181 protein-coding genes, 4 tRNA genes, 5 pseudogenes and 2 riboswitches are annotated in these 212,218 nt (G+C 58.9%); of the genes and pseudogenes, 94 read left to right on the forward strand and 96 right to left on the reverse strand.

From position 1 onward, the window contains the following. Nucleotides 1-750: 750 nt before the first annotated feature. From OC605_RS15560 to OC605_RS15570, 3 genes are all read left to right on the forward strand, one after another. Entirely contained in the window at nucleotides 751-1,440 is a 690-nt protein-coding gene (locus OC605_RS15560) for a GntR family transcriptional regulator (protein ID WP_016774461.1), read from the forward strand. Between the two features lie 135 nt (nucleotides 1,441-1,575). Then, nucleotides 1,576-3,687 carry an ATP-binding protein gene (locus OC605_RS15565; protein ID WP_262138011.1) on the forward strand — a complete coding sequence of 704 codons (2,112 nt, stop codon included), beginning with the start codon at nucleotides 1,576-1,578 and terminating at the stop codon, nucleotides 3,685-3,687. Between the two features lie 38 nt (nucleotides 3,688-3,725). Continuing rightward, nucleotides 3,726-6,359, forward strand: coding sequence for an excinuclease ABC subunit UvrA (locus tag OC605_RS15570; protein WP_262138012.1), 2,634 nt, complete (start codon nucleotides 3,726-3,728; stop codon nucleotides 6,357-6,359). Between the two features lie 465 nt (nucleotides 6,360-6,824). Here OC605_RS15570 and OC605_RS15575 read toward each other — a convergent pair whose 3' ends face one another. Genes OC605_RS15575 through OC605_RS15600 form a run of 6 tightly spaced genes read right to left on the reverse strand, consistent with a single transcriptional unit; the run spans nucleotide 6,825 to nucleotide 12,255 of the window. Continuing rightward, complete coding sequence (locus OC605_RS15575; RefSeq protein WP_024012717.1) at nucleotides 6,825-8,768, reverse strand: response regulator; 1,944 nt, start codon at nucleotides 8,766-8,768, stop codon at nucleotides 6,825-6,827. After that, nucleotides 8,758-9,633 carry a sensor histidine kinase gene (locus OC605_RS15580; RefSeq protein WP_024012718.1) on the reverse strand — a complete coding sequence of 292 codons (876 nt, stop codon included), beginning with the start codon at nucleotides 9,631-9,633 and terminating at the stop codon, nucleotides 8,758-8,760. The genes OC605_RS15575 and OC605_RS15580 overlap by 11 nt, the downstream gene beginning before the upstream one ends. Beyond that, nucleotides 9,626-10,639 carry an ATP-binding protein gene (locus OC605_RS15585; RefSeq protein WP_262138224.1) on the reverse strand — a complete coding sequence of 338 codons (1,014 nt, stop codon included), beginning with the start codon at nucleotides 10,637-10,639 and terminating at the stop codon, nucleotides 9,626-9,628. The genes OC605_RS15580 and OC605_RS15585 overlap by 8 nt, the downstream gene beginning before the upstream one ends. Further along, nucleotides 10,636-11,040 (reverse strand): anti-sigma regulatory factor, encoded by a 405-nt coding sequence (locus OC605_RS15590; RefSeq protein ID WP_262138015.1) that lies wholly within the window; start codon nucleotides 11,038-11,040, stop codon nucleotides 10,636-10,638. Before OC605_RS15590 ends, OC605_RS15585 begins: the two co-directional genes overlap by 4 nt. After that, nucleotides 11,037-11,399, reverse strand: a complete 363-nt coding sequence (locus OC605_RS15595; protein WP_016774466.1) for an STAS domain-containing protein — start codon at nucleotides 11,397-11,399, stop codon at nucleotides 11,037-11,039. Before OC605_RS15595 ends, OC605_RS15590 begins: the two co-directional genes overlap by 4 nt. Nucleotides 11,400-11,403: 4 nt before the next feature. Then, on the reverse strand, nucleotides 11,404-12,255 hold the full coding sequence (locus OC605_RS15600) for an STAS domain-containing protein (protein WP_186567203.1): 852 nt from the start codon (nucleotides 12,253-12,255) through the stop codon (nucleotides 11,404-11,406). Between the two features lie 260 nt (nucleotides 12,256-12,515). Here OC605_RS15600 and OC605_RS15605 point away from each other — a divergent pair, with 260 nt between their 5' ends. Beyond that, nucleotides 12,516-12,779: a hypothetical protein gene (locus OC605_RS15605; RefSeq protein ID WP_038862096.1), complete on the forward strand. Its 264-nt coding sequence runs from the start codon at nucleotides 12,516-12,518 to the stop codon at nucleotides 12,777-12,779. 56 nt (nucleotides 12,780-12,835) lie between these two features. Here the strand turns inward: OC605_RS15605 and OC605_RS15610 are convergent, their stop codons facing one another. Next, nucleotides 12,836-13,357: a DUF4142 domain-containing protein gene (locus tag OC605_RS15610; RefSeq protein ID WP_016774469.1), complete on the reverse strand. Its 522-nt coding sequence runs from the start codon at nucleotides 13,355-13,357 to the stop codon at nucleotides 12,836-12,838. Nucleotides 13,358-13,561: 204 nt separating this feature from the next. Between OC605_RS15610 and OC605_RS15615 the strand changes: the two genes are divergently transcribed. Further along, on the forward strand, nucleotides 13,562-13,816 hold the full coding sequence (locus OC605_RS15615) for a DUF465 domain-containing protein (protein ID WP_130909934.1): 255 nt from the start codon (nucleotides 13,562-13,564) through the stop codon (nucleotides 13,814-13,816). A 99-nt stretch (nucleotides 13,817-13,915) separates the two neighbouring features. Then, complete coding sequence (locus tag OC605_RS15620) at nucleotides 13,916-14,080, forward strand: hypothetical protein (RefSeq protein ID WP_165368399.1); 165 nt, start codon at nucleotides 13,916-13,918, stop codon at nucleotides 14,078-14,080. A 109-nt stretch (nucleotides 14,081-14,189) separates the two neighbouring features. Here OC605_RS15620 and OC605_RS15625 read toward each other — a convergent pair whose 3' ends face one another. The 3 genes from OC605_RS15625 to OC605_RS15635 all read right to left on the reverse strand — a co-directional run bounded on the left by OC605_RS15625 (nucleotide 14,190) and on the right by OC605_RS15635 (nucleotide 17,384). Beyond that, complete coding sequence (locus tag OC605_RS15625) at nucleotides 14,190-15,266, reverse strand: SMP-30/gluconolactonase/LRE family protein (RefSeq protein WP_262138021.1); 1,077 nt, start codon at nucleotides 15,264-15,266, stop codon at nucleotides 14,190-14,192. Next, complete coding sequence (locus OC605_RS15630; RefSeq protein WP_130899971.1) at nucleotides 15,263-16,408, reverse strand: sterol desaturase/SRPBCC family protein; 1,146 nt, start codon at nucleotides 16,406-16,408, stop codon at nucleotides 15,263-15,265. Before OC605_RS15630 ends, OC605_RS15625 begins: the two co-directional genes overlap by 4 nt. A gap of 112 nt (nucleotides 16,409-16,520) precedes the next feature. Further along, nucleotides 16,521-17,384, reverse strand: a complete 864-nt coding sequence (locus OC605_RS15635) for a LysR family transcriptional regulator (protein ID WP_024012724.1) — start codon at nucleotides 17,382-17,384, stop codon at nucleotides 16,521-16,523. Nucleotides 17,385-17,638: 254 nt separating this feature from the next. Here OC605_RS15635 and OC605_RS15640 point away from each other — a divergent pair, with 254 nt between their 5' ends. From OC605_RS15640 to OC605_RS15665, 6 genes are all read left to right on the forward strand, one after another. Further along, nucleotides 17,639-18,211: an antitoxin Xre/MbcA/ParS toxin-binding domain-containing protein gene (locus tag OC605_RS15640; protein WP_410056004.1), complete on the forward strand. Its 573-nt coding sequence runs from the start codon at nucleotides 17,639-17,641 to the stop codon at nucleotides 18,209-18,211. Beyond that, nucleotides 18,208-18,702: an RES family NAD+ phosphorylase gene (locus tag OC605_RS15645; RefSeq protein WP_016774476.1), complete on the forward strand. Its 495-nt coding sequence runs from the start codon at nucleotides 18,208-18,210 to the stop codon at nucleotides 18,700-18,702. Before OC605_RS15640 ends, OC605_RS15645 begins: the two co-directional genes overlap by 4 nt. Before the next feature lie 183 nt (nucleotides 18,703-18,885). Further along, nucleotides 18,886-19,116, forward strand: coding sequence for a PAAR domain-containing protein (locus OC605_RS15650; protein ID WP_241663605.1), 231 nt, complete (start codon nucleotides 18,886-18,888; stop codon nucleotides 19,114-19,116). Beyond that, on the forward strand, nucleotides 19,113-19,412 hold the full coding sequence (locus OC605_RS15655; RefSeq protein ID WP_240996755.1) for a hypothetical protein: 300 nt from the start codon (nucleotides 19,113-19,115) through the stop codon (nucleotides 19,410-19,412). Before OC605_RS15650 ends, OC605_RS15655 begins: the two co-directional genes overlap by 4 nt. A gap of 12 nt (nucleotides 19,413-19,424) precedes the next feature. After that, the gene (locus OC605_RS15660; RefSeq protein WP_133338146.1) at nucleotides 19,425-20,462 is read left to right on the forward strand and encodes a hypothetical protein; all 1,038 of its coding nucleotides are present in this window, start codon (nucleotides 19,425-19,427) and stop codon (nucleotides 20,460-20,462) included. A 95-nt stretch (nucleotides 20,463-20,557) separates the two neighbouring features. Then, entirely contained in the window at nucleotides 20,558-21,064 is a 507-nt protein-coding gene (locus OC605_RS15665; RefSeq protein ID WP_133338144.1) for a hypothetical protein, read from the forward strand. 78 nt (nucleotides 21,065-21,142) lie between these two features. Here the strand turns inward: OC605_RS15665 and OC605_RS15670 are convergent, their stop codons facing one another. Both OC605_RS15670 and OC605_RS15675 read right to left on the reverse strand, forming a co-directional pair. Beyond that, on the reverse strand, nucleotides 21,143-21,460 hold the full coding sequence (locus OC605_RS15670) for an SCP2 sterol-binding domain-containing protein (RefSeq protein ID WP_016774477.1): 318 nt from the start codon (nucleotides 21,458-21,460) through the stop codon (nucleotides 21,143-21,145). 63 nt (nucleotides 21,461-21,523) lie between these two features. Next, complete coding sequence (locus OC605_RS15675; RefSeq protein ID WP_016774478.1) at nucleotides 21,524-22,234, reverse strand: histidine phosphatase family protein; 711 nt, start codon at nucleotides 22,232-22,234, stop codon at nucleotides 21,524-21,526. A gap of 204 nt (nucleotides 22,235-22,438) precedes the next feature. On the opposite strand from OC605_RS15675, the gene sohB reads away from it, so the two are divergent. Then, nucleotides 22,439-23,470: a protease SohB gene (gene sohB / locus OC605_RS15680; protein WP_016774479.1), complete on the forward strand. Its 1,032-nt coding sequence runs from the start codon at nucleotides 22,439-22,441 to the stop codon at nucleotides 23,468-23,470. A 67-nt stretch (nucleotides 23,471-23,537) separates the two neighbouring features. Here sohB and OC605_RS15685 read toward each other — a convergent pair whose 3' ends face one another. The 3 genes from OC605_RS15685 to OC605_RS15695 all read right to left on the reverse strand — a co-directional run bounded on the left by OC605_RS15685 (nucleotide 23,538) and on the right by OC605_RS15695 (nucleotide 26,370). Beyond that, on the reverse strand, nucleotides 23,538-24,032 hold the full coding sequence (locus OC605_RS15685) for a DUF934 domain-containing protein (protein WP_186567191.1): 495 nt from the start codon (nucleotides 24,030-24,032) through the stop codon (nucleotides 23,538-23,540). Next, nucleotides 24,016-25,674 (reverse strand): nitrite/sulfite reductase, encoded by a 1,659-nt coding sequence (locus OC605_RS15690; protein WP_071172068.1) that lies wholly within the window; start codon nucleotides 25,672-25,674, stop codon nucleotides 24,016-24,018. Before OC605_RS15690 ends, OC605_RS15685 begins: the two co-directional genes overlap by 17 nt. Before the next feature lie 477 nt (nucleotides 25,675-26,151). Then, nucleotides 26,152-26,370 (reverse strand): DUF2970 domain-containing protein, encoded by a 219-nt coding sequence (locus OC605_RS15695; protein WP_262138031.1) that lies wholly within the window; start codon nucleotides 26,368-26,370, stop codon nucleotides 26,152-26,154. 169 nt (nucleotides 26,371-26,539) lie between these two features. Between OC605_RS15695 and OC605_RS15700 the strand changes: the two genes are divergently transcribed. Beyond that, nucleotides 26,540-33,760, forward strand: a complete 7,221-nt coding sequence (locus OC605_RS15700) for an NEL-type E3 ubiquitin ligase domain-containing protein (RefSeq protein ID WP_262138033.1) — start codon at nucleotides 26,540-26,542, stop codon at nucleotides 33,758-33,760. Between the two features lie 62 nt (nucleotides 33,761-33,822). After that, nucleotides 33,823-41,211, forward strand: a complete 7,389-nt coding sequence (locus tag OC605_RS15705) for an NEL-type E3 ubiquitin ligase domain-containing protein (RefSeq protein ID WP_262138035.1) — start codon at nucleotides 33,823-33,825, stop codon at nucleotides 41,209-41,211. A gap of 48 nt (nucleotides 41,212-41,259) precedes the next feature. On the opposite strand, the gene metH is transcribed toward OC605_RS15705, so the two are convergent. Then, nucleotides 41,260-44,970: a methionine synthase gene (gene metH, locus OC605_RS15710; RefSeq protein ID WP_262138037.1), complete on the reverse strand. Its 3,711-nt coding sequence runs from the start codon at nucleotides 44,968-44,970 to the stop codon at nucleotides 41,260-41,262. Nucleotides 44,971-45,125: 155 nt separating this feature from the next. Here metH and OC605_RS15715 point away from each other — a divergent pair, with 155 nt between their 5' ends. Beyond that, nucleotides 45,126-47,420 (forward strand): fatty acid cis/trans isomerase, encoded by a 2,295-nt coding sequence (locus OC605_RS15715; RefSeq protein WP_262138038.1) that lies wholly within the window; start codon nucleotides 45,126-45,128, stop codon nucleotides 47,418-47,420. A 103-nt stretch (nucleotides 47,421-47,523) separates the two neighbouring features. Further along, nucleotides 47,524-48,108 (forward strand): Fe-S biogenesis protein NfuA, encoded by a 585-nt coding sequence (gene nfuA, locus OC605_RS15720; RefSeq protein WP_003225494.1) that lies wholly within the window; start codon nucleotides 47,524-47,526, stop codon nucleotides 48,106-48,108. A 143-nt stretch (nucleotides 48,109-48,251) separates the two neighbouring features. On the opposite strand, the gene cobM is transcribed toward nfuA, so the two are convergent. The 4 genes from cobM to OC605_RS15740 form a co-directional block, all read right to left on the reverse strand. After that, the gene (cobM, locus tag OC605_RS15725) at nucleotides 48,252-48,998 is read right to left on the reverse strand and encodes a precorrin-4 C(11)-methyltransferase (protein ID WP_262138040.1); all 747 of its coding nucleotides are present in this window, start codon (nucleotides 48,996-48,998) and stop codon (nucleotides 48,252-48,254) included. A 78-nt stretch (nucleotides 48,999-49,076) separates the two neighbouring features. Next, nucleotides 49,077-49,490 (reverse strand): cobalamin biosynthesis protein, encoded by a 414-nt coding sequence (locus OC605_RS15730; protein WP_186567179.1) that lies wholly within the window; start codon nucleotides 49,488-49,490, stop codon nucleotides 49,077-49,079. After that, a complete protein-coding gene (locus OC605_RS15735; RefSeq protein WP_133338131.1) occupies nucleotides 49,487-50,188 on the reverse strand; it encodes a CbtA family protein in 702 nt (233 codons plus the stop codon). Before OC605_RS15735 ends, OC605_RS15730 begins: the two co-directional genes overlap by 4 nt. Before the next feature lie 11 nt (nucleotides 50,189-50,199). Then, the gene (locus OC605_RS15740) at nucleotides 50,200-50,397 is read right to left on the reverse strand and encodes a CbtB domain-containing protein (protein WP_016774486.1); all 198 of its coding nucleotides are present in this window, start codon (nucleotides 50,395-50,397) and stop codon (nucleotides 50,200-50,202) included. Nucleotides 50,398-50,519: 122 nt separating this feature from the next. Further along, nucleotides 50,520-50,739, reverse strand: a riboswitch (cobalamin riboswitch). A 594-nt stretch (nucleotides 50,740-51,333) separates the two neighbouring features. Continuing rightward, nucleotides 51,334-51,546: riboswitch (cobalamin riboswitch) on the forward strand. Nucleotides 51,547-51,644: 98 nt separating this feature from the next. On the opposite strand from OC605_RS15740, the gene cobW reads away from it, so the two are divergent. The 5 genes from cobW to OC605_RS15765 all read left to right on the forward strand — a co-directional run bounded on the left by cobW (nucleotide 51,645) and on the right by OC605_RS15765 (nucleotide 60,378). Further along, the gene (gene cobW, locus OC605_RS15745; protein WP_024012737.1) at nucleotides 51,645-52,709 is read left to right on the forward strand and encodes a cobalamin biosynthesis protein CobW; all 1,065 of its coding nucleotides are present in this window, start codon (nucleotides 51,645-51,647) and stop codon (nucleotides 52,707-52,709) included. Between the two features lie 3 nt (nucleotides 52,710-52,712). Then, a complete protein-coding gene (gene cobN, locus OC605_RS15750; protein ID WP_262138048.1) occupies nucleotides 52,713-56,561 on the forward strand; it encodes a cobaltochelatase subunit CobN in 3,849 nt (1,282 codons plus the stop codon). Nucleotides 56,562-56,785: 224 nt separating this feature from the next. Beyond that, a complete protein-coding gene (locus tag OC605_RS15755; RefSeq protein ID WP_262138050.1) occupies nucleotides 56,786-57,796 on the forward strand; it encodes an ATP-binding protein in 1,011 nt (336 codons plus the stop codon). Then, complete coding sequence (locus tag OC605_RS15760) at nucleotides 57,769-58,461, forward strand: vWA domain-containing protein (RefSeq protein ID WP_262138226.1); 693 nt, start codon at nucleotides 57,769-57,771, stop codon at nucleotides 58,459-58,461. Before OC605_RS15755 ends, OC605_RS15760 begins: the two co-directional genes overlap by 28 nt. Before the next feature lie 357 nt (nucleotides 58,462-58,818). Continuing rightward, on the forward strand, nucleotides 58,819-60,378 hold the full coding sequence (locus tag OC605_RS15765) for a TerC family protein (RefSeq protein WP_016774490.1): 1,560 nt from the start codon (nucleotides 58,819-58,821) through the stop codon (nucleotides 60,376-60,378). A gap of 35 nt (nucleotides 60,379-60,413) precedes the next feature. On the opposite strand, the gene OC605_RS15770 is transcribed toward OC605_RS15765, so the two are convergent. Beyond that, on the reverse strand, nucleotides 60,414-61,490 hold the full coding sequence (locus OC605_RS15770; RefSeq protein WP_262138051.1) for a sensor domain-containing diguanylate cyclase: 1,077 nt from the start codon (nucleotides 61,488-61,490) through the stop codon (nucleotides 60,414-60,416). 115 nt (nucleotides 61,491-61,605) lie between these two features. Continuing rightward, entirely contained in the window at nucleotides 61,606-62,037 is a 432-nt protein-coding gene (locus OC605_RS15775; protein ID WP_071172255.1) for a thioredoxin family protein, read from the reverse strand. Between the two features lie 248 nt (nucleotides 62,038-62,285). On the opposite strand from OC605_RS15775, the gene OC605_RS15780 reads away from it, so the two are divergent. The 10 genes and pseudogenes from OC605_RS15780 (at nucleotide 62,286) to OC605_RS15825 (ending at nucleotide 69,748) form a co-directional block, all read left to right on the forward strand. Then, nucleotides 62,286-62,534: a type II toxin-antitoxin system Phd/YefM family antitoxin gene (locus OC605_RS15780; RefSeq protein ID WP_262138052.1), complete on the forward strand. Its 249-nt coding sequence runs from the start codon at nucleotides 62,286-62,288 to the stop codon at nucleotides 62,532-62,534. Continuing rightward, nucleotides 62,524-62,805, forward strand: a complete 282-nt coding sequence (locus OC605_RS15785) for a type II toxin-antitoxin system RelE family toxin (RefSeq protein ID WP_197890164.1) — start codon at nucleotides 62,524-62,526, stop codon at nucleotides 62,803-62,805. Before OC605_RS15780 ends, OC605_RS15785 begins: the two co-directional genes overlap by 11 nt. A gap of 281 nt (nucleotides 62,806-63,086) precedes the next feature. Then, the gene (locus tag OC605_RS15790; protein ID WP_016774493.1) at nucleotides 63,087-63,935 is read left to right on the forward strand and encodes a transporter substrate-binding domain-containing protein; all 849 of its coding nucleotides are present in this window, start codon (nucleotides 63,087-63,089) and stop codon (nucleotides 63,933-63,935) included. Nucleotides 63,936-63,985: 50 nt separating this feature from the next. Continuing rightward, the gene (locus tag OC605_RS15795; protein WP_024012746.1) at nucleotides 63,986-64,648 is read left to right on the forward strand and encodes an amino acid ABC transporter permease; all 663 of its coding nucleotides are present in this window, start codon (nucleotides 63,986-63,988) and stop codon (nucleotides 64,646-64,648) included. A 9-nt stretch (nucleotides 64,649-64,657) separates the two neighbouring features. After that, on the forward strand, nucleotides 64,658-65,320 hold the full coding sequence (locus OC605_RS15800) for an amino acid ABC transporter permease (RefSeq protein ID WP_016774495.1): 663 nt from the start codon (nucleotides 64,658-64,660) through the stop codon (nucleotides 65,318-65,320). After that, nucleotides 65,317-66,108, forward strand: a complete 792-nt coding sequence (locus OC605_RS15805) for an amino acid ABC transporter ATP-binding protein (protein ID WP_262138059.1) — start codon at nucleotides 65,317-65,319, stop codon at nucleotides 66,106-66,108. The genes OC605_RS15800 and OC605_RS15805 overlap by 4 nt, the downstream gene beginning before the upstream one ends. 31 nt (nucleotides 66,109-66,139) lie before the next feature. Beyond that, entirely contained in the window at nucleotides 66,140-66,529 is a 390-nt protein-coding gene (locus tag OC605_RS15810; RefSeq protein WP_016774497.1) for a RidA family protein, read from the forward strand. 158 nt (nucleotides 66,530-66,687) lie between these two features. Then, a complete protein-coding gene (locus tag OC605_RS15815) occupies nucleotides 66,688-67,452 on the forward strand; it encodes an IclR family transcriptional regulator (protein ID WP_130901692.1) in 765 nt (254 codons plus the stop codon). Nucleotides 67,453-67,490: 38 nt separating this feature from the next. Next, a pseudogene (locus tag OC605_RS15820) lies at nucleotides 67,491-68,704 on the forward strand (amino acid deaminase). 123 nt (nucleotides 68,705-68,827) lie between these two features. Then, nucleotides 68,828-69,748: a sugar kinase gene (locus tag OC605_RS15825; RefSeq protein ID WP_262138061.1), complete on the forward strand. Its 921-nt coding sequence runs from the start codon at nucleotides 68,828-68,830 to the stop codon at nucleotides 69,746-69,748. 116 nt (nucleotides 69,749-69,864) lie between these two features. Here the strand turns inward: OC605_RS15825 and OC605_RS15830 are convergent, their stop codons facing one another. Together OC605_RS15830 and OC605_RS15835 are read right to left on the reverse strand one after the other, a co-directional pair. Next, nucleotides 69,865-70,140, reverse strand: coding sequence for a peptidylprolyl isomerase (locus OC605_RS15830; RefSeq protein WP_262138062.1), 276 nt, complete (start codon nucleotides 70,138-70,140; stop codon nucleotides 69,865-69,867). 40 nt (nucleotides 70,141-70,180) lie between these two features. Beyond that, a complete protein-coding gene (locus OC605_RS15835) occupies nucleotides 70,181-72,730 on the reverse strand; it encodes a PAS domain-containing protein (RefSeq protein ID WP_186567155.1) in 2,550 nt (849 codons plus the stop codon). Between the two features lie 109 nt (nucleotides 72,731-72,839). Between OC605_RS15835 and OC605_RS15840 the strand changes: the two genes are divergently transcribed. Both OC605_RS15840 and OC605_RS15845 read left to right on the forward strand, forming a co-directional pair. After that, nucleotides 72,840-73,949: a PilT/PilU family type 4a pilus ATPase gene (locus tag OC605_RS15840; RefSeq protein ID WP_262138065.1), complete on the forward strand. Its 1,110-nt coding sequence runs from the start codon at nucleotides 72,840-72,842 to the stop codon at nucleotides 73,947-73,949. A gap of 131 nt (nucleotides 73,950-74,080) precedes the next feature. Beyond that, entirely contained in the window at nucleotides 74,081-77,839 is a 3,759-nt protein-coding gene (locus OC605_RS15845; RefSeq protein WP_262138066.1) for a hypothetical protein, read from the forward strand. A 48-nt stretch (nucleotides 77,840-77,887) separates the two neighbouring features. Here the strand turns inward: OC605_RS15845 and OC605_RS15850 are convergent, their stop codons facing one another. From OC605_RS15850 to OC605_RS15895, 10 genes are all read right to left on the reverse strand, one after another. Then, the gene (locus OC605_RS15850; RefSeq protein ID WP_262138068.1) at nucleotides 77,888-79,843 is read right to left on the reverse strand and encodes an acetoacetate--CoA ligase; all 1,956 of its coding nucleotides are present in this window, start codon (nucleotides 79,841-79,843) and stop codon (nucleotides 77,888-77,890) included. Nucleotides 79,844-79,901: 58 nt separating this feature from the next. Then, nucleotides 79,902-80,675: a 3-hydroxybutyrate dehydrogenase gene (hbdH, locus tag OC605_RS15855; protein WP_262138069.1), complete on the reverse strand. Its 774-nt coding sequence runs from the start codon at nucleotides 80,673-80,675 to the stop codon at nucleotides 79,902-79,904. A 7-nt stretch (nucleotides 80,676-80,682) separates the two neighbouring features. Further along, a complete protein-coding gene (locus OC605_RS15860) occupies nucleotides 80,683-82,074 on the reverse strand; it encodes a GntP family permease (RefSeq protein ID WP_016774505.1) in 1,392 nt (463 codons plus the stop codon). Between the two features lie 265 nt (nucleotides 82,075-82,339). Then, nucleotides 82,340-83,767: a sigma-54 interaction domain-containing protein gene (locus OC605_RS15865; RefSeq protein ID WP_262138071.1), complete on the reverse strand. Its 1,428-nt coding sequence runs from the start codon at nucleotides 83,765-83,767 to the stop codon at nucleotides 82,340-82,342. 131 nt (nucleotides 83,768-83,898) lie between these two features. Further along, nucleotides 83,899-85,473, reverse strand: a complete 1,575-nt coding sequence (locus OC605_RS15870) for an ABC transporter ATP-binding protein (protein ID WP_262138074.1) — start codon at nucleotides 85,471-85,473, stop codon at nucleotides 83,899-83,901. A 9-nt stretch (nucleotides 85,474-85,482) separates the two neighbouring features. Further along, nucleotides 85,483-86,505, reverse strand: a complete 1,023-nt coding sequence (locus tag OC605_RS15875; RefSeq protein WP_262138076.1) for an ABC transporter permease — start codon at nucleotides 86,503-86,505, stop codon at nucleotides 85,483-85,485. Continuing rightward, entirely contained in the window at nucleotides 86,505-87,566 is a 1,062-nt protein-coding gene (locus tag OC605_RS15880) for a microcin C ABC transporter permease YejB (protein ID WP_262138078.1), read from the reverse strand. The genes OC605_RS15875 and OC605_RS15880 overlap by 1 nt, the downstream gene beginning before the upstream one ends. Beyond that, nucleotides 87,566-89,434: an extracellular solute-binding protein gene (locus OC605_RS15885; protein ID WP_125926814.1), complete on the reverse strand. Its 1,869-nt coding sequence runs from the start codon at nucleotides 89,432-89,434 to the stop codon at nucleotides 87,566-87,568. Before OC605_RS15885 ends, OC605_RS15880 begins: the two co-directional genes overlap by 1 nt. Nucleotides 89,435-89,565: 131 nt before the next feature. Continuing rightward, nucleotides 89,566-89,847: a peptidylprolyl isomerase gene (locus OC605_RS15890; RefSeq protein ID WP_016774509.1), complete on the reverse strand. Its 282-nt coding sequence runs from the start codon at nucleotides 89,845-89,847 to the stop codon at nucleotides 89,566-89,568. Nucleotides 89,848-89,942: 95 nt separating this feature from the next. Beyond that, nucleotides 89,943-90,812, reverse strand: a complete 870-nt coding sequence (locus tag OC605_RS15895; RefSeq protein WP_122750823.1) for an esterase/lipase family protein — start codon at nucleotides 90,810-90,812, stop codon at nucleotides 89,943-89,945. Nucleotides 90,813-91,146: 334 nt separating this feature from the next. Here OC605_RS15895 and OC605_RS15900 point away from each other — a divergent pair, with 334 nt between their 5' ends. Further along, nucleotides 91,147-92,259, forward strand: a complete 1,113-nt coding sequence (locus OC605_RS15900; RefSeq protein ID WP_262138081.1) for a hypothetical protein — start codon at nucleotides 91,147-91,149, stop codon at nucleotides 92,257-92,259. A gap of 17 nt (nucleotides 92,260-92,276) precedes the next feature. Here the strand turns inward: OC605_RS15900 and OC605_RS15905 are convergent, their stop codons facing one another. Next, a complete protein-coding gene (locus OC605_RS15905; RefSeq protein WP_262138083.1) occupies nucleotides 92,277-93,350 on the reverse strand; it encodes a 3-deoxy-7-phosphoheptulonate synthase in 1,074 nt (357 codons plus the stop codon). A gap of 605 nt (nucleotides 93,351-93,955) precedes the next feature. Between OC605_RS15905 and OC605_RS15910 the strand changes: the two genes are divergently transcribed. The 6 genes from OC605_RS15910 (at nucleotide 93,956) to OC605_RS15935 (ending at nucleotide 97,843) form a co-directional block, all read left to right on the forward strand. Continuing rightward, nucleotides 93,956-94,399, forward strand: a complete 444-nt coding sequence (locus OC605_RS15910) for a GNAT family N-acetyltransferase (protein ID WP_186567137.1) — start codon at nucleotides 93,956-93,958, stop codon at nucleotides 94,397-94,399. A 127-nt stretch (nucleotides 94,400-94,526) separates the two neighbouring features. Continuing rightward, on the forward strand, nucleotides 94,527-95,168 hold the full coding sequence (uvrY, locus tag OC605_RS15915; protein ID WP_024012761.1) for a UvrY/SirA/GacA family response regulator transcription factor: 642 nt from the start codon (nucleotides 94,527-94,529) through the stop codon (nucleotides 95,166-95,168). A 2-nt stretch (nucleotides 95,169-95,170) separates the two neighbouring features. Next, nucleotides 95,171-96,994 carry an excinuclease ABC subunit UvrC gene (uvrC, locus tag OC605_RS15920; RefSeq protein WP_024012762.1) on the forward strand — a complete coding sequence of 608 codons (1,824 nt, stop codon included), beginning with the start codon at nucleotides 95,171-95,173 and terminating at the stop codon, nucleotides 96,992-96,994. Nucleotides 96,995-97,026: 32 nt separating this feature from the next. Further along, complete coding sequence (pgsA, locus tag OC605_RS15925; protein WP_016774513.1) at nucleotides 97,027-97,587, forward strand: CDP-diacylglycerol--glycerol-3-phosphate 3-phosphatidyltransferase; 561 nt, start codon at nucleotides 97,027-97,029, stop codon at nucleotides 97,585-97,587. A gap of 60 nt (nucleotides 97,588-97,647) precedes the next feature. After that, nucleotides 97,648-97,723, forward strand: a tRNA-Gly gene (locus OC605_RS15930). A 46-nt stretch (nucleotides 97,724-97,769) separates the two neighbouring features. Then, nucleotides 97,770-97,843: transfer RNA gene (locus tag OC605_RS15935), tRNA-Cys, on the forward strand. A gap of 82 nt (nucleotides 97,844-97,925) precedes the next feature. Here the strand turns inward: OC605_RS15935 and OC605_RS15940 are convergent. Beyond that, nucleotides 97,926-98,459 (reverse strand): GAF domain-containing protein, encoded by a 534-nt coding sequence (locus OC605_RS15940; protein ID WP_163012213.1) that lies wholly within the window; start codon nucleotides 98,457-98,459, stop codon nucleotides 97,926-97,928. A gap of 489 nt (nucleotides 98,460-98,948) precedes the next feature. On the opposite strand from OC605_RS15940, the gene OC605_RS15945 reads away from it, so the two are divergent. Beyond that, nucleotides 98,949-99,035, forward strand: a tRNA-Leu gene (locus OC605_RS15945). 92 nt (nucleotides 99,036-99,127) lie between these two features. Here OC605_RS15945 and xerC read toward each other — a convergent pair. The 3 genes and pseudogenes from xerC to OC605_RS15960 all read right to left on the reverse strand — a co-directional run bounded on the left by xerC (nucleotide 99,128) and on the right by OC605_RS15960 (nucleotide 100,643). Next, nucleotides 99,128-100,159 carry a tyrosine recombinase XerC gene (gene xerC, locus OC605_RS15950; RefSeq protein WP_262138086.1) on the reverse strand — a complete coding sequence of 344 codons (1,032 nt, stop codon included), beginning with the start codon at nucleotides 100,157-100,159 and terminating at the stop codon, nucleotides 99,128-99,130. A gap of 8 nt (nucleotides 100,160-100,167) precedes the next feature. Further along, nucleotides 100,168-100,365: pseudogene (locus OC605_RS15955) on the reverse strand (DUF4224 domain-containing protein); the annotation flags it as partial. Then, nucleotides 100,362-100,643 carry a hypothetical protein gene (locus tag OC605_RS15960; RefSeq protein WP_373877960.1) on the reverse strand — a complete coding sequence of 94 codons (282 nt, stop codon included), beginning with the start codon at nucleotides 100,641-100,643 and terminating at the stop codon, nucleotides 100,362-100,364. The gene OC605_RS15960 and the pseudogene OC605_RS15955, both read right to left, overlap by 4 nt. 256 nt (nucleotides 100,644-100,899) lie before the next feature. Here OC605_RS15960 and OC605_RS15965 point away from each other — a divergent pair, with 256 nt between their 5' ends. Then, a complete protein-coding gene (locus tag OC605_RS15965; RefSeq protein ID WP_262138088.1) occupies nucleotides 100,900-101,502 on the forward strand; it encodes a terminase small subunit in 603 nt (200 codons plus the stop codon). 191 nt (nucleotides 101,503-101,693) lie between these two features. Here the strand turns inward: OC605_RS15965 and OC605_RS15970 are convergent, their stop codons facing one another. From OC605_RS15970 to OC605_RS15985, 4 genes are all read right to left on the reverse strand, one after another. After that, nucleotides 101,694-102,086, reverse strand: a complete 393-nt coding sequence (locus tag OC605_RS15970; RefSeq protein WP_009049394.1) for a RidA family protein — start codon at nucleotides 102,084-102,086, stop codon at nucleotides 101,694-101,696. A 232-nt stretch (nucleotides 102,087-102,318) separates the two neighbouring features. After that, nucleotides 102,319-102,972, reverse strand: a complete 654-nt coding sequence (locus tag OC605_RS15975) for a hypothetical protein (RefSeq protein ID WP_262138098.1) — start codon at nucleotides 102,970-102,972, stop codon at nucleotides 102,319-102,321. A 46-nt stretch (nucleotides 102,973-103,018) separates the two neighbouring features. Beyond that, the gene (locus tag OC605_RS15980) at nucleotides 103,019-103,351 is read right to left on the reverse strand and encodes a chorismate mutase (RefSeq protein WP_042609810.1); all 333 of its coding nucleotides are present in this window, start codon (nucleotides 103,349-103,351) and stop codon (nucleotides 103,019-103,021) included. A 34-nt stretch (nucleotides 103,352-103,385) separates the two neighbouring features. Further along, nucleotides 103,386-104,237 carry an NAD(P)-dependent oxidoreductase gene (locus tag OC605_RS15985; protein ID WP_262138099.1) on the reverse strand — a complete coding sequence of 284 codons (852 nt, stop codon included), beginning with the start codon at nucleotides 104,235-104,237 and terminating at the stop codon, nucleotides 103,386-103,388. Between the two features lie 118 nt (nucleotides 104,238-104,355). Between OC605_RS15985 and OC605_RS15990 the strand changes: the two genes are divergently transcribed. Continuing rightward, on the forward strand, nucleotides 104,356-105,216 hold the full coding sequence (locus OC605_RS15990) for a LysR family transcriptional regulator (RefSeq protein WP_262138101.1): 861 nt from the start codon (nucleotides 104,356-104,358) through the stop codon (nucleotides 105,214-105,216). Nucleotide 105,217: 1 nt separating this feature from the next. Here the strand turns inward: OC605_RS15990 and OC605_RS15995 are convergent, their stop codons facing one another. Further along, complete coding sequence (locus tag OC605_RS15995) at nucleotides 105,218-106,729, reverse strand: MFS transporter (protein WP_316044671.1); 1,512 nt, start codon at nucleotides 106,727-106,729, stop codon at nucleotides 105,218-105,220. A 168-nt stretch (nucleotides 106,730-106,897) separates the two neighbouring features. Between OC605_RS15995 and OC605_RS16000 the strand changes: the two genes are divergently transcribed. Both OC605_RS16000 and OC605_RS16005 read left to right on the forward strand, forming a co-directional pair. After that, the gene (locus OC605_RS16000; protein ID WP_039760604.1) at nucleotides 106,898-107,656 is read left to right on the forward strand and encodes an SDR family oxidoreductase; all 759 of its coding nucleotides are present in this window, start codon (nucleotides 106,898-106,900) and stop codon (nucleotides 107,654-107,656) included. 79 nt (nucleotides 107,657-107,735) lie between these two features. Continuing rightward, entirely contained in the window at nucleotides 107,736-108,242 is a 507-nt protein-coding gene (locus tag OC605_RS16005) for a nuclear transport factor 2 family protein (RefSeq protein WP_042609814.1), read from the forward strand. On the opposite strand, the gene OC605_RS16010 is transcribed toward OC605_RS16005, so the two are convergent. Together OC605_RS16010 and OC605_RS16015 are read right to left on the reverse strand one after the other, a co-directional pair. Next, nucleotides 108,214-109,602 (reverse strand): heavy metal sensor histidine kinase, encoded by a 1,389-nt coding sequence (locus OC605_RS16010; protein WP_262138109.1) that lies wholly within the window; start codon nucleotides 109,600-109,602, stop codon nucleotides 108,214-108,216. The two genes, OC605_RS16005 and OC605_RS16010, sit on opposite strands and share 29 nt — an antisense overlap. Next, nucleotides 109,575-110,270 (reverse strand): heavy metal response regulator transcription factor, encoded by a 696-nt coding sequence (locus OC605_RS16015; protein ID WP_039760267.1) that lies wholly within the window; start codon nucleotides 110,268-110,270, stop codon nucleotides 109,575-109,577. Before OC605_RS16015 ends, OC605_RS16010 begins: the two co-directional genes overlap by 28 nt. A gap of 215 nt (nucleotides 110,271-110,485) precedes the next feature. Here OC605_RS16015 and OC605_RS16020 point away from each other — a divergent pair, with 215 nt between their 5' ends. The 4 genes from OC605_RS16020 (at nucleotide 110,486) to OC605_RS16035 (ending at nucleotide 114,207) form a co-directional block, all read left to right on the forward strand. After that, the gene (locus OC605_RS16020; protein ID WP_042609816.1) at nucleotides 110,486-111,094 is read left to right on the forward strand and encodes a hypothetical protein; all 609 of its coding nucleotides are present in this window, start codon (nucleotides 110,486-110,488) and stop codon (nucleotides 111,092-111,094) included. 71 nt (nucleotides 111,095-111,165) lie between these two features. Next, on the forward strand, nucleotides 111,166-111,786 hold the full coding sequence (locus tag OC605_RS16025; protein ID WP_262138111.1) for a cytochrome b/b6 domain-containing protein: 621 nt from the start codon (nucleotides 111,166-111,168) through the stop codon (nucleotides 111,784-111,786). Beyond that, nucleotides 111,783-112,553, forward strand: coding sequence for a molybdopterin-dependent oxidoreductase (locus OC605_RS16030; protein ID WP_039760272.1), 771 nt, complete (start codon nucleotides 111,783-111,785; stop codon nucleotides 112,551-112,553). Before OC605_RS16025 ends, OC605_RS16030 begins: the two co-directional genes overlap by 4 nt. Nucleotides 112,554-113,613: 1,060 nt before the next feature. After that, nucleotides 113,614-114,207, forward strand: coding sequence for a DinB family protein (locus tag OC605_RS16035; RefSeq protein ID WP_064361695.1), 594 nt, complete (start codon nucleotides 113,614-113,616; stop codon nucleotides 114,205-114,207). Here OC605_RS16035 and OC605_RS16040 read toward each other — a convergent pair. The 5 genes and pseudogenes from OC605_RS16040 to OC605_RS16060 all read right to left on the reverse strand — a co-directional run bounded on the left by OC605_RS16040 (nucleotide 114,128) and on the right by OC605_RS16060 (nucleotide 117,875). Next, nucleotides 114,128-115,048, reverse strand: a complete 921-nt coding sequence (locus OC605_RS16040; protein WP_133338007.1) for a LysR substrate-binding domain-containing protein — start codon at nucleotides 115,046-115,048, stop codon at nucleotides 114,128-114,130. The genes OC605_RS16035 and OC605_RS16040 overlap by 80 nt on opposite strands. A gap of 938 nt (nucleotides 115,049-115,986) precedes the next feature. Further along, nucleotides 115,987-116,265: pseudogene (locus OC605_RS16045) on the reverse strand (DUF2625 family protein). A 49-nt stretch (nucleotides 116,266-116,314) separates the two neighbouring features. Beyond that, nucleotides 116,315-116,440, reverse strand: a complete 126-nt coding sequence (locus tag OC605_RS28195; protein WP_254433255.1) for a DUF2625 family protein — start codon at nucleotides 116,438-116,440, stop codon at nucleotides 116,315-116,317. A gap of 249 nt (nucleotides 116,441-116,689) precedes the next feature. Further along, entirely contained in the window at nucleotides 116,690-117,364 is a 675-nt protein-coding gene (locus tag OC605_RS16055) for an FMN-dependent NADH-azoreductase (RefSeq protein WP_262138117.1), read from the reverse strand. Nucleotides 117,365-117,392: 28 nt separating this feature from the next. After that, a complete protein-coding gene (locus tag OC605_RS16060) occupies nucleotides 117,393-117,875 on the reverse strand; it encodes a GNAT family N-acetyltransferase (RefSeq protein ID WP_042609823.1) in 483 nt (160 codons plus the stop codon). 89 nt (nucleotides 117,876-117,964) lie between these two features. Between OC605_RS16060 and OC605_RS16065 the strand changes: the two genes are divergently transcribed. After that, complete coding sequence (locus tag OC605_RS16065; protein WP_217848412.1) at nucleotides 117,965-119,401, forward strand: PLP-dependent aminotransferase family protein; 1,437 nt, start codon at nucleotides 117,965-117,967, stop codon at nucleotides 119,399-119,401. Here OC605_RS16065 and OC605_RS16070 read toward each other — a convergent pair. Further along, nucleotides 119,394-119,873, reverse strand: coding sequence for a carboxymuconolactone decarboxylase family protein (locus tag OC605_RS16070; RefSeq protein ID WP_122506017.1), 480 nt, complete (start codon nucleotides 119,871-119,873; stop codon nucleotides 119,394-119,396). The two genes, OC605_RS16065 and OC605_RS16070, sit on opposite strands and share 8 nt — an antisense overlap. A gap of 612 nt (nucleotides 119,874-120,485) precedes the next feature. Between OC605_RS16070 and OC605_RS16075 the strand changes: the two genes are divergently transcribed. Further along, complete coding sequence (locus OC605_RS16075) at nucleotides 120,486-121,229, forward strand: SDR family NAD(P)-dependent oxidoreductase (protein WP_064361698.1); 744 nt, start codon at nucleotides 120,486-120,488, stop codon at nucleotides 121,227-121,229. 411 nt (nucleotides 121,230-121,640) lie between these two features. Here the strand turns inward: OC605_RS16075 and OC605_RS16080 are convergent, their stop codons facing one another. Next, nucleotides 121,641-122,567 carry an AraC family transcriptional regulator gene (locus tag OC605_RS16080; protein ID WP_262138125.1) on the reverse strand — a complete coding sequence of 309 codons (927 nt, stop codon included), beginning with the start codon at nucleotides 122,565-122,567 and terminating at the stop codon, nucleotides 121,641-121,643. Between the two features lie 138 nt (nucleotides 122,568-122,705). On the opposite strand from OC605_RS16080, the gene OC605_RS16085 reads away from it, so the two are divergent. The 3 genes from OC605_RS16085 to OC605_RS16095 are packed head-to-tail and all read left to right on the forward strand — an operon-like array spanning nucleotide 122,706 to nucleotide 124,844. Next, the gene (locus tag OC605_RS16085) at nucleotides 122,706-123,449 is read left to right on the forward strand and encodes an SDR family NAD(P)-dependent oxidoreductase (RefSeq protein WP_133338001.1); all 744 of its coding nucleotides are present in this window, start codon (nucleotides 122,706-122,708) and stop codon (nucleotides 123,447-123,449) included. 19 nt (nucleotides 123,450-123,468) lie between these two features. Then, nucleotides 123,469-123,870 (forward strand): VOC family protein, encoded by a 402-nt coding sequence (locus OC605_RS16090; protein WP_093101796.1) that lies wholly within the window; start codon nucleotides 123,469-123,471, stop codon nucleotides 123,868-123,870. Beyond that, nucleotides 123,867-124,844, forward strand: a complete 978-nt coding sequence (locus OC605_RS16095; RefSeq protein WP_262138128.1) for a saccharopine dehydrogenase family protein — start codon at nucleotides 123,867-123,869, stop codon at nucleotides 124,842-124,844. Before OC605_RS16090 ends, OC605_RS16095 begins: the two co-directional genes overlap by 4 nt. 31 nt (nucleotides 124,845-124,875) lie before the next feature. Here OC605_RS16095 and OC605_RS16100 read toward each other — a convergent pair whose 3' ends face one another. Beyond that, nucleotides 124,876-125,478, reverse strand: a complete 603-nt coding sequence (locus tag OC605_RS16100) for a TetR/AcrR family transcriptional regulator (RefSeq protein ID WP_133337995.1) — start codon at nucleotides 125,476-125,478, stop codon at nucleotides 124,876-124,878. Between the two features lie 155 nt (nucleotides 125,479-125,633). Here OC605_RS16100 and OC605_RS16105 point away from each other — a divergent pair, with 155 nt between their 5' ends. From OC605_RS16105 to OC605_RS16120, 4 genes are all read left to right on the forward strand, one after another. Then, a complete protein-coding gene (locus tag OC605_RS16105; RefSeq protein WP_262138132.1) occupies nucleotides 125,634-126,374 on the forward strand; it encodes an SDR family NAD(P)-dependent oxidoreductase in 741 nt (246 codons plus the stop codon). Between the two features lie 153 nt (nucleotides 126,375-126,527). After that, nucleotides 126,528-126,938: a VOC family protein gene (locus tag OC605_RS16110; protein WP_133337991.1), complete on the forward strand. Its 411-nt coding sequence runs from the start codon at nucleotides 126,528-126,530 to the stop codon at nucleotides 126,936-126,938. A gap of 1,022 nt (nucleotides 126,939-127,960) precedes the next feature. Next, complete coding sequence (locus tag OC605_RS16115) at nucleotides 127,961-129,745, forward strand: ATP-dependent nuclease (protein ID WP_262138134.1); 1,785 nt, start codon at nucleotides 127,961-127,963, stop codon at nucleotides 129,743-129,745. Next, on the forward strand, nucleotides 129,732-131,525 hold the full coding sequence (locus OC605_RS16120; protein ID WP_262138135.1) for an ATP-dependent helicase: 1,794 nt from the start codon (nucleotides 129,732-129,734) through the stop codon (nucleotides 131,523-131,525). The genes OC605_RS16115 and OC605_RS16120 overlap by 14 nt, the downstream gene beginning before the upstream one ends. A 519-nt stretch (nucleotides 131,526-132,044) precedes the next feature. On the opposite strand, the gene OC605_RS16125 is transcribed toward OC605_RS16120, so the two are convergent. Further along, nucleotides 132,045-133,133: a DUF4062 domain-containing protein gene (locus tag OC605_RS16125; RefSeq protein WP_262138137.1), complete on the reverse strand. Its 1,089-nt coding sequence runs from the start codon at nucleotides 133,131-133,133 to the stop codon at nucleotides 132,045-132,047. Between the two features lie 614 nt (nucleotides 133,134-133,747). Between OC605_RS16125 and OC605_RS16130 the strand changes: the two genes are divergently transcribed. From OC605_RS16130 to OC605_RS16140, 3 genes are all read left to right on the forward strand, one after another. Beyond that, entirely contained in the window at nucleotides 133,748-133,987 is a 240-nt protein-coding gene (locus tag OC605_RS16130; RefSeq protein ID WP_108224700.1) for a hypothetical protein, read from the forward strand. Continuing rightward, nucleotides 133,984-134,232 (forward strand): hypothetical protein, encoded by a 249-nt coding sequence (locus OC605_RS16135; protein ID WP_262138139.1) that lies wholly within the window; start codon nucleotides 133,984-133,986, stop codon nucleotides 134,230-134,232. Before OC605_RS16130 ends, OC605_RS16135 begins: the two co-directional genes overlap by 4 nt. Nucleotides 134,233-134,645: 413 nt before the next feature. After that, nucleotides 134,646-134,774: a hypothetical protein gene (locus OC605_RS16140; protein ID WP_133338075.1), complete on the forward strand. Its 129-nt coding sequence runs from the start codon at nucleotides 134,646-134,648 to the stop codon at nucleotides 134,772-134,774. A 38-nt stretch (nucleotides 134,775-134,812) separates the two neighbouring features. Here the strand turns inward: OC605_RS16140 and OC605_RS16145 are convergent, their stop codons facing one another. The 10 genes from OC605_RS16145 to cyoA form a co-directional block, all read right to left on the reverse strand. Next, on the reverse strand, nucleotides 134,813-136,168 hold the full coding sequence (locus OC605_RS16145) for an MFS transporter (RefSeq protein ID WP_410056005.1): 1,356 nt from the start codon (nucleotides 136,166-136,168) through the stop codon (nucleotides 134,813-134,815). A gap of 288 nt (nucleotides 136,169-136,456) precedes the next feature. Then, nucleotides 136,457-137,131 carry a polysaccharide lyase family 7 protein gene (locus OC605_RS16150; protein ID WP_122507221.1) on the reverse strand — a complete coding sequence of 225 codons (675 nt, stop codon included), beginning with the start codon at nucleotides 137,129-137,131 and terminating at the stop codon, nucleotides 136,457-136,459. 27 nt (nucleotides 137,132-137,158) lie between these two features. Next, entirely contained in the window at nucleotides 137,159-138,334 is a 1,176-nt protein-coding gene (locus OC605_RS16155; protein WP_262138147.1) for an MFS transporter, read from the reverse strand. A gap of 40 nt (nucleotides 138,335-138,374) precedes the next feature. Continuing rightward, the gene (locus tag OC605_RS16160) at nucleotides 138,375-138,617 is read right to left on the reverse strand and encodes a DUF2934 domain-containing protein (RefSeq protein WP_136493453.1); all 243 of its coding nucleotides are present in this window, start codon (nucleotides 138,615-138,617) and stop codon (nucleotides 138,375-138,377) included. A gap of 56 nt (nucleotides 138,618-138,673) precedes the next feature. After that, on the reverse strand, nucleotides 138,674-138,934 hold the full coding sequence (locus OC605_RS16165) for a metallothionein (protein ID WP_024012801.1): 261 nt from the start codon (nucleotides 138,932-138,934) through the stop codon (nucleotides 138,674-138,676). Next, nucleotides 138,927-139,952 (reverse strand): heme o synthase, encoded by a 1,026-nt coding sequence (gene cyoE / locus OC605_RS16170; RefSeq protein ID WP_130926570.1) that lies wholly within the window; start codon nucleotides 139,950-139,952, stop codon nucleotides 138,927-138,929. Before cyoE ends, OC605_RS16165 begins: the two co-directional genes overlap by 8 nt. Continuing rightward, a complete protein-coding gene (gene cyoD / locus OC605_RS16175; RefSeq protein WP_016774550.1) occupies nucleotides 139,910-140,248 on the reverse strand; it encodes a cytochrome o ubiquinol oxidase subunit IV in 339 nt (112 codons plus the stop codon). The genes cyoE and cyoD overlap by 43 nt, the downstream gene beginning before the upstream one ends. 1 nt (nucleotide 140,249) lies before the next feature. After that, nucleotides 140,250-140,864, reverse strand: coding sequence for a cytochrome o ubiquinol oxidase subunit III (locus OC605_RS16180; protein ID WP_110599448.1), 615 nt, complete (start codon nucleotides 140,862-140,864; stop codon nucleotides 140,250-140,252). A 2-nt stretch (nucleotides 140,865-140,866) separates the two neighbouring features. Then, nucleotides 140,867-142,840, reverse strand: coding sequence for a cytochrome o ubiquinol oxidase subunit I (gene cyoB / locus OC605_RS16185; protein WP_039760284.1), 1,974 nt, complete (start codon nucleotides 142,838-142,840; stop codon nucleotides 140,867-140,869). 3 nt (nucleotides 142,841-142,843) lie between these two features. Next, nucleotides 142,844-143,773 (reverse strand): ubiquinol oxidase subunit II, encoded by a 930-nt coding sequence (cyoA, locus tag OC605_RS16190; protein WP_110646534.1) that lies wholly within the window; start codon nucleotides 143,771-143,773, stop codon nucleotides 142,844-142,846. Nucleotides 143,774-144,093: 320 nt separating this feature from the next. Between cyoA and OC605_RS16195 the strand changes: the two genes are divergently transcribed. Continuing rightward, entirely contained in the window at nucleotides 144,094-144,408 is a 315-nt protein-coding gene (locus tag OC605_RS16195; protein WP_016774554.1) for a hypothetical protein, read from the forward strand. 13 nt (nucleotides 144,409-144,421) lie between these two features. Here the strand turns inward: OC605_RS16195 and galE (OC605_RS16200) are convergent, their stop codons facing one another. Beyond that, a complete protein-coding gene (gene galE / locus OC605_RS16200; RefSeq protein WP_262138233.1) occupies nucleotides 144,422-145,447 on the reverse strand; it encodes a UDP-glucose 4-epimerase GalE in 1,026 nt (341 codons plus the stop codon). 318 nt (nucleotides 145,448-145,765) lie between these two features. On the opposite strand from galE (OC605_RS16200), the gene OC605_RS16205 reads away from it, so the two are divergent. The 4 genes from OC605_RS16205 to OC605_RS16220 are packed head-to-tail and all read left to right on the forward strand — an operon-like array spanning nucleotide 145,766 to nucleotide 151,042. Continuing rightward, nucleotides 145,766-146,935, forward strand: a complete 1,170-nt coding sequence (locus OC605_RS16205; protein ID WP_262138150.1) for a glycosyltransferase family 1 protein — start codon at nucleotides 145,766-145,768, stop codon at nucleotides 146,933-146,935. Further along, entirely contained in the window at nucleotides 146,923-148,095 is a 1,173-nt protein-coding gene (glf, locus tag OC605_RS16210; RefSeq protein WP_262138151.1) for a UDP-galactopyranose mutase, read from the forward strand. Before OC605_RS16205 ends, glf begins: the two co-directional genes overlap by 13 nt. Next, nucleotides 148,092-149,285: a beta-glucosidase gene (locus OC605_RS16215; RefSeq protein ID WP_262138153.1), complete on the forward strand. Its 1,194-nt coding sequence runs from the start codon at nucleotides 148,092-148,094 to the stop codon at nucleotides 149,283-149,285. Before glf ends, OC605_RS16215 begins: the two co-directional genes overlap by 4 nt. Continuing rightward, nucleotides 149,282-151,042 carry an ABC transporter ATP-binding protein gene (locus OC605_RS16220; RefSeq protein WP_262138155.1) on the forward strand — a complete coding sequence of 587 codons (1,761 nt, stop codon included), beginning with the start codon at nucleotides 149,282-149,284 and terminating at the stop codon, nucleotides 151,040-151,042. Before OC605_RS16215 ends, OC605_RS16220 begins: the two co-directional genes overlap by 4 nt. 8 nt (nucleotides 151,043-151,050) lie before the next feature. Here the strand turns inward: OC605_RS16220 and OC605_RS16225 are convergent, their stop codons facing one another. From OC605_RS16225 to rfaH, 14 genes are all read right to left on the reverse strand, one after another. Then, complete coding sequence (locus OC605_RS16225) at nucleotides 151,051-152,529, reverse strand: family 16 glycosylhydrolase (RefSeq protein WP_262138156.1); 1,479 nt, start codon at nucleotides 152,527-152,529, stop codon at nucleotides 151,051-151,053. A 30-nt stretch (nucleotides 152,530-152,559) separates the two neighbouring features. Further along, nucleotides 152,560-153,615, reverse strand: coding sequence for a UDP-glucose 4-epimerase GalE (galE, locus tag OC605_RS16230; RefSeq protein WP_262138158.1), 1,056 nt, complete (start codon nucleotides 153,613-153,615; stop codon nucleotides 152,560-152,562). A gap of 31 nt (nucleotides 153,616-153,646) precedes the next feature. Then, complete coding sequence (locus OC605_RS16235) at nucleotides 153,647-155,065, reverse strand: oligosaccharide flippase family protein (RefSeq protein ID WP_262138159.1); 1,419 nt, start codon at nucleotides 155,063-155,065, stop codon at nucleotides 153,647-153,649. Between the two features lie 16 nt (nucleotides 155,066-155,081). Continuing rightward, nucleotides 155,082-156,011 (reverse strand): glycosyltransferase family 2 protein, encoded by a 930-nt coding sequence (locus OC605_RS16240; RefSeq protein ID WP_262138161.1) that lies wholly within the window; start codon nucleotides 156,009-156,011, stop codon nucleotides 155,082-155,084. After that, nucleotides 156,005-157,312 carry an O-antigen ligase family protein gene (locus tag OC605_RS16245; protein WP_262138163.1) on the reverse strand — a complete coding sequence of 436 codons (1,308 nt, stop codon included), beginning with the start codon at nucleotides 157,310-157,312 and terminating at the stop codon, nucleotides 156,005-156,007. Before OC605_RS16245 ends, OC605_RS16240 begins: the two co-directional genes overlap by 7 nt. Before the next feature lies 1 nt (nucleotide 157,313). Then, a complete protein-coding gene (locus tag OC605_RS16250) occupies nucleotides 157,314-158,420 on the reverse strand; it encodes a glycosyltransferase (protein WP_262138166.1) in 1,107 nt (368 codons plus the stop codon). Further along, complete coding sequence (locus OC605_RS16255; RefSeq protein ID WP_262138169.1) at nucleotides 158,417-159,496, reverse strand: glycosyltransferase; 1,080 nt, start codon at nucleotides 159,494-159,496, stop codon at nucleotides 158,417-158,419. Before OC605_RS16255 ends, OC605_RS16250 begins: the two co-directional genes overlap by 4 nt. 11 nt (nucleotides 159,497-159,507) lie before the next feature. Then, complete coding sequence (locus OC605_RS16260) at nucleotides 159,508-160,215, reverse strand: WecB/TagA/CpsF family glycosyltransferase (protein ID WP_137213482.1); 708 nt, start codon at nucleotides 160,213-160,215, stop codon at nucleotides 159,508-159,510. Continuing rightward, on the reverse strand, nucleotides 160,212-161,570 hold the full coding sequence (locus tag OC605_RS16265; protein ID WP_262138172.1) for a UDP-glucose dehydrogenase family protein: 1,359 nt from the start codon (nucleotides 161,568-161,570) through the stop codon (nucleotides 160,212-160,214). The genes OC605_RS16260 and OC605_RS16265 overlap by 4 nt, the downstream gene beginning before the upstream one ends. Nucleotides 161,571-161,616: 46 nt before the next feature. Further along, nucleotides 161,617-163,008: an undecaprenyl-phosphate glucose phosphotransferase gene (locus OC605_RS16270; RefSeq protein ID WP_262138174.1), complete on the reverse strand. Its 1,392-nt coding sequence runs from the start codon at nucleotides 163,006-163,008 to the stop codon at nucleotides 161,617-161,619. A gap of 66 nt (nucleotides 163,009-163,074) precedes the next feature. Beyond that, nucleotides 163,075-165,384, reverse strand: a complete 2,310-nt coding sequence (locus tag OC605_RS16275) for a GumC family protein (RefSeq protein WP_262138176.1) — start codon at nucleotides 165,382-165,384, stop codon at nucleotides 163,075-163,077. Nucleotides 165,385-165,386: 2 nt separating this feature from the next. Then, complete coding sequence (locus tag OC605_RS16280) at nucleotides 165,387-165,920, reverse strand: polysaccharide biosynthesis/export family protein (RefSeq protein WP_262138177.1); 534 nt, start codon at nucleotides 165,918-165,920, stop codon at nucleotides 165,387-165,389. A 12-nt stretch (nucleotides 165,921-165,932) separates the two neighbouring features. Next, a complete protein-coding gene (locus OC605_RS16285) occupies nucleotides 165,933-167,090 on the reverse strand; it encodes an outer membrane beta-barrel protein (protein WP_262138179.1) in 1,158 nt (385 codons plus the stop codon). A 51-nt stretch (nucleotides 167,091-167,141) separates the two neighbouring features. Beyond that, complete coding sequence (rfaH, locus tag OC605_RS16290; protein ID WP_262138181.1) at nucleotides 167,142-167,660, reverse strand: transcription/translation regulatory transformer protein RfaH; 519 nt, start codon at nucleotides 167,658-167,660, stop codon at nucleotides 167,142-167,144. A gap of 682 nt (nucleotides 167,661-168,342) precedes the next feature. On the opposite strand from rfaH, the gene OC605_RS16295 reads away from it, so the two are divergent. Further along, nucleotides 168,343-169,317: an NAD-dependent epimerase gene (locus OC605_RS16295; protein ID WP_262138183.1), complete on the forward strand. Its 975-nt coding sequence runs from the start codon at nucleotides 168,343-168,345 to the stop codon at nucleotides 169,315-169,317. Nucleotide 169,318: 1 nt separating this feature from the next. Here OC605_RS16295 and OC605_RS16300 read toward each other — a convergent pair whose 3' ends face one another. Then, complete coding sequence (locus tag OC605_RS16300) at nucleotides 169,319-169,528, reverse strand: hypothetical protein (RefSeq protein WP_206420356.1); 210 nt, start codon at nucleotides 169,526-169,528, stop codon at nucleotides 169,319-169,321. 94 nt (nucleotides 169,529-169,622) lie between these two features. Continuing rightward, nucleotides 169,623-170,549, reverse strand: coding sequence for an alpha/beta hydrolase (locus OC605_RS16305; protein ID WP_178083622.1), 927 nt, complete (start codon nucleotides 170,547-170,549; stop codon nucleotides 169,623-169,625). Between the two features lie 118 nt (nucleotides 170,550-170,667). On the opposite strand from OC605_RS16305, the gene OC605_RS16310 reads away from it, so the two are divergent. Then, complete coding sequence (locus tag OC605_RS16310) at nucleotides 170,668-171,573, forward strand: LysR family transcriptional regulator (RefSeq protein ID WP_130909794.1); 906 nt, start codon at nucleotides 170,668-170,670, stop codon at nucleotides 171,571-171,573. A 140-nt stretch (nucleotides 171,574-171,713) separates the two neighbouring features. Here the strand turns inward: OC605_RS16310 and OC605_RS16315 are convergent, their stop codons facing one another. The 3 genes from OC605_RS16315 to OC605_RS16325 all read right to left on the reverse strand — a co-directional run bounded on the left by OC605_RS16315 (nucleotide 171,714) and on the right by OC605_RS16325 (nucleotide 175,791). After that, complete coding sequence (locus OC605_RS16315) at nucleotides 171,714-174,173, reverse strand: fimbria/pilus outer membrane usher protein (RefSeq protein WP_262138188.1); 2,460 nt, start codon at nucleotides 174,171-174,173, stop codon at nucleotides 171,714-171,716. Between the two features lie 197 nt (nucleotides 174,174-174,370). Then, on the reverse strand, nucleotides 174,371-175,120 hold the full coding sequence (locus OC605_RS16320; protein WP_130899379.1) for a molecular chaperone: 750 nt from the start codon (nucleotides 175,118-175,120) through the stop codon (nucleotides 174,371-174,373). Between the two features lie 68 nt (nucleotides 175,121-175,188). Continuing rightward, a complete protein-coding gene (locus tag OC605_RS16325) occupies nucleotides 175,189-175,791 on the reverse strand; it encodes a fimbrial protein (protein WP_101159472.1) in 603 nt (200 codons plus the stop codon). A 320-nt stretch (nucleotides 175,792-176,111) separates the two neighbouring features. Here OC605_RS16325 and OC605_RS16330 point away from each other — a divergent pair, with 320 nt between their 5' ends. The 6 genes from OC605_RS16330 to OC605_RS16355 all read left to right on the forward strand — a co-directional run bounded on the left by OC605_RS16330 (nucleotide 176,112) and on the right by OC605_RS16355 (nucleotide 184,847). Beyond that, nucleotides 176,112-177,332 carry an EAL domain-containing protein gene (locus OC605_RS16330; RefSeq protein WP_024012832.1) on the forward strand — a complete coding sequence of 407 codons (1,221 nt, stop codon included), beginning with the start codon at nucleotides 176,112-176,114 and terminating at the stop codon, nucleotides 177,330-177,332. A 173-nt stretch (nucleotides 177,333-177,505) separates the two neighbouring features. Continuing rightward, complete coding sequence (locus tag OC605_RS16335) at nucleotides 177,506-178,213, forward strand: response regulator transcription factor (RefSeq protein ID WP_262138235.1); 708 nt, start codon at nucleotides 177,506-177,508, stop codon at nucleotides 178,211-178,213. 7 nt (nucleotides 178,214-178,220) lie between these two features. Next, the gene (locus OC605_RS16340) at nucleotides 178,221-181,853 is read left to right on the forward strand and encodes a transporter substrate-binding domain-containing protein (RefSeq protein ID WP_122507243.1); all 3,633 of its coding nucleotides are present in this window, start codon (nucleotides 178,221-178,223) and stop codon (nucleotides 181,851-181,853) included. Nucleotides 181,854-181,955: 102 nt separating this feature from the next. Next, nucleotides 181,956-182,333: a type 1 fimbrial protein gene (locus OC605_RS16345; RefSeq protein WP_016774580.1), complete on the forward strand. Its 378-nt coding sequence runs from the start codon at nucleotides 181,956-181,958 to the stop codon at nucleotides 182,331-182,333. Between the two features lie 308 nt (nucleotides 182,334-182,641). Further along, nucleotides 182,642-183,103 (forward strand): hypothetical protein, encoded by a 462-nt coding sequence (locus OC605_RS16350; RefSeq protein WP_186567073.1) that lies wholly within the window; start codon nucleotides 182,642-182,644, stop codon nucleotides 183,101-183,103. Between the two features lie 115 nt (nucleotides 183,104-183,218). Next, a complete protein-coding gene (locus OC605_RS16355; RefSeq protein WP_186567071.1) occupies nucleotides 183,219-184,847 on the forward strand; it encodes a methyl-accepting chemotaxis protein in 1,629 nt (542 codons plus the stop codon). A 38-nt stretch (nucleotides 184,848-184,885) separates the two neighbouring features. On the opposite strand, the gene OC605_RS16360 is transcribed toward OC605_RS16355, so the two are convergent. Continuing rightward, complete coding sequence (locus tag OC605_RS16360) at nucleotides 184,886-185,470, reverse strand: hypothetical protein (protein ID WP_262138196.1); 585 nt, start codon at nucleotides 185,468-185,470, stop codon at nucleotides 184,886-184,888. 329 nt (nucleotides 185,471-185,799) lie between these two features. On the opposite strand from OC605_RS16360, the gene OC605_RS16365 reads away from it, so the two are divergent. Next, the gene (locus OC605_RS16365) at nucleotides 185,800-186,756 is read left to right on the forward strand and encodes a fimbrial protein (RefSeq protein ID WP_016774584.1); all 957 of its coding nucleotides are present in this window, start codon (nucleotides 185,800-185,802) and stop codon (nucleotides 186,754-186,756) included. Here OC605_RS16365 and OC605_RS16370 read toward each other — a convergent pair. Then, nucleotides 186,751-187,110, reverse strand: coding sequence for a response regulator (locus OC605_RS16370; protein WP_016774585.1), 360 nt, complete (start codon nucleotides 187,108-187,110; stop codon nucleotides 186,751-186,753). The two genes, OC605_RS16365 and OC605_RS16370, sit on opposite strands and share 6 nt — an antisense overlap. A gap of 23 nt (nucleotides 187,111-187,133) precedes the next feature. Further along, a pseudogene (locus OC605_RS16375) lies at nucleotides 187,134-188,572 on the reverse strand (ATPase domain-containing protein). Nucleotides 188,573-188,885: 313 nt separating this feature from the next. Here OC605_RS16375 and pstS point away from each other — a divergent pair. The 6 genes from pstS to OC605_RS16405 all read left to right on the forward strand — a co-directional run bounded on the left by pstS (nucleotide 188,886) and on the right by OC605_RS16405 (nucleotide 194,138). After that, the gene (gene pstS, locus OC605_RS16380; RefSeq protein WP_051600442.1) at nucleotides 188,886-189,917 is read left to right on the forward strand and encodes a phosphate ABC transporter substrate-binding protein PstS; all 1,032 of its coding nucleotides are present in this window, start codon (nucleotides 188,886-188,888) and stop codon (nucleotides 189,915-189,917) included. A gap of 74 nt (nucleotides 189,918-189,991) precedes the next feature. Further along, the gene (gene pstC, locus OC605_RS16385; protein ID WP_024012838.1) at nucleotides 189,992-190,957 is read left to right on the forward strand and encodes a phosphate ABC transporter permease subunit PstC; all 966 of its coding nucleotides are present in this window, start codon (nucleotides 189,992-189,994) and stop codon (nucleotides 190,955-190,957) included. Beyond that, a complete protein-coding gene (gene pstA / locus OC605_RS16390) occupies nucleotides 190,957-191,868 on the forward strand; it encodes a phosphate ABC transporter permease PstA (protein ID WP_016774590.1) in 912 nt (303 codons plus the stop codon). Before pstC ends, pstA begins: the two co-directional genes overlap by 1 nt. 75 nt (nucleotides 191,869-191,943) lie before the next feature. Further along, nucleotides 191,944-192,705, forward strand: coding sequence for a phosphate ABC transporter ATP-binding protein PstB (pstB, locus tag OC605_RS16395; RefSeq protein ID WP_016774591.1), 762 nt, complete (start codon nucleotides 191,944-191,946; stop codon nucleotides 192,703-192,705). A 93-nt stretch (nucleotides 192,706-192,798) separates the two neighbouring features. Continuing rightward, nucleotides 192,799-193,497: a hypothetical protein gene (locus OC605_RS16400; protein WP_076563142.1), complete on the forward strand. Its 699-nt coding sequence runs from the start codon at nucleotides 192,799-192,801 to the stop codon at nucleotides 193,495-193,497. Continuing rightward, nucleotides 193,497-194,138, forward strand: coding sequence for a hypothetical protein (locus tag OC605_RS16405; protein WP_262138197.1), 642 nt, complete (start codon nucleotides 193,497-193,499; stop codon nucleotides 194,136-194,138). The genes OC605_RS16400 and OC605_RS16405 overlap by 1 nt, the downstream gene beginning before the upstream one ends. A gap of 153 nt (nucleotides 194,139-194,291) precedes the next feature. Here the strand turns inward: OC605_RS16405 and OC605_RS16410 are convergent. Beyond that, a tRNA-Ser gene (locus OC605_RS16410) sits at nucleotides 194,292-194,379 on the reverse strand. Between the two features lie 123 nt (nucleotides 194,380-194,502). On the opposite strand from OC605_RS16410, the gene OC605_RS16415 reads away from it, so the two are divergent. Next, nucleotides 194,503-195,174 (forward strand): Bax inhibitor-1/YccA family protein, encoded by a 672-nt coding sequence (locus OC605_RS16415; protein ID WP_262138198.1) that lies wholly within the window; start codon nucleotides 194,503-194,505, stop codon nucleotides 195,172-195,174. A 65-nt stretch (nucleotides 195,175-195,239) separates the two neighbouring features. Here the strand turns inward: OC605_RS16415 and OC605_RS16420 are convergent, their stop codons facing one another. Further along, complete coding sequence (locus OC605_RS16420) at nucleotides 195,240-195,569, reverse strand: YceK/YidQ family lipoprotein (protein ID WP_262138199.1); 330 nt, start codon at nucleotides 195,567-195,569, stop codon at nucleotides 195,240-195,242. Nucleotides 195,570-195,627: 58 nt separating this feature from the next. Continuing rightward, nucleotides 195,628-196,065, reverse strand: coding sequence for an Lrp/AsnC family transcriptional regulator (locus tag OC605_RS16425; RefSeq protein WP_038368669.1), 438 nt, complete (start codon nucleotides 196,063-196,065; stop codon nucleotides 195,628-195,630). 148 nt (nucleotides 196,066-196,213) lie between these two features. On the opposite strand from OC605_RS16425, the gene OC605_RS16430 reads away from it, so the two are divergent. After that, on the forward strand, nucleotides 196,214-197,107 hold the full coding sequence (locus OC605_RS16430; protein WP_262138201.1) for a DMT family transporter: 894 nt from the start codon (nucleotides 196,214-196,216) through the stop codon (nucleotides 197,105-197,107). Between the two features lie 3 nt (nucleotides 197,108-197,110). Here OC605_RS16430 and OC605_RS16435 read toward each other — a convergent pair whose 3' ends face one another. The 4 genes and pseudogenes from OC605_RS16435 to OC605_RS16450 all read right to left on the reverse strand — a co-directional run bounded on the left by OC605_RS16435 (nucleotide 197,111) and on the right by OC605_RS16450 (nucleotide 201,254). Further along, nucleotides 197,111-198,151 carry an FUSC family protein gene (locus OC605_RS16435; protein WP_038861649.1) on the reverse strand — a complete coding sequence of 347 codons (1,041 nt, stop codon included), beginning with the start codon at nucleotides 198,149-198,151 and terminating at the stop codon, nucleotides 197,111-197,113. A gap of 57 nt (nucleotides 198,152-198,208) precedes the next feature. Continuing rightward, nucleotides 198,209-199,168, reverse strand: coding sequence for an HlyD family secretion protein (locus tag OC605_RS16440; RefSeq protein ID WP_016774598.1), 960 nt, complete (start codon nucleotides 199,166-199,168; stop codon nucleotides 198,209-198,211). Nucleotides 199,169-199,170: 2 nt separating this feature from the next. Beyond that, a complete protein-coding gene (locus OC605_RS16445) occupies nucleotides 199,171-199,527 on the reverse strand; it encodes a DUF3302 domain-containing protein (RefSeq protein WP_262138204.1) in 357 nt (118 codons plus the stop codon). A 102-nt stretch (nucleotides 199,528-199,629) separates the two neighbouring features. After that, a pseudogene (locus tag OC605_RS16450) lies at nucleotides 199,630-201,254 on the reverse strand (NADP-dependent glyceraldehyde-3-phosphate dehydrogenase). Between the two features lie 376 nt (nucleotides 201,255-201,630). Between OC605_RS16450 and OC605_RS16455 the strand changes: the two are divergent. The 10 genes from OC605_RS16455 (at nucleotide 201,631) to OC605_RS16500 (ending at nucleotide 211,711) form a co-directional block, all read left to right on the forward strand. Next, nucleotides 201,631-202,242 carry a transposase gene (locus OC605_RS16455; RefSeq protein ID WP_262138205.1) on the forward strand — a complete coding sequence of 204 codons (612 nt, stop codon included), beginning with the start codon at nucleotides 201,631-201,633 and terminating at the stop codon, nucleotides 202,240-202,242. A gap of 54 nt (nucleotides 202,243-202,296) precedes the next feature. Then, nucleotides 202,297-203,895 carry a ShlB/FhaC/HecB family hemolysin secretion/activation protein gene (locus tag OC605_RS16460; RefSeq protein ID WP_262138207.1) on the forward strand — a complete coding sequence of 533 codons (1,599 nt, stop codon included), beginning with the start codon at nucleotides 202,297-202,299 and terminating at the stop codon, nucleotides 203,893-203,895. A gap of 12 nt (nucleotides 203,896-203,907) precedes the next feature. Continuing rightward, nucleotides 203,908-205,707, forward strand: coding sequence for a DUF2341 domain-containing protein (locus OC605_RS16465; protein ID WP_262138209.1), 1,800 nt, complete (start codon nucleotides 203,908-203,910; stop codon nucleotides 205,705-205,707). 11 nt (nucleotides 205,708-205,718) lie between these two features. After that, nucleotides 205,719-206,144, forward strand: coding sequence for an ExbD/TolR family protein (locus OC605_RS16470; protein WP_003201710.1), 426 nt, complete (start codon nucleotides 205,719-205,721; stop codon nucleotides 206,142-206,144). Nucleotides 206,145-206,147: 3 nt separating this feature from the next. After that, nucleotides 206,148-206,852, forward strand: coding sequence for an energy transducer TonB (locus OC605_RS16475; protein ID WP_262138212.1), 705 nt, complete (start codon nucleotides 206,148-206,150; stop codon nucleotides 206,850-206,852). A gap of 39 nt (nucleotides 206,853-206,891) precedes the next feature. Next, nucleotides 206,892-208,589, forward strand: coding sequence for a putative porin (locus tag OC605_RS16480; protein WP_262138214.1), 1,698 nt, complete (start codon nucleotides 206,892-206,894; stop codon nucleotides 208,587-208,589). A 17-nt stretch (nucleotides 208,590-208,606) separates the two neighbouring features. After that, the gene (locus OC605_RS16485) at nucleotides 208,607-209,236 is read left to right on the forward strand and encodes a DNA repair protein (protein ID WP_262138215.1); all 630 of its coding nucleotides are present in this window, start codon (nucleotides 208,607-208,609) and stop codon (nucleotides 209,234-209,236) included. A 17-nt stretch (nucleotides 209,237-209,253) separates the two neighbouring features. Continuing rightward, nucleotides 209,254-209,724, forward strand: a complete 471-nt coding sequence (locus OC605_RS16490; protein WP_262138218.1) for a YbjN domain-containing protein — start codon at nucleotides 209,254-209,256, stop codon at nucleotides 209,722-209,724. Next, nucleotides 209,721-210,668: a peptidylprolyl isomerase gene (locus OC605_RS16495; protein WP_262138220.1), complete on the forward strand. Its 948-nt coding sequence runs from the start codon at nucleotides 209,721-209,723 to the stop codon at nucleotides 210,666-210,668. Before OC605_RS16490 ends, OC605_RS16495 begins: the two co-directional genes overlap by 4 nt. A gap of 62 nt (nucleotides 210,669-210,730) precedes the next feature. Next, nucleotides 210,731-211,711 (forward strand): substrate-binding domain-containing protein, encoded by a 981-nt coding sequence (locus OC605_RS16500; RefSeq protein WP_262138221.1) that lies wholly within the window; start codon nucleotides 210,731-210,733, stop codon nucleotides 211,709-211,711. A 284-nt stretch (nucleotides 211,712-211,995) separates the two neighbouring features. Here the strand turns inward: OC605_RS16500 and OC605_RS16505 are convergent. Further along, nucleotides 211,996-212,218 (reverse strand): DUF6124 family protein (locus OC605_RS16505; protein ID WP_241001822.1); only part of this gene is annotated, 223 nt, incomplete at its 5' end.

The following is a 212,218-nucleotide window of genomic DNA, read 5'->3' on the forward strand; positions in this document are numbered from 1 at the left end:
GGGTGCCTCGCAGCGGCTACAGCCTGATCGATGAAGCAGAAACCGACATGGTGCGTTTCTTCGTGTATTACAACCGCACCCGGCTTCACAGCTACAACAGTTATCTGTCGCCAATAGCGATGGAGCAGAAAGCTGCCTAAAACACCGTAACCGGTGTCTGGGATTACTTGACCAGTTCAGCTCGCTCCCACAGGGATTTGGGTTGCGATGAAGATGGTCGATCTGCCCCGTATCAGTGTGGGAGCGAGCCTGCTCGCGAAAGCGCAGTCTCAGGCAATGAAGATGTTGAATGTGCCGCCGCCTTCGCGAGCAGGCTCGCTCCCACAGGGATTTTGGTTGCGATGAAGATTGTCGATCTGCCCCGTATCAGTGTGGGAGCGAGCCTGCTCGCGAAAGCGCAGTGTCAGGCGATGACGATGTTGACTGTGCCGGCGCCTTCGCGAGCAGGCTCGCTCCCACAGGGAATTGGGTTGCGACAAAGATTGCTGATCTGCCCCGGACCATTGTGGGAGCGAGCCTGCTCGCGAAAGCGCAGTGTCAGGCGACGACGATGTTGAATGTGCCGCCGCCTTCGCGAGCAGGCTCGCTCCCACAGGTTTTGGCTGTTTATCCAAAATCGAGATAAATCAAAAGGCTGCACCTTTGGCCCGAAGGCAGATATTCTGCGCTTCACACTGGTACGGGAACCCGATCAATCTCCATGGCCAGCCACTGCCAGGATGAATTGCCCGACGCCAAAGGAGTGTTCGAATGAGCGAAAAGAAGCTGGAAACCACGGTCGATCGCGTCTACCAAGGGGTTTATGCGGCGATCAGCAAGCGTTCGTTGCGCCCGGGCATGAAGCTGGGCGAGGCCTCGCTGGCCGAGCTGTTCAATGTCAGTCGCACTTCGGTGCGGGCTGCGCTCAAGCAATTGGAGGCCGATGGTCTGGTCACCACCGAGCCCAACAAAGGCGCATCGGTGTCGCTGCCCAGTGACGCAGAGCTGCGTTCCTTGTTCGAAACCCGGCGGCTGATCGAGATCGGCATCGTCACCGAACTGTGCCGGCGTAAAGACAGCGTTGCCATGCAGGATCTGCGTGAGCACTTGTTACTGGAAGATGCCGCGCATGCTGCCGGCGACCATGAACGACTGATCCATCTGCTCGGCGAGTTCCACCTCAAACTGGCGCGCAGCCTGAACAATCCGGTACTGCTCGACTGGTTCCAGAAGCTGATCTCCCGGGCCTCGCTGTATGCCGCCGCGCTCGATGACGACAGTCATCAAGCCTGCCGCGACGATGAACACCTGCGCCTGCTCGAGTACATCGAGGCCGGCAATCAGAGCGCCGCAATCGAACTGACCTGCACCCACCTCAACGGAATCGAGAAAGCGATCCTCGACGTCGCGGCAAAAATGAAAACCGGCTATCACCCACTCAAACACTTGATTGGCGTCTGAATGGCTCTGCGTCGCAAATCAGCTATACCTGCGATGAAACCAATGCGTTTCCACAGCCTCGAAACACACGGGCGTCGCGTCGTTGTAGCGTTGCGATAGATCGGAAAACCGCAAAAAAGGACACTGAGTCAGGCGATGCAGTTTTTATCCGAAAGCCACGGCTGTGAAGGCTGGAAAGGCGAAATGGCCGAGCGCATCCGTGCGTTCGACTGGAGCCACACCGAACTGGGCGCGCTCGCCGAATGGCCGGCCAGCCTGTGCAACACCGTGCAACTGATGCTGGCTTCGCCGCTGCCGATGGTGATGCTCTGGGGCCACGCCGGCTACATGATCTACAACGACGCTTATTCCGAATTCGCCGGCGGCCGCCATCCCTATCTGCTCGGCGTCCCGGTTGAGCTGGGCTGGCCGGAAGTCGCCGAATTCAACCGTCACGTCGTCGACACCTGCCTGGCCGGCGGCACCTTGTCCTATCGCAACAAAGAGCTGGTATTGCTGCGCGACGGCGTGCCCGAAGACGTCTGGATGGATTTGTATTACAGCCCGGTGGCCAACGACGAAGGCGTGCCCGGCGGCGTCATGGCGATGGTGGTCGAAACCACCGAACTGGTGCATTCCGAGCGCCTGCGCCAGGCGGCCGAAGATGCCTATCGCGCTGACAACGAGCGCGTGCGTCTGGCGCTGAATGCCGGCGCACTGCTTGGCTCGTTTGTCTGGGACATCAAGAACAATCGCTTCTCCGCTGACGAACGTTTCGCCCGCACCTTTTCCTATCCGCCGGATCAGGACCTGAGCGATCTGCAACAAGAGATCGCCGAATCGCGCATTCATCCCGAAGATCACCGTTGGGTGCAGGAGCGGGTTGCCCATTGCGTGCGCACAGGCGAGCCCTATAACGCCGAATACCGTGTGCGCCGCGCTGACGGCCAGTATCTGTGGGTGCTGGCCAGTGGTGCCTGCGAGTTCGATGAGCAAGGCAAACCGTTTCGCTTCCCCGGCGTGCTGATCGATATTCATGAACGCAAGAATGCCGAAGAGTCGCTGCTCAAATTCACCCGCAACCTCGAACAGCGCGTGGCCGCCGAGGTGGATGCGCGACTAGCCGCAGAAGAACAGTTGCGCCAGTCGCAGAAACTCGAAGCCATCGGCGGCCTGACCGGTGGCGTTGCCCATGACTTCAACAATCTGCTGCAAGTGATCGCCGGCAACCTGCATCTGCTCGCTCGGCATGAGCCCAACAATGCCAACGTGCAGCGCCGGGTCGGGGCTTCGCTGGCGGCGGTCGAGCGCGGGGCCAAACTGTCTTCACAATTGCTCGCGTTTGCCCGGCGGCAACCGCTTTCACCCGCCGTGTGCAACCCAGAACAGATTTTCGAAGGCGTTGGCGAGTTGCTGCAACGCGCCTTGGGCGAAACCATTCAGATCGACGTGCAGTTGCCGCCGCAGCCGTGGCATATCAACGTCGACCGCAACCAACTGGAAAACGCGATTCTCAATCTGGCCATCAACGCCCGCGACGCGATGAAGGGCGAGGGCGTCATCGGCCTCAGCGCCGCCAATGTCTGTCTGGACAGCGAATACTGCGCCGGCAAGGGCATAGCGGCCGGTGATTATGTTCGCGTGGCGGTCACCGACACCGGCGTGGGTATTGCCCCACAAATGCTGGAACAGGTCTTCGAACCGTTCTTCACCACCAAGGCCGACGGCCAGGGCACCGGGCTCGGTTTGAGCATGGTCTTCGGCTTCGTCAAACAGAGTGGCGGCCACGTCGAGATCGACAGCAAGCTCGGCGAAGGCACGCGGGGGCAGTTGTATTTCCCGCGCAGTCTGCGTCCGGTTCGCGAAGAGACCGCCAGTGTCGGCGAACGCAAGAGCGGCGGCCACGAAACCATTCTGGTGGTGGAAGACAATGACGCGGTGCGCGCTTCGGCGGTCGAGTTGCTGCGCGAGGAAGGCTATCGGGTGATGACCGCGTGCAATGGCGACGTGGCCATGCAGATGTTGCTGGAAGGCATCGAGATCGATCTGATCTTCACCGACGTGGTCATGCCCGGCCTGATCAAGAGTTCGGATCTGGCCGCGTGGGCCAAGGTGCAGACACCGCCGGTGCCGGTGCTGTTCACTTCCGGGCATACCCGCGACATCATTTCCCGCGACCACCAGCTCAGCCCCGATACCCATCTGCTCGGCAAACCCTACAGCCCGCAAGCGTTACTGCAGATGATTTGCGAGGTGCTCGGCACCTGATGCCGAGCGCTGCCCAGTTTTTCAATCAAGGCAGGCCGATGATTTCCAAGCGCAATTCCAAAGCACCCGCCGGCATGGTTCGTGTGCGCGGCGCCCGCGAACATAACCTGAAGAACGTTGATGTCGATATTCCGCGCGATGCGCTGGTGGTCTTCACCGGTGTCTCCGGTTCGGGCAAGTCGTCGCTGGCGTTTTCCACGCTGTATGCCGAGGCCCAGCGGCGGTATTTCGAATCGGTGGCGCCATACGCGCGGCGGCTGATCGATCAGGTCGGCGTGCCGGATGTCGATTCCATCGAAGGCTTGCCGCCCGCCGTCGCTTTGCAACAGCAGCGCGGCACGCCAAGTGCGCGTTCTTCGGTGGGCAGCGTGACGACGTTGTCGAGCCTGATCCGCATGCTCTATTCCCGCGCCGGCAGTTATCCGCCGGGGCAGCCGATGCTGTATGCCGAGGATTTTTCACCGAACACGCCGCAGGGCGCCTGCCCGGAGTGTCATGGACTTGGTCGCGTCTATGAAGTGACCGAAGCGCTGATGGTGCCGGACCCGAACCTGACCATCCGCCAGCGTGCAGTGGCGTCCTGGCCCTTGGCCTGGCAAGGGCAGAACCTGCGCGACATCCTGGTGACCATGGGCATCGATGTCGACATTCCGTGGAAAAAACTGCCGAAAAAGCAGCGCGACTGGATTCTCTTCACTGAAGAGACGCCGACGGTGCCGGTGTATGCCGGGCTGACCCCGGAAGAAACCCGCGTCGCGCTCAAGCGCAAAATGGAACCGAGTTATCAGGGCACCTTCACTGGCGCGCGGCGCTACATCCTGCACACCTTCACCCACTCGCAAAGTGCGCTGATGAAGAAGCGTGTTTCGCAGTTCATGCGCGGCAGCCCGTGCCCATTGTGCGAGGGCAAGCGGCTCAAGCGCGAGGCGTTGTCGGTGACCTTCGCCGGTTACGACATCGGTGAGCTGTCGCAGATGCCGTTGCTGCAAGTGGCCGAAGTGCTGCGGCCAGTGGCGGCGGCGAATTATCTGGAACAGGCCGAGGAGAGCGGCGACACCCTCAGCCATGCGCAAACCCGCGAGGCGCGTCAGCAGCGGGTCGCCCATGGCGCCAGCGGGCATGCCAGCGCGCCGGACGTGCGCCACACGCCGAACCTGTCGCTGGAAAAACGCTTGGCGGCGCAACGCATTGCTGAGGATTTGCTGGAGCGGGTCAGCACCCTGACCGATCTCGGCCTGGGTTATCTGGCGCTGGAACGCAATACGCCGACGCTGTCGTCGGGCGAGTTGCAGCGTTTGCGCCTGGCCACGCAATTGGGTTCACAGCTTTTCGGCGTCATTTATGTGCTGGACGAGCCATCTGCCGGCCTGCATCCGGCGGATGGCGAGGCGCTGTTCGAAGCGTTGCAGCGCTTGAAGGCTGACGGCAACACGCTGTTTGTGGTCGAGCACGATGTCGAAACCATGCGCCGTGCCGACTGGCTGATTGACGTCGGCCCGGCGGCGGGCGAAAAGGGCGGGCGCGTGCTGTACAGCGGTCCGCCTGCGGGACTTGCTGATATTGCAGACTCGCAGACCCGCGCTTATCTGTTCGCGGAAAACCAGCGCCCTGAGCGCGCCGCACGCAAGCCGAGCGGGTGGCTGAAGCTGGACGGCGTGACGCGCAACAACCTGAATAATCTCAGCGCCGAATTCCCCTTGGGCTGTTTCACCTCGGTGACCGGCGTATCGGGTTCTGGCAAATCGAGTCTGGTCAGTCAGGCCTTGCTGGAACTGGTCGGCGCGCAGCTGGGCCGTCCGGTGGCCGAGGCAGAGTCAGAAGAGCCGAGCCTGGAAGATGACGCGCCGCCGCCCAGCACTGGCCAGATCAGCGCCGGCCTGGAGTCGATCAAACGCCTGGTGCAGGTTGATCAGAAACCCATCGGACGCACGCCGCGCTCCAATCTCGCGACTTACACCGGCTTGTTCGACAACGTGCGCAAGCTGTTCGCCGCGACTCCCGAGGCACAAGCGGCGGGCTATGACGCCGGGCAGTTTTCCTTCAACGTCGCCAAGGGCCGTTGCGCCACGTGTGAGGGCGAAGGTTTTGTCAGTGTTGAATTGCTGTTCATGCCCAGCGTGTATGCGCCGTGCCCGACCTGCCACGGAGCGCGGTATAACCCGCAGACGCTGGCGATTCTCTGGCAGGGCTTGAGCATCGCCCAAGTCCTGCAACTGACCGTCGATGAAGCGGTGGCGGTATTTGCCGAGCAGGCAGGGATTCGTCGTTCGCTGGAGGTGCTGCGCGATATTGGTCTGGGTTATCTGCGTCTGGGGCAACCGGCCACGGAACTGTCCGGTGGTGAGGCGCAACGGATCAAACTGGCGACCGAGTTGCAGCGCAGCCAGCGTGGCGCGACCTTGTATGTGTTGGATGAACCGACTACTGGATTGCATCCGCGAGATGTCGATCGATTGCTCGAGCAGCTGGATACGCTGGTGACCGCGGGGCACACGGTGATCGTCGTCGAACACGAAATGCGTGTTGTCGCGCAGAGCGACTGGGTGATCGACATCGGCCCCGGGGCCGGCGATCAGGGCGGCAGGATCGTCGCCGCCGGCACACCGCAGAAAGTCGCCACCAGCAAGAAGAGCAAGACTGCGCCGTTTCTGGCTCGGGCGTTAAGCCGATAGTCACGGCGCCTTGCCAGACGCCTTCGCGAGCAGGCTCGCTCCCACAGTTTTGAAAGGTGTACCCAGAAAGGTCGTCACACACCAGATCCCCTGTGGGAGCGAGCCTGCTCGCGAAAGCGGAATGTCAGCCGCAGATGAACTGACTGGACGGACGCCTTCGCGAGCAAGCTCGCTCCCACAGTTTTGCAGGCTGTACCCAATAAAGTGGTAACACAGCAGACCCCTTGTGGGAGCGAGCTTGCTCGCGAAAGCGGTGTGTCAGTCGCAGATGAACTGACTGGATGGACGCCTTCGCGAGCAAGCTCGCTCCCACAGTTTTGCAGGCTGTACCCAATAAAGTGGTAACGCAGCAGACCCCCTGTGGGAGCGAGTCTGCTCGCGAAAGCGGAATGTCAGCCGCAGATGAGCTGACTGGACGAACGCCTTCGCGAGCAGACTCGCTCCTATACGGGCATGTGCGCCAGTTCAGGCGCCATCCAGCGTGCGGCGGACCTTGTCGAGCAGTTCGCTGATCTGGAACGGTTTGACCAGCATGTCCATGCCGGTGCCGAGGAAGACCTGGCGGTTGAGCGCGGTTTCGGCGTAGCCGGTCATGAACAGGATCGGCAGCCCTTCGTGCCAGCCACGGGCAACATCCGCCAGTTCACGGCCGCTCATGCGCGGCAAGCCGACGTCGGTCAGCAGCAGATCGATCGACGGGTCGTTCTGCAAGCGCTCCAGCGCCGATTCGATATCCGCCGCTTGCGTGCAGCGATAGCCGGCATCTTCCAGCACTTCGGTAACGAACAAGCGCACCGTGGCCATGTCCTCGACGATCAGCACATGTTCGCCACTGCCTTTGGCATCAGGCACCGGCACAGGCGCGTCGGCCCCGGTCGGGTCGTTGGTGCCGGGCAGCATGATCGTCACTTCGGTGCCACGGCGGGCAACGCTGCGAATGTGCGCGTCACCGCCGGACTGGCGGGCGAAGCCGTAAATCGTCGACAGACCAAGCCCGGTGCCCTGGCCCAGCGGCTTGGTAGTGAAGAACGGCTCGAACACCTTGTCGATCACGTTGTGTTCGATGCCGGTGCCATCGTCGCGTACCGACAATGCCACGTACGCGCCATCGGCCAGATTCGGATCGCCGTGGGAATAAGCGGCGTAAGTATTGACCCAGATATTGCCGCCGGAGGGCAGGGCATCGCGGGCGTTGATCACCAGGTTGAGCACCGCGCTTTCCAGCTGCACCGGGTCGACCAGCGCAATCGCCGGTTTGTTGGTCAATTCCAGCTTGAGGGTGATGCGCTCACCGATGGTGCGCACCAGCAATTCTTCCAGCGAGCGGACATGCTCGTTGATGTCCACCGGCCGTGTATCGAGCGGCTGCTGACGGGCAAATGCCAGCAGACGATGGGTCAGCGAGGCCGCGCTCATCGCTGAATTCAGCGCTGCTTCGGTGTAGAACTGCACCTTGTCCAGACGCTCATCGGCCACGCGTTTCTGGATCAGTTCCAGACTGGTGATGATCCCGGTGAGCAGGTTGTTGAAGTCGTGGGCGATACCGCCGGTGAGCTTGCCCAGCGCATCCATTTTCTGCACTTGCAACAATTGCGCTTCGGCGTGCACGCGCTCGGCGACTTCCTTGGCCAGCTGCGTGGTGGTGTCATCCAGTCGCGCTAGATGCGAGCGCTCGCGGTGGCGGTGTTCGGTGACGTCCTCGACAAACACCAGGCTCAGCTCTGGCGTGCGATACGGCGAAATCTGCCATTGGGTCTCGCGAATCTCGCCCTGCACGCGCATGTTCAGCGTGCCTTTCCAGCGCTCGCCGTCTACCAGACGCAGACGCAGTTCATCGAGGATCGAGCATTGATCTTCGGCGAAGCATTCACGCAGCGCCTGCTGATCGCGGTTATCGACGATCAATTGGGCAAATGCGTGATTGCACTCATGCACTTTCAGATTGGCATCGAGCACGGCGATCGGCGCCGAGACGTTGGCGAAGATCTCGCGGAAACGCGCCTCGCTTTCGCGCAGGGCATTTTCCGTGTCGCGCACCCGCAGCAGGGTACGCAGCGTGGCCAAGAGCACATCGGGGTCGACCGGGTGAATCAGATAGGCATCGGCGCCCGCGTTGAGGCCGGTGATGATGTCGCCGGTCTGGATCGACGCCGCTGACACATGAATCACCGGCAGCAGCGCAGTGCGCGGGTCGGCGCGCAACAGGCGGACGATGTCGAAACCGCTCATGTCCGGCAGGTTGACGTCGAGGATCAACGCATCGAGGGCTTCGCTCTCGATCAGGGCCAGGCCGTCGCTGCCGGTGCCGGCTTCGAGCACTGTGTAGCCGTGGCGCTCCAGGCGCCGACGCAGGGCGTAACGGGTGGCGACGTTGTCATCGACGATCAACAGGCGGATGTCACGATTCATCGACGTTCTCCAGAGCGATTGCCAGCGGGATGATGACAAAGAACGTCGAGCCCACGCCCGGCGTACTGTCTACCCCGACTTCACCGCCGAGCAGGGCGGCGAAACGCTTGCATAGTGACAGACCCAGACCGGTGCCGCGCAGACGTTTCTGCAATGGCGAATCGACTTGGGAGAAGTCTTCGAACAGCGTGTCATGCAACTCGGCCGCGATGCCGATGCCGGTGTCGCTGACGGCAAAGCGCACCTTGTCTTCACCTTCCAGTCGCGCCGACACGCGCACTTCGCCACGGGTGGTGAATTTCAGCGAGTTGGAAATGAAGTTGCGCAGGATCTGCCCGAGCTTCTTGTCATCGGTATACAGGCGCGGCAGGCCCAGCGGCTCTTCGAAGATCAGATCCACCGCCGAGGCGTCGACGATTGGCCGGAACATCCCGCGCAGGGCCGAAAACAGGTCGAACATGTCGAACCAGGCCGGCGAGATGCTGATGCGCCCGGCTTCGATCTTCGCCAGATCGAGCAGGTCATCAACCATGTCGCTGAGCTCGCGGGCAGCGGTGCTGACGAAGGCTACCTGCTTGTGCTGTTCAGGGCTGAGCGGGCCGTCGAGTTCGTCAGCGAGCAGACTGTTGATGCTCAGGATCGAGCCCAGCGGCGTACGAAATTCGTGGCTCATGTATGACAGGAAGCGGCTCTTCAAATCCGATGCCTGACGCAGTTCTTCTGCCTGAGTGTCGAGCTCGGCGTACAGCGCCAGCACGCCCTGGTTGGTTTCATCGAGCTCTTCGCGCAGGGCAGTGGTTTCGCGCTGCAACTGAGCGATGAGCGCCGCCTGTTCGGCATGGCTCAAGGTAGTCGATTCAGCCATGGGCGGCCTCCAGAGCAACGACCAGTACCGTCACGTCATCGCGACCACGACAGAAGTCGCGGTGCAGGACGCTGGCTATCACGGACGGATGGCGATGCACCAGGCCGGGGTAGTCTTTGAGATTCCAACGGGACTGTAAGCCGTCGCTGTACATGATCAATAAATGTCCGTTCACGTGAGCATAGTCAAAGGGTTTGGCTTTACGGTACTGGCCGCCAACGATGCCGGGGTGCGAGGCCAGGCCACGGGATTTGCCAGCCTCGAGCAGACTGGCGCCAATGTTACCGACACCGGCGAACGTCAGACCATCGCGCTGGCTGTCGAACTGCGCGAAAGCGACGGCGCCGCCACGGGTGCCGAGCATTTCCTGATGCAGGTCTTCCATCAATACCACTGGATCGGCAAACGGCGCCCGCGCGAATGCTTGTGCCCCGGCCAGGCCTGCGCGCTCGGCGTCTTCGCCATGACCGAGGCCATCGACCACCAGCGCGCTGATCCGCGAGCCTTCATACGCCAGATGCCAGACATCGCCGCAGGCTGGATCGGCATGCAGCGAATGCTGGCTGACGCCGAAGCGGATATCCGCCTGACGGTCGCTGCGCGCAAAGATCCGCGCCAGCAGCACCGCGCCACGGTGGTCAGCGTAAACATCAAACACATTGGTCTGCCGGGACACGGCGCCGAGGCCGATGCCTTGCGTGCCGCCAGTGGAAAAACCGTCCGCCAGACAGGCATCCAGGTCAAAGCCCTGCGCGCGATCCACAGTCTGCATCTCGATGCCGAAGCCGTTGCCTGGTCGCGCCAGCACACGCAGGTGAAATTCACCGCGCTGGGCATGCTTGAGCACGTTGCTTGCCAGTTCCGTCGCGACCAGTGCCACGCGGCCGGCATCGTTTTCGTCGAAGCCATGCTGCTCGGCGAGTTTCTGCGCGGTGCGCCGGGCGTGGCCGATCTGGCTGCTGTCCTCGATCGGCAGAACCTGGGTCAACGACCCGGTGATATTCATGTCCATCGTGTGATCGTAATGCGCGTGCCTTTGCCGGGCTCAGTGTCGAGTTCGAATTCATTGACCAGACGTTTGGCGCCGGTCAGGCCGAGGCCTAGTCCGCTGCCAGAGGTCCAACCGTCGGTCATCGCCAGTTTGATGTCGGCGATGCCCGGGCCTTCGTCGCGGAACGTGATGCGCAAACCGACCCGGCCGTTTTCTTCGAGGATCTGCCAATCCATGTCACCGCCGCCGCCATAGACCATGGTGTTACGCGCCAGCTCGCTGACGGCGGTCACCAGTTTGGTCAGGTCGATCAGGCGCATGCCGCATTCGGTGGCGAGCTTGCGCGTGGTCTGGCGGGCCAGTACCACGTCCTGTTCGATCAGGATGGGTTGGGTACCACTGCTGCGTACGGTCATTGCAGGCGTACTCGATCCTGCAGCAGTTTCATTCCGCGTTCGACGTTGAGGGCGGTGCTGACGCCCGGCAAGGTCATGCCCAGCTCAACGAGCGTGATTGCCACGGCCGGCTGCATGCCGACCAGCACGGTTTCGGCGTCCATGATTTTCGACAACCCCGAGATGGTGCCGATCATGCGCCCGATGAACGAGTCGACCATGTCCAGCGCCGAGATGTCGATCAGCACGCCACGGGCCGAGGTCCGGCTGATGCGCTCGGACAGATCGTCCTGCAGGGTCATGGCGAGCTGGTCGTGCATGTCGACCTGAATGGTCACCAGCAGCAAATCGCCCATTTGAAGAATCGGAATACGTTCCATCGGCTCAGACCGCTTTGCCGAGGCTAATGCCCAGGCGAGTCAGGGCCAGTTTCAAAGCGTCGGCCAGGTTGGCCTTGGTCACAACGCCTTGCAGATCCAGCCCCAGGTGAACGATGGTTTGGGCGATCTGCGGACGCACGCCGCTGATGATGCAATCAGCGCCCATCAGGCGAATGGCGGTCACGGTCTTCAGCAGGTGCTGGGCAACCAGGGTGTCGACGGTCGGCACGCCGGTAATGTCGATGATGGCGATCTCAGAACCGGTGTCGACGATGCGTTGCAGCAGCGATTCCATGACTACTTGGGTGCGTTGCGAATCGAGGGTGCCAATCATTGGCAGGGCGAGAACGCCGTCCCACAGCTTGACCACCGGCGTCGACAGTTCCAGCAGCTCTTCCTGCTGACGCTTGATCACCGCTTCGCGGGATTTCTGGAAGGTGCCGATGGTGTGCATGCCGACCGTGTCGAGCAGTTCGGAAACTTCCAGCAGTTGCTCGGCGAGCAGTGCCGGCTGGTCCTGATAATGGTTTTGTAGCAGGGCGAACAGCGGACCTTTCAAGGCGAAGATGAAGTTGGCGGTTTGCTGGGAATCCTGGCCGAGCAGGGCGCGGCTCTGCGACAGCTTTTCAAGGAACTGACGGGTGTCTTCCCAGCCTGCGGCGGCAATCTTGCTGCCGTTGCCGTTTTCCAGACCGGCCAGTAGCAGGGAGAGCAAGTCGCGGGTTTGCTGAGCGAGGTCGTGTTCCTTGAGATTGCGCGTGGCGCCGCTGGCTTCGAGGCGTTTGGTCCATTCGCTCAGCAGATGAGCCTGGTTGTTCCTGATTGCTTCAACTGTGCCGTTCTGCAGTGCTGCCATGTGCGTGTCGCTCCGTTACGTAATGGTGCCGGCTCAGCGAAATGACCGGCGCGAATTGACTGACATTTGCCGCTTGAAATAGTTGTTTACCCAGCGGCGAATTTTTCTGCCTGCCGCGTCGAACGCCCCGCTAACTCTAGTCGGCGTGGCAGCAGGCAACGATGTTTTGAACGAATCTGCGGCGTCAGGCTTCGAATCTGCATGCCCGACGTTTTCCAGTCGTGCTGGAAGAAGGAGGCAGGACTATGAATGAGGTGGATATGAACGAGCAAGCGCCGCAACAGCAAAATCAGTCCTCAGAGTCAATTAACCGCAACGACCCGGCCATCGACCCGCAGACACCAGGGCAAAATACCCCCGCGCCGGCTGAACAAGGACAGGCGGACAGCGCGGCTGCCGAGGTCGATCAGAAGCAGCATCACAATGACAACAGCAACGACTTCAGCCCCGGCTTCAAGCCTGACCCGGACCGTCCTGAACCCGGCGAGAGCACCGACGCCGATATCGACACCGATGGCGGTTGATCGCTGAAACGCAAAAAGGCCGCATCGAAGGATGCGGCCTTTTTATTGCCGGGCGGTTACTTGCTCGGATGTTTGGCTTGCAGCTCTTTGGCGTGGGCCAGGTGTTTTTCCAGCGCTGGCAGCATCTTCTGCGCGAACGCTTTCAGTTCAGTAGCGCCTTTGGCCTTGTCATCGGTCACGGTGTTCGCCTGTTTCTTGAACAGCTCGATGGTTTCTTCGTGAGCCTTGACCTGGTTGTTGGCGTAGGCCGCATCGAAGGATTCATCGCGCATGTCGAGAATCTTTTCCTTGGCCTGTTTGACCAGGGTGGTGGTGTCCGGGACTTCGATGTCGTTGGCCTTGGCAATTGCTGCCAGCTCATCGTTGGCTTTGCTGTGATCGGTGATCATCTGATTGGCAAAGGCTTTGATGTCAGCTGACTGGCTTTTTTCCAGAGCCAGGCGGCTGGTTTCGATTTCAGCGATGCCACCGGCGGCGGCGTTATCGACAAAATCATTGTCGGTCGCGGCAAAGGCGCTGCCCATGCCGGCAGACAGTGCAACAGCCAGAGCGAGATGACGCAGGTTGAATCCGTCCATTGGGTATCTCCACGCAGGTTTTTGTGAGCGTTATCCAATGGAGCGAACTCACAAGCCAAAGGTTTTATCGCATTTACGACAGGGCGACGAACGGCAACCGCTGGTCTGACAGGGTGTCGACAGAAGCCATTGCGCAAGGCCATGCTGATAACGAGTCAGCGCATCGGTCGCGCTGGTTGTCGATCAATTTGATGGAGGTGTTTCATGCCGGTTTCACATGATCTGTATCAGGACCTGGGCTGCAAAAAGGAAGAGATCGAGCAAAAACGCTCCGAGGATGCGAAGCTGGATTCGCTGCTCAACAAGTATTTCGACGTGGATAAAGCGGTCGTCGAGGCCGAGAACGCCCAGTCCGACGCCCCCACTGACGACGAGCTGAAAAAGCTCAAAGAGAAGCGTGTGATCGTCAAGGAACAGATCGTCGCCCAACTGGCCGGGCAGCCGCTGACCGGTCAGTAATTACCTGACCCGTGGTCGCCATCCGAAGGGAACGGCGATCACCCACGGCACCTCCAATGTGCAGAGTCTGCAAACCATCGACTCGTTGCGAGGTGCCTCATGAACGATCCGAAATTCCCCAGTGAAGAGCAGGGCGGCTTCGACCCGATTCCGACCCGCCCTGAACCCAACAGCCCGGCGCATACCACAGCGCATCCGGAAAAAACCGTGAAAGAACTGCCGGAGGATGAAGATCCGGAGAAGTTCGACCGGTCCAGCAACTGACAGACCGCCTTCGCGAGCAGGCTCGCTCCCACATTTGGAATTCGTTTCTCCTGTGGGAGCGAGCCTGCTCGCGAAGGTGCAAGTCCATTCCGCCGCAAATCGCGCAGGCTCACTTCAGCGCCGCATCCAACCCCATCCGCCCCATATGCCTCGCCTTCAACGAGCCGAAATACAACCACTGCCCATATTCGCGCACCGTGGTAATCGGCGAATAATTGCCATCGCTCGCGTCCTGCAGATTGGCAATCACCTTGCCGTCCAGATCCAGTCCCAGCACAAACCCACGCTTTTCGACAGGCTTGGGCAAAACCGTCAACGCCCGCACGATCATCTTGCGTACGAACGGGTGCTGCGCGGTGCCATCGAGTAACGCGTTGCGCGGCGCGTACAACGCTACCCAAAAGCGATTGCTGCCATTGAACGAGAGGTTGTCCGGAAGCCCCGGCAAGTTGTCGATGAACACATCATGGGTACCGGCCTTCGGCCCGCTCAGCCAGTAGCGGCTGATGCGATAAGCACCGGTTTCATTGACCAGCACATAGGCTTCGTCGGGGCCAAGGGTGACGCCGTTGGCGAACTGCAACTTGTCGAGCAAGACGCTGGTCTTGCCGCTCTGAAAGTCGTAACGCAGCAAACGGCCGTCGGCGCCGTGCTCGATGATCGCCTCACCGTCATGGCCATAGCCCCAGCGGCTCGAGGCATCGCTGAAGTAGGCGTAGTGGCCTGACTTGTCGACCGCCACATCATCGGTAAATCCAAATGGCACGCCGTTGGCCTCGGTGGTCAAGGGGATCACGCGGCCCTGCGCATCCAGCGACAACAAGCCTTTGACCGCATCTGCAATCACCAGCATGCCGTTCGGATGACGGGCCAGGCCCAAGGGACGGCCACCGGTGTCGGCGAGGACCTTGCGCTGCGTGCCGTCGAGGCTGCTGCGGATCAGCCGGCCGTCATGCAATCCGGTGATGAGGAATTCGTCTTCCAGCAGCAGCGCCTCAGGCCCTTCGATGTCGCTCGGCCCGACCTTCACCACAGCTTTGAGGCGCTGGTTGTCCGCGTAGATGCCGTCTTTCAACGAGGGCGCCGGTGGCGGCGTCCAGGCGACCGGTTCGACCTTGGTCGGCAGCAACAACAAGAAGGCGATGACCAGAACGATCAGCAGGCACAGCAGATAACGTAATTTCACGCGCTGGCCCTCGCCGCGCCGATGTACTGCGCGGTCGTGTCGCGCAGGGCAAGCATGGACGCGGCAGATTCGCGCTCGATGCGTCGCTTGAGTAACAGGCGATTGGCCAGACGCATGAGCAAACCGTCAAAGCGATATTCCAGCGTACGCACGAATCGCGTGCCACCAGCCTCCGCCGAGGACTCGTAAGTCAAACGCAGGGACAGGCCCTGATCACTTTGCGCGCGTGCGCACCAGCGCCGGCCCGGCAGATATTCAGTGACTTCCCAGCGCAAGTGACCGGCACGTCCGCCGGCATGGATATCCTCTTCGAAACGCGCACCGGCATGGAGTGGACCGTGCGGACCGTCAATCTTCAATGAGGAGGGATGCCAGTCCGGCCAGTGACTGACGCTGGCGGCATAGGCCAGCACAGCGACCGGCTCGCCGGCGATATCGATCTGGTGCTGCATGCGCGTCATGGGCATTTGCGAATTACTCAAAGGGGCGGGTTCCGGCTCGAGGTACAGCGTGCCGAACAGGTAGTCCATCAAGGGCAGAACGATGTTGAAATTGCGCTCCTGCATGCGCTCGCGGCGGTGATGCAGTTCATGCAGACGGCGCATCTGGCGGATCCATGGCAAGCGGGTCAACGGATTTTGCGGTGGCAGATGTTCACAGGCATGGAACACCTCATAGAGTAGATAACCGAGCACCATGCACCCGGCAAACAGCCCGGCGACATTGGCGTTGACCTGCGCGAGCAGCCACCACAGCGGCAGGGTGATCAATAGCGTATGAATGACGATTAGCCAGGCTGGAAACAGGATCACCCGCCAGTCCCGCGCGCTGTCGTAGGTCATGTGCCCGGGGGTGAAAAAACTGTGATGGTCGCCGGCATGCCGCGCGTAGAACATCTTTGCGAAAGCTTTTTTGTGATGGCCCAAATGGCGATGGACCATGTATACGCCGAAGTTGAACAACAACAGGCTCAGCGGCACCGTCAGCCATTCCAGCCAGCTCACTGAATGCACCGTGCGCCAGAACGCAGCGACGGCGAAAATGCCGAACAGCAGCACGAACGCGCCATGCAGCCATGGGTTGTACAAAGGATGAATGGCCGCCCGGTAGCGGCTGCGGAATGCCTCGGTGGTCTGCCTCAATGCGTTTCACCTGCGGGTATTGTTGTTATACCCGGCAGATTAGCCGATCCGCTGACTTGTGCAGCGCGAACCTTGCGGCCTTAAGCGCCATGCTCTGGACTGAGGCTGTCCGTCAGCTCAACGGATTCCAGCGCTGCGACCAGTCGTCATCGGTGCGGATCACTTCGCGCAACAGATCGAAGGCCTGCTGCAGCACTGCCGAGTCGCGATCACGGGAATACACCAGATAGGTCGGATAGCCGAATTCCGGCGCTTTGGTGACGGCTTCCAGGGCGCCGGTCTCTAGGTAAGTGCGCACAACGCGAGTGCGGAAATAGCCGCTGCCGCCATGTTCGAGGATGTATTGCAGGGCCAGCGGGCCAAGGTTGAAGCTCAGCGCGGCTTTGGCTTTTTCCGGCAGGGCGGCGTCGTGCTGACGGCGGAAATCCGGACCCCAATCGATGTAGACGTAAGGCTCCGGACGCTCGGGCGCGCGTACCAGAATCAGTTTTTCCTCCAGCACTTGCTCGACCTGCAGACCCGGCCAGTATTCCGGCTGATAAACCAGCGCGGCATCGAGCACACCGAGTTCGAGCTGACGCAGCAGATTTTCGCCATCGCGAATTTCCATGCGCAGTGCGTGGCCGGGGATTTTCTCGCGCAGTTCCGCCGCCCAACTGAGCATCAACGGGTTGCACAGGCTGACCTCGCCACCGATATGCAGAACGTTGTGATAACCCTCGGGCAGCGGCAAGTCGCGGCGCGCGGCTTCCCAGGTCTGCACCAGTTGATTAGCGTAGATCACGAACGCTTCGCCATTGGCCGTCAACTTCGCCCCGGCGCGATTGCGCACGAACAGCGTACTGCCCAACTGGCTTTCAAGCTTCTGCACCCGCGCGGTGATGGCGGTCTGCGTGACGAACAACTTCTGCGCGGCGGCGGCAAGGCTGCCATGACGGACGATTTCGAGGAAAGTGCGAGCGAGGTCGATGTCCATGGGGCAGGGCCGGTGACTGGAGGTGGAGCGCATTGTAAGTCAAAAGGCTCTCTCCCTAACCTGAAAGCAACAACGGATTGAACCGCTGAAAATTGCGTTTGAGTCCTACGGAAACAGGAGCGTTTTGATCAGATTTGGGGATATTTCTGACGACTTTTTCAGGTTGGTCGTCGGACGCCGGATCTATAGGATCAGTCCTGACATTGAAGTCATCGAGCGCACAGATCGCTCTGGACCCGGACAAAGGATGGACTATGCGAATCCCACTGATTGAAAGCGATACGCCTGCTTACTCGCCTCGCCATTACTGGCGCGACGACCGCGCCAGATGCCCCTCGGAGAACGTTGCCATGCCGAGCGCCAAAGTGCCCCGGCTCACGGGCCTGAAGAAGCTCGAGGGCAAACCTCTGGAGTTGCTGTTGCGTGGGCAGGATACCGGCGACGATCCGATGCTCATCCTGCGCTGCACAAGCGAAGGATTTGAGCTGCTTGATGTGGTGAACATGATCGCAACCTCCGAGCTGTACCAACAGGGAGAGATGGTCAAACGTATCACCGGCAAATCTGTGAGAACCGTGCGACGCCTGCTCAAGGAAGGCGCGTCGGTGCGCCTGGACACGCCGCAGAGCGTCATCGCCTACCAATATGCCGCTGCGCTGGAACTGGCCATCGAAGTATTCGGGCGTCAGGCCAAGGCCGAATCATGGCTGGAGCAACGCGCTACTTACTTCTACGGTTATGTGCCGCTCGATCTGGTGGGACATGCGCTGGGCTTCAGGATGGTGGAGGAGTATCTGAACCAGATCAAATACGGGGTTTATCAATGAATCCCTTGCCCTGGGATGATCGCTGGTACGCCTGGCGGCTGGATCGCGAGGTGTACAGCGAGACCTGGGACAGCGGCCTGGGGTCGAAACGGGACGGCGGCCGCTGGAATACGCCCGGCCGCAGAGTCGTTTATGCGTCGGTCGACCCCTCCACGGCGATACTGGAGGTGGCCGCCCATGGCAGCTTCGATGCGCTTGATCAGGAACCCTATGTGTTGACCTGTTTTGAAATCACTCACGACGCCAGCGTCAGAATCGTGCAACCGGAAGACGTGCCCAATCCGCATTGGCTCACCCCGATCAAAACCTCGCCCAACCAGCGAAAGTTTGCAGATGCACTGTTGGCTGAACATCCATTTGTTCTGGTGCCTTCGGTAGCCACCCGGCACTCGTGGAATTTGCTGGTGAGTTGCGATCTGGCGGAGGGGCAGTTCAGGATGGTTTCGCAAGAGCGGTTTGGGCTGGATACGCGGTTGTTGCAGGAGGGTTGATCGTATTTGTGTGGGCCTGCGAATCCGACACGACAATTTCCAGGTTCCGGGAGCGATCAAGGGCCGATGAGTCGCTGCCAGCTACATTCGCGGCGGCTCGCATTCTACGTCTGGATTCAGGCTTTCAACCAATATAAAGATCCGGTACATTTCGCGCCCACGCTTACTACAAGGAAGTTAAAGATGGCAAAGCCTGCCGCTCGACTCAGCGATCTTAATGCATGCCCGATCACAGGCCATGGCACCAATCCCGGTAACAGCGGTTCCGGTGATGTAAACATCAATGGAATGCCAGTTTTGCGTGTCGGAGACACCACAGCGTGCGGAGACACTGTCACCGAAGGCATCAGCAATATTTTGATCAATGGCAAGCCTATGCTTTCTTGGGCAGTGCGACGGCCCACGGAGGCATGATAATCACGGGCTCTGGCGACGTTTTTGTCGGCACCCAGGTCGGTTCCGCACCTTTCTCCCCGATTATCACTGTTCCTAAACACAGCGAGCGCTTCCAACTGGTTGATGAGGCCACTGGCGAAGCTATTCCCGACATGCTCTATTGCATCGAAACGGGTGACGGTCAGCGTCTCGTAGGCCATACCGATAGTCATGGTAACGCCGCGCGAGTGTTTACGGCCAACCCGACTTCGATAGTTGTGCAGTGGGGTAAGGAAGCTGCCGCCCATCTCGACGCGCTCGGCCTAGATTACTAAGGGAGGTGGCAGGTGGCAGCCCCCAAAAAGAATCAAGCTCGAACAAGCGATCAACATACAACGACCCAAGTGAAAGGTACGCTGGCACAGGATTACGTAACGGTTGTGGGTGCGTCTTACATGTCCCTTTATGAAAAGGTTCGTGGCCAGAAGGGCAACAAGATGCGCTTTATCAATCAGGGTATCCGCCAACTCACAAAGTATCCAACCGGCACTCCAAACTTCACGATCCAGCGTGTATTTCTGATTTTCAAAAATGACTATCCGGAGAACTTGCTGACGGCTTTGAAGGACGTTGTCGAAAATCAGCACGGGGCCCAGTACCGAGAGATGGACTCGATATCCGGTCTTGTGGATTTCATCGCAGCTCGGCAACGCCGCGGGCGCGAGATCAAACAGCTCGACTTTTTTTCCCATGGTGTGGTGGGCAGTATCGAGTTGGGCTACGAGCTGGATAAAAACGATAGCTACCGTCTGCGTGATGCACAGGCGAATATGTTCAAACCCGAAGCGTTTGCCTATGGTGCGAAAATTCACTCCTACGCTTGTCGCACAGGTTTGGGTATCGATGCCGACTTCAAGGTCAATGAAACAGAAGATCCTCATTACGAGCGCAGCCTGGCGCAGATTCTTGCTAATGCTACCCGGACCACCGTGTGGGCATTTCCAAGACGCAGCAACTACGACACAACTTATGGTACTGCCGCGGAACGGGGATCTGTGCCGGGCATTCGTGAAAGAGAAGCAGCTGATGGGCGAGCTATGCGGAATTATTTGAGTCGAAAAACCGCTTATGAACGAAAGCTGATCGAACATCGCAAGACCCTCAAAGACCCAACGGCGCAACTACCTGATGAACTGGCGCCGCAGGCGCCAACGCCAACAGTCTCTGAAGAAGAGCGCAATTTGCTGGCGCACGATGACAGCCGAGCATTGTATGAACGGAAGATTGGATTTCCGCTGGATGCCTTAGGCGCACATCGTGAGGTTCGATCAGGTGATACACCGGACGGCGTACCCAAACACCTGCTTGCCTATAAACCGCTATGACGCTCCTGAAGTTTATAGGCAAACGTCACGTCTTCTGTGTCTTGTTGATTGCTGCCAGCTTTGCAGGACTATTTATTTACGCCAAGGAAGCCCAGATGCCAGCCAAAGCAATAATGTATTACGGCCCGTGGAGTCCGGAAGAAAACCGTTTCGATGCCAGCCGGTGGTTCAGTTCAGGTATGTATCGCCCGCGTCTCATGGGTACTCCGCCTGAAGAGAGCCCAGTGACCATGCTGCGCAATAAGCCTGAAAGTTTGCGACATATTGAGAATGATGTTCTCTTGACCGAAGCGTTATTCGCTGTAGGGCGACAGTTTCCGAAGTTGGATACCGAAGACCTCATTCTGAATACGCCGGACCTGCATCGCCAGATACGGTATGCCTATAGTTCATTTGCCGAGCCTGACAAGCCCGTGGATTCCTATTGGCTTTTCATTACGTTTGCAAACAAGACCGTGGTCGTTACGATCGATTGGGACGTGACAGAAAAGAAACTCTTGCCCCGCTCGATGGCTTCGAATCTGATCGAAAAAAGTGATGAAGAGGCGGCATACCTTCAGGTAAAAAAAGAGCTTGATGGGACGGCTTCAGCCAAGCGTTAACTCACGTTGCCATGACTTCAATGGTTGAAACGACAAATCCCGCCAATAAGCGGGATCTGTGTTTTACCAAGAAGCTTCTTACGAAGGGAACAGCTCGGACAGTTTCATCGACAGCATCATGTCGCCTTCAACGCGCAGCTTGCCGCCCATGAAGGCCTGCATGCCGTCGGTTTCGCCGCTGACGATGTCTTTCAGGGTCTGGCTGTCCAGCACCAGCGTGCAGTTGGCGTCCGGGTTTTCGCCTTCCTGGATGTCGCAGGTGCCGTCTTTGACGATCAGGGCGTATTGCTTGTCTTCGTCGGTGATGTTGAAACCGAAGACCAGGTCCAGACCGGCAGCGGCGGCTGGGTTGAACTTGGCTTGCATTGCTTTTACGGCATCAGCTACGGAGGTCATGGTTCGATCCTTTCTTGGTCATGGGAGCTGGGTGGTTACAGCCAGGGTCACAGTAAGCCGGACTCAGCGAAAAGTGATGAGTTCCGGGGCCTTCAGCAGTTGCAGGTGTGCGTGACTGTTGAAGGAAGCCAGAGCCACCTCGCGACCACGAAACTTCAATTGGTTGAGCGAGGTGTTGACGATTTGCCAGTTCAATTCAAAGGCCTGTCTGGCAGGCATTTGCGTAATCAGGTGGAGCAGGGCAGTGATGGTGCCGCCGGAGGTAAACACGGCGATTTTCTGGTTCTTTTCCGCCAGGTCGAGGATGCGGTGCAGCCCGGCCTGAACCCGTTCGACGAAACCCAGCCAGCTTTCCAGTCCGGGTGTGTCGTAGGTGCCGGCAAGCCAGCGCTCGACGATCAGGGCGAAGATGCGCTGGAATTCACCGCGGTTCTGCGCGGCGTTACGCAGGATGTCGAGGGCTTCCGGCTCTTCCGGCAGCATGGCCGGGAGCAGAGCGCGGATCACCGCATCGGCATCGAATTCGTTGAAGGCGGAATCGGTTTCGAGGACTGGAACCGGCAAGCCTCTGGCGCTGAATTGCTCCAGTGCACTGGTGGCCGTGTGCTGTTGGCGACGCAGGTCACCGGCAAGGCAACGATCGAAGCTGATACCGAGGTCGGCGAGGTGCTGGCCGAGGATTTCTGCCTGACGCACACCGGTCGGCGACAGCACGTCGTAATCGTCTGCACCAAAGGAGGCCTGGCCATGTCGTATCAAGTAGATGCTGCCCACGTCCGCGTCGTCCCGGTACGTTGAAGGTCAGGCGAGGTTATGAGGATGGCGTAAGGCTGTCAATGAAAAAACATACGCTTGTTTGAAATGCCCGTTACAGGCGTGTTGCCGGAGGTTTCACGGCTGGCCGACGAGCCGGCGCATGGGTATGCTGGAGCCATTCCGCGTGTAATACACCGTCACGCATTGCTTTGAGGAGTCTCTGTGGATTTTTTCACCGAATACGCCAGCTTCCTGGCCAAGACCGTCACGCTGGTGATCGCCATTCTGGTGGTGCTTGCCAGTTTTGCTGCATTGCGCAGCAAGGGCCGACGCAAATCGGCGGGCCAGTTGCAGGTCAGCAAGCTCAACGATTTCTACAAGGGGCTTCGTGAACGCCTGGAGCAGACCCTGCTCGACAAGGATCAGCTCAAGGCATTGCGCAAGGGCGAAGCGAAAACGGAAAAAAGCGCGAAGAAGCAAAAGAACAAGCCTGAGACCAAATCCCGGGTATTCGTGCTCGACTTCGATGGCGATATCAAGGCTTCCGCCACGGAAAGCCTGCGCCACGAGATCACCGCGCTGCTGACCCTGGCCACACCGAAAGACGAAGTGGTTCTGCGTCTGGAAAGTGGCGGCGGCATGGTGCACAGCTACGGTCTGGCGTCGTCGCAGCTGGCTCGAATCCGTGACGCCGGCGTGCCACTGACCGTGTGCATCGATAAAGTTGCGGCCAGCGGCGGTTACATGATGGCGTGCATCGGCGACAAGATCATCAGCGCTCCGTTCGCCATCCTCGGTTCGATCGGCGTGGTCGCGCAATTGCCCAACGTCAATCGCCTTTTGAAGAAGCATGACATCGACTTTGAAGTGCTGACCGCCGGTGAGTACAAGCGCACTCTAACCGTGTTCGGCGAAAACACCGAGAAGGGTCGCGAAAAATTCCAGGAAGACCTCGACATCACCCATCGCTTGTTCAAAAACTTCGTTGCCCGTTATCGCCCGCAACTGGCGATCGATGAGGTGGCTACCGGTGAGGTGTGGCTCGGTATCGCTGCGCTGGAAAACCAACTGGTGGATGAGCTCAAGACCAGCGATGAATACCTGGCACAGAAGGCCAAACAGGCCGAGGTCTATCACCTGCACTATGCCGAGCGCAAAAGCCTGCAGGAACGCATCGGCATGGCCGCCAGCGGTTCGGTGGACCGCGTGCTGTTGAGCTGGTGGAGCCGTCTTACCCAGCAACGCTTCTGGTAAACCGCAGGCATAAAAAAACGCCGGTCACATGACCGGCGTTTTTGTGTCTGCAACAAACGTCCGACGCTTAGCGGCGACGGAACAGCGGCAGTGGTTCGTCAGCGGCAGCCTGGTAAGTCACCGAGAAGTCCTTGAGGCCTTCCAGTGCTTCGTACGGGTCTTTGTCCGCGCGAATGGCGAAGGCGTCGAAACCGCAGCGATGCATGTAGAACAATTGGTCCCGCAGTACATCGCCAATCGCACGCAGCTCGCCTTTGAAACCATAACGGTCACGCAGCAGGCGGGCATTGGAGTAGTTACGGCCGTCGGTAAACGCCGGGAAGTTCAAGGCGATCACCTGAAACTTGGCGACGTCCCCACCGATTTCCTCGGCCTCTTCATCAGCATCCAGCCACACACCCAGACCACCGTCGCGGGCCAGGAGCATGCGGCTGTGTTCGCGCCACAGCTGCAGCGGCACGATCAGATCGTCGCAGTTGCTGATTTCATCGATGTTGAAATCCTTCGGCAACAGGTGCCAGGTTTCGTCGACGACTTCGTTGTTCTTAATGATTCGCTGCATAGACGCGTTCCTTGAAGAGGTCGATGCCAATACGCTGATAAGTGTCGATGAAGCGCTCGTCTTCGGTGCGTTGTTCAACGTACACATCGATCAGCTTCGAGATCACGTCAGGCATGGCTTCCTGTGCGAAGGACGGGCCGAGGATCTTGCCCAGGCTCGCATCACGGCTGGCGCTGCCACCGAGGGAGACCTGATAGAACTCTTCGCCTTTCTTGTCCACGCCGAGGATGCCGATATGGCCGACGTGGTGGTGACCACAGGCGTTCATGCACCCGGAGATGTTCAGGTCCAGTTCGCCGATGTCGAACAGGTAGTCCAGATCATCGAAGCGACGCTGGATCGATTCGGCAATCGGGATCGACTTGGCGTTGGCCAGCGAGCAGAAGTCACCGCCCGGGCAACAGATGATGTCGGTCAGCAGGCCGATGTTCGGCGTGGCAAAACCGCCTTCACGCAACTCGCCCCACAGGGTGAACAACTGGCTCTGCTCAACATCGGCAAGAATGATGTTCTGCTCGTGGGAGGTGCGCAGTTGACCGAAACTGTAGCGCTCGGCCAGATCGGCGACGGCGTCGAGTTGCTTGTCGGTGATGTCGCCAGGGGCAACACCGGTCGGCTTCAACGACAGCGTCACAGCAACATAGCCCGGCTTCTTGTGCGCCAGGGTGTTGCGGCTGCGCCAGCGAGCGAAACCCGGATGTTCTTTATCCAGATCGGCCAGTTGTGCGGTCTGGTTGTCGAGGGTCTTGTAGTCCGGATCAACGAAGTGCTTGGCAACCCGATGCAGTTCGGCCTCGGTCAGCGTGGTCTGGCCACCGCGCAGGTGCTCCATTTCCGCATCGACTTTCTGCGCGAACACTTCAGGCGTGAGCGCCTTGACGAGGATCTTGATCCGCGCCTTGTATTTGTTGTCACGACGGCCGTAGCGGTTGTACACACGCAGAATGGCGTCGAGGTAGCTCAACAGGTCCTGCCATGGCAGGAATTCGTTGATGAATGCGCCTACCACCGGCGTACGCCCGAGGCCGCCGCCGACCAGCACGCGGAAGCCCAGCTCGCCAGCGGCGTTGTAGACCGGTTCCAGACCGATGTCGTGAACTTCAATGGCTGCGCGGTCGCTGGTCGAGCCATTCACGGCGATCTTGAACTTGCGCGGCAGGTAAGCGAATTCCGGGTGGAACGTTGTCCACTGACGGACGATTTCGCACCATGGCCGTGGATCGATCACTTCATCGGCGGCGACGCCGGCAAACTGGTCGGTGGTGACGTTGCGCAGGCAGTTGCCGCTGGTCTGGATCGCGTGCATCTGCACGGTCGCAAGTTCGGCGAGGATGTCCGGGATGTCTTCCACCGCAGGCCAGTTGAACTGCACGTTCTGCCGCGTACTGATGTGGGCGTAGCCCTTGTCGTAGTCACGGGCGATTTTGGCCATCATGCGCACCTGGCGCGAAGTCAGTTGGCCGTAAGGCACCGCCACGCGCAACATCGGCGCGAAGCGCTGGATGTACAGGCCATTTTGCAGGCGCAGGGGGCGGAATTCTTCTTCGCTCAGCTCACCTGCCAGATAGCGTCGGGTCTGATCACGGAACTGCTTGACGCGGTCCTCGATGATCCGCTGATCGTACTCGTCGTATACGTACATATAAGTCCTGTTCTCAGGCTTGGGCTACTCGGAAAACGCTGCGTTTTCGCTTGCTGGAGTCCGATGTTGCCTCTGCAATTCTGCGCGCACGGCCGCGCACTCCGTCACGGAGCCGGGGCAATATACCCGTTTGCAGTTATGCGCAAAAGTGATGTTTGAGTATATGTAAAGAACCAAATCGCCTAACGCCAAAGCCGGTCATCTAATCCACATTTGTCGTGCGGACAATCATCGTCTTAACTGTGATCGAGTCTTTGTGCAATCACCGATAAAACCGACAAGAGGCGATGCAATGAGCAACCCGACCAAAGCCAGGAAAAGCGACAGTAGCGTCGACGCGTGGGCCATTTTGTTCCTGATCATTCTTGTAGTGGGGACGGCGGTCTTCTGGGTCAGTCATCAGTAAAAAAATCCGGGCCCGTTCCCGGCCCGGATTACTGTGCCGCCAGATTATGCCGGGTTATCTGACCGGCGATGTCAAACGCCGGCGAAATGCAGCACCAGCTTGACGATGGCAAACAGCGTCAGGCCAAACACTGCCGTGAACAAGACACCCAGGATCACGAAGTGACTGGGTTTGCCGTGGGTGAAGTCTCTTTCCCGGTTCTTGCCGCTTTGCACCCCGAACGCAGCAGCCATGACGCTGTGCAGCATCTGCCAGAAGCTCGGCGGTTTGTTGTCGACTGGATTGTCCATAAATCCCTCTGCGAAAAAGCGTACACCAACAGCATAGCCAAACAGCGTTCGAGTGCCCTCTGCGCAGGCACGGATACCTCGTTACAACTCCTGTCGGAAGCGATAACCATGTACCGCCGAAGGGGTCGTTGCAGATGATCTGCTGTCGCTCTATTTGAAGGAGCGATGTATGTCACCCGATCCCGTTGTCCGGCGCGTCCCCGAAAATCCTGCGAAACCTTCAGCTACAGACAGTCTTCACGGACCCTATCTGGAGGCTGCAGTACCACAGTGGCTGATCGACACTTCTGCCCGAAGAAGGGCTGAATTCAAACAGGCCAAGGCGAAGATGCCGACAGGGTACAAGCAGGCAACCCTACAACAACGCAAGAACCTGGATCGTGTCTTCCAGGACAGCCTCAGGGCGCAAACCGAGCTGGATAACGCGATGTCTGCCTTCAAGGATATCGATGACTTTGCGCGGCCACTGCTGGTGAGAGCGTTGAAGCATCATTTCAAGGTGGAGGTTGATGTCGACAAAACCCTGCTGTGTCTCAGGCGTCCTCTGGCGCTGGGCATATTCGAAATAGAAGTTGGTACGTTCGAGGTCTTGAAGTTACCGATGCTGCAAGCAGCGTTGCATAACTTCGAGATCCGGGAGTGCTTGCCGGGTGCGTATCACCAAAGCTCCGGGTTCATGCAGCTGACCACCAAACCCGACACGTACGAGTTGATCACGTTGAACATGACGGTCATGCAGTTTCTCAGCCTGTGCCGTTATCTGGACATCGGAAGCCACTACCAGACGTATTTGAAGACATTCTTCCATCCGACGGATCAGCAAGCGGAAACGAAATTGCGTCAACTGTTCGTTGCCAGTCAAAAGGCTGCCATGCGTGCGGCTGCCGAGTACGCTTTGCTGGCGAAGGACATTCGGCCAGAAGACCACGCCATGATCCTCTCAGTGATCAATGGCGAAATATATCCAAAAATCGACGGCAAACGAGTCTGGTTCCGTGACCTGAGTCTGATGCGTCACAGAACAGTGGGTTGTGTAGCGTTCTCCATCGCCGACAAGCTTCGGGGAGCCGATGCCGTGATTTTGTATGTGCCCAACGATCCCGTATGTGCTCTGAAGCGCTACACGGATAAAAGAGACATCGCCGCGTTCGAACAGCGGTTCGTTCATCGTGACCTGCAACACAAGCAAAGCGCTGATCCGACCCCTTACCAGCGTTTTTTCAGTCAGTTCATGCCTTATGACAAATATTCTTATTACTTGAGCCAATTTGTCCGCATATCCCCGGATTCTCCGCCTGACCTGCTGTCGTCACCCTGGATCAAGGTGCTCATCCTGGTACAGGGTTTAGGCCCTTTGATCGAGATCCGCGAGACGCCCCCCGTGCGTCCCTTGATGGAACCCGAGCCTGAACCCTACGTTGCCCTCTCCGCCATCCCTCGCAAGGACGAAGGCCCTTGGTCAAACAATACCGACCTGTGGACCTATCTCTACGAACAACATCGCGACAAGGTATTTACGGACGCGCGCAGCCATGCGGTTGCGACCCGTGACGTCGATATCAGAGTTCGCGATGCGAAACTGGCCGCGCTGCTGCAAATGGGCTTTTTTGCGGTGAACATGGCTTCGATGTTCGTGCCGGTGCTGGGCGAAGTCATGATGGCGGTGATGGCAGGCCAGTTGTTGTACGAAACGATCGAAGGGGTGGATGAGTGGAATGAAGGAGACCGACACGCTGCCAAAGAGCACTTGGTGGATGTCGCCGAGAACCTTGTACAGATCGGCGTCATGTCGGCAGCAGGAGCAGCGTTCAGCCGGTTTACGGCCGTCAGGCCGAATCCAGTTATCGAGGATCTCCAGCCCGTGGCCTTGCCCAATGGTCAAACCCGGCTGTGGAAACCCGACTTCAGCGGCTACGAACAGGATGTCTCGCTGAGCGGTGCACCGGGGCCGGATGCGCAGGGCCAGTACCAGATCGACGGCAAAACCTGGATCCGTCAGGGCGGCCAGGTTTATCAAGTGATTGTTGACGAGTCGACCGCGCAATGGCGGCTCAAGCATCCACGCGATCCCGACGCTTACCAGCCCGAGCTCCACCATAACCGCCATGGGGCCTGGCGCCTGGCGCTGGAGCAGCCGATGACCTGGGATCGTCTCAAACTGTTGCGGCGCCTTGGGCATATGGCAGACGGTTTCTCTGATGAAACATTGCTGATGCTGGCCGATATCAGCGGCGTCAGTGACAACGCCTTGCGCAAAATGCACATGGATCATTTGCCGCCCCCGCCCGCATTGCGCGACGCCATGCTCTTGTTCGAGGCGGATACCGGTGCCCGACAGATCATCGAGCAATTGCGCGGTGCTCGACCGATTGATGAGCGCTACTTCCACGCACTGCCGCTGATTACCGAATTGCCACGCTGGCCGCGAGGTCGGGTACTGGAAGTTTTCGCCGGTCCGCAGGAGGCTGCGCATTCGATGCAATATGGTCTGGAAAATCTTTTGCCAGGAGTGGCCCGCAAACCCGTGATCAGGATCAGCCGTGATCAGGTGTTGAACGGCGAAATGCCGGCGCGGATTCTGGCGGCGCTCGATGAGAACGAAATCATCCAGCTGCTTGGCAGCAGAGGCGCGCAATTGCGGCCAGCAAGGCCGGATGAATTCCTGCTGCGTCTTGCCGAGTACGCCTATGTCCGTCAGCCAGCGATTTTTGACAGCCTTTTCATAGGCACTGAGCCGGTGAATCCGCGCGTGCGTATTCTGCAGCGTGAGTGCCCCGGTCTCGGCCCGGCAGCGGCTCGAGACGTGCTTGAGCATGCAACGGTGGCGGAGCTGGGCCGGATGGATGCGACTGGACGTTCTCCTCTCAAATTGCTTGAAGAGGCCCGCTGGCATGTTCGCCAAGGCCGTCAGACCCGAGCCTTCGCCGGACTGCACAGTGAAAACCTGGCCTCGGCGGCCAGTCGGCGGCTGGCATTGTTCGCGTTGGAGCAATTACCGGAATGGTCGCCTGCGCTGCGTCTGGAAATTCGTTACGAAAGCACCGCTGGCGCCTTGCTCGACAGCATCGGCGAGCCGACCGCCCCGGTTAAACGTTACCTGGTCAAGAACGGGCCTTTTTACCAGGCGTTCAATGAGCGCGGGCAAGTGCTCAACAGGGTGTCTAGGGTGGAGGACAGCTTTTATCGTTCGCTCATGTATGCCTTGCCCGACGACCTGCGTGCCAGGCTGGGCTTATACGAGGGCAGCAAGGGAAGTGAACTGCAACAGCGGATCATCGAATCAGCCCATATTCATCGGCTTGAAGCTGCGCGAATACTGGCGCCGCACGCCAAATGGTTCAAGCCGCCGGCGCGTATCGGCGCAAGATTGAGGGGCTATTACGCGAGTGGACGCGGTACGGGTTTCAATCAGCCCATCGAGGCGAAAGTAGCACATTTGTACCCGGAGCGGCGGCAGGCTCAAGCGTTTTTGGCTCGGCAGCGCGGCCGCAGCGACGCGCAAATCCACGCCGAACTGCAGGCGCGTCGGCAGGACTGGGAAAGCCTCAATGCCACGCTTGATCAATGGCAGGCAGGCCCGACGGACAGCCAGTCCGCCCCGTCCCGCGCGCATTTGGCGCAGGCATTGCGGGGTGCCTGGCGCGATGCACCCTTGGCCGGGCACGTTGCCGATGTAGCGCGGCTGTCCCTGGTTTGCGACACGCCGCTGCCCGCGCTGACCACGCGATTTAGCCATATACGCGAACTGTCAGTCACGGGAATCGGCGTCACGGACGCCAATGCTGATGGCTTCCTGACGGCTTTCCCGAACGTCACCGATCTGTCGATTGGCGAGCCGGGACCACGTTATGACCGCCGTTCCATCGCCCGGCCGCTGACGACGCTGCCAGACGCGATCGGCCGCTTGCCGGGCCTGACCCGGCTGCGATTCTCCACCGACGCGCCTTTTTTGGCGCAAACACTTGGGCCAAGGCTCAGGGCGCTGACGGCACTGGAAACGCTGCGCATCGACTATTCGGGAACCGACGCAACTACGCTGCACAGTCTCGACCTGACGCCAATGACACATTTGCGCACCTTGCGCATCAACGCTCCTCGCGCCCTGTGGCAATGGCCTGCCTATGTCGAACGGCTGCCGCGGCTTGGTCGGCTCGACCTGACAGACACGCTGATCGAAACCTTGCCCGAGTCGCTTTATCACGGGCACGAGCAACTCTGGGCCGGGCTGTCGCTGGATTGGTCGCGGGTCACACCCGCAACATTCAGGCGCGCTTATGATTATGTCAGCCATTATTCCGGCCCCTTTGGCCATTTGCTCGACGTGCACCAGATGGTCAGGGAATTCTGCCGCGCCGAACTGGACACCATGGCTGTCAGGCCGGGTGTTAGCGATCCTTTGCCGGACGCCTTTTATGCGGTCTGGGCGACGCCCGAGGCGCGAGTTGAGGCTATCGGGCAACTGCGGGGAGAATATGAAGAAATATTTGCGCAGTTCTTTGTGCCGGCGCTGCGCCATGGAACTCGCTACGCAGCCCCCCGGCGTCGCTGGTCCACGGGGCGCAATGCCGAGGTGTTGAACGCGTTGAAAACCAGTTGGCACGGCACGGTTCGCCAGCGCTATGGTTTGCCCGCCAACGTGGCGACGCTGGAGCTGCCCGCGCCGCGATCGAGCCTCGCCTTGCTGCCCGCCGCCGAGATGATCACCGAGCTGCCGCCGCTGCCAGTCGCCAGCTTTGCGCACGTGCGCACACTGCGCCTGAGTTGGCTGGATGTGCCGGTGGAACAGGCTCGCGGCTTCTTTCGCGCGTTCAGTGAGGTTGAAACCCTCGAAATCAATGGCACTACGTTTGCTGAATTGCCCTTTGCGCCGCAAGAGCTGCCAGCGTTGACGCATCTTGATGTATCGCGCAACAGGATTGCGATGACGCCGGCTGTGCAACAGCAGCTCAGTGCATTGCAGCGTCTGCAGCGATTGAATCTGAGTCACAACCCGCTCCACAACGTCGACGTCAGCGCTTTGAGTCGCTTGCGCGCCCTGAACCTGCGGTCAACCGAGTTGCAAACGTGGCCCGGTGGCGCCGAACAGTTGCCGCGTTTGAACTGGCTCGATTTACGCGACAACCGCATCGCATCACTGCCGCAACTCGTGCTCACACGTGACGATGTGCTGATGCGAAGCAATCTGACGGGCAACTTCTTCAGCCCTGACGGCGAAGCACATTTTCACGCGGCGCTGCAGGTTATCGAGCAGCGAAGGGGATTGCGGCAGGGCACGTTGGTTCGCTTCGCAGCCGAACCGGTGCCGGAGCATTTTCCTCCCGCGCAAAGCGCCTGGTCATTGGTCGACCTGCTGTTGCCGCTGCCAGAGCCCGTGACCGTGTTGCCTGGCGAAAGTGGGGCTTCGGCACAGGTGCAGCGTCTGAGCGCGATACTGCGGCGATCGCGTGCTGAGCGTGGCGTGCAGAATCTGCGGGCCATGGGATGGACCGATGCGAGAATCGAAGCGCAGATAACTGCCTGGCAACAGTCCTGTGACGACTTGGTCCGCCAGATGAATGACTGGTTGTTCATTCGCGAGATACGCACCGAGAGGCTGCAGATCAATGCGCAAAATCGTTCGGTTGCGGCGCGCAGAATCCTAGAGGCATGGCTTGAAGGACTTGCCGCAAACGCCGGCAGATCCGGCCTGGAACTGGAGTTTCAAGGGCTGCAGACCGGTGACTTACCGGCGTTGGCCGAGCAGCTTCCGGCCGTGACCACGCTGGATCTGAGCATGGTGGGCATTACCACGCAGGGTTCCAACGGTTTTCTGGATGCCTTTGCCAATCTCGATACTTTGTCTATCAGCGGCAATCAATTGGCGTCGTTGCCCGGCCCGGTTTTGCGCATGCGTCATCTGCAGCGCCTGGACATGCAGTATTGCGACCTCCACAGCGCAACGAGCCTGTACCCATTGCTCACCCGCGCGCGTCTGCGCAGCCTTGATCTCGGGTACAACGAAATTCGAGCCTTCAACCCGCCGGACTTTGGCGTCCTCGAGACTCTGGACTTGCGTTACAACCGCCTGACCGAATGGCCTGCCGGTGTGTGGCAGACGCCGCAGCTGCGCAGCTTGAACCTGAGCGGCAACGAGATCGAGAGCATCCCGGTTGATCTGTTCAATGGCGCTCACGAGCCCTTGGTCCAGGGGACTGATTTGTCCGAGAATCAGCGCTTGTCCCTGCCTGCCTTGCAGGACCTGCGCCGCTACGCCCGTGAGCACTCAACCACTCACGCGCTGGGGGTATCACGCAGAACCATCGATACCATGATCGATGCTCAGGTCCTGGGTGACCCCCGAATGGGAACCGAGCCCACCGACGCGCCGGGCGCCACTGGGACGAATGCCGTCGCTTACGACCCTTATGCGGCAGTGGAACCCGTGGAAGATGTTTTTGACACGGCTGCAGACGTAGCGGCGAGATCACGGGATCCCTGGCTGACGGGCAGCAGTCCGGCACTGGCCGCGCAAAGAAGATCAGTCTGGGCGCAGCTGGCTCTGGAACCCGATCATGAGCGTTTTTTTCAGTTGCTGCGGCTGTTGCGTGACACACCGGACTTTCAGTTGGTACCGGCGGATCTCACCCGAAGAATGTGGGATGTCATGGGGGCCGCCAGCGAAAATACCGAGTTGCGCCAGTTGTTGTTTCATAACGCCGAAACCCATGGCACTTGTCCAGACGGGAGGATCCTGACGTTCAGTGATCTCGAAGTTCGCGTGTGGGTATATCGCACCTTGCATGATATTCCGTTGAACCGAATGGCGCTCAGAGGCCAGGCACTGGTGCGCCTGTCCCGGCAGTTGTTTCGCCTGGACAGAATTGAGGTCATTGCCGAAGCTGCGGGGCAGGGCATGGACCGCGCAGAGGTACGCCTGAAATATCGCATCAGGCTGACCCGTGGCTGGGGGGACGGTATTGATTTGCCCGGCCAACCGGCCTACATGTTGTACGACGCAGAGCTGAGCGACGAACTTCTGTTGCACATCCGTGCTTCGATTCTGGAGGCAGAGCAAACTGAGGCATTTGCGGCAAGCATGGTCGAGCGCGATTACTGGATTGCTTATCTGCAAGACCGCTTTCCACAAGAGATGCTCGCGATCGATGCCGATGTCGATGAGCAGCGTCAGCAGCTTTGGGCCACGCTGGATGACCGGCTCGCGCGGGGTGAAATAAATGCGCAACAGTATGATCTGGAACTGATAAATCTGGGCAAGACCATGGACGCGCTACGTCGGCAGAAGTGGATGGACATAACGCGCCGGGAGATCATCGATCTGCAAAGTTATGCCGGTGAGTCCGAGGAGCCCGGTCGCCTGTCGCCGAAGCCGGGGCCGTCGAGGCGTCCGTAAAGGGAATTGAGGCACAGTGACGAGCCGGGTCCGGTCACATATCTGGTTACTTGTCATCGGCCGTGCACTATCCGGATACCGCACACGCAATGGCCGTAAATGGTCTGCTGATTGTTTCCCCACAAGGAGCAATCATGATCCCGATATCATCCAGTGTGGAGTCGAAGCCAGCTGCTTCGCTCACGCATTCCGCAAAACCCAAAGCAACGCAAAGCCTGCATGGCCAGTTCCTTGAAAATTCAATCCCGCCATGGTTGACCAACGCCTCTGCGCAAAGACGCGAGGCGTTCAAGGGCGTCACTACAGCGCTGCCGTCCTGGTATCTGGAGGCGACGCCGACCCAGCGCCAGACATTGAATGACAGCTTCAAGGTCAGCGTCGAGGCGCAGAACAGCCTTGATAAAAGCCTGGCGACGTTCCAGCACCTCGAGGCGTTTGCCAGGCCATTGCTGATCAAGGCCCTGAACGACGAATACCGGTTGCAAATGGACGTTGACTCGACCTTCCTGTGCCTCAGGCGTGCGGTGACGATGGGCGTCGAGGCGCTGGAGCTTGCGACATTCGAGGCCCTCAAACTGTCGATGCTGGACGCCGCGCTGCACAATTTCGAAGCCTATGAGTGCGCAGCCGGTGCCTATCACCAGACCTCCGGTTTTGTTGTCGCAACCGCCGTCGCGGACACTTTTCAGTCTGTGAACATTGATTTGACCGTCAGCCAGTTCATGGGGCTGTGCCGTCGCCTGGATATCGGCAAGCAATACCAGACTTACCTGCAGGGCTTTTTCCATCCCGCCGATGGCATAACCAGTGCGGTGCTGCGCGAGCGGTTCATTGCCAGTCAGAAAGCCAGTCTGCGCGCGGCTGCCGAACAGGCGCTGTTGCGCAAAGATATCGAACCGGCGGATTACACGATGATCCTGTCGGTCATTGCCGGTGAGGTTCACCCGTGGATGGGCGGCAAGCAGGTCTGGTTCAATGATCTGGGAGTAATGAAGAAGCGATTGACCGGTTGTGTGGCGTTCGTGATCGTCGAGAAGTACCGCTACGCCGATGAGCTCATTCTCTACATTCCACACGACCCGGAGCACCCGCTCAAGCGCTACCGTGGCACGCAAATGCGTGACGAGCTTACGCGCCTGTTGACGGCCCGCAGTGCAGCTCAGGTAGCCAATGCCGAGCCAACGGAGTATCAGCGCTTCATCAGCCAGTTTCTGGCGTACGAGCATCGTCCCGACTTTTTTCGTCAATTTGTGCAAAAGCCGGCCAATTCCCCGAAAGATCCATGGTGGTTGTTGCGCTCGCCCTGGCTGGCGGTCATTCAAGGGCTAAGCGGTACCTCAGTGTTTGCCCGGATCAAGGACGTGCCGCCCGAGCGTCACGTCAAACTGAAGCCCGCCACGGATCCGTACATCGCACCGATAACCCTCTCTCGCAAGGGGCGCGGCGTCTGGGCGCCCAATGAAGACCTCTGGGCGTATCTCTACACACAGAGCTGCGCCAAGGTATTGGCCGATGCTCGAAGCCATGCGGTGCCGACTGACGATGTCGATGTAAAGGCACGCGAGGCCAAGCTGGCGCACCTGATGCAGGTTGGCTTGCTGGGTCTGAACATGGTCTCGATGTTCGTGCCGGTGCTGGGCGAAGTGATGATGGTGGTAATGGCCGGGCAACTGCTCTATGAAACCCTTGAAGGCGCGATCGAGTGGAGCGAGGGAGATCGTCGTGCGGCCAAGGACCATCTGATCGATGTGGCGGAGAACCTGGCGCAGATTGCGCTGATGGCGGGAGTGGGCGCCGGAGTGCGCAAGATTTCCAGCGCCAGCGCCGTGCCGGCCATTGAAAAGCTGCATCCGGTGAGGTTACCCAACGGCGAAACCCGACTGTGGAAATCCGACCTGAAGGCTTACGAGTCCGCTGTCACACTGCCAGTCAGTCCCGGACCGAATAGTGCCGGCCAGCATGTACTCGAGGGTAGAACCTATATCCGCCAGAGCGGTAAGGTCTACGAGCAGTTTTTCGATCAATCGATCGGCAAATGGCGCATCAGGCATCCGACCGACGTCAACGCCTGGCAGCCGGTGCTCGACAGCAATGGCAGCGGTGCCTGGCGGCATACACTGGAGCGTCCGCGGGATTGGGATCGTCTGACTCTGTTGCGGCGCATCGGCCATGCAACCGAAGCCTTCACCGATGCACAGCTGATCAAGGCTGCCGATATCAGCGGTGTCAGTGACGCCGCCCTGCGCAAGATGCACATCGATAATGCACTGCCACCCCCGGAATTGACCCAGGCCATGCGCGTGATCCAGGCGCAGAGCAATGCGGCACTCGTCATCGAGCAATTGCGCGGGACAAAACCGATCAACGAACTGTATCTGTACGCGTTGCCGCTGATCACCGAAATGCCCCTCTGGCCGGCGAGCCGGGTGCTCGAAGTCTTCGACGGCGAGCAATTGTCCGGCAAGTCAGTCAGGTATGGCTTTGCGCGGCGGTTTCGCGACGTCGGTGTCAAGGCACCCATTCGGATTTCGCGGGCCGATATTCTCAGCGGTGATCTGCCAGCACATATCCTCGCGGCGCTGGACGAGTCTGAGGTCACCCGGCTTCTGGGCGAACAGGGTGCACGCGTGCGCGACGCGCGGCCGGCGGAGTTCGGCAAGCAGATCACCGACTACGCCAAAACCCGTCAGTCGGCGATTTACGACAGCATCTATTCGGGTACCGAGCCTGTCGATCCACAGGTTGCACGTTTGCAGAAGGCCTGCCCTGGACTCAGCGAACCGGCGGCACAAACGGTGCTGGCACAGGGTAGCCCCGATGATCTTGAGCAACTCGGCTCTGGGCAGCGAGTGCCGCTGCGCCTGCTGGAAGAGGCCCGCTGGTATGCACGCCAGAGTCGACAAGTCGCGGCATATGCCGGTCTGCGCAGCGAAACCGTGGCTTCGGCGGACAGCCGTCGCCTGGTGTTGCATACGCTGGAGCAATTGCCGGGTTGGCCCGACAATGTTCGTATCGAAGTTCGCGAAAGCCATGACGCTGGCGAGCTGCTTGACAGCATCGGCAGTGAGACAGCCGCCGAGAAAAAATACCTGATCAAAAAAGGCGTTCAGTTTCAGGCATTCAACGAACGCGGTGAGGCGCTCAACAGCCTGCCTCGCAATGGCGACAACTTTTACTCATCGATCATGCATGCCCTGCCCGATGGGGCGCGCCGCAGCCTCGGCGTGCCCGAGGTCGGACAGTCCGCCGTGCTGAAGGCAAAGATCATCGATTACGCCGATCAGCATCACGCTGTGGCGTCAGCCCTGCTGGCGCCACAGGTCAAGTGGCTCAAGCCGCCCGTTCGCGTCAGCGATACTTTGATTGGTTATCCCGCCAGTGGTCGCGGCGCCGGAATGCGCCAAAACCTGGTAGCTCATGTGCAGGACGTCTATCCGCAACTGAGCGACGAACAGGCTCACGGCTATCTCCTTGAACAGTATCGGGCGGGAAACGATGACAGAGCTATCTTCCAGCTGTTGCAGTCGCGTCGACAGGAATGGGAGCAGCTTGAAGCGACGCTGGATGGATGGTCGGGAGCGTCGACGGTGCCGCCTTGGGAGCGTTCCGGAACGGACCATAAAGCACGTGCCGCACAAGCGCTCAAGGATTGTTGGCGCAACGCACCGGTCGCCGCACATCTGCCCGGCGCCGATCAGCTTCGCCTTGTCACTTACGACCCGCTACCAACTCTGACGGCAAATTTTGATCACGTGCGAGAACTGGCCATCGGTGGCGATGGTATCACTGACGCCAATGCCGACGCTTTCCTGGAGCGGTTTGCCCGTCTCGAAAAGCTCTCGCTGGGCGAGCGCGGCAGTCTGTTCGGCAATTACGTGGCGCGAGAACAGTCACTGACAACATTGCCTCTTGCCGTGACTCACATGCTGGCGCTGAAAAGGCTCAAGTTCAGAACCTCAGTGGCTGCGATGGCGACTGATCTGTCGACAAGATTGCGCAGGCTGATAGGCGTTGAAGACCTTCATCTTGACCTTTCGGGGCGCACCGGCGTCGCGCCGGATCTTGACCTGACACCGCTCAAGCAATTGAGGAGACTCAAGATCGACGTGCCGGACATGGTCCGATGGCCCGCTTTCGTACAGGAGCTGCCTGAGCTCGAACGCCTTGACCTGGCGCAGACGGCCATCTCATCCATTCCACAAACACTCTACGCAGGACATGAGAAATTGTGGGCGGGGCTGTCGCTCGACTGGTCGAAGTTCTCTCACGAAGCTTTCAAGCCCGCCTATGAGTACGTCAAAAGTTACCGCGGTGAGTGGGGGCATCTGCTGGATCTGAACCTGATGGTCCGCCAGTACTGCGCCGGCGAGCTGGATTTTCTGACCGGACGGCGCGGACATGTCAATCCATTGCCTGAGCGCGTCATGAGTCTTTGGAATACACCCGATACCCGGCTCAAGGCCGTCGAGTTGCTGCGTCTGGAGCACGCCGGAATTTTCCGCCAGTTTTACCTCCCGACGACGTCCGATGGATTACGAACCGCTACGCTTGCGCCGCTCTGGGAAGCGAGTCCGAACATCGATGTTGTGCGTGCACTGCAGGAAAACTGGGGTGCTGCGGTGCGCGAACGCTATGGCCAGGGAACAGAAGCGCAGCTCTCCGGTTCAGTAAATCCGAACAGGGTCGCCCCGCTGGACAATGCCAATGTGTTCCGGTTAGACGATGACGCAGACTTTATCGACGAGCCATCCATCAGCCAGCTTCCGTCATTGCCGGCCGGTACGTTTTCGCATGTGCAAACCGTTTCCCTTTATGGACTGAGCGTGCCTGCGGAACAGATACGCACGTTTCTTCAAGCATTCAGGGGGGCGCGCAGGGTAGAAATCACGGATTGCAATTTGACTGAGGTGCCGTTCAGCCCGAGTGACTTTGCGCAATTGACTCGACTCGATCTGTCACGAAACCGGATCGGTACTACGCCGCAAGTCCAAAGCCAATTCGACGCATTGAACAAACTCGAATTCTTGAATTTGCGCGGTAACCAACTGACCGATCTGAATGTCACGGCCCTGCAGGAGCTTGAAACTCTCGACCTCAGTTCCAATCGTCTCGAGGCATGGCCGGCAGGTGCCGAAGCTCTGCCAAAGTTGCAATGGCTTGATCTGCGCGAAAACCCCATCAGTGCGTTACCGGAGCAGGTGCTTGCCGCCGACAGCCTGATGCTCAAGACCAACCTGACGGAAAACAACTTGAGTCCCGAAGGCGCGGCAACCCTGAAAACTGCGCAGCGGCGTATCGAAACCGCGCTCGGCTTGCCTCCTGACACCCTTATACAGTTTGAAATTTACCCGAGTGGCTTTCGGCGCCTGGGCGACGCGCGTGTACCGAGAACTGCATTCGCATTTGCGCAGGAGTTTCTATTGCCGCTGCGTTCTCTGACACCTGTCGCCGAAGGCGCCGCAGGTGGTGTAAGTCGCTTGCAGAAACTCAATCCACTGCTGTCTGCTGAACAAGCGCAGCAATGTCTGGCGCGATTGCGCAGCGAGGGGCTGAGCGATACACAAATCGACGCCCGTCTCACCGTCTGGCGAGATAGCGACGAGTCGCTGACGCGTGAGTTGAACGGCTGGATCTTTACCCGGGCGATACCGCGGATCAGAAAGGACACGTCGCAGCAGCGATCGTTTCTCGCAGCGAAGATCCGTAGTTGCTGGGCTGATGGTCTGACACGCCATAGCGAAGACGCGGGACTCGAGCTCGATCTCACTGGGTTGCGCACTGGAGATTTGCCGCGCCTTTCGAACGTGTTTTCTCAAGTCACAACGCTGAATCTCACCGGCACAGGCTTTTCGACGCAAAGCTTCAACGAGTTTTGTGCCGCTTTCCCTGAAGTCACCACACTGGTACTCAACGGCAACGCTCTGGAGACTCTTCCGGACGCCGTTAGCGGCCTGAACAGGCTTGAGCGGCTGGAATTGAGCGCAAACAACCTGGCCACGGCGCAGTCGTTGTTCACCCACGTGGGGGGCGACCGCCTGCGTTGGCTCGACCTGAGTCACAATCAACTCGAGGAATTCAGTGCCAGTGGCTTCACTCGGCTCGAAACCCTGAAGCTTGACCACAATGGCCTGGATTACTGGCCGGACGGCGCGTTGGAACTGCCGGATCTGCAGACACTCGATCTGACGGACAACAACATCAGGGTATTCCCGGACAGGCTGCTGGACGGCAGTCATGAGGGGCTGGTCGCTGGTACGGATCTGTCGGAAAACTCATTGACGCTCAATAGTCTGGAGCAAATGCGCGATTACAGCGCAGCCAATGCAAATCGTAATGTCATGGGCTATTCGCGCGAGCATCTCGATCGGGAAATTGCCGCGCGCGCAGTCGAGTCCGACAGTGACTCCGGCTCCGGTTCGGATGGCGACAGCGATGACAGCGACAGTTCCGGAGGCCGTGGTGGTGCCGGGCGTGTGGATGCGCACGCTGCGGTCGAAGCCGTAGAGGTCATCGCCAACCCACTTCAAGACATCGCCGCGCCCGCAATGGAGACCTGGCTCACCTACACGCCCGCTGATGCGCGTGCGGCCCGGCAGGCGTTATGGCTGCAATTGGCTCAACAGGCCAACCATGGGTCGTTCTTCCATTTGCTCTCGACTTTGCCCGATACCCTTGAATTCAGGTTGTCTGGCGCCGACCTGACCCATCGGGTCTGGCAAGTCATAGAGGCTGCGACGGAAAACGCCGAACTGCGCGATCTGTTGTTTCTAAACGCCGAGACCCACGGCACCTGCGGTGATGGCCGGATCCTGTCGTTCAGCGAACTGGAAACCCGCGTCTATGAATATCAGGCGCTGCGCGATATTCCGCGGCATCGCCTGCAGCAACGCGGCAGAGCCTTGCTCGATCTGACTCGACGGCTGTTCCGCCTGGAAAGGGTGGATCGACTGGCCGAAGCCGCCGCCAAAAACAAGGATCGCGCAGAAGTCCGCCTGCAATACCGCATCGGCATGACACGCGGCTGGCCGGACGGTTTGGAGTTGCCGGCGCAACCTGAGCACATGTTGTACGCCACGCCGATTCGCGGGCAGCGATTGATTGACGCGCGCACGTCGGTACTGGCCGATGAGGCCTCGGAGATGTTCATTGAGGACCTGATTGCGCGCGACTACTGGATCCGTTATTTGCGAGATCGCCACGGTGAGGCGTTCGAAACGCTGGAACGCGAAGCAACGATGCGACAGGGGGAGGTAGAAGACGCTTACCCCGACGTGGCAAGCAGCGAATATCTGGACGCGATGCACAGACTCGAGATCGAGCTGGCGCAAGCGCGTATTGAAAAACTCAAGGCATTGTCGCGTACGGAACTGGAAAATCTTGCGCCGCTCGATGAGCAAGCGCAGCCCGGTCCATCGTCACCGAAACCCGGACCGTCATGGCGCCGCGATTGAGTGATTGAGCTGACCTGGGAGCAGGACGCTCCCAGGTTTCGCCCAGACTCAGCTGTCGTAACCCAGATTCGGCGCCAGCCAACGCTCGGTCACGCTCAGGTCCTGGCCTTTGCGCGCGGTGTAGCTCTGCACTTGATCCTTGTCGATCTTGCCCACGGCAAAGTACTGCGCCTGCGGATGAGCAAAGTACCAGCCGCTGACCGCTGCGGCGGGGAACATTGCGTAGTGTTCGGTGAGGAACACGCCACTGCGCCCGGCGCGCATTTCGGCAGCCTCTGGATCGAGCAGGGTGAACAGCGCCGCTTTCTCGGTGTGATCCGGGCAGGCCGGGTAGCCGGGAGCAGGGCGGATGCCACGGTATTGCTCTTTGATCAGCGCATCGTTGTCGAGCGTTTCATCCTTGGCATAACCCCAGTGCTCTTTTCGCACCTGCTGGTGCAGCCATTCGGCGCAGGCTTCGGCCAAGCGGTCGGCGAGGGCCTTGACCATGATCGAGTTATAGTCGTCGCCCGCGTCCTGATAGGCCTTGGCCACTTCTTCGGCGCCGATGCCAGCGGTGGTGATAAAGCCGCCGACATAGTCGGTGACTTCGCTGTCCTTCGGCGCCACGAAGTCGGCGAGGCAGAAGTTCGGCTTGCCGTCGGTCTTGATGATCTGCTGACGCAAGTGATGCAGCTTGGCCAGCGGCTTGCCGTTGTCGTCGTACAGCTCGATGTCGTCTTCGTTGACCTGATTGGCCGGCCAGAAACCGAACACCGCACGGGCGCTGATCAATTTTTCGTCGATGAGCTTGGCGAGCATTTCCTGCGCGTCCTTGTACAGCGCAGTGGCGGCTTCACCGACCACTTCGTCTTCGAGGATGCGCGGGAATTTGCCGGCCAGATCCCAGGAAATGAAGAACGGTGTCCAGTCGATGTACTCGGCCAGTACCTTCAAATCGATGTTGTCGAGCACCTTGATGCCGGTGAAAGTCGGTACCACTGGCTGATAATTGGCCCAGTCGAATTGCGGCTTCTTGGCGATCGCGGCGGCGTAGCTCAGGCGTTCGGTACGGGCGCTGCGATTGGACGTACGCTCGCGCACGTCGATGTATTCCAGGCGGGTCTTCTCGACGAAACCGGCCTTGAGTTCCTTGGACAACAATTGTGTCGCCACGCCGACGGCGCGCGACGCGTCGGTCACGTAGACCACGGCATCGTTGCTGTACTTTGGCTCGATCTTCACCGCGGTGTGCGCTTTCGACGTCGTCGCGCCACCGATCATCAGTGGCAGATGGAAATCCTGACGCTGCATTTCACGGGCAACGTGGACCATCTCGTCCAGCGACGGCGTGATCAGGCCGGAAAGGCCGATGATGTCGCATTTTTCTTCTTTGGCGACCTGCAGGATTTTCTCGGCCGGGACCATTACGCCGAGGTCGACAATGTCATAGCCGTTGCAACCGAGCACCACGCCGACGATGTTCTTGCCGATGTCGTGCACGTCGCCCTTGACCGTAGCCATGAGGATCTTGCCCTTGGCTTCCGGCTTGTCGCCTTTCTCCAGTTCGATGAACGGAATCAAGTGCGCCACGGCCTGCTTCATCACGCGGGCGGATTTCACCACTTGCGGGAGGAACATTTTGCCGGCGCCGAACAGGTCGCCGACGATGTTCATGCCGGACATCAACGGGCCTTCGATCACTTCGATCGGCCGCGCAAACGACTGGCGGGATTCTTCGGTGTCTTCAACGATGTGCGTGGTGATGCCCTTGACCAGCGCGTGTTCCAGACGTTTGTTGACGTCCCAGTTGCGCCATTCTTCGGTCTCGGCTTCCTTGACGCTACCGTCGCCCTTGTACTTGTCGGCGATGGCGAGGAGGGCGTCGGTGCCGTCCGGGGTGCGGTTGAGGATCACGTCTTCGACCGCGTCGCGCAGCTCGACCGGGATCTGATCGTAGATCTCCAGCTGGCCGGCGTTGACGATGCCCATGGTCAGCCCGGCGCGGATCGCGTAGAGCAGGAACACCGAGTGAATCGCCTCACGCACCGGGTTGTTGCCACGGAACGAGAACGACACGTTGGACACGCCGCCGGAGCTCAGTGCATACGGCAGCTCATCGCGGATGTAGGCGCAGGCATTGATGAAGTCGACGGCGTAGTTGTTGTGCTCTTCGATGCCGGTAGCGACGGCGAAGATGTTCGGGTCGAAGATGATGTCTTCCGGCGGGAAGCCGACTTCGTTGACCAGGATGTCGTAGGAGCGTTTGCAGATTTCTTTCTTGCGCGCTTCGGTGTCGGCCTGACCGGCTTCGTCGAAGGCCATCACCACCACCGCAGCGCCGTAGCGCTTGCACAGCTTGGCGTGATGGATGAACTGCTCGACGCCTTCTTTCATGCTGATCGAGTTGACGATGCCCTTGCCCTGGATGCACTTGAGGCCGGCTTCGATGACCTCCCATTTCGACGAGTCGATCATGATCGGCACGCGCGAGATATCCGGTTCGCCGGCGATCAGATTGAGGAAGGTGACCATGGCCTTCTTCGAATCGAGCATGCCCTCGTCCATGTTGATGTCGATGATCTGCGCGCCGGCCTCAACCTGCTGCAGAGCGACTTCGAGGGCTTCGGTGTAGTTGTCTTCACGGATCAGGCGGGCGAATTTTGCCGAACCGGTGATGTTGGTGCGTTCGCCGACGTTGACGAACAGCGAGCTGCGATCGATGGTGAACGGCTCCAGACCGGAGAGTCGGCAGGCCTTGGGAATGTCCGGAATCTGACGTGGCGCGTAACCGGCCACGGCTTTGGCGATCGCTTCGATGTGCCCCGGCGTGGTGCCACAGCAGCCACCGACGATGTTGAGAAAACCGCTCTGGGCGAATTCTTCGATGACTTTGGCGGTTTGCGACGGCAGTTCATCGTACTCGCCGAATTCATTCGGCAGGCCGGCGTTCGGGTGCGCGGAAACGTGGGTGCTGGCCTTGTTCGACAGTTCTTCCAGGTACGGCCGCAGTTCGCTGGCGCCGAGGGCGCAGTTCAGGCCCACGGAAATCGGCTTGGCGTGCGCCACCGAGTTCCAGAACGCTTCGGTGGTCTGGCCGGACAAGGTACGGCCGGAAGCGTCGGTGATGGTCCCGGAAATCATGATCGGCAGTTCGAGGTGCAGCTCTTCGAATACACCTTGTACGGCAAAGATCGCCGCTTTGGCGTTGAGGGTGTCGAAGATGGTTTCGATCAGGATCAGGTCGGCGCCACCTTCGATCAGGCCCTTGGTGGCTTCAGTGTAGTTTTCCACCAGCTCATCGAAGGTGACGTTGCGGTAGCCGGGGTTGTTGACGTCGGGTGACAGCGAGCAGGTGCGGCTGGTCGGGCCGAGCACGCCGGCAACGAAGCGCGGCTTGGCCGGGTTTTCGGCGGTCTTGGCGTCGGCAATCTTGCGCGCCAGACGTGCGCCTTCTACGTTTAACTCGTAGGCCAGCTCTTCCATGCCGTAATCGGCCATGGAAATGCGCGTGGCGTTGAAAGTGTTGGTTTCGAGAATGTCGGCGCCGGCGTCCAGATAGGCTTTTTCGATGCCGCCGATCACGTCCGGACGGGTGATCACCAGCAGGTCGTTGTTGCCCTTGACGTCGCTCGGCCAGTCCGCGAAGCGCTTGCCGCGATAATCCTGCTCCTCGAGCTTGTAGCTCTGGATCATCGTGCCCATCCCGCCGTCGAGAATCAGGATGCGCTCTTTGAGGGCTTGCTTGAGAGCTTGAAGGCGGACGCTGCGATCGGACATGTGGACTACTCGAAAAGACCATTACGAAGGAGCGCGATCATAGCAAACCTGTGCGCTTTTGGAGCATGTGCAGCTTTTGCATGAATATCGCTCATGTTGGTACGAGCGTCATAACGGTAGAATCGCAGCCTTTTTTTATCATCGAGATCAGCAGCATGCCGCACCGCTTCATCAGTTTATGGTTGCTGGTCCTGAGCGGGAGCGTTGCGGCGCAAGATCCCGCCATTTCTTCTTCCATCTCCTACAGCCGAGATATCCAACCGATCTTCACCGAGAAGTGCGTAGCCTGCCATGCCTGTTACGACTCGGCTTGCCAGCTCAATCTGGGCAGTGGCGAAGGCGCCGCTCGTGGCGCGAGCAAGATGCCGGTATATGACGGCGAACGCACCCAGGCGGCACCGACCACGCGCCTGTTTTACGACGCCTTCGGCAAGCGCGCCTGGCAGCAGAAAGACTTCTATTCGGTGCTCGACGCCCAAGGCAGTCAGGCCGCGCTGATGGCACGCATGCTTGAACTCGGCCACAAGACGCCGCTGACGCCGAATGCCAAGCTGCCCGAAGACATTGTCTTGGGGCTTAATCGCAACAATCTATGCGCAATGCCTGCGGAGTTCGACGGATATGCCGGCGCGCACCCGAAAGAGGGCATGCCGCTGGCCGTCACCGGGCTGACCGACCAGCAATATCAGACCTTGCAGCGCTGGCTGGCGTCTGGCGCGCCGATTGACGAGCAGAGCCTGGCGCCGAGTGCCAAAGAGGCCATGCAGATCCTGCAGTGGGAAAACCTGCTCAACGCCCCCGGCGCCCGGCAGAGTCTGGTCGGTCGCTGGCTGTTCGAGCACTGGTATCTGGCGCACATTTATTTCAAGGACGGCGAGCCGGGGCATTATTTCCAGTGGGTACGTTCGCGTACGCCGAGCGGCCAGCCGATCGACCTGATCGCCACGCGCCGCCCCAACGACGACCCGGGCACGCAGGTGTATTACCGCTTGTGGCCGGTGCAGGGGGTGATCGTGCACAAGACGCACATCACTTATCCGCTGAGCGCGGCGAAAATGGCCCGGATCAAGAGCCTGTTCTACAGCGGCAACTGGCAGGTCAATGCGCTGCCGGGTTACGGCCCGCAGAGCCGTGCCAATCCGTTTGCCACTTTCGAGGCGATTCCGGCGCAGGCGCGCTATCAGTTCATGCTCGATAACGCCGAATACTTCGTCCGCACCTTCATTCGCGGCCCGGTGTGCCGTGGGCAGATCGCGACCGACGTGATCCGCGACAACTTCTGGGCGCTGTTCCAGGCCCCGGAGCATGACCTCTACATCACCGACCCGAACTACCGCGGCCAGGCCACGCCGTTGCTGGCGATGCCGGGGCAGAACGACGATGTCGGCAGCGTGCTGAGCCTGTGGCGCAACTACCGCGACAAGCGCAACGAATACGAAGCCTTGCGCCGCGACAGCTACGCCGATCTGCCGGCGCCGAGCTGGTCGACGCTGTGGGCCGGCAACGACAACGCCTTGCTGAGCATTTTCCGCCACTTCGACAGCGCTTCGGTGACCAAGGGGCTGATCGGTGAGGTGCCTCAGACCATGTGGCTGTTCGACTATCCGCTGCTTGAGCGCACCTATTACCAGCTCGCGGTCAACTTCGACGTGTTCGGCAACGTCTCCCATCAAGCGCAGACTCGCCTGTATTTCGACCTGATCCGTAATGGCGCGGAGCAGAACTTCCTGCGCCTGATGCCCGCCGACTCACGCGAGGATTACCTCAACGATTGGTACCAGGACGGCGGCCAATTCAAGATGTGGCTCGATTACGAGGCCATTGATGACGACAAACCGACCGCGCTGAAGCTCGACGAGAAAGACCCGAAACACGATTTCGCCATGCAGTTGCTGGCGCGCTACGGTGATCTGAACGCGCGGCCAGACCCGATCAATCGCTGCGACGGCGCTTATTGCTCGCGACCGAATATAGATCCGGCGTTGCAGAACGCCGAGCAGGCCCTGAGCCGTCTGGCCTCGCGACCGGCCGCAGGGTTGAAAGTCATCGACCAGATGCCTGAAGCGACCTTGCTGCGTGTCGAAACCGCCAGCGGCAAGCGCGAGGTCTACAGCGTGCTGCGCAACCGCGCGCACAGCAACGTGGCGTTTCTGCTCGGTGAGTCGCTGCGCTATCAACCGGGTCTCGACACCTTGACGATCTATCCGGGCGTACTCACCAGTTACCCGAACTTCATGTTCAACGTACCGGCCGAGCAGGTGCCAGCGTTTGTCGATGCCATGGAGAATGCCAGGGATGCCAATCGGTTCGACAAGATCGTCGAACGCTGGGGCATTCGTCGCAGTCATCCGCAGTTCTGGCTGTATTTTCACGATCTGAGCCAGTACATCCACGAAACCGATCCGGTGGAAGAGGGTGTGCTGGATATGAACCGGTACGAGAACCTTTGAGCATTCGCAGGCATATGCCGGGATTCTTTCCCGACAAAAATACTAGGACTTTGTCAGTCGCGCCGATTGGCGTAAACTGCGCCCAAGCCTGCGAGGAGTTTTTATGACCGCTATTACCATTACCGACGCCGCCCATGATTACCTGGCCGATCTGCTCTCCAAGCAGAACACCCCGGGCATCGGCATCCGTGTCTTCATTACCCAGCCTGGCACCCAGTACGCCGAAACCTGCATTGCCTACTGCAAGCCGGGCGAAGAGAAGCCTGAAGATACCGCGCTGGGGCTGAAAAGCTTCACCGCTTACATCGATTCCTTCAGCGAAGCGTTTCTTGACGACGCCGTTGTCGACTATGCCACCGACCGTATGGGCGGCCAGCTGACCATCAAGGCGCCAAATGCCAAAGTGCCGATGGTCAATGCCGACAGCCCGGTCAACGAGCGCATCAACTACTACCTGCAAACCGAGATCAACCCGGGGCTGGCCAGCCACGGCGGTCAGGTCAGCCTGATCGATGTGGTCGAGGACGGCATTGCCGTGTTGCAGTTCGGTGGCGGTTGCCAGGGCTGCGGCCAGGCCGACGTGACCTTGAAGGAAGGCATCGAGCGCACTCTGCTCGAGCGCATCCCGGAGCTCAAGGGCGTTCGCGACGTGACTGACCACACGCAGAAAGAAAACGCCTACTACTAAGGCGTTCGCTGCGAACATGAAAAACGGCGCCCCGTGAGCGCCGTTTTTTTATGGGCAACTTTTGCCGCCCCATTCGCGAGCAAGCTCGCTCCCACAATGAAATGCAATTTCTGGTGGGAGCGAGCCTGCTCGCGAAGGCGTCTTCAAGGGCGATAAAGATGCGCATGCCCGGCGCGATACAACGACGACTCGCTAAATACCTCACTGCCCAACACCCGCCCAACCAGAATCAGCGCCGTACGCCGAAACCCTTTGGCCTCGACCTTTGCGGCAATGTCCGCCAATGTCCCGACGACCCAATCCTGATCTGGCCATGTCGCCCGGTGAATCACCGCAATCGGGCAGTCCGCGCCGTAATGTGGCAGCAATTCAACCAGTATCTTTTCCAGATGATTGACCCCCAGATGAATGGCCATGGTCGCACCATGTTGCGCCAGGCTGGCCAGCTCTTCGCCGGCGGGCATTGCGGTCTTGTCGGCGTAACGGGTCAGAATCACGCTTTGCGAGATGTCCGGCAGAGTGAGCTCGGCGCCCAGCAGCGCTGCGCATGCCGCTGTGGCGGTCACGCCAGGAATGATCTCGAAAGGAATGCTCAGCTCACGCAAGTAGCGGATCTGCTCACCAATCGCGCCGTACAGACCTGGATCCCCCGAATGCACGCGGGCAACATCCTGGCCTTTGGCATGGGCCGTCCTGATCAGATCGATGATTTGTTCCAGATGCAGTTCAGCGCTGTTGGCCACGATTTCGGCCTGATGACCTTCCAGCACCGCTGCGGGTACCAGCGAGCCGGCATAGATGATCACCGGGCAGCTGCGAATCAGCCGTTGGCCTTTGACGGTGATGAGTTCCGGATCGCCGGGGCCGGCGCCGATGAAGTAGACGGTCATCGTTGAATCCTTGTGAAGAGGCGCAGCCCCACTGCAGATGAAGCGTGCTCATGATCAATGGCGGGGATTATCGGGATTTTATGCAGCGCCGGCCAATGCCAGCGTGGCCTGCGCATATTTCTGCCGGTGGATCAGCAGTTTCGCCGGCGCCTGAATCAGTTGCTCGGCCAGCGCCAGCGCGGCGCTTTCCGCCACGCCGTAGCAGCCGGTGCGCTCAAAGGCGATCTGCGATTGATGACTGAGGCGCTGTTGAAAGGGCGCCAGCTCGGCACTATTGAAATACTGCAGCGGCAGGTTCAATTGTGTGGCCAGTTCCAGCAACCCCGGTTCGTCGCGCTTGAGATCGATACTCGCCAGAGCCTTGACCGCTCGCAACTCGATGCGGTGCGCCTGCAACGCTTGATCGAGTAATGCACGCAACGTACTGGCCGGGCAGCCGCGCTGGCAGCCGAGGCCGACCACGAAGGTCGGCGCTGCGCGGTCATCGCTCATGCCTGGTATTGGCTCGCGCTTTTGCGGCGGAACAACCACGCACTGATCACGCCCAAAGCCAGCCAGAACGCCACGTTGGTCAGCTGCGAAGCGATCTTGAACTGCGTTTCCAGCGCCTCCGGGGCAAGCATCGAATGCACCTGCGGTTGCGGCGCGCCAATCACATGCGGCACGGCGAGAATCGCCACACCGAGAAGCTTCATCAGCCAGTGACGGCTGAAGGCAATCAGCGCCAGGCCGACGGCGGTCGAAGCGGCAGTGCCGATCCACCAGATCTGCCGCGAAGCCAGATCAGCGGCGGCTGTGCCCGGCAATTCAGGTGGCAGGCCCAAGGTCGGCGCGAGAACGAACGTCGCGTAACCGGCCAGACCCCAAAGCAGGCCTTGCGAAGTCCTGGTCGGCGCGCGCAGGGTGTACAGGCCAGCGAGCATCAAAGCGAAACCGACCGCAACCACCAGATTGCCGCCAGTGGTCGAAGCCACACGCTGCCAGCCATCTTCTGGCTCCCAGGCCTCAGCATCATGGCTGTGGGCGGCGGTACCGGTGGCATGTTGGTGAGCTTCGGCGACCGGCTCGGATTTCTCGAAGGTTTCGGCCTGAAGAATCAGTGGCGATACCCAGAAGCTCTGCAGCAACGTCAGCAGCAGGGCGGCCAGCAGGCCGGTGAAGCCTGCGGTTTGCGCGATACGCTTGATCATGTTGAAAGGCCTCAGTGGCACGGGAACGCGGCGCTGTGGCGGGTATCGTGGGCGGCGTTGTGCACCGCTTCGATGTGCGAGAAACCGGCGAACCAGACCAGGCTGGCACCGAGGATCGAGGCGAAGAGGGCGGCGGCGACGCGTTGGCCGAGTGTGGTGCTGCTGGAGATGTGGTCAGTGTGGCTGACGGTATTGCTGATGATCGACATAGCGCTTCCCTCTGAAATGTCAGCGGGTAAACAGAGCGCATGAAAATCCCTGCGAGCCGGGCACGCAGGGATTTCGAACAGCGCCCGCCCACCGCGGGTTTGTTTGTGGTCAGCCGCGCTTGCGCGCGCTGGGTGTTGCGGGCCGGTCTCCGGGCTTGCGAGGGGCTGGCTGGTCGCCGACCTGCAAGCATCACCTTCCCATGCCGGGGCACAGTGGATCTGACGCTTCGCTCGCTTACCGTTGCGGGGGCAGCACCGGACTGACATGGCCTTGAGTAAAGCACATGATTCACCGGTTTCCCGTTTCACCCTGTGAAGGGCACCCGTAACAAGGTGGGCAGGAGAACATGGGTTTGGGTTTTTAGTCAATTTCCGGGAAGTTTTCGGTGCTGCGGTGGGGGATTTTTCTGATGTTTTTGTGTGTATATCCGTCGCCGGTGGATCAAGATCAAGATCAAGAGCAGGCGAGCTGACACTCGGCTTATTGAGTGGTGAAAAGCGTGGGTGTTCGGCTTTTAATTTGTGTTGTTGCTGCCCCTCACCCCAGCCCTCTCCCGAGGGAGAGGGAGCCGATTTGTGTGGTGTTCAAAATCTGCATTCGACTCGGTAACGCAAGTCGGCGTATTTCGCCTAAACACCTCGGTCAGTCCCCTCTCCCTCGGGGAGAGGGCTAGGGTGAGGGGCTCTAGATCTGGCTTTTGCTTTGGCTTTGATCTTTTGCCCCTTCAGCAGGCTGCGCCCGGATCGGTCCCGTAACGAAGGTACCCCGAGCCCCGGCGAGCGGGCCGTACGCCGGGGCAAAGCCTTTTGGTTCCTTTTTGGCGTTTGAAAAAGGGACTCGCTGTAAGAGCGAAACCATAGGAAGCCGTTACCGCAGCAACGGATATACCCCCAGTTTCAGACTCACCGACCCATTGACCCACGACGGACCCATGCGTAGCCTTGCGCTTTCGAGGTTCTTCGGCACTCGCCGAAGCTAAGAAGGGAACGCGGTCAAAGCCGCGGCTGCCCCCGCAACTGTGAACGGTGATGTTCGTTGCCACGCCACTGCCAGCTCAACCGATGAGCCAGCGGGAAGGCGCAATGAACGCCAGGCCCAGCGCCTGAACGCCGTCAGCCAGGAGACCTGCCTCGTCACAGATTCTCACTACAACCGGGCGGGGTGATCCGGTGGCGAATGCTTCCGGCGTGCATGCGCGCTGCCGGTTCTCGTCCCGTATGCCCGCCGCTTGCCAAAGGGCATACCGATGAAAACACTGGCCAAACTCCCCGTCACTATCGTCACCGGTTTCCTCGGTTCGGGCAAAACCACGCTGCTGCGGCACATGCTCGACAACGCTCAGGGCCGGCGCATCGCGGTGATTGTCAACGAGTTTGGCGAGCTCGGTATCGACGGTGAAATCCTCAAGCAATGCACCATCGGCTGCACCGAAGAAGAGGCCAGCGGCCGCGTATATGAGCTGGCCAACGGCTGCCTGTGCTGCACGGTGCAGGAAGAATTCTTTCCGGTGATGCGCGAGCTGGTCGCCCGTCGCGGCGATCTTGATCACATTCTCATCGAAACCTCTGGCCTGGCCTTGCCCAAGCCGTTGGTGCAAGCCTTCCAGTGGCCGGAAATTCGCAGTGCCTGCACTGTCGATGCGGTGATCACCGTGGTCGACAGCCCGGCCGTCGCTGCTGGCACCTTCGCAGCGTTCCCGGATCAGGTCGATGCCCAGCGCAAACTCGATCCGAACCTTGATCACGAGTCGCCGCTGCACGAATTGTTCGCCGATCAACTGGCCAGTGCTGACCTGGTCATCCTCAACAAAGCCGACCAGACGAGCGCGGAAGATCTGGCTCGGGTGCGCGCTGAAGTCGCCGAAGAGCTGCCGCCAGCGGTAAAAATCATCGAAGCCAGCAACGGCCGCCTGCCGCTCGACGTGTTGATCGGCCTCGGTGCCGGCTCTGAGGAGCACATCGACAGCCGCCACAGTCACCACGATCACCACCATGACGGTGATGACGACGATCACGATCACGACGCCTTCGATTCGATCTCAATCGAACTGCCGCAAGCCGATGAAAGCCTGCTGCTCGACGCGCTGACGCAACTGGTGGTGCAACACGGCATTCTGCGCGTGAAAGGCTTCGCGGCGATTCCGAACAAGCCGATGCGCCTGTTGATCCAGGGTGTGGGCACGCGTTTCGACAAGCATTTCGACCGTCAGTGGGGCGCCGAAGAAGCGCGCGTCACGCGTCTGGTGCTGATCGGTCAGGAACTCGATGCCGCACAACTCGAAGCGCAATTGCGCGCTGCGCTCAGCGTTTAAGCCATGCACCTGCTCAGGACCCAGCCCGGTGGATTCGTCTCGGACGACAACATTGCCGATCTCGGACAAACCCCCGCCGAGCTGGTGATCCTGTGCAGCGGCGATTCCAGCCTGGCGCTGCTCGCCGAGGCTGCGCAGCAATTGCCCGATGACTACCCGAGCCTGCGTCTGGCCAACCCGATGCAGGTGCAGAATCATGCTTCGGTCGATCTGTACGTCGACGAAGTGCTGCGCCACGCCAAAGTCATTCTGATCTCGCTGCATGGCGGCATCGCCTATTGGCGCTACGGTGTCGAGCGGCTGGTCGAGTTGTCCGAACGCGGCGTGCAACTGATTCTGGTGCCCGGCGATGACCGCCCGGACCCCGAGCTCAGTGACTTGAGCACGGTCAGCGCCGAAGTACGCGATAGACTCTGGCAATTTCTGCGTCAGGGCGGCATGGGCAATGCGCTGGATTTTTTCCGCTGCTTGGGCAACCAATCGTTTGCCCGGGATTATTCGTGGGGCGAGCCGCAAACCCTGCCGCGCACGGCGATTTATCACCCACAGAAAAACAGCGCTGCCCTGAGTGACTGGCAAGCCGAATGGCTGCCCGGTCAACCGGTGGCGGCGCTGTTGTTTTATCGCTCGCATTTGCAGGCGGCGAACACGGCGTTCATTGATGTGTTCTGTCAGCGTTTGCGGGCAGCCGGGCTCAATCCGCTGCCGATCGCGGTGGCCAGTCTGAAAGAACCCGGTTGCTTGTCTGTGGTCGAGGACTGGCTGGATGAAGTCGAGGCGGGGGTGATTCTCAACACCACCGGTTTTGCCCAGTCCAGCCCCGAAGCGCCGCATCTGCGCCCGTTTCGCCGCAACATCCCAGTGATTCAAGCCATCTGCGCTCAGGACAACGAACCCGGCTGGCGCGACAGCGAACAGGGTCTCGGGCCGCGTGATCTGGCGATGCACATTGCTTTGCCGGAGCTTGACGGGCGCATCATCAGCCGACCGATCAGCTTCAAGGATCTGGCCTGGCGCAGCGAGCGCAGTCAGTCCGATGTGGTCTGCTATCGCGCCCAGCCCGAACGCATGGATTTCGTCGCCGAACTGGCGCGGCGCTGGGTTGATCTGGCGCGCGTGGCCAATGGTAAAAAACGCATCGCGCTGATCCTCGCCAACTATCCGACCCGCGACGGCCGCATCGGCAACGGTGTCGGCCTCGATACACCGGCGGCGGCGCTGAACATCCTCCGCGCATTGCGTGCCGAAGGTTATCCGATCACGGCCGAGTTGCCCGACAGCGGCACCGAACTGATCCAGCAACTGCTCGGCGGTGTCAGCAACGACCTCGATAGTCTCGACCTGCGCCCGTGCCAGCAGAGCCTGGCGATGGACGATTACCTGGCAATGTTCAACGCGTTGCCGGAGGCGAATCGCGCGGCGGTGATGGAGCGTTGGGGGGCGCCGCAAAACGATCCGATGTGCCGCGACGGTCGCCTGATGATCGCCGGTCTGCGTTTCGGTCTGACCTTTGTCGGCATCCAGCCGGCCCGGGGTTATCAGGTCGATCCGAGCGCGGTGTACCACGACCCGGATCTGGTGCCGCCGCACGGCTATCTGGCGTTCTATTTCTGGTTGCGCAACACCTACGGCGCCCACGGCGTGATCCACGTCGGCAAGCATGGCAATCTCGAATGGCTGCCGGGCAAAGGGGTTGGGCTGTCGGAAAACTGCTGGCCGGATGCGTTGCTCGGGCCGCTGCCAAATATCTATCCGTTTATCGTCAACGATCCGGGCGAGGGCGCCCAGGCCAAACGCCGCACGCAGGCGGTGATCATCGACCACTTGATGCCCCCGCTGACCCGCGCCGAAACCTACGGGCCGCTGCGCAATCTGGAGCTGCTCGCCGACGAGTATTACGAGGCGCAACTGCTCGATCCGCGCCGCGCCCGTGAGTTGCAACGCGACATTCTGCAATTGGTGCGTGACACGCAGATCGACCGCGAACTGCAACTGGACGCAGCGCTGGACAGCGATGCCGATGCGGCGATCTGGTTGCCGCGTCTGGACACTTATCTGTGCGACCTGAAGGAATCGCAGATTCGCGATGGGTTGCACATTTTCGGCGAATCGCCGAGCGGGCGCTTGCGTATCGACACCTTGCTCGCGTTGCTGCGCATCCCGCGCGGTGACGGCAAGGCCGCGCAGTCGAGTCTGCTGCGAGCACTGGCTAAAGCGTTTGATCTTGGTTTTGATCCGCTGGATTGCGCGTTGGCCGATGCCTGGAGTGGCCCGCGTCCGACCGAGTTGCAGACCATCAGCGAAGAAGTCTGGCGCACCGCCGGCGACACCCGCGAACGCCTCGAATTGTTTGCCGCAGACCTGATCTCCCAAACACTGAATGTCCCCTGTGGTAGCGAGCCTGCTCGCGAAAGCGGTGTGTCAGTAAAAGACCAGTTGTCTGACCCGACGCCTTCGCGAGCAGGCTCGCTCCCACAAGGGCCGGGGTGGGCTGAGGTTGATTCGATACTCGAGCATCTGCGCGAAGTCGTCGCCCCGCGCCTCGATGCTTGCGGCCCGGCCGAAATGCGCGGTCTGCTTGACGCCCTCAGCGGTCGTTTCGTCCCCGCCGGCCCCAGCGGCGCACCCAGCCGTGGCCGTCTCGACGTCCTGCCCACCGGGCGTAATTTCTATTCAGTCGACGTGCGCAATCTGCCAACAACTACTGCGTGGCGCATCGGTTTCCAGTCCGCCACGCTGATTCTCGAACGACACTTGCAGGATCACGGCGATCACTTGCGCCAACTCGGCTTGTCCGTGTGGGGCACCGCAACCATGCGCACCGGCGGCGACGACATCGCTCAGGCCATGGCGTTGATGGGCGTGCGTCCGGTCTGGGCCACGGGCAGTCAGCGTGTGGATGATTTCGAGATTCTGCCGCTGAGTCTGCTCGATCGTCCTCGGGTCGATGTGACATTGCGGGTTTCGGGGTTTTTCCGTGATGCGTTTGCCAACCTCATCCGCCTGTTCGACGCCGCCGTGCAAGCGGTGGCCGCGCTGGACGAGCCGGACGACCTGAATCCGCTGGCCGCTAAAGTGCGTGCCGAACGCGAGGCGCTGTTGCAGTCGGGCGTCGATGAAGACACCGCGCGGCGTCAGGCCGGGTGGCGCATCTTCGGCGCGAAACCGGGGGCGTATGGCGCCGGGGTGCAAGGCGCCATCGACGGGCGTTTGTGGCAGAGCCGCGAAGACCTCGCCGAGGTTTACCTGAACTGGGGCGGCTACGCTTACGGCGGCGCCGACGAGGGCACGGCTGCCCGCGAGCAGTTCAGCCAGCGCCTAAGCCAGGTGCAGGCAGTTCTGCAGAACCAGGACAACCGCGAGCATGACCTGCTCGATTCCAACGATTACTACCAGTTCCAGGGCGGCATGCTCGCGGCGGTGGAGACGCTGCGCGGCGAAGCGGCGGCCAGTTATCACGGCGATCACAGCCAGCCGGATCTGCCGAAGATTCGTACCCTGAAGGAAGAGTTGAACCGCGTGGTGCGCTCGCGCGCGGCGAATCCGAAGTGGATCGACGGAATCAAGCGTCACGGCTACAAAGGCGCGTTCGAACTGGCGGCGACGGTTGATAATCTGTTCGCCTTCGATGCGACTACGCAGTTGATCGATGACCATCAGTACGCGCTGCTGGCGGAGGCATATTTGCTTGATCCGGCGACCCGGGATTTTGTCCGTGAGCATAATCCCCACGCGTTGCGCGACATGACCGAACGCATGCTCGAAGCGCAGCAGCGCGGGATGTGGCAGGAGCCTGGGGCTTATAAGGAGGCGCTGGAGAATTTGCTGTTGGATATCGAGGAAGATATGTAGCCGCTAAAAAGCTACCCTCACCCCAGCCCTCTCCCGGAGGGAGAGGGAGCCGATTTGTGTTGGTTTTGAGGCCTGAGTTCAACTCGATAATTCAGGTCGGCGCAACTTGCAAGAACACCCAGATCAGTTCCCTCTCCCTCTGGGAGAGGGTTAGGGTGAGGGCCACCCAACTGACACGCCACCAAAACTCAAGCACACCAAAGACCACGAAAGGGAAAACCAAAATGACCGACACCCCGCATTTCCCACTCTCCGCCGTGGTCGGCGCCGATGACCTGAAGCTCGCCCTGTGCCTGACCGCCATCGACTCGAAAATCGGCGGCGTACTCATCGAAGGTCCGCGGGGCATGGCCAAGTCGACGCTGGCGCGGGGCCTGGCGGACCTGCTCGCCAGCGGCCAGTTCGTCACTTTGCCGTTGGGCGCTACCGAAGAGCGGCTGGTCGGCACCCTCGATCTCGATGCTGCCCTCAGCGACGGTCGCGCGCAGTTTTCGCCCGGTGTTCTGGCCAAGGCTGACGGTGGCGTGCTCTATGTCGATGAGGTCAATCTGCTGCCCGATCACTTGGTCGACCTGCTGCTCGATGTCGCCGCCAGCGGTACCAATCTGATCGAGCGTGACGGCATTTCCCATCGGCATTCGGCCAAATTCGTCCTGATCGGCACCATGAACCCGGAAGAGGGCGAGCTGCGGCCGCAACTGCTTGACCGCTTCGGCTTGAACGTTGCCCTGAGCGGCCACACCGCGCCCGCCGAACGCGGACAGATCATTCGCCGGCGGCTGGATTTCGACAGCGATCCACAAGGGTTCTGCGCGCAGTGGGCGAGCGAGCAACAAATCCTGCGTTCGCGCTGTGAAAGCGCCCGCGAGCGCTTGGCAGCCATTCCACTGGATGACGCGGCATTGGCGTTGATTACCGAGCGTTGTTTCGCTGCTGGCGTCGATGGCTTGCGTGCCGATCTGGTCTGGTTGCGCGCGGCCCGCGCCCATGCCGCGTGGCGTGGGGCGGATGCGATTGCTGAAGAGGACATCGACGCGGTGGCCGAATTTGCCCTGCGCCATCGCCGTCGCGAACACCCTTCATCCAGCACCCAATCACAAGCGCACTCTCCTTCAGGCACAGACAGCAAGTCCAGCGAAGGGCAGGGCCAGTGGGGCGAGATGCCGGCGACGGCGCAAGCCACCGGTACCCGCCGCGAAGTTCCAAGCTGGCCGCCACTGGCAAAAAAGCCCTAGGCATTCGCCCCCGATCCGACGCGGGGGCGAATGCCAAGCCCCGTGCCGGACAACTCGACAATGGCCGCCAGGGCCAACGGCATGCGGCCGGCAGCGGTTCGGTGAACTGGCCGGGCACGCTGCTCAATGGCCGCCCCCAGCGCCGCGCCGATCTGCTGTTTCAACAGCGCACCCGCTCGCCCCATGAAATCTGGCTGGTGATCGTCGACGCGTCGGCCTCGACCCGTCGCCATCACGCCTTGAGCGATGCCAAGGGCCTGCTCGCGCAGTTGTTCGACGATGCTTACCACCAGCGAGCGCGGCTGGCGTTGCTGACCGCCAGTGGTTCTGCGCCGAAATGGCAGGTGCAAGGCTTGAAGGCCTCAAGCGGCCTGAGCGCCTGGCTCGACGGTCTGGGCGCCGGTGGCGGCACGCCGTTGCTCGCGGCACTGGAGCAGGCGCAGCAATGGCTGACGCTGCGACGCAAGCGCTTTTCTGCCGAACAGCAACGCTGCCTGATCGTGACCGATGGTCGCGTGAAAGAACTGTCGGCGTTGCCAGTGCTGGCGTGTCCGGGATTGCTGATCGACATTGAGCGCGGGCCGATTCGACTGGGCCGGGCGAAGGATCTGGCGACCGCGCTGCAAGCGCAGTATCAGCATATCGATGAGCTGGGTTTACGCTGAAATCCACCGCGCTGCTCAAACCCTGTGGGAGCGAGCCTGCTCGCGAAGGCTTCTTCAGCAACGCTGAAAATCTCCGGTCGAGTTCATTCATACAGATTTTGAAATGATTTGCCGCTGTAGAACAGGCCGGTCGACGCTGTACGCTCCAAGGCCATTTTTCATTCAGGATCTACATGAACACCCTCTCGGAGCCTCCCAGTCAGCACTCTCCAGCACGCCTTCGCGCGGTCTTGATCCTTTCGCAGCACCCCGTCTTCCGACTACCGACTATGGTTGATAACGCGGCTCTTGAGCCTTTGCGTTGCACTTCGCCGTGTCCGGCCGCCTGAATTCACTGAAGAGAGATCGAGACGTTTTATGGAATGGTTAGCGGATCCCACAGCCTGGTTAGGCCTGTTGACTCTGATCGTGCTGGAACTGGTACTGGGTATCGACAACCTGGTGTTCATCGCAATTCTTGCCGACAAACTGCCGCCGCATCAGCGTGATCGCGCGCGGATCATCGGCCTGTCGCTGGCGTTGATCATGCGCCTGGGCCTGTTGGCGAGCATTTCCTGGCTGGTTACGCTCACGCAGCCGTTGTTCGAGGTGTTCGACAAGAGCTTCTCCGGCCGCGACCTGATCATGCTGTTCGGTGGCGTGTTCCTGTTGTTCAAGGCGACGATGGAGTTGCATGAGCGCCTCGAAGGCCATGTCGGCGAGCGCTCGACCAACACAACCTACGCGCTGTTCTGGCCAATCGTGGCGCAGATTGTAGTGCTCGACGCGGTGTTCTCCCTCGACGCGGTGATTACCGCCGTGGGCATGGTCGATGAACTGGCGGTGATGATGATCGCCGTGATCATTTCCATCGGCCTGATGATCGTTGCCAGCAAGCCGCTGACCCGCTTCGTCAACGCACATCCGACCGTGATCATGCTGTGTCTGGGCTTCCTGATGATGATCGGTTTTGCCCTGACCGCAGAAGGTCTGGGCTTCCATATCCCGAAAGGTTACCTGTACGCCGCCATCGGTTTCTCGATCCTCATCGAAGTCTTCAACCAGATCGCCCGGGCCCGGCGCAAACGTTCGATGCAGGGCGTGCGCCCGATGCGCGAGCGCACAGCCCATGCGGTGATGCGTCTGCTCGGTGGCCGCAAGCTGGCGGCGGAGGAGGTTGGTGAGGAAATCTCCGACCTGCTGGACAACGGTGAAGCGCCGGTGGCCGAGCTGTTCGACCGTCGTGAGCGGGTGATGATCAGCGGTGTGCTGCAACTGGCGGAGCGGCCGATTCGCAACCTGATGACGGTGCGCGCCGACGTTGACCTGATTGATCTTGCCGATGACGCCGAAACCATTCGCACGAAGTTGATGCATTCGTCGTATTCACGCTTGCCGCTGATTCGCGATGGCGCGGTGGACGAGCCGCTTGGCTTCGTACACAAGAAGGAATTGCTCAAGGAGTATCTGGCCGGCAATGAGCCGAACCTGGAGCATCTGGCACGCAAGACCGTCAATCTGCTCGACAGTTATTCGATCCTCAATGCCCTGGAGCAGATGCGCGCGGCATCGACGCACATCGCCTTCGTGGTCAATGAGTTTGGCGATTTCGTCGGTGTATTGACGATGACTGACATCCTCGAATCGATCGCCGGTGAGTTGCCCGATGCCAGTGAAATCGAAGGCCCTGATGTGGTCGAAGAGCGCGGCGGGTTTCTGGTCAGCGGCGCGCTGCCCTTGGCTCGCGTTCGCCAGCGTACCGGCTTCGATGCCGAGCCGACCGAGGATTATCAGACCATGGCCGGGTTGGTCATGAGTCTGCTGGATCGGTTGCCGATGACCGGTGATCGACTGGAATACGAGGGCTGGCAACTGACTGTCAAAGCGGTAGAAGAACGGCGGGTGACGCGGGTGTTGCTGGAGCGTGAGGTGGCTTGAGCATTCGCGGAATGGCGCAGCGGTCGCTGCGCTTGTTACTGATGAAACGTAAAGCGGTCCTTGCCCGTATGCTTTGATGCGTACAACGCCGCATCCGCCTTGATCAGCGCCTGATTCAACGAGTCACCCTCAGCCACCCGGGTAATGCCGATGCTGATGGTGACCGGGTGCTGGGTGGGCTGTTCACGCACTGACTGGCACAGTTGCGTGGCAAGGCTTTCAACATCCTCGCGCCGCACTCCCGCCAGATAGATCGCGAACTCCTCACCGCCCATACGCGCGTAGTCAAACGCAATCATCACTGTCTTGATATCGGCAGCGACGCGAATGAGCACCTCATCACCGATGTCATGCCCGTAGGTGTCGTTGACCTTCTTGAAGTTGTCGATGTCGATCATCATCAGGTAATGATCGCGCTCGCGCGGGCTTGCCAGCAGCCGTCGCCCTGCGTGGGTCATGAACGAGCGTCGGTTGGGAATCTGCGTCAGCGGGTCGTTGTAGGCCTGATCCAGCAGCAGCCGCGACATCAGGTAGTTGTTCAGCTTGGCCTCACGAAATTTCAAAAAGGTGTACACCGTGAGCGCGCAGAGGAACACGCTGTAGCAGGCAGTCAGGACGCCGCGCAGTTCAGTGATTTCGGTAGTGGTGGCGAGAAACGGGTTGAGGATCACCCAGATCACAACTTGTACCGCAAAGAACGCCCAGCGCCGCAGCGGCAGTACCGACACGCTGTACAACATGCTCGCTGCTGCCAGCACCAGCCACAAGCTGTGCGAAGCAGGCGCGAGGCCGTCGACGATCATTCGCACACCGACGGTCAATCCCAGGACCAGCAACAGGGTGAGCACATCGAAATGGCTAGCCCTGCGCGTAAAACCGAGCACCACCGTCAACAGCGCGAAACCAGCGAGAAACGCCATCGAGCGCCACGTGAAGCCTTGGCCGCCGAGAAAACTGACGATCAGATCAAACAGCAGCCACATGAAAATGCTGACCACATAGATCAACAGGCTGAACGGTTTGAGCCGTTCGAACTCGCGCTGGAGAAACTCTTCCCTCAACTTGTTTGACGCGGTTTCCTTCAACGCTTGCGCTTCAATGGTTTCGAACATGCTTATCCCGCTGTCTGCGCCGTTCCTGGCAACCACCCGAACCGGCGGGCGGCGCGCAATGTGTTCGCTCAACAGCAAAGCAGGCAGACAGCGGGTTGTCCAATCCCGGTCGGGTTCAGCGCAGAAGCCGGTGGCGCGAACCAGTGACGGTGCGCAACGACTTGAGTGTTCGCCTCAGCCATGCCAGATCATGGTGAGGTTTGCGTGGCGTTGCGGGAGCCTTTGTCCTGCCGACATGCCGGGCCATATCCCTCGCCAGGGTTTCCTCGGTGCCGATACCTTTGAGCTTTTTCAGCAGCCTGCCGTTTTTATAGAACAGCACTGTTGGCGTGCCCGTGACGTTCGGGTGCTTGGGCGATTGGCTGGTGTTGAGCATATAGATGTTGGCGCGCAGTCGGTAAGGCTCGGCAATCTGCCGAAAGACCGGCCCGGCCCATTCGCAGGCGGGGCAGTGTTCATTGGCGAAATACAGAATGACCGGACGCCAGGTTTTCAGGGCTTTGCGGTAAACCGGGTCCAGCGCGGAAGTTGTGTTTGTGGCGTTCATCGAAGGGTCCTTTTCAACGAGCGGGTAGGCTCCTTGACGTTAAAGGAGCAGGGGCGTCGCGGTCTACTGTCAGAAATTACAGGTGGGGTGCGTCAACACGAGATTAATCGCACAAGAACGCCAGATAGACCTGACAACCAATGCGGGAACCTCACAAGAAACCGCGTGATAACCTCAATGCATTGCGCCGAGCATCACTTGGAGTGCTATTTTGAGCACTAATCAGAGCACTTCAAGAGGCACAGTTCATGACGCACATTGTTCTTTCTCACGTCGTAGCGAGTATTTCCGAATTGAAAAAAAATCCTATGGGTACAGTGGCAGCTGGTGGAGGCCGGTCTGTGGCGATCCTTAATCGAAACGAACCGGCCTTCTACTGTGTTCCTGCCAAGGAATATGAAGCAATGATGGAGCGCCTGGAGGATCTGGAACTGATCGCCCTTTGCAAGGAGCGAGAAAACGATTCGACCATCAAGGTATCCATTGATGACCTATGAACTGGAATTTTCTGAAAAGGCTTGGAAGGAGTGGCGAAAGCTTGGGTCGGAGCTCAGAGAGCAGTTCAAAAATAAACTTGTTGAAAGGCTGGCAAATCCCCACGTTCCGGCGGCTCGTCTGAAAGGATTGTGTAACGCCTATAAAATCAAGCTTCGAAGCGCTGGATATCGGTTGGTCTATCGGGTCAGGGACGAGGTACTGGTCGTTACGGTGATAGCGGTTGGGAAACGGCAGGGTGGTGATGTGTACAGGCAGGCACTCAACCGCTGACACAGGTATTGCTCAACTGTAACCCTGATTCGCACCATCACGACGCCATCTGACCCAAGTTGGGAACGAACCACCCCTTTCATTAGTGATCGCAGGGACCTTTCTGCGTATTGGGTCGGACCGATCAATTGGTCCGCAAGTCCATATCTCCTTGATTAACAAAGCATTCAATACGACTACAGATTTCTCCTGATTCCTGTGGCACACTTTCTGCTGTCTATTCCGTAGTAACAAACCGTGTTCCGGTATAGCGGAATAAACACAATTCTGGAGTGCTTGCCATGCATCGCCGTCCTTCGTTGTTCAAAGCGTGTGTTTTTGTTCTTGCAGCTTCTTCCTCGGTCATGGGCCTGGCCCAGGCTGCCGACAGCAAGCTCGACAGTGTTCTTGCCCGTGGCAAGTTGATCGTGGGCACTGGCAGCACCAATGCGCCGTGGCACTTTCAGGGCGCGGACGGCAAGTTGCAGGGTTTTGATATCGACATCGCCAGGATCGTGGCCAAAGGGCTGTTCAACGACCCGAGCAAGGTCGAGTTCGTGGTGCAGTCGTCCGATGCGCGGATTCCCAATCTGCTCACCGACAAGGTCGACATGAGCTGCCAGTTCATCACCGTCACCGCCAGCCGCGCGCAGCAAGTCGCGTTCACCCTGCCGTACTACCGCGAAGGCGTCGGCCTGCTGTTGCCGAACAACAGCAAGTACAAGGAAATCGAAGACCTGCAGGCGGCGGGCGATGACGTCACCGTTGCGGTGCTGCAGAACGTCTACGCCGAAGAACTGGTGCATCAGGCATTACCCAAAGCCAAGGTCGATCAGTACGACAGCGTTGACCTGATGTACCAGGCGGTGAACTCCGGCCGCGCCGATGCCGCCGCCACCGATCAGTCGTCGGTCAAATACCTGATGGTGCAGAACCCTGGCCGCTACCGCAGCCCGAGCTACGCCTGGAGCCCGCAGACTTACGCTTGCGCCGTCAAACGTGGCGATCAGGACTGGCTGAACTTCGTCAACACCGCGCTGCATGAAGCCATGACCGGGGTTGAGTTCCCGACCTATGCCGCTTCGTTCAAACAATGGTTCGGTGTTGATCTGCCATCTCCAGCCATCGGTTTCCCAGTCGAATTCAAATGATCCCGTGAGAGTGGGGCGATACCGTCGCCCCGCTCAAGGTACCGCTGACCATGAACTATCAGTTGAACTTTGCCGCCGTGTGGCGCGATTTCGACACCTTGCTGGCGGGGCTCGGTCTGGGCTTGCAGCTGGCGCTGGTGTCGATCGCCATCGGCTGCGTGATCGGCCTGCTGATGGCGTTCGCCTTGCTGTCGAAGCATCGCGCCTTGCGGGTGCTGGCCTCGGTGTACGTCACGGTGGTACGCAACACGCCGATTCTGGTGTTGATTCTGTTGATCTACTTTGCACTGCCCAGCCTTGGCATTCGTCTGGACAAGATTCCTTCGTTCATCATCACGCTGTCGCTGTATGCCGGCGCGTACCTGACCGAAGTCTTTCGTGGCGGCTTGCTGAGCATTCCGAAGGGTCAGCGCGAAGCCGGGCTGGCAATCGGTCTCGGTGAATGGCAGGTCAAGGCTTACGTCACCGTGCCAGTGATGCTGCGCAATGTGCTGCCGGCGCTGTCGAACAACTTCATTTCGCTGTTCAAGGACACTTCGCTGGCGGCTGCGATTGCGGTGCCGGAGCTGACCTATTACGCGCGCAAGATCAACGTCGAAAGCTACCGGGTGATCGAAACCTGGCTGGTGACAACGGCGTTATATGTCGCGGCCTGTTACCTCATTGCCATGCTGCTGCGTTACCTCGAGCAGCGTCTGGCGATCCGCCGATAGGAGGCTGCGATGTACGAATCTCCCAGTTGGTTGCATGAATTGTGGGTCGCGCGCGAGCCGTTGTGGCAGGGCTTTCTGACCAGCGTGCAGGTCTCGGCGCTGGCCATTGTGTTGGGCACCATGCTCGGCGTGGTTGCCGGCCTGGTCCTGACTTACGGCAGATTCTGGATGCGCGCGCCGTTTCGGCTGTACGTCGATCTGATTCGCGGCACGCCGGTGTTTGTATTGGTGCTGGCCTGCTTTTATATGGCGCCGGCGCTCGGTTGGCAGATCAGTGCGTTTCAGGCCGGAGCCCTGGGCCTGACACTGTTTTGCGGCTCGCACGTCGCCGAAATCGTTCGTGGTGCGCTGCAAGCCTTGCCGCGCGGGCAGATGGAGGCGGGGAAAGCCATCGGCCTGACGTTCTACCAATCCCTCGGCTACGTACTGTTACCTCAGGCGCTGCGGCAGATCCTGCCAACCTGGGTCAACTCGTCTACCGAAATCGTCAAGGCGTCGACCTTGCTCTCGGTGATCGGCGTCGCCGAATTGCTGCTCAGCACGCAACAGATCATCGCCCGGAACTTCATGACCCTGGAGTTCTACCTGTTCGCCGGTTTTCTGTTCTTCGTCATCAACTACGGCATCGAATTACTCGGCCGGCACATTGAAAAGCGGGTGGCCCTGCCATGACTCAAGCTCAAGTTGCTTCACAGGATCAGGCATTGCTGGACATTCGCGGCCTGCACAAACAGTACGGCGCGGTGCAAGTGCTCAAGGGTGTCGACCTGAGCATGCAGCGCGGCAATGTCGTCACGCTGATCGGCTCCAGCGGTTCGGGCAAAACCACTCTGCTGCGTTGCGTGAACATGCTCGAAGAATTCCAGGGCGGGCAGATCCTGCTCGACGGCGAGTCCATCGGCTACGACGAGGTCAACGGTAAGCGCGTGCGTCACCCGGAAAAGGTCATTGCCCGGCATCGTGCGATGACCGGCATGGCCTTCCAGCAATTCAACTTGTTTCCGCACCTGACCGCGTTGCAGAACGTCACCTTGGGCCTGCTCAAAGTGAAGAAGATGCACAAGGACGAAGCCGTGGTGCTCGCGGAAAAATGGCTGGAGCGCGTTGGCCTGCTGGAGCGGCGCAATCACTTTCCCGGTCAGTTGTCCGGCGGCCAGCAACAACGCGTGGCGATTGCCCGAGCGATTGCGATGAACCCGAGCCTGATGCTCTTCGATGAGGTCACTTCGGCCCTCGACCCGGAACTGGTCGGTGAGGTGCTCAACGTGATCAAAGGGCTGGCCGAGGACGGCATGACCATGTTGCTGGTGACCCACGAAATGCGTTTCGCCTTCGAGGTCTCGGACAAGATCGTTTTCATGAATCAAGGGCGAATCGAAGAGCAGGGGCCTCCCAAGGAACTGTTCGAACGCCCGCAATCGCCGCGTCTGGCGGAATTTCTCAAAAGCACGCGGTTTTGAATCTGTACTTTTGCAATCAGGAGAAACACCCATGAGCATTACGCGTTACGGCACCGGCAGCACCGCCGCCGGCGGCCAGCCTCGTCCATTCGCCCGCGCAGTTGAAGCGGATGGCTGGCTGCATGTGTCCGGCCAGGTTCCGGCGGTGGACGGCGAGATCATCGTTGGTGGCATTGTCGAACAGACCCACCAGACCATGAAGAACCTGATCGCCATTCTCGAAGAGGCTGGTTATGGCCTTGAAGATGTGGTCCGCGCCGGAGTCTGGCTGGACGATCCACGGGATTTCAGCAGTTTCAACAAGGTCTTCGCCGAGTATTTCAAACCCGAACACGCCCCGGCGCGGGCCTGTGTGCAGGCGAGCATGATGGTTGATTGCAAGGTTGAGATTGACTGCATTGCCTACAAGAAGAAGGCCTGATACACGCCGATCGTTCCCACGCTCTGCGTGGGAATGCAGCCCGGGACGCTCTGCGTCCCAAAAGCGGACGCGGAGCGTCCGGTGAGGCATTCCCACGCGGAGCATGGGAACGATCATTGGCTGTAAACTCCCGGCGACTTTGAATGGAAACCACTGACATGACCGAAGACACCATCAAGCGCCGGGCACGCGGTCTGGACCGGGCGTTCGATATCCTCGATTTTCTCAAGGAAATCGGCCAGCCCCTGCGTCCCAACGACATCGCCAATGGCATCGGCAGTCCGAAATCGACGGTCTACGAACTGGTCGCGTCCTTGCTGGAGCGACGGATTCTCGAGCCGGTGGGCAAGGACGGCCACGTCTACCTTGGCCGCCAGTTGTACTTCCTTGGTCAGGCGCATCTGCGCCATTTCGACCTCAGTCGCGAGGCCGATCACGCTTTGCAGGAGATCGTCAGCCAGACCCGCGAAACCGCGCAGATGTGTCTGCTCAACGGGCGCAAATACACGGTGGCGTTGATGAAGGAGGGCGAGCGGCATTTCCGCATCTCATCGGATATCGGCGAAAACGCGCCGATCCCGTGGACGGCTTCCGGGCGTCTGTTGCTCGCGCACTTGAGCGATCAACAGATCATCGACCTGATCGACGAAGACGACTACATCCTGCCCGACGGCGAACGCCTGCCACTGGACCGTTTTCTGGCGGAGATTCGTCAGGCCGGCAGCGATGGCTTCTTCTCCTTCGACAGCGTCGCCGACACCTTCACCCATTGCTTCGCCGCGCCGGTCAAAGACCGGCAGGGCGTGGCCATTTGCACGTTGTGCATCGTCGCCCCGCGCGCCGATGCGAAAAACAATTACGACGACTATCGCCGGGTGCTGATCGAGAGCGCCAACAGCCTCGCCCGGCGGATCAACGAATAACCGTGGCTGCCTGCGGCCGCGTCTGTGAGGATTGGACCATGACCACTGCCATCAACTCTGCCGTAGAAAAAGGCGACGCCGTCATCGGCGCGCAATTGACCCGCGACGTCAGCCTGCCGGCGCTGGTGCTGCACCGCGAGGCGCTGGAGCACAACATTCGCTGGATGCAGAAATTTGTCAGCGACAGCGGCGCCGAACTGGCGCCCCACGGCAAAACCAGCATGACCCCGGCACTGTTCAAACGACAGCTTGACGCCGGCGCTTGGGGAATCACCTCGCCAGCGCCACCCAGGCCCGCGCGGCTTATGCCCACGGCGTGCGCCGGGTGTTGATGGCCAACCAGTTGGTCGGTACGCCGAACATGGCGTTGATTGCCGATCTGCTCGCCGATCCGACGTTCGATTTCCATTGCATGGTCGACCACCCGGACAACGTCGCCGACCTCGGGAGTTACTTCGCTTCGCGGCGAGTGAAGCTCAACGTGATGATCGAATACGGCGTGGTCGGCGGCCGTTGCGGGTGCCGCAGCGAGCAGGAAGTCATCGAGCTGGCCAAGGCCATCGATGCGCAGCCGGCACTGGCCCTGACCGGCATCGAAGGTTACGAAGGCGTGATTCATGGCGATCATGCGGTCAGTGGCATTCGCGAATTCGCCGCGTCGCTGGTTCGCCTCGCGGTGCAGCTACAGGACAGCGGCGCCTTTGCCATCGCCAGACCGATCATCACTGCGTCGGGTTCGGCCTGGTACGACTTGATCGCCGAATCCTTCGAAACCCAGAACGCCGCTGGCCGCTTCCTCAGCGTGTTGCGCCCGGGCAGTTATGTCGCGCACGACCATGGCATCTACAAAGAGGCGCAGTGCTGCGTGCTCGACCGCCGCAGCGACCTGCACGAAGGCCTGCGCCCGGCGCTGGAAGTCTGGGCTCATGTGCAGTCGCTGCCGGAACCGGGTTTTGCGGTGATCGCCCTGGGCAAGCGCGATGTCGCCTTCGATGCCGGTTTGCCGGTGCCGTTGTTGCGCTACAAGGCCGGTGTGGTGCCGGCGGCGGGGGATGATGTCGGCGCGTGCAAGGTCACGGCGGTGATGGATCAGCATGCGTTCATGACCGTAGCGCCGGGTGTAGAACTGCGGGTCGGCGACATCATTTCCTTTGGTACATCGCACCCGTGCCTGACGTTCGATAAATGGCGTGTTGGGTTGCTGGTGGATGAGCAGATGGCGGTCATCGAGACCATGGAGACTTGTTTCTAAGGCTTGAGATTGCGTTGCGGCGGCTATTCGCGAGCAGGCTCGCTCCCACAAGATCAATGCGTTCCATTGTGGGAGCGAGCCTGCTCCAACGCAGCACCACTGAACCACCCGAGATCCCACCCGATGAAAATCCTCAGCAACACCCCACGCATCGCCCTGATTGGCGAATGCATGATCGAACTGCAGCAGCGCGCCGACGGCAGTCTGCAGCAAAGCTTCGGTGGCGATACGTTGAACACGGCGGTGTACCTGTCCCGCGCGATGGGCGACCAGGCGCAAGTCGATTACGTCACCGCGCTGGGCGATGACAGTTTCAGCGACGCCATGTGCCAGATCTGGCGCAGCGAAGGCATCGGCCTCGATCTGGTGCAGCGCTTGCCCGGTCGGCTGCCCGGTCTGTATTGCATCCAGACCGACGCCAACGGCGAGCGGCGCTTCCTGTACTGGCGCAACGAAGCGGCGGTGCGCGATTGCTTCACCACCCCCGCGGCCGAGCCGATCCTCGTGGCGTTGCCGGACTACGACGTGCTGTATTTCAGTGGGATCACCCTCGCCGTACTCGGAATGCAAGGCCGCGCCCGACTGACCAAGACCCTGATAGAAGCCAGGCAGCGCGGCGCACGCATCGTTTTCGACAACAACTACCGCCCACGCTTGTGGGCGTCGGTGGAAGAGGCGCGCGCGGCGTATCGCAGCGTCCTGCCTTATGTCGATCTGGCGTTGCTGACGGTGGATGACGAACAGGCATTGTTCGGGTTTGCCGATTGCGCTGAGGTGTTTGCCACGTACGCACAGATCGGCACGCCGGAAGTGGTGCTCAAGCGCGGTGCCGAGGCGTGTCTGATTCGTTGTCAGGGGGAGGCGTTTGAAGTGCCGGCGCACAAGGTCGACAAGGTTGTCGACACCACGGCGGCGGGGGATTCGTTCAGTGCGGCGTATCTGGCGAGGCGCTTGCTCGGTGGCAGTCCGGCAGAGGCGGCGCAAGCGGGACATGAATTGGCCAGTCGGGTGATACAGGTGCCTGGAGCGCTGATCCCCAGGTAATCAGAGAATGGCCGCTTGCTGCGCAATCGGTTCGCGAGCAGGCTCGCTCCCACAATGAAAACTTGGTCGACATGTGGGAGCGAGCCTGCTCGCGAAGAAGCCCGGCAGCCAGCCGATCAATCCCGATAAAACACCTGCACCAGGTGATAACCAAACTTACTCTTGATCGGCCCATGCACGGTGCGCAGCGGCTTCTTGAAAATCACCGCATCAATCGCGCCGACCATCTGCCCCGGCCGCACTTCGCCCAGGTCGCCGCCGCGTTTGCCGGACGGGCAGGTGGAAAATTTCTTCGCCAGCACATCGAACGCTTCGCCCTTGGTAATGCGCTGTTTGAGTTGTTCGGCCTCTTCGGCGGTTTTCACCAGAATGTGGCGGGCTTGGGCTTTCATCGTGCAATACCTGATAACGGGGTGACAGCGGGGCGCGCGATTATGCCTCAAGTCGCGGGGTCGGGTTGCTCAACTTGCGAATCTTGCTCGCCAGCACTTCAAGGACAAAGGGCTTGGCGACCATGTCCATGCCCTCTTCAAGAAAGCCCTGACGCTCGGCAGCAATCTGCGCGTAACCGGTCATGAACAGCACTTTAAGCCCCGGACGATGTTGGCGAGCAATCTCCGCCAACTGGCGTCCGTTCATGCCCGGCAGCCCGACATCAGTGACTAGCAGATCGACGCGTTGTGCGGATTCGAGCAGGGGCAGGGCGTTCGTGGCGTTTTCCGCTTCGAAGGTGGTGTAGCCCAGTTCCTTGAGCAGATCGAGCACCAGCATGCGCACCGCCGGATCGTCCTCGACCACGATCGCGGTCTCGCCCGAAGATGAAGCGGCAATCGGTTCGGCTTTCTCCACAGACGAGAATTCGGGCGCTGGCTCAAGCAAACGCGGCAAGTACAGACGTACGCAAGTACCTTGCCCCGGCACACTTTCGAGGCTGACATGGCCGCCGGACTGCTGGGCGAAACCATAAATCATTGACAGGCCGAGCCCGGTGCCTTGGCCGATCGGTTTGGTGGTGAAAAACGGGTCGAACGCCTTGGAACGGATTGATGGAGTCATGCCGGTGCCGTTATCGCTGACCGCGAGCATTACGTATTCCCCAGCCTTCACCGGCTCGAGAATGGTGATGTCGCTGCTGTCGAGATACACGTTGGCGGTCTGGATCAGCAACGTGCCGCCTTCGGGCATCGCGTCGCGGGCATTGATCACCAGATTGAGCAGGGCATTTTCCAGCTGGCTGACGTCGGTACTCACCGGCCACAAATCTTCGGGCAGGCGCAGTTGCAGCTCGATCGCATCGCCCTTGGTGCGGCGGATCAGGTCTTCCAGCGAATGCACCAGTTCGTTGACGTGCAGTTGCTTGCGGTCCAGCGACTGGCGCCGCGAGAAGGCCAGCAAGCGATGCGTCAGCGCGGCCGCGCGGTTGGCCGACGACACCGCCGCTTCGGTGAAACGGCCGATCTCGTCGGCGCGACCGTTGGCGATATAGCGCTGCATCAAGTCGAGGCTGCCGATGATACCGGTGAGCATGTTGTTGAAGTCATGGGCGATGCCGCCGGTGAGCTGGCCGACAGCTTCCATCTTCTGCGCGTGGCGCAAGGCGTCTTCGGCGCGCTCGCGTTCGAACATCTCGTTCTGCAAGCGCTCGTTGGCCTGCGCCAGTTGCTCGGTGCGCGCGCTGACCCGCTCTTCGAGGGTCTCGTTGAGATTACGCAGGGCTTCCTCGGTTTTCTTGCGCTCGGTTTCGTCGATGACAAAGATGTAGAAGCCATTCACTGCACCGTCTGCGCCATGTCGCGGCAGATAATTCATGAGGGCATGACGGGTGCTGCCATCGCGGTGCGGCGTGTAGAAACTGAAGGAACAGGAGCGCCCGGCCAGTGCTTCGGCGATGTACGGCGCACGCAGGAAATACGCCTCTTCGCCGATGACTTCGCGGATCGTGCGCCCATACAACTCCTGCGGTGTGAGGCCGTACCAGTCCAGATACGCTGCATTGTTGAGGCGAAAACGTTCTTCGGCGTCGACGTAGCTGATGAGGATCGGCATGGCGTTGATGATCAACTGCAATTCGGTTTGGCTCTGACGCAGCGCCTGTTCCGTATGTTTGCGTTCGGTCAGGTCCAGCGCCGCGCCGAGAAAGCGCATCGGCCGCCCATGATGATCCTTGTAGCAACGCCCGCGCGCGAACACCCAGCGCAGCGTGCCATCGGCCTGCAACAAGCGGTATTCCTCTGCGTACTCGGTGCCATGAGTAATGCAGTACTTGATGCCGCGCGCGACCATGGCGCGGTCTTCGGGGTGCACCCCGTGCATGTATTCGCTGATCGGCAGTTGCCCGGCCCGGGTCGGATCGACGCCATGCAATTCGGCGAAGTGCGCATCGGCGATGAAACGGTCTTCGCCAATGTCCCAATCCCAGGTGCCGACGGCGTCGGTGGCGGCGAGGGCCAGTTGCAGACGCTCCTCGGACTGGCGCTGGGCCTTGAGGCTTTCTTCTGAGCGACGCTGCAATTCCAGGGCAATGCGTCGGCGCTCGTTGGTTTCGATGGCGGTGATCAATATCCCGGCCACCTGTGCGGTTTCATCGCGAATCGGGCTGTAGGTCAGATCCAGCCAGAAATCGGTTTTTTCGCCGTCCCGCTGCACGCTGAACCGCTGTTCGCTGAAGCTGCGCACCTGGCCCTGCAGCACCGCTTGGTAAATCGGCTCGGCAAAATCCCGCACTTCCGGCCAGACCTCATGCGTCGGCTGGCCGAAGGCTTCGGGATGTTTGCTGCCAGCGAGCAGGGCAAAGCCATTGTTGTAGATCTGCGTGAGTTGCGGACCCCATAACAGCAGCATCGGCATCGGCGAATGAATCACGATGTCCACCGCCGTGCGCAGGCTCTGCGGCCAGGTGCCGGCGGCGCCCAGCGGGCTGCGGCTCCAGTCGGTGCGGGCAATCAGGGCCTGAGCGTCATCGGTGGTGGATACAGCATTCATGTTTCAATCCTGAGCGTGGTTCGGTGAGACGGGGTCTATCATTGTTGCAGGAGCCGCGCCAAGCGTCGGCCAAATTTGCTCATTCAATGCTTCGCGGGTGCTTTCAGCCATGGAAATCGATGCACTGTTGTCAATATTGTCGCAAAAAAACGGCTCGGATCTATTCCTCTCTACCGGCGCAGCGCCGAGCGCGCGCATTGATGGCGTGCTGACGGCGCTCAGCGATCAGCCGTTCAAACCCGGCGAAACCGCGGCCATCGCCGCCTCCCTGATGGACGCCGAGCAACGCCGGGAGTTCGACCGGGATCTGGAAATGAACCTGGCAATCTCCCGAACGGGCGTCGGGCGGTTCCGGGTGAACATTTTCAAGCAGCGCAACGACGTTTCGATCGTGATCCGCAACGTCAAGGTCGACATCCCGCGATTCGAAGACCTGAAGCTGCCGCCGGTGCTGCTGGAAACGGTGATGCTCAAACGTGGCCTGATTCTTTTTGTCGGCGCGACCAGTTCAGGCAAGTCGACTTCACTGGCGGCACTCATCGATCACCGTAACCGCCACAGTGCCGGACACATCGTGACGATCGAAGACCCGATCGAATATATCCATCGGCACAAGCGCTCGATCGTCAATCAGCGTGAAGTCGGCGTAGATACCCGAAGCTTTCATGCGGCTTTGAAGAACACTCTGCGCCAGGCTCCGGATGTTGTATTGATTGGTGAGATCCGTGACCGCGAAACCATGGAGCATGCGCTGTCATTCGCTGATACTGGCCATCTTGTGTTGTCGACGCTGCATGCAACCAATGCCAATCAGGCACTGGATCGCATCATCAATATGTTTCCCGAGGAGAAGCGCGAGCAGCTTTTGCAGACATTGGGCAACAACTTGAAAGCCTTTGTCTCGCAGCGCCTGGTGCGTACCGCTGATGGTCAAAGGCGGGCGGCAGTCGAAGTTCTCCTGGGCTCACCGACCATCGCTGATCTGGTCCGACGCGGTCAGTTCGAAGAGCTCAAGCCGATGATGGAAAAGTCAGCCGAACTCGGTATGCAGACATTTGACGCGGCACTGTTTGCGTTGTATGCAGAAGGCGCAATCAGCGAGCAGGAAGCCCTGAAGAATGCCGATTCGGTGAATAACCTCAAGTTGCGAATCAAACTTCAGGGCGATCAAAAAGGGGCAGGCGATTCAACTATAGGAGAATGGGGCTTGATCGACTGACGAGTAGCTTGCAACGATTCAAGTTGCATGTCGCAACACTGCTTTATATTTAATCTATGGATCGCTAGCGTCGAACTGGATAAAACCTCATCAGGCTGAATGGTCAGCCAGTTGGTTTGATGAGGCTTTTAATGATTGACTTGAAGAAAGACAAGAGATTCCGCCCTGCAAAAGTTACTTTGGCAGGCTGGCAATATCAATCCGCAGCAGATGCGATTGAGCGTGAACAGGTATTGATGCACCTTGAGCAAGCGCTGGATGAACATAGCGATGATCAAATAATCAACTGGTATGCGCGAGAAGTAGAACTGCAGCCGGGCTCTTCACTTCACGATATCTATAACCCCGGCAGGCTTCTGCTTGCGGAGTTGCTCGAAACTGGCCCGGTCGTCGGTGCACTTGCCCGCGAAGAGGCGCGCGATCATGACGGACTGATACGAGCATCGGCAGAGGGCAAGATGGAAGTCCGCGCCGAAAGAGGTTGGGTAGATCTGGTCGCGGCGCGTCACTTTGAATTCAGTCAGCCGACACAATCTGCATTGGCGGTAATTTCGGATATAGCAAAAGTAGCCGGCGGTTTTATATGGCCCGACTTGGCTGTAACTCTCGATCAATGGTTCAAGTTTCACGAGATCGACTTGCCTGAAAACAACGCCAAGGTCAGGAATCTGATCGGCCTGTTCAGATTCGCACCTGAAGTCAAAGAGCCGGGAGATTACTGGGAATACTTTCAAAAGACTAATGATGTGTTGGCGGCATTAACCGAAGCGCAGTTCGCGGAAATTCGCAAGGCTACGACGAAGTTGATGCCAAAGCGCAAACTGCTGACGGCTTTATACAATGTGTCCGGCCGCCCCGTTATATCGCCTGAGAATGCAGCGCAGCGAATTGCTGAATGCGTGGAACATCCGATCGCGCTCAGACTGGCTGGAAGTTATCTTGAAGAGCTGGGTTGGTATGGCGTCAATGAGGGGCAGTCGGTCTCCGAAGAGACCCTTCGCCAGTTGTTGATAACCGCGGTGTTGCTCGACCTCGACCCATCCATTGGCAACAACCAATTGATTAACCGCCGTGATCTGTATTCGCCTGCCAACCTTGAACGTCATCCGTCAGAGATTCGCAACGAATACGCCGAATTTGTAAGGAACAAGCGCTGGGTTGATCGGGGCCTGGCGCCCTTGGTCGCGCACCTGCTTCTGGCTCGGAGCGCGCCGGAGTTTCTCGTCAGGGAAGTGCCGGCCACGGTCACGCTCGGCTCGATTGCCTGGATCAACCTTACTCGTGCGGTGGTGCTGGTTGAAGCAGCGAAGGCCGGAGCTTCGCGGGTCATGACCCATGCGCAGATCATTGCCTATGGCGAGCTGGAGGCAGTCAGTGAAGCGCAGAAACATTTGCGGGATCTGGCGATGATCGACCCGGTTGTCGATTGGGCATTGCTGAACCGGATTATTGCCCGGGCTGAACTCGAACAATCAGAAGAGGCCTGTACAAAGCTTGCACTGCAGGCCTTCGAGCAACATTCGGAGCAATTCGCCCAGGTAGCCCGGGCATTCTCAGCACCGTTGCCCAATCGTGCAGAAATAGCCCGGACTCAACTGAAAAAAGCCGCGCCAGGTTGCGCCACCCTCGACGAGAAAGCGCTTTCCGAGCAAGGCGGGCAGCAAATCATGTCGATGGTCGATCTGCATCAATCGGGCGACATGGTGACTGGCCTGTGGGACAGACGCACTGTGCGACTGATCGTCAACGGATTGCCGCAACCGGCCATCAACTACAATCCTTCAGGTGTCAGTCTTTATCAGCGTTATCCGGGGCTGCTAACGCTTGAATCCTGTGAAGAAGAAATGGAGCGCCAACTGGCGGCGCATTTCAAAGAGCTGAACAGCGGGATGCTGACTGCCGTCAAACTGGCGTTGGCGCACATGCCGGAAGCAGATCTGCAGGTGTTCATGAATGCCGACATACATTTTTTCACCGTGCGCGGATCTGCATCCTATGTCACTACGCGTCGAGCCGGCGGCCCTTTGAGTTTGGGGCTCGAACAAGAAACACAACAAAGCAGAGATGCCGCCACAGGACGCTTCGGCATTGTGATGTATGCGTCCCATGAAAACGCTGAGCTCTGTTATGAGTTATTCACCTCGCGTGCGGAAACCCGAAAAAATGACGCCCTGGGAGCTCTCATCAAACGCGAGCGCAAGCTCCTGCAGCGCTCGCGGATGAGTGCCAGCGCCAACATGACGCTGCCCCTGAGTCGCACCGCAACTCAAAGCCTGCCGTTGAACATCAAACGCTATACCCACGCAGCAGCCGAAGACACTTTGGCTACCAGCAGCATGGCGATCATCGATTACTTCGGTGAACTAGAAGCGCCGATGCATTTTTCGGCACCGAAGCCCGGCTTCTACCAGAAATTCAATGATCCGGCGATCGCGCGCATCGCAGGGTTTCTGGTGCATAACCGTCCGTTCCTGAAAAGCAGCGAACTAACAGAACTCGTGCGCATACCGACTGCACTCGAACTTTCCAAAGACGAGGGCGAGCGACTGTTGACGTACTTCATCGACCTGCTCGTACCGTTCAAGAAATGCATCGAGGACATTGTCTCGGGCGACCACAACAAAATGGTCGACGGGTTTTACGGTTGTCTGATGGATGGCATCGGGCTGGTGGGAACGGTCGCTGGCGCCAGCTCGAAAGTGCTGAGTATTTCCGCCAATGCCATTTCCACTACTGCCAGGGCCGCGCGCTTCACCCGCTTGGCGCTGACTTCGGCCATCTCGCTTTTCAATCCCTTCGACGGCGTGCCCTCTGGCCTGCAGAGTGGCGGGAGACTGGTACACAAGGGTTTGTTGCGTTTTAACAAAAACAGCCACGATCTGATTGCCAAGGCGAATAGCCAGTTGCACAGATTCACTGGTCGCCGGCAATCCTATGATCTGCTCGACGCTTCCAGTTCTGCACAACTGGGGATGGGTAGTTGGCGACCTCGCGGGGTCGCTGGCGACGCCATCAATGTATTGGCAGCCCGCACTGGCGACAAATGGTATGCATTGAATCGTCGTGGCAATCTCTGGGGCAAAGCACTGGACAATTTCGCCTTTCACGCGCCGGTGCAACTGCCGTACTCACCGCGAACATTGCCGACGAGCTATACACGCCAGTTCATCGAACACAGTCTGCCCCGTGCGCGGACGAAGATCGACAATGCCATCGAGGTGTTCCAGCGACATGACTTCAAGCGCGATCGCGAGTCGCTGATGAAGATTGTGTTCGGCAGTCCCTCAGAGGTTTCCACTGATCGCCTGGTCAACTATCTGCGTTTGATCCGCTTCGACTTTGCGGGTTTTTCGATGAGTAACATGATTCTGGATGGCCTGAAAATCAACGATACGCTCGCCTCGTTCGATGCCGACAACTACCAGCGCTGGAAAGATGCCGATGCGGGCGACAAGTCTGAAATCGCCTTCGTCGAAATCTACACGCGAAACCTCAACAGACATTTCGTCAGCATGGGGTTCAACCACGACGTGATAGCCGACGACCTGATTCATGAGCTGTTCCACGCCAGTGCGCAAACCGATGATGTCGGCTATGCCAGCGATGCCGTGCACGCCAGTGATAGCGGGCAGCGGCTGGACGTGAGCGAACTGCTCAATCTGGGCGCCGGTTGCTTGGCGCAATCGGAGGCTGGCACTGACTGTCATGCGCCGTCCAGGGCCTTTGAAAACGCTGATTCGCTCGCGCTGGCTACTTCGTTGTTGAGTCAATTGGCCACCGACAAAGCCACTTTCGATGAAAACATGGCGGTACTTCGCGGCGCACTGGAGGCCAGTGCTGGCAAAGCCATTGGCGAGCCGGTTGTCATCACTTTGAACAAACCTCGCTGACCCCAGGCACCGGCATCACCCTGTCAGGTGAAAACGCCAGTGCCTGCGTCATCCGGCCAGTTCGCGCCGATCCCGAAACTGCTCCAGCGCGTCGGGATTGGCCAGTGCATCGGTGTTTTTTACCGGCCTTCCATGCACGACATCGCGCACCGCCAGCTCCACGACTTTGCCGCTGATGGTGCGCGGTATGTCCGTCACGGCAACGATCCGCGCCGGGACATGCCTCGGCGTGGTATTGGCGCGGATGACATCGCGGATGCGCTGCTCAAGCCTTTGATCGAGTTCGACGTTGTCGCGCAAACGCACGAACAGCACGACCCGCACATCATCCTGCCATAGCTGACCGATGGCGACGCTGTCCAGCACCTCGGTGATTTTCTCGACCTGACGATAGATTTCCGCCGTGCCGATGCGCACGCCGCCCGGGTTCAGTACCGCATCCGAGCGGCCATGGATCATCATCGCGCCGTGGGGCAACTGTTCGGCGTAATCACCTTGTGCCCAGACGCCGGGGAACAGGCTGAAGTAGGACTGGCGGAGTTTTGAGCCGTCGGGATCATTCCACAAGCCGATCGGCATCGCCGGGAAATGCCGTATGCAGACCAGTTCACCTTTCTCACCGAACACCGGCTGGCCAGCGTCGTTCCAGACCTCAACGGCCATGCCCAGGCTCTTGCCCATGATTTCTCCGCGACGTACCGCTGACAGCGGGTTGCCATTGACGAAGCACGAGACGATGTCGGTACCACCGGACATTGAAGCCAGGCACACATCGGTTTTGAAGTCGCGGTAAACAAAATCGTAGCTTTGCGGTGACAAAGCAGAGCCTGTGCACAGCAGGGTTTTCAAACTGCCCAGTTCATGGCTTTCTCGGGGCTTGGTGCCGTTGCTTTCCAGAGTCGCGAGGAACTTGGGGCTGGTGCCAAACACGCTGATGCGCTCGTCGTCGATCAGGTCTAGCAAGCGCTGGTGATCCGGATGAAACGGCGAGCCGTCGTAGAGCACCACGGCGCTGCCCACTGCGAGCGCCGAAACCAGCCAGTTCCACATCATCCAGCCGCAGGTCGTGTAGTAGAACAAGCGGTCGCCGGGACCGAGGTCACAGTGCAATCCGTGCTCTTTGACGTGTTGCAGCAGCACACCGCCGGTGCTGTGGACGATGCATTTCGGCACGCCAGTGGTGCCGCTGGAGTACAGCACGTAGAGCGGATGATTGAACGGCACCGGGGTGAAATCCGGTTCGCCGCCGGGTTGATAAAATTCCTCCCAGAAGGAGACATCGGCTAAGGTTTGGTAATCCTCGATGCGCGCTTGCGGGCGAGCGTACGGGACGATGATCAACTGCTGCAGCGACGGCAGCTGTATCAGGATTTCGTTGAGCTTGGATGTCTGATCCAGGGTTTTTCCGGCGTATTGATAACCGGCACAGGTGAGCAGCACCTTCGGTTCGATCTGGCCAAAGCGATCGATCACGCCCTGAGTGCCGAAGTCCGGCGACGAGCAGGACCAGATCGCGCCGAGGCTGGTGGTGGCCAACATCGCCACCAGAGTTTGCCAGGTGTTGGGCATGCACGCGGCTACGCGATCACCCCGGCCAACGCCCGCCGCGCGCAGGCTCGCCTGAAAACCGGCGACGTGTTCGGCCAGTTCGGCCCAAGTCAATTGTTCGCGCTGGCCGTTTTCCGCCACAGCAACCACCGCCACGGCATCGTCGCGGCGGCGCAGCAGGTGTTCGGCGAAGTTCAGCGTCGCCCCCGGAAACCACTCGGCGCTGGGCATTTCTGCACCTTCACGCAAAACGGCGTCAGGCTGAGTATGAAAGCGGATGTCGAAGAAATCGACGATCGCCTGCCAGAACGCCGGGCGCTGATCGATGCTCCATTGGTGCAGGGCAGGGTAGCCGTCGAGCTCAAGCGAATGCCGCTGATTGATTTCGCGCCGGAAAATGTCCATCCGCGAACGGTCGATACGCTGGGCGTCGGGTTGCCAGAGGATGTCGGACATGGGTTTGCCTCTTCTTATCTGATTCGCGAGCTGGCTCGCTCCCACAATGGCCAGGTGTTTATTGCGCCAGCCAGCCACCATCAATATTCCACGCCGCGCCGCGCACCTGGCTGCCGGCTTCACTGCACAAGAACAACACCAGCTCACCCAGATGCTGCGGTGTAACGAACTCCAGCGACGGCTGTTTTTCCGCCAGCAGATCATGCTGCGCCTGCTGCGGATCGACACCCTTGGCCGCGCGATCATCGATCTGCTTCTGCACCAGCGGCGTCAGCACCCAACCCGGACAGATCGCATTGCAGGTGACATTGCTGGTCGCGGTTTCCAGCCCGACTACTTTGGTCAGGCCGATCACGCCATGCTTGGCGGCAACGTACGCGGCTTTGCCGGTGGAGCCGACCTGGCCGTGCACCGAGGCGATATTGATGATGCGCCCCCAGTTCTTGCTGCGCATGCCCGGCAGGCTCAACCGCGTGCTGTGGAATACCGATGACAGGTTGATCGCGATGATCGAATCCCAGCGCTCAACAGGAAACTCTTCTACGGCCGCAACGTGCTGAATGCCGGCGTTGTTGACCAGAATGTCGACGCCGCCAAACTCGCGCTCGGCGTAGGCGACCATGTCGGCAATCTGTGCCGGGTCGCTGACATCGGCGGGATGATGGCCGACCTTGCCGCCGTACTGAGCGACGTCGGCGATCACCTTCGAGGCATCGCCGAAGCCATTGAGAATCAGGTTGGCGCCCGCTTTCGCGAGAGTCAGCGCGATGCCCAGGCCGATGCCGCTGGTGGAGCCGGTTACCAAGGCTGTCTTGCCGGAAAGAGTGGTCATGAATACCTCACACAATGCCAGTGGCGTAGAAAGTGCCGATCACCACGAAAACCGCGAGGGTCTTGATCAGCGTAATACAGAAAATGTCTTTGTAGGCTTCGCGGTGGGTCAGTCCGGTCACCGCCAGCAGCGTGATCACCGCGCCGTTGTGCGGCAGGGTGTCCATGCCACCACTGGCCATCGCGGCCACGCGGTGCAGCACTTCCAGCGGAATATTCGCCGCGTGCGCTGCACTGATGAACTGCTCGGACATCGCCGCCAGCGCGATGCTCATGCCGCCCGACGCCGATCCGGTAATGCCGGCGAGCAGTGTCACGGTGATCGCTTCGTTGACCAACGGATTGGGAATCTGCTTGAGCCAGTCGGCCAGCACCAGGAACCCCGGCAGCGAAGCGATTACCGCACCAAAGCCGTATTCAGACGCGGTGTTCATCGCCGCGAGCAACGCACCGCTGACCGCGCTTTTGCTGCCTTCGGCGAGCTTGCTTTTAATCGCCTTGAAGCCGAACGCCAGGACCATGAGGATGCCGACCAGCAACGCCGCCTGCACCGCCCAGATCGCCGTGAGCTTGGCGATTTCGGTAGTGACCGGCGCAGCCATGCCCGGTAGCGCGAGGCTGTGGGTCTTGCCGTACCACTGCGGAATCCACTGGGTGAACAACAGGTTCATGATGCCCACCGCCAGCAATGGCGACAGCGCAATCCACGGGTTGGGCAGCTTCAGGTCTTCGGCGGTTTCCGGTTCGTTGCGAAGTTCAGTGCCGTAGCCTTCGCCGGCACGTTGCGCCTTGTTGCGTTGGCGCTGCAGAAACAGCATGCCGGCGCAGAACACGAAAATCGTGCCGATCACACCCAGCCACGGCGCCGCCCATGCGGTGGTGTTGAAGAAGGTGCTGGGGATGATGTTCTGGATCTGCGGCGTGCCGGGCAGGGCGTCCATGGTGAACGAGAATGCGCCGAGGGCAATGGTCGCCGGGATCAGGCGTTTGGGAATATTGCTCTGGCGGAACATCTCCGCTGCAAACGGGTAAACAGCGAAGACGACGACGAACAACGACACGCCGCCGTAGGTGAGCAGGGCACACACCAGCACGATCACCAGCATCGCTTGTTTAGTCCCGAGCAAGCGAATCGCAGCGGCCACGATCGAGCGCGAGAAGCCGGACAGTTCGATGAGCTTGCCGAACACCGCGCCGAGCAGGAATACCGGGAAATAGAGCTTGATGAAACCGACCATCTTGTCCATGAACACCCCGGTGAACGCAGGGGCAACGGCGGACGGATCGGTGAGCAGGACCGCGCCGAGGGCGGCGATCGGGGCAAAGAGGATGACGCTGTAGCCACGGTAGGCGGCGAGCATCAGCAGCGTCAGGGCTGCCAAGGCAATGATCACACTCATGGTGTGTCTCTCCAGGATTGTTATTTTTGTGGGTGGAACGGGTGCGGAGAGTGGGTTAGCGAGATTTGTGCCAATCTTCTAACTGGTTGAAATATAAGGAAATTAGATCTCAGGCAAGGTCTGGGAGCTGTTTTTGTCTCTTAGTTGAGATTTTCTTTGAATGGGCCGGCGCCTTCGCGAGCAGGCTCGCTCCCACATTTGACATGCATTCCCCTGTGGGAGCGAGCCTGCTCGCGAAGCTTTTGCTCTAGTCTTAAAATGGAGATCAGATGTCTCTATATGTAGACTCTGCGATCCCCAGCGCAGCCATTTTCTTGTACAGCGTCGAACGCCCCAGCCCCAGCCGAACCGCCGCCTCTGGCACTTTCCCCGCGCATTGCGCCAGGGTCGACTCGATCAACTGCCGATCAAACCGCGCCCGCGCCTGTGCAAATGTCTCCCCAGCGGAGGCTTGCATGCTCGGCTCGGCCGTCCGCTCAACCGGAGTAAAGGTGCCAATCGCCCCGCGAATATCCTGCTCGGTCAGCATCAGATCATCACTGAGCAACGCCGCCCGCTCCAGCACATTGCGCAGTTCGCGGATGTTGCCCGGCCACGCGTGCTGGCCCAACAGCGCCAGCGCGTCGCGGTGCAGTTCATGCTGGCTGCGCAGTTCTTCGAGAATCGCCTCGCTCAGCGCCGGCAGATCATCGAGACGTTCACGCAGTGGCGGCACCTGGATCGGCAGTACGTTGAGGCGGTAGTACAAATCGGCGCGAAATTCGCCGCGCTTGATCGCAGCCTGCAAATCCGTCGACGTCGCGGCGATTACCCGCACATCGCTCTGAATCACTTCATTGGAGCCGACCGGCTCGAACTCCTTTTCCTGCAACACGCGCAGCAGTTTGCTTTGCAGCGGCAGCGGCATATCGCCGATCTCATCGAGAAACAGCGTGCCGCCCTGAGCGATTTGTAATTTACCGGTGCGGCCCTTGCGATCAGCGCCGGTAAATGCGCCGGGTGCCGTGCCAAAGAACTCGGCTTCCAGCAGCGCCTCGGGAATCGCTGCGCTGTTGATACTGACGAAAGCCTTGTGCGCGCGTGGCGAGGCGCTGTGGATCGCTTGGGCAAGCAACTCTTTACCGGTGCCGGTTTCTCCCAGCAGCAAAACCGGCGAATCAGCGCTGGCACTGCGCCTGGCGCGGCGTTTGACTTCGAGGCTGGCGGCGCTGGTGCCGATGAAATGGGCGAAGTTGTATTTGGTCTGCCGCGCACGCAGCAGCGAGCGGGTCGAGGCGAGTTCTTCCTGCATGCTCAGGTAACGCTTGAGCATCGGCGACAGCGTACGCAACTCGTCGAACAGAGCGAAACCGATGGCGCCGATTACGCTGCCGGCATCGTCGTGGATCGGCAGGCGCATCACCACCAGCGGTTCCTTTGGCGTGTCCTGCATATCCAGCAGAATCGGCCGACCGGTGCGTACCACCTCGCGCAGCAGGCTGCCGGGGATCACGCTTTCGCAGGGTTTGCCGATAGCGCCGGCCGCTGAATCGAGACCGAAGCGCCGGGCGTAGCGTTCGTTCATCCAGACGATATTCGCATCGCGGTCAACAATCACCGTGCCCTCACTGGATTGCTCGATGATCTCGAACAGCGAACGGATCGCCAGAGTGCGGACTCGTTGGTAGTCCTTGAGGCTTTCGGTGGTGTTCATGGAGGCTGATCCTGATTGTTTGTTGCCAGTGACGGCCCGTTCGCGAGCAGGCTCGCTCCCACAGGGGACTGCATTCCAATGTGGGAGCGAGCCTGCTCGCGAATGCGCGCCGCGAATTAGCAGAAAAAAACCTACCCCGGATGCGCCGCCGCCAACAGCTCTTTGGTGTAGGGATGCTGCGGGTTGTCAAACACGTCGTGACTGGCACCACGCTCGACCACCTGGCCGTCCTTGATCACGATCATGTCGTGGGCCAACGCGCGCACCACGGCCAGATCATGGCTGATGAACAGGTAGGTCAAACCGTATTTTTCCTGCAAATCACGGAGCAGGGCGACCACCTGTTTCTGTACGGTGCGGTCGAGGGCCGAGGTCGGTTCATCGAGCAGGATCAGCGCCGGTTTCAGCACCAAGGCCCGGGCGATGGCGATGCGCTGGCGTTGGCCGCCGGAAAATTCATGCGGGTAGCGATGGCGGCTTTCCGGATCGAGCCCCACTTCCCTGAGCACGCGAATCACTTGCTCATCACACTCATTGGCCGTCGACTCGCAATGCACTTCGAGACCTTCGCTGATGATCTGTGCCACCGACATGCGCGGGCTGAGGCTGCCAAACGGGTCCTGAAACACCACCTGCATCTGCCGCCGCCACGGCCGCAGCTGCTTTTGATTCAGGCCATCCAGCGCTTCGCCCTGAAAGCGAATGCTGCCCTCGGAATCCAGCAAGCGCAGGATCGCCTGACCCAGCGTCGACTTGCCCGAACCAGACTCGCCAACAATGCCCAGGGTCTTGCCGCGCTGAATATTCAGACTGATGCCATCGACAGCGCGCAGATACTGCTTGCGCCTGAACAACCCGCCGCCGACCTGGAAATCGACGCGCAGGTCAGCGACCTCCAGCACATTTTCGCGTTCGTCACGGGGCAGGGCTTCACCTTCCGGCTCTGCGTTCAACAGCACGCAGCTGTATGGGTGTTTGGGTTCGGTAAACAGGGTTTCGCAGGGCGCCTGCTCGACGATCTTGCCAGCCTTCATCACGCACACCCGCTGCGCGATGCTGCGCACCAGATTGAGATCGTGACTGATCAGCAGCAGCGACATGCCGAGCCGCTGTTGCAGGGACTTGAGCAGCAAGAGAATCTTGCGCTGCACGGTGACATCCAGCGCCGTGGTCGGCTCATCGGCAATCAACAACTCCGGTTCGCAGGCCAGGGCCATGGCGATCATCACCCGTTGCCGTTGCCCGCCAGAGAGCTGATGCGGATAGGCTTTCAACCGCTCCTTGGGCTTTTGAATGCCGACCAGTCCGAGCAATTCGAGAATGCGCTGCTGCGCTTGCTTGCCACCGAGGCCACGGTGCAGCAACAGGGTTTCGCCGATTTGCTTTTCAATGGTGTGCAATGGATTGAGCGAAGTCATCGGCTCCTGAAAGATCATGGCGATGCGATTGCCGCGCAGTTCTCGCAAGACCTTCGGATCAGCACCGAGCAATTCTTGCCCGCGATAGCGGATGCTGCCACGGGTTTGCGCCTCAGTATCGGGCAGCAGCTGCAGGATCGAATGCGCGGTCACCGATTTCCCCGAGCCCGATTCGCCCACCAGTGCCAGGCACTCACCGGGGCGGATATCCAGGCACAGGTCACGCACCACGGTCTGGCCATGGAAGGCGACATTGAGGTTGCGGATTTCAATCAGGTTTTCTGTCATGGTCACGCTTCAGGATCGAGGGTCAAAAGCGTCACGTAACGCTTCGCCGATGAATACCAACAAGGAGAGGATCAGCGCCAGGGTGAAGAACGCTGTCAAACCCAGCCACGGTGCTTGCAGGTTCTGCTTGCCCTGGCCGATCAGTTCGCCCAGCGAGGCACTGCCGGCCGGCATGCCGAAGCCGAGGAAATCCAGCGCGGTCAGCGTCGAAATGGCCCCGGTCAGAATGAACGGCAGGTAGCTGAGCGTCGCGTTCATTGCGTTGGGCAGGATGTGCCTGAAGATCACCTTGCGGTCAGTCAGGCCCAGGGCGCGTGCGGCTTTGACGTATTCCAGATTGCGCCCGCGCAGGAACTCGGCGCGCACCACGTCCACCAGCGCCAACCAGGAAAACAGCGCCATGATACCCAGCAGCCACCAGAAATTCGGCTCGACGAAACCTGAAAGAATGATCAGCAGATACAACACCGGCAGCCCCGACCAGACTTCCAGCACGCGCTGTCCGAGCAAGTCGACCCAGCCGCCGTAATAGCCCTGCAACGCGCCGGCGGCGATACCGATCAGCGCGCTGACAAAGGTCAGCATCAAGGCAAACAGAATCGACACCCGGGCACCAAAGATGACCCGCGCCAGCACATCCCGTGCCTGATCGTCGGTGCCCAGCCAGTTCACCGAAGTTGGTGGGCTCGGCGCCGGTGTGTTCAGGTCATAGTTGGGCGTGTCATCGCTGAACGGAATCGGCGGGAACAGCAACCAGCCGCCGCCCTTGCGAATCAGATTCTGCACGTACTCGCTACGGTAATCGGCCTGGAACGGCAGTTGCCCGCCGAACTCCTGTTCGGTGTGGCGCTTGAGCACCGGGAAGTACCACTGGCCCTGATAACTGACCATCAATGGTTTGTCGTTGGCGATCAACTCGCCACCTAGCGTCAGGATGAACAGGCCGATGAACAGCCACAGCGACCACCAGCCTCGACGGTTTTTCTTGAAACGTTCGAAACGGCGACGACCCAAAGGCGAGAGCTTGAACATCAGGCATTCCTCGCGGCAAAGTCGATACGCGGGTCGACCAGGGTGTAGCACAGGTCGCCGATCAGTTTTATCAGCAGGCCGAACAGGGTGAAAATGAACAGCGAACCGAACACCACTGGGTAGTCCCGTGATACCGCTGCTTCGTAACTCATGCGCCCAAGGCCATCGAGGGAGAAGATCACTTCGATCAGCAGCGAGCCGGCGAAGAACACACTGATGAACGCCTGAGGTATCCCCGAAACCACCAACAGCATGGCGTTGCGAAACACGTGTCCGTACAGCACGCGGCGTTCGCTCAAGCCTTTGGCGCGAGCCGTTACTACATACTGTCGGGTGATTTCATTGAGAAACGAGTTTTTTGTCAGGATCGTCAAGGTCGCGAATCCACCGATCACCAGCGCGGTGACCGGCAACACCAGATGCCAGAAGTAATCGGCGATCTTGCCCAGGGTCGTTAGCGATTCGAAGTTGTCCGACACCAGCCCGCGCACCGGAAACCAGTTCAACGAAGTACCGCCGGCGAATACCACGATCAGGAACATCGCGAACAGAAACGCCGGCATGGCGTAACCGATGATGATCGCCGTGCTGCTCCAGATATCGAAATGGCTGCCGTGGTGCACAGCCTTGCGGATGCCCAGCGGGATCGACACCAGATAGGTGATCAGTGTCGCCCACAGTCCGAGCGAAATCGTCACCGGCATCTTTTCCAGAATCAGGTCGGTGACCGTCGCGCCACGAAAGAAGCTCTTGCCGAAGTCCAGTTGCGCGTAGTTCTTCAGCATCAGCCACAGGCGCTCGTGGGCCGGTTTGTCGAAACCGTACTGCTTTTCGATGTCCTTGATCAGTTCCGGGTCGAGACCACGGCTGGCGCGCGAAGCGTTGCTCGATGTCTCGCCGGCTCCGCCGCCGACACTGGCGCCGCCAATGCCTTGCAGATGGGCGATGGCTTGTTCCACTGGTCCGCCGGGCGCGGCTTGGATGATGACGAAATTGACCAGCAGGATGATCACGAGCGTCGGAATGATCAGCAGCAGGCGCCGCAGTATGTAACCCCACATCAGTGCGGCCCTCCGGGTCTGCCGCGACTGATTTTCTCGGCGGTCATCTGCTGATTGGTCAGTGGCGTGCGGCTGATTTCCCACCAGCTCTCGATGGCTTCGTCATTGCTCGCCTGCACCGTGGGAATGCCGAAGCGGTTCCACCACACGGTCGAGGTGCCCGGCGGGTAATAGTTGGGAATCCAGTAGTAATTCCATTGCAGCACCCGGTCCAGCGCATGGGCGTAATGCAGCATGTCCGACTGAGTAGAGGCGCGGATCAGGCCGTTGATCAAGGTGTCGACCGCCGGGTTTTTCAACACCATGTAATTGTTCGCGCCGGGATCGTTGGCCGCTGCCGAGCCGAAATAGTTGAGCAACTCACCGCCCGGAGACGTGGTAACGGGATAGCCGGTGACGATCATGTCATAGTCGCGACTCATCAGGCGATTGACGTATTGCGAGGCGTCGATGCGACGGATATTCAGCTCGATGCCGATCTGCTTCAGCGTGCGCTTGTAGGGCAACAGCAGGCGGTCCATGCCGTTCTGGCTGACCAGAAAAGTGAAGCTCAGCGGCTCGCCGGCGCCGTTGACCAGTTGATCGCCATCCGGTTTCCAGCCGGCCTGCTCAAGCAGTTGCAGGGCTTGCAACTGCTTGTCACGGATGATGCCGCTGCCGTCGGTCTTCGGCGCCTCGAAGACTTTGCTGAACACTTCCTCAGGCACCTGACCGCGCAGCGGTTCGAGAATCTTCAGCTCTTGAGCGTCGGGCAACTGCCGGGCGGCGAGATCGGTATTGGAAAAGTAGCTCTGCTGGCGGATATAGACGTTGCGCATCATCTGCCGGTTGCTCCATTCGAAGTCCCAGAGCATCGCCAGTGCCTGGCGTACCCGGCGGTCCTGGAACATCGGCTTTTGCAGATTGAACACGAAACCCTGGGCCGATTGCGGCGCTTCAGTGGCGAGGTGGGCCTTCTGTAAACGGCCATCGCTGAGGGCGGGACTGTCGTAGCCGATCGAATAGCCGGTCGCGGAAAACTCGCGGTTGTAGTCATAGGCACCGCCACGCAGCACCTGACGGGCGACGTCGGTGTCGCCGAAGTACTCGATACTGAAATGGTCGAAGTTGTACAGGCCGCGACTGACCGGCAGGTCCTTGCCCCACCAGTCGCCATTGCGTTCGAAAGTGATGCTGCGCCCGGAGTCGACCTTGCCAACACGGTACGGCCCGCTGCCCAGCGGCGGCTCATAACCACCGCCGCCGGCGAAATCGCGACTCTTCCACCAGTGTTCGGGGAACACCGGCAGGGTCGCGATATCCAGGGGCAGGGTGCGGTTTTCGTTGCTTTTGAAGTCGAAGCGCACGGTCAGCGGCGCCTCGATCTCGACGCCTTTGACGTCGGCAAACTGGGTGCGATAACGCAGGCTGCCCTGGGTCATCAGCAGGTTGTAGGTGTAGCGAACGTCCTCGGCGGTGATCGGTTTGCCATCGGCAAAACGCGCCTTCGGATTGATGAAGAAACGCAGCGACAGACCGTCGTCCGAGCGTTCCATTTTCTCCGCCACCAGACCGTACACCGTGTAGGGCTCATCCAGCGAGCGCTGGGCCAGCGGCGAATACAGCAGGCCGTCGATCTGCGTCACGCCGATGCCTTTGTCTATATAGGGCAGCAGATGATCGAAGTGGCCGATTTCGATTGCCGAGCGCCGCATCGTCCCACCCTTCGGCGCCTGCGGATTGGTGTAGTCGAAATGGCCGAAGCCGGCGGGGTATTTGGCCGGTTCGCCGTAAACGGTCAGTGCGTGTTGCGGGGCAGCGGTCGCACCGGCGGCACCCGTGAGCAGGGCGAGGGCGGTGAGCATCAGTGTGGGAAAAACCAGTCGCATCGTCAGCCTTGGAACGCAAAATCGATAAGCGCAAGTTGTACGCGAGCGGCGCGCCACTCGCCAGCCGTATATGTAACCGAAACACAACGGCCCACCAAAGGGTGGGCCGTTGTCAGCAACAGGACGACGAATCAGTCCTGACGGCTGGTGACTTCCAGCAGGTGGTAACCGAACTGGGTCTTCACCGGGCCTTGCACGACGTTGATCGGCGCGCTGAACACCACGGTGTCGAATTCCTTGACCATCTGGCCAGGACCGAACGAACCCAGGTCACCGCCCTGACGGCTGGATGGGCAGCTGGAGTTGGCTTTGGCGACTTCAGCAAAATCGGCGCCGGCTTCGATCTGAGCCTTGAGTTCGTTGCACTTGTCTTCGCTGGAAACCAGGATGTGGCGGGCAGTGGCTTTGGCCATGGGGAATTCTCCGAACTGTTTCAATAAAAGGTGGAGCGTACCGGAATCAGTCGGTGAATTCTCGGCAAAGTTCCATTCTGCTTCCCTGACTCTACTCAAAGATCCGCCGCACGCAGGCGCTGGGCATGCTCGACGTACAGCTCGATAGGGTCCGGTGAAGACGCGGTTGCGCCCGGGCTGCGCCGCAAGCTCGCCAGGTGATCCATTGGATAATCAGAGCGGATCACTTGGCCGAGATGGCTACTGAAGCGTCCGACGAAGCCGTCATTCTGCTGGGGTTCGGTGGTGAAATATTGCGACAGGGCGCGGCAGGTTGCTTGAACCGGATCCAGCGTCGGCAGCCTGGATTGCGCAACAACCCCGCTCCACGAGTAGTAACGCACGCCGTTGACTTGCTCCGGGCCGTGACCGCCCCAGGTGTGTGGCAGTCCTTGTGGGAATTTGTCATTGAATTGCCCGACGCCGACGGTGGTCAGTGCGTTGAGTGCGGCCACTGCATTCTGTGGCAGTGCCACGCTGCCACTGAGCAGCGACAACAAATCGGCAAATTGCGTCGCCACGTTTTGTGCAACGACCTCCGGCAGCTTGCCCGGGACCAGTGCCTTGCGCAGGAAGTCGGCGAGCTCCGAACCATGGTTCGGACCACTGACGGAGGTGACTGAAGCGACGACGTTTGGTGCAAGCGCTGCCGCATAGCGTGCAGCGAGTGCACCTTGACTGTGTCCTATAAGGTTGACTTTCTTCGCGCCTGTGCCTCGTAGCACGCAGGCCATCTGTGACAGCAATTGCTCACCCCGCATTTCATTGTCATGGGTGGCCGAAAGGTGTGGAACAAACAATCGACAGCCAGCCGCTTTCAGCGCGGATTTGACGTCATGGAACAGCTCGAAATGACCGATACGCTCGAACCCGAACAGACCGTGGACCAACAGGATGGGATAACGAGTTGTAGCATTCCGTTGCATGTTCTTACCTTTTTCGTAGAAGTTCATCGGGAAATCACCGAGCCACTCTAAAACACCCCTGTCGCTGAGGAAGTACGAAGAGGCTTCGCGTTGTGTTTGAAAATGGACTACGAGGCGTACGAAATTTCGGAGAGCTGTGAAATCCGAATCGGAAGTTCAGTGGGTCGTTTGTCGGCATAACCGCGTGAGTTCTGCTGTTGCCTACTATGCGAGTAGCGCTTGCGCCGTCGTCGCGGTGTATTCGGCTGACATCAAGAACATTCAAAGAAGTCCTCAATGTAGATGTCAGTGTCGCCATTCGGGGCGGCACGTTTTCCAGGGAGTGGAAACGAAAATGAATAGCCATGAAGTCGAGTTTTGCTGGCGGATGCGTCAGCCGATGGTTGCCGAAGTGGCCATCGAAACTCTTGTCGCGCCGATGATTGACGGGCTCAGCGGGAGCGTGTTGGATCCTTCACTGGTCAAAGCCATCGTTCGCATTTCTCCTTATGCCAACATGAGCTGCGGCGATCAGTTGACGCTGTATTGGGAGGGGCTGGATATCGAAGGCTTCACCTATCAATACGAGAGTGTTCGATTCATCAGCCAGGCTCAGGTCGGCAGGGACGTAATCTTCGTCATCAAGGCCATGCACGTGGCTGCGCTGGATGGAGGCTCGCTGGAGGTTTACTGGACACTGCAAAGTGCGTCCGCGCCCAAGGCAGTGGAATCTGCACGCCTGCAACTGTCTGTGGGCGATATGCGCACGCAATTGTTGGCTCCACAGATCGAAGGCTCGGTAAACGGAGCGCTGGAGCCATCGCGAGTGGCAGAGGGCACCCTGGTGACTCTGCAGCCTTTCGCGAGGATGTCGGCGGGTGATCGGGTGATGTTGTCCTGGCACGGCGATACCTCGCCCGAGATCTTTACCGACTCATTGAACGTGGAGGCCTACTCCGTCGCGCAATGCCTGTCGTTCTGGGTGCCGGGGAGCTACATCGAAGCTCACCGAGGTGGTGAAGTGGTCGTCGCCTACCGTGTCGAACAGCGCTGTGGAACGGTTCGAGCGTCCGAGCCTGCCACGGTTTTCCTCGGGCCTGCAGTGCGTGCGCAATTGCCTGCGCCGGATGTCGTTGAGGCAGTTGAAAACGTGTTGTCACTGAAGGATTCGGTCGACGGCGTTTCCGTTCTCATCGAAGGGGCGCAGGTGCAAGAGGATGAGTTGGTCTATCTCAAGTGTGACGGTGAGTTCTTCAGTCACCGGGATGATCTTGAAATTACGCGGGAGACGGCTGGTCAAGCGGTGTGTTTCATCGTCCCTCACCGGTTCTGGCGTGAGCATCACGGCACAACGGTGCAGATCGCCTACACCGTGGAGCGTCTGGACGATGTCAGTCAGCAATCCCCCGTTAGGCAAATCAGCGTGGAGGCTTTGCCAGTGAATGCCGGCCCTCCGCGCTTTGAATGAGCGGGAGGGCGGTTCGATCAACGTTCGGCTTGCGCGACGCGTCGTGCGGCATCGGTCAGCAATCGCTCAGTTGCATCGAAGCCGAGGCAGCCGTCGGTGATCGATACGCCGTCGCGCCGAGCGCTGCGCCGCGGCTGGCCGCCTTCGAACAGGTGAGATTCCAGCATCATGCCGATCAGCGAGTGGTTTCCCCGCAGGCGTTGTTCAAGGACGTCATTGAAGACTGCTGGCTGGCGCAGTGGATCCTTGCCGCTGTTGGCATGGCTGCAATCGACCATGATCCGGCTGGGGATCTTCAGTCTGCTGAGCTCGGCGCTGATGTTGGCCACGCTGGTTGCATCGTAGTTCGGCCCTTGATGGCCACCGCGCAGCACGATGTGGGTGTCAGCGTTGCCGGCTGTCTGCACGATCGCCGGATGCCCTTGGCTGTCGACGCCGAAGTGCCGATGCGGATGGGCTGCCGAGCGCATGGCGTCGACAGCAACGGCGGCGCCGCCGTCGGTGCCGTTCTTGAAGCCCACCGGCATGTTCAGGCCGCTGGCCATTTCGCGGTGGATTTGCGATTCGGTGGTGCGGGCACCAATGGCCACCCAGCTCAGCAGGTCATCAAAGTAGTTGGCGGCCATGGGTTGCAGGAGTTCGGTAGCGACCGGTAGTCCGAGCTGGATCATTTCCAGCATCAGTTCGCGCGACAGCGTCAGACCGGCAGCCATATCGTCAGTGCCGTCCAGATGCGGATCGTAGGCCAGACCTTTCCAGCCGATCGTCGTTCGCGGCTTTTCGACGTAGGCACGCATGACCAGCAGCATTTCACCGCTGACATCTTCGGCCAGGCGAGCGAGTTTGCTGGCGTATTCGATTGCCGACTGCGGATCATGGATAGAGCAGGGGCCAACGATGACCAGCAGGCGCGGGTCTTCACCGTCGAGGATGGCGCGTACCGCCTGGCGATGGGCATTGACCTGCTGATGCAGGGAGTGGCTGAGCGGCAATTGCTGCTTGAGTTGCAACGAGCTGGGCAGGCGCAGGGTCAGCGCTTCGTTGGCAGAATCGAGGGTGGACAGCGGCAAAGCGGAAACTGAAGAGTTCATGTTCGGTCTTCCTGGGCGGATGGCGGGTTTTTCCCGCGCACTCGGCCCTACTGGGGTGTTCGACAAATGGCCGTACTGGCTAGGCGTGTGTGTTTGCCACCTGTAGGTGACCGATCGGAGGCGGCAGGCTGTCCCGAGCGGAGGCTGGTAAATCGCCAGGCGCTAAAGCTGTCGTAACGGTAATAAGTGGCGTAGTTCATGGTGCATTCCTCAAAGTGTCTGGTGTGGTGCTGAAAGTTGTTGGCCTGAAAAAACAAAACCCCCGGTCGGGAGGCCGACCGGGGGTTGAGAAATCTCTGGTAGGCGACCCGTTATCATGGGCGCCGTGTGGGTATCAGGCGCGCCAGTGGCTAAACCAATACCCAAAATAAAAGTTGCCTGGAGCGCACATGTCATTCACCCGGACAGCCGCAACCGAGCGCGGGGCGCTGGCGATGCATGGCTGTGAAGGGGCGTTGAACATGGTCTGTCTCCGATGAATACGCCGAGCTTACTCGACGCTGATACGCGTCAGCAATCAGAAAATGCTATTGCGTGCCGAGCGAAACGGCTATCACTGGCAAACGATCTGGTTAAAGTACATTTTTACGATTGGAGAGAGCTGAATGAGTTATCGAATTCGGCATGCCACCCATGATGATCTTGCCTTTGCGCGGGATCTGACCTGTCGCAACATGCTGCGCTATTACATTGACCACGATCTGTTGTGGCAGGACGAGGCATTCGACGCAGGCTGGCAGTATCGTGAGAACTGGATGATCCTCCAGGATGAACTGCTGATCGGCTTTGTCAGTCTGAGCGAGGATTCGCGGGCGCTGTACATACGCGAATTGCAGATTGATCAGACCTGGCGAGGGCAGGGCGCCGGCTCCTGGGCTATCGATCAGGTTATTGACATGGCCCGTCAGGCGCGACGTCCTGCACTGCGACTGACGGTCTTCGATAACAATCGTGCGCAAGCACTGTATGTCCGCAAAGGACTGCGTATCGTAGGCAGGGATGAGTGTTTCCTGAGGATGCAGCTCGATTTGAGTACAGCTGTGCTCTGAAACCCACAGCCGGCAAGCTCTGAATGATGAATTGAAACTTTTTAAATACGGCTTTCCGCTAGGTCTGTCTGGCACTTTTTGCTAAGGTGTCCGGCATCCCAATAAGACCATATCGCGAGGTGTCTGCTTGATTAGGGTGCTAGTGGTCGACGACCATGATCTCGTTCGTACAGGCATTACACGAATGCTGGCCGATATCGATGGCCTGCAGGTGGTAGGCCAGGCCGAGTCAGGCGAAGAGTCCCTGATCAAGGCCCGTGAGTTGAAGCCTGACGTAGTGCTCATGGACGTCAAGATGCCCGGCATCGGCGGCCTCGAAGCCACACGAAAACTGCTGCGCAGCCACCCGGACATCAAGGTGGTTGCCGTTACGGTGTGCGAGGAAGACCCTTTCCCGACGCGTTTGCTGCAGGCCGGTGCGGCTGGTTACCTGACCAAGGGCGCGGGTCTGCCGGAGATGGTTCAGGCCATTCGGCTGGTTTTCGCCGGGCAGCGTTACATCAGTCCGCAGATCGCTCAGCAGTTGGCAATCAAATCTTTCCAGCCCACCAATGATTCGCCGTTCGACGCGTTGTCCGAGCGGGAAATCCAGATTGCCTTGATGATTGTCGGCTGCCAGAAGGTCCAGATCATTTCCGACAAGTTGTGCCTGTCGCCGAAAACCGTGAACACCTACCGCTACCGCATTTTCGAGAAGCTTTCGATCAGCAGCGATGTCGAGTTGACCCTGCTCGCAGTGCGTCACGGCATGGTGGACGCCAGCGCCTGATCATGACCGAGACATTCGATTCCAGTGCTTTCCTGTCGACCGTCAGCGGTCGGCCAGGCGTCTATCGCATGTTCGACAGCGAAGCGCGCCTGCTGTATGTCGGCAAAGCCAAAAACCTGAAGAAACGTCTGGCGAGCTACTTTCGCAAGACCGGGCTGGCGCCGAAAACGGCTGCACTGGTCGGGCGTATCGCTCAGGTCGAGACGACCATCACCGCCAACGAAACCGAAGCGCTGCTGCTGGAACAGACGCTGATCAAGGAGTGGCGTCCGCCGTATAACATCCTGCTGCGCGACGATAAATCCTATCCGTACGTGTTCCTCTCCGACGGACAGTTTCCGCGCCTGAGCATCCATCGCGGTGCCAAAAAGGCCAAGGGCAAGTATTTCGGTCCGTATCCAAGTGCTGGGGCCATCCGCGAAAGCCTGAGCATTCTGCAGAAAACCTTCTTCGTCCGTCAGTGCGAAGACAGCTACTACAAAAACCGTACCCGTCCGTGCCTGCAATATCAAATCAAACGCTGCAAGGCGCCATGCGTGGGCCTGGTCGAGCCTGACGTCTACGCCGAAGACGTACGCCACTCGGTGATGTTCCTCGAAGGTCGCAGCCACGCGCTGACCAACGAGCTGTCCACCGCGATGGAAGAGGCAGCGATCAATCTCGAATTCGAACGCGCGGCCGAATTGCGTGACCAGATTGCCTTGCTGCGTCGGGTGCAGGACCAGCAAAGCATGGAAGGCGGAACCGGCGATATCGACGTTATTGCCGCATTCGTCAACCCCGGCGGCGCCTGTGTCCACCTGATCAGCGTGCGCGGCGGGCGAGTGCTGGGCAGCAAGAATTTCTTCCCGCAGGTCGGCATCGAGGAAGACGTTTCCGAGGTCATGGCAGCGTTCCTCGGTCAGTACTACATCAGCAGCCCCGAACGCGATCTGCCGAGCGAACTGATCGTCAACGTGGTTCACGAAGACTTCCCTGCGTTGATCGAAGGGATTCACACGTTGCGCGGCCGTGAGTTGGCCATCAGTCATCGGGTGCGCGGCACCCGTGCGCGCTGGCAGCAACTGGCCGTGACCAACGCTGAGCAAGCGTTGGGCGCGCGTCTGGCCAACCGTCAGCACACCGCCGCGCGATTCGACGCGCTGGCTGAAGTGCTGAATCTGGATGAGCCGCCGCAGCGCCTGGAATGCTATGACATCAGTCATTCCAGCGGCGAAGCCACTGTGGCCTCCTGCGTGGTGTTCGGGCCGGAAGGCGCGATCAAGTCGGATTACCGCCGCTACAACATCGAAGGCGTCACCGCCGGCGACGATTACGCGGCCATGCACCAGGCGTTGACTCGCCGCTTCAGCAAACTCAAGGACGGCGAGGGCAAGTTGCCGGACATCCTGTTGGTCGACGGTGGCAAGGGCCAATTGTCGATGGCCCGCGATGTGCTCAACGAACTGGCCGTGCCGGATCTGATCCTGTTGGGCGTCGCCAAGGGCGCCACGCGCAAGGCCGGTTTCGAAACGTTGTATCTGAATGATGCAGCGCACGAGTTCACCTTGCGCGGCGATTCGCCCGCCTTGCACTTGATTCAGCAGATCCGCGATGAGGCGCACCGCTTCGCAATTACGGGGCATCGCGCTCGTCGCGGCAAGACCCGCCGAACCTCAACGCTGGAAGGCGTGGCAGGGGTAGGGCCGACACGTCGCCGTGACCTGTTGAAACATTTTGGTGGATTGCAGGAGCTGTCTCGTGCAAGCATCGAAGAGATCGCCAAAGCCCCGGGGATCAGTAAAAAGCTCGCTGAGTCGATTTATGCGAACCTGCATAGTGAGTAGAATGCCCCTTCACCTCGTAGCCAGTTGTGCCGATGAATATCCCTAATCTGATTACCGTTCTACGCGTCCTGCTCATCCCGATCTTTATTTTGCTGTTCTATCTGCCCTACGAGTGGAGTTACATGGCCTCCGCTTCGGTGTTCGCCTTCGCGGCCGCAACCGACTGGCTCGATGGTTACCTGGCGCGCCGACTGGAGCAGAGCACACCGTTCGGGGCGTTTCTCGATCCGGTCGCCGACAAGCTGATGGTCGCTGTTGCCCTGGTCCTGCTGGTGCAGGAACACGGCAATCTCTGGCTCACGCTGCCAGCGGCGGTCATCATCGGTCGCGAGATCGTGATTTCGGCCCTGCGCGAATGGATGGCCGAACTCGGCGCACGAGCGCAGGTAGCCGTTTCCAATCTCGGCAAATGGAAAACCGCTGCGCAGATGCTCGCGCTGGTGATTCTGCTGGCTCATCCAAAGGCATTCAGCTTCTGGGTCGTGCTCGGATATACACTGCTGATTGTATCGGCAGGGCTGACCCTGTGGTCGATGGTTCAATACCTTCGCGCCGCTTGGCCGCACCTGAAGACCGATGTCGAAAAGAAATAAAAGTTTTTTGAATCAAGGGGTTGACGGGGCATCTTAATTCTATAGAATGCGCCACACCAAGCGGGAATAGCTCAGTTGGTAGAGCACGACCTTGCCAAGGTCGGGGTCGCGAGTTCGAGTCTCGTTTCCCGCTCCAATTTGTACAGTGTTTGTTGTTGCGCTACTGACAGCAAAGACTTTGAGGCCGAGTAGCAAAATGGTTATGCAGTGGATTGCAAATCCACCTACGCCGGTTCGATTCCGACCTCGGCCTCCACTATCAAAAGCCCCGTAGATCAATGATCTACGGGGTTTTTTGTTGTCTGCAAAAAAAGTGGTGTTCACATGTTTGCGGAGGGTCAATCAGTCAAGCACGACCCGGTCTGGATGTGGCTGGCACCTTCCACCGTCAGATTCGAGAAAAAGATGCAGCCAATGAGCCGCGCGAACAGCGTCAATGTCTCTGCAAGATCGGGGTTGTCAAACAGGACAGCCCTTGAGTCCAGAGCGCAAAGGGCACCCCAGAGTCTCCCGTCCGGCAGAAAAACAGGCGCGCCTGCGTAGCTTTCAATTGAATACTGCTTCACCACAGGACGTGACGACAGTCGTCCATCCTGGCTGATTTGTGGAAGGAACAGGGCTTGAGGGTTTCGTCGAAACTCACTGCAAAGGGTGGTTTCCAGATCCAGCGTATCGCCAACATTTATTCCCAGTTCAATCGGATCGTACGCCGAACAAACGATCCACTCTGTTTCAGTGAATTTTGCGATTCCGGCGAAGCGTGTACCGGTCAGACGGGTGACAAGCTGCAGGATGTTGGTAGTTGCTTCGATCTCGGCAATCGCCGAGCGCTCCTCTTGGCTTAAAGACGCTTTTAGAACGGTGTCACTCATTTGCATGGAACCAAATCTCCTGATTGCTTGTACATCCCTGAGCTGTGCTCTGGGTGACGTTCTGTGAGGCGTGATCGTGGTGAAGGGGGCGTGCTAATTACCTTTCATCGATTTCGGCGCCATCCTTTAGCGTAGACATCCCGTCCAGTCTTGGGTTGCCTGCTCATAATCTCAATCGATGAAACATCTGTCACCCGTGCAGCTAAGGTGATGGTGAGCATCTGAATCTTTTGAGTCTATCGTCCCAAGTTTCAGTCGGGTTGCTGCGATTTGCCAGTAACCTCGGCGTCTACTTCAAGCAAACTCCGTAGCCCACTGATTTCTGGGGCTTTTTTATTTTTTCGCGGTCAGCGATATTTTAGTTCTCAAATCGCGCACTCCAACCTTGCTTCACCGGGACGTGATGTATATATTCCCCCCTCGGCTTTTCAAGCGGCCATCCTGTCAGGATCGCAACCGCAAGGCTGAACAAAGCAACACCGCGCTACCGCCCGAATGGCGAAACTGGTAGACGCATGGGACTTAAAATCCCCCGCTCGTAAGGGCGTGCCGGTTCGATTCCGGCTTCGGGCACCATGAATATCAAGGGCTTGCATGAGATACCTCGTGCAAGCCCTCAATTCTTTTTCCGCAATCAGAAAATCTTTTCCGCAATTCGAAACCGTTGGTCACTTCGTAGGGGTTACCTTCATGCCCTTACGCATCCGAATGTACTGCTCTGTCATCCCGACAGTTGTATGCCCTAACTGGTCTCGAGCTTCGCGAATGCTCCCCGTCGACTCCTCTTTGTCCGTTGCCGCTTTTGCTCGTAAATCCCGCATCTGAAATTCTGCTTTCGGAATCCCGGCTGCCTCCCTAGCGTCATCAAATCTTTTCCTGAGCATGCTCGTCGTCATCGGCTGTCCAGAGTCGATTACCACAAGACGTGTTGATCTGATTTTGTAGCCAGCCTTTCGAGCCATGATTCGATCTATCACAATTCTGAGCTCTCCAATAATCTCGATCCTTCGTTTCGCACCAGTCTTCCCCTGCTGGACGGAAAGCTTTCCTTCTTTGATATCTCGCTCATCCATCTTCAGTGTGTCGGCCACCCTTTGTCCTGTCAGATAGAACAGGTCCAGGGCATCTCTCAATGGTTGATCGGCGTACAGATATACTTTGGCAAGAACGTCGTCTTCGACATATACGTCGCGACCAGATTCCTTGTTACCCTTTATCCCGGCGCAGGGGTTTGCCAGAGACGTGTAACCATTCTCGCGAGCAAAGTTCCAAATGGAGCTGAGTAAGGCCTTTTCTCGATTCGCGCGAATTGGTGCTGTTTTGCCCCGGTGACGAAGGTACTGACTGACATGCTTCGGTTCGATCGCTTCAAGCGGGGCAGGCGGATCGTTGAAGAACAGCAGAAGGTTTTTAAGTTCGCGCGCGTTGTCCTTTTGAGTGGCATGGGCTTTGGTTGGAACGACCTCCTTCATATAGAGCTCGGCAACGTATGCAAAAGTTAATACTTCTTGCATTAAAGCCTGAGATACACGGCTTTTTTCCAGTTTTGCGTACTCTAAGATGGCAAGGCCATAGTCAGTACCCAGGGGGATTTCTTTGCGCGGTTTTCCACCAGTGTCGTACAAGTAGTAGGTTGTTTTGCCGCGCTTTCTCTCACGCAAGCGGGGAATGCTCCCCGGTTTCGTTGGTCTTCGTCCCATCTATCCAACAAGCGTGGCTGCCACTTCGGCGTTTCCGATGTGGTGGTGGTTGACCCTGTTAGCGCTGAAGTCACGACGCAGGGCCATCCATTCCTTTTTATCGTATGGCGGATGCCATTTCGCTTTAAAACGGTGATCTGACCTGCTTTAGTTTTGGCGCCGGTCAATTCGCATACTTGCTCATGGCTCAAAAACTGGATTGTCATGCTGCCTCCTTGCTAGGTCCGAAAGCGCTTCTCAAAGGTGCTTGCTGATTGGAGTGTTCGTCCTTCGAGGTCGGCGGCAAGCTTCCTGCCATCGCAAGTGCTTGTGTACGAAGGGACCGAGCATCACGTTCAAGTTTCTTCCCGGTACGAAAAGCGCTGAACGTCTCGGCCGCGATACGCAGCAGCTCGCCGATGGCGACCAGCGTCTGGTGCTCGGCCGGGCCGAAGTGCGGATCTGCTTCAAGTCGTTTGCAGGCTTTTGCCAGGCGCGTGTACACGGGTTATCGAACTCGCGAGATCTCTCTAGCTGAAACCTTTGCAGGGATGTCCGTCTTTCCAAAGGGATGGGGGCAGGGCATGGCAGTCGAGCGACCGGACCGGGCGGAAAACCGCCGGGGACCCTGGGGACTATCAAAGGACACGGGGTCGGAAACCCGCGGGATCGTGTTAGTGGGAGGCCCGCCAGCTTACTGAAATTTCAATCCACTGAAATCTTGAAAGGATTCATTGAAAAGCCGCTGTAAAGGAGGGCTTATGAGCACAGCTACGTACCTGTCAAAGAGCGCCTTCGCTGCGCACATCGGCCGGTCACCGAGCTACATCACCTGGCTGAAAGAGAATGGCCGCCTGGTACTGTCACCCAATGGCAAGCAAGTCGACGTGCTGGCCACTGAAGCGTTGATCCGCGACACCGCCGACCCGAGTAAGGCTGCCGTCGCCGCTCGCCACCAACAGGAGCGGCTTCAGCTTGATGTGTACAGCCACGTCGCTACACAATCCCAACCGACCAACATGGCTGCGCCGCCGCCCGTTGATCCCGCGCAAGGGCAGTCCCCGGACTTTCAGAAAGCGCGTGCACATCGCGAGCACTACTTGGCGCGGATGGCTGAGATGGAGTTTCGCAAGGCGCAGGGGGAGCTGGTGGAAATCAGCTTTGTGCAGAAAGTCGCTTTTGAAACGGCGCGATCGCTTAATCATTCGCTAATGAGCCTGTCGCCGCAATTGGCGCCACAACTCGCCGCGCTGTCGGATCCGTGGGTGGTGGAGAGGCAGCTAACGGCTGCGCTGCACCAACGACTTAACGAAGCGGCACAAGTGTCAAGCGATGACTTTGGATTTGCGTTGAGCGAGTGCTAAGGATATCCGCTGATAGGCATTTTTCTGCTCGCATCGGAATTGATTGGCGCCTGCTTCCAGTCAGTATTAGCCGTCGGCGTAAAGTGTTATCACGCGCCTACCGATGCAGCAGGCGAGTGTAATTTTGAATCTACCACCGCATGCGTAGTCACCCATTTTAAGACCTGGATATGCAGGTGCTTGTCAGAGGGTTATCGCTCTACTGCGACGCATTTGATCTCCACGAGAAGGCCAGGTCGAGCTAATTCACTGACACCAATGCAGGTCCATGCACAAGTGCTTCTCGGAAAGACTTTATCCTTTACGCGTCTGAAAATTGGCATGTGACGGTGCATGTCGACGTGGTAAGTTGTCATTTCTACGACGTCTTCAAATTTACAGCCACCTGCCTCCAAGACGATCCGGAGATTGTCCCATGCAGCTAAAAACTGCTGCTCAGGTTCTTCAATGACGGATAATTCCGGCGTCCTGCCTACCTGACCCGCGCAGTAGAGAGTTTTTCCTACCTTTACTGCTGGTGCATAACCCGCGCGCTCGTAGATCAATCTCATGCCATCTGGAACAATGATCTGACGGTCAGTCATGATTGCGGAGCCCCAAGTTAGAACGGTTACGAAAGCTAACTCAGGGGCCAGAGCCGCGTCCACTCAGTTCACTTCTCATCTATTAATCAACCCCACAGGTGCTTTTAGCCGCTGCTGAGTCTTTTTGAACTCATTACCTAATGTGGCTACCTCGATCGATGCAAAAGGCGCGAGCCGGGAGCCTTACTGATCAGAAGCATTTCGATGGTTGGTTCGCTGCTAGGCTGGCTCGTCAGTTCGTGTCGTCATCACCTTGAAATATATCTGCGTAAAGTCGCGCGACTGTAGGGGTAAGGTTATGACCGGTAGGAATGAGAAAGTCGGCGTGTGGTGCGAGCCGTTTTACGTAGATGACTTCGTAAACCCTGCGCACGATTCCAGGTGCTGTTTCTTCCCGGTCCAGGCCAGGCATTATCCCTACCGCTTTGTAACCGGCTTGCTCCAGTGCTTGTTGCATATACGGCGTGCGGGTTGTTGCCATGCCATAGATCAGCCCCGCGCCCATGAACGTGCCGATTTTTTCTCCCAGGTCCTGGGCCGCAACGGCCAGTCTGGCTTGTCTGTGCGGTTTGGCTACCGCGCCGACCCGCCCGAAAATAACGTCAGCACCGTCAATTTTTTCCCACGTGGCGATAGCGACAATCTCATCGTTCTGGCGGACGACGGTAGCGAATATGCCTCGATCCGGATCGTCTTCGAGCACCACGTTGTCTGCGTAGAACTGCTGGTCCAGAAACGGGCTTGCCAACCCCACCGAAATGGAGGGAAACCATGTCCGGAAAAAATCTGTCGCGACATTGATCTCCTCACGTTTCAGGTAATCCCAACTGTAGCCATAGGGTAAATCGGTGAAGCTGCGAATTTGCTCGATCGTTGGCCATTTCATGCGGTTCTGCTCGTTTGTCTGATTGCTTCGATAAGTGGCGCCGGGGTCAGGCCCGAGGGTCAGGGTTATTGGCGGGTGCCGGGGCATGCCTGGCGGCGATCTGCCTGTGGCGCTCGACCACTTCGCCAATGACCAACTGCATCAGCCTCTGCACGATGGCCGTATCCAGCTCGGCCTCCTGAGCAAGTGCTGCCAGACGCTGGTATTGCTGCTGCTCTCTGGCCTCGTCTACCGCAGGCAACTGATATCGGGCTTTGAGCAATCCGACCTCATCGGTACAGCGAAACCGTTCCGCGAGCAGATGGATGAGCGCGGCGTCGATATTGTCGATGGTTTTCCTGAATGTTGAGAGTTGACGCGCGATGTCGGAGTTTTCCATGAATGACCTCGTGGCAGGTGTTCGAAAGAGCTTCTCAATGATTCGTCTGCTGAGCAAAAACCGACCAGTCCTTGTCGCCATCTCCCCTGGCTACCGCCGACTTCATTTTCAATCGAACGGCATCCGCCGCTGGCAACTCCAGCCCCTTGAGACGACCCGCATCGATCGCCAGATTCATATCCTTGAGGCCAAGCGACAGTTTGAATCCCGGTTCAAAATTGCTGCTGACGATGTTCTGCCCATAACGTTGATAACTGGGGCAGGCGAACAGGGTCTGGGTCATGAGCTTGATGAAAATCGAAGGGCTCAGTCCGTGGCGTTGAACGAGTCCGCTGGCTTCGCCCAGCGACTGGATGGCTTGGGTGATCATCATGTTGCCGGCGATTTTCGCTATACAGGCCTGTTCAGGTTGGTCGCCCAGATACCAGGTTTTTTTCCCGAGCAGGTCGAACAGCGGTTGGACGGTCGAGACAGCAGCCTGCGATCCGGCCGCCAGGATATTCAACTCGCCCTTGGCCGCCACGGCGGGCACGCCGAAGACCGGCGCCGCGATCAATGGCATGCCGGCGGCTTCATGTTCGCGCTGCAACTCCAACATCAGCGAAGGCGACAAGGTCGACATCACGACATGCACGCAAGCTTTGTCTGCAGTTTCCAGAACAGCGCTGGCGAGCAGTACTTGCCTGACAGCGGCATCATCGGCCAGAAGAGTGATGACCACCTCTTGCTGGAACGCCGAGGCCGGCGATTCGATAACGCTGATGCCTTCGAGATCCTTGATCGCCGCCTGACTGCGGTTCCATGCCGAGACGTGATGGCCAGCGCGGACGAGCAGTGGAATGATCGCTCTGCCCATGCTTCCCACTCCGATAAAACCAATCTTCATTTGCAGTCTCCGGTTGGTATTCGACGACGGTGAATGCAGACAAGTATGTCGGGCACGGGATTGCTACGGCACTGCCATTGCTGCACTCTCACTGTTCATTTTTGTACGGGGGCAGAGCATGGACTGGAGTGATGTGCGGGTCTTTCTCGCGATTGCCCGCAGCGGGTCATTGGGCGCTGCCGCCAAGCTGTTGGGGGTCAGCCATCCGACCGTGGGGCGGCGCTTGCAGGTGTTGGAACAGTCCAGTGGCCAACCCGTTTTCCTGCGTACCAACCAAGGTCTCGTGTTGACCGACAGCGGCGAGAAGCTCTTCAGCCTCGCGCAGGAAATGGAGCAAAGTGCGTTGGCCATCGAAAGGCGCCTCGCGGGGGACAGCGCACAGCCCGAAGGTGTGCTGCGCATTTCCTGCGCTGACTGGTTCGCCTGTTATCTCCTGGCCCCGGTGCTGAGTGAACTGGGCCGGCGTTATCCATTGATCGTGCCCGAGGTCATTGCCGGGCATCGATTGTTTGATCTGGCTCGCCGCGACGCCGACATCGCGTTTCGCATCGTTCCGTTCACCGAACCCGATATCGTGCACCGCAAGCTGATCTCCTTGAGTTACGGGTTATACGCAGCCGTTGGATCTGCTGACCCTGAGCCACAGGGCGCCGGGCTGGGTCTGATCACCATGAGTGTTGCCCAGTCCCATTATCCCGATGTGCAGTGGCTGCAGCAGCGTTACCCTCTGGCGCGTACCGTGTTTACCAGTAGCAGTCGCACAGTCCAGGCGCAAATGTGTGCGCAGGGGCAGGGCGTCGCGGTATTGCCCCGCGCTTTGGGCGACCAGTTGACGGCGCTGCGTCTGATCGATTCAGATGAACCGCCACCAGGCCGCGACATTTGGATGGGCTACCACCAGGACATGCGCCAGATGGACAGTCTGCGCGCGCTTGCCGACCTGGCCTCCGTCATGATTGGCACTCAGGCAGGCGGTTGATTCACTCTGCCGGGTGCATGGCCGCCGTTTGCAGCTCTGCAGCAGGTTGGCGCGCCAGACTCAGGCTCAGTGCTGCGCCTACGGCCAGACAGGCAGCGATGCACAGTACGGCGACGGTGAAGGCGTGGGTGATGGCCGCCGCGTCCGTGTCCTTGCCCAGAAGCGTGTAAAAAATGCCACCGATGATCGCCACGCTCAGTGCTGTGCTGATTTGCAGGGTGGAACTGGTGATGCCCGCAATCATGCCGGAATACGCCGGTGCCACGCGTCCAGTGATCATGCGCATCAATGTCGGAAGGGCCAGTCCTTGTCCGAAGCCGATCAGAAAGAGAATCACGGCAAGGGACAGCGCAGAGGGCGTGACGGCCGTCGGTGTGTGCGCCACGAGCCAGGCCAATAGCACGAACCCCAGCACTTCGAGTGTCATTCCGAAGGGATTCACATAAGACCCCAGCAAACGCCGGAACAGATGGGTGGCGAGCGGCCCCAGCACGAAACCAGCGCCGAATGGCAGAAAGACCAGACCTGCACTGAGCGGGCTCGTATGCAGCGCGCCCTGTAAATAGATGGAAAACAGCAGGAAGAACACACCGATTGCGTAAAAAGTCAGCGCCACCAGCAATGCCCGGCCCAGCCCGGGCGCACGCAGTGCAGCAGGGTTCAGCAACGGCGCGCCTTGCGCTTGATACAAGCGGGCTTCGTAGCGCCAGAACAGCCAGGCAAGCAGTGGTGCCGCCGCCAGCGACAGCCAGGCCCACAACGGCCAGCCCGCTTCACGTCCCTCGATCAGCGGAACGATCAGCGCCGCAAGCGTCACCATCGACAACAGCGTTCCACCCAGATCCAGCTTGCTGGTCTGGGGTGCGCGGGTTTCCTTGACCACGGGGATGGCGATCAGAATGACCAGCAACGCAATCGGTAGATTCACCAGAAATATCGACCGCCAGCCCAGGTTCATCAGGTTGAGCGAGATCAGAATCCCGCCAAGTGCCTGGCCGACTACCGACGCCAAACCAAACACCGCACCGTACAGGCTCAACGCCAAGGGTTTTTCCGACTCAGGGAATATCGCCTGCACTGAAGCGAGTGCCTGCGGCGCCATGACAGCGGCCGTCACGCCTTGCAGCGAGCGTCCGGCGATCAACACCCAGGGTGACTCGGCGACACCGCAGATCAGTGAGGCGACGGCAAAGCCAATCAGGCCAACGAAGAACATTCTCATGCGGCCAAAGATGTCGCCAAGCCTTCCGCCGGTGATCAGTGTCACGGCATACAGCGCCGCGTAAGAAGAGATGATCAACTGTTCGGCAGAGGAGGCCGTGCCCAGCGATTGCTGAATCGAAGGCAGCGCTACGTTCACGATGAAGAAATCCAGCGGCGGCAAGAATGCACCGACCAACAGGATGGCGAACATCAGCCAGCGCCGCTGTTCCGGAAGGGCTACTATTTTCTCAGGCATAAGGTCTCCTTTCTGAAACCCTTCGGCTCCAGAATATTTTCGATTGCGAGTCATGCTTTGAATAAGCTGACTTCAATCTAAACGATCAAACCCTGGCTGACGCCTCACATAAATGAACGGCCAATGTTCATTTATGGCAGTGCCGCTGCGCCCCTGCCTCCTCGCAAAATGGCCGCACTGTGGTTCCAGTCGAGCCACACAACCGAAATCGAGGAGTCAGTTATGTCAGGTAAATTCGCTGATCAGGTCGCAGTCGTCACCGGCGCGTCCACCGGGATCGGATTTGCGATTGCACAGGGTTTGATTGCCGAGGGCGCCAGGCGCGTTTACATCACCGGGCGTTCTGCAGCCACGCTGGAGGCTGCGGTGGCCAAGCTTGGCGACAGGGCGGTCGCGGTCATTTCCGATGTCGCGCGCCAGGTTGATCTGGACGAGCTCAAGGCGACGATTGAGGCGCACGGCGATCAACTGGACTCAGTGTTTGCCAATGCGGGTATTTGTGAAAAGAACCCGCTGGGCGAGACCACCGAGGCCGCCTATTTCAACATGTTCGACATCAACGTAAAGGGAGTCTTTTTTACTGTACAGACGTTGATGCCATTGTTGAAAAATGGCGCTTCGATCGTGCTGACGGCCTCTATCTGTTCCAGCAATGGCATGGAAGGACTGAGCCTCTACAACGCCTCCAAAGCCGCGGTACGTTCCTTTGCCAGGACGTGGGCCAACGAACTCAAAGGTCGCAAGATCAGAGCGAATGTCCTGAGCCCTGGCTTCACCCGCACACCGCTGATGGATAACGGCTTGAAGATGAGCGAAACCGACGTCGCCGCGCTGCGTCAGCACGTCGAGCAGATCACGCCATTGGGGTACATGGCCGAGCCTGAGGAAATCGCCTCGTCGGCGCTGTTTCTTGCGTCTGCCGATGCGAAATATGTCAACGGTGTGGAGTTGATGGTCGACGGCGGCCTGTCGCAGATCTGACCACGTGCTCAACCGTAGCGCAGCCCTCGCGCAGGGCTGCCTTCCTCGCTTATGCGCAGCCCCTGCAGGAAACCTCATCATGAACAATGAACAACTGACAGCCCGACTGGACGCCCTGGAAAGTCGCGCCGCCATCGAGTCGCTGATCAGCGCCTACGCCAATGCTTTCGACCGCATCGACGCCTCGCTTCTTAGCTCAATCTGGCACGAAGAGTCGACACTGGATCTACCGGGTTTTGGCCAGGCTGGAAACCGTGACGAAATCCTGGCGATGGCGCAAAACAGCTGGCGCCAGATGCCCCATATGCACCACTGGATGGCCAACCCGCTGATTGAAATCGAGGGTGACAGCGCAGTGGGCACGGTAGCTGCGGATTGCCTGTTTCATGACATTGAAAAAGGCCCGGTGCAAGTCAGCGGTCTTTACCACGACAGGTTTGAACGTCGGGACGGAAAGTGGGCGTTCCTGTCACGTCGTTTTGAAATGCATTTCCTGACGCCGTTAAAAGATTGGGTACCCGCAGCGGGCGAAGAACAGTTTGCACCGTTCGAGCAGCTCAAGGGAACGACAGCGAAAAACGAATAGTCCCGGCCCTTGGCTGTTCGACACCCACGTGGCCGCCATGCAGTTGCATGATGGCCACGACAATGGCGAGGCCAAGCCCGTAGGAGTCGGAATTCTGGTGCCGAGACGCATCGCCACGGTAAAAGCGGTCGAAGAGTTTGCCCAGGGTTTCGTCGCCCAGCACCGGCCCTTGGTTCTCCACCTCAATCCGGGCACCTCCGTGGGTTTCCAATACCCGTATCAGAATCTCGGTGCCCTCGTAAGCGTAGCGAACAGCGTTCGCCACCAGGTTGCTCAACGCTCTGCGCAGCAGCAAGGGGTCAGCGAGCACGATACCATCGCCCGTTATTTGGAAGCTCATTCGCCGCTCTTCAGCCAAACCCTCAAAATACTCAGCGATGCGCTGTGATTCGTCATGCAGCGACAGTTGCTGGCGCTCCACTACGGCTTGCGCTTCATCGGCGCGCGCCAGAAATAGAATGCTTTCGACGATGCGCGAGATCCGTTCGAGTTCTTCAAGGTTCGAAGCGATCAGCGCCTGATATTCGTCCTCGCTACGGCGTTGGCGAAGGGCAACCTGACAATGTCCCATCAACGACCCGACCGGCGTGCGGATTTCATGGGCAAGGTCGGCGGAAAATTGCGTCAGTCGCTGATAACCCTGAGCAAGACGATCAAGCATCGCGTTATAGGCGTCACTCAGCTGTTGCAATTCAACCGGCGTATCGGCGCTGTCCATACGGCTGTGCAGACGCTCAGGCGTTATGGCTGCGGCATGGGCGGCCATTTTGCGCAGCGGACGCAGCCCGCGACGCAATAACAGATAACCCAGCAACGCGGTTGCCAGAAAGGCAAGGGCCACGGCCAGGTAGATGCGCTCGCGATACGCTGCAAGCATCGCCATTTCCTTGCCCATAAGGTGGGCGGCCGTCAATCGGACTACACGGCCACCCGACGTCGTGACTACGGAGGCGGCGCGCAGCCTTGTTCCCGAGTCGGTCACGCCGCTGCGCAGATCACTGACGCTCAGCTTTGTGTCCTGGCCGATCACCGGCAGTTCAGGCAACGTGACGTTGAGTGGATTGACCTGGATGACCGGTGGCTGCCCCGGCTCTTCAATGATGAAGATGTCGTCTTCGCTGTCGAGCATGTTCTTGAAAATCTGCGGGCTGTCGCGCAGCTTTTCGATGGCGAGTTCGTAATGCAGGAGCTTGCGAAAATGCTCCAGACGGCCCATCACCGCGTGATCGCTGTAGACCAATACCGAGGCCTTCATCGTCTGATACAGATAGAAGCCCGCGCCGGCCACGGCCAGCATCGCGACCATGGCAAACGCCACGGTCGATCGCAGCGTCAGCGAGGGTTGGCGTCGGGACCGCATGGCCTCACCTCGCAGACATAGCCGATACCGCGAATGGTATGGATCAGCTTGATCGGGTAGGGCTGGTCGACCTTGTTGCGCAGGCGCTTGACAGCGACGTCCACCACGTTGGTATCGCTGTCGAAATTCATGTCCCAGACTTCCGAAGCGATTTGTGTCCTGGACAACACATCGCCGGCTCGACGGAGAAACAGATGGAGCAGGGCGAACTCCTTGTTGGTCAGCACGATCACCTGTTGTTGGCGGGTCACGCGGCGCCGGACCAGATCCAGTTCGAGATCGGCAAGGTGGAAATGGTCGGCTTCGCGCACGACACCGCGGCGCAGAATAGTGCGGATGCGCAACAGCAGTTCGGTAAACGAAAAAGGTTTGATCAGGTAATCATCGGCGCCCAGTTCCAGACCGCGAATGCGGTCTTGCAGCTGGTCGCGCGCGGTAAGGAACAGCACGGGTACGTCTTGTCTGGCGCGCAACAGCTCGATGATCTGAAACCCGTCAATCCCGGGCAACATCACGTCCAGCACGATCAGGTCATAGGTCGTATGCAAGGCCATGTGCAGGCCGTCAGCGCCATGCTGGGTCCAGTCGACGTTGTAACCGGACTCACCGAGCCCCTTTTTCAGGTACTCACCTGTTTTGGTGTCATCTTCGATCAGCAGGATATGCATCGTCAGGCGCGCTCGGGTTTCTTCATGACGGGGTTAAGTCCGCGACATCGGTATCTCGGCTGTGCAGTGTAACGGGATGAGCGGGCGCAGTCGGTTACATTTCTGTCATTCATGGTCAGGGTTGGCGAATGACAAAAATGTCATTCGACGGTCATCGTGACGTCCCGGTCTGCGGTCGAGGATGGCGACACATCAACCCATGAGGAATCGTCGCCATGCAACTCAAAAACGCCCTGTCTACCACGTTCGGTTTGGTGATGCTCAGCGCTGCCGTCATTGCCACCGCCGCCGACATGCCGGTCATCAAACCACTGCGCGGTACGGTGGAAAGCGTCAGCAACAACACGCTGACCTTCACTGTCCGCTCTGGCGCCCAGCAGACGATCGGACTGACTGACAAGACCGGTATCAGCCGGGTATCGAAGGCCAATATCGACTCGATCAAATCCGACAGCTTCATCGGCTCGGCGGCCATCCCGCAGGCCAACGGAACCTTGAAGGCGCTTGAGGTCACGGTATTCGACGCCAGGCTCAAGGGCAGCGGCGAAGGTCATTACGGTTGGCAGAACGCAGACGGCAGCACTGGCACCATGACCAACGGCACCGTTGGCAAACTGTCCAAAACCGACGGCCGTACGTTGACCGTCAACTACCAGGGCGGCGAGAAACAAATCGTCGTGCCGGATGACGTGCCTATCGCCTACGTCGAGCCAGGCAAAGCCGATGAGCTGGTGAAAGGAACGAAAATCGTCGTGTTCCCCGCTGCAGATGGCACCGCACGCGGCATTGCAGTCGGCAAGGATGGCTTCCAGCCACCGATGTAATCATCTGAGAAAGCTTGAGCGTTGCCGTCTGGCAACGCTCCGCTACACGGAAGGCTTGCAAGGGGAACCACGTGAGACAGAAGAAACTGCATCCCTGGCCGGTTCGCCTCACCCATTGGCTCAATGCGGCCTGCATGGTCTGCATGTTCATGAGCGGTTGGGCTATCTACAACGCCTCGCCACTGTTCAGTTTCAAGTTTCCGGTGTCATTGACCGTGGGCGGTTGGCTGGGCGGGGCACTTGCCTGGCATTTTGCGTTCATGTGGCTGCTGCTGATCAACGGCGCAATCTATGTGCTGTACGGGTTGGCCAGTCGTCATTTCAAACGTGAGCTGCTGCCCATCGGCATTGCCGCATTGAAGCATGATCTGACCGATGCCTTGCGCTTTCGGCTGGTGCATGAAAAGGGTGTCTATAACGCAGTACAGCGCCTGATGTACTGGATCGTGCTGGCGGCAGGTGTACTGATCGTGATCTCGGGTGTAGCGATCTGGAAACCGGTTCAACTTCAAGAGCTGGTCGCGTTACTGGGCGGCTATGACGTTGCTCGTTACGTACATTTTGCGGCCATGGCGATGATTGCAGCGTTTGTAGTGATTCACCTGGTCTTGGTGATTCTGGTACCAAAAACCCTGGTGCCAATGATCACGGGTGGAGTGCGGACGCCTAATAACGAGAAAAATGGGTCATGACTGAATTTAAAATAACAACGCGTCAGCGCGTCAGGATTGAACCTGCGCAACAGCTTGAACTGGAAAACATTCAGCGCCGGCATTTTCTTCGGGCCGGCCTGACGGTTGGCGCGATGTCGATGCTGACCGGTTGCAACCTGCAGGACGGCGATCAGGTCGACAAAGTGCTTTGGGCCATGTCGCGTTGGAACGACCGGGTCCAGGCGTGGCTGTTCAGTGGACGGAAACTGGCGCCGACCTTCGCCCGCGCGCAGATCACCAAGCCGTTTCCGTTCAACGCTTTCTATGGTCAGGACGATATCCCTGAAGTAGACCTGACCAGTTACTCGCTCGCCGTCTCCGGCCGGATCAGGGACAAGGCGCCGTGGACACTCGAAAGCTTGCGCAAGCTGCCGCAACGCAGCGATATCACTCGGCTGATCTGTGTTGAGGGCTGGAGCGCGATCGGTCAATGGGGAGGTGTACCGCTGAAAACCTTCCTGGAACACATCGGCGCCGACACCACAGCGAAATTTGTCGGTTTCAAATGTGCCGATCGTTACTACTCCAGTCTGGACATGCCGACTGCCTTGCACCCGCAGACGCTGTTGGCACTGGATTACGCTGACGTGGCGCTGCCGCCCGAGTACGGCTATCCGCTGAGGGTTCGGGTCCCCACCAAACTGGGATTCAAAAACCCCAAGCATGTTGTCGAGATTTTCGTCAGCAACGACAACCCGGGCGGGTATTGGGAAGACCAGGGCTACAACTGGTTCAGCGGGATCTGATGAAGCAAAGAACGGAACTGTCACGCCAGGAACACTGGCGAGATTCATGACACCAAGCGTGATATGAGGCATGCCGATGACCGGTATTTCTGCAGTACCGCCAGCACCATCCGACTGGCCAACATCAGAACCCAGGATGCGGGCAACGAGTGATGGAGCAGATTTCCAATCTCTCTTGCAGGCTCAGTCCAGGCCACCTTTACAACAGTCAGATAAAGCTCGCACTCGGATGCTCTTTGATAATCTTGCCGCATGTACCTTCAATGGCGAAAAAAGGGCTATCTGCTCTGATGTTATCGGCACAGGGGGACTGAATGCGTTCGCCATTGCAGTGGCTCTTTCGCCGCTAACCGTCACCTGGGTACCGACCGAGATTGTTCGAGCGCCACTGCGTTCGCCTGGGATACGGACTTTTCGCCGTCGCAATCCCTCTTCAGCCGAGAGCTCCTTCCTCAACCGGTCAAGCTCGGAGGATAGGGGTTATGATTAGACGTGTCTCGAGAGCTTGCTCGCCGTAGGCCAGTATTATTAAGGGAGAAGCACATACCGCCAATTCTCACCTGTAGCGTTGAATGGTCTTTCGTTCGCCTGAAGTAGAAAGCCCGATGGCTTCTCTACCGTGGCAAAGGTGGTGTTATGAGGCAGCGTCGACTTACAGCCTATTTTTCCACCCCGCTGTCATCCCCCGTTTATTCTGAGCATCAGAGAATTATAGCCCGCCATCAGGGCTACTTTTGGCCGAAGGTAGTCGTTCGTGAACGGCTGCTTTCGGCCATAAGCAGCCGTTCAAGACGGCTCGTTTTTCAGGCGGCAGAGGCCCATCCCGTCGCCGCTACCTGGCGCTCACCCTCCACAACTGATCCAGCTTCGTCGTATAACTCTGGTAGGCTCCCTGATCAGCAAAGACTGAGGGGGCAGGCAGCGCCTTTACGCTTTCCGGCTTCGAGTCTCCTAGCCCAATTGGCTCCCTGGCGCTTGCCGACCGATAATCAGCGTCTTCGATGCCGCTCGTTGTGAGGGCTATGCTTGGCATTACGCCCATTTAAATTGGGGAAATCTCATGATCAACGTACGCACAGCCCGCATGCTTGCCGATTACAAATGCTGGGCCGATCAGCGCCTCTTTGACAGCCTGGCCGCACTGCCTCCTGGCGAAGTCAGCAAAGAGCGAGTGTCGGTGTTCAAAAACGTAATCGGCACTTTGAATCACATTTACGTCGTGGACTGCATTTGGCAGGCTCACCTCGAAGGCCGGGGGCACGGCTTCGAAACTTCACATGATCTGCTGCATCCCGAACTCGCTGATTTGCGCTTGGCACAAAAGGAGATCGATCACTGGTACAGCGACTGGAGCGCCCGGCAGAGCGAGGCATCGCTGGATAGACTCGTCGAGTTCACGTTTGTGTCTGGGGAACGCGGCACCATGAGTGCCGGAGCAATGCTGATGCATGTGGTCAACCACGCCAGCTATCACCGTGGGTGGGTTATCCAGATGTATTTCGACATTCCGGCCATTCCGCCAATGACAGACATGCCGATATTCTTGCGCGAGACCGATCCAAATTTCAATTCGCTCAATACACCGGCAGAGGGGTCGCCATGTGTTGGGCAATTAATGAGCGCAACCAACGCTCTGCCGGATCGTTATCGTTGACCCCGCTCCAGACCATCGACAACTCCGACGGCACGATGTCAAAGGGCGGGTCATCAGCACGCAACTGGCTGCTGCCATCGATCAGCGCGCACGCCGCGTAGTCCGGCACTGCGGCTAGCATTTCCGTGCCCGCTAATAAGGCACGCAGTCCTGAGAACTGGGGTACCGCCAGCATCACTCGCCGCGAGCGGCCGATGCGTGCCAGGTCGGTATCGATGGCACCGGTCAAATCCCCGGAAAACGACACCAGGGCGTGAGGTCGTTCGCAATACTCATCCAAGGTCAGGGGGCCAGGACGATTATCGCCGCGCAGTATCTTGACGCGCAGATCCCGCAGCTTCTTGCGCTTTGCATTGGCGGGCAACTCGGTGGTGTAGCTGACTCCGACGGAAATCTCTCCGGAGGCGAGCATCGCCGACATCAGCAGGAAGTTAGCCCGCCGTACCACTACGATAACGTTTTGTGCCTCTTCGCGAAGTTGATTGAGCAATGGCGGAAACAGGCCGAATTCGGCATCGTCGGAAAGGCCGATGCGGAATACGTCCCGGCTGGTGGATGGGTCAAAATCCTTAGCTCGGCTGACAGCTCCGGAGATGGTGTCCATGGCTGGTTGCAACTCTTTAAGAATTGCCAGCGCTCGCTGGGTCGGCTCTAAGGTACGACCGTTGCGTACTAGCAAGGGATCGTCGAACAAGTCGCGCAACCGCGCTAAAGCGGCACTGACGGCGGGTTGGCCTAAGAACAGTTTCTCCCCAGCCCGAGTCAAGTTCCTTTCGAACATTAAGGTTTCGAAAATAACCAAAAGATTCATGTCCACGCGACGCAAGTCGTTTCGATTCATTCCTAGGCTCTCGCAGGCAGCATAATTTTCAAGTAAAGCAGCTACGCGGCAGAACACCGTATTGCTGCTGCAACGAGACTTTGAATACGCCGTATTCAATCTCTTTACATTTGACCGGAAATGGATCGGGTGCGTGTAGCTCAAATTGGCGTGGGGAGTACGTCCCGTATTTCCCTTAGCGAAGCATTAGAACTCAGAGAGCTCTCCCCTCCAAGCTATGTCCGATGTGCAAAGCGGCACGCCACTTCTCGTCGCTCTTTAACCTTCGCATCTAAAGACAGGCTCAAGTCATCAGCAAATCGAGCTAAGTGCGATTCCCGTGCCCGCGAACCAAAATTTTTGTTTCAATTTTGCAGCAGAATTCGAGGGGCAGTCTGTGTTAGACCAGTGCTCGCGACTTTATTGATAAAAACGAAATCCAGTAGTCCTTTTTCCTCGCTTGTCCGCCTTCTCTCCCGAGTGGATCTTTGTACTAATCAACCCATGATCTGCGTTGCGGTGTTCCTACGCAGGTAGAGCAATTTCGTAACAATTGCTGCCAACAAAATTACAAAAGGTCGGCGGACTTATGCGCCAAGATCAGCTTGATGGTCTTGGTTAAATTCTTAGAGGTAGCAAGGCAGCGCAGCTGCACTTGGGCATCCCACCATTGGGGGGCTCCCCCTGCTGTAAGCTAGGTCGAGAGAAACCTCGAACGAAGGCTCGGTGTTGTATTGTTCAAACGTACTATCCGGAGTGTCAGTCTGACGTAAGCAGGTGGTCAGTGTCTCAGTAAGCGTCCAGTGAATGCTTCAACTTTGAAATGTCTGTGCGTAACCGGCGCACTTTGACTCGCTGCCAGCCTGCCTAATTTAATTAGGAGTGATGGCGGGGCGTACACTGGCCGGCTAATGTGCAATTCAAATCATACTATTCATCCATGCTGACAACCTGCGCGCTTATTGCCACTGAGCCCCTCGTGTCCATAGGAATGGGTAGAAAGACACGCATTGATCTCCGCCCACACACTGAATGTCGTTGCGCCAGGATTCCCAACGTAGGCCCTCTTAGTAGGCCGCCGTACGATTGCTCACAGCTCATTCCAAGAAGGCGGTATAACCGATGCCCAATGGCTCCCGCTGCAGAATCTCGGGCGCCCAGTGGTACACCGCTCCCACATCATCACCCAAGCCGCCGCCGTTGATGGGAAAGCATCCACCTGCTGCGTCATCTGCCACCAGCAGATGCCCTTGCGCCCGTCCCTCGCTCCATCCCGCCAGGCCCCGATCAATCAGTATCCCCGCCAGTCTCAAATGCTATAGCCCCCAAAGAAGACTTGGTTGTTACCTGTAGCTGTAGAAGAACGCTGGAGTTTTGAGGTGAGGTGGAAGCAGTCGTAGGGGCGGTCGGCATGCTCCAGCATCTCCCGTATGTAGATCATGGCGGGGTCACTAATTTCAAGCGACTTGGCTGCACCATGTGAAGTTTGAAACCAACTGAGGCGACTCATGATCAATTCCTCTCTGTAGGCGGTATTAAGAGGGGGACATGCGGCCCATGGCTGCCGACCCGGGCGAACAGCTCTCCCGAAAATCAAAAAGCTAGGCTCAGCTTCAGGCATCGCTGCCGACCTTTGTACTTCGGCCGTCTGGGGCACCGGCTTCAGGCAACTGTTTCATGAGTCCTAGTTTCGAATTCCTCATGAAAGAACGTATGCACATCGTCGTACCCTATTTTCTGCGCCGTTTTTAGCGCGTCCGTCCCTTTTGCTGTGCCTTCAACGGTGAAGTAATGCACCTGATTGAGACCGATGGTTTTCAGCACTGCGGATAGGTAGGGACGAAGAAAGTCGGGTTGCCGTGCCCTCTCACCGCTAATGTAGCCGCCGGTGGCTACGGCAACGTAGACGGGGCGATCCAATAACGTTCCAACCTTACCTTTTGATGTGCTGAGGAAAGTTTTTCCGACGCGTACGACGTGGTCAATCCAGGCCTTGAGCGGCGAGGGCACGCTGTAGTTGTGCATGGGAGTAGCGATAAGCAGCACATCGCAGGCATTCAATAGGATGATCATTTGGTCGGAGCGACTCAATGTACCTTTCTGATCCTCGGTAGCTATTTCGCTCGGATGGGCCAAGGCATGGGCATAAGTCGCATCGACTGGCGATAACGTGTTCAGGTCTATATCCGTCAGTTCAATCCCGCGTATGCCAGCGCGTACTGTCAGAGCGTGCAGAATCCGCTCAGACAGTTTCAAGCTTTCAGATGCATTACCGTTGGGACTGGCAATCAGGCGAAGGATTCGCAAAGGAGCGAGGGGCTTCTGAGACGGGTTCATGATATTGCCTCCTGTACGGGTGATGCGGTCATGGGGTATCGAACTGTTTTTGAAAACGCAGCGCGCCGGTATAAAGGCCTTCGCGGAAGTAGAAGCGTTGGGCGCGCGCGTTGGCCAAACCCGTGTCAAGCACAAGGCGAGCACAACCGCTGGCACGAGCCAGTCGTTCCAGAGCTCGCAATAACCGGGAGCCCCACTGGCCGCCGCGCTGGGCTTCATCGGTGATGAGGTCATCGACATACAAGAATGGGCCATAAATCAGATTCTCCTGAAGGCGGTAACCTGCAAGCGCCACGAGAGCCGATGACTCGAAGGCTCCAACCAGCCGATAGCCGCCGGCTCGCATTCGTTCGATACGACTCATAAAATCGGCCTCGCTTGTTAGGTGGGGGCGCAATTGCTGCATTACCGGGAAAGCGATTTTTAAGTCATGGCGGCTGTCTAGAGGACGCAGGGCAGTGTCGGCCAAGTCGAGCACGCTGGGCACGTAGTCTTGAAGATTGAACGTCATGGGAGAGGCCTTAGTGGGTTGTGATGGTCAAATCTTGAACTAACATTGCCTCAATTTATTGAACCAAGAAGTGAGATATGAACTAGGCCATGATGACTTCCTGTTCGCACCCTTTCGCCTCCTTGGATGGGCAACCCGGTTCGCCTCTGTACCGTCAGTTATATGACCGAGTACTCGCCGCCATCGCCGCTGGCACGCTGTCCCCTGGTGACCGATTGCCTTCGGTGCGAGCTCTCGCCAAGGATCTCGGCGTTGCTCGTGGCACCATCGAACTGGCCTATTCGCTGCTCACGAGCGAGGGCTACCTCTTGGCCCTGGGGCAGAAGGGCACCGTGGTCAATCCCGAATTGCAGAAGCCGCTACTGTCTGCCCCCGCTTTATCCGTCAGCAGCGAGGTGATTGAAAACTCCCCAGACGCACTATGGCGTCCACCGCAACTTTTGCCGTTTCAGATGGGAGTGCCTGCAATGGATGAGTTCCCACGCAAGATCTGGGCGCGCTTGGGTGCCCGTTATCTGCGAGGCATGCGTTCAGGCGATCTGGACTATCCGCCGCCGCACGGCCTGCCTGCCTTACGCAGCGCCATCGCCTCATATCTGCAGGTGTCTCGAGGTATCGATTGCGGCGCCCATCAGGTGTTTATCACCAGCGGCTGGCGCAGTAGCCTGTCGCTGATCGCACATACTTTGCTGCGCGCAGGGGAGCGAGCCTGGGTCGAAGATCCTGGCTACCCAACCACGCGCCAAGTGCTTCGTCAATTCGGTATTGAGCTTGAGGCAGTGCCAGTTGATGCCGAAGGTATGGATGTGGAGCAGGCCATTGCCAGGCATCAGGCTGCACAGGTCGTCATGGTGACGCCGGGGCATCAAAGCCCACTGTGTATGGCGCTGTCTTTGCCTCGGAGACAGTTGTTACTCGATTGGGTGGGCCGGAGCGATGCCTGGGTTGTCGAGGATGATTACGACGGTGAGTATCGCTATGTCAGTCGCCCCTTCCCGGCGTTGGCGAGCCTGGATCGCAACGGGCGCGTGCTGTACGCCGGGACTTTCAGCAAGGTGCTTTTCCCCGGTATCCGCCTTGCCTACCTAGTGGTGCCTCAGGGGCAAGTGGCAGCGTTTGAGCGTGTAAGTCGGGCGTTATTCTCCGCAGGCTCGCCAGCGATTACTCAAGCGCTGGTCGCAGAGTTCATTGTCGAGGGGCATTTCACTCGGCACATTCAGCGCATGCGAAGGCTCTACAGCGAACGACGCGCTTTGACTATTGAAGCGTTGGAGCGAAGTTTACCCAATGGACTGCTGGTGGAGCGCTCGCCAGGGGGGATGCACTTGGTACTCCGTTTGCCGGAGGGAGTAGTCGACACTGCCCTGACTGAGCAACTGCTGGCCAAAGGCATCGCCGTGCAACCCTTGTCGCGATGGAGTGTTTCGTCGCGGCGTCAATCTGGGCTGCTGCTGAGCTTCACCAACTGCGCCTGCGCTGCTCAGGGCGAGCAGCTTGGCGCGTTGATAAACCGTGCGCTCAGTTGAGGTTGGCTTTGGTCAGGCCGAACACCTCATCCGACGAACCAGGGACTGCCTGAAAGGCCACATTGAGACGATTCCAACCGTTGATGGCGACAATCAGGAACGACAAATCCGACAGATCCTGTTCGGAAAACTGCTCACGCACATCCGCGTAGAGGCTTTCAGGTACACCATGGGATGGCAGTTGGGTCAGGGCTTCTGTCCAGGCGAGCGCCGCGCGCTCTATTGGCGAGAACAGTTGCGATTCACGCCAGACCGCAATGTGATGGAGGCGCAATTCGCGCTCGCCATGGATCTTGGCTTCCTTCACGTGCATATCCACGCAGAACGCGCAGCCATTCAATTGAGACGCCCGCAGCATTATGAGGTGGGCCAGGTCAGCCAGTAGCGGCTTCTTACTCAGTTGCATCGTCAGCTCCACCAGCTTATTGGAAGCCTGAGGCGACTGTTTGAAGTAATCAAGACGGTTGTTCATGGCGGTCACTCGCAGCGGGTTTAGGGTTGTTGGAGCCCACTGTAGCCACGCGTGGTCTAGTCAGACAGGGCCAAGAAAAGACCTTTCAACTAAGCCATGCAGTTCTGATTCGCGATTTGCCGTTCGCCGATGTTGCCAAGCCGGTTGTCCGTGAACCCGGCGGAAGGCGACCCAAAGCCGGTGTATAAACTGGCACAGTAAGCGGCAACTGAGTTGCGATGCGCGATAGTTCTGCGGTGGATAACAGGTGCAGCGCCTTTGTGAAGACTGATTCCTCTCGCCGGTCGACAACGCCGAAACAGATCGCAAGAGAGTGGGGCGGTGGGCGGTCAATCCGCAGTTCGCAGAGCAACTCGGGCGTGTTTACGAAGAGTGGAGTGGTATTTTCCTCTCAAAGAAATTCGATGCGACCGGATTTTCAGTCCTATAACGCACTTGAGAACAAAGCCATTGGTGCGTGTCAAAAAAACCTATTTGTCGTCATTTCGACAAAAACGAATAATGGTCAAATTGACTCGGTATAGCTTCAGCACCCTGATTTTTATGACGTTTTAGGTTGGCATGAAATGTGTCAGTGATGGGTAAATGGTTTAATACCTAAGGAGCTGAAACATGAAAAGTGAGTTCGACAATCGTGTCGCTGTGGTAACCGGAGCAAGTTCAGGCATCGGACTGGCAGTCGTTCAACGATTACTAAGCTATGAAGCGACGGTAGTGGCGATGTCCCGTGGCCGGGGCGGCCTGGCTGCACTCAAAGACGTTCATGGTGATCGCCTCCATATTGTCAGTGGCGATGTTACGGTAAGTTCGGATCTTGAGAAGCTTGCACACTGCGTCTCCAGAATCGGGCCTGTAGATTTTCTAGTACCGAATGCAGGAGTCGCTGTACTTGAAGACAGCTTGGCGAGTAAGGGATTCGAGCGAAATTGGGCCATCAACGGAGCAGGTGCGCTTAACACGCTTTCAGCTTTGCGAGCCCAATTGGCGAGACCCGCTTCGGTTGTATTTGTGGGGACTTTTCTTTCCGCTTTGGCCTTCCCAGGCTTGGCTGGCTACATTGCGTCGAAAACAGCACTGACAGCGCATGCTCGAACCTTAGCCGTCGAACAGGCTGAGGCCGGAATTAGAGTGAACGTCGTATCGCCAGGGCCAACAGCTACGCCGATCTGGCGATCACTAGGGTTGGATAATGCGACGTTGTCCTCAGTCGCGGAAACGGTCAACCAGCGCTTACTAGAGGGTAAGTTCCTTGAGCCGGAAGCGGTGGCAGATGTGATTCTGTTCCTTCTATCAGAGCGAGCACGTGGCATTTACGGCCAAGATATTGTGGTAGATGGTGGGTATACCTTGCGGTAGGGCATAGAAACGCGAAGAGGTCGTGTAGACATGTATCCGGTGCGGATCGTGCGCTCGGCCTCTTATTTTTTCTTGCGCTAACTTTACCTCGATTGACGCGATCAACTCGGGCCCTTGATTACGTACATTCCCCCCATGGTTGCCCACCTTGTATCTATGAATCCTCAGCTGGCCGGTGCCGACACGCCCAGCATGCCTTGAACGAAAGACCCACATGGGCAAGCCCGCAGCGGTGACCACCTTTGCTATATGCATGGCTCATTTATGTCCGCTTTTGGCCGGAAGCAGACGCTTATGAATGACCGCTTTCGGCCATAAGCGGACCTTTAAGACTTGTGGCTTCTGGGCGAAGCCAGTCATTCGCATTCGCCAGAAATTGGTCGATTACACCCCGTCCCAGTTGCTTGCTATCTAAGTCTTGAAGGAGGCCAAATTCCTGCGCCTGTTAGATTCTGGAACCTTCGTTTTTCCGAGAATTCTTCCTGCATCCTTCGCAGGTGAAAGCCCAAATACCTTCGTATAGTCTCGACTAAACTGCGTTGGGCTTTCGTAGCCCACCTCGAAAGCTGCCGCCATGACGCTCTTGCCGCTGGCTACCATGAGCATCCGCGCCTGAAGTAAGCGCACTCGTTTTTGATACTGCAATGGACTCAACGTCGTCACCGCTTTGAAGTGGCGATGGAAGGCCGAGACGCTCATTGCCGCTTTCTGAGCCAAGCTTTCCACCCTGATCGGCTCCGCAAAATCTCGACGGATCCATTGAATGGCTGTGTTCACTCTGGCCATGGCGGTATCGGGCGCTGCGATCTCTCGCAGCATCCAGCCGTGGGGGCCTTGCAGCACGCGAAACAGTATCTCGCGTTCATAAGCAGGCGCCAGGGCTGCGATAGCTTCCGAGTTGCCCATCAATCGCAACATGCGCACCCATGCGTCCATTAATTCGGTCGTAACGGCCGCCACCGAAAAGCCCGGGTCGCTTTCATGGCGGCCGACAGGTTTGGGCAGGTCAGCCAGCAAGGTTGATAACACGGTGGGATCAAGCGTGAGGCTTACGGCCAGATAGGGTTCGCCCGTTGCCGCAGGGTGCACCGCGCCCACAGCAGGCAACTGAATCGACATGACGAAATAGGTCGCAGGGTCGTATCGCAGCGTGCGGTCGCCCACGGTCATGGTTTTGCTGCCCTGCAGAATCAAGTTGATCATCGGGTCATAGACTGCCGCCAACATATGCTCGGGGATTTTGCCTTGGACCATAGCGACGCGGGGGATGCCCGTCTCTGTGCGGCGTTTTTCGGCCTTGGCGGCGAGGATGCGGAGTTCGTTAAGTTGTTCGTTCATGCTGGCCATGCTGAATGTCACAGCAGGAGCAACGCAAGCGAAAAGTAGAAACAGGCAGATTTCGAGTAGGAACGGCTGCGTCCGCAGTGACCAGCGCCCTTAATGTGGAGGCTCATTCAATCAGTCGAGGAGTACGTCATGGGCGTTATCGTCATTACCGGAGGCAGTCGAGGGATCGGTGCGAGTGCAGCAGAACACGCCGCCCGGTGCGGTATGGGTGTCATTCTTACTTACAACCAGCATCCGGACGATGCGGATGATGTGGTGCGACGCATTGAACGAGCGGGCGGCAAGGGCGTTGCGCTTAATCTCGACGTGGCGGATGTGGAAAGTTTCAAAGGGTTCCGCGATGCCATCCTGTTAGTGCTCCGGGAGACATGGGGCACAAGCACCCTCTCAGGTTTAGTTAATAACGCCGGCTACGGCCTGTTCAACCCGCTGGCGTCGGTCAGCGAGGCTCAGTTTGATGGTCTTTTCAAAGTCCATCTGAAAGGCCCTTTCTTCCTGACGCAGACCTTGCTGCCATTACTGGAGGAGAACGCCAGCATCGTCAATCTGACCAGCGCTACCACACGCGTGGCCACCGCCGGGGTGGCGCCGTATGCGGCGTTCAAAGGTGGACTGGAAGTGCTCACGCGCTACATGGCCAAAGAGTTCGGTGATCGGCGCATTCGTGTCAATGCGGTTTCACCTGGGGCGATTCGAACCGAGTTAGGTGGCGGGCTCAATGATGAGTTTGAGGCGATGCTGGCTGAGCAAACGGCGCTAGGCAGAGTCGGTGAGCCCGAAGATGTGGCCCGCGTCATTGCCATGTTGCTGTCCCAAGATGGGGCCTGGATCAACGCCCAGACCATCGAAGTCGCGGGCGGCTACATCATCTGAACGATCGGGAGACGTTGCCATGCTGGATCATATTTTTCTGTCTGTGAGTGACATTGAGCGCTCTATCCGTTTCTACGAAGCTACGTTGGCGCCGCTGGGTATCACCGCGCGCTTGGACTACGATGGCAAGGACGGTCCGCCTGGGCATCCGGACCTGAAAGGTTTCGGCGCCAAGGGCCGGATGTTTTTCTGGCTGCGTCAGGGTGAAGTCGAAGGCCGAGCGGTACATGTCGGTTTCGTCGCAGACAGTAAAGCTCAGGTTGCGGCGGCCTATGCGGCAGCGTTGGCTCAGGACGCCGTCGATCAAGGCGCACCGGGGGCGCGTCTGCACTACGACCCCAACTACTACGCGGCCAATGTTCTGGATCCTGACGGATACAGCCTGGAATTCGTTTACAAGAACTGGCAGCACGCACAATGAAGAAATTGATGATTTATGGCGCAACCGGCTATGTCGGGCGCATGGCGACAGACTATGCAGTGGCGCAGGGACTGGACGTTGTCATCGCCGGGCGCAGCCACGACAAGCTGCGCGCTCTGGCTGCACAGTTGGACGTTCCTTATCGTGTGTTTTCCCCTCATGCCCCGACGACACAATGCCTGGAAGGCATTGGCGTGCTGGTGAACTTTGCCGGCCCCTTCGCGCGGACAGCTGACGCCTTGATGTGGCTCTGTATCAAGGCTGGAGTCGATTATCTGGATATCACGGCCGAGATCAACGTATATCGGTTGGCCGAGCAATTGGGCGATGAGGCGGTAGGGGCAAGGGTCATGCTCCTACCTGGCGTCGGTTGGGATGTAGTGCCGACCGACTGCCTGGCGGTGCATGTCGCTCGTCGGGTGAAATATCCGCAGTCGTTGAACATTGCACTACAGGTCGCGGGTTCCATGTCACGTGGGTCAGCACTGAGTGTTAGCGAAATTGTTGGAGCGGGGCTGCTGGCCCGGATTGATGGAGCGCTTCTTTCAACTCCCGATGCGCAACCGCGACACTTCGATTTTGGCGACGGCCAGGAGCTGTGCGTACCTTTGTCGTTCGGTGATCTGGTCACCGGCTGGCACTCCACCGGCATTCCCAATATTGCAATGTTTGTACATTTTTCCGGTGATCCATTACCTGACGGAGATCTTTCAAAAATTCCCGAGGGGCCGAACGCGCAACAGCGCGAAGCTCATCGCGGTCGGGCAGTGGCCGAGGTGACTGGCGCTGACGGCACTGTGGCACGTTCAGTGATCGAAACCGTCAACGGTTACACCTATACGCCGATTGCTGCCATGGAGGCGGCACGCCAAGTATTGAACGGCGTGCGACGACCGGGTTTTGAGACACCGGCAAAGCTGCTGGGGGGCTCATTCGCCGAGAGCATCGGCGGTACGACCATCACTGATTACTGATTGATCGGACGATAGTGCAGATGTTGTTTACTCAGGATTCCACTGCGCTGTCGTCTGCCTCGAACTCATGGGCAAGCAACCTGCCGGCAATCCGTGCGACGTTCACCAAGCGCTCGCTGGACATCCCACTGCATGCCGCTGCAGACAGCCCCCGCAGGGTGACCAGGATGTAGTCAGCCCGGGTCTGCGCAGCGTCCGGGCAGACTTGGTCCAGATACCGGCGGATCGCCTGGATTCCAGCGTCACCGAATTTCTCCGCCATGTTTCGAGCGACCGGATCGTCCGCACGCAGGCCTTCGGTGATCAGGCAACCACGCAAAGCGCTATCTCGCCCGTACTGCTGCGCAGCGGCAATCAGCAGCGAGGTTAGCGCTTCGGCGGGAGGTCGATCCGGTGCCAGCAGTCTGTCCATTGGCAGCGCGTTTTCTGCGGCATAGCGATGCATTGCTCGTTCGAACAGTTCGGCCTTGCTTCCATAGGCGGCGTAAAAGCTCGGCGGCTTGATATTCATTGCCTCGGTCAGGTCGGTCAGGCTGACAGCATCGTATCCACGCTGGTGAAACAGTGCTTGTGCGATGGCTATCCCTTGCTCCCGGTCAAAGGCGGAACGGCGCTGTCTGGGTTTTTCGTTCATAGCTATTTCTCCAGGTGATACGCCACTGTAGTGATCGCTACATGCAAGTTCAACCGCTTCGGTTGTGCCTTCTATTTAGTAGTCACTAAATAACTTGCAGAGGACACCCTCTTTATGTAGTGTTCACTACATATTCGACAATTGAGGTTCATCCCATGCAATTCCAAAACAAGGTTGTGCTGGTTACTGGCGGTTCTTCGGGCCTCGGCTTCGCAATCGCCGAAGCATTCGTCAGCCAGGGTGCGGATCTGATCATTACCGGGCGCCGCCAGCCTCAGCTAGACGAAGCAGCAAGGCGCCTCGGTGGGAATGTTTCTGCGGTGCGGACTGATATCTCGGACCCAGCCTCCCTAGGGGAACTGTTCAAGCATATCGGTGCGGTCCACGGTCGTATCGATGTATTGATCGCTAACGCCGGGATGGGTGAAATCGAGCCTCTAGGTGCAATCACCGAAGCGGGCTTCGATCGGGTGTTCGCGACCAATGTCAAAGGCACCACCTTTACGGTTCAGAGGGCGTTACCGCTGATGAGCGAGGGGAGCAGCGTTGTCATTATCGGCTCGACTTCTTCGATCAACCCTGGACCTGGTATGAGCGTGTACGGAGCAACCAAGGCCGCACTACGCGCGTTGGTGAAGAGCTGGATTCTCGACATCAAAGGATCGGGTGTACGCATTAACTTACTCAGCCCCGGGCCGGTGGACACCCCGTCCCTACGGGCCGTGCTTGGTGAAAACGCGCCACAGGTAATCGACTTGCTAAATGAGAAGAGCACCCTCGGCCGGATCGGCCAGGCACACGAGATCGGCCAAGCTGCGCTCTTTCTGGCGAGCGAGGCGTCGAGCTATGTCAACGGTGCCGAGCTGTTCGCCGACGGTGGAGCTTCTCAGGTTTGAACGTACATGGATCGGTCGACTCGCCAAATGCTGACCTTCCGCTGAACGACGACAATGCCTTAACTGGCAATCCGCAACGGGAAATATCATTCGCTTATATCTGACGAGCGCAACCATCCTGCCGAGTGAATCGGGGATGCAAGGAGTTACCAAATGAGTAAGTTTGCTGGATCACTAATCGATCATGTGGGCATTGGTGTCTCGGACATTTTGCACGCTCGCGCCTTTTACGAGCGGTCGCTCGAGCCGTTAGGGATCACATTGCTAATGAGCATCGAAACGGACCATCCGCATTCGACGCCTCGCAGACTGGGGTTCGGCTCCGCAGGCAAGCCATTCCTGTGGCTGCACGATGCACCAGTTCCCAGCTACGGGGCTCATATCGCGCTGCTGGCGCAGAGTCATGGGGCCGTCGACGCATTCCATGCGGCTGCCATCGCCGTTGGCGGACAGGACAATGGCGCACCAGGGATCAGGCCTCAGTACCACTCCGATTATTACGCGGCCTATGTACTGGGCCCTGATGGAGTGAATCTGGAGTGTGTTTGCCAACTGACGCCTTAGGTGCCAGGACGCTCATTATGTACCTGTCGGGTGGCATTCTTCCTCAGATTTTCAACCGCATCGAGCTGTCAGCCAATGGAAGTTTTTCCAGAATTGAATGTGTTCCTCTTTAGCCATGGCGCAGTTCTGATAACAGATAGCAGCGCCAACTCAAGATGTCTCGTGGCACGGCTGTAATCCTGAGGCTCCTTTTCTGGCCTGGTGCTAAATGGCTGTTCCTGGCCGAAGGCAGCCTTTCGCGAATGGCAGCTATTGGCCGAAAGCAGGTGTTCGTGAGCGGCAGCTAATGGACGAAAGCGGTCTACTGAGCATTCAATGCTACCGTCGCGCTGTGCTTAGTTTTGTTGAGCACTTAACGGTGTCAGAAGGGTAGGGTTGCGGAAATGCCCGAAAAGATGCGGAAACGATCCAAAGAGAGAGGAGCAAATTTCCTGAATGCCAGAAACGACAAAGCCCTGAATAATCAGGGCTTTGTCGGTACAAAATATGGCGGAGGCGATGGGATTCGAACTCATGGACCTGTTACAGTCGACGGTTTTCAAGTCCATGAATAAGGCGAGCAATTTCAATAGATTATGATCGGTTTTATTCCGCTTTGATTGTTTGCAAACGTATCTATGAACGCCCGCTAATGTCTAGTAGTGGACAGTTTAACTTCTAAAAATCGTCTTTTTCTCATTTCGCGCTAACCTCTAGACTCAAACATCAACGCAGAAACACAGTTTGAACCACACTTGTTGCGGGTTTCCTCTAGGAGGGCTCGATCGAGGTCAGGCGCTTTGTGGTCTACCCTTGGCAAGGGCACGCGGCTCTTGGCGACCATTGTCGAATCTTATGGTAAGGGCATAGCTTCGAGAGCTTTTCGCCGATTAATACGGGATTCTGACAGGTAATCTTTATTGTCTGCCGCCACCGTCAGCTTCGGGTCACACTGACGTTTTGTATTGAGTAGCTGATACCGATGTCTGAGCCGGGAGGCGCCTTGCGCTCGATGCACATAATGTGAAGCCAGGAAGGGATTAATGCATATATCACGAGTGAGCATCACGAATTTTGCCAATTTCAGTTGTCTGGATGTCGATACAGGCAAGAGTATTGTCATCGTTGGGGAGAACAAGGCGGGCAAAAGCAATTTCCTTCGAGCGTTACAATTAGTTTTGGATCCTGGGCTTTCCGAGCTTGATAGGCAGCTTGGACTGGAGCACTTTTGGGACGGCCTTGGTGAGGAAAAATTGGGTGCTACAGTCGAAGTTTCGGTTGAGCTAACGGATTTCGATAATGATTCAGATCTGATTGCCGTTCTGGCCGATAGTTTGATCGATATCGGTCCGCCAACCGTTGCGCGTATTACTTATAGGTTCAGGCCCAAAGCCGCCCTGAATGGAGATACCCCCAAAAGCCTTTCGGACTATGAGTATTTGATTTTTGGTGGCGACGATGAAGACAATTCAGTTGGAGCGATGCAGAGGCGGCAACTGCCGCTTGATGTGCAAGTGGCCTTGCGCGACGCAGAGAAAGATCTTTCCAGCTGGAGACGCTCTCCGCTGCGGCCATTGATTGAGGAGCTGACCTCCGATCTCGACGCCGATGCACGTGAAGAAATTCAGCAAATGGTAGGTGAGGCCCAGACTGATCTGGCTGATCGTGACGAGGTAGTGCGCACCGCAGAGCGAATCGGTCAGCGATTGTTAGACATTGTGGGGAGCAAGCACACTGTTCCTATAAAATTAGGTTTAGCTCCAACAAGAGTAGATGCATTACTCCGAAGTCTTCGTATTCTCATCGATCATGGCGCGCGTAGCATTGGAGATGCCAGCCTAGGCACTGCGAATTTGATTTTTATGGCTTTGAAAAGCTTGGAGCTTGACCGGTTGGTCCTCAAGGGCGAGCGAAGCCATACTTTTTTCGCTATTGAAGAGCCTGAGGCGCATCTACACCCCCATGTGCAGCGTTTGGTTTATCGCTATTTTCTCGGTGCTGAGCCGGCTGGCGATAACAAGCAAACCTCAAATCTCACTACAATCCTGACCACTCACTCACCTCATATTGCTAGCGTGGCGCCTATAAGATCAGTGGTACTTTTGCGTCATGATGCCGGCGGGACTATCGCTACATCTACCGCCAAGGCGCCCCTAGACGAGTGGGATGAAGAGGATCTTCAGCGATATATCGATGTTACTCGCGGAGAGCTCTTTTTTGCCCGTGGTGTTATTTTTGTGGAGGGAGACGCCGAGCGATTCCTGATCCCCGCATTCGCAGAGGCGCTTGGAGTTCATCTAGACGTCTTGGGAGTCTCTGTTTGTTCGGTAAGCGGAACCAACTTTGCTCCATACATAAAGCTAGTGGGAACCAGTGGGCTTGATATTCCACACGTTATTTTGACCGACCTTGATCCGATTGAAGGCAAGAGCGCGCTTGCTAGGCAGCGTCTCATTAGCTTGCTTGAGCTTGCAGATAGAGATAGCGATTTCAATGACCTAGAGGATGACCAAGTACTTGCTTTGGCTGAAGAGGCAGGATATTTCGTCAATGATAGTACGTTGGAAATCGAGCTATTTGCCTCGGGCTTGGGTCCAGCGATGAAAGAGATTTTCGAAGGTGAGTGGGAGCTTCATCAAAGGTCGAAAGCTTTGTTGGATAGTTGGATTTCGAATCCCGAAACTCTAGATAGCACTAAGCTGTTATCGCGGATTGAAAGGATAGGTAAAGGCCGTTTCGCGCAGATGCTTGCGCCGTTCGTTACGGCACGGTCCTGTCCCGCTTATCTTCAACGCGCCCTGGATTATATTCGAAATGCCATTGCGTAACGTTAGCACTGCTTATCTCGCTCAGGCCAGAGAGTTGCGTGACAATGATCAACAGTGGGCTGCCTATGAGTCTGTTGGAAATTGCGTTGTCCTTGCGGGGCCTGGAAGCGGTAAGACCAAGACGCTTGTGCTCAAATTAGCGCGCACCCTGGCTGAGGACGTGCGAGCACCACGTGGAGTAGCCTGTATTACTTACAGTCAGGAATGCGCACGTGAACTTACCCGGCGGATGGAGTTGCTCGGACTGCGAGAGTCGTCGCGTTTATTCATTGGTACGGTACACGGATTCTGCCTTCTCCATCTGCTAATACCGTACGGGAGGTTGGCGAACTTAGGACTTCCCGATCCAATTACCGTTTCGACTGCCGATCATTGTCAACAGGTGTTCGCGAGGGTCAAGAATCGTCTATTCGGTGACACCCGCACCTACAAAAAAATGGACATGGATAAGTACCGGCGCGTCCATCTTGATCGGACAACGCCAGCCTGGCGAGAGTTTGCCGAGCTTGCTACTTTGGCCGAGGCCTACGAGGAGTCGTTGCATTGTGAGGGGTTCGTCGACTTTGAAGATTTAGTTATCTATGGAGAACGACTAGTAGCTCAGCATGACTGGGTCCTGCCGCTCGTGAGCGCGCGCTTCCCTATGATAGCTGTTGATGAGTATCAAGATCTGGGTATAGGCCTGCACTGCATTGTTAAGCGACTCGCGTTTGACGGAGGCGTTCGTTTGTTTGCGGTAGGGGATGCTGACCAGTCGGTGTATGGCTTCAATGGCGCCGACTCTAGCCTACTACAGGAACTGGCTGAGCGACCGGATGTTGAATGTGTACAATTGGAAGTGAACTACCGTTCCGCTGAGAAAATTGTACGAGAGGCTGAACGAGCATTGGGCGAGTTGAGAGGTTATCGTTCCTGCGATCCGGAAAGGCATGCCCATATTGATATAGTCGAGTGCACTGATGGCCTGATTCAGCAAGCAAGGCGTGCGATCGAAGAAATCATTCCTGCTGCGTTGGCGCGCAAGCCGGGACGACTAGTTGGTGATATTGCTATTCTCTATAGGAATGCGGGAATCGGCGACGTAGTCGCAAGTGCAGCTGCTGAAGCAGGATTTAGCTTTATTCGAATCGACACTTCAACTCCTTACCGAAAGTGCGCTATAACTAGCTGGATTGAGGACTGCTCAGCATGGTGCGCAGGCGGGTGGCGTGAGGCGATGCCTCTCTTACAAGGGTTGATTGATCGGTGGTTGGCATTTCATCGCCTGCGCGTGTCAGACAACAATGCTCGAGTCGAACGTGCGAAGCTAACTCGGTTCCTGTGGGCTCATAGACAAAACCGATCTGCTCGCGATTTTGTGAACACTATACGCGAAGAGCTTCTTGATAACTTGATAGCGACCAATGCCAGTTTGCTTGACCAGGCTGCTCAGGTGGACGCGATGACCCAAGCGCTAAGGGAGGGCGGTACCCTGCAAGAGCTAGACATGGCACGCCTCGGCGGGCGTGACGGATCTCCCGAACAGCTAAATTTGTTGACACTCCATTCCGCAAAGGGGTGTGAATACGACGTGGTAATCATGCTTGGCCTAGATGAAGGCTCCTTTCACTGGACGAATGTTCAAGGTAATGACCTACGTGAGAGCCGTCGACTTTTCTATGTTGGGTTTACACGTGCTCGTGACGAGGTGCATATGTTGTATTCAGGCTGGAACGAGAACCGTGGCCGTCGCTACTACTCAGGCCGTCTACGATTTCTTGAGGAGCTTATTGCAGACTAAGCGAGGTTGCTGAGGTGACCACTTTTGGAAAATGCTCCGCAGTTTTCCAACTTTCGCGAACTCCGAGCTTGGCGGTGTGAACAACGTTCACTTGTCCAACAGCTCTGCGATTAGCCGCAATGGGTCGGCTTTTTCTCCTAGTGATTGACCGCTCCTGGCCGAAAGCCGTTAGTGCAAGGTATCGCGATGAAGGTTGATGGCTGCAGGATTTTTGGAGTTCGAATCTCTCCTTCACCGCCACATTCAGTAAACGCAACCCACTGATTTCCTAGAGAAACTCAGGGGTTTGTGGTTTTTTGCGTCTGAAAAAAGACCGTATGGGACTGAGATGGGACTGAGGCGCTATTTTGGTCTGCAGATCAGACCCATTGGGATGATTGAGGGGATCTTCACCGGTGGCGTGATGGACTGCGCTTTCGCTAACCCAACTTCAAGGACGAACTTCATGCCTCATAACTCAGGATTGAAGTGTCGGCAGTGATACCGTATTCGATATCACTGTGACGGGATAATTGACGTTTAAGATTCTGGCGATGACTCTAAACCTTGAGAAGCAACGCTGGCAGAATTTGTGTTTGCGGCTTTTACAGGCTTGGAGCGGCTGGCGGTTTTTACGGCGGGAGGTTTCGGTGTTTCTGTTTTACTACTCTCTTGACTAAGCTTAAATTTTCTTCGCTCAAAGTCAGCCAGGAAAGCGGTTCCTTTTTTCGTGATATTGTATCTGCGCCAGCGTACGCCAGCGACTTTCTCTATTTCTGTGAAACCATGAACTTGAAGTTTTGGGCATATATTGAAGAAGAAGAAGCTTTCCAAATCAGTGCCGCTTGCTGCGTCAGTGACACCATTGATAATGGTGTCTTTATTGCCTACAAAAATTCTGAAAAGATTTGAAGTTCCCTCTTTATCCTTGTTTATCTTGGCGGGGATCTTTATCTCTACCGACTCCAGAAGTTTAGCTATCTCAGAAAAGTCCTCGCTTTCATGGGAGCGATTCAATATAGCCTTACTCTCTTGTGTCGCCAGAGAATCTTTTAGCTTCTGATTTTCTTCAGAAAGTTTTTTTATCTCTTCGAAAAGGGGTTTTGTGTCTACGATTTCATCTGCTTGGACCCAGCCTTTCAAATCTCTGCTAGCAGCAAAGTCTGACAGGCTTTCATGAACTGCTAGGCGAATGTCTTTTTCGTCGTCAAAAAACGAAGAAATGTTGTTTAGTACTTTTTGCCGGAATTGCTTAAGTGATTGCGGATTTTCCTTTTCGAGAAAGGCTGTTCCATGTTTTTGTACTTTGGCTTCGAGTGAGGACTCTGTAATTACGACTGCGAAGAGAGGCTTGCCCTGTTCGATAGCATAGTTATATTCCAGCTCTGTATAACTAACGCCAGATACCTGCTCAATAGAGCCATAGCGTCCGCCCAAAACCAACATATATACGTCGGACTCATCAATCCATTTTTTTATGGTCTCCATTTGAGACTTATCGCCGGATGTGAATAGCTCCATGCCGGCGGGGATGTGGCCGGCCTTAAGAATTGCGCTTACCGCAGCTTGTCTCTCGGGTATGAGGTCCGTGAAAGTACTCGATACAAAAATTTGCAATTTACGCTTCATAAATTTTCCTTTCGTCCATGGGCGGGTGTAGCGGCATGACGCTACTATTTTGCCACTAAGGCGTCCATGTTTTTTCTCTTATGCTCTGATCACCAACAAGGGGCGCTGCAGACTCCACATGGGGTGGGGAGGAGGGATCGTAGCTTTTTTTCCTCCTGCCATCGCCTCGACCAGCATCCTATTGGTGGCCTCAGGTGGGTTGCTAGACTCACCTTGATTTTGCTTGTGAGGTCGGGACCGGGAAGGGGAAAATTTCCTTTTCAATCTCTGTCCGCTTCTGGCCCAGAGTGGGTAAAAACGCTTCGCCAAAATTTAGGTGTGCGCGTCTACGTTAAAATCTGAAATTTATCGGCACGTCAGCAGATGTGGATTTTGCGTAGAAGCGCGATTCCCAGTCCGGTTTTGATTACCTGTCGCGCTAAAAAAGTTTTTACACAGCCTCGCTCGATAGCGGCCGTTGAACACCAGTACATTAAATTCCAGCCTATGTTCAATCGGCCCCCACACCTGGCTCAGGTGCGGGGGCTTTTTTTTGTGGCCGTGGAAGCCGGTCCCCCCAGGGCTGGTCTACCATTCCCTCGATATCTGGTTGATCTCTAGACGTGGGAGTACGCATGACTGATGCATTGGCGGCACTGAAACTGCCGAACGCAGTGGAGGTGCAAACCCTGAAACTGCTGCACCAAATTGAACTGGCGCACACGGCGGACGACCTGTTTCGCGCCAGTGATCGTGCCGAAGGTTTTGTGCTGGGCCTGGAGACGGTCAAGGTGCTGAACGCGGCCAGTATCGAAGGTTTGTATAAGATCTTCGAGGCCGCGGCCGCGGCGCGGCGTCAGGAGCACGAGCAGTGATCGGCGAAGGTATTCACGAAGAGGTGTTGCGCGCCCTGGTCGAACAACACGCGGTGCGCGAATGCCTGGTGGCCAGGATCAACGGCGGCCCCGACTGGGGCCTGTCGATTCGCCTGGCCGGCAGCGGCGCACGCTGGGTGCCGGTGCGCTCGCGACGTGAGTCACTGCGCACCTGGGCCAGCTTGACCGCGGTGGGGCGTTTTGCCGAAGGCGTGGGCCTCAGCGGATTCAATGTAGAGCTGTAACCGGTGACAGCTTCAAGGCCATTTCTACAGACCTACATCCAACTGCCTTTGCTTGAAATACGGGCTTCCGGCGGCCCGAACTCTTTCCGCAATTTGTTTTGAGGTCCTGGTTTCACTACCCTAAAACGAACAGAGAATTTGTGTGATGCGGAAAAATCATCACCATAAGATTATGATTTATAAGGAAAAAATAATGGACTTAAAATCCCCCGCTCGTAAGGGCGTGCCGGTTCGATTCCGGCTTCGGGCACCATCTTTCAACAAAGGCCTGCGAGCGAAAGCTACGCAGGCCTTTGTTCGTTTCCGCTTCGCTGTTCTCGCCATTGCCGCGTCAATGACGGAGCGATCTTCGAAATCCGGAACCACCAAACCCTCGCCGATGCCGAAATAACAACGACAACGAGGGCATAGCCATGACCGACGAAAAAACCGAAGTACCAGAAGAAGAATCGGATCAATCAACCCCGGCGCATTCCACTGAAGAAGAGCGCGAGCGCTTGAAGGACTTCAACAAGGACGGAATCCCGCCGGGCACCTGCTGATCAACAAGGAGTCAGGCGTTTCCCCGACGTCTGACGCTTCAGTTCCCTACCGTACTTGTCTCAGTCTGCTCAACCAATTCCCCACTGATCGCATCCACCATCGCCGGATGCTCCTCAGCCGCCACACGCAAATCTTCGGTAACCCGCAATTCAGCCCCAGTAGGCGAAAACGTTGCCGCCGCTGCAAACGGCGCGGGATTGGCCGGGACAGGACGCTTGCCACGGCGCCAGAAGAAAAAGCTGACCATGCTCAAATTGACCACTGCGAAGACCCAGAACAGGCCGTTGGCGCCGAACGAGTTCATCACCGGCGAGATCATCATCGGGCTGATGGCCGAGCCCAGCGAGTTGATCAGCAGCAAACCCTGGATCATCGGCACCAGCGCTTCGGCCGGGGCGCGGTCGGCCGCGTGGCTGACGGCCACCGGGTACAGCGCGAAGACACCGCCACCGAGCAGAAACAGCATGGCCGCGAGCATTGTCGAAGACAGCGGCAGCAGCACAATCACCAGCGATAATGCCGTGCATGCCACCGTCAGCAGGGTCAGCACCTGCAAGCGATCGGTGCGGTCGGACCAGCGTCCGACCGGATACTGCAGCAACATCGCCCCGAGAATCGTCCACGCCATCATGCTGCCGACTTCTCCGACGTCCAGACCTCTGCGTTGCAGATACAGCGGCAACAAGGTGTAGATCGCCGCGATGGTCACCCCCGAGCCGAAACAGCCGACCAGCCCGGTCGGGGTCACGCCCAGCAGTTGCCGGGGCTTGAGCGGCTCGACCTGATCGAGCAGCGGCGATACGCGCGGCAGGATCACGATCGGCAGCACCGACAACGCAGCAAGCATGCCGGCGACCATGAACGGCGCGCTGTCGCTCATGCCAGTGATGGTCCCGAGCGTCGCCTGGCCCAGAACGCCAGCGCCATAAAGCACGATCATGTACAGCGCGAGCAAGCGCCCGCGAATCTTCTCGTCACCGGCCAGCAGCAGCCAGCTTTCGATCACCAGAAACACACCGACCGTCGCCCAGCCGTTGATCAGGCGCAGGACCAGCCAGCCCCAGGTGTCATAAAACAGACCTTGCAACAGGATCGTCACGGCAATCAGCGAGGCGAAGCTGCCGTAGGCACGAATATGGCCGATGCGCAGAATCAGCCGGTCGTTGAACACCGCGCCCAGCGTCAGGCCGATGAAATAGGCCGACGAAACAATTCCGATCATCGTCGCCGAGGCGCCGGCGGCGTCCAGGCGAAGGGTGGTCAGGGAAGACAGAAAACCGTTGCCCAGAGCAATAATGAACAGCCCGAGCAGGGGCGCCAGCGCCATGGCCAGCAAACGCGGAGACATAAAAACCTCAAGAAATCGAACAGCGCAACGTGCGCCTCTGCGCATGCGGTTGCCAGGCTGGAACAGGTGTTGTGCAAATGTCTGCCGATCGGGCAGGGCGGTGGCGTCGGACGACATGGCCAGCCCTGCAAGTTCGCGTCTGTGACCAGACGCGCGCTTGCAAGAGCGCGCGGGATTCTACGGCTTGCGCAGGATTTGCCAATAGCTGAGGCTGCGACGTTAGGACGCAGGCAATTTCGAAGTCGAAGAGGAGGCTGAAAACCCACCATCGAGCTCAGCTCTGACAAGGGCCTGCCAGCGAAAGCTGACCCAGGCCCTTGCTCGTTTCAGCGCCTAAGTATGCGAAATCAACAAATCACTGATGATGCAGATCGAGCCATCCTCTGGCGGCGTGGCGTCGGTGTAGTCGATCTGGTTGTAGACCCCGCCGTGGAAATTGAATACCTGCGAATTCCAGGTTGAGTCGAGCTGCAAGTCACCTGATGTGCCGACAACGCCGTTGTAGTCGACAGTGACTCGAGCCACGCCGGCAGAGTTGGCGCGAATGGTGATCTTGAACTTCGCCCCCAACGGTACGCCCTTGAGCACCGTGGTGTTGACCGGGGTGGGCTGGTTGAAGCTCTGGCGGAAGCCCATGGTGATGTTGCCTTTCTGCCAGAACACTTTGATGACCGGGCCGTCGTCATTTTTCACATGCATCTGCGAGATAACGACTTTCTGCGCAGAGTTGACCTTGGTTACGGTCATTTCCTGATAGTTGAGGTGGTCAGCGGCGCTGCCCAGCGACCAGTAAAAGGATTCTTTCCATTCGCAGCGGGTGCGGTGAGTGCTCTTGCTCGAGGCGCCTTTGGTCGGCGCGGACAGTTGCAGCGATCCATCCGGTAGCACCGTGACGATGCTCGGGAACTGCGCAATGGCCTCGGCGCCGTTGAGCTCAAGTGCGACCGGATTGGTCGCCGAGACGGGAACCGGAGTGGAGAGGGTGAGATTGCTGATGTTTACGGCCATGGTTTGTACTCCTGACGATAAAAATCATTAGCGACCCAAGCCTTCGGTGGATTGGCACATCTGTCCGCGCGGACTTTCACCATCTCTTGGGCACAGCACCATGGCGGCGCAAGCGGCCGCCGCGAAAACACAAAGGGCAACGATTACGCCGGCAGCCTCCAGCACAGCGCCGAAAATCGGCGTGCCGGCGGTTTGGCCGAGTGCCAGAAGCAGAAACGGTATGCCCAGTCCCAAGTCCGGACGATCCGGAAACAGGCGGATGCCTTGCAGCAGATAAACGCCTGAAGAAACGATATAGGCCGCGCCAAACAGGCACATTGCGACGAGGCCAGACCCGGCTGATATCGAGGCGGCCGACAGTCCCAATGTCCCGAGGGCGATCCCAGCCAGTGCCAGATGCTGAATACGCACGACACCGAATCGGCCGGTGAACACGCCCGTCATGCATCCGCTGATTCCCGCCGCACCCAGGACGATCCACGCCCAGGCTATCGACTGATCTGAGAATCCAGCCTCGCTGCGCAGAATGTCGGCACCGAATGTCCAGATCGCCGTGCTCGCCAGGCCCATCAGGAAAGCGCTGGCGCACAAAGGCAGTACGCCGGGTCGACGCAGCATTGCCAGCGAGAAGTTCTGCGCGACGTCACGCTCGACCCGGCGCGGCACCGCAATCCAGAGCCAGATCGTGACGCCGATGCCGATCAAGGCAAACAGGGCATACAGCTGGCGCCATTGCCCGGCCGCAAATATCGCCGCCAAACCGAAAAAAACGATGCCCGCCGCTGTGCCGGCATTGATAAAACCATTGGCTCGCGGGCGATCCGCATCATCAAGACGCGCTGCCACCGCACTGGCCAATGGCGGCGAAGTCAGACCCGTGCTCAATCCCGCCAGCGCCACGCCGCAGCCCAACGTCAGCCCCGACGAAGCGACAACCACCAGTCCCATGCCCAGCGTCGCAGCGGCGCCGGCCATCACCGTCAACCCACGCGGACTGACTTTGCCGTTGCAGGCAAACGTCGCAACGATGCCCACACAGTAAGCCGCAAACGCACTGCCGCCGATCCATCCAGCGGCGGAAACACTCAGTGCCAGATCCTGACGAATCTGCGGCAGCAGCAGGCCATAGGCGAAGCGTGCCAGACCGTAGGACAACGCCGTCAACGCGAAGGCCGCCAGCACCAGATTGATGCCGCGCTTCACGAGCCCATTCCTCCCGCAAGCGCGCGCCTTTGAAGATCGGTCATTTAGCAGCAGACGTGGTTTTTTTGCGGGTTCTGGTCGCGGGAGCAACGGTCCCAGGCTTGGCCTTTTTCCGTGGTGCCGGCGGCGCTACGCTGCTGGCGACCGAACCTGGCAAGCCATCGGAATCGAACGCATCCAGTTCTGCGCGCGCCTGCAACCAGTGCTCGAAATCACTTCCGTGCGGCCGACCTTGTTCCTCCCAAAGCCTGTAGGCGATCTTGCGGATGGTTTCCTCGTCCATTTCGTTGTCTCCTGCTGATATAAAAAAGTGCCTCGAAGGCGAGCACCCTTGGCGGATCACGGTGAAATCGGATCGCTGGCAGGGAAGGTTTCCTCGACTGCCTGATCCAGTTTCGAGTCACTGACATTGCGCTCATCGGCCCCAAGGTTCTGCTCGCAATGGCAGGTCGAGGACGGGCAGGGTTGGCCCTTCGGGTGAAGATCCGCGCAGGCCTGACTGCAAAACTGCTTGCCGTCACGCTCGAAGGTTTGCTCGCCGCTGCATTTGCAGGTGCAGCCCGGGCAGGCGCAATCAATTGTTGAAGGATCGTTAGCCATGGGTTTCCTCCAGGTGGTCTGTAAAGGCAGTCGTTACCGATTCTGATAACCCGCCCCGCACCTGCGTTTGATGATTTTCCCCCACGCCCGATGAGTGGTAGAGCGCAGAGGGCGAGGGCAGTACGGCGTTCAACGCGAGGGAAAGATTCAGCGCCAGGATCAGCAGGATCGATACGCTGAAAATGCGCCGCGCCCAGACTTTCGCATTGGTGGTTCGCACCGGTCGCAACGTCAGATAAAACCAGTAGCCGCCCAGGCCAAGTACCACCAGCGGATAAGAAACATTGATAGCCGCAACCCAGCCCAATATCGCCGCGCTGATCAGGAACGCGACCATGTACAGGTTGATCTCGCGTCGTGCCTGTCTGAGCGTCAAGGTTGGCAATCCGGCGGCACGAAAGTCTTCATGGCGCATGACGGTTATCGCGTGGGAGTGGGGCATCTGCCAGCAGCAAAACACCACGATGAGCATCAGCGCCGTGGCATCGAAGCTGCCGGTCACGGCGCAATAACCGACCACCGGTGGCATGGCCCCGGACAGGCTGCCGACCAGCGTGCCCCAGTGCGAACGGCGTTTCATCAGGCAGGTATAAACGCCCGCATAAACCATCAGACCGACTGCCGCCATGGCGCAGGCCAGTGCTGTGGTGCCGACCCACAGCAAACCGAAGCCGATCACACCCAGCACCGTCGCGTAGCAAAACGCACTGGGCAACGACACAGCGCGAACGGCCAGCGCCCGATGACAGGTGCGCACCATGCGCCGGTCGATATCGCGGTCGACGCAGTTGTTGATCACGCAACCGCAAGCGATGACCAGCGCGGTGCCGAGCAGGGCGGCCAATAAATGCGCCAGGGACACCGGGCGGCCACCGGCGGCAAGCAGATAGCCGCCGAACACCGAAGCCAGATTGCCGACGATGATGCCGGGCTTGGTCAGTTCCAGCCCGACATTCAGCGACAGCCGCCATTGCTTCAGTGCGCCAGCATGTTGTGGTGAATGCTGTCCATGATCCATAGCGAAAGCCCCACCAGCAGAAGAATGATCACCACCGAGAAGATCAGCGCTCTGAGGTTCCAGCGTTGCTCCTTGGCGGTGTCCAGATGCAGGAAATATTTGAGGTGGGCGAAGACCTGCACCACGCCAAGTGCAACCACCACCCAAGCGGTGACGCTGCGTGGCAACGTCGGGTACATGACCAGGCCAAAGGGAATGACGGTCAGAATCACTGAAATAATGAAACCGACCATGTATGAACGACTGGTGCCATGGCTGGTGCCGGCACTGCTATGAATCGGACTCTGGTTATACATGTCACACCACCCCCAGCAGATAAACCACGGTAAATACGCAGATCCACACCACATCGAGGAAGTGCCAGAACAGACTCAGGCAACTCAAGCGTGTCGTATTGGTGTTGGTCAGGCCCCGGCTGCTTACTTGCAGCATCAACACCGCCATCCACACCAGACCACTGAGCACGTGCGCGCCGTGGGTGCCGACGAGGGTGAAGAACGCGGTGAGGAAACCGCTGCGATCCGGCCCGTAGCCTTCTGCGATCAGATGATGGAATTCGTTGATTTCCATGGCGATGAAGCCGCAACCCAGCACGAAGGTGACGCCAAGCCAGCGCAGCACATGGGCTTTGTCATTGCGGTTCATCGCCAGCATCGCGTAGCCGTATGTGATGCTGCTGAGCAGCAGCAACGCGGTTTCGGCAAGGACATAGGGCAATTCGAAAATGTCGACGGTCGAGGGCCCGCCAGCCACGCTGTCACGCAGTACGGCATAGCCTGCGAACAGCGTCGCAAACAGGATGCAGTCGGTCATCAGGTAGATCCAGAAACCGAAAATGCGCATCGAGCCCGCGTCTTCATGGCCATGTTCATGGCTGTGCGCGATGTCTTTATCCAGAACGATATTGGACATGTTCAAGCCTCCGCCAAGTCTTTGAGACGCGCTTTTTCAATTCGCGCCACTTCCTGCGCCGGGACGAAATAATCGATGTCTTCGTCGTAGCTGCGCACGATCATCGCTACCACAGAAGCGACCAGGCCGAAGATCGCCAGCCACCAGATATGCCACACCAGAGCGAAGCTGCAGATCAGCGCGAAGACACTGATCACCAGGCCGGCGGAGGTGTTGCGCGGCATATGGATGGCGCGGTAGTCGGTGTGGCTGAGGGTGCTGACGCCGCGCTCCTTCATGCCCCAATAGGCGTCGAGGTCGTTGACTTTCGGTTGCTCGGCGAAGTTGTAGAACGGTGGCGGTGAGGCCGTGGCCCATTCCAGCGTACGGCCGTCCCACGGGTCGCCGGTGAGGTCGCGCAGTTTCGCGCGGTTGCGGATGCTCACGTAGAGCTGCAACGCCTGCGCGGACACGCCGCAGAGAATGATGCCGACGCCAAACAGTTCCAGCAGCAGCCACGGTTGCCAGGCCGGGTTGTCGAAATGGTTCAGGCGCCGGGTCATGCCCATGAAACCCAGCACGTACGAGGGCATGAACGCGAAGTAGAAACCCACCAGCCAGCACCAGAACGCGATGCGCCCGAGGCGGTCGTTGAGGCGGAAGCCGAACGCCTTGGGGAACCAGTAAGTCAGCCCGGCCATGTAGCCGAACACCGCGCCACCGATGATCACGTTATGGAAGTGCGCGATCAGGAACAGGCTGTTGTGCAGCAGGAAGTCGGCGCCGGGCACCGCCAGCAGCACGCCGGTCATGCCGCCGATACTGAACGTGACGATAAAGCCCAGCGTCCACAGCATCGGCGTTTCGAAGCGCACGCGGCCGCGATACATGGTGAACAGCCAGGTGAAGATCTTCACCCCGGTCGGCACTGCAATGATCATCGTCATGATGCCGAAGAACGCGTTGACGTTGGCCCCCGCGCCCATGGTGAAGAAGTGGTGCAGCCAGACGATGAACGACAGAATCGTGATCGCAATCGTCGCCCACACCAGCGAGACATAGCCGAACAGGCGCTTGCTGCTGAAGGTCGCGGCGATCTCCGAGAAGATCCCGAACGCCGGCAGGATCAGGATGTACACCTCCGGATGGCCCCAGGCCCAGATGAGGTTGACGTACATCATCGGGTTGCCGCCGGCCTCGTTGGTGAAAAAATGCATGCCCAGATATCGATCGAGGGTCAGCATCAACAGGGTGGCGGTAAGGATCGGGAATGCAGCAAGAATCAGGATCGAGGTGCACAGTGCGTTCCAGGTGAACACCGGCATCTTGAACAGGGTCATGCCTTCGGTGCGCATCTTCAGGATGGTCACGAAGAAGTTAACCCCGGTTAACAGCGTCCCTATTCCGGATATCTGTAATGACCAGATGTAGTAATCCACCCCGACCCCGGGGCTGTAGCCAAGTTCGGACAGGGGCGGGTAGGCGACCCAACCGGTGCGGGCAAACTCACCAACGCCCAGCGAGATGTTCACCAGCGCCGCACCCACGACGAACAACCAGAAGCTCAGCGCGTTGAGGAACGGGTAGGCGACGTCGCGGGCGCCGATCTGCAGTGGCACGACGATGTTCATCAGGCCGACCACGAAGGGCATGGCCATGAAGAAAATCATGATCACGCCGTGGGCGGTGAAGATCTGGTCGTAGTGTTCCGGCGGCAGATAACCCGGCCCGCCACTGGATGCCATGGCCTGTTGGGTACGCATCATGATCGCGTCGGAGAAACCGCGCAGCAGCATGACCAGCGCGACGATGATGTACATGCAGCCGATCTTCTTGTGATCGACCGAAGTGAACCACTCGCGCCACAGGTAGCCCCACTTGCGCTTCCAGGTGACGGTACCGACCAGGGCAAAACCCATCAGGCCGACGATAGCCAGGGTGTACATGACAATCGGCTCGTGCAATGGAACCGCGTCCCATGAAAGTTTCCCGAACATGATTTAACGCTCCTCGGCCAGCAGACTCGGTTGTTGATTGACGCGCACATCGTCACCGTTGCGTTGCACCTGGGTTTCCTTCTTGCGCGGTGCTTTGTTCATCCCTTCGTATTTGTCGACGATGTCGAGAAACAGTCGCTCCTGCACAGCCGAGTAATAAGTGATCTTGTGCGCCACTGAAGGCTTGGCCAACTCGGCATAACTGGCTTGATCAAGTTGCCCGGGCGCCGCTTTGACTTTGTTGACCCACGCCTCGTAATCAGCGCCACTGAGTGCCAGGGTGCTGAAGTGCATGTCGGAAAAACCGTGGCCGTTATAGTTCGCAGCAATCCCGCGATACTGGCCGATTTCATTGGCGATCAAATGCAACTTGGTCTGCATGCCGGCCATGGCATATATCTGCCCACCGAGTGCCGGAATAAAGAATGAAGTCATGGCCGCGTCGGAAGTGACGGTAAAACTCACCGGCGTATTCACCGGTATCGCCAGTTCATTGACCGAGGCAATGCCCAGATCGGGGTAGATGAACAGCCATTTCCAGTCCGTTGCCACCACTTGCACATTGAGGTGCGGCACGTCGGAGTCCAACGGGCGATAGGGATCGAGTGCGTGGGTGGTTTCCCAGGTCACCCAGCCGAGTACGCAAATAATCAGGAACGGCACGCCCCAGACCACCGCCTCGATCTTGTGCGAACTGGCCCAACGCGGCGAATAACGGGCCTTCTTGTTGGTCGCGCGGTAGCGATAGGCGAACAGGAAGGTCATGACGATGACCGGGATCACCACCAACAGCATCAGGCCCGTGGCGAGAATGATCAGGTCGCGTTCATCTCGGGCAACATCGCCCTTGGGGTTGAACACCACCAGATTGCAACCGGCGAGCAGAACGCTGGTAGCGAGATAGACCAGGCAATAGCTGATTGTTCGCTTCATACATGCTCCTGTTCTTTATATCGATCCTTGTTTTCTTCGGGCAACAGTTGGCCATGGACAGAAAACCCTGTTTCTGTACCGGCTAATCACGCTGGGCTGAATAACGAGTTGTACTTGAGCTCGCCTGGGCCTCGAACTTTTTGAATGAGCATTCCGGCGTTGGTTTTACAGAATGTTACGCAAGCTGACGAACGGTTGAACTAGCGAAACGGCGGGCGCGAATCAACGCGCTATGCTGAAAATGCCTCTTGGCAATCCGTGGAATTATTCCGCCAAAGGAAAGATCTTTGACGTGAGCGAGTTGAGTTCAGGAGTACGACATGTTCAAACGCGGCGAAACCTACAACAAATGGAAGGCGACGGAAAAGGCGGAAAAGTGCCATACCGAAGAAGTTGAAAACGGCTGTCATATCGAGGTGCGGGCACGGGAAGCCGATGATGGCGACGTCGAAATGTTCATCAGCGTTTACACCGCGACCGGCGAATGCGCTTACGAACGCATCAGGAAATTGCCCGGCGTGGAATGGGAAGTCGAGGACGCGCTCAAACGTGGCATCGATCAGGCAGAACGAATTGCCGGCGGCGAGTCCGGACGATTGTCCTGTGCCGATGCGCACGGCCACGAGAATGAGTGACCGTGCGCAGCTTTCAATTGGCCTGGCGAACGTCAACCTGGCCGAGTTGATTGCACTGCCAGCGCCAGGCATCGGCGAGCATGCTGTGCAGTGAGCGGCTCGCCTGCCAGCCCAGTTCTTCGAGGGCTTTTTGCGGGTCCGCCCAGCAGCGCGCAATGTCGCCGGGGCGCCGCGCTTCAATACGCAACGGGATCTTGATGCCGGTGACCTGTTCGAAGGCGCTGATCACCTCCAGCACCGAATAGCCGCGCCCGGTACCGAGGTTCCAGATGCTCACACCATGGCGATCGCGCAAGGCGTCGAGCGCGCAGACGTGCCCGAGTGCAAGGTCGACGACGTGCAGATAATCGCGAATGCCGGTGCCGTCCGGGGTCGGGTAATCGTTGCCGAACACTGACAGCTGCGCGCGCTGGCCACTGGCAACTTCCAGCAGATAGGGGAGCAGGTTGTTGGGCGTGCTGGTGGGTGCCTCGCCGAGCAGGCCGGAAGGGTGCGCACCAATCGGATTGAAATAGCGCAGCAGGCCGATCGACCAGCGCGGGTCGGAACTGGCGACACTCTTCATGATGTTTTCCGACATCAGTTTCGACATGCCGTAAGGATTGGTCGGCTGGCCAGTGGCGCAGTTTTCGTTGATTGGCAGGGTGGCGCAGTCGCCATAAACAGTGGCCGATGAACTGAACACCAGATGGAAAACTCGGGCCTGGGCCATGGCCTGGCACAGCGTCAGGCTGCCGCCGACATTGGTGTCGAAATAGCGCAGAGGTTCACGCACGCTTTCGCCGACCGCTTTCAACCCGGCGCAATGCACCACGGCATCGATCGGGTAATCGTGCAGAAGATTGTCGAGCAGTCGTCGATTGCGCACATCACCCTGAATGAACTCCGGTCGTTTCCCGGCCAGCGTACTGATGCGCTCGATTGCCGCGCGCTGGCTGTTGCACAAGTTGTCGAGGATCACCACATCCTCGCCGTTGCCCAGCCATTGCAGTGCGACATGCGCACCAATGTATCCCGCACCACCCGTAATCAAGATCATGCGCCCGCCCTCACAAATGACGCCATCGGCGATGGCTTCGTAGATGGTTTCGATGCGCCTGTGCGGCGGCAAAAACCATGGTTGTTCTGGACGGTAGGGGCTGGATTGATCGGCAAGTTCAACCTTGTTTGCCAGCCGGTATGTGCACTTCATCGGCTGCGCTCGAAGTTGGGCTGAACGTCGCGTGAACGCGGCTATTCCAACCTTCAAGAGCCTTACGGCCTCATCGAGAAATGCCCTGCACTTGCAGTGTCGACAAGTGTGACGGCCCGGTGGCTCGGCACTGAGTCGTCTTGTTTTTTTGATGAGGATCTGGCTATGAACCTGGCAGAACAACCCGAGGCGCTTGCACTGGCGAGCGCGCAAAATGCTGTCGAAGCATCCCTTCAGGTGCGACCCACGTTGGTGTGCCTGTCGCATCTGCGCTGGGGATTTGTTTATCAACGGCCGCAGCACGTCATGTCGCGATTGGCCAGACACTACGACGTGGTGTTTTTCGAAGAGCCGGTATTTGTCGAAGACGCCACGCCCAGACTCGAGCTTTCGAATCCGGCGGCGGGAATAGAAGTGGCGGTGCCGCAATTGCCGATCGGCATGAGTGGCGAGGCGATCGAGCAGGCGCAGAGGCAATTGCTCGATGAACATCTCGCCGGGCGCGTTCAGGGCGATCTGCTCCTTTGGTATTTCACGCCGATGAGCCTGCTGTTTACCGAGCACCTCGACGCTCGGGTTACCGTCTATGACTGCATGGATGAACTGTCGGCGTTCATGGGCGCGCCGGCGCGCTTGATCGACATGGAACAGCAACTGCTCGCCCGGGCTGACGTGGTGTTTACCGGCGGCTTCAGTCTGTGGGAGGTGAAGCAACGCCAGCACGGCAATGCCTATCCGGTACCGAGCAGCGTCGACATCGCGCATTTCGCGGCGGCGCGGCAGGCACTGCCGGAACCGCCCGATCAAGCATCCATAGCGCGGCCACGCCTGGGCTTCTTTGGTGTGATCGACGAACGCTTCGATATCAAACTGATTGATCGCGTGGCGGCAATGCGTCCCGACTGGCAGATCGTGCTAATCGGTCCGGTGGTGAAGATCGATCCGCAGACGCTGCCGCAACGGCCGAACATTCATTATCTGGGCGGCAAGCAATATGCCGAGCTGCCGGACTACCTCGCTGGCTGGGACGTGGCACTGATGCCGTTCGCCCTCAACGCCTCCACGCGTTACATCAGCCCGACCAAGACTCCCGAATACCTCGCTGGCGGTTGCCCAGTGGTGTCGACGCCGATTCACGATGTGATCAGCGGCTACGGCGAGAGCGGCGCGGTGTTCATCGCCGACACTGCCGAGGCCTTCGTCGAGGCGATCGAAAAAGCTTTGCCACTCAAAGGCACCATCGAATTTCTGCAGCGCGCCGATGCCGCGATCGCCGGCATGTCGTGGGACAACACCAGCCGCTTCATGCAGGAGCAGATCGAATGCCTACGATAAGCCTTGAGCGCGCCAAGTCCGGCCAAGCCTATGACTACCTGATCGTCGGTGCCGGGTTCGCCGGCAGTGTCATCGCCGAGCGTCTGGCCGAAGGATTGGGCCGCCGAGTGTTACTGATTGACCGGCGCCCGCATATCGCCGGCAATGCCTACGATCACTACGACGCCGCCGGCGTGCTGGTGCATCGTTATGGCCCGCACATCTTTCACACCAATGCCCAGCGCATTGTCGATTACCTGTCGCGCTTCACCGAATGGCGACCCTACGAGCATCGAGTTCTCGCCCAGGTCGACGGCCAACTGGTGCCGATTCCAATCAATCTGACCACATTGAATACGCTCTACGGCTTGTCGATGTCCTCCGCGGAAGCCGAGGTTTTCCTCGCCGAACGCGCCGAACCGGTGGCGACCATTCGCACCTCCGAAGACGTCGTGGTCAATCAGATCGGCCGTGAACTCTACGAGAAATTTTTCCGTGGCTACACGCGCAAGCAATGGGGGCTGGATCCCTCGGCACTGGATAAATCGGTGACTTCGCGCATTCCGACGCGGACCAGCGAAGACGACCGCTATTTCGCTGACACCTTCCAGATCATGCCCTCGGGCGGCTACACGCAAATGTTCGAACGCATGCTCGATCACCCGAACATCGATCTGTTGCTCAGTACCGATTTCAAGGCGGTGCACGACGAGGTGAAGTACGCGCATCTGATCTACTGCGGCCCGATCGACGAATACTTCGATTTCCAGTTGGGCCGTTTGCCGTATCGGTCGCTGCGCTTCGAGCACCAGACCCTCGAGCAGGAACACTATCAACCGGTGGCGGTGGTGAATTATCCGCACCCGGATGTGCCGTATACGCGCATCACTGAATACAAACACCTGACCGGGCAAACGCACCCGTGCACCAGCATCACTTACGAATATCCGTGTGACGACGGCGACCCGTATTACCCGGTGCCGCGCGCGGAAAACGCTGAGCTGTACAAACGCTATCGCGCACTCGCCGAGCAGGTTCCGAACGTCACTTTCCTTGGGCGACTGGGCACCTACAAGTACTACAACATGGACCAGGTGGTGGGGCAGGCGCTGGCCCTGTATCGGGATATTCAAGCGGCGCAGGCAGAGACCACGGCTGCAACCGAGATCGATGCTTCATGACCGCGCAGCCGAAAGGCGACGAGCCCGGCGCAGATGCGTCTTCGATTTTCAGCAGCTTCGTCATGGCCGGTTTCGAATGTTCCAGCCAGCGCCGCCAGGACGGTCGGCGCCTGGATCTGCTGGCCGACACCGGGCATGCGCGCTGGGCCGCCAAGGACTACCAGCGACTAAGCGAGTTGAACATTCGTTGCGCCCGCGACGGCTTGCGCTGGCATCTGATCGAGCGCAGCCCCGGGCGCTATGACTGGAGCAGTTTTCTGCCGATGCTCAAAGCGGCACAAGCGCAGCAAGTGCAGGTGGTCTGGGATCTGTGCCATTACGGCTACCCGGATGATCTGGATATCTGGCGCCCGGCATTTGTCGAGCGTTTCGCCCGCTTCGCCGCTGCTGCAGCGAAGCTGATGGCCGACGAGGGCGTGAGCGTTCCGTTCTACTCGCCGATCAACGAGATTTCCTTCTGGAGTTGGGCGGGAGGCGAGGTGGCGTATTTCAATCCGAACGCACGCGGGCGCGCGCAGGAACTCAAGCATCAATTGGTGCGGGCGAGCATTGCTGCGATCGAAGCGATTCGCGAACAGGTCCCGAATGCGCGGTTTGTCCAGTGCGATCCGTTGATCCATGTGATCGCCGGCTCCCGGCGCATTGACGATATCGAAGCCGCTGAGGCCTATCGGCTGTCGCAATTTCAGGCGTGGGATCTGCTCACCGGCCGCGAATGGCCGGGTCTGGGTGGGCAGGAGCATTACCTGGATATCGTCGGCGCCAATTTCTATGCGCATAACCAGTGGTATTTCCACGGCCGACGGATCCTTCGCGGCGAGCGCGACTTCCGGCCGTTGTCGGGCATGCTCAAGGAACTGCACCAGCGTTATCAGCGGCCAGTGCTGATCGCTGAAACCGGTGCCGAAGATGAAGAACGCCTGCTGTGGCTGGCATACATCGTCGAGCAGACGCTGCTTGCCCTCGAACGCGGTGTGCCGGTGCAGGGGATTTGCTGGTACCCGTTTCTCGATTATCCGGGCTGGGATAACGGCCGTTATTGCCCCACCGGTGTGTTTGGCTACCCAGATGGCGAGGGCGAGCGCGCGGCGTTTCATCCCCTGCACGTCGAGCTGGCGCAAGTGCCCGAGCGGATTGCCGCAAATCTGCGCCGGGTCAATGGCCGGCGTGTTGAGGGGCAGGGGAGATGAACTTTCAGCGCAGGCGCGATGAACCGTTGCCGGCGTCAGCCGCCGCGTTTCTATGGCGCTACATAAGAATCCGCCCGGCGCATTTCATCGCCATGGTCGGCCTGGTGACCGGCGCGGCGTGCTGCTCGGTGGTGGTGCAGTACGGCATGAAACTGCTGGTCGATGCCATGGCCGCCGGGTCGGCGGCGGAACAGGTCTGGCACGCGTTCGGCCTGTTCATGGCGTTGATCGTGATGGAAAACCTGCTGTGGCGCCTCGGCGGTTGGGTCGGTTGCCACACCATCGTCGGCAGTTGCGCCGATTTGCGCGTCGACCTTTTCCATCACCTGACTGGCCACCCGATGCGTTATTTCCGGCGGCATTTCTCCGGTTCCCTGGCCAATCGGGTCTCGGCGATCGGCGCCGCTGCCGACAAGGTCTATGGCGGACTGACCTGGCGTATCGTGCCGCCATGCGTGGATTTTATCGGCGCCGTGGCCTTGCTGTTGGCGGTGCACGGTGCGATGGCGCTGGCGTTGGTCGGTTGCGTGATAGTCGTCGCCGCGCTGATTACCATATTCGGCGTGCGCGGCCGCAGCCGACACATCGCCTTCGCTTCGCAATCGGCGCGGGTCGGTGGCGAGATTGTCGATCTGGTCTCCAACGTCTGGACGATCAAGGCCTTCTCTGGCCGCGAACGCGAGCGCCTGCGGCTTGAGCGCGAGATCGGTATCGAGGCCGATTCGCACCGCAGCAGCTGGATGTACATGGAAAAGGCCCGGGTGCTGCACGACATCTGCCTGACGGTCATGGCCGGCGGCATGCTTGGCTGGGCCATCCTGCTGTGGCGTGCGGGGCAGGTCACGCCGGGGGATGTGGTGATGGTCAGCGCGTTGACCTTCCGCATCCTGCACGGTTCGCGCGAACTGGCGCTGGCCCTGGTGGAAACCAGCCAGCAAATGGGCGTGATCAGCGAAACATTGAGCATCGTCGCCCAGCCCCACGAACTCAGCGACGCCTTGGAGGAACTGGCGCCGACGCGCGGGCACATCAAAATGCTCGACGTCAGTTACGTCTACCCGGACGGGCGCAAGGTCTTCGAGCATTTCTTCGTGGATATTCCCGCCGGGCAAAGTGTTGGCATTGCCGGTAGCTCTGGCTCGGGAAAGTCCACCTTGCTTGGTTTGTTGCAACGTCTGGATGATGTGCGCAGCGGGGTGATCCTGATCGACGACCGCGACATCCGCTCCGTCAGCCAGGACAGCCTGCGCCGGCAGATCGCGGTAGTGCCGCAGGAGCCAACGCTGTTCAATCGCAGCATTCTGGAAAACATCGGCTACGGCCAACCGCACGCCACCGAGCAGCAGATCATCGATGCGGCGCACCAAGCGTTTTGCGACGAGTTCGTCCAGGCGCTGCCGCAGGGTTATCACACGCCGGTCGGTGAGCGCGGGGTGACCTTGTCCGGTGGGCAGCGCCAGCGTCTCGGGCTGGCGCGGGCATTTTTGAAGGACGCACCGATCCTGATTCTCGACGAGGCGACCTCGGCACTGGATTCCGATTCCGAAGCGATCATCCAGCGTGCATTGAGCAACCTGATGCGCGGCCGCACGGTACTCGCCGTGGCCCATCGCCTCTCGACCATCGCCAACTTCGACCGGGTGCTGGTGCTGGAGGACGGCGAGATCGTCCAGGACGGCACTCCCGAAGAACTGCGCGAAAGCCAAGGGCGGTTCCGCACGCTGTGGCAGATGCAGGCGATGGTGCACAACCGTTGAACAAGCAGCTATTGCGCTGAGCGCGTCCAGACCCTGACGTAATCGATGCGAAACACCGACGGCAGGTCAGCATCGTCGACCACGCCGAACCAGTCCCACATCGCTTCACTGTCGAAGACGATTTGCATGGGGAAGTGCCAGTAGTTGTTCTTCGCTTCCCGGACCAATACGCCGTCGACGTACCAGCGCAAGGTCTCGGGTTGCCAGTCGAAACCGTAGACGTGAAAGGTATTGGCCAGCCGCCACGGTGCAATCCAGGTACTGCCGGAACTCAGGTGCTGATCATTCTGCGGTCGAGCCCAGACATGCGCGTTCATGTTGTAGCGGCGATCGAACGCTTCGTTGCGGGTCTTGCCGCCGATTTCGAAGATATCGATTTCCGTGGCATTGTCCGGCAGCCCGGTCCATGCCAGCCAGAACGCACTGGAGCCAGCAGAATTCATCGGTTTCGCCCGGGCTTCGTAATAGCCGTACATCCCCCGTTCGTTGGTTCGGACCATCGCCGAGCTGTAATCCTTGTAGCCCAGGGCGACGTATTTCTCCGGGAGGGTCTGTTTGCGGAAAGTGATGTTCAGATTGCCGTTGCCGAGCTTGGCGTTCTCCGGCAAAAACAGCGCCGGTTTGCGCCCGAGGGAATCGGTGCCGGTGGCGTTGTTGACGTGCCAGCGTTCGGCATCGAGGGTGCTGCCGTTGAATTCGTCGGACAGCCGCGTATCGCGTTTCCAACCGCCGGCATTGGCCTGGTCCGATAACGGCAGGTCGGGCGTAACGTGCGTCGGGGTCGGGCCTAATGGGCCGACGCGAGTCCAGGCATCGACCTGTTGCGGAATGGCGACCGCCCACTTTTGCGCCAGATATTCAAACACGTTGCGGCGTTCTTCCTGGCTGCTGAATGGGCGGTCATAAACCAGTACTTCGGCAATGTCGCCACGCAGGATTTCCGAGGTGCCAACCACGTTGCGCGCCACCGCGAACGGGCCGATCGGCACGTCACTGGTTTCCAGCAGCGCCAGCGCCGGCTCGTAGGCGCTGGTCTGCTGCACGCTGATGCCGAAATTCGGCGCGACGTTATCGTTATCCGCCAGTTGCGGCCGCGAGCTGAACAGGCGCTGCCAGGCCTTGCCGCCGGCCTGCTCGGGCAGACGCCGCGAGACAACGAACACCGTCACCGGGCCTTTGCTTGTGCGGATCGCCTGGCCCATGAATGCCGCCGTGCCGCTGAACCGCACTACGCCGTGGCCGTTGAGGGCGTTGTCGACGCGCGTGGGCAATGTCGTCGCCGCGCGATTGTCGACAACCACGTCATTGCCCTTGCCGGATTTATCCAGCCAGCGCACGACCTGGTTTTGCCCCTCCAGTGTCATCGAGGCCGGATCATTGCCGTCCAGCCACAGCACCAGTCCGTCAGCCACCGGTCGCGGAATATTGGCGCTGACGCCAGCGCTCAGCAGCAGCAAAACCAACAGCAAGCAGCGTGATCTGTTCATGAGTCGTCCCTAACGTGGATTTGCCCCGGTTCAAGTGCCCATCGCCAGCAGCGGCGCCGGTTGCGGGCGGTAGCCCCATGGGTTGTGGGTCTGCCAGCGCCAGCTGTCGATGAGCATTTGCGTCAGCTCGCGTTGCGCGCGCCAGCCCAGTTCGCGTCCGGCCTTGCTCGCGTCGGCGCGGCACTCGGCGATATCACCGGCGCGGCGCGGGGCGAAGCGGTAGGGGATGCGCAGACCGGTGACGTCTTCGAAGGCGCTGATGATCTGCAACACGCTGTAGCCAGTGCCAGTGCCGAGATTCCAGATGTGCAGGCCATGCTCATCACCGTGCAAAACCTGCAGCGCCTTGAGATGACCTTCGGCCAGATCCAGCACATGGATGTAGTCGCGAACACAGGTGCCGTCGACGGTTGGATAGTCGTTGCCATACACGGTCAACGCAGCGCGCTGGCCGCTGGCAACCTCGGTGAGGCACGGCAGCAGATTGTTAGGTCGACCATTGGGCGCTTCACCGATCAATCCGCTTTGGTGCGCGCCGATCGGGTTGAAGTAACGCAGCACAGCGATGTTCCAGCGCGCATCCGCGAGGGCGAGGTCGCTGAGCAGTTCTTCGATCATCAGCTTCGAGCGCCCGTACGGATTGGCAGGTTTGCCGGTGCCGTGGTCTTCGACGATGGGCATGCTGGCCGGCTCACCGTACACGGTGGCTGATGAGCTAAACACCAGATTGAACACATGGGCGCGGGCCATGGCCTGACACAGGTTCAGCGTACCGACGACATTGTTGGCGTAGTAATCCATTGGCCGCCGCACGCTCTGCGCAACGGCTTTGAGGCCGGCGAAATGCAGCACCGCGTCGATCGCGTAGGTGCTGAAAATCTCTTCCAGCAACGCAGCGTCGCGGATATCGCCTTCGATGAAATCGATGTGCGAATGACTCAACAGCTGCAGCCGGGCGACTGCTTCGCGGCTGCTGTTGCACAGATTGTCGAGGATCAATACCGGGCGTCCGGACTCGATCAATTGCAATGCCGTGTGCGAACCGATGTAGCCGGCACCGCCCGTGATCAACGTGGTTTTGCGCATGACGACGTGCTCCATTGCGAGGAAATGCAGCTCAGCGGGCGGTAAACACCAACTTGAATTCTTGCGGCCAGCGCGGGTGCAGCAGGCTGTAGGCCAAGGCGTAGGTCAGCGCGCCGATGGCAATATCGCCCGCCAGGTGCGCGTAGCCGGACAGGCCGGTTTGCCGCGACGTCCACAGCACCACGACGACCATCACGCCAGAGGCAGACAGGCTGCGGTAACTGGACTGAAAGAAGCAGCGCCAGTCATAACCAATCGCGACGTGCAGGCCGCGTACCTGCAACGGCGTGATCAGCAGCATGCGCAGCAGCAAAGCCAGCGCCGCCGCCATGCCGCCGTAGCTCGCGCCGAGCAGATACACCAGCGCCAGCGCGAGCAGGGTGGTGGCAACTTCGGCCTTGAGCGTCAGGTGCGTGCGATTGACCGCCACCAGCGCAGTGGTTGCATACAGCGCCAGATTGCCCAGCGCCGCCGTGCAGGCGAGCACTTGCAGCAAGGGAATCGCATCGGCCCATTTCGCGCCGAAGATCAGCAGGATGATGTCTTCGGCGGTCAGGGCGATACCGAAGAACAGCGGTGTCAGTACGAAACCGCTGATCGCCGTGGAATCACCGATCACGCCGATCAGGCGCGACGGTTCAGCGCTGCGCCGGGCGAACACCGGCAAGGCGTAACTCATCAAGCCGTTGTAGATTGCCGAGCGAGGCAGGTCGATGATGCGCATCGCCAGGTTGAACATGCCCACCGCATGGGCGCCAGCGGTGAGACCGAGAATCAGGTTGACGCCGCGTTGCAGGGTTTGCGAACTCATCACGTTGACACAGACCGGGAGACCGGCGCGCAGCACTTCGCCCAGCACCTGGCGATCAATCAGAAAAGCGATGCGCCGCCGATCACCGCGCATCAGCACCAGCGTGGAAACGCCGTCCATGATCAGCGCCTGAGCAACCACCGCCCACGGGCCGAAACCCAGCATTGCCACGGCCACACCGCCAACCCCGCCAGCAACTTTGCCGAGCAATGTGCGCGAGGCCAGCAACTTGAAATTGCCGCTGCGGCGCATCTGCGCCACATACACCCGCGCCATCAGGGTGAAAAGGATTTTTACCGAGGCCACGGCGGTCATCCAGCGCAGCGCGGTGGACGGCGTATACAGCACCACTGCCAGCGAAATCAAAGCAATCGACAACAGACTGACCAGCACGGCAAACCAGAACACGCTGCTGATGTGTTTGTCCTCGACACGTTGCAGGCGCACCAGCGGGTCTTCCAGCATCGACGAGAATAGAATGCCGACCACTTCGACCACGGCGATGATCAGCGTGCCGATGCCCAGCTCCGTCGGCGTCAGCAGATGCGCGTAGACGACAAAGGTAATCATCGACAGAAAGATCAGGCCGAACTTCTCGGTGAAAATCCATACGAGGGTCATCAGGCGGCGGTTGGCCATGGCGCGATCCCTGAATTCAGCGGCTGTTGCCCAGGTTTTTCAAGCAGGCGTAGAGGTAGCGCAGGGTCGGTTTGCCCCGGGAGAACAACAGCGTCTGCCACGAATGTCCGAGCATCTGCCGGAACACCTCGATGACCCGTGGGTGATCGCCGCGCCGGGAAAACGCATTAAGAAACTCCGCGTGATTGGCGAGGACGAAATAGATCCGCTGCTGCTTGTTCAGCCGCGTGCCGTAACGCGCCAGATACAGCTGGATGAAGCGCAGCTTGTGCGGGTAATACTTGTGCGGTTGCGCGGTGATGTTGGCAGCGTTGACGGCGCGCCAGTGGAGAATCTGCGGCCCGCTGTGGATCTCGCTGATTTCGGCGATACGCGTCCACAGCAGGCGATCCTCGGCAAAGCGCAGGCTCTGATCGAAGCCGCCAATGGCGACGATGATCTCGCGCACGGCCAGCACGCCGGAGGTGCCGTTGATGATGTTTTCGCGCATGAAATCGGCAAAGTGCTCGCCGTGTTTGCAGCGATCTTCCAATTGACGTTTGCCATCACTGAATTCACTCATCTGAAAGCAATCGATCAAGCCGACTTTGCGTCCCTGTCGGGTCAACTCCGCGTGCAGCGCCAGTTGTTTTTGCAGTTTATCCGGATGCCAGCGGTCATCGGCATCGAGGAAGGCGATGAAGGTTTCTTCGGCGCTGAACACGCCGTGATTGCGCGCACTCGCCGGGCCTTGGTTGGGCTGCTGCAACAGCACGATGGGGAAGGGCGCGACGTAGTGCTTGACGATCTCTGGACCGGCATCACTGGAACCATCATCGACGACAATGACTTTGTCCGGCAGGCGGGTCTGTGCGCACACCGAGTCCAGTGTGCGTTGAATGCTGGCGGCGGCGTTGTACAGCGGAATTACCACGCACACGGTGACGGCCGAGGGATCATTCAGCATGGGCGTTGCTCCCGGAAAGTGCCGCGCAGTGGCCGCGCGCTGGCGACTGGCAGCGGCTGGGTACGGGCGACGAGGTGGTGGCGGAAGGTCAGGCTGAGCACGCAGAAAATCAGGAACTCGCCGGAGCGGTAGTTGGGGATCACGTAGGCGACGTAATTGGTCACCACGAACAGGCCGATTACCACCAGCGCACAGGCCTGATAGCGCGCCGACTGATCCGCCGTGATTGCGCGATAGCGCTTGCTCAGGGTCTGGGCAAACATCAGCAGCAGGGCGATCAACTGAATCAGGCCGCCATTGAGCAGGCTTTCGACGTAGCCGCTGTGGGCATTGCCGATGTAACCCCAGCGCGTGATGAACGCATCGGCATCGGCACTGGCCCAGAACGCGCCGAAGCCATAGCCCTTGAGAAATTGCGCATCGATCAGCGGCTGCAACAGCTCCCAGATCAGCGTGCGGTCGGTCAGCGACGGGTCGCGGCCGACCAGTTCCAGCAGCATGGCGTAGTTGGCGTAAAGCACCCCACACAGAAGGAAGAACACTAGCGTCGCTGCGGTGAAGGCCAGCAATGAACGGTTGATGCGCAAGCGGATCAGGATGATGAAGTAGGCGTAACTGGCGGTGCCGGCGACGATCAGCGCAATCGCCGTGGCCGACTGCGCCAGACCGATGGCGATCAGCGCGAACAGCCCATACAGCATGGCCAGCGGGTTGCGCTGGCGGATCATCGGCAGCAGCAACAGGATCGCTATCGCGTTCAGGCGTGCGCCGGCATTCTTTTCCGCGAACACCCCGCGAAACGCACCGTCACGAATGCCGCCGGAAATGAAGGCAATGTCCGGGCGAATCACGGCGAAGATCAAGCCGACCAACGCGGCGGCACCGATCACGCAGCCAAACAGAAACGCAATGCGTTCCAGGCTGTAGCGCCAGGCAATGAAACCGGCGAAGAACACCACACTGAGCAGCGCGACGAAACGCTTGAAGCTGAGCATCGGCTCGCTCGACCAACTGATCGACGCCGCCACGCAGCCGAGAAACAACAGCAAGAACAGGTTCTGCCGGTAGAAACTCTTGCTGAGGAACACCTTGTGCCGGATGAAGAAAAACAGCGGCACCAGCAAAGTCAGCAAGCCGCAGACCTGATTGGCCAGATTGCCTTCCAGATCCTGCTGGGCATCGTCCAGCGTGCTCACATTACCCAGGCGCAGGAAGAAGCCGATCACTTGCGTATAGAACAGCACGCCGAACAGGGTGAAGGCGTCGGCCAGCGTCGAATAACGCACTTGCAGGCGGTTCATCTCAGCGCCTCCCGAGTAACGCCTTGAGGTAGGTCTGCACCGCGCGAGCATTGACAAAGCGCGCGGCCGCCTCGATGCGGCGCTGGCGATGCGCGGCTCGCGGCGTCGCCAGTTGTTGGCTGATCGCGGCGGCGAGCGCGGCGGGATCGTCAACCTCGACCAAGGGGGCGACGGCACCATCGGCGAGAATTTCCTGCGGGCCATACGGGCAGCGGGTCGCCACGACCGGCGTGCCGGTCGACAGGGCTTCGACCAGGGCGTTGGGGCTGCCTTCGAAACGTGACGACAAAACAAAGCAATCGGCCCGAGCGATTTCGGCGATGGGGTCGCTGGCATACCCCGGCAGATCGCAACGCTCTGCAACGCCGAGCGCTGTCGCCTGGGCCAGCAGTTCGCCGCGCAAAGCGCCTTCGCCGAAGATGATCAGCCGCGCATCGCCTTGCGGCAGGCGGGCGAAGGCGTCGATCAGGGTGTCGAAGCCTTGTGGTGGCGCCAGGCGTCCTACAGCGACGATTACCGGGGTGGTTTTGTCCTTCAGCCAGGGATGGCTGGGCGCGGCGGCGGGTTTGTCGCGAAAATCGTTGTCGAGCACCGGGTTGTCAGCGGTGGTGACATCGCGCGGGCGGGCGATGGTGGTGTCGACCAGATCTCCGGCGACGCCTTGCGACACGCAGATCACCGGGTTGGGAATCAGCCGGTACAGCCACGGCGCCAGCCAGTAGGCGAGCTTGACCGACAGCGCCGGGTTGACGTGTTTGTCCCGCGAAAAGGCATTGCGCTCGCTGACATGCAGCCGCGCCAGCGTCCCGGACAGCGCGGCGGCGGCAATCGCCACGACGTTGACATGAGTGAGCACCGCCAGTTGCGCGTCGTAGCGATTGCTGCGCAAAAAGCGCATCAGCGCGGGCACGGCAGCGGCGCTGCGCGGGCTGTCGAGCAACACTTGCCTGACCCGAGGATCGAGCGCCGGTTGATTGATGCCGGCACCGGTGAGCATCAGCAATGTCACTTCATTACCGGCCTCGACCAAGGCACCGGCGAGGCGCACCATCATTTTCTCCGCGCCACCGGCGCCGAGGTCCTGGAGGATGATCAGCAGCTTTTTCATCGGTTCCACACCTGGTAATAAGCCTGCGCGGCGTACTGGCTGGTATAGGGCTGGATCGCTTCGCTGACTGAGCGTCGCGGCGGTGGCGCGGATTCGCGGCTGGCCAGGCTGTCGAGCAGCGCCTCGGCCAACGCCTGCGCATCATTAACGTTGACCAGGCGCCCGAGGCGTCCGTCGTCGAGCAACTCGCGCGGCCCGCTGCCGCAATCGGTGGAAATCACCGGCGTGCCCAGCGCCAGCGCCTCGACCAGTACCGTCGGCAAGCCTTCGTGCAATGAGCTGAGCACCAACAGCTGCGCATGGCGGATCAGCGGATAGGGATTGCGCAGATGCCCGGTGAAATGCACCAAGCGTTCGATGCCCAGCCGTTGCGCCTGCGCTTCAAGCTGCGCGCGCAAAGGGCCGTCGCCGGCAATTACCAGATAGGGCAGCGTGCGTTGTTGCGCCGCCAGCGCGTACGCCTCGAGCAGCAAATCGAAGCCTTTGGTTTCCACCAGCCGGCCGACCCCCAGCCAGTAATGATGGGGCACGCCACCGGGCAGCGGCGCTTGTGCCGCGCGCAGTAGTTGCTCGGTGATGACCGCGTTCGGGCAATAACGGATGCGCGGTTGGCCCCAAGGCATCAACCCGGCAAGCGACTGGCGCAATCCCTGGGACACCGCGACCACCTTGCCGCTGCCGCACAGATACAGCGCGTACAACAGCCGCAGGCTGGCGCGCCCGGTGTTCTGCTCGGCACAATCCAGCGCGGCATGGCGGGTGTAGATGACTTTGCAGGCACTGCCTAGGGTGGCGAACCAGGTGCAGAGGTTGGCCTGCTCCTTGGCGCCAATCAGATGCGTCCCCCCCTCCCGGCGAATCAGCCGGCGCAGCAGCACGATCGACTTCAGCCAGCCAGCGAGGCCGCCACCGCCACCGGCCATGCTCGGCGCGCCGTCGACGTTGGGCGAGTCGCCGTTCATGACGAAAAAACTCACCCGCCGACCGTCCGCCAGAAACTGTTCGGCGAGGCGTTGCTGCACGCACTCGACGCCGCCGCCAGTCTGGTAATCCTTGAGCGTGAACAGAATATGCATCGGCACAATCCTCATGGGGCAGTGACATTGATTGCCACTTGCTGGCGCAGAATCAGTTCGGTCAGGCGCAGGGCATTGCTCGGGTAGTCGAGCAGGTAACGCTTGATCGTGTGCGGCTCGCGATACATGCGGTAAAAGGCGCGCAGGTGCAGGCGATTGATCGCGTCGGGGTAGTAACGCTCGCTGGCATTGGCCTCCTGACGAATGAAACCGCCGCAGGTGAACGCCACGCCGCTGAAACCACCGCGCAGTGCTTCGAGGATAAAGCGCTCTTGCAGACCGGCGCCAAGGCCGACCAGTAGCAGATTGGTCCGCTGCCGGCAGATGTCAGCTTGGATTGCCGCACCTTGTTCGGCGTCGAAGTAACCGTTGCGCGCGCCGACCAATTGCAGGCGCGGGTACTGCGTGCCGAGCTTGTCGACGAAACGATCAAGCTCCGCCTGCTGCGCGCCGACCACATACACGCGCTTGCCGCGCTGCTCGGACTCGCGCAGCACCGGGTCGGCAATCGAGGTGAAATCGAAACTGACCCGCTGCACCGCGCGCCCGGTGATGCGCGACATGAAACCGGACATCAGCATGCCGTCGCAGAAATACGCCAGCGACGACGGCGGCTGGCGGATGAAACTGCCGATCGAGGCGAAGTTGAGAAAGGAAAACGCCCGGTTGGATTCCAGCAGGGCCGGCGAATAACGGTCGAGCAGCTCGAGGCGGATCATGATGCAAGATCCTGTGCTTCGGCGGCGCAGGTCGGCCGACCAACGCTGATGTAGGTGAAGCCGCGTGCGCTGAGGCGTTGCGGATCGAACAGATTGCGGCCATCGAAGATCAGCGGATTTTTCAACTGGCGGGCGAGCAGTTCGAAGTCTGGTGCGCGAAACGATTGCCACTCGGTGACGATCACCAGCGCGTCGGCATTTTTCAGCGCCGCCTCTTTGGTCCCCGCCAGCGTGAGGTCATCGCGTGGGCCGTAAAGCTGCTGGGCCTGCTCCATGGCTTTCGGGTCGAATGCCTGCACATTGGCGCCGGCACGCCACAACGCCTCCATCAAGACGCGGCTGGGGGCTTCGCGCATGTCGTCGGTGTTGGGCTTGAAGCTCAGGCCCCACAGCGCGAAGGTTTTGCCTTCCAGCGCGCCGTTGAAGTGCTCGGCGATCTTGTGGAACAGCGTGCTTTTCTGCTCGTTGTTGCGTGATTCCACCGCGCGGAGCAGGCGCGCATCGATGTCGACGCCGTGGGCGGCATGGATCAACGCCCGCACATCCTTGGGAAAACACGAACCGCCGTAACCGATGCCGGGATAAATGAACTGGTAGCCGATGCGCGGATCCGAGCCGATGCCATGGCGAACCATTTCGATGTCGGCGCCAAGCTTTTCGGCGAGCCCGGCCATTTCGTTCATGAAACTGATCTTCGTCGCGAGCATGCAGTTGGCCGCGTACTTGGTCAGCTCCGCGCTGCGCACGTCCATGACGATGATCTTTTCGCGGTTGCGATTGAACGGTTCGTACAGCTCACGCATCAGCGCTTCGGCGCGTGGGCTGTCGGTGCCGATGATGATCCGGTCGGGGCGCATGCAGTCGTCGACCGCGCAACCTTCCTTGAGAAATTCCGGGTTGGAAACCACATCGAAGGTCAGCGCAGCGCGGCCGCTTTCGCCGAGGATTGCATTGATGCATTCGCGCACCCGATCCGCCGTGCCCACCGGCACCGTGGATTTGTCGACGATGATCTGCTCGCCGCGCAGGTGCTCGCCGATGGTGCGGGCGACGCTGAGCACATGTTTGAGATCCGCCGAGCCGTCCTCGTCAGGCGGCGTCCCGACCGCGATCAGCAACACGTCGCCGTGTTTTACCGCAGCGGCCAGATCGCTGCCGAATTGCAGGCGGCCGCTGTGATGGTTTTCCCGCACCAGGCTTTTCAGCCCGGGTTCGTAGATGGGCAGGCTGCCGTCATTCAAGGCCTGCACCTTGGCCGCGTCGACATCCACACACAGCACGTTGTGGCCAACCTCGGCCAGCGCGGCGCCCTGGACCAGTCCGACATAACCGATACCGAATACACTCACATTCATGGGAAAACCTCATGCGTGGCGGGGTGGGCCAGAGCGCTGGCCGCTGTCAGTAGATGTTTTTCGAGAACAGGGTGAAGGGCGTCTTCAGCAGGATCTTGATGTCCAGCCACAGCGACCATTGATTGATGTAATTGAGGTCTTGAGCGACCCGGCGCTGCATCTTTTCCACGGTCTCGGTTTCGCCGCGATGCCCGGTGATCTGTGCCAGCCCGGTGATGCCAGGCTTGAGCCGATGCCGCGCCATGTAGGCGCGCACCTTGCCGGTGTAATAGATGTTGTGGGTCACCGCGTGGGGGCGCGGGCCGACCAGCGCCATGTGGCCGAACAGCACGTTGAACAGTTGCGGCAGCTCATCGATCGAGCTGCGTCGCAGAAAGCGTCCCAGCGGTGTGACGCGGTCGTCGTCGCGGGTGGCCTGACGCACTTGCTGATCGTCGTGCACGCGCATTGAACGGAATTTCCACACGCGAATCACTTCGCCGTCGCAGCCATGGCGGTTCTGCTTGAACAGCACCGGCCCCGGCGACGTCAGCTTGATCGCGATGGCCACGCCTAGCAGCAGCGGGCTGAGCAGAATCAGCGCCACCGCCGCCACGCTGCGTTCGAACAGGTCCTTGCAGAACAGGCTGCCGGGGTGCGAAGTGAGCAGGCTTTCGTTGAGGTAGATCGCCGGCATCCGCTCGATCTCGGAGATCGAATGATTGAGCAGGACCATGCTGCCCAGATCCGGAATCCACACCACGTCGACGTTCATGTCGAGCAGGTTGATGTACAGCGCTTCGATGGTCGCTGCCTCGGCCATCGGCAGCACGATATACACGCGCCGCGCCTGCAAGCGGGTGATGATTTCGCGAATGTCCTCGACCTCGCCGAGCAGCGGCAGGATGCTCGGCGCCGGGCCGCTGTCGGCTTTCGCCGCGACAAACCCGAGCAGCAGCGCGCGATCCGGGTCGAGCAGTTTGCGCGCCAGCTCATGGGCGGTCGGGCAGGTGCCGATGATCACCGCGCGGCGCTCGTTGCAGATCATCTTCGTATACATGCGCACGAACAGATGCAGCGGCAGAAACGTCGCCGCCTGGGCGAGAAAACCCACCACCGCCCAGACAATTACCACCTGCCGGGAGAACAACGCGCTGGTCTGGGTGACGAAGGCGATGCTCATCAGCAGCCCGAGCAGAATCAGCCAGCCGGCGAGCAAACGTCCGAGCCCGACCAGCAGACCATGGCGCTTGTGGTAGACCTGCACCAGGCCGTAGACCGGCATCGAGCCAAGCACCGTGAGGATGATCAGCAGCCGATATTCACTGGGCAACTCGCCGATGCGCCAGTGCACCAGCACGATCAGCAACAGGTTGACCAGGGTCATTGCGCACAGCCAGTGCACCCAGAAGGTGAGGCCGCGACGGTGTGCCATTTGCGCGGAATATTGCGAGGTCATCGGCGCGATCTCCGATTCGTCGAACAGGGTAGGATTTGCTGTTGCCGGGCGGCACGGCCCGGAGGATCAGCGCGGGGCGAAGTCGTAGTCGTAGAAGGAACGGGAATGGCCATGGCCGTACTTGCGCGCCTTGCGCAGATCGACCTGATTGAGCACCACGCCGAATACCGGCGCCTGGCTCTGCTGCAACACGGCGATGCTCTTGCGCACTTGGCCGACCGGCGTGCTCTGCGCTTTGACCACGTAGATCACCGCATCAGAATGCTGGGCCAGCAACAGTGCGTCGCTGACGATTTCTGCCGGCGGCGAATCGATGATGATGTGCCGATAGCGCGACTTGAGAATCTGCAACAGCCGACCCAGGCGCGGCGAACTGAGCAGATCCTGGGCGGGGGCCACGGCGCTGCTGGAATTGCTCGAGGATTTCAGTCGTGGTGCGTCGAACGGGTCCAGCATCGAGGGCGTGAGACAGCCGGCCGGGAGCATGTCGAGATTGCCGACACTGCGAATGCAGTCTTCCAGCCGCGCGCTGCCGGCCATGAGGTTGGCGAGGCCAGGGCTTTCCGGCGGGAAATCGAAGTTCAGCGACAGCGTCGGCTGCCGCATGTCAGCATCGATCAGCAGCACTCGCTCCAGCGGCGCCAACGACGAGGCGAGGTTGTTGGCGATGGTGCTCTTGCCTTCGCCGGACACCGAAGACGTGACCAGCACCACCTGCGCCGGGCGTTCGTTGTTTTGCAGCATCAGCCAGGTGCGCAGGTTGCGGATGGTTTCGCAGAAACGCGGGTGGTCGTTGTCCTCGAACAGCCGCGCCAACTGCCGCCGGCTCTTTTTCATCACCAGCGGCACGACGCTGAGCAGCGGCACATTGAGCAGGCTCTCGACGGTGTCGTCAGTCTTGAAGGTGTTGCTCAACGTATCGAAGAGGAAGGCGAGGGCGACGCCGACCACCGCAGCCACCAGCGCGACGATGGCGAGGATCAGATTCTTGCGCGGTTTGCTCGCTTCCAGCGGCGCGATCGCCGGGTCGACGATGCGCGCCTTGGCCGAATCCATGTCCGAGGTGGCAGCGGTTTCCTTGAGGCGGGTGACGAAGGTTTCGTACAGCGCTCGGGTGCTGTCGACTTCACGCTGGAACTCGCGCAACTGGAATTCCTTGCGCGAAATGTCCTGAATCTGCGCCTTGTTGCTGTTGAAGGATTTGCGCAAGGCGTCTTCGCTGGCCACTGCCAGTTGATACTGGCGCTCGATACCGGCGACCACTTGCTGCACTTGCAGGCGCAGGCTGTTGGCCGCCGTACGTTGTTCGGATCGGGCGGAGATCAGCGCCGGGTGCTTCGGCCCGTAGCGGCCCGACAACTCTTCGACTTTCGCCTGAGCCTTGGCCAGGTCGGCCTGGAACTGCTGAATCAGCGGATTGCTCAGCACTGCCGGCACGCTGGACAAACGACTGATGTCGCCGTTGCTCAAGGCTTGCGCCTGACGGAACTGGCTCTCCGCTTCAGCACGGTCGCGGCGCGCATCGATCATGCGGTTACCGGTCATCTGCAGTTCGTTGGCACTGATGGTGGCGACGCCGTCGACATCGACCAGACCCTGTTCCTCGCGGTAGGCCTGCAACTTGTTTTCGGCAACGCGCAGGTTGTCGCGCAACTCGACCAGGCGGGTGTTCATCCAACTGGTGTTGTTTTGCGAGGACTTCAGGCTGGTGTCCTGCTGGCTGTCGATGAAGCCTTGGGCGAGGGCATTGGCCACCGCCGCAGCGAGCGCCGGGTCAGGTAGTTCGACTTCGATTTCCAGCAACTGACTCTTGCCGACAAACTTGACGCTGGTGTGCAGCATCAGGTTTTGCGTGACGTCGTTGAACACTTGTTCTTCGGTCGCTGGCGGCTTCGGCGGCGGCAACAGGTCCAGCCATGGCAGCCACTGGTCACGATTGAGGTCGGCCAGCCATTGGCGCGGGGTGAACCAGCTCTGCGCCTGCTGGCGTGGATCGGTGATCGGGTTGGTAGTCAGGCCAAGTTTGCGCACGGCGCGCTCGGCCAGTTCCCGCGATTGCAGCAACGCCTGCTGAGTCTGCAAGTAATCAGTGGTGGTGGCGCCGCCGGATTCGGCGGCTTGCTGGAAACTCAACACCGGCGGCGTCTTGTCCTTGATCAGCAACGTCGCACTGCCGACGTACTGCGGCGTGATGAACGACAGCGCCGCCACGGCCAGCGCGCAACTGAGCAGCACCAGCCAGGCGATGTTCCACTTCGCCGACCAGATCACCCGCCACAGGTGCAGCAAATCAAGGGTGTCCGACTCATCGCCCGCTTGCGTTTGCGAGTGGGCCTGGAGCGGACGTTCGAGGTAGGTGCTTGGGCTGTTGTCCATGATCAGAAAAAGCCTTGTGCAATGGAAATGGTGTCGCCGGGGGCGATGACGGTGGTGCGCGAGATGTTCTCGGTGACCGGTGGGCCGCCACTGCCGCGCAGAATCGTCACGCGTTTCATCGAGGCGCGTTCGGTCAGGCCGCCACCCAGGGCGATGGCTTTTTCCAGAGTGAGCCCAGGCTGAAAGGGATAACTGCCGGGCTTCTGCACCTCGCCGTTGATGTAGAACGGGCGGTATTCGATCTGGCTGAGGCTGACTTTCGGATCGACGAGATAGCCTTGCTTGAGGCCATCGACAATTTTCTTTTCGACCTGATTGGGCGTCAGGCCCTTGGCGACGATTTCGCCGAGAAACGGGTAGGAGAAGGTGCCGGCATCGTTGAGGCGGATCTTCTTGAAGCTCAGTTCCGGCTCGCCGAACACGATGATGCGCAAGACATCGCCAGCGGCCAGGCGGTAATCGGTGTTGCTGTCCGCCGCCTCGACTGTGGGCACTGTCCAGAGCAGCAACAACAATAAAATCAGGCGCGTGTGCATGGCCCAACCCTCCTACAGACTGACGTCGAACGTGATCTGGAAAACATTGCGGGTGAAGCTTTCGTTGTCGGCATCGGAGTCGTTATCGCGGTGGCGGTAGGCGACTTCGACGTCCAGCCAGCGGCGCATTTCGTAATTCACGCCGAGTTTGTAATCCTGCAGGTCGTCGCTGCGGTCCTGGCCTTCGTAGACGTAATGGCCCATGCCGGCTTCGGCGACGGTGGTGATGCGCTCGGTCCAGCCGTGACGCCAACCGATCTGGGTGAAGGTGGCTTTCACCGCGTCGGACCCGTCGTCGCCTTCGGCCATGGCCTGGCGCGCGAGAAAGGTGAAGGTCGAGTAGGTGCGCGGTTTCCACGCCAGATCCACTTGCCAGGTCGGGTTGCTCAGGTCGTCGGAACCGCTCTGGTCGAAATTCTTGCGCTCGTAACCGACGCGCAATTTGCCGGTGGTTTTCGCCGTCATGTCCCACTCGGCACCGGCCAACACCGCATCGGAGCGGCTGCTCCGCGGGCTGTTCGATTGCAGGTAGTCGAAGCGGGTGTGGTCGTATTCGAGCAAGCCACGGGTTTTGCTGCCGAGGCGGTGATACCAGGTGCTGGTCAGGTTGCTGGTGTTGCGCTCCTTGTCATCGTTGATGCCATCGGAGTTGTCGTAGCGCAGCTGTGCGTAGCTGGCGCCGAGGTCGATCTGGTTCAGCGCACTGCGCGCGCCAAAGGTGTAGACGCCGCCGACGCGCTGGCTCTCGATCTTGTCGTTGATGCCGTCGACGGCGGTCGAGGTGGTGCGCTCGTATTTACGCGCCTCGGCTTCAAGCTTCAGCCGGTGCCGATCGGTGAATTCCATGATGCTGTCGGCGCGCAGCCGCTGGGCGGTGTTCGAAGCGTCCGAAGCGCTGTGATAGATGTAGCGGGTCGGCTCCCAGATCACCCGCGTGGCGCTGTTGCGATTCTCGGCCTTGAGCTCGAAGGCCGGCGCCAAACGGGTGACCATGGTCGATTCGACATCGTGTTCGACTTCGCGAAAGTTGTCGTCGTAGCTTTCCGACAAGGCAAAGGTCGGGGTGAAATCGAAGCCGTAGACATTGATCGCTTGCGGCTCGACGCTCCATGCTTCGGGTGCGCAGCAGGCGACGACTAAAACCAGGGAACAGCGAGGCTTCAGAGCCATGGATCACGCTCCTGATTAAGGGGGTCGGAGTCAGGGCGAAGCAGATCCGGACTATTGTCGCTGGCGTTCGAGGTAACTCAGCGGGACGCTGACGTGCTGTTGGCGGTTGAGAAAATTGAGCAGCATCATCACGCGCTCATCGCCGTGCATGGACAGGAACACGCCTTCGAGCGGGGACAGTGGGCCCTGGACGATTTGCAGAGGTTCGCCGGGCTTGAGCTGCGGATCGGCAGGAAAGCCGAGCGACTTCTGGCTGCGCTCACGCAATTGCGCGATCACGTCTTCATCGACGCGGGCGGGCACATGGTTGAATTCGACGATGCGGCTGACACCACGGGTCGAGCGAATCGGTGCCCAGTTATCGTCGCGGCTCAGTTGAATGAACACGTAGCCGGGGAACAGCGATTCCAGGATTCGTTGGCGTTTGCCACGAATACTGCGCTCGCTCATCAGTTGCGGCCGAAAGGTCGAATAGTTCTGTTGCTGCAGATTGAGTTGTGCCCGTTCATCCTGGCGGGGCTTGCACTGCAATAAATACCAGTTAGAACCGTTGCGGCAAACCGTTAGCATGCTGGAGTACTCCATACATAGCGATCGTTTAAGCAGGGCGGCCGATAGCGTGGGACGAGCCGTCATGCTTGCTAGTAGGTAGTAGGCTGATCAAGGCAAAGTGCCGAGCCAGATGCATCAATGTTTATTGGCAGAAGAAGTGTTTCAAAAATGAATCAACTTGATTGGGTTGTTGTTATATCCATGGCCGTCTTGGCTATAACGAGTCCGCGCTTTTGTTTGAGCAAAGCTACCGCACGGTTCGCAGTTGCGACCTTCAGGATCCAATTACATAAATAGCCGGAGAGCAGAAAAGTGTGCGTCGGCGCGAGCTCATCGGGCAGTGCTAAGTTATCGGCCAGTCTTTGCAAGCTGTCAATTGCTAACAGTCAAAAACATTACCTTTCATCCGCTGATGATGGCCATCTCACGTAGGTTATTGATTGGTAAAGGTGAAATTTATTCGTCGGGTTTTTTAAACTTTTCGAAGTTGTTGAAGTCGCGGAGGTTAGATGGTGCGCGTGATAGCAAATTAGTTTCAATCTTACATGTTTCGGTTCGTAAGAAGTTTTGATTTTAGATGCCTCGCGTCGGATGCTGCTGGCCCGAGTAACTAAGGTCGTCTATGAATAGTTACGGTCGTTCGCGGGTAAATGTTCGTGCTGCATATTTCTTGAAGTCAAACCGGTGAGCCGAGGCAATCATGAGTGTTCTGGTAACGGGTGCCGCAGGTTTTATCGGTTATCACACGGTCATGCGTTTATGTCGCGAAGGGCTAGAGGTTGTGGGTATCGACAATCTCAATCCTTATTACGACGTCAAACTCAAACAGGCGCGTTTGCAGAGATTGCAGACGCTGGTCAATTTTACGTTCCAGCGGCTGGACATTGTCGATCAGAGCGCTTTGACCGCGTTGTTCGAACACGGCCACTACAAACAGGTCATTCACCTCGCTGCGCAGGCCGGAGTGCGCTACTCGCTGGACAATCCTGATGCCTATGCGCAGTCGAATCTGGTCGGGTTTCTCAACGTTCTGGAAGCGTGCCGTCGTCACCCTCCAGAGCACTTGATCTATGCATCGAGCAGTTCGGTGTATGGCGCCAATACCAAGATGCCGTTTGCAGAAGACGATCCGGTCGATCAACCGGTTTCGTTGTACGCCGCGAGCAAACGCGCCAACGAACTGCTCGCCCACAGTTACTGCCATCTCTACGGCTTGCAGGCCACCGGCCTGCGCTTCTTTACCGTGTACGGCCCGTGGGGGCGACCGGACATGGCGCTGTTCAAATTCACCGAAGCGATGCTCAACGGGCGCGCCATCGACCTCTACAACCAAGGCGAAATGGCGCGGGACTTCACCTTTATCGACGACATCGTCGAAGCGATTTTCCGACTGCTCGACAAACCGCCCGCAATCAGCGCCGAGCGCGGCACCAATCGCCTGTTCAATATCGGTCGCGGCAGTCCGGTGGCGCTGATGAGCTTCGTCGAATGTCTGGAGCAGGCACTGGGCATCAAGGCTCAGCGCCGTTATTTGCCGATGCAGGAGGGCGACGTGCTGAAGACCTGGGCCGACGTATCGGCGCTGGCACGCTGCATCGACTTCAGCCCGCAGGTGCCGATCGAGCAGGGCGTGCAAGCGTTCGTGCAGTGGTATCGCGAGTTTTACCAGGTCTGATTCAGTGCAGGGTGACGGCCCTGCGACTTTCCCCGATGCGGATCCGGTCGAGGGCGCGGTTCAACGCATCCAGTGCATCGAGCAGGGCCTTGGCCTCGGATTCACGCCCATCGCCCCACAGGCGTTCGGCCATTTTGTTCAAGGCCAGAATGGCGCGTTCGATGTCGGCTGCGCTGGGGTTGCTGTCAGGGGGTGGTGGTTTTTTCGGCATTAAGGGTTCCTCGGCGGTCGGCAAACCACCATACCGCCAAGACGCCGAGCTATACAGCCAGAAGTGTCGCCGATCAGCAGCGAATGCTGTCTGATCAGCGATTAGCCTCAATCAATCCCGCCTCGATAAACCGCACCGAACTCTCCAGCGCCTGCTGCCCCTCGGCCAGCATGCCCGCGTAGAAATGCCAGGCGTGAAACATGCCGGGCCACACTTCAAGATTGACCCGGACGCGGTTGTCCGCCAGGTGATTGGCCAGACGCATGGCGTCACTGAGCATCAGTTCGTTTTCGCCGATCTGCACCAGAATCGGTGGCAGTCCGGTGACGTCGGCGAACACCGGCGACGCCAGCGGATGGTTGGCCAAGGTGTCGCCGAGAAAGGCTCGCGCGAGGATATCCAGCACGGGCTTGGAGTTCAGCGGATCAAGGCCTTCACGATTGCTCATGGAGACGCCGGTGTGTTCGAGGTTGGCCCATGGCGAGATGGACGAACCCACTGCGGGCAAGGGCAAGCCTTTGGATTTTGCCGCGACCATCACGCTGACCACCATCGCGCCACCCGCCGACTCGCCTGCGAAGGCAATCTTGCTGGCGGCGATGTTCTGCTCAAGCAACCACTCATAGGCGCGCAAAGTGTCATCGATGGGGGCGGGGAACTGATGCTCGGGTGCGAGGCGGTAATCCGGCATGTACACCCGCGCGCCGAGCATTTTTGCGTAGTTGCCGCCGATGCCGTGGTAGCCGTCAGGTCGACCGACGATGTAGGCACCGCCGTGGATGTACATCAGCACCGCGTCGGTCTTGAGTTCATCCGGAGTCACCAGCGTAGCGGGCACGCCGCCCATGTCGACTGCTTCAAACCTCACGCCAGCCGGTGGTTGATTCTGCCCTAGCATTTTTGCGTAGGCATCGCGGATGTCGCTCATCTTAGTGGTGGTATCGATACCCTTCAGCACGGGCACCAGATCGCTGAGGCTGTTGGCCCAGGTTTGTACGGCGGCTTTTACTTCAATGTTCATATGACCTCGATCAGACGTTAGTGATGGCTTAACTAATCGAAATGGTATGCTCATGATTGGGGAATAGGTTTCCCCATAACCGGTGCCAAGCCGCCTGAATGCCAAACCCGGAGGCCACATGGAACTGCATAACCTGAACGACATCGCCGCCTTCGTCGCCTCGGTGGATACTGGAAGTTTTACGGCGGCGGCCAGGCAACTCGGGCTGACCCGCTCGGCCGTCGGTAAATCGATCGTGCGGCTCGAATCGCGTCTGCAGGTCCGTCTGCTCAACCGCACCACCCGCAGCCTGAGCCTGACCGACGATGGTCGGGTGCTGTATGAGCGATGTGTGGGCATCTTGCAGGATCTGGACGAGGTCGAAGAGGCTTTGGCGTTCCGCCGTTCGACGCCCAGCGGCCGCTTGCGCATGAGCCTGCCGGTAGCACTGGGCCGGCTGCACGTTGTGCAGCACATCGAGCGCTGTCTGAGAGACTGGCCGTCGCTCGCCATCGACGCGACGTTTTCCGATCGGCTGGTCGACCTGATCGACGAGGGTTTCGATCTGGCGATTCGCATCGGTCCGCCCAAGGAAGACTCCGGGCTACTCACGCGCACGGTGGCTTACCAGCAAATGATCACCTGTGCCTCGCCCGATTATCTGAATGAACATCCGGCACCGCAGACACCCGAAGATCTGGCCGGGCATGCGTGCCTGCACTTCGTCAGCGGCGGCCGATTGCTGGCGTGGAATTTTCGCGTCAATGGTCAGCCTGTGCCGGTCATTCATGCCGGACGGCTGCAGATGGACAGCGCCGAAGCCTTGCATCAGGCGACTGCGGCAGGCCTCGGTATCGCGACGTTGCCATCCTATGTGGTCAACGATGACCTGCGCAGTGGCAAGCTCGTGCAGTTGCTCGCTGAGTACGCCGAGGCTGCCGAGCCGATCCGGGTGATTTACCCGAGCAAGCGACACCTGTCGCCGAAGATTCGGCTGTTTATCGACAGGCTGGTGGAAGCGTGGTCACCGGCGCCTTGGGAGTGATTGCCTGGTCATTGCAGCTGTTTTGCAAACTCCGATGTTATTGATGACGGCAATGTCCAAACTGTGCGCATTGAAAAGCCCTGAATCATCAGGGCTGTGTTCTGGCTGAGGGGGCGTAGAGTGACAAACTCGCGGTCGGTCTACTTCGCGCTCGAAGAGCAGGCCAACCGATATTGCTCGTAGTTCAAACCTTCGACCTTTTCCGGCAGCTTGTATGGCACGGGGCAGCTTTTGCCCTGCCACTTGATGGTGATGACACCGTGATCTTTGGTCACCAGCGCCAGGGCTTTGCCCGTCGGATCTGACAATGCCAGTTGTTTGCCGTCGCTATCCAACAGCACCGCGCCGAATGGAATCGGCTGGCCGTTGGCATCGTACAGTTCAAACTGGACGCGTCTGCCTTTGCTGCCTTCGAAGCGTGCAAGAACCACCGAACCTCGTCTTGGCACCAGTTGCTGGGTGGCATTGTCCAGCTCGATCTCACCGCCCAGGTTGCGCGTGTCCAGCGTTACCCAGTTGACGCGATACGGTTGCGCGTTAGGCAGAACCGCATAGCCGTTCAGGCCGGTTTTCACACCCGAATAGCTGCTGACTTCGACGCCCGACATGCCGGGGACTTCCACCAGGCCGAACGTTTCACCGACGGTCTGGCCCATATTGATGCCGCCGGCATGAGCCACGATCGATCCGGCCGCACTCAGGTTCTGCGACTCATAGCCGCTGCCTCGGCTGTAGCCAAAGCCCAGATCGCCCATCGACGTACGGGTACTCAGACTGAGCGAGCCAGAGCGCTCGCCCTGGACGCTGCGCCCGGTCTGCACGGAATAGTAGGTGTCGCTGTCCTCGGTCAGATAACCATTGATCCCGGCTTGCGTGCTGGTACCGGCGTTCTGATGGTTACTGGAAACGTAGGCACGCGGTGCGCGTGGTGTCGATCCGAGCGGGAACGATATTGAAACGCTTAATTGCGTATCGTTGCTGGTGTCACCGCGTGCGCCGAATTCCTGGGTTTTGCTCAGGCTGATGTTGTAGTTCAGGTCGCGCCAATTGTTGTTGTAGCCGGCGGAAAAGCTGCGCGAGCCACCGCGATCCCAATAGCGCTGGTCACTGGCATTCAAATACAGCGAGCCGAACTGGCGCGCTTCGCCAAGGGTCTGGTTGACCGTGAGGTCGGTACGGGTTTTGGCATTGCCCGCGCGCCGCGTAGCGCCGGCGCTGGTGTCCTGCACATGGTCGGTCAGCGTGCGGTAACCCTCGGTCGAATAACGATAGGCGGCGAGAGTGAAGCTGGTATCGGTACCGGTGAAGGTCTTTGCATAGAGCGCGCGGACACTGCTGCCCTGGGTAGTTTTGCCGAATGCCTTGCTGGACGATTGCGTAACGTCCAGGGACATCGCGCCAATCGAGGTGTTCTTCGCCGCACCGATGGACAGCGCCTTGAAGCCGTTGCTCGCCTGAATGCCGGCAATGCCCGTCAGATTGCTGGTCAAGCCGTAGGCGAAAGTGCCCCCAACGAAAGCCGGTTTGTCATAGCCCTCGCTGTTGTTGTTGAACTTGCCGCTCGACAGGCTGTACTTCAGTTGCCCCTCACGCACCATCGTCGGCAGGGCGGAGAACGCCTGCCGGGTTACCTTGCGCCGACCATCCGCTTCGACAATGGTGATCTCCAGGTCACCGTTGGAGCCCGATGGGTAGATATCACTGATCTCGAACGGACCCGGCGGTACATTGGTGGTGTAGAGAATGTAGTTGTCCTGGCGGACCTCGATCTTCGCATTGGTTTCCGCCACGCCACGAATGATCGGTGCATAACCGCGCTCACTGTCCGCACGCATGCCTTCATCAGAAGCGATCTTGACGCCTTGGTAGCGCACGCTGTCGAACAGATCCGAGTCGGAAAAGATTTCACCCGCGCTCAGTTGCCCCTTGATCGCCGTGAGGTCGCGCTGGATGAACGTGCGGTTGCTGACAAAACGGTTGGGCCGGCCGGTGGAGCTGCTCAGGTTGGATTCGTTGCGCAGACGCCAGGCACCAAAGTTGATGCCGTTGCGCAGCCCCAGGTTATTGGAGATTTGCGTGGTGTAATCGGTTTTGCTGCGGGTGCTGCTCAGCTGGTAGTTGATGAAACCGGCGGCCACGCCTTGGTCCCAAAGCTCCGGATCTACATAGCCGCGCATGCCACGCGCCATGGCGACCTGCGGCACACTGATATTGAGGCGCAGGCGGTTGGCATCGAAATTGAGACTCGCTTGCTCGATCATTGCAGGCAGGTCGTAGTGATCGGCAGGGTGTTGCTCGTCAACCAGACCCTGCTCACGCAGTTTGCGCATGTCCACACCCAGCTGCTGCAACAGTTCCAGGGTGATGCGTGGCTCGACTTTGCCGTTGACCGGGTTGGCCGCGAAATCGATATCGCGACGCCCGACCAGCGTGCCGTTGCTGAACACGTCGACGCGGTATTGGCCTGGCAAGACGCTGTTGGCATTCAGCAACGGTTGCAGATCGACCGCCGATGAACCTTCAAGGAACAGCGTATTGAAAGATTCACTCGCCACTGCGGCCGGGGCTTCGGCGCCCACGGCGAATCCGCAAATGGCCATGTTGATAGCAAAGCACAATGGATGCAGGCAGCCCAACGCCGCTTTGTTTTTCTGGCGCGCAACATGATGCTTAACACAACTTTCAGATGTGTGGTGTTGGGAGGAAAACATGCAATTTGCCTTATCAGTCCGTGTTGCTTCAACCGGAGTCCGGAACTTGTGAATAGCTTGTAAGTTGGCAGGGTGGGGCGGGGGATTTACTGGGCGGAGGCATCTTTCACGCGCTCGGCATGGCTTTCGGCAACGCTTAGTGGTGCATCGAATCGTTGTTGTGCGCCGTAATCGTTAATTGCTGAAAAACTCAAATGCGAAGTACCAGCTGGCAGATCTTTCAGATTGAATGAGCGAACTTCCCCTGGAACGATCATTGTCGAATCAATTACCAATTCCGCTTTTTTCCCTGCAACGACTTTCAGATCCGCCAGCGACACGTGGTAGTTGCTTTGGTTTTTTACTTTCAGCACCGACTTGCCAGCCTGAGTGACCAATTGCCATGCAAGTTGCTCCGGTGCCTTTGCGGCATCACCGGTGAGTCCGTCCGGGCGGAAGAAGACCTTGATACGCTGACGTACCGCCAATTGCAGCGTGTTGACATCGGCAGCACTGGCCTGGGGGATTTCCTGCACGTTCAGCCATACCACCGACTCCTTGTCCGCAGGCATGCCGCGGCCTTCATAAAGAATCCTCAGTAATTGCTGTTGATTGGGCTCAAGTTTGGCCAGTGGTGGAGTAACTGCGAAAGGCGGTGCGCTGCCAGCCGTGTCGCCGGCATCCAGCCACGATTGCGCCAGAATGGTTTGTCCGCCGTTGCGCACGGTGACATTCGCCTCTTTGTGCGCGCCATCGAAGATAACCCGGGTGGAGCTCAAGGAGATGCTGGCGAATGCCGAGTGCGTCATCAACACCCCGGCAAGCCCCAGGCAAAGCGGAAAGTAGCGACTTAACATAGATTTCACCGATTAATCTGGTCGGGAAGGACGAGGCACAGCGGCCCCGTCCAGGTATTGCGGGCTGCTTATTCGTATTCGAGAACGAACGGCAGAGTGGCGTTACCGGTACCGGCAGTAGCGGTGGTCTTGTCGCCGGTGGTGACGTAAGCGGCTGCGAACGACAGGGTGCCGTCACCGCCTGTGGTTGCGTCGCCAGTCAGGTTGGTCTGCACTTTGGCAGTGGCTTCGGAGCTCAGGTCGATCAACTGGCCATTGCTGTCCAGCAGTGCGATACCAACGCCTTTGGCCGCGTCTGCACCCTGTAGCTTGAGAACTTTCTTGCCATCAACCAGGCCCGAACCGCCGTTTACGGTTGGTTTGAACAGCATCGAAACCTTGGTGCCAGCGTTGCAGTTCACTTTCAGGTTGAAATCGTTGGCGGCCACACGACCGGCGCCCGGAGCGGAGTCGGTGCCCATGTCTTTGATCGACACGCTGCCCATGTCCACGGCAATCATCTTGTCGTTACCCAAGGCGCCATCTACCGAGCAAGCGTCGTTATTGATAACGCCGGTGAAGCTGATTTGACCGCTGCCGCCCTTGACAGCTTTGGCGGCTTCTTCAGCCACTGCACCAGTGGAGGCAGCCAGTACGGAAAGAGTGAGTACTGCGAAAGCGAACTTTTTCATGTTTATATCCGAAGTTATTGTGAAGTGCTGCATTGAAATGCCAGGCCATATTAGGTGTGCGGTGGTGGCGGGTCTTTGGGATTTGTCTTAAAGCGATAAAGGTGCGAGCCAGTCAGTAATATGGCAGTGGCGTATTCATATTTGCGGTAATGGTGCAGCGAACCAAATGAGACAATTCTCAAAGTCGTGCGGTCTTTGTCTGGCTAGTATTCGCGGATGCAGAAATTCTCAGTCAACGCAAAGTTTGTGAGCGGGCGTCCTGCTTGAAAGATTATTCAAACTTTCGCTATTAACGACTGATAGAAAGAGGTTCCAGGTTTGTGAACACGCTTCGTATATTGGTCTTGGAAGATCACGCCTTTCAGCGCACGGCGGCAGTCAGTGCGCTTAATAGTCTGGGGTACAAAAATATCTTTCAGGCGGCTGACGGCAAGGATGCGCTGGCTGTGATATCCCAGGCTGGAGGCGTGGACGTTGCATTGTGTGACTTGAGCATGGCCGGGATGGATGGTTTGACGTTCTTGCGCCTGGCGAGAGAGGCCGGTTTGATTCGTGCAGTGATCATCTGCAGTTCACTGCCTGAAGACTTGTTGCGCACGGTTGACCGGATTGTCACGTTGCAGGGGCTGGAATTGCTTGGCAGTGTCGGCAAGCCTCTGATGGTCGATGTGCTGGGGCCATTGTTGGCGCGTTATCGGCCGCACACTCCGGGCGATGCCAAAGTGGTGGAAAGTCATCTCGATCAGCCTTCGGAGAACGAAGTGCTCGAAGCGATACGCCGTCAGGAATTTCGCGCCTATTTCCAGCCCAAGTTTCATCTGCGCAGTGGTGAGGTGGATGGCGCCGAGGTGCTGGTGCGATGGCAGAGCCCCAGTCGCGGCTTGCTCTCGCCAGGCATGTTCTTGCCGACGATCGAGCGTTGCGGTCTGCTCGATGAGATGTTTTTCAGCCTGCTCACGCAAGGCTTGAGTCTGCAGCGCTTCGTCCAGTCTCACGGCAAGCCGTTCAAGCTGGCGTTCAATCTCGACGTGACGCAGATGGCCAATCCGAATCTTGTCGACCGGATCAAGGCGCTGTTGCGCATCCATGGCGCCTCGCCAGCTGGGCTCATTTTCGAGCTCACGGAAACCGGCCTGCTGCAGATGCCCGAGATCAGCATGGAAAACATGGTGCGTCTGCGCATGCTCGGCTTCAGTCTGGCAATCGATGATTTCGGTGTCGGCTATTCTTCACTTGAGCGGCTGTGCCAGATGCCGTTCAACGAAATCAAACTCGACGCCGGCTTCGTGCAGAATTTCCATCAGGCGCGCTACAGCGCGGTCATCCACGGGGCGTTGGCCCTGGCGCGGGAATTGGACATGCGCGTGGTGGCAGAGGGTATTGAAACCGCAGATCAGGTTCAGCATCTGGCGCGGCTTGGTTGTCAGTGGGGGCAGGGCTTCTTCTATGCTCGCCCGATGAATTGGGCGCATTTGGTCGACTGGCGTTTCGAGGGTCAGAAGTCATCCTGGCGCCGCGCAATAGGCACATCCGATCGTTGATGCAAGCGGCATTCTGACTTTTGGGACAAAGCCCTATTTCGTCACGCCTTTAAAACACTCATCATGTGCCGAGAAATCAATCAGATGCACCTGAATGCTTCGGTGATGCCCGGGATTTGCTGCGGTTGCCAAGTGCTGATGGTCCTCCAACACTCTTCATCATGGAGCTGTTCATGCATTGGTCAGTCGTGAATCCGTTACGCGTTGCCATCCTTGATGATCACTCGCTCATACGTCTGGCGATGAAGTCGCGGCTGACGCGCGAAGCCGAGTTCAGTGTCGTAGGTGTGTATGGCAGCAGCGCGCAGTTGCTCGCCGGATTGCGCGGAATCGACATCGACCTGCTGATACTCGATTACAAACTGCACGATGGGGAGCTGGACGGTCTCAATCTGATCCGCCTGCTGCGCAAGCAATATCCGGGCATGCGCATCCTCGTCTCTTCCTCAGAAGAGCGCCCGGCAGTTGTGAACATGGCGGTCGGGGCGGGCGTCAGTGGATTCTTCGGCAAGTCACAGTCGGTCGATGACCTGATTACTGCCATTCGCTGTGCAGCGTCCGGCCAGTTGTACCTGTCTCCCACCATGGCCTTTGAGCTTGACGTGTTGCCAGCATCGATCGAAGAGCCCGCCGGTGCCAAAGACGAGAGCGCGGCGCACAGCGACGATTTCCTCAGTAATCCTCTGCTGTCACCTAAAGAGAAAGAAGTCTTGCGCTGTTGTCTCGAGGGGATGGGGGTGACGCAGATTGCCTTGAAGTTCTCGCGCAGTCGCAAAACCATCAGTGGGCAAAAACAGGCCGCTTTCAAAAAGCTTGGCATTCGTGGTGACGCAGAGCTGTTCAAGTTGCAGCACAGCCTGACAGCCGACAACCAGGGATAACACGCTTATGTTTCATCTGTTGCGCGGTGTTTTGCTAATCAGTGTGCTTTTCGTATTCAGTAGTGGTGTGTTATTGGCAGCAGAGCCGCGCACCTTGCAGGTGTTCGGTCGCTCGGACTGCAAGGAGCTGCAAGTCGATCTGGCCAATGAAGACTGGAGTTGGCTGCGGCAAAAGCGCAGCCTGATATTGGGTTCTGCGCTTCCGGATTTCCCGCCTTATGTCATGACCGCCAGCGGTACGCGCTATGAGGGGATTGCCGCCGATATCGCGTGCATTATCGGTCAGGCACTGCATGTTGAGATTACCGTCAAGGCTTACCCTGACCGGCGTGACGCCATGGCCGCACTTGAGCGCGGTGACATTGACATGTTGGGCAGTTCCAACAGTTTCGAATTGATCGATGGCCTCGTCACGCTCAGCAAACCTTATGTCGAAGACGTGCCGGCGATGTTCATGCGCGGCGATGATCGACGACCGATGCCGGCCAATCTGGCCGGTTTGCGTATTGCGGTTGCCGACGATTACCTGCCTTCCAGTCAATTACACGCGTTATACCCCAACGCCGAATTCGTGCTTTTTCCATCGAACGAGTTGGCACTGGCTGCGCTGGCTTTTGGCAAGGTCGACCTGTTTCTCGGCGATACGGTGTCGAGCAATTACCTGATCAACCTCAACTACTTCAACTATGTGCGGCTGCACTCTTTCGTCAAAACCCAAACCAGCGGTTTCAGCTTTGCCTTGCGCCGGGGCAACGACCAATTGCTGCGTCTGATCGATTCGACCCTCGAGTCGCTGGGTGATGCGAAGATTGCCGAAATTACCAAGCGCTGGTCGGGCGGCGGCGGGGCGCTGACGCCCAAACGCATTGACCTGACACCCGGCGAAGCACGTTGGCTTGAGCTGCATCCGGTCGCGCGGTTCGTGATCAATGACGATCAGGCACCGTTTGCATTCTTTGATGGTGACGGCAACTTCGGCGGGATCGGCGCTGATCTGCTCGAGCTCATCCAGCGGCGTACCGGCTTGCAGATCAATGTCGAGCGCACCGACAGCTTTTCCAGTCTGAGCACGCGTCTGCTGGATGGCAGCGCGGATATTTCTCTGCTGACACCAACGGTCTCGCGGGAAGTCGGCATGCGTTTCACTCATCCGTTCCTTGCCAGCCCCTTTGTGATCGTCACCACCAAGGACGCAGGCGCGCCTTCAAGCCTGCAGGAGCTGCGCGGCAAGCGCGTCGCAGTGCCCGAAAGTTCGGCTGAGCGTGAGCTGCTCAAGGACTACCCCGACATCGAGATCGTTGATAACGAAACAGTTCTGGGCGCCTTGGCTGACGTGAAGGACGGTCGAGCGGACGCGATGATTACCACGTTGCACAGTGCGCGCTACTACATCGCCCACATCTACAGCGACAGCTTGCGTATCTCCAACATCGTCGGCATGAACAAAGGCTTCCTCGCTTTCGCCGCGCGGCGTGCCGATACCGAACTGGTCAGCATTCTGAACAAGGCGCTGCTGAGCATTCCGCCGGATGAGCTGGACGTAATTCTCAACAGGTGGCGTCCCATTGCAGCGTTTTCGGGGTTGTCGTGGCGCGATTACAAGGCGCTGATCTACCAGATCAGCGCTGGCGCGTTCCTGATTATCCTGGGATCGCTGGCGTGGAATTTCTATATTCGCCGGCAGATCCGCGAACGCAGCCGGGCAGAGCGCTTGCTGGGCGATCAGTTGAAGTTCATGGGCGCGTTGATCAACGGCACGCCGCATCCCATCTACGTACGTGATCGTGAAGGTCGGCTTGTCACCTGCAATAATAATTATCTGCAAACATTTGGCCTGCTGGAAAAGGACGTGATCGGCAAGACCGTGCTCGAAAGCGGCAAGCGCAATCGTCAGGAGGCGTTGCAATTTCACGACGACTACCTGCGCGTCATCGAGCAGGACGAACCTTACGAGGTGGATCGCACGCTGCATGTCGGTGATACGCGGCTGATCATTTACCACTGGATCCAGCCGTATCACGACACGGCGGGTGAAGTCAGAGGCGTGATCTGCGGCTGGATCGATATCAGCGAACGCCGTGAACTGATCGAGGAGTTGCGTTCGGCGAAAGAGCTGGCTGACGAGTCGAGCCGCGCCAAAACCACCTTCCTGGCGACCATGAGCCACGAAATCCGTACGCCGATGAGCGCCGTGATCGGCATGCTCGAACTTACCCTCAAGCGTGCCGAGCAGGGACACTTCGATCGGCCGGCGATTGAAGTGGCATACGACTCGGCAAAAGGTCTGCTGGAACTGATCGGCGATATCCTCGATGTGGTACGCATCGAATCGGGCCATGTCAGCCTTTCGCCGAAACGTGCCAACCTGCGCGAATTGGTCGAATCCGTGGCGCGGGTGTTCGACGGCTTGGCCAGGCAGAAGAGTCTGGTGCTGAAGCTCGACATCGACGCCACTGTCGGCTGTGACGTATTGGTTGATCCGATGCGCTTCCAGCAGGTGCTCTCGAACCTGGTGGGCAACGCGATCAAGTTTACCGACACCGGTCATGTCAGCGTCTCGATTCGCGGCCAACGTCTCGCTGACGAACGCTTACAGGTCGACCTCAAGGTCGAGGACACCGGTATCGGCATTTCCAGCGCCGATCTGCAGAATCTGTTCCAGCCGTTTTCCCAAGCCAATCATGGTCCCTCCAGCAGAGGCGGCACCGGTCTGGGACTGGCGATCTCCCGTTCATTGTGCGAATTGATGGGCGGGCGGCTGAACATTACCAGTACGCTTGGCAAAGGCACCTGCCTGGAAGTGTCGCTGTTCTTCAATATTCTCAGCCCGCTTGGCGGCAAAGTGCTGCCTGTTTCGGTTGTTCAGGACAAACCGGTACCGACACTCAGGATTCTCGTAGTCGATGACCAGAGCGCCAACCGCCTGCTGTTGACGCAGCAGCTGAGTTTCCTTGGCCAGGCGGTGCGTGATGCCGCCGACGGTGCCCAGGCATTGGCGCTGTGGCGCTCGGAGCCGTTCGACATTGTGATCACGGACTGCAACATGCCGGTCATGAACGGCTATGAGCTGGCCCGCACCATTCGCCAGGACGAACGCGAAAGTGGTGGATCGCCGTGCATCGTACTGGGCTTCACGGCCAACGCGCAGCCGGAAGAAAAAGTGAAATGCCGGGAGGCCGGGATGGATGATTGCCTGTTCAAACCGATCAGTCTCGGCACCTTGTCGATCATGCTTGCAGGCTGGGAAAAAAATGTTGAAACCCAGCCATTTGAAAGCCCGCCTGCGGCGACTATCAAGGAGCTGGGTTCGATTCGCGAGCGTCTTGACGAGCTCACCGGGGGCGATCTCGACATGATGAAAGAACTTCTGCGCGAGGCGCTGTCGAGTTGCGAAAAGGATCTGGAGGAGTTGCATTCGCTAATACCCGAAAGCGATCCCGGGCTGTTGGCTGACCTGGCGCACCGCATCAAGGGGGCGGCGCGCATTGTTGCCGAGCATCAGGTCATTGAGGCGTGTAACGAGCTTGAAGCCGAGTGCGAGGCGCCTGTTATCGATCCGCTGGACCTCAATCGCAGTGCATTGAAGCTGGAGCATGCACAGGCTGATCTGATCAAGAAAATCAAACGGATCGAGCTGTAAACGTATCGGCTCATGACCATCCGACTGGCCTTGCATTGAAGCTGACGTTAAAGATCATTTTGCAGCGGGCGATACCTTGGTTAATAACCATGGAGTTTCGCGATGATCATTCGACGTCCTTTATTGATTGCCTGCCTTTGCCTGCTCGGTTTTGACACCGTCAGCGCAGCCCAGTCTGCGCCGGTCAGCGGAGTGATTCGCTTCAGCGGTCGAATTGTCGAGGCAAGTTGCATTGCGAGTGGCGCCAGCCATTCTTCTGTCGAGTTGCTTGATTGCCCCCAGGCAAGCACCGGGCAGATTTTTACCGTGAACAACGTCAGTGCGGCAGGGCGAGGTGAGTCGCGCCAGCAGGTGTTTGTGAAGGTGATTGCCGATACTCATGAGCAGGACGATTATTACGACCAGCGCTTGCTGCTCACGGACAACAAGGGTCACCAGATAACGAGCGGTAATTACGTAGTGACGATGACGCTGCCTTGATGGCTTGGAAAGAATGAATCTGCGCCCCTTGTTTCAAGGTTACTGACAAAAAGGGGCGTCACTAATGAGAATTGTCTGGTTCGTGCAGAACCGTCCCGCGCTTCAGGCTTGCCGCCGCTCCCCTGCGTTGCAAAATCCCCCCTTCAACACTCTCTGAACCAGACCATGCGTCGCTGCCATGGGCTGTCGTCCAGGTGTGGCTTTTCGTTCGGCGATCCTTGCCGTCATTTTGAGACAAGTCTCATTTCAGCCAGACGCGCCCTTGGTTATTTTCTTGAAAGGAAGAATGGAGCTGCCAAAGGTGTCCGATGTTTCTTGAAAATAACCGCAGTCGATCCTTGCGGATCCTGATCGCTGACAGCGATGTGCGCAGAGGCCAGTCGATCGAACAGCAGTTCAACAAGCTGGGCTGTCTCAGCGTATTGAACGTGTGTACCTATCGTGACCTGAGAGTCCTGACGTATTACTGCCCTCAACGGTTGAGCCTGGTCGTCGTCAATGCTCAGTTGCTCAGCGAGATGGCGATGGATCCGCTCGACTTTTTCGGGGAAAACCCGCTGATTCGTCATCTGCTGATTTTCAATCCCAACGATGATCACCAGTGGTCGAAGACCTTCTTCAACCCGCATCCGCAGCGCTGGATGCGCCTGGTGTCGAAAATCGATCTGCCGCGATTGGCAGACTTTCTGATGCTGGCCGACCCGGCGCTCAAGGAACTCGCGGAGCCGGCCTCAACCGACCCTTCGCTTTCCTCGTGCGCCAACCGCTAGCTACCGCACCTTCCCGCGATGATCCACGCAGGCGCTGAGGTGCTGCTGCCCAGCGCCTGCTTTGCTGCCCACTCGTTTGCCCCATTGTCTTGAATACACTCTAAGGTAAGGCATCATGCTGCTTCGTAAACTCAATCTCGCGCCGCGTTCGGCGCTGTGTTTTGGCTTGTTCTGTCTCATGATTATCGCGATCGGATTGATCGCCCTGCAGCAAGTCGACTTGCTCAACAAGGCAGAAACGTACGTCGAGACGACGATCGTGCCGAGTATCAAACTACTCGGCCAACTGGATCGTGAATTCGTCGAAATCAAGGGCAACAACGCCCGCTTGCGCAATCCCATCGAAACCCCCGAGCGCAAGGCGCAGGCCCTGATGGACATTCAGCAGTCCCGTCAGCTCATCAAGAAACATCAGCGAGCGCTCATTGAACTGCTGGCCACCGACGCTGGACGCGAGGCGTTCGAGGAGTTTGCCAAAGCGCAAAAGGTCAATGATCTGGCGCAGGACCAGTACCTTGAAACAGTGGCGAGCGGGCAGCTCGAGGCGGCCATTGCGCTGTCCAGGAATCAGATGCGTGCGGCGTCGGATGGCGTACAGGTCGCGCTCAAAAAGTTGATTGCTCTCAACGAGATAGAAGCTTATGAGGCGGGCAAGCAGGCCGACAATGTCTATGAGCACACGCTGTTGATCGTCAGTGTGTTCATTCTCATCGCGATCGGTGCTTCGTTGGCCCTGGCCGTGTTGTATACCCGCAGCCTGACGGTACCGATTGCAGGCTCGCTGAGGGTGGCCGAATGCATCGCCGCCAATGATCTGAGCGAAACCATTGCGCTGGATGGCTCCGATGAGGCGGCGCAAATGCTGTCGTCATTGGCGGCGATGCAAACCAGTCTGCGAGATGCCTTGATCATGATCCGTGATTCGTCCACGCAGTTGGCCGAAACCTCGGAGGTCATGCACGGCGTCACTGAAGATATATCGCGTATCACTCAGCGTCAGAGCCATGAAATCGAAATGGCCGCCACCGCCGTCACTGAAATGAGTGCAGCGGTGGAGCAGGTTGCAGACAACGCCGCATCGACCTCGCAACTGACGTCGGAATCCAGTGCCGCTGCCGTTGCCGGTCGTACCCGGGTCAGTGAAACGGTCGCAGCAATCAATCTGATGGTCTCCAGTGTGCACAGCACCTCGGCTGAGGTGCAGGCGCTATCGACCATGGCGAGCGATATCAGCAGCGTGCTGGACGTTATCCGAGAGGTTGCCGAACAAACCAATCTGCTTGCCTTGAACGCAGCGATCGAAGCGGCGCGGGCGGGGGAGGCGGGTCGCGGTTTTGCCGTGGTTGCCGATGAGGTGAGAGGGCTGGCGCAGCGTACTCAGAAGTCGACCGAGGACATCGAGTCCATGGTCAGCTCCATTCAGTCGGGCACCAGCCGTGCAGTTTCCTCCATGAGCCACACCCGCGCTCAGGCCGAGAGAACGCTCGAAATGGCCAATATCGCCGGCGAAGTGCTGACTGACATCACTGGTTCGCTGAATCTCATCAACGAGCGAAACCTGCTGATGGCAACCGCTGCCGAGGAGCAGGCTCAGGTTGCGCGGGAAGTCGACCGCAGCCTGATCAGCATTCGTGACCTGTCATGTGAAACCGCTGAGGGATCGAAACAGACCGCAGTCGCATCGGCGGAGCTGTCGCAATTGGCGGCGTCGCTGAACAAATTGACCAAGGAATTCAAACTTTAATCAGTAAACGTAAAGCCCTGGCTACCAGGGCTTTTTGATCAGCGCTCTATCGGCGCAGCAAAGTCCTGCGCATGGGGTGCAGAGTCAGTTTGTGCTGGCGATGCGGTTTGTGCTGTCAACTGCTCAATGCAGCTGGCGAGTTGTTTTTCATAGCTTTCAAGTACCGCTTCGGCTTCAGCTTCGCGCTCATCACGCAGGCGGAAGAAATCGTCGCGATTGAGTTGGTCCGCAACAAGTCGGATGTTTTGCTCGATGATCGCGCACAGTGAATCTTCATCCTCTAACACCGCGCTGGTCAGGGCTGCCTGTCGATTGTTTTCGAGTTCGGTTTTTGCGTGCTCAGCGGCCTTCGCCTGTTCCTTTGCGCTAAGCAGGTCGGTTTCCAAAACCTGTTTCTGTTCCGCCAGGCGCTTCAGTTCTGCGCTCATCGACTGGATTGCATCGGCGCGTTGGGTGAGTTGGACCTCCTGTTGTTGCACCACAGCCTTCAGTGGAAACAGTTCATTGAGTTGGTAGCCGGCGACCACAGTCATGGCGATCAGTGCCAGCGCAAGAATGGTCAGGCAGTAGATGGCGGCGTTGCTCTGGGGTTTTGAGCTATTGAGGGTATCGAGGGCTCTCACGGAATCGTTTCTCCTATCAAGAGTAGACAGTGTAATAACCTCGATTCGCTGGGCCTTTAAGACGAGTCTTAAATTGTGCTCTATTTGCGTATATCGATAACGGCTAACATTTGTTAACGAATTCGCAGAAGGCTTCTTGTTTAAACCGACTATCTAAAGTTTCTTGTGGGTCCATGAGAATTGTCTTGTTCGCGAATAAATAAACTTTTTGCTCAAGCTCCTTTTTTTCATTATCGTCTGCTGCCGCTTTGGTGGCGTTACTGCTGATAGTTCACGCAATCGTCCGCCATTCAATTGTTTGCAAACACGGCGAGTTCAGAGAGATTGCTATGAAGTTTTCCCATGTTTTAATTGTCGGTTTTTTGTATTTACTGCCATTTAACGCAATGGCGGCAATTTGCGAATTTTATCCGGACCATTCCAAGGGCAGTGTCAGGGTGGTTCTTCCAGCCACGATCTCGGTGCCTCGTGACACGCCCAACGGCACGGTTATCTATGAAAGCCCGATCGTGACCCTGGGCGCCATACCCAGCTCATTCAGGTGCTCTGCGGTACACAACGAAGGTGTACGCAATACTGTCGGCGCTACTCAGCCGGGCGCGGAAATTTTTCCTATCGGAAATACCGGAATCGGCTGGCAATGGGTCCGACCGCCATCGGGGAAAGCGTGGAAAGGCTTCCCAGGAACTACCGACACTGCTGGCGGTTGGGGTTGGAATGGTTCTGAGCACATCTTGCGTTTTGTAAAGACGGGCACTATTTCCGGCAGTGCGACGATACCCTCAGGCCAACTTGGGACCTTCGTCGCTGCAGAAATCGAGCCTCTGGCAATGAATACAAATGGCACGCGGATCGTCTCGCAGTCTTGTGAAACACCTGATGTGAAAGTGGATATGGGCAGCTACACCATGAGCGATTTTTTGCAGAACGGTGACTATGCCAAGGAGAAATACTTCTTTCTTGATATGAAAAACTGTCCTCCCGGAATCAATAACTTCAGGTACTCCTTTTCGCCCACTGCGGGCAGCCCTGCATGGAGCGCTGATACCGGCGTGGTACACCTCAACAGTAATTCCACTGCCAAAGGGCTGGCATTGCAAATGCGCTTCAGTGACAGGACGATACTCAAGCTGAACCAGAATTACATAATGAAAGCGCCAACATCGAGCGGCGGTAATGCATCCGTTTCCTTGCAAGCCCGCTTCGTGCGCATCGAGCCTTCCAATGCGCAAATGCGAGCGGGCGATGCCAATGCCGAAATTGCCTTTGTCGTCGAGTATCTATGAGCCCAACAGCCTCTTCACCTCAGCCACAATCACCGCAATATCAAACGGCTTGGGCACTACCACATCAAACAGATCGGAGCGCTGCATGCCGATGTGCGCTTGCGCGCCACTCATGAGAATGATCGGCAAGTGTTTGACGGACGGCTGGGCACGCACGGCTTCGGCGAATTCGAGGCCGTCCATGACTGGCATCATGAAGTCGGTAATAACCAGCGCCGGGCGTTCTCTTTCCAGCACCTCGAGCGCTTTCTTGCCGTTGCTCGCGGTCACGGTCATGAAGCCCTCATCCTCAAGCGCAAAGCCAAGAATGTCAGCAATCAGATACTCGTCGTCGACTACCAGAATGGTGGTCATGTTATTTCAACCCGCTTGAAGACTTACGAAATTGAACCAGGCAATGACTCAGCTGCGACTGAAGGTTCATTTTTCAAAGCCTTTTCCAGGAACACATCTTGATCGCGTACAACCACCTCGAACCGCGACGGGTTGTAGGAGCTATCGCGTACCTTAAGAATGGAAAGCGTCCTGCGAAGTTCAGCGTGATTCTCAAAGAAACGCATGAGGATCAGGTTGTCGACAATACTGGACAGGTCAGAGTTCGGCGCGCTGACCTCGGAACCGAACAAATCGCGCATTTCCCAAGAGGCAAACACTGTCACGCCTCTGGACCGCAGTTCGTTCATCAATGCACTGAAAAAGTCGGTGATGCGTTCCGGTGTGGTTGACACCCGTGTCATGCCGCTCAGGCTATCGATGAACAGGCGCTTGATGCCTTTTTCATCGACCAGGCTCAGCAGGCGTGCGCCGAGGCCATCGAGCAAACCCTCCGTTGTTGGCTGCCAGGCAATGCTCAATGCGCCGCTGTGTTCCATGTGTTCGATATCAATGCCCAGCGAACGGCCTTTCAGGCGCAGGCGCTGCGGGCTTTCATAGAAACCGAAATGCAGGCCAGGCGCTTCGGCCGTAGATTGCGCGAGAAACTTCAGGCCCAGCGTGGTTTTGCCGATGCCCGAAGGACCCATGACCAGCGTGACGCTGGAGCTGTGCAAGCCGCCACCGAAGATCTCGTCGAGCGACGCAATGCCGCTTGGAATGCGCGTCATGTCCGCGCTGTCAGGGGCGGAAGGGCGCTTGTAGAGACTTTCGAGGCGCGGGTAGACGACCAGGCCGTTATCGGTGATTTCGCATTCGTGAAGACCGGTCAACGCGCCGCTGCCGCGAGTCTTGCGCAAATGAATGCGGCGCACCGAACGGGTACCGAACAGCTCTTCACCCATTTCGATGACGCCGTCGACCATCGTGTGCTCGGGGCTGCCGTCGTCCAGGCGCGAGCTGGTCAGGAACAGCACGGTGCAACCGGCAAATGCGGCATGGCCTTGCAGTTCGGAAATGAATTTTTCGTGTCGATCGGCGAGTCGGCTTTGGAGCGTGCATTGAGCAGGCCGTCGACGACCATGACGGTCGCCTTCTGCCGAGTGATTTCGCGTCGCAGCAGCTTCACGACTTCATCGAGGCCTTCGTTTTCCAGCGTATCGAATGCGCTGACAAACTGAATTTCCGCGCCGACTCGCGAAGCGTCGAAAAAACTCATGGTCGACAGGAACTGGAACAACCGGTCGTGCGACTCGGCCAGCAACGTGGCGACCAGCACACGGCCGCCGTTGCGGGCGTGGTGAAACCCTAGCTGGTTGGCAAGGATGGTCTTGCCGGAGCCCGGGCGCCCTTGAATGATGTATGAAGCGCCGGCGACAAAGCCCCCCTGAAGCAGCGCGTCGAGCCCTTCGATCCCGCTTTGAAGGCGTTTTAGCTTTTCCACAATGCGACCCTGATCTGGATAAACAGGCTTGTTCAGCCGAATGAGTGAAATGCTAACGCCATTTCCGGCCGAGAGCCATAAAGGCTGGGGAAAAGTAGCGTTTTTGCAATGTGAACCTGGCACGTGACTGCTCGGGATCAGGGGGTAGTGACAAGCCCGGCACAGGAAGATTCGATTTTTCGAAACCCGGAAGCCAATTACATCCATAGGCGCTGCTGCGGACCATGAGGGTAACGCTTGCCACTTTGCTTTCATGAAATCGTCACAAAACTGCTGCAGAGTTCGGGAGCCCGTAATCACTAGGTGTCATTTAATGAAAAGTTTGATGAAGTCTGCTGCGCTCGCCATTGCGGTATCTCTTTGTGCCACCTCGGCCTCCTTTGCAGCAGAAAATGTTCGCCTGACGGGGTCCGGAGCAAGTTTCCCGGCGCCGATCTATCTGACCTGGTTCAAGGATTTCAGCAAGAAATCCGATGGCGTCACTGTCGACTACCAATCCAAGGGCAGTGGCGCGGGCGTACAGGACTTCTTGAACAAAACCGTGGATTTCGCTGCCAGTGACTCGGCAATGAAAGACGAAGATATCGCCAAGGTCGCCGAAGGCGTGCAGTTGCTGCCAATGACCGCCGGGGAAATCGTGCTGGCCTATAACCTGCCGGGCAATCCCAAGGGTCTGAAGCTGCCACGCGACGTCTATTCCAACATTTTCCTGGGCAAGATCACGCGCTGGAACGATCCGCAGATCGTCGCAGCCAACCCGGACCTGAAACTCTCCGATACGCCGATCACCGTTGTCGTGCGTGCAGATTCCAGCGGTACGACCGCGGTATTCACCAAGCACCTGGCAACCGTCAACGCCGAGTTCAAGCAGGCGTTGGGTGAGGGCAACACCGTCAACTGGCCGGCCAGTGACAAGTTCATCAAATCGCCGAAAAACGATGGCGTAACCGCTACCGTACGCCAGACCCCGGGTGCGATTGGTTACATCGAATATGGCTTCGCCAAACTGGCCAAGGTCGACTTTGCCCAGTTGCAGAACAAGGCCGGCAATTACGTAGTACCAAACGCCGAAAGCGGTGCCGAGGCCCTGGCGGCGGTGAAGATGCCGGAAAACCTGGTGGCCTGGCTGCCTGATCCGGACGGTGCCAAGTCCTATCCGATCACCTCTTATACCTGGATGATTTTCCGCAAGGACAATGGCAACCCGGCCAAGGCCAAGGCCATGCGTGAAATGGTCGAATACAGCCTGACCGAGGGGCAGAAGATTGCCGATTCGATGGGTTACATCCCGTTGCCGCAATCGGTCGTCGAACAGGTTCGCAAAGCGTCCGCCAACATTCAGTAACGCCGTGAGGTCTCTCTCGGCGTGTGCGTCTGCGCCACGCCGGGAGAGTTTTCCCCCTGTTCCGGACTTAGCCCATGAACAAACCTTTTGTCGTACCGGTTAATCCCGACTCTGCCTGCCAGCCACCCTCGACGAAGGATTTTCTGGTTGATCGCACCTTCCGCGCGCTCGCACGCATCGGTGTGGTACTGATTCTGGCGCTGGTATTTGCACTGGTGTTCGAAGTCGGACGCAAGGCACTTCCCGGTATGGAGAAGCACGGCTTCGATGTGCTTCTGGGCAGCGTGTGGGACGTCAACCAAGGCAAATACGGCATCCTGCCGGCCATCTGGGGCACGCTTTACAGCGCCTTCATCGCTTTGCTGATCGCCGGTGTCTTTGGCGTGAGCATGGCGATTTTCCTGACCCAGGATTTCCTGCCGACCAAGCTCGCTGCGCTGTTTCGCACCATCGTCGAACTGCTCGCGGCCATCCCCAGCGTGGTCTATGGCCTGTGGGGGATCTATGTGGTGATCCCGGCGATTCGGCCGCTGACGACCTGGTTGAACAGCGAGCTGGGCTGGATACCCTTTTTCGGCACGTCCCTGAGCGGTCCGGGCCTGCTGCCCGCAGCGCTGGTACTCGCGATCATGATTCTGCCGACCATTGCCGCCGTGTCGCAGGACGCGCTGACGGCTGTGCCGATGAAAACCAAACAGGCCGCGTACGGCATGGGCACTACCCATTGGGAAGCGATTCTCAAGGTGATGGTGCCTTCGGCCGCCACCGGCATTTTCGGCTCGCTGGTACTGGGCCTGGGGCGCGCGCTGGGTGAAACGATGGCGCTGGCCATGCTGGTCGGCAATGCCAACAACATTTCCCTCTCGTTGTTTGCACCGGCCAACACGCTTGCCGCTCTGCTGGCGCTGAACTTCCCCGAAGCCGGGCCGAACGAGATCGAGGTGTTGATGTATGCCGCGCTCGTGCTGATGTTGATTACGCTGATCGTGAACATTTTCGGCTCGATGATCATGATGTACGCCCAACGGGGTAACAAGTGATGACTGATCTGACCGCAGCAACAGACCTGACGGCGCCAACCGGTGCGATGCCCAGCTTGCAACGCAGATTCGAAGGCCGTGCGCTGCGCAGCCTGATCCTGACCACCCTGGTCTGGGCAGGTGCTTTGCTGGCCAGCGTGCCGCTGATTTCCGTGCTCTACATGCTGATCACCCGTGGTGGCGCGCGTCTGAACCTGGAAGTCTTCACCGAACTGCCGCCGACCGGCTTCGAGATGGGCGGCGGTTTCGGCAACGCGATGGCGGGTACCTTTGTGATGGTCGGTATCGCGGCAGCGATCGCGGTGCCGGTCGGGATCATGGCGGCCATTTTTCTGGCTGAACTGGGGCCGGACAGCAAGCTGGGGAACGCCGCGCGTTTTGCCGCCAAGATGCTTACGGGCCTGCCATCAATCCTGGCAGGTGTATTTGCCTACGCCTTGGTAGTGATGACCACCGGCACGTATTCGGCACCGGCAGGTGGCGTGGCGCTCGCCGTCCTGATGCTGCCTATCGTGGTGCTGACCGCCGAAGAGTCGATGCGGATGGTGCCCAAGATCATGAAAGATGCTGCTTATGGCATGGGCTGCACGCGCTCGCAGGTCATCTGGAAAATCATCTTGCCGACCGGCATGCCGGCGATCCTGACTGGCGTGATGCTCGCCGTGGCGCGTGCCGCAGGCGAGACGGCACCGTTGTTGTTTACCGCGCTGTTCAGCAACTACTGGATCTACCACCAGGGCAATCTCGATGTCATGAATCCGACTGCCTCGCTGGCGGTGCTGATCTACAACTTCTCCGGCATGCCTTTTGATAACCAGCTCGAGCTCGCATGGGCGGCCTCGTTGGTGCTGGTGATGATCGTGCTGTTCGTGAACATCATCAGCCGGATTTTCGGCAAGCCCAAGTATTAAGAACGGGAGCATCTGATTTTGAACGTATCCACTGCGCAAATTGCCGCTCCGTTTGTCACCCAGGCGCCTGTAGTCATGGACTGCAAACTGGACAAGATTTTCTACGGCAACTTCATGGCAGTACGTGACAGCCACGTGCCCATCGAGAAAAACAAGATCACCGGATTCATCGGTCCCTCAGGCTGCGGCAAAAGTACCGTGCTGCGCAGTCTCAACCGGATGAACGATCTGGTGAAGGGCTTTCGTTTCGAGGGCCATGTGCATTTCCTCGGCCAGGACGTCTACGGCAAGGGCGTCGATCCGGTGGTCGTACGTCGCTACATCGGCATGGTGTTTCAACAGCCTAACCCGTTCTCGATGAGCATCTTCGACAACGTGGCGTTTGGTCTTCGCCTCAACCGCTACAAGGGCGATATCGGCGACCGCGTCAAGCATGCGCTGCAAGGCGCCGCGCTGTGGGACGAAGTCAAGGACAAGCTCAAGGTCAGCGGCCTGTCGCTCTCCGGTGGCCAGCAACAACGCCTGTGTATCGCCCGGGCAATCGCCACCGAGCCGGAAGTCCTGCTGCTGGATGAGCCTTGTTCGGCACTCGACCCGATCGCCACCCGACGCGTCGAAGAGTTGATGGTCGAGTTGAAGAAGGACTACACCATCGCACTGGTGACCCACAACATGCAGCAAGCCATCCGTGTTGCTGACACCACAGCGTTTTTCTCGGTGGATATTTCCCAGGGCACACGCACCGGTTATCTGGTCGAGATGGGCCCGACGGCACAGATCTTCGACAACCCCCGTGAACAGATGACCGGCGATTACATCAGCGGCAAGTTCAGCTGAGCCTTGCCACCGGTCACGGCCGCCTACCTGCACAAGCCAAATGGATTTGGCGGGCATCGGTGGACATTTACCAAGCGTTTCCAAGGAGCTCCAATGCCTGCCACGCATCGCCTTGATTTGCCTGCGATTGAACGCGCACTGCGGAAAGTGCAGAGCCGTTTCGCCGAACTCAGCCGGCACTTCACCGAACCTCGGGACCCGTTCACTGACGAAGTTCTGCACAATGTGCTTGAAGGCTATGCGTTGGTTGACGAATATGTTGCCCGCGGCGTCGACCTGTTCGATCTGCAGCAACTGAACCTGATGCTGGAGATCAATGCCACGGTGCTGTGTGGCCGGGATCCGGCGCGCCGCCTGGAATACGCCCAGCATCTGGCAGCTACCGAGGCGCATTTCTTCAACAATGTTGAGGGAGGCATCAAGGACTTGTACAACTGGTATTGCGCGTATCGCAGTGAGTCAGTCTGGAAGCGTGCAGCGGGTGTCTATGTGCGCATTCTGAGCAAGCCGCAGCTGTTTATCGAAGGCAACAACCGCAGTGGCTCGCTGATTGTCAGCTACCTGCTCATGCGCGCGGGGCTGCCTCCATTCGTGTTGACCCTGGAAAACGCCGAGGGCTATTTCAACCCGTCCTCGGTCATCCGCAACTCCGCCAAGCATGGCGTCAAGGCGTTGTACGAATTGCCCAAGATCAAGAAAAAATATGCAGCATTCCTGGAAGAACAGGCGCCCGATCCAATGAAGTTCTTTCTCAAAGGCAAGCCTTTGCCTCTCTCTCAAGGTGGCCATTGATGAACTGGGCACCAGCATTTGCCAGATTGAGAACCTTCGGCAGCCGGGCAGGGCAGGCTATCCGCTGCGCTTTGCCGCAGTTGTTCGAACGTCAGCGCATACGAATTTCGTTCGATATCGATGACACGCTCGCCTGCCAGCTCCACCACTGCGCAGTCGAGAACAGTCGACTACCGGCCTGTATTCATCGTTGGCTGGGTGAACCGTTGCGGATGGGCACACGATCACTTATCCGAGAGCTGCGTCGCCAGAATTGCAGTGTCTGGGTCTACACCTCATCCGGGCGCACGCCGTCCTATATCAGGCGCTGGTTGGCGCTGTACGGTATCCGCGTCGACGGCGTGGTCAACAGCGTGCTGCACAACCGTGCCCTGACGGCGCACGGAATGTCGAATGCGCCTTCCAAGTATCCGCCAGCGTTCGATATCGACTTGCATGTCGATGACTCCGAGGGCGTGCAGATTGAAGGCAAGGATCATGGCTTCCGGGTGGTCGTGGTACATCCCGAGGATGATCGCTGGGCGCAGAAAGTGCTCGATTCGGTGGCCAAGGTCCAGGCGCAGCTCGCCTGGCAGCAAATGCTCAGACCTCAGGCGCCGGTGCAACAGCGTGCGGAGGCTGTCTTTGAGTCGCTTGGCTGAGCGAGTACGCATTGGCTATCTGGACAGCAGCGCCTCAGGTGTACGAGGCACTGCTGAGAAATGACTCAATAGATGCGCAAACGCTGCTGCGCAAAAACATGTCTCGCAGAAACGACAAAGCCCTGAATAATCAGGGCTTTGTTGTACATAAGATGGCGGAGGCGATGGGATTCGAACTCATGGACCTGTTACAGTCGACGGTTTTCAAGACCGTTGCCTTAAACCACTCGGCCACACCTCCGTTTGCGTTGCGGGCGCCATAATACCTGAATGAAACACACTGTCAAACTCTCTGCATGGCTTGTTACAGAGCGTCTGTTATGATCTTTGCGACTGAACGTTTCAAACCAACAGGAGTGTCGCCATGCGCGAACAGGATTACGCAGTTAATAACAGCGTGCAGGCTGAGCAGCTAGAGGTTAGCCGCGTCCTGCGCAACACTTATGGTCTCTTGGCTCTGACCCTCGCATTCAGCGGCGTGATGGCCTTCGTAGCCCAGCAGATGCGTGTCGGCTACCCGAACATTTTCGTGGTGCTGATCGGCTTCTACGGGCTGTTCTTCCTCACCAACAAACTCCGTGATTCCGCGTGGGGCCTGGTATCCGCCTTCGCGTTGACCGGTTTCATGGGTTTCCTGCTCGGCCCGATCCTCAACCGTTACCTGGGCATGCAGGGCGGCGCTGAAGTGGTTAGCTCGGCGTTCGCCATGACCGCACTGGTGTTCGGTGGTCTGTCGGCCTACGTGCTGATCACCCGCAAGGACATGAGCTTCCTCGGTGGCTTCATCACCGCCGGCTTCTTCGTCCTGCTGGGCGCTACACTGGCGAGCTTCTTCTTCCAGATCAGCGGCCTGCAACTGGCGATCAGCGCCGGCTTCGTGCTGTTCTCGTCGGTGTGCATTCTGTTTCAGACCAGCGCGATCATCCACGGCGGCGAGCGCAACTACATCATGGCGACCATCAGCCTGTATGTATCGATCTACAACCTGTTCGTCAGCCTGCTGCAACTGTTCGGCATCATGAGCCGCGACTACTGATCGTAATGGCTGCAATAAAAAACCCGCTTCGGCGGGTTTTTTATCGTCTGGAGAAAAGTGTCTGCTCAGTTGATGACGATGCTGCCATCCACTTGCTGACGGTAGATCGTGTAGGGCAGCAGCAAGGTATCGAGCGCGCCGGAGACCACGGCGTCCACCAGCACCACCGGAATCGCCGCGTTGCGGTGATCGTCGGGATCGATGCCTGAGGCCAGCGGAGCGTTCAGCGTGCAGAAGTCATAGGCGAGGCCGCTGTAGATTCTCGGTACCGCGCCGCAATAACTTTTCTGCTGCTTGAGCCCGTCAACGGCAGCCTGGTCGTCGCGCGCCACCGTTTGAATCGTGCCACAGCCGCCGAGCACCATGCCGGCCAGCAGTATCGCCTGAATTTTCATAGCGCCATTCCTTAGCCGCGAAAAACCCCAATCTACGCCGATCAAAGGCAAAAGGCACCTACGCCATCGGTGGCAGGCGTCGCTTGACCGGGGTCTTCTTGACGATCGCGGTGTTGGTTTCAGCCAACGTATTCAGTCGGTCGAGCAGGGTATCGAGCTGTTCCATCGAGCGCACGTGCAGGCGGGCGATAAAGCAGTCCTCACCGGTGACCTTGTCGCACTCGGTGAATTCCGGAATCGACATGATCTGCCGCTCAACCTCCTGCAATTGCCCTGGCAGTGGCCGTACGCGAACGATCGCCTGCAACTGATAGCCGAAGCATTTCGGATCGATCTCCACCGTGTAGCCCTTGAGCACGCCGCGTTCTTCCAGACGCCGCAACCGCTCGGCCACGCTGGGCGATGACAGGCCGCTGATCTGCGCCAGCGCTTTGAGCGAGCGCCGCGAGTCTTCCATCAGCGCGCTGATAAGGATCTGATCGATATCGTCAGTCACGTTTAAACTCCGGATAAGGCAAAGGGCGCAAATCACCCTCGATAAAAAAGGCGAAAACCAAGTTTAGCCTGCTTTATGCGCTGGAGCAGCCCGAGGTGCGCTTGGCATACTTTTGCCACGCTTCGCTCACAGCCTCAGGAGAACAATAATGGACAACGCAATCCGCCGCGGCTCGCTGGTAATGACCGCGGCCATGCTGATATCCGGGACGATCGGCTGGTTTGTGCTGGTGTCCGGGCAACCGGTGCTCGATGTGGTGTTCTGGCGCTGCGTGTTCGGCGCCGGCACGTTGTTGTTGGTCTGCGCCGCGTTCGGCTTTCTGCGTCCGGGGATTCTGACCCGCACAACGTTTCTGCTGGCGGTGCTCAGTGGAATGGCGATTGTCGGCAATTGGGTGCTGCTGTTCGCATCCTATTCCCGCGCCTCGATTGCCATTGGTACGGCGGTCTATAACGTGCAGCCGTTCATGCTGGTCGGTCTGGCGGCACTGTTTCTCGGCGAGAAAATTACCCTGCAGAAGCTGTTCTGGCTGGCGATTTCGTTCATGGGCATGCTGGTGATCGTCAGCGCCCATGGCACGCAAGGCGAGGAGGGTAACGATTACTTGATGGGGATTGCCCTGGCGTTGGGCGCGGCGTTTCTGTATGCGATCGCTGCACTGATCATCAAGCGCCTGACCGGCACGCCGCCGCACCTGATTGCGATGATTCAAGTCTGCACAGGTGTGTTGTTGCTCGCGCCTTTCGCGCATTTCGATGCGTTGCCGCAAGGCGCCGATGCCTGGGCGAGTCTGCTGACTCTGGGAATTGTTCACACCGGTCTGATGTACGTTTTGCTGTACGGCGCGATTCAAAAATTGCCGACGGCATTGACCGGCGCACTGTCGTTCATCTATCCGATCGCGGCGATCTTCGTTGACTGGTTCGCCTTCGGCCATCGCCTCGAATTGCTGCAGTGGATCGGCGTGGCGGCGATCCTGCTGGCCGCCGCCGGCATGCAACAAGGTTGGGGCTGGAAAGCCCGGCGGCTGGCAGCGCAATAAGAGTCAGATGTTCCAGCGCGGTGCGGTTGCGGCCAGGCGCTGGCGCATCTCGCTGATATTGGCGGCGAGTTGGCGGGTCAGCATCCGGTAGCCGTCGAGCGTATTGGCAACCGGCGCATCAAGGTCCGCTGCTGGCAGCTCCATCGGCCGCTCCAGCCGCTGCGAAGCGCCGGTTTTCAACGCGCGGGCCATGCCGATCAGTTGCACGCGAATCTGCCGGTGCTCAGCCTTCAGTGCCGTTTGCAGATGTGCCGTGGCCTGCGGATCACTTGCGTTGGGGCGGATATTGCCGAGAATCTCCAGCGTGCTGATGCACATGCGCAGGTTGCGCTGGATGGCGTCGAGTTCGGTCATGGAAATCTTCACTTCCTTGGACACCGACGGCATCAGCGAACGCAGCTGCACCATCACCGCACCGACCTTGCTCATCAGTCGCACGTGTTCGTCGGCGCTGACCGCTTCACCGTTGATGATGCGCCCGTACACCGTAGCGCAATCGCGCAAGGCATCGGCAAGGTTGTAACGCCACGAGTAGACCGCGTACAGCGGCAGGGCGAAGGAAAACGCCAGGGCGAGGGCGATGCCGATCAGGATGTCGACCCCGCGCCACAGTCCATCGGTGATCGGGTTGTCGCCATGCCCGGCGACGATGAACACCGTGATGGCCGAGAGCAGGGCGGTGTAGCCGCCCTTGCCGATCGCGTGATAGGAGAAAAACCCACAGACCACGGCCATGGAAAAGTAGGTCAGCCACGGCATGCCCAGCCAGGCGTGCTGAGCCACTAGGGCCAATCCGACCCCCGCGCCGATCAAGGTACCGATGGCGCGCTCGGCGGCTTTTTTGCCGATGTTGCCGTGGTGCTGCAAACCGCCGATCACCACCAGCATGGTCACCGATGCCCATTCACCGTGGGGCAGGTTGATGCCAGTGGTCAGCAGAATCGTCGCCAGCAACCCCAACGCCACCCGCACGGAATGGATCAGGCGGGCGTGACGGTAGCGCCGATACGGGTCCAGCAACGGACGCAGGATACGGCGCAACAGCGGTGGCAGGCGGTGGGTGCTGTAAGTAGTCAGTGCGAACCTCGTGAGTCAGTCAAATCAGTGGAAGGGGAAAATGTAATTCATCCAGGCGGACATGCGCAGCAGGATTTTGCGCATCGCGCCGATGTGATGAAAGTGCTGACTGTAAAGCGCCGCTTGTCCGTAGGCGCCGCCCGGCATGAGCGCGCTGTATTCGGCGAACGCCGGGTCAGTGATTTCAATGATCACCGGCACCCGTCCCGCCGGTGGCGAGCCGGTGTAACTGATCAGGGTGCCGGAAGGTTGCACCTGGCCCTCGGCGATCACCCCGATCACACTTTTCACCCGACCGGCGAAGACCTTGCCGGGAATGCCATCGAAGGCGACTTCGGCCTCGTCGCCCACGGTCAGACGCAGCAGGCTGTTCTGACGCATCCAAGCGGCGAAGTACTGACCTTCCTGCGGAATAAACACCATCGACGGGCGCAGCGGCAGCTTGCTCGCCATCATTCCCGGGCGCAGCGAAACGTGGGTGACGAAGCCTTTGCTCGGCGCTCGAACCACGGTGTTGTCCAGCTCGAACTGCGCATTGTCGAGTTGCGCCTGCAGATCGTCGGTGCGGGCAATGGCCGCATCCAGTTCACGCTGAGTGCCGAAGTTGCGGCGGATCAGTTCGGTGATGCGGTAGCGGTCGCCCTTGGCTGCAACCAGTTGCGCCTTGAGCGATTTCAGGCGGTTCTGGAAAGGCGTGGGATCGATGCGGAACAGCACGTCGCCTTTTTCCAGGGGTTCGTTGCCCTTTACCGGCACGTCGATCACCTGGCCACTGATGATCGGAATCACCGGCACCGAGACAAAGTAGGAGCGCGCCACCTCGGAATAGGGATGGTTGTAGTTCATGGTGAAAATCAGCGCGCCGATGATCAGCACGCCACCCAGGACAGCGGTGGGCACCGTCCATTTGTTCAGCGGAATGCGGAAGATCTTGAAGATGGCGACGCAGAGTGCGGCGTACGTGAGGATGAGCAACAGATCCATGCTCAGATCCCCCGGCTGTCAGATTGCGGCGCAACCGGCGACTGCGCTTCGAGCCGCTCGATCCGGGCTTGCAGCTCAATGACCTGCTGCTCGAGCCGGATGACATGGTTCTGAACGGGTTTGCCATCGCCGAAACCCCAACCGCGGTCCTCGCGATAAGCCATCGCCCAGATCCACAGAAACGGCCAGAGTGCATGCAAGGTGAACAGACTGACCCAGCCCGTGGCATGGATCGCGTCCTGGTGCGGGTGGTTGCGATGAACGGCGATTTCGTACGGAATGTCATGCAGCACGATGATCCCGTAAAACAGCACGAGACCGACAAAAACCAACAGACCCAATGCGAAGTAATCGAGCATGGTCAGCCTCCCGGGCTTCCAGCAATGCTGGGCTGAGTGTAGTCACTGAATGGCCGGGGGGCTGGCGGATCGGCAGGATCGTTCAATCCTGCCGATCATCCGTCAAAAGATGTAATCGGTGGTCAGGAAACTCGAATCACGCCCGCGAATGATCTCGCTGATCAGGTCCTTGTTGCTCTCCTGGAATTTGGTCGCCACCAGCGTGCGGATCGAAAACACCCGCAAGGCATCGTGAACCGAGAGCGTGCCTTCGGCGGAGTTTTTGCGGCCATTGAACGGGTAAGTGTCCGGGCCGCGCTGGCACTGGGCGTTGAGGTTGATCCGCCCGACCTGGTTGGCGAAAGTGTCGACCAGCCGGCCGACCGCCACCGGGTTGGTGCCGAAGATGCTCAACTGCTGGCCGAAATCGGATTCCAGCACGTAGTCGATCACGGTATCGAGGTGGCGGTACGGCACGATGGGCACGACCGGGCCGAACTGTTCTTCCTGATACACGCGCATCTGCGGGTTCACCGGATAGAGCACTGCCGGGTAGAAGAACGAGGCGTGGGACTCGCCACCATTCGGGTTGACCACCTGGGCGCCTTTGCTTTGCGCATCCGCGACCAGACCATGCAGATAATCGACCTTGCCCGACTCCGGCAGTGGCGTCAGCGCCACGCCACTGTCCCACGGCATGCCCGGTTTCAGCGTGGCCAGTCTGGCGTTAAATTTCTCGATGAAGCTGTCGACCACGTCTTCATGCACGAAAAGGATTTTCAGTGCGGTGCAGCGCTGGCCGTTGAACGACAGCGAACCGGTGACCGCTTCGCTGACGGCGTTGTCGAGATCGACTTCGGGCAGGACGATACCCGGGTTCTTGGCGTCCAGACCCAGAGCCGCGCGCAAACGGTGTGGTTTCGGGTGCAGCTTCTTCAGGTCACTGGCAGCCTTGTTGGTGCCGATGAAGGCGAAAATGTCGATCTTGCCGCTGGCCATCAGAGCGCTGACGGTCTCGCGGCCGCTGCCGTAGATGACGTTGATCACGCCGCTCGGGAAGCTGTCGCGGAAGGCTTCGAGCAACGGCCGAATCAGCAGCACGCCGAGCTTGGCCGGTTTGAACACCACGGTGTTGCCCATGATCAGTGCCGGAATCAGCGTGGTGAAGGTTTCGTTCAGCGGGTAGTTGTAAGGCCCCATGCACAAGGCGACGCCGAGCGGCACGCGGCGGATCTGGCCGAGGGTGTCCTGCTCCAGCTCAAAGCGGCTGGAACGGCGGTCGAGTTCTTTCAGGGCATTGATGGTGTCGACGATGTAATCGCAGGTGCGATCGAACTCTTTTTCCGAGTCCTTGAGGTTCTTGCCGATCTCCCACATCAGCAGCTTGACCACCGTTTCGCGCTGCTCGCGCATGCGCCCAGGAAAGCTTCGACATGCTGGATGCGCTCGGCCACGCGCATCGTCGGCCACAGGCCCTGACCTCTGTCGTAAGCGCGAACGGCAGCGTCGAGGGCGGTGAGGGCGGTGTCGGCATCCAGCAGCGGCGTGCTGCCGAGGATCACCTGTTCTTCGCCGTTTTCGCTTTTCAGATAAACCGGGGTGGGCGCCTGCGCGAGCGGGCCGTCCCAGCGGCGCAATTGACCATCGACGAGATATTCACGCTGCTCGACCTGAGCGTCGAGGCGATATTTTTCCGGGATGTCGCTGACCGAAGGGAACAGGTTGCCAAGGATGTTTGCTGTGGTCATGTCACTACCCTGTGTTGAAGTCGGCGTGCCGATTGAAAGTCTTGTGAAGGTTATACGCCTGAACGGGCCGGGATTTAACCCCGTGAATGTCATGCGAATGTCACGTAACGGTGCAACCACAGTTCACCCTGTGGGAGCGAGCCTGCTCGCGAAGGCGGCGGCACATCCAGCATCCCCATTGCCTGACACAGCGCTTTCGCGAGCAAGCTCGCTCCCACGGTCGATCGTGTAAATCAGTCAGTCCGTCTTCGGTAATGAAGCTTTTATGACAAAAGTTCGGTAGCCCTTTGCCAGTCCGGTCATGCCTGTGTAACGCGCTTGAGGAGCCTTTCGGGGCGCACTTTGCGAGTCGGGGCGGGACGCCGGGAGTGAGGCAATGGGGACTATGGAACGCTATTCGAAAGTGGGCATGCAGGAACTCGATCAACGCCTGTCGAAGATCGTCGAAGCCGCGCGCAAGAAGCCGGTTTCGGTGTATCGCTACGGCGCGCCGTGGGTCTGGATCGTCTCGCAGGATGACTGGCAGGGCGCTCTGAAAGAAGTGTCCAGCTACATACCGCCGGGCCATTCGCTGGTGTTGTTGCGCCCGCAGATTGACGATCTGCTCGACGCCCACCAGGACCTGCTGCACGACCTCAACGCCGCACCCGGCATGCTCATTCCCCCGCAGACGGTGATGCACATCCTGCTCCTGCAATTGCTGTATTCGGTGCCCAGCGAACAGCAGCTCTATGAACAGCTCAATTACAACCTGCTGTTCCGCTGGTTCGTCGGCCTTGGCCTGAACCAGAAAGTCTGGAGTTTCAGCGCCCTCAGCCGTGACATCGCCACGCTGCTTAACGAGCCGCGCGCGGTGCTGCTGATTCAGAAAATCATCGGCGAAGTGTTCTGCGGTGCCTTGCTGCAAATGCCCGAGTTCTCGCTGAACTTTGCGCTGTTGCACACCTGGCTGGGCAAGCACGCCTGCGCCACAACGATCAGCAATTGACGCAGCACACCGGGCGCTAACGCCCACAGGTCATCGCGAATTTCAGGGGGTAATGTGGAACGGATTTTCACGTCACGGCTGGCGCTGTGGGGCTGGCTGCTGGTGACGGCGGGCGCGCAGCCGGCGCTGGCCGAGGAGGGCGCAGAAGCGCCCGCCGCGCAGCGACTGGTCGACGTCAACGAATACTTCGTGCGCGGCAATACCGTGCTCGATGCCCGCGCGATCGAAGAAGCGGTGTACCCGTTTCTCGGCCCGCAGAAAGCCTTGAGCGACATCGAAGGCGCCCGCGATGCGTTGCAGAAGGCCTATCAGGAACGCGGCTATCAATCGGTGTTTGTCGAGCTGCCCGAGCAGGCCGTGGCCGATGGCATCGTCTATCTGCAAGTCAGCGAAACCAAGGTCGGCCGGGTGCGCGTGGTCGGCGCCAAACACTATTCGCCGCTGGACATTCGCGACAACGTACCGGCGCTCAAAGAAGGCGAGGTGCCGGACTTTGCCAAGGTCCAGGGCGAACTCGCGCAGCTCAACAAGACCCCCGGTCGCCAGGTCATGCCGCTGGTGCGCGAAGGTCAGCGCCCCGGAACCATGGACGTCGACTTGCAGGTCGAAGACCAGAACCCGTGGACGGCCAGCGTCGGCCTCAATAACGATTACAGTGCCGACACCGAAAAGCTGCGCAGCGTCACCACCCTCGGTTACAACAACCTCTGGCAGCTCGGTCACAGCGTCAACCTGACGTTCTTCACCGCGCCGCAGGAAACCGACAACGCCAAGGTCTGGTCGGGGTCCTACACCGCGCCGCTGAGCGAGCGCTGGAGCGTGCAGTTCTCCGGTTACCAGTCCGACAGCAACGTCGCCACCATCGGCGGCAGCAACGTGCTCGGCAAGGGTCATTCTTACGGCGTCGCGGCGATTTACACGCTGCCCTCGAGCGGCAATTGGTCGAACTCGTTGTCCGCCGGCATCGACTTCAAGGACTTCGACGAGCGCCTGAGCCTGTCCGGCGAAAGCGACAAGGTGCCGCTCAAATACGCGCCGTTCACCTTCGCCTACAACGGCTTTCGCTACAGCGAAAAGAGCCAGCTCGGCCTCGGCCTGAGTCTGGTTGCCGCCACGCGCAGCGTGTTCGGCTACGGCAGCGACGACGAAGACTTCGACTACAAACGCTATCGCGCCAAACCGAGTTTCGCCGTGCTCAAGGGCGACACCAACTACACCTGGACATTCGACAGCGACTGGCAGAGCGCAAGCAAAGCCGCATTCCAACTCGCCTCGGGGCCGCTGGTTTCCAACGAACAATTCTCCGCCGGTGGCGCCACCTCGGTGCGCGGCTATCTGGCGGCTGAACGTACCGCCGATGACGGCTATTTGCTCAGCCAGGAATTGCGCACCCCGTCGCTGGCGAAATTCGCCGGCACGTGGATGCAGGACTGGCGCTTCTATGCCTTCGCCGAAGGCGCGCAGTTGTACCTGCGCGACGAACTGCCGGATCAGGACGCCAATTACGCCCTGGCCAGCGTCGGCCTCGGTACCCGCGCCAGCCTCAGTAAATGGCTGTCCGGCAGCCTCGACTGGGGCTACCCGCTACTCGAAGGGCCGAACACCTCAAAGCAGGAATCGCGCCTGCACTTCAACCTTCAAGCCACTTTCTAACGGAGCACGTCCATGCAACGCCTCTTCCTTTCGTTGTTGATCTGCCTGGGCTTCGTGCTCCCGGCCACGGCTCAGGCCTGGTGGCAGGACGACTGGCATTACCGCAAACAGATCGCCGTCGACACCACCCCGCAAGGCGCGGCGATCAATCAGGCCCTCGGCCGCACCGCGCTGCTGGTGCGCCTGCACACCGGCAACTTCACCTTCGACGGCGTGAAAGAGGACGGCTCCGATCTGCGCTTCGTCGCGGCGGATGACAAAACCGTGCTCAACCACCAGATCGAAAGTTTCGACGCGCTGATGGGCATGGCGCTGATCTGGGTCGATGTGCCGAATGTCGAGGGCGGTCAGCGTCAGGACATCTGGATGTACTACGGCAATCAGAAAGCCCCGGCCACTGGCAACGGCCAACTCACCTTCGATCCGAATTACACCGCGCTGTATCACTTCGACGGCGCCACCGGCACCCCGGCGAAAGACACCACGGCGTACGGCAACACCGCGCAAAGCGCGACCGGCACAGCGATCGATGGCGTCGTCGGGCGCGCCTTGCAGTTCAGCGGCCAGCCGTTGTTGCTGCCGGCCAGTCCGTCGCTGCAACACAACGCCGGCAGCGCGTTCACCTTCAGTGCGTGGCTGCGTCTGGATCAGGCCTCTGACGAGCAACTGATCCTGGCTCGGCGCGAAGGCACGCAAAGTCTGCTGATCGGTGTCAGCCAAGGCCTGCCATTCGTGGAAATCGACGGCCAGCGCGCTGCCGCCACGCAAGCTCTGGTTCCGGCGCAATGGCAACACGTTGCGCTGACCGCCGAGGGTTCGAAAGTCACCCTGTACATCAACGGTCGCGAGAGTGCTGCGTTGGCTCAGGCGATGCCGGCGTTCAACTCGGTCATGGCCATCGGCGCCGATCTGCAGGAAGGTGCGTTCCAGCCATTCGCTGGTGCCATCGACGAACTGCGCCTGTCGAAAGTCGCCCGCCCGGCCGCGCTGTTGCTGGCCGATGCCACCTCGCAAGGCGCCGAGTCGAAACTTGTCGCTTACGGCGTCGATGAAGAGCAGTCCGGCTTTGGCTTCGGCAGCCTCGGCTTCCTGCTCAACGCGGTGCCAGTCGACGCCTGGGTGATCATCGCCGTGCTGGTGCTGATGATGTTCCAGTCGTGGATCATCATGCTGCGCAAGAACCGCAGCCTCAGCCGCGTCACTGCGGCCAACGAAGACTTCCGCGTGCAATTCGCCAAGGTCGGCACGCGTCTGGAGATGTTCGCCGACGACGCGCAACTGGCTCAGCGTCTGCAGCATTCGTCGCTGTGGCGCCTGTACCTGGTGGCGGTCAAAGAGATTCGCACCCGCCGTGAGCAGGGCGCCGATACCTCCTCGGTTTCAGCGGCGACCATCGAAGCCATCCGCTGCTCGATGGACGGCGTGCGCACCCGCGAGAACCAACAACTGAGTTCGAAACTCTCGACCCTGTCCAACGCCATCGCCGGCGGTCCGTATATCGGCCTGCTCGGTACGGTGCTGGGGATCATGGTGGTGTTCCTCGGCACGGCGATGGCCGGCGACGTGAATATCAATGCCATCGCGCCGGGCATGGCCGCAGCCTTGCTCGCCACCGCCATGGGCCTGTTCGTCGCGATCCCGGCGCTGTTTGGCTACAACCGTTTGATCACCCGCAACAAGGAGGTCAGCGCCGACATGCGTGTGTTCGTCGACGAGTTCATCACCCGTCTGGCGGAGATGCACGGCGAGAGCCAGTTCAGTGAGGCGTCGCACCAGCGCGGCCATCACGCCAACCACTCCGTACCGGCCTGAGGAGCACTGCCATGGCGTCCGTAAATGCCTCCCACGACGATGATGACGACGCCGCAGTCGACAGCATCAACATCACTCCGCTGGTCGACGTGCTGATGGTGGTGCTGGTGATGTTCATCCTCACCGCCACCGCGCAGGTCTCCGGGATCCAGATCAACCTGCCCAAGGCCAGCGCGTCGGTGTCGCTGTCGGAAGCCAAGACCAAGGCGATCTCGGTCAACGACGGCGGCCAGGTGTTCCTCGATGCCTATCCGGTCACTTTGGCCGAGTTGGAAGAGCGCCTGCGCATCGAGAAAGCGCAGAGCCCGGATTTCCCGGTGATCGTGCGTGGCGATGCGACGGTGCAGTACCAGAAAGTCATCGAAGTGCTGGACCTGCTGCGTCGGCTCGAACTGTCCCAGGTCGGTCTCGTTACCGGCAAACCGAGTCAGGGCTGAGTCATGACCGCACAACTCCCGATCGAACCGCCGCCCGTGAAAAAGTCGCCGTTGCGCTATGTGAAGTGGGGCGCCGGGTTGCTGGTCGGCGCGCTCGCCGCGTGGTTCCTCTGGCAGTGGGCCAACGACATGGCTGGCGTGCGCCGCGAGGCGCCGAAGGTGCCGACGATCATTCCGTTGCCGCCACCGCCACCACCGCCGCCGGAGAAACCGCCAGAGCCGGAAACGCCGGTGGAAGAAAAAGTCGTCGAGCCCGAGCCAACGCCGGAGCCGGAGGAGGTCAAGCCTGAAGAAGAGGCGCCGCCATCGCCGGCGGACGATCTGGCCAATCCGATGCAAATGGACGGCGACGCGCAGGCCGGCAGCGACGCTTTCAACATCGGCGCGGGCAAGGGCGGCGGCATGGCCGGCGCGGGTGGTGGGCGGTTGGGTACGGGCACGTACAGCCAGTTTCTCGCGTTCACTTTCCAGCGTTTGCTGCGCGAGAACCCCGAGCTGCGCAACCTCGCATTCTCGCTGCAGGCCGATGTCTGGCTGAACAGCGTCGGCGAGATCACCCGTGTCGAGCTGATCAAGTCCAGCGGCAACCCGCAAATCGATACCCAGGTGCTGGCCGCTTTACGCGGTGCGCCAGCCCTCAGCGAACGGCCTCCGGCCTCCATCACCTTGCCCGTGCGCCTGTCCCTGCAAGGGCGGCGTCCGGGTTAATTCACTTATTCAAGCTTCGGCAAAAGGAGTTGTGTGCAGATGATTTCCAACGTGAATCGATTGTCCCTGGCGGTCGGCATGGTCATTGCGACCCTGGTCGGTCAGGCCGTGGCAGCGCCTGCGCCGTCGGAGAACGCCACGATCAATCTGATCCGCTTGCTGGTCGAGCAGGGCATTCTCAAACAGGACAAGGCCGACGCGCTGATCGCCCAGGCGCAGAACGAAGCGGCGCAGGCGAAACAGGCTGCCGCGTCCACCGCAGTCGCGGCCGGGCCGGTCGCTGCGCCGGGCGATGTGCGCGTGCAGTACGTACCGGCAGCCGTGCGCGACCAGATCCGCGATCAGGTCAAAGCCGAGGTCATGGCCACCGCCAAACAGGAAAACTGGGCCGCGCCGAATACCTTTCCGGACTGGGCCTCGCGCATCAGCTTCGACGGCGACATTCGTCTGCGAGACGAATCGCGGTACTACTCGGGCAACAACAGCAACGAAATCGTCGACTTCGCCAAGCTCAACAACAACGGCCCGTACGACGTGAATCCCAACAGCAGCACCAGCCTGCCGCCGTTGCTCAACACCCGCGAAGACCGCGAAAACCTCTTTCGCCTGCGCGCACGCCTGGGCATGAAAGCGGTGATTTCGGAGGAATGGTCCGCCGGCATTCGCATCGGCACCGGTTCGGACAACAACCCGGTATCGACCACGCAGAACCTCGGCGGCGGCTTCGCCAAGAAGGACATCTGGCTCGATCAGGGCTACCTGACCTGGAAGCCAATGGACGAATTGACCCTGACCGGCGGGCGCTTCGCCAATCCGTTCATGTCCACCGACATGCTCTATTCCAACGACCTGAATTTCGACGGTGTGGCGGCGATTTTCGATCACAAGCTCAACCGCGATTGGGGCGTGTTCGGCACCGTCGGCGCGTTCCCGGTGGACTACACCAACGACACTTCCAGCAGCAACGGTTTCGACAAGGAAGAGAGCGACAACAAATGGCTGTACGGCGCTCAGCTCGGCGCGAAATGGGCGATCAACAGCAACAACCGCCTCAAAGGTGCGCTGGCCTATTACCGCTTCGACGACATTCAAGGCCAGCGCTCCAGCCCCTGCGAACCGTGGGCCGGCGCGCCAGGCTGCGACAGCGACGGCACCCGCGCGGCGTTCATGCAGAAGGGCAACAGCGTGTTCCTGCTGCGTGACATCACGCCGAACCCGCTCAACCCGAGCGCCACGCCGCAGCCGCAATTCGTCGGGCTTGCGTCCGAGTTCAACCTGCTCGATCTCAACGTCGTGTGGGACGCCGACCTGCCGCAGGACTTCAAACTGCGCAGCCAAGGCAACTACATCCACAACCTCAGCTACGACGAAGGCGACATGCGCAAGCGTTCCGCCGGGCAGATCGTCAACAACCTCGACAGCAGCGGCGAGATCGAAAGCGGCGCCAACGCATGGATGGTGCAGTTCACCCTCGGCAACGCGCTGGACCTCAAGCGCAAGGGCGACTGGAACCTGTTCGCCGGCTACAAGTACATCCAGCCGGACGCCTTGCCGGACGGCTTCAACGACTCGTCGTTCCACCTCGGCGGCACCAACGCCAAGGGCTATTTCATGGGCGGCAACTACGGCCTGGCGAAGAACGTTTCCGCCACGGGTCGCTGGATGAGCACCGAAGCGGTGTACGGCGCGCCGTTCGACATCGACGTCTTGCAGCTTGAGATCAACACGCGCTTCTAAGGCGCCGGGAGAGCTTTATGAAAACGCGTTTTCTTGCGCTGGGCCTGGGTTTGTTGATTGCCACCGGGGCGAACGGCGAAGGCATGGAAGAACGCTTGCGCACGCAGTTGCGCAGCACCACCCAGCAATTGCAGGCCCTGCAAAGTCAGCAGGCCCAGGCCAGCGCCGCGCAACTGGCGGCGCAGAACGAAGCCAAGGCAGCGCAAGCGCAGATCAAGCAGCTGACTGCCGAACTGGCCAAAGCCAAAGGCCTCGCCGAGCAACTGGCCGGGCAACAACAGAGCCTGCACAGCCAGGCGCAGGCGCAAGTCGCGGCCAGTGCCGAGCAGACCGGCAAGTTCAAAAAAGCCTATGACGAATTGCTGGTCCTCGCTCGTGGCAAAGAAGCCGAACGCACGAAGCTGCAAGCGCAACTGGCGGAACGTGACACACAAGTGCAGCAATGTTCAGCTAAGAATCAGCAAATGTACGGCGTCGCCAAACAGATCCTCACGGCGTACGAAAACATCGACGTCGCCGAAGTGATGAAGATCCGCCAGCCCTTCGCCGGCAGTGCCCGGGTCAAGTTCGATGAACTGGCGCAAGGCTTCGGCGACGAGCTGTACAAAACCCAATTCGACGCGCCGCAAGCCGCGATCGCTCACTGATAACAAGGAAGAAAGCCATGACTCAATTGATCACCCACGTTTCCCCGCAATCGCTGACCGACGTCCTGCAAGCCGCCGGTTACCGCGTCAACCAGAGCGAACAGAACGGCATCGTCCAGTTGCTCAGCGCCAGTCAGGGCATCGGCTACGCCGTGCGGTTCGGCAACCCGGCGATGGATCAGGGCGGGTTCGTTGATTTCACTTTCAGCTGTGCGCTGCGCGTGCAGGGTGAGTTGCCTGAGGGAGTCGCAGAGCAGTGGAATGCTACTCGACGTTTTGCACGGTTGTCGTTGCAGGGTGAGTTTCTGGTCATGGAGATGGACGTGGTCGTGGCTGCTGGCGTGAGCAACGAGCACCTGCGCGGCAATTTGGAATTGTGGGATCGCCTGTTGCAGGAATTCATCGTTTACCTGCGCGATTTCAGCCAGACCACTGCTGTGCAAACCGCCAAATCGGCTATCGCCGAACAAGAGGAAGTCGCACTGTGAAGAAGCCTGTCATGGTGATCGGCGCCGGAGCGGTGGCGCTGTTGGTGGTGGCCGTGGCACTGGTGCTGCGGCCGGGCAGTGACCCGGTCGCCGCTCAGCAGCCGTCGCCGGTGATGCCGGTTGCAGTCGGGCCAGCGGTGGCGCGGTTAGGCAATCAGCAGGTTTCGCCAGAGGAATTGCAGGCGCTGCTGGCCACTGTCCCGGCGCAAACCCGCGAGCAATTGCGCGGCAACCGTGAGGCGCTGGAGCGCTGGATTCGCTCGCGACTGGCGGAAAAAGCCGTGCTGGAACAGGCCGATGCGCAGGGCTGGGCGCAGCGCCCCGACGTCGCCCGGCAGACTCGCGCGGCGACTGAGCAGATCGTGTTCCGTGATTATCTGCGCTCGGTGAGTCAGGTGCCGACGGAGTATCCGAGCGCGGCCGAGTTGCAGCAGGCGTATGACGCGGGGAAGGCCAACTGGCAGACGGCGGCGCTGTACCGGGTCAGTCAGATTTTCCTTGCTGTCAGTGATTCCGCTTCGTTGGAAACCGTGCGCAAACAAGCCGCTGAATTGAGCAAGAAGGCGCAGTCAGCACCGGCTGATTTTGCGGCGCTCGCTACGCAATATTCGCAGGATCGGGTGACGGCAGAGCGGGGCGGTGATACCGGCCTGCAACCGTTGCAACAGCTGGTGCCGGAAGTGCGTGGCGCCGTGGCGCGGCTCAAGGTAGGCGCGGTATCCGATCCCGTGCAGAGCGCCGCCGGATTTCACGTGATCAAACTCACCGAACAGCAACCGGCCCGCACCGCGACGCTGGAGGAACTGCGCGACCAACTGACCCAGGCCCTGCGCGCTCAACGCCAGGAACAGATCGCCCAGGCCTATCTGGACGGCATGCTCAACACCGCCACCCTGAGCATCGACGGCGCTGAACTGAACAAAATCCTCGAGGAAAAACACTGATTTCACCTACAGGGGTCTATGGCGCACTCAAGGCAACTACAAAGATCGACAGGGAGTCATCAATGTCATTCACCGAACCCGCAGGACGCCCGGGCACCGCTGATTACCAAACGCCGAAAACCAGCCCCGAACCCTGGCTCAACCAGGCCGCAACCATCGACAGCGAAGTCGCCCGGTACTTCCTCGCCAGCGCCCGTTGCGGCTGCTTCATGCAAGCCGCGCGCAGCCTCAATGTGCGCTCGACGCTGCTGCGCAAACAACTCGCGCAACTCGAACAACAACTGCAACACAGCCTGTTCAGCTTCCAGGGCAGCGCCCTAACGCTCACCCGCGAAGGCCAACAGTTGCAGGCCCGACTCTGCACCCTGGCCCACGAACGCAAGCTCCCGGTCATTGAACAACCACTGATCCGCCTGGCCATCGCCGAATCCATCCTCCACGACATTCTCGGCCGCGACCTCATCGCACTGCTGCGCCGCAACGCCAGCCTGCGTCTGGAAATCATTGCCCTGGACAGCGAACTGGCGTTGCGTGCGGTCAGCGCCGACATTGTCCTCTGGCTCGCTCCTGGCGATGCTCCAAACCTTGTTCCCACCTTCGCTACCAGCGAACCGCAACACCTCGCGCGAATTGAATATCTGCCGCACATTGCCAAGCGCTATTCGAGGGTGACAGCGCGACCGGAAACGCCGGAAGATCTGGCGGACTTCATGCTGGTGCACTGGCAGTGTGATCGACAGGTTGAGAGCTTTCGCCCGTGGAATGAGTTGGTCGAGCAGCGCTTGGCTGGCATAGTGCAGATGCAATCTTATGAATTGATGCTGGAGATGATCCGCTGTGGCGCGTGCATTGGATTGTTGCCGGCATACATGAGCCGCTTTGACCGAGGCCTCATCGCATTACCCGGATTATTCGCCGAACCGATGCAGCTCCATGCTTGGCTCGCCGTCAACACCGACTCGCAAAACTCCCCCGAAATCCAAGCCCTCACCGACCTCATCCAGCAAACCTTCAACGAACGCCACGAATGGTTCCAGCCTTGACCCGCCCCGTGTAGGAGTGAGCCTGCTCGCGAACACGCCAGCACAGACACCGCACCCGTAATTGAGCAAACCGCATCAACAGTGGGAGCGAGCCTGCTCGCGAAAGCAATCCGCCAGTCGAAGCCACAGTGACTGACAAGTCGCCTTCGCGAGCAAGCTCGCTCCCACAAATTCAGCGCTGTAACCGCAGCCGAGTGAGCGACACAAATACCCTGTGGGAGCGGGCTTGCCCGCGAAGGCGTCGGCACTGCCGGTGCCTTATTCAGAGCCTGTCGCGAGACCCGCTACTGCGGCAACTCCAGATTATCCAGCACCCGATTCACCGCCAGTTCGCCGAGCATGATCAACTGCGCAATCCCCATCAGCGTCCGCCGCTGCGATGGTTTCACCAGCCCGGCAAATTCCTGGGCGATGGTTTTCGCTGAGGCGAGGGTTTCGCATGCATTGGCCAACAGGTCTTCGTTTTTGGTGTCGGCGGTGACGGCGTACATGGCGCGGGGGCTGAAC

This window comes from Pseudomonas sp. Marseille-Q5117 (assembly GCF_946901175.1).
Taxonomy (GTDB): Bacteria; Pseudomonadota; Gammaproteobacteria; order Pseudomonadales; family Pseudomonadaceae; genus Aquipseudomonas; species Aquipseudomonas iranensis.

Excerpts from the sequence above, each read along its gene's own strand:
- cyoB (WP_039760284.1), bottom strand. The coding sequence starts at position 142,840 with ATGTTCGGGAAACTTTCATGGGACGCGGTTCCATTGCACGAGCCGATT.
- OC605_RS16315 (WP_262138188.1), bottom strand. The coding sequence starts at position 174,173 with ATGGCCATTTGCGGATTCGCCGTGGGCGCCGAAGCCCCGGCCGCAGTG.
- OC605_RS16020 (WP_042609816.1), top strand. The coding sequence starts at position 110,486 with ATGCAACTCAAAAACGCCCTGTCTACCACGTTCGGTTTGGTGATGCTC.
- OC605_RS15670 (WP_016774477.1), bottom strand. The coding sequence starts at position 21,460 with ATGACCTCCGTAGCTGATGCCGTAAAAGCAATGCAAGCCAAGTTCAAC.
- OC605_RS15665 (WP_133338144.1), top strand. The coding sequence starts at position 20,558 with ATGCCAGCCAAAGCAATAATGTATTACGGCCCGTGGAGTCCGGAAGAA.
- pstC (WP_024012838.1), top strand. The coding sequence starts at position 189,992 with ATGAACAAACCTTTTGTCGTACCGGTTAATCCCGACTCTGCCTGCCAG.
- OC605_RS16000 (WP_039760604.1), top strand. The coding sequence starts at position 106,898 with ATGTCAGGTAAATTCGCTGATCAGGTCGCAGTCGTCACCGGCGCGTCC.
- OC605_RS15990 (WP_262138101.1), top strand. The coding sequence starts at position 104,356 with ATGGACTGGAGTGATGTGCGGGTCTTTCTCGCGATTGCCCGCAGCGGG.
- OC605_RS16350 (WP_186567073.1), top strand. The coding sequence starts at position 182,642 with ATGTTTCTTGAAAATAACCGCAGTCGATCCTTGCGGATCCTGATCGCT.
- OC605_RS15885 (WP_125926814.1), bottom strand. The coding sequence starts at position 89,434 with ATGCGACTGGTTTTTCCCACACTGATGCTCACCGCCCTCGCCCTGCTC.
- OC605_RS15610 (WP_016774469.1), bottom strand. The coding sequence starts at position 13,357 with ATGGACGGATTCAACCTGCGTCATCTCGCTCTGGCTGTTGCACTGTCT.
- OC605_RS16220 (WP_262138155.1), top strand. The coding sequence starts at position 149,282 with ATGAACTTTCAGCGCAGGCGCGATGAACCGTTGCCGGCGTCAGCCGCC.
- cobN (WP_262138048.1), top strand. The coding sequence starts at position 52,713 with ATGCACCTGCTCAGGACCCAGCCCGGTGGATTCGTCTCGGACGACAAC.
- OC605_RS15845 (WP_262138066.1), top strand. The coding sequence starts at position 74,081 with ATGATTGACTTGAAGAAAGACAAGAGATTCCGCCCTGCAAAAGTTACT.
- pstB (WP_016774591.1), top strand. The coding sequence starts at position 191,944 with ATGGACTGCAAACTGGACAAGATTTTCTACGGCAACTTCATGGCAGTA.
- OC605_RS16275 (WP_262138176.1), bottom strand. The coding sequence starts at position 165,384 with ATGGACAACAGCCCAAGCACCTACCTCGAACGTCCGCTCCAGGCCCAC.
- OC605_RS16235 (WP_262138159.1), bottom strand. The coding sequence starts at position 155,065 with ATGGCCAACCGCCGCCTGATGACCCTCGTATGGATTTTCACCGAGAAG.
- OC605_RS15770 (WP_262138051.1), bottom strand. The coding sequence starts at position 61,490 with ATGTTCGAAACCATTGAAGCGCAAGCGTTGAAGGAAACCGCGTCAAAC.
- OC605_RS16470 (WP_003201710.1), top strand. The coding sequence starts at position 205,719 with ATGGCGTCCGTAAATGCCTCCCACGACGATGATGACGACGCCGCAGTC.
- OC605_RS15695 (WP_262138031.1), bottom strand. The coding sequence starts at position 26,370 with ATGGACAATCCAGTCGACAACAAACCGCCGAGCTTCTGGCAGATGCTG.
- OC605_RS15640 (WP_410056004.1), top strand. The coding sequence starts at position 17,639 with ATGCGAATCCCACTGATTGAAAGCGATACGCCTGCTTACTCGCCTCGC.
- OC605_RS16355 (WP_186567071.1), top strand. The coding sequence starts at position 183,219 with ATGCTGCTTCGTAAACTCAATCTCGCGCCGCGTTCGGCGCTGTGTTTT.
- OC605_RS16430 (WP_262138201.1), top strand. The coding sequence starts at position 196,214 with ATGGACAACGCAATCCGCCGCGGCTCGCTGGTAATGACCGCGGCCATG.
- OC605_RS16005 (WP_042609814.1), top strand. The coding sequence starts at position 107,736 with ATGAACAATGAACAACTGACAGCCCGACTGGACGCCCTGGAAAGTCGC.
- OC605_RS16335 (WP_262138235.1), top strand. The coding sequence starts at position 177,506 with ATGCATTGGTCAGTCGTGAATCCGTTACGCGTTGCCATCCTTGATGAT.
- OC605_RS16010 (WP_262138109.1), bottom strand. The coding sequence starts at position 109,602 with ATGCGGTCCCGACGCCAACCCTCGCTGACGCTGCGATCGACCGTGGCG.
- OC605_RS15570 (WP_262138012.1), top strand. The coding sequence starts at position 3,726 with ATGATTTCCAAGCGCAATTCCAAAGCACCCGCCGGCATGGTTCGTGTG.
- OC605_RS15900 (WP_262138081.1), top strand. The coding sequence starts at position 91,147 with ATGAATAGCCATGAAGTCGAGTTTTGCTGGCGGATGCGTCAGCCGATG.
- OC605_RS16255 (WP_262138169.1), bottom strand. The coding sequence starts at position 159,496 with ATGCATATTCTGTTCACGCTCAAGGATTACCAGACTGGCGGCGGCGTC.
- OC605_RS15965 (WP_262138088.1), top strand. The coding sequence starts at position 100,900 with ATGAGCACAGCTACGTACCTGTCAAAGAGCGCCTTCGCTGCGCACATC.
- OC605_RS15780 (WP_262138052.1), top strand. The coding sequence starts at position 62,286 with ATGACGCACATTGTTCTTTCTCACGTCGTAGCGAGTATTTCCGAATTG.
- OC605_RS15755 (WP_262138050.1), top strand. The coding sequence starts at position 56,786 with ATGACCGACACCCCGCATTTCCCACTCTCCGCCGTGGTCGGCGCCGAT.
- OC605_RS16400 (WP_076563142.1), top strand. The coding sequence starts at position 192,799 with ATGCCTGCCACGCATCGCCTTGATTTGCCTGCGATTGAACGCGCACTG.
- OC605_RS16440 (WP_016774598.1), bottom strand. The coding sequence starts at position 199,168 with ATGGATCTGTTGCTCATCCTCACGTACGCCGCACTCTGCGTCGCCATC.
- galE (WP_262138233.1), bottom strand. The coding sequence starts at position 145,447 with ATGATCTTGATTACGGGTGGTGCGGGATACATTGGTGCGCATGTCGCA.
- cyoD (WP_016774550.1), bottom strand. The coding sequence starts at position 140,248 with ATGTATAACCAGAGTCCGATTCATAGCAGTGCCGGCACCAGCCATGGC.
- OC605_RS15715 (WP_262138038.1), top strand. The coding sequence starts at position 45,126 with ATGCCGCACCGCTTCATCAGTTTATGGTTGCTGGTCCTGAGCGGGAGC.
- OC605_RS16100 (WP_133337995.1), bottom strand. The coding sequence starts at position 125,478 with ATGAACGAAAAACCCAGACAGCGCCGTTCCGCCTTTGACCGGGAGCAA.
- OC605_RS15700 (WP_262138033.1), top strand. The coding sequence starts at position 26,540 with ATGTCACCCGATCCCGTTGTCCGGCGCGTCCCCGAAAATCCTGCGAAA.
- OC605_RS15865 (WP_262138071.1), bottom strand. The coding sequence starts at position 83,767 with ATGAACACCACCGAAAGCCTCAAGGACTACCAACGAGTCCGCACTCTG.
- OC605_RS15790 (WP_016774493.1), top strand. The coding sequence starts at position 63,087 with ATGCATCGCCGTCCTTCGTTGTTCAAAGCGTGTGTTTTTGTTCTTGCA.
- OC605_RS16165 (WP_024012801.1), bottom strand. The coding sequence starts at position 138,934 with ATGGCTAACGATCCTTCAACAATTGATTGCGCCTGCCCGGGCTGCACC.
- OC605_RS16055 (WP_262138117.1), bottom strand. The coding sequence starts at position 117,364 with ATGAACCCGTCTCAGAAGCCCCTCGCTCCTTTGCGAATCCTTCGCCTG.
- OC605_RS16340 (WP_122507243.1), top strand. The coding sequence starts at position 178,221 with ATGTTTCATCTGTTGCGCGGTGTTTTGCTAATCAGTGTGCTTTTCGTA.
- OC605_RS16070 (WP_122506017.1), bottom strand. The coding sequence starts at position 119,873 with ATGAACAACCGTCTTGATTACTTCAAACAGTCGCCTCAGGCTTCCAAT.
- cobM (WP_262138040.1), bottom strand. The coding sequence starts at position 48,998 with ATGACCGTCTACTTCATCGGCGCCGGCCCCGGCGATCCGGAACTCATC.
- OC605_RS16075 (WP_064361698.1), top strand. The coding sequence starts at position 120,486 with ATGAAAAGTGAGTTCGACAATCGTGTCGCTGTGGTAACCGGAGCAAGT.
- OC605_RS16325 (WP_101159472.1), bottom strand. The coding sequence starts at position 175,791 with ATGAAAAAGTTCGCTTTCGCAGTACTCACTCTTTCCGTACTGGCTGCC.
- OC605_RS15645 (WP_016774476.1), top strand. The coding sequence starts at position 18,208 with ATGAATCCCTTGCCCTGGGATGATCGCTGGTACGCCTGGCGGCTGGAT.
- OC605_RS15585 (WP_262138224.1), bottom strand. The coding sequence starts at position 10,639 with ATGAATATCACCGGGTCGTTGACCCAGGTTCTGCCGATCGAGGACAGC.
- cyoE (WP_130926570.1), bottom strand. The coding sequence starts at position 139,952 with ATGGATCATGGACAGCATTCACCACAACATGCTGGCGCACTGAAGCAA.
- OC605_RS16040 (WP_133338007.1), bottom strand. The coding sequence starts at position 115,048 with ATGAATCGAAACGACTTGCGTCGCGTGGACATGAATCTTTTGGTTATT.
- OC605_RS15875 (WP_262138076.1), bottom strand. The coding sequence starts at position 86,505 with ATGTTCAAGCTCTCGCCTTTGGGTCGTCGCCGTTTCGAACGTTTCAAG.
- OC605_RS15850 (WP_262138068.1), bottom strand. The coding sequence starts at position 79,843 with ATGTCCGACATCCTCTGGCAACCCGACGCCCAGCGTATCGACCGTTCG.
- cobW (WP_024012737.1), top strand. The coding sequence starts at position 51,645 with ATGAAAACACTGGCCAAACTCCCCGTCACTATCGTCACCGGTTTCCTC.
- hbdH (WP_262138069.1), bottom strand. The coding sequence starts at position 80,675 with ATGACCACTCTTTCCGGCAAGACAGCCTTGGTAACCGGCTCCACCAGC.
- OC605_RS15785 (WP_197890164.1), top strand. The coding sequence starts at position 62,524 with ATGACCTATGAACTGGAATTTTCTGAAAAGGCTTGGAAGGAGTGGCGA.
- OC605_RS16270 (WP_262138174.1), bottom strand. The coding sequence starts at position 163,008 with ATGACCTCGCAATATTCCGCGCAAATGGCACACCGTCGCGGCCTCACC.
- OC605_RS16110 (WP_133337991.1), top strand. The coding sequence starts at position 126,528 with ATGAGTAAGTTTGCTGGATCACTAATCGATCATGTGGGCATTGGTGTC.
- OC605_RS15975 (WP_262138098.1), bottom strand. The coding sequence starts at position 102,972 with ATGAAATGGCCAACGATCGAGCAAATTCGCAGCTTCACCGATTTACCC.
- xerC (WP_262138086.1), bottom strand. The coding sequence starts at position 100,159 with ATGGGACGAAGACCAACGAAACCGGGGAGCATTCCCCGCTTGCGTGAG.
- OC605_RS16320 (WP_130899379.1), bottom strand. The coding sequence starts at position 175,120 with ATGTTAAGTCGCTACTTTCCGCTTTGCCTGGGGCTTGCCGGGGTGTTG.
- OC605_RS15650 (WP_241663605.1), top strand. The coding sequence starts at position 18,886 with ATGGCAAAGCCTGCCGCTCGACTCAGCGATCTTAATGCATGCCCGATC.
- OC605_RS15895 (WP_122750823.1), bottom strand. The coding sequence starts at position 90,812 with ATGCAACGGAATGCTACAACTCGTTATCCCATCCTGTTGGTCCACGGT.
- OC605_RS15860 (WP_016774505.1), bottom strand. The coding sequence starts at position 82,074 with ATGAGTGTGATCATTGCCTTGGCAGCCCTGACGCTGCTGATGCTCGCC.
- OC605_RS15735 (WP_133338131.1), bottom strand. The coding sequence starts at position 50,188 with ATGATCAAGCGTATCGCGCAAACCGCAGGCTTCACCGGCCTGCTGGCC.
- OC605_RS15600 (WP_186567203.1), bottom strand. The coding sequence starts at position 12,255 with ATGGCAGCACTGCAGAACGGCACAGTTGAAGCAATCAGGAACAACCAG.
- OC605_RS15590 (WP_262138015.1), bottom strand. The coding sequence starts at position 11,040 with ATGACCGTACGCAGCAGTGGTACCCAACCCATCCTGATCGAACAGGAC.
- OC605_RS16300 (WP_206420356.1), bottom strand. The coding sequence starts at position 169,528 with ATGCCGAAAAAACCACCACCCCCTGACAGCAACCCCAGCGCAGCCGAC.
- pgsA (WP_016774513.1), top strand. The coding sequence starts at position 97,027 with ATGAATATCCCTAATCTGATTACCGTTCTACGCGTCCTGCTCATCCCG.
- OC605_RS16345 (WP_016774580.1), top strand. The coding sequence starts at position 181,956 with ATGATCATTCGACGTCCTTTATTGATTGCCTGCCTTTGCCTGCTCGGT.
- OC605_RS16245 (WP_262138163.1), bottom strand. The coding sequence starts at position 157,312 with ATGAACCGCCTGCAAGTGCGTTATTCGACGCTGGCCGACGCCTTCACC.
- OC605_RS16085 (WP_133338001.1), top strand. The coding sequence starts at position 122,706 with ATGGGCGTTATCGTCATTACCGGAGGCAGTCGAGGGATCGGTGCGAGT.
- OC605_RS16295 (WP_262138183.1), top strand. The coding sequence starts at position 168,343 with ATGAGTGTTCTGGTAACGGGTGCCGCAGGTTTTATCGGTTATCACACG.
- OC605_RS15880 (WP_262138078.1), bottom strand. The coding sequence starts at position 87,566 with ATGTGGGGTTACATACTGCGGCGCCTGCTGCTGATCATTCCGACGCTC.
- OC605_RS16280 (WP_262138177.1), bottom strand. The coding sequence starts at position 165,920 with ATGCACACGCGCCTGATTTTATTGTTGTTGCTGCTCTGGACAGTGCCC.
- uvrC (WP_024012762.1), top strand. The coding sequence starts at position 95,171 with ATGACCGAGACATTCGATTCCAGTGCTTTCCTGTCGACCGTCAGCGGT.
- OC605_RS16035 (WP_064361695.1), top strand. The coding sequence starts at position 113,614 with ATGATCAACGTACGCACAGCCCGCATGCTTGCCGATTACAAATGCTGG.
- pstS (WP_051600442.1), top strand. The coding sequence starts at position 188,886 with ATGAAAAGTTTGATGAAGTCTGCTGCGCTCGCCATTGCGGTATCTCTT.
- OC605_RS16260 (WP_137213482.1), bottom strand. The coding sequence starts at position 160,215 with ATGATCCGCCTCGAGCTGCTCGACCGTTATTCGCCGGCCCTGCTGGAA.
- OC605_RS16265 (WP_262138172.1), bottom strand. The coding sequence starts at position 161,570 with ATGAATGTGAGTGTATTCGGTATCGGTTATGTCGGACTGGTCCAGGGC.
- OC605_RS16030 (WP_039760272.1), top strand. The coding sequence starts at position 111,783 with ATGACTGAATTTAAAATAACAACGCGTCAGCGCGTCAGGATTGAACCT.
- OC605_RS16365 (WP_016774584.1), top strand. The coding sequence starts at position 185,800 with ATGAAGTTTTCCCATGTTTTAATTGTCGGTTTTTTGTATTTACTGCCA.
- OC605_RS15740 (WP_016774486.1), bottom strand. The coding sequence starts at position 50,397 with ATGTCGATCATCAGCAATACCGTCAGCCACACTGACCACATCTCCAGC.
- OC605_RS16405 (WP_262138197.1), top strand. The coding sequence starts at position 193,497 with ATGAACTGGGCACCAGCATTTGCCAGATTGAGAACCTTCGGCAGCCGG.
- OC605_RS15615 (WP_130909934.1), top strand. The coding sequence starts at position 13,562 with ATGCCGGTTTCACATGATCTGTATCAGGACCTGGGCTGCAAAAAGGAA.
- OC605_RS16130 (WP_108224700.1), top strand. The coding sequence starts at position 133,748 with ATGACTGATGCATTGGCGGCACTGAAACTGCCGAACGCAGTGGAGGTG.
- OC605_RS16415 (WP_262138198.1), top strand. The coding sequence starts at position 194,503 with ATGCGCGAACAGGATTACGCAGTTAATAACAGCGTGCAGGCTGAGCAG.
- OC605_RS16140 (WP_133338075.1), top strand. The coding sequence starts at position 134,646 with ATGACCGACGAAAAAACCGAAGTACCAGAAGAAGAATCGGATCAATCA.
- OC605_RS15870 (WP_262138074.1), bottom strand. The coding sequence starts at position 85,473 with ATGACAGAAAACCTGATTGAAATCCGCAACCTCAATGTCGCCTTCCAT.
- OC605_RS16370 (WP_016774585.1), bottom strand. The coding sequence starts at position 187,110 with ATGACCACCATTCTGGTAGTCGACGACGAGTATCTGATTGCTGACATT.
- OC605_RS15805 (WP_262138059.1), top strand. The coding sequence starts at position 65,317 with ATGACTCAAGCTCAAGTTGCTTCACAGGATCAGGCATTGCTGGACATT.
- OC605_RS15565 (WP_262138011.1), top strand. The coding sequence starts at position 1,576 with ATGCAGTTTTTATCCGAAAGCCACGGCTGTGAAGGCTGGAAAGGCGAA.
- OC605_RS15985 (WP_262138099.1), bottom strand. The coding sequence starts at position 104,237 with ATGAAGATTGGTTTTATCGGAGTGGGAAGCATGGGCAGAGCGATCATT.
- OC605_RS15560 (WP_016774461.1), top strand. The coding sequence starts at position 751 with ATGAGCGAAAAGAAGCTGGAAACCACGGTCGATCGCGTCTACCAAGGG.
- OC605_RS15620 (WP_165368399.1), top strand. The coding sequence starts at position 13,916 with ATGAACGATCCGAAATTCCCCAGTGAAGAGCAGGGCGGCTTCGACCCG.
- OC605_RS16150 (WP_122507221.1), bottom strand. The coding sequence starts at position 137,131 with ATGGCCGTAAACATCAGCAATCTCACCCTCTCCACTCCGGTTCCCGTC.
- OC605_RS16455 (WP_262138205.1), top strand. The coding sequence starts at position 201,631 with ATGGGGACTATGGAACGCTATTCGAAAGTGGGCATGCAGGAACTCGAT.
- OC605_RS15595 (WP_016774466.1), bottom strand. The coding sequence starts at position 11,399 with ATGGAACGTATTCCGATTCTTCAAATGGGCGATTTGCTGCTGGTGACC.
- OC605_RS15800 (WP_016774495.1), top strand. The coding sequence starts at position 64,658 with ATGTACGAATCTCCCAGTTGGTTGCATGAATTGTGGGTCGCGCGCGAG.
- OC605_RS16080 (WP_262138125.1), bottom strand. The coding sequence starts at position 122,567 with ATGAACGAACAACTTAACGAACTCCGCATCCTCGCCGCCAAGGCCGAA.
- OC605_RS15635 (WP_024012724.1), bottom strand. The coding sequence starts at position 17,384 with ATGGACATCGACCTCGCTCGCACTTTCCTCGAAATCGTCCGTCATGGC.
- OC605_RS15840 (WP_262138065.1), top strand. The coding sequence starts at position 72,840 with ATGGAAATCGATGCACTGTTGTCAATATTGTCGCAAAAAAACGGCTCG.
- nfuA (WP_003225494.1), top strand. The coding sequence starts at position 47,524 with ATGACCGCTATTACCATTACCGACGCCGCCCATGATTACCTGGCCGAT.
- OC605_RS15690 (WP_071172068.1), bottom strand. The coding sequence starts at position 25,674 with ATGTACGTATACGACGAGTACGATCAGCGGATCATCGAGGACCGCGTC.
- OC605_RS16145 (WP_410056005.1), bottom strand. The coding sequence starts at position 136,168 with ATGCGCAGAGGCGCACGTTGCGCTGTTCGATTTCTTGAGGTTTTTATG.
- OC605_RS16125 (WP_262138137.1), bottom strand. The coding sequence starts at position 133,133 with ATGAAGCGTAAATTGCAAATTTTTGTATCGAGTACTTTCACGGACCTC.
- OC605_RS16015 (WP_039760267.1), bottom strand. The coding sequence starts at position 110,270 with ATGCATATCCTGCTGATCGAAGATGACACCAAAACAGGTGAGTACCTG.
- OC605_RS16215 (WP_262138153.1), top strand. The coding sequence starts at position 148,092 with ATGACCGCGCAGCCGAAAGGCGACGAGCCCGGCGCAGATGCGTCTTCG.
- OC605_RS16465 (WP_262138209.1), top strand. The coding sequence starts at position 203,908 with ATGCAACGCCTCTTCCTTTCGTTGTTGATCTGCCTGGGCTTCGTGCTC.
- OC605_RS16485 (WP_262138215.1), top strand. The coding sequence starts at position 208,607 with ATGAAAACGCGTTTTCTTGCGCTGGGCCTGGGTTTGTTGATTGCCACC.
- OC605_RS15605 (WP_038862096.1), top strand. The coding sequence starts at position 12,516 with ATGAACGAGCAAGCGCCGCAACAGCAAAATCAGTCCTCAGAGTCAATT.
- OC605_RS15830 (WP_262138062.1), bottom strand. The coding sequence starts at position 70,140 with ATGAAAGCCCAAGCCCGCCACATTCTGGTGAAAACCGCCGAAGAGGCC.
- OC605_RS16060 (WP_042609823.1), bottom strand. The coding sequence starts at position 117,875 with ATGACGTTCAATCTTCAAGACTACGTGCCCAGCGTGCTCGACTTGGCC.
- OC605_RS16445 (WP_262138204.1), bottom strand. The coding sequence starts at position 199,527 with ATGCTCGATTACTTCGCATTGGGTCTGTTGGTTTTTGTCGGTCTCGTG.
- OC605_RS15995 (WP_316044671.1), bottom strand. The coding sequence starts at position 106,729 with ATGACTCGCAATCGAAAATATTCTGGAGCCGAAGGGTTTCAGAAAGGA.
- OC605_RS16120 (WP_262138135.1), top strand. The coding sequence starts at position 129,732 with ATGCCATTGCGTAACGTTAGCACTGCTTATCTCGCTCAGGCCAGAGAG.
- OC605_RS15730 (WP_186567179.1), bottom strand. The coding sequence starts at position 49,490 with ATGAGCGATGACCGCGCAGCGCCGACCTTCGTGGTCGGCCTCGGCTGC.
- OC605_RS16420 (WP_262138199.1), bottom strand. The coding sequence starts at position 195,569 with ATGAAAATTCAGGCGATACTGCTGGCCGGCATGGTGCTCGGCGGCTGT.
- OC605_RS16090 (WP_093101796.1), top strand. The coding sequence starts at position 123,469 with ATGCTGGATCATATTTTTCTGTCTGTGAGTGACATTGAGCGCTCTATC.
- OC605_RS16285 (WP_262138179.1), bottom strand. The coding sequence starts at position 167,090 with ATGGCTCTGAAGCCTCGCTGTTCCCTGGTTTTAGTCGTCGCCTGCTGC.
- OC605_RS16305 (WP_178083622.1), bottom strand. The coding sequence starts at position 170,549 with ATGAACATTGAAGTAAAAGCCGCCGTACAAACCTGGGCCAACAGCCTC.
- OC605_RS16065 (WP_217848412.1), top strand. The coding sequence starts at position 117,965 with ATGATGACTTCCTGTTCGCACCCTTTCGCCTCCTTGGATGGGCAACCC.
- OC605_RS15810 (WP_016774497.1), top strand. The coding sequence starts at position 66,140 with ATGAGCATTACGCGTTACGGCACCGGCAGCACCGCCGCCGGCGGCCAG.
- OC605_RS15575 (WP_024012717.1), bottom strand. The coding sequence starts at position 8,768 with ATGAATCGTGACATCCGCCTGTTGATCGTCGATGACAACGTCGCCACC.
- glf (WP_262138151.1), top strand. The coding sequence starts at position 146,923 with ATGCCTACGATAAGCCTTGAGCGCGCCAAGTCCGGCCAAGCCTATGAC.
- OC605_RS15825 (WP_262138061.1), top strand. The coding sequence starts at position 68,828 with ATGAAAATCCTCAGCAACACCCCACGCATCGCCCTGATTGGCGAATGC.
- OC605_RS16475 (WP_262138212.1), top strand. The coding sequence starts at position 206,148 with ATGACCGCACAACTCCCGATCGAACCGCCGCCCGTGAAAAAGTCGCCG.
- cyoA (WP_110646534.1), bottom strand. The coding sequence starts at position 143,773 with ATGAAGCGAACAATCAGCTATTGCCTGGTCTATCTCGCTACCAGCGTT.
- OC605_RS16225 (WP_262138156.1), bottom strand. The coding sequence starts at position 152,529 with ATGAACAGATCACGCTGCTTGCTGTTGGTTTTGCTGCTGCTGAGCGCT.
- OC605_RS15905 (WP_262138083.1), bottom strand. The coding sequence starts at position 93,350 with ATGAACTCTTCAGTTTCCGCTTTGCCGCTGTCCACCCTCGATTCTGCC.
- OC605_RS16205 (WP_262138150.1), top strand. The coding sequence starts at position 145,766 with ATGAACCTGGCAGAACAACCCGAGGCGCTTGCACTGGCGAGCGCGCAA.
- OC605_RS16105 (WP_262138132.1), top strand. The coding sequence starts at position 125,634 with ATGCAATTCCAAAACAAGGTTGTGCTGGTTACTGGCGGTTCTTCGGGC.
- OC605_RS16310 (WP_130909794.1), top strand. The coding sequence starts at position 170,668 with ATGGAACTGCATAACCTGAACGACATCGCCGCCTTCGTCGCCTCGGTG.
- OC605_RS15685 (WP_186567191.1), bottom strand. The coding sequence starts at position 24,032 with ATGCAGCGAATCATTAAGAACAACGAAGTCGTCGACGAAACCTGGCAC.
- OC605_RS15775 (WP_071172255.1), bottom strand. The coding sequence starts at position 62,037 with ATGAACGCCACAAACACAACTTCCGCGCTGGACCCGGTTTACCGCAAA.
- OC605_RS16195 (WP_016774554.1), top strand. The coding sequence starts at position 144,094 with ATGTTCAAACGCGGCGAAACCTACAACAAATGGAAGGCGACGGAAAAG.
- pstA (WP_016774590.1), top strand. The coding sequence starts at position 190,957 with ATGACTGATCTGACCGCAGCAACAGACCTGACGGCGCCAACCGGTGCG.
- OC605_RS15580 (WP_024012718.1), bottom strand. The coding sequence starts at position 9,633 with ATGGCTGAATCGACTACCTTGAGCCATGCCGAACAGGCGGCGCTCATC.
- OC605_RS16115 (WP_262138134.1), top strand. The coding sequence starts at position 127,961 with ATGCATATATCACGAGTGAGCATCACGAATTTTGCCAATTTCAGTTGT.
- OC605_RS15940 (WP_163012213.1), bottom strand. The coding sequence starts at position 98,459 with ATGAGTGACACCGTTCTAAAAGCGTCTTTAAGCCAAGAGGAGCGCTCG.
- OC605_RS16180 (WP_110599448.1), bottom strand. The coding sequence starts at position 140,864 with ATGTCCAATATCGTTCTGGATAAAGACATCGCGCACAGCCATGAACAT.
- metH (WP_262138037.1), bottom strand. The coding sequence starts at position 44,970 with ATGTCCGATCGCAGCGTCCGCCTTCAAGCTCTCAAGCAAGCCCTCAAA.
- OC605_RS16240 (WP_262138161.1), bottom strand. The coding sequence starts at position 156,011 with ATGCTGAATGATCCCTCGGCCGTCACCGTGTGCGTGGTAATTCCGCTG.
- OC605_RS16500 (WP_262138221.1), top strand. The coding sequence starts at position 210,731 with ATGTCATTCACCGAACCCGCAGGACGCCCGGGCACCGCTGATTACCAA.
- OC605_RS15655 (WP_240996755.1), top strand. The coding sequence starts at position 19,113 with ATGATAATCACGGGCTCTGGCGACGTTTTTGTCGGCACCCAGGTCGGT.
- OC605_RS16095 (WP_262138128.1), top strand. The coding sequence starts at position 123,867 with ATGAAGAAATTGATGATTTATGGCGCAACCGGCTATGTCGGGCGCATG.
- OC605_RS15815 (WP_130901692.1), top strand. The coding sequence starts at position 66,688 with ATGACCGAAGACACCATCAAGCGCCGGGCACGCGGTCTGGACCGGGCG.
- rfaH (WP_262138181.1), bottom strand. The coding sequence starts at position 167,660 with ATGCTAACGGTTTGCCGCAACGGTTCTAACTGGTATTTATTGCAGTGC.
- OC605_RS15970 (WP_009049394.1), bottom strand. The coding sequence starts at position 102,086 with ATGACTGACCGTCAGATCATTGTTCCAGATGGCATGAGATTGATCTAC.
- OC605_RS16160 (WP_136493453.1), bottom strand. The coding sequence starts at position 138,617 with ATGGACGAGGAAACCATCCGCAAGATCGCCTACAGGCTTTGGGAGGAA.
- OC605_RS15765 (WP_016774490.1), top strand. The coding sequence starts at position 58,819 with ATGGAATGGTTAGCGGATCCCACAGCCTGGTTAGGCCTGTTGACTCTG.
- OC605_RS15835 (WP_186567155.1), bottom strand. The coding sequence starts at position 72,730 with ATGAATGCTGTATCCACCACCGATGACGCTCAGGCCCTGATTGCCCGC.
- OC605_RS15910 (WP_186567137.1), top strand. The coding sequence starts at position 93,956 with ATGAGTTATCGAATTCGGCATGCCACCCATGATGATCTTGCCTTTGCG.
- OC605_RS16250 (WP_262138166.1), bottom strand. The coding sequence starts at position 158,420 with ATGAAAAAGCTGCTGATCATCCTCCAGGACCTCGGCGCCGGTGGCGCG.
- OC605_RS16490 (WP_262138218.1), top strand. The coding sequence starts at position 209,254 with ATGACTCAATTGATCACCCACGTTTCCCCGCAATCGCTGACCGACGTC.
- OC605_RS15980 (WP_042609810.1), bottom strand. The coding sequence starts at position 103,351 with ATGGAAAACTCCGACATCGCGCGTCAACTCTCAACATTCAGGAAAACC.
- OC605_RS15795 (WP_024012746.1), top strand. The coding sequence starts at position 63,986 with ATGAACTATCAGTTGAACTTTGCCGCCGTGTGGCGCGATTTCGACACC.
- OC605_RS16480 (WP_262138214.1), top strand. The coding sequence starts at position 206,892 with ATGATTTCCAACGTGAATCGATTGTCCCTGGCGGTCGGCATGGTCATT.
- OC605_RS28195 (WP_254433255.1), bottom strand. The coding sequence starts at position 116,440 with ATGCCGACCGCCCCTACGACTGCTTCCACCTCACCTCAAAACTCCAGC.
- OC605_RS15890 (WP_016774509.1), bottom strand. The coding sequence starts at position 89,847 with ATGGCCAAAGCCACTGCCCGCCACATCCTGGTTTCCAGCGAAGACAAG.
- galE (WP_262138158.1), bottom strand. The coding sequence starts at position 153,615 with ATGCGCAAAACCACGTTGATCACGGGCGGTGCCGGCTACATCGGTTCG.